The organism is Bacillus sp. PK3-037 (assembly GCF_054161355.1).
Genome location: NZ_CP096408.1, coordinates 1326443 through 1557128 on the forward strand (window position 1 = coordinate 1326443; position 230686 = coordinate 1557128).

The window sequence follows — 230686 nt, forward strand, 5'->3', positions numbered from 1 at the left end:
GCAGATGAACGATCACTCATTCATGTGCTGGTCCATACGAAAAAATCAACAGATATCATGATCGCAGTCGGTTCGGGGACTATCCATGATATCGTGCGTTTTGCCGCCTTCCAGAGGGGGCTGCCGTTTATTTCTTATCCAACGGCCCCATCCGTTGACGGATTTACATCAGCCGGTGCGCCCATTATTTTATATGGTACGAAAACCACCATCCAAACGAAGGCCCCGTCCGCGCTGTTCGCTGATCTTGACATCTTAAAATCGGCGCCGCAGCCTATGGTGGCGGCTGGATTTGGGGATATGCTAGGCAAAATGACGTCTCTGGCTGATTGGAACATTTCTCATACGCTCGCTGGTGAGCCATATTCACCAACAGGCGCAAAGCTCGTACAAGAAGCACTTGATGCCTGTATCGAACACGCTGAAGACATTGCGATGAAAACGGAAACCGGCATCCGGGTCCTGATGGAGTCCTTGATTGTATCAGGACTTGTCATGCTGGCTTTGGATCATTCCCGTCCTGCTTCAGGAGGGGAGCATCATATTTCCCATTGGATTGAAATGGAATTAATGGAGAAAAAACGGCCTCAGATTTTCCATGGGGCAAAAGTAGGCTGTGCGGCCGTTTTATTGACTGACACATACAGAAAGCTCATCCAGGCTGAAGGACTGAACGAGTTTTCTCCGCGTCAGCGGGAAGTCATTCAATCGGCTTATGAAACGCTGCCGGAAGGAAAAAAGCTGGCCGGCTGGCTGAAATCTGCCGGAGGTCCTGCGTATTTTGACGAAATCGGTGTCGGGCAGGATTCCGTCAAAAATGCCTTCAGACACGCACACACCTTAAGAGACCGCTGCACCGGATTAAGACTCATCAATGAAAACAAAACGCTTGTCAATCATGGTCTTTATGAATAGCCCGCACCTCGAATGGAAGGGGTAACATAGATGAAAAAGATGACTGTCTGTTTTCTTGCGCTCATGATGGTTTTGACATTATTTATCGCTGGGTGTTCAGCGGAACGGTCATCCGGTAAACCGGGTGAAACGGAGCTGACTTTTTGGACATTTAACGGACTTCATGAGCAGTTTTATGTGGAAATGGTGAAAGAGTGGAACAAGAAATATCCTGACCGTCAAATTAAACTGAATACGGTCGTCTATCCGTACGGACAAATGCACGATAATCTGTCGATTTCCTTAATCGCCGGGGAAGGCGTGCCTGACATTGCAGATGTAGAATTGGCCCGGTTTTCAAACTTTCTGAAGGGCACCGATGTACCGCTTGCCGATTTGTCCCCGCTTATTGAAAAGGACCGGGATAAATTCGTAGAGGCGCGTCTTACGCTGTACAGCAAAAACGGCAGGCTATACGGGCTGGATACTCATGTAGGAACGACAGTTATGTTCTATAACATGGATATTATGAAAAAAGCCGGCATCAACCCGGATGATATGAAAACATGGGATGATTACCGCAAAGCCGGACAGAAAGTGCGCAAAGCGACCGGAAAGCCAATGGGAACGGTGGAAACAAATGATTCAGCAACATTTTTATCTATGATTTCACAGCAAAACTCAGGGTATTTTGATAAAAATGGAAAGCTGATCCTGAATAATGACACCAACGTAAAAACGCTTCAGTATTTAAAAGACATGATTAATGATAAAACAATGATCGCTGCACCAGGCGGCGGGCATCACAGTGAAGAATATTACGGTTTTATGAACCAAGGCGGAGCGGCTTCTGTTCTGATGCCGATTTGGTATATGGGAAGATTCATAGATTATATGCCTGATCTGAAAGGGAAGATTGCCATTCGGCCGCTTCCGGCATGGAAAGAAGGAGGCGACCGTTCAGCAGGTTTGGGCGGCACAGCCACCGTTGTGCCAAAGCAGGCCAAACATGTCGAATTAGCGAAAGAGTTTCTCGCCTTTGCGAAGGGTTCTGAAGAAGGAAACAAAAAGCTGTGGAGTGTGCTCGGGTTCGATCCGCTTCGCTGGGATGTCTGGAGCTCCAAGGAATTGAAAGAGAAAAACCAATACACGGATTACTTCCAAAACGGAACAGGCATTTTTTCTGTGCTGCTCGATATCAAGGATGAAATCAATCCGATTTATTTACATGAGGATTTTGCCAAGGCTTCAGACCTTGTCAACAGAAGCGTATTATTCGACGCGCTCAAATCTCAGCAAAAGACGCCAAAACAAGCCTTGGACAGAGCGGCAGGTGAACTGAAACAGAAATAGAATCCCATTCAAAAAGTGAAAGCGGGGAGGTTCTCATGAAACCTGTGAAAACGGGAACGGCTCATCCCGTTCCTTCGGCTGCGAAAGAATCAGGCTGGCGAGGTATTTTTTATTCGAAAAAAGCGGCGCCTTATCTGTTTACAGCGCCATTTGTTTTATCCTTTCTTGTTTTTTTTCTATACCCCATCATTAGTGTCTTCATCATGAGCTTTCAAAGAATATTGCCTGGAGAAGTGACGTTTGTCGGGTTATCCAATTACACCGCTCTTAACAACCCGACGTTTTATACTGCCCTTTTTAATACGCTGGAATATACGTTTTGGACGCTGATTGTGCTGATTCCAGTTCCATTGCTGTTGGCCATATTCTTGAATTCGAAACTGGTCAAATTCAGAAACATTTTCAAATCGGCGTTATTTATACCTGCACTGACTTCTACCATTGTTGCTGGTATCATTTTCCGGCTGATCTTTGGAGAGATGGAAACATCTTTAGCCAATTCGATTTTATTGAAACTCGGCTTTTCACCGCAGAACTGGATGAATAATGAACATACCGGCATGTTTTTGATGGTGCTGCTTGCATCGTGGAGATGGATGGGAATTAACATCCTTTACTTTTTGGCCGGACTGCAAAATGTGCCGAAAGAGCTGTACGAAGCCGCTGATATTGACGGAGCAAATACGATGAAAAAATTTATGCATATTACGCTGCCGTTTCTGAAGCCTGTATCCGTCTATGTTTTAACCATCAGCATCATTGGCGGGTTCAGGATGTTTGAGGAAAGCTACGTCCTTTGGCAAAATAATTCCCCGGGTAATATCGGCCTGACGCTTGTCGGATATTTGTATCAGCAGGGCCTTGCTTACAATGAAATGGGATACGGGGCGGCCATCGGCATTGTCCTTTTGATTGTCATACTTGTCGTCAGCCTGATTTCATTAAAACTGTCAGGCTCGTTTAAGGGGGAGGGATAAATGTTGCAGCACAGTCCTCAGTTTCGGGTGTACAGAATCGCGCTTACTCTATTTTTTATCATGCTGAGCCTGTTGTATATTTTCCCGATTTTCTGTCTGCTTTTAGGATCATTAAAGCCGTCATCTGAGCTTTTGCGGGTGGGGCTGAATGTTGACATTGATCCAAAAGTGATGAGTCTTGATAACTATACATTTTTGTTTAACGGCGGCAGCATTTATTTTAAATGGTTTTTTAACAGCCTTGTGCTCGGTCTATTAACGACAGTGCTTACCCTGTTTTTCTCGTCGATGATCGGATACGGGCTAGCGGTTTATGAATTTAAAGGCAGAAATATCATTTTTGTTCTTGTGCTGATTATTATGATGGTTCCGCTGGAAGTGATGATGCTCCCGTTGTTTAAGCTAACAGTCGGACTGCATTTGATCGATTCGTATACGGGTGTCATTTTGCCGTTTATCGTTTCGCCGGTAGCTGTTTTCTTTTTCCGGCAATATGCACTCGGCCTTCCGAAGGACCTTCTGGATTCAGCAAGGATGGACGGATGTACGGAATTCGGCATTTTTTTCAGGATTATGGCGCCTCTGATGAAACCGGCATTCGGAGCGATGATTATTCTTCAGTCTTTAAACAGCTGGAACAACTTCTTATGGCCCTTGATTGTGCTTCGGTCGAAAGAAATGTTTACGCTTCCAATCGGGCTGTCCAGCTTGCTTAGCCCTTACGGAAACAACTACGACATGCTCATATCCGGCTCAGTATTTGCCATTTTGCCGGTGATTATCATTTTCTTGTTTTTCCAAAAGTACTTTATCTCCGGCCTGACAGTAGGCGGAGTCAAAGGATAATGAAGGAGGAAACGTGTAATGAAAAAAGCGAGAGTGATTGTGGACAAAGAATATAAAATTGGTGAAGTCGACAAACGGATTTACGGGTCGTTCATCGAGCACATGGGGCGTGCTGTATACGAAGGCATATATGAACCTAATCATCCTCAGGCTGATGAAAATGGGTTTCGCAAGGATGTTCAGGCGTTAATCAAGGAATTGCAGGTTCCGATCATCCGCTATCCGGGCGGAAACTTTTTATCAGGGTATAATTGGGAGGACGGCGTCGGACCTGTCGAGAACCGCCCGAGACGCCTTGACTTGGCATGGCAAACGACAGAAACCAATGAAGTGGGAACGAATGAATTTTTAACTTGGTCAAAAAAGGTGAACACAGAAGTCAATATGGCTGTTAACCTGGGCACGAGAGGGATAGATGCCGCCCGCAATCTCGTAGAATACTGCAACCATCCGAAAGGCTCTTACTGGAGTGATTTGAGAAGATCGCATGGCTATGAACAGCCGTACGGCATCAAGACATGGTGCCTGGGTAACGAAATGGATGGCCCGTGGCAGATCGGCCACAAAACAGCTGACGAATACGGACGGCTTGCCGCGGAGACTGCCAAGGTTATGAAATGGGTTGACCCATCAATTGAACTTGTTGCCTGCGGCAGCTCAAACAGCGGCATGCCGACGTTTATCGATTGGGAAGCAAAGGTACTGGAGCATACGTACGAGCATGTCGACTATATTTCTCTCCATACGTATTACGGAAACCGGGATAACAATCTGCCAAACTACTTGGCCCGTTCCATGGACCTCGATCATTTTATTAAATCTGTTGCTGCAACCTGTGACTATGTAAAAGCAAAAACACGCAGCAAGAAAACAATCAATCTCTCTCTGGACGAATGGAACGTTTGGTATCACTCAAATGAAGCTGATAAAAAAGTAGAACCGTGGATTACTGCGCGGCCTATTTTAGAAGATATTTATAACTTTGAAGATGCCTTATTGGTCGGCTCTCTGCTCATTACGATGCTGCAGCACGCAGACCGTGTGAAAATCGCGTGTCTTGCACAGCTTGTAAATGTCATCGCGCCAATCATGACGGAAAAAGGCGGAGAAGCATGGAGACAGCCGATTTTCTATCCGTATATGCATGCTTCTGTCTACGGCCGAGGAGAGTCGCTGCAACCGCTTATTTCTTCTCCGAAGTACGACTGCTCAGATTTTACTGATGTGCCGTATGTTGACGCCGCTGTCGTATATGCTGAAGAGGAAGAAACACTCACCATTTTTGCGGTGAACAAAGCTGAAGATCAGATGGAGACGGAGATTTTGCTCAGAGGCTTTGAATCGTATCAAATCGCAGAGCATATCGTACTTGAGCATCAGGATATTAAAGCGACAAACCAGCATAACAGAAAAAATGTCGTCCCGCATTCCAACGGAACATCGTCTGTCAGTGAAAACGGCTTAACCGCACATTTCACGCCGCTTTCATGGAATGTGATCCGTCTGCAAAAACAATCATAATAGCAACATAAGCCGGAGATCTGTCTCCGGTTTTTTATTTATTCTTAGTAAATATGATTCAGTACCTTGTAATGTTCAGTAGTAGATGTTACCATGTGAGGAATGGTGGAAAATATAAACAAAATTTACGGGCCGCAGGGAGGATTTGATCATGAATGCTCAATTTAAAAAGGGAGCATTAGAGTTATGTGTGCTTGTATGTATTGCTGAAAAAGACCAATACGGATATGAGCTGTCTCAAAACATTTCCCGGTATATGGCGATTGCTGAAGGCACCTTATATCCTCTTTTAAGAAGACTGACGAAAGAGGAATATTTAGAAACATATATGGCTCCGTCTTCCGAAGGGCCTGCCAGAAAATATTACACGTTGTCAAAGCTTGGTGTCATGCGGATGAAATTGCTGCTGGCAGAATGGGATCAGTTCACAGCATCCGTCAACCAAATCATTGATGCGGCAAGGGGAGGAGAACGATGAATCAAGAACAGTTTTTACAGGAGTTAAGTAAAGCGTTAAAGCCGCTTTCTGAAGAAGAGCGGAATGAGATCTTACTTGATTTTGAGGAACATATTACCGAGGGGATGAAAGAAGGCAGGCCGGAAGCGAACATTATCAGGGAACTCGGCTCCCCAAAACAAATTGCAAAGGAATTGGTGCCAGATGTGACGGAAACTGCTCCAGCAGTGCAGCGACCTAAGAAGAACCTCTTTCAGATGGCATGTTCAGCAGCAGCGATAAGCATCTTGAATGTGATTTTTGTGCTGGGACCAGCTATTGGCGTTTTTGGAGTGTACGTAGGTTTCTGCGGGGCGGCGCTTGCACTTTCTCTATCACCAATTATGTTTGTCGGCATGGTTATGTTTCAAGCGAATCCGCACATGATGCTGGAGTTCTTTTTATCACTCGTGTTTGGCAGTCTGGGGCTGCTCTTGTGTATAGGGATGTGGCATTTAGGCAAGCTGCTGTATAGGGTGAGTTTACGATATATCAGATATAATTTAAAGCTGGTGACGGGGGCGCAGACATGAAAAAAATCATAATAGGGTTGATCGCAGTATTTGCAGTCGGGGTAATCGGAGCTGTCATCTCTGCGGCTGCCTCGGATTTTACAAAAGAAGAGGTGAAAGCTGCCGAAACTTATGATCCTGCAGATATTAAAAAAATTGAGGTAGCAACGAGCTCGATGAATGCAGAGGTCAAAAGCGGGCAAACGGATGATATTCAGGTAGCTGCTGAAGGACAAGTCAGTGATAAAAGCAAAAAGCTGTTCGATGTGACCCAAGATGGAAAATCATTAACAATCAATCAAATCGCACGCGAGAATATCATCTCTTTTATACCGTGGGGCAGCGAAAAGGATATGAAAATCACAATCACGATTCCGAAAAAGAAGTATGATGAGATAACCGTAACGACAACCTCTGGCGATATTCTGATAGAAAATGCGCAAACGGATCAATCAGCTGCTGACTCTACATCAGGAAATATTGAGCTGAAGCATACACGCATCGAAAACGAGCTGACGCTAAAAACAACGAGCGGAGATGTTCAAGCTGATCAAAATTCATTCGGCCAAGGTGAGGTAAAGACAACAAGCGGATCAATAAAAAGCAGCCACACAACAGCTGAAAAGGTGAACTATAAGACAACTTCCGGGGATATTGATCTTCTTCAGGATCATCAGAACGAAGAGATCGACATCGTCACTACGAGCGGAAGTGTGTCAGTAGAGTATCAGAAAGAACCTGCATCTTTGGCAGTGGATTTTCAGGCTGACTCAGGTGATGCCGCGGTCAATCTCGACCACATCCTGTATAAAGAAAAGACAGAGCACCGTGTTGTAGGTTATGTAGGTGATAGCCCCTATAACCGTTTAAAAGTTCGTACCACCTCTGGAGACATTGAACTAAACTAACGCCTCAAGCCGGCCCATTCCAGCCGGCTTTTTTGAATAGGAAAAAATGACCGCTTTTTGCTCTGAAATTATGATATATTTATGAAAAACAGCAAAGGGGTTGGGGAGAAATGAATGCGGTTACAATTGTGATAGCGTCAATGTGTATATTGGCTATCGCCTATCGTTTATATGGAACATTTATGATGGTGAAGGTTCTCAAAGTGAATGATGATAAGCCAACGCCTGCACATGCGCTCGAGGATGGAAAAGACTATGTGCCTACGAATAAATGGGTCTCATTCGGTCATCATTTCGCAGCCATTGCGGCGGCCGGGCCGCTGGTCGGACCGATTCTCGCGGCGCAGTTCGGTTATTTGCCGGGATTATTATGGCTGTTAATCGGGGCGGTGATAGGGGGAGCCGTCCATGATATTGTTGTGCTGTTCGCGTCAATGCGTCAAAACGGAAAGTCGCTGTCGGAAGTGGCGAAGGATGAGCTTGGTCCTGTTGCCGGCTTTTGTACGGGACTGTCCATGCTGTTTATTATTACCATTACGATGGCGGGCCTGTCGATGGTTGTGCTGCACGCGCTTGAACGGAATCCGTGGGGGACATTTGCTGTAGGGATTACGATTCCGATAGCGATGGGCGTCGGCTTGTTTTATAAGAAAACAGGGAATTTACAGCTGGCGTCTTCTATCGGTTTTCTATTTTTAATGGCCGGAGTGTTTATCGGCCCTTGGGTGCACACTACCGCATTTGGTGATCTGTTAACCCTTGATACGAAAGCGCTTGCAATCGCGTTGCCGATTTACGCTTTTTTTGCTGCGGCACTGCCGGTCTGGCTGCTGCTCGCACCGCGCGATTATTTAAGCAGCTTTATGAAAATCGGTGTGTTTATCGCTTTGATTGCAGGGGTGTTTGTCGTCAATCCGTCTATCCCATTTCCTGCGTTTACAGAATTCGTAAAAGGTGGCGGTCCGGTGCTGGCAGGCCCTGTTTGGCCGTTCATTTCAATAACCATCGCCTGCGGCGCGATCTCGGGGTTCCATGCCTTTGTCGGTTCCGGCACCACGCCGAAAATGCTTAATAAATGGAGTGATATGAAGCCGGTTGCTTTCGGTGCAATGCTTGTTGAGTGCCTTGTCGGCATTATGGCGCTGATTGCGGCGACTGCTTTGCAGCCTGCAGATTACTTTGCGATCAACAGCACACCTGAGGTTTTCCGTACGCTCGGCATGGATGTTGTGCATTTGCCTGAACTGAGCAGGGAAATCGGTTTGAACTTAGAAGGCAGAACAGGGGGAGCCGTCACGCTTGCGGTAGGAATGACTTATATTTTTACCGGAATTCCGTTTTTCAGCCATCTGGCCTCATACTTTTTCCAGTTTGTCATTATGTTTGAAGCGGTGTTTATTTTAACGGCGATCGACGCCGGCACGCGTGTGGCACGCTATTTGATTCAGGACTTCTTCGGAGAGGCGTATAAGCCGCTGAAGAAAACGGACTGGATTCCCGGATCTGTATTTGCCAGTGCGCTTGCCTGCTTTATGTGGGGCTATTTGCTTTACTCAGGAGATATCGGATCCATTTGGGCGCTGTTTGGCGTTTCCAATCAGCTGATGGCTTCAGTGGGTCTGATTATCGGAGCAACCATTGTGCTGAAAATCGCCGACAAACGCCGGTACATCCTCACCTGCCTCATTCCGCTCGCCTATTTATATGTGACTGTGAATTACGCGGGCTATTGGATGGTGCGCTATGTGTATCTCAATCCAGACGCTGCGGGTTACAGTGTCCTGAATGGTGTTTTATCTATCATCATGCTGCTGTTAGGATTCATCATTATCGTGGCGGCAGTGAAAAAATGGGCGCAGATGTGGAGAGATCCCAGCTTAAGAATGGAAGCCTCTATACCGGGATAAAAGGAAAAATGGAAACCTTAAGGAGGAAAAGAAATGAATTTATCAATGAAGTATATCATCCTGTATGTATCGGACAGCCAGCGCTCGATTCATTTTTATCAGCATATTTTGGGGCTGCCGATCCGCGCGGAACACGACACATATGTGGAGTTTGATACCGGCTCCACCATTTTGGCGCTCAATACACGAGAAAGTGTCAAGGAAATGACGCCGTTAGCTATACCGGAAACACCCGTTTCTTCACAAACATTTGAAATCGGGTTTGTCACTGAAAGTGTAGAAGCGGTCATCAAAAAAGTAAGAGAACACGGCGTAACCATTATCGGGGAGCCTAAAGTGAAGCCATGGGGACAGACGGTCGCTTATATCGCCGATCCTGACGGACATTATATTGAAATTTGCAGTCCGATGGAATAAAGCACAAAGCCCAAAACAGAAATTGTTTTGGGCTTTCTTATGATGTTAGCGATCCAGCGGCTTCTAATAGTAAATCAGCAAGGTGAACAGCTCGCACCCTGCCGTTTAATCCTTCTCGTTCAATGCCGAGCTTCATCTGCAAAAGACATCCTGGATTGGCGGTTACAATGACCGCTGCTTCGGTTGCTTTGACAGCAGCCATTTTACTGTCCAGTATTTTCATTGACATGTCTGCTTCAACAATATTGTAAATTCCCGCTGATCCGCAGCAGCTGTCCGCTTTATCCATTTCTCTGAATTCAGCTCCCTTGATGCTTTGAAGAAGCTTTCGGGGCTCCGAAGATGTATGCATTACATTTCTCAAGTGGCATGAATCTTGATAGGTAATCAGCTTAGGTGTTTCAAGCTGCAAGTCTTTTTGGTGAAAATCAAGCTCAATCAAAACGGATGAAAAATCTTTTAGCTTCTGCACAAAAGAAACAGCCCGCTCCGACCACTCGGGATCATCCTTCAGCAAATGGCCGTATTCAGTGAGAAAGGCTCCGCATCCGCCCGCGTTTGTAATGACAGCATCTGCGTCTAGCGCTTCAAACGCGGCGATGTTTTGTTTCGCAAGCTCTTTTCCCGCATTTTTTTCGCCGCTGTGTCCATGCAGTGCGCCGCAGCATGCCTGTTCAGGCGGGATGATAATTTCACAGCCTGCCAGCTGCAGCAGTTTCAGCGTGGCATTGTTTGTCGGCAAAAACATCGTATCCATTAAACAGCCTGAAAAAAAAGCAACCCTTTTTTTAGCTGGGCCGACCGCCGGCAATAAACGCGGCCGATGCTTCATTTCTTCATGCTTAGGCACATCCGGAAGAACGGCTTCCATCGTGCGCAAATGCTCAGGCAGAATGCGGAGCATACCGGTTTTTCGCACAGCCGTCTGCAGCCCTGACCGCTGGTACAACCCAATGAGACTCACAGCCGAACGCATGCGGTTTTGATGCGGAAAGAGCTCCTGAAAAGCCGCTTTTCTCATAACACGCGCGCTGAGCGAGTGCTTTTTATTTTGGTGGATAATATCTCTTGCTTCCTCCAGCAGCTGTCCGTATTTAACGCCTGATGGGCATACCGGTTCACACGCGCGGCAGCCGAGGCAAAGAGACAGTGAACGCTCGACATCTTCATCCGGTTCAATCACACCGTCGGCGACTGCTTTCATTAAGGCGATTCGCCCGCGCGGCGAGTGAGATTCCTGAAAACCGGATTCGATATAGGTCGGGCAAGAAGGCAGACAGAAACCGCAGCGCATACAATTCAAAAGTTCGCTTTCATCCATACGCTTTTTAAACTCATGTTGGATCTGTTTCATTTCTTTTTCTGTTGTCATCTTTTCGTCACCACACGTTTTCTGGCATCTTTCGCAAACACTTTGCCCGGGTTTAAGATATTTTTGGGATCAAATGCCGCTTTCATTGCTTTCATCGCGGCGATGCCTTCTTTTTTCAGCTTCATTTCCAAGTAAGGCGCTTTCATGGCCCCGACTCCGTGCTCCCCGGTAATTGTGCCGCCAAGCTCAATCGCTTTTTCAAAAATCTCGGCAAAAGCCTGTTCGACTCGCACCATTTCATCCTTATTTCTTATATCTGTCGTGCATGTCGGGTGAAGGTTTCCATCCCCGGCATGGCCAAAGGTGCAGATCGAAATATCGTATTTTGCGGCAATGTCATTAATGGCTTTTACCATATTCGCGATTTCTGACCGCGGTACAGTCGCATCCTCCAAAATGGTGGTCGGCTTTAAGCGGGCAAGTGCAGAAAGCGCTGAACGCCGGGCTTCAGTGAGGGCGAATGCTTCCTCATCTGTTTGCGCAGTTTGAACGGAGACGGCAGCGCCTTTTTTGCAAATTGCCTCAATTTTTTCCATGTCACGAGCCACGGTCTCAGCTGTCCCGTCCTGTTCGATCAAAAGAACCGCTTTCGCATTTGTCGGAAGGCCGATCTTGGCATAATCCTCAATCACCAAAAGGGTAGGCTGATCGAGAAATTCAAGCGTAGCCGGTATAATTTTTTCGGCAATAATGGCTGACACTGTTTGAGCAGCGGCATCAATATTTTCATAAAGGGCGAGCAGCGTCTTCTTTGTTTCTGGCTTCGGCACGAGTTTGAGAATCGCTTCTGTCACAATGCCGAGTGTCCCTTCTGAGCCGACAAAAAGGCGCGTGAGATCATACCCGGCTACATCCTTTGCAAGTTTTCCACCAGTGCGGATCATATCTCCGTTTGCCAAAACAACCTCCAGCCCGATGACGTAGTCACGGGTGACGCCGTATTTTAAGCCGCGGAGACCGCCGGAATTTTCGTTGATGTTTCCTCCGATGGTTGATATTTTCATAGAACTCGGATCAGGCGGATAGAACAACCCCTTGCTTTCAACCGAACGGATTATATCCAAGGTAATAACGCCAGGCTGGACTGTGGCCGTCAAATTCTCTTCATCAATCTCAAGAATCTGATTCATATGCTTAAAGAGAAGAACAAGCCCGCCTTCAGTAGGGCACGTGCCCCCGCACAGGTTTGTCCCCGATCCTCTCGGAACAATCGGCACACGGTGTGCACTGCAAATGTTTAATATACGTGATACTTCATGTGTATCTCTCGGCGCAATCACTGCATCCGGCATAGACTGAAACTGCGGTGTCGCGTCATATGAATACACGAGACGGCCGGCTTTCGAGTCATCGTAGTTTTCCGGTCCGACGATTTGGATCAGCTGTTCTTTTACGTCTTTGGTGATCATGTTCACCCATCCCCCTGTCAAAAAACGCTTTCAATCTATTGTAAAAGAAAAAAAGCAGAGCTTTCCATGTAGGGACATACAAAAAATGAAACTGAAACTCTCTCTATTTTGTATCTTGATCTAAAAAATAGAGTGCAACGTACATCGTGACAATGTCCTCTGTACGCTGAAAACTTAAACCCGTCAGCTGTTCAGCCTTTGACAATCGATAGCGGAGCGTATTGATATGAATATGCATCTCTTCAGCCGTTTTTTTCAGGGACAAATCGTGATGAAAGAGAGTTCGTATCGTATTTATAAGCTCTTCGTTTCGGAGCGCTTCCTGAAACACTCTTTGCGGAAATTCATGTCGTGTACCCGGGCTGATCTCAGTCAGGCACATGTCAAGCTTCAGGTCTTCCTCGCATACGGCGGTTTTGCGTTTAAGGCTGACGGCCAGCGCTTTTTCTGCCTGTTCGTATGACTGCGGCAGGCCGGAGCCGGTGACAGCCCTCCCAACGCCGGCAGCTGCGCGGCTGTTTCCGAGGCGTTCAGCCAATGAACAAATAAGCTGAATGTGCCGCAAAAGCTGCTCCTTTTGTTCATGTTTCGGCACTTCGTGATTAATCAGAATACGTTCATTTCCCCATCTGATGAATAGATCGGATGGAAACACTGATTTCCAGGCGCGTGTCATTTGATCCATATCGCCGGGAGACCGTTCGTGCCCTTGAATGAGGATCATCTGGCGGAGGGAGGTAAGGTCAACGCCAAGAAGCTGCGCTTTTTCGAGAAAACCCGGAGACCATTCTTTTAATTGCAGCCAGTCGATCATAAAGGATTCCAGCATTCTCTCGCGCCACTGGGTCTGCTCCAAATGCCACGATTCTTTAATGAACAGCTCTGTCATTTTCCTGAGCAGCTCCCCGTACGGCTGAATCTCACCAGGTTCTCCCGTCAGCCCGAACACGGCGATGACATCACGCTCAGAAAATACGGGGAGGTTTAACCCCGCCTTTACCCCTTTGAGTCTCTTTTCATCTTCTTTTGTAATGATCACATTGCGTTTCTCTTTCGCGCAGATAAGCGCTCCTTCATGAAATAGCCCGACTCGCTCATCATTTGTGCTTGCGATAATGAGGCCGTCTGTGCTGACAATAATGACTTCACGTTCGTACATTTTTTTCACTTCGGCAATGATTTTTTTCGCTAACAGCGGTTGTAAAAACATGGCGGCGATCCCCCTCATGTTTTTATTATATAAGAAAAAAACCGGGCGCTGTCACCCGGTTTTGATGTGCTATTGGGCAGGTTTTAATCCGCCTTCCAGCGTCTTTAACATTTCTTGTTTCTCACTCTCAGATGCGTGCTGCCAAATGACTTCAAACAAAACGCCGAGTCCCGGAAGCATTTTTTCTTCACCGCTTTGAATCGCGTCCACAATTGTGTGCTCAAGCTGCTCCTGATCATTGCCGGTTACATTGGCAATGACGGCATGACGTAAATTAAGATCCATATGAAGCGCTCCTTTTTTTCTAAAATGTAATACGTATATTCTAACCCTGCACCCGGTTTATTATGTGCTGTTCTTGCGATATAATAACATCATGTTAAAAAAAGGAGAGCCACACAGACAGTGAAACAAATAGAATCGGCAAAAAACCAAAAAGTGAAGGATTGGAAAAAACTTCACACAAAAAAAGAACGAACAAAAACGAATACCTATTTGATTGAAGGAGAACATCTTGTTGAAGAAGCCTTGAAGAGCCCGGGCGCGGTGAAAGAAATTCTTGTCAAGGATGAAGCGGACATCCCGCCGAATCTTGATATGGGCATCCAGTGCTACGTGCTGAGCGAAGACGCGTTTTCAGCTGTTACAGAAACGGAAACACCGCAGCGGATCGCCGCTGTTTGCCATATGCCGGAAGAACATCTCGCGCCGCCTAAACGTGTGCTGCTGATTGACGCTGTTCAAGATCCAGGCAATCTCGGCACGATGATTCGCACGGCGGACGCAGCCGGTTTGGATGCGGTTGTGCTTGGTGACGGCACGGCGGACGCGTTTAACGGAAAAACGCTGCGATCCGCGCAAGGCTCCCATTTTCATATTCCTGTTGTGAGAAGAAATTTACAATCATACGTGGATGAATTAAAAGCAGAGGGCGTAAAAGTGTACGGCACAGCACTGCGAAACGGGGCGCCTTACCAGGACATCTCACCCTCCGGTTCATTTGCTTTAATCGTCGGCAATGAAGGGGCAGGGGTGGATGCCGGATTGCTGGAAAAAACAGATTTGAACCTGTACGTCCCGCTGTATGGGCAGGCTGAATCACTGAACGTTGCAATTGCGGCGGCTATTCTGGTGTACCACTTGCGAGGATAGTGTTGCGCCGAGCGGAGTATTTCACTATAATAGAACATAATATTTGAAAAACCGTGACAGAGGATCTCGATTTCTGATTAACTGCCTTCCAGGGAGAAAATGCCGCAGACTGAGAGCATTTTTAATGCAGCCGGAAATTGGTTTCACCTCTCGAGTTGTCACCGGGACCGCGCACCTTGCGCGTAAAGGTGAACCGGAATCTGATTCCGTTATGTCAATGAAGCTGACGACAGCATCAGTCTGTCTGAAATAAGGGTGGTACCGCGGCCACAACTCGTCCCTTGTCCTATAAGGGGCGGGTTTTTTTGTTTTCCAAAGACATATAACGGTTTGTTTACATAAAAGGAGGATGCAAAATGGAAGAAAAGCTAAAACAGCTGGAACAAGAAGCTTTAGATCAAGTAGAAGCGGCAAGCTCATTGAAGGTTGTCAATGATATTCGGGTTCAATATCTCGGAAAAAAAGGGCCGATCACAGAAGTGCTGCGCGGAATGGGCAAGCTTTCTGCGGAGGAGCGCCCGAAAATGGGCGCTCTTGCCAATGAGGTAAGAGAACGAATCGCCAATGCGATTGCAGCTAAAAACGAAAAGCTTGAGGAAGAAGAAATGAAACAGAAGCTTGCGGGACAGACAATTGACGTCACACTCCCGGGTAATCCTGTCGCAATCGGCGGACGCCATCCGCTCACTGTTGTCATTGAAGAAATTGAAGATCTATTTATCGGCATGGGTTATACCGTTGAAGAAGGCCCTGAGGTCGAGACGGACTACTACAACTTCGAAGCGCTTAACCTGCCGAAAGAACACCCTGCCCGCGATATGCAGGACAGCTTTTACATCACAGAGGAAATGCTGATGAGAACGCAAACCTCTCCTGTTCAGACGCGGACGATGGAAAAGCACAAAGGCAAAGGGCCTGTTAAAATCATTTGTCCTGGAAAAGTATACCGCCGCGATAATGATGACGCGACGCACTCTCACCAATTTATGCAGATTGAAGGGCTTGTTGTTGATAAAAACATCAGCATGAGTGATTTAAAAGGAACCCTTGAACTGGTTGCGAAAAAAATGTTCGGGCAAGACCGCGAAATCAGACTTCGCCCAAGCTTCTTCCCGTTTACGGAGCCTTCAGTGGAAGTAGACGTAACGTGCTTTAAGTGCGGAGGAAACGGCTGCTCTGTGTGTAAAGGAACAGGCTGGATTGAAATCCTCGGCGCCGGCATGATTCACCCGAATGTGCTGGAAATGGCCGGCTTTGATCCGAAGGAGTATCAGGGCTTTGCGTTCGGAATGGGTGTTGAGCGCATCGCGATGCTGAAATACGGCATCGATGATATCCGCCACTTCTACACAAACGATGTCAGATTTATTTCGCAGTTTAAACAGGCGTAAGAGGAGGATGCTAGAATGTTTGTTTCTTATAAATGGTTAGAGGATTATGTTGATTTAAAAGGCATTGATCCGGCTGTTCTTGCTGAGAAAATAACAAGAGCCGGTATTGAAGTTGAAGGAATTGAGTATAAAGGAGAAGGCATTAAAGGCGTTGTCATCGGCCATGTGCTGGAGCGCGAACAGCATCCAAACGCCGATAAGCTGAATAAGTGCCTTGTGGATATCGGAGCTGAGGCACCCGTACAAATCATTTGCGGCGCGCCAAACGTGGATAAAGGCCAAAAAGTTGCAGTCGCTACAGTCGGAGCGGTGCTGCCGGGCAATTTTAAAATCAAAAAAGCCAAGCTTCGCGGTGAAGAATCAAACGGCATGATTTGTTCTTTACAAGAGCTCGGTATTGAGAGCAAGCTTGTGGCGAAGGAATATGCGGAAGGCATTTTCGTTTTCCCAAATGAGGTTGAAGCAGGAAGTGATGCGTTAGCTGCTTTACAGCTTGACGATGCTGTCTTAGAGCTCGGTTTAACACCGAACCGCGCCGATGCGATGAACATGCTTGGTGTTGCTTATGAGGTTGCAGCGATTTTAGACACAGAGGTAAAGCTTCCGCAAACGGATTACCCAGCCGCTTCAGAACAAGCGTCAGACTACATTTCTGTCAAAGTTGAAGACCAGGAAGCAAATCCGCTGTATGCGGCAAAAATCATTAAAAACGTAAAAATTGCTCCGTCACCGCTTTGGATGCAGACGAAACTGATGAACGCAGGCATTCGCCCGCACAACAACGTCGTGGATATTACAAACTTTGTTTTATTGGAGTATGGACAGCCGCTCCACGCGTTTGATTATGACAGATTCGGCTCTAAGGAAGTCGTAGTCAGAAAAGCTGTTGAAAATGAAACAATCTTAACACTTGACGATCAAGAACGAAAACTGTCTGCAGATCACCTTGTCATTACAAACGGGTCGAAAGCACAAGCCGTTGCTGGTGTTATGGGAGGAGCAGAATCAGAAGTCCGGGAAGACACAACAACGATTTTGCTTGAAGCTGCGTTCTTCAACGGGCAGACGGTTCGCAAGGCTTCAAAAGATCTTGGTTTGAGAAGTGAATCGAGTGCAAGATTCGAAAAAGGCATTGATCCTGCGCGTGTGCGTCTTGCGGCAGAACGCGCGGCACAGCTGATCCACCTGTATGCCGGCGGTGAAGTGCTTGCTGGAACGGTTGAGGAAGATCACCTGACAATCGAAGCGAATAACATTCATGTTTCTGCTGACAAAGTGAGCAACGTCCTTGGCATGACGATCAGCAAAGAAGAACTGATCAGCATTTATAAGCGTCTTGGCTTTGCTGTCGGAGAAGCAAATGACTTGCTCGTTGTGACTGTTCCGTCACGCCGCGGTGACATTCGCATCGAAGAGGATTTAATTGAAGAAGCAGCAAGGTTGTATGGCTACGACAACATTCCGTCCACACTTCCTGAAACAGCGGGAACAACAGGCGGATTGACGCCTTACCAGGCAAAACGCCGTAAAGTCAGACGTTTCCTTGAAGGAGCCGGCTTATCACAAGCGATTACCTACTCATTAACAAACGAGAAAAAAGCGGCGGCATTTGCGATTGAAAAATCGTTTAACACTGTCCTTGCGCTTCCGATGAGTGAAGAAAGAAGCATTCTCAGACACAGCCTTGTTCCGAATCTGCTTGAGTCCGTTTCTTACAACCTGGCAAGACAAACTGATTCGGTCGCATTGTACGAAGTCGGTTCCGTTTTCCTGACGAAGGAAGAGGATACAAAACCTGTTGAAACGGAGCGCGTGGCAGGTGCGGTAACCGGTTTATGGCGCAAGCATCTTTGGCAAGGCGAGAAAAAACCGGTCGATTTCTTTGTCGCAAAAGGAATTGTTGAAGGGCTGTTAGATAAACTGAACGTCCTGGACAGCATTGAATTTGTGCAATCAGAAAGAAAACAGCTGCACCCGGGCAGAACTGCGAACATTCTTTTAAACGGTTCTCTTATCGGCTTTATTGGCCAAGTCCATCCTTCACTGGAAAAAGAACTGGATATTAAAGAAACGTACGTGTTCGAACTTGATCTTCACACGCTGCTTACAGCAGACACGGCTCCGCTCGTGTACACGGCGATTCCGAAATATCCGTCTGTGACACGTGATATCGCGCTTGTGACAGATCAATCAGTGACAAGCGGCCAGCTCGAGAGCGTCATCAAAGAGGCCGGCGGCAAGCTTCTGAAAGAAGTAACCGTCTTTGACGTTTACGAAGGCGAGCATATGGAGGAAGGCAAAAAGTCAGTCGCTTTCTCACTCCAATATGTAAATCCGGAGCAAACGCTGACTGAAGAAGAAGTGGCAAAAGCGCACGACAAAGTGCTGAAAGCGTTAGAAAACACTTATCAGGCCGTATTGAGAGGCTAATAAAAAAGCTTGCAGATATTCTCTGCAAGCTTTTTTCTATGAACGTTTTTTATCCGCCAGGCGCTGCGCTTTCTGCGTATTGGCAAAATGGAGTTTTGTAAAGGTTCGGAGAGCGGGTGCTCCTTTTTTGATGATCAGTTTGGCGGCCGCTTCATCTACATGAGGGCCGGCCCCTTTCGGCAATGTCATTCCCGCCTCGCGCGAAAGTTTATCCATTTCCATTAAAAAGGAATATCTCGCAATAATCGATGCAGCAGCCACTGACAGGTGAATGCCTTCGGCTTTTGTGCTGAAATAGGTGCGCTCCTGCACAATGTCTCTTCCCTTTAAATGGTTGTAGTAGACGCCGGGCTCGGCGAATTGGTCGATCAGAATCGCCTCAGGCTTTACTCCGTCCATTTTTCGTAAAAGATGGGTTATGGCCTGATTATGCAAGAGAGCTTTCATTTTTCCCTGACTCATGCCTCGTTCCTGCATGCTGTTGTACTTTTCGTTTTTTAAAACGAGCAGGCTGTACGGAATGGTTTTGATCAGGCTTCGGGCGATCTCAATGATTTGCGGATCCTTTAGGTGTTTAGAATCCTTCACACCGAGTTCCTTCATTAAAAGAAGCTTTGTTTTGTCAACGTATGCGCACACAACCGTCATTGGGCCAAAGTAATCTCCGGTTCCGACCTCGTCAGAGCCGATGACAGACATGCCTGCGATGTCTGTTGGAGGGGCGTAGCGTGAATCAGCCGGCTTTTTTGCCGTTTTCTTCTTTTCCTGCGGCTCAGCAGTTCCCCAGCGGGCAGATTCTGCCTCTGCGTTTTTGCCCTGAAACAATACCTTCCCTGACTTATAAGCTGTAATGGTACAGCCTGCCGGTTTTGCCTGGAAAATGGCACCCTGCGGCACAGATGCAGTAAGTGAACTGTTATACGCTGTTTTCATTTGGTCAATAGCAGACATTGGTACTTTTATCACAGAATGGGACACGTAATAATCTCCTTTTTTTACACGATTCGCTGTATCTACCAGTGTATCATAACAGCGGGAGGCTCGTCTTTCCATTCATTTAATAAACGTGTTATGATAGGAACTAGGATTCTCACGGAATGGAGGAGAAACGTTGTCTGACGGCAAAAAAACGAAAACAACCGTTGACATTTACGGCCAGCATTTCACTATGATCGGTGAAGAAAGCAGAGCCCATATGAGATATGTGGCCGGAATTGTTGATGATAAAATGAGAGAAATCAATCAAAAAAATCCATATCTTGATATAAATAAACTTGCAGTGCTGACAGCGGTAAATGTGGTGCACGACTATGTGAAATTAAAAGAGCAATATGAAAAACTGGAGCGTCAGCTTAAAGAAAAGGATTGAACAACTATGCTAGATATCATCATCTTAATCTTGCTCCTGATGGGGACTTTACTGGGATTAAAACGCGGTTTTATCCTCCAGTTTATCCGCTTGACGAGCTTTATTCTTTCGATCGCGTTTGCGTCTTTATTCTATAAAAATGTCGCACCGCATTTGAAGTGGATTCCCGCGCCCGATTTTTCAGCGGGACAGCCGGCGTTTTCTTTTTTCTCGGGAAATCTGGAAGCAGCCTACTATAATGCGATTGCGTTTGTCGTTCTATTTATGATCGCTAAAATCTTACTGAGAATCATCGGCTCATTCCTAAGTATTGTAGCGGGCATTCCTGTGATTAAACAAATCAACCAAATGCTCGGCGCCGTTCTTGGTTTTCTGGAAGTCTATTTATTTACATTTGTGCTGCTGTATGTTGCTTCCGTACTTCCGATAGACGGCTTACAGCAAATGATGGGGCAATCGTCTCTCGCAAATGTCATGATCAACCATACACCGTATTTATCAGGGCTTTTACAGGAGCTTTGGACGCAATACGGAGGATAAAAAACTTCTCTTGTCCGGAGAAGTTTTTTTCAAGTATGATGGAAACATATGTGAACGTCTGGGGGTTATTGTATGCATAAAAAAGATATTATCCGGCTTCTTGAAACCATTGCAGTCTACATGGAACTCAAAGGGGACAACCCGTTTAAAGTATCCGCCTTCCGAAAAGCAGCGGCAGCCCTGGAACAGGATGACCGCAGTTTATCAGAAATGGACGATATGATGTCGCTGTCCGGCATTGGAAAAGGAACGTACAGCGTCATTAAAGAGTATATAGATGAAGGAAAGTCAAGCACGCTCGAATCGCTGCAAAAAGAAGTGCCGGAAGGACTCGTGCCTTTATTGAAGCTGCCGGGCCTCGGCGGCAAAAAAATCGCAAAACTGTATAAAGAGCTTGGCGTACATGATGCAGAATCACTGAAAGAAGCCTGCGAACAGCAGAAAGTCCAAGGGCTTGCGGGATTCGGCAAGAAATCAGAAGAAAAAATATTACAGGCGCTCGGAGAAGCCGGAAAACAGCCTGAACGTTTTCCGATCGGCTATGCGCTCCGGGTCGCGCGGGAAATTGAAGAGCATCTTTCTCAATTGACAGACATCATCAAATATTCCCGTGCCGGAAGTCTCCGCAGAGCACGCGAAACCGTCAAAGATCTGGATTATATTATTGCGACGGATCATCCCGCTGAAGTAAGAGAGCAGCTGCTTGCGCTGCCAAACATCAAAAGCGTCATTGCCAGCGGGGACACGAAGGTATCGGTCATTCTTTCCTTTGAATATGAAACTAGTGTCGATTTCCGTCTCGTGACGGAAGAACAATTCCCGACAACTCTTCATCATTTTACGGGATCGAAGGACCACAATATCAAAATGCGGCAAATTGCAAAAGAACGCGGTGAACGGATCAGTGAGTACGGCGTCGAGACGGTTGAAACAGGAGAAATCAAAACCTTCCCGAGCGAACGGGAATTTTACGCACACTTCGGCTTGCCGCTGATCCCGCCGGAACTCCGTGAAAGCGGGCAAGAGGTGGAAACTTACAGCGACAGCATTGAACTCATAGAACACGATCAAATCAAAGGCGACCTTCACATGCACTCCACATGGAGCGATGGCGCCTTTTCGATCAGGGAAATGGCTGAAGCATGTATGGAAAAAGGCTATCAGTACATGGCCATCACTGATCACTCGCAATATTTAAAGGTCGCCAACGGGCTGACTGCTGAAAGGCTCAAGCAGCAGGCGAAAGAAATTGACGCGCTGAATGCTGAGTTTGAGCACTTCCGTATTTTTAAAGGCGTTGAGATGGATATTCTTCCTGACGGCACACTTGATTATGATGACGATGTGCTGGCGGAAATGGATCTGGTCATTGCATCCATCCATTCAAACTTTAATCAGCCGGAGCACGTCATTATGAAGCGGCTTGAGGCGGCACTGACCAACAAGCATGTTGACATTATCGCCCATCCGACCGGACGCCTCATCGGCAGACGTGCCGGTTACGAAATCGATATCGACAAACTGATTGAGCTCGCGAAGAAAACAAATACGGCGCTTGAACTCAACTCTAACCCTGCGCGTCTCGATCTGCGGACAGAGCATTTAATCAAAGCAAATGAACAAGGGGTTACATTGGTCATTAATACCGATGCCCATAACATCGAGATGTTAAACGATATGAAAACCGGCGTCACTGCCGCGCGCAAAGGCTGGACGGAAACGAAAAACGTCCTGAATGCCCGGTCGCTTGAAGACGTACAGGCATTCCTGAAGCGCAACGATTAAGTAAGGAGGCTCACACAACCGTGCAGCAAAAAGTATTATCATCTCTTGAATTCCATAAAGTGAAAGAACAGGTAATCGAGCACGCCGCTTCATCGCTCGGAAAAGAAATGCTTCTCCAGCTAAAGCCTTCTGCTTCGATTGACGAAATCAAAAAACAGCTGGATGAGGTAGATGAAGCCTCTGCGATCATCCGGCTGCGAGGCCAGGCGCCGTTTGGCGGTCTTACCGATATCAGAGGGGCATTAAGACGGGCGGAAATCGGCAGCGTTCTCAGTCCCTCGGAATTCACTGAAATATCAGGGCTGCTTTACGCAGTCAAACAAATGAAACACTTTCTCGGACAAATGGCTGAAGACGGAGTCGACATTCCGCTGATGCAGCAATATACTGAACAGCTCATTACACTGCCCGATTTAGAACGGGAAATGAATTCCTGCATAGATGATCACGGCGAAGTGCTTGATCACGCGTCAGAAACGTTAAGAGGAATCCGCACGCAGCTCAGAACGCTCGAATCGAGAATCAGAGACCGGTTAGAGTCGATTCTGCGTTCCTCCTCCGCTTCGAAAATGCTGTCTGATACGATTGTTACAATCCGAAATGACCGCTTTGTTATCCCGGTCAAACAAGAGTACAGATCAAGCTACGGAGGCATTGTGCATGACACCTCCTCTTCTGGCGCAACCCTGTTCATTGAACCGCAGGCGATTGTAGATATGAACAACTCGCTTCAGCAGGCGAAAGTGAAAGAAAAACAAGAAATTGAACGGATTTTACGCGTGCTGACAGAGCATACGGCGGAGCACACAGAGGAGCTTTTTCAAGATTTGCAAGTCCTGCAGACGCTTGACTTCATTTTTGCAAAAGCGAAATACGCCAAAGCGGTCAAAGCGACAAAACCGACCATGAATGACAGCGGCTTTGTCCGTCTGAAAAAAGCGCGCCATCCATTGCTTCCGTCTGATCAGGTGGTCGCCAATGACATCGAGCTGGGCGGCGATTTTTCAACCATCGTGATTACAGGACCGAATACCGGGGGGAAAACAGTTACTTTAAAAACACTGGGGCTGTTGACCTTAATGGCGCAATCGGGTCTTCATATTCCGGCAGATGAAGGATCGGAAGCCGCTGTATTTGAGCATGTGTTCGCTGATATCGGCGATGAACAGTCGATCGAGCAAAGCTTAAGTACATTTTCTTCCCATATGGTGAACATTGTCGGCATTTTAAAACAAGTCAACGAAAACAGCCTCGTGCTCTTTGATGAACTGGGCGCAGGTACAGACCCGCAAGAAGGCGCGGCACTCGCCATGAGCATCCTGGATGAAGTCCACCGTACCAATGCCAGAGTATTAGCGACGACGCATTATCCGGAGTTAAAGGCGTATGGCTATAACAGAGAAGGCGTCATGAACGCCAGTGTCGAATTTGACATTGAGACCCTTTCACCAACCTATAAACTCTTAATCGGTGTGCCGGGACGAAGCAACGCCTTTGAAATTTCTAAACGGCTCGGGCTTCCGGACCATATTATCGGGCAGGCGAAATCAGAAATGACGGCCGAGCATAATGAGGTCGATACGATGATTGCGTCTCTTGAACGAAGCAAAAAACGGGCGGAAGAAGAGCTTTCTGAAACAGAGGCGTTCAGAAAAGAAGCCGAAAAGCTGCATAAAGAGCTGCAGCAGCAAATCATCGAACTCAACAGCAAAAAAGACAAATTGATGGAAGAGGCCGAACAGCAGGCGGCTGAAAAAGTTAAAGCGGCCACAAAAGAAGCTGAAGACATCATTCACGAATTACGCTCGATTAAAGAAGAACACAAATCCTTCAAGGATCACGAGCTGATCAACGCGAAGAAACGGTTAGAAGGCGCTATGCCGACCTTTGAAAAGTCCAATAAACCGGAAAAACCGAAAACGCAAAAACGCGTCTTGAAGCCGGGGGATGAAGTAAAAGTCCTTACTTTCGGGCAGAAAGGAACATTGCTTGAAAAAACCGGCGGCAATGAATGGAATGTTCAAATCGGCATTTTAAAAATGAAAGTGAAAGAAAAAGACTTGGAATTTATCAAGTCGGCTCCGGAACCAAAAAAAGAAAAAGTCATTACAGCGGTTAAGGGCAAAGATTACCACGTATCGCTTGAACTTGATCTTCGCGGCGAGCGCTATGAAAATGCCCTCAGCCGTGTTGAAAAATACTTGGATGACGCGGTGTTAGCGGGATATCCAAGGGTATCCATTATCCACGGCAAAGGTACCGGCGCTCTAAGAAAAGGCGTGCAGGATCTCCTGAAAAATCACCGCAGCGTTAAAAACTCCCGTTTCGGTGAAGCTGGTGAGGGAGGATCAGGCGTTACAATTGTTGAATTAAAATAAAAGGGAGTATGGCCATGAGTGATTTTTGGGAAAACGAGCTTGTGGAAATCGCGGCGTATTACAGTGTCGCGGTTCTCTGCCTCGTCCTCTTTTTGACTGTGTTTGAGCTGGTGACAGCTTATAAAAACTGGGAAGAGATTCAAAATGGAAATCTCGCTGTGGCAATGGCAACCGGCGGGAAAATTTTAGGAATAGCAAATGTGTTCCAGCACTCCATCTCTCAGCACAATTCTCTGCTGCAAATGATCGGCTGGGGTGTGTACGGGTTTGTTATGCTTTTGATCAGCTACTTCATTTTTGAGTTTTTGACACCGCGGTTTAAAATTGATCAAGAAATTGAAAATGATAACCGGGCTGTCGGCTTTATTTCATTTGTCATTTCTGTCGGGCTTTCATTTGTTGTGGCAGCCGGAATATAAGGGGACGGAGAATAGATGGAAAAGCTTGCAAAAATACTGCTCGCCGCGGCGGGAATCTTTTTGTTGATTGGTCTTATATATCTGTTCGTATGATGAGAAAAAGAAAGATTTTCCTTTCTTTTTCTTTTTTTTGCCGTTCATCTGCTATAATAATAGGGTGAACGCTAAAATCGAAAGGGGAGGTTTTATGCAGTCTCAAAAGCCGTGGCTTGCCGAGTATCCCGACGATATCCCGCATGAGCTTCCGTTGCCGAACCAAACCCTGCAATCCATCCTGACAGACTCCGCCGCACGATTCCCTGACAAAACAGCCGTATCTTTTTTCGGGAAAAAACTCACCTTTCATGACATGTTGACGGATGCTCTTAAACTCGCAGCTTTTCTGCAGCAATATGGCCTGCAAAAAGGAGGCAGAGTGGCTGTCATGCTGCCCAACTGTCCGCAATTCATCATTTCTTATTATGGGGTGCTGTTTGCCGGCGGTATCGTGGTGCAGACAAACCCGCTCTACACCGAGCATGAGCTCGAATATCAGCTGAGAGACGCAGAGGCCAGGATGATCATCACCTTAGATTTGCTTTTCCCGAAGGCAATAAAAATGAAAACGTTATCAATTGTAGACCAGATATTGGTGACGAGTATAAAAGACTATTTGCCGTTTCCGAAAAATATTCTCTATCCGCTTACGCAAAAACAAAAAGTGCACATTGACTATGATGAAAATGACAATATTCATACCTTTGCTTCGAGCATGAAGCGGGAAAAGTCAGAGCTGATCACAATTCCGGACATTGACCCTGAGCATGATATCGCCGTTCTGCAATACACTGGAGGTACGACGGGAGCGCCCAAAGGAGTCATGCTCACGCACAGAAATATTTTAGCCAATACCGAAATGTGTGCGGCTTGGATGTACAACGTAAAGGAAGGCGATGAAAAAGTGCTTGGCATTGTCCCGTTTTTTCACGTCTATGGGCTGACAGCAGTGATGAATTATTCGATTAAACTGGGATTTGAAATGATCCTGCTTCCCAAGTTCGATCCGCTGCACACGCTCAAAATCATCGATAAACAAAAACCGACACTGTTTCCCGGCGCGCCGACGATTTACATTGGCCTCTTGCATCATCCCCAATTACAGCAATACGATCTGTCATCTATTAAAAGCTGCCTCAGCGGTTCAGCGGCTCTCCCTGTCGAGGTGAAGCAGCAATTTGAAAAGGTGACTGGCGGAAAGCTTGTGGAGGGATATGGTTTATCCGAGGCATCTCCGGTGACACACGCAAATTTTATCTGGGGAAAAAACAAACCCGGCAGTATCGGCTGTCCCTGGCCTAATACAGACGCTGCCATTTACTCTGAAGAGACTGGCCATTTTGCCGCCCCGTATGAGCATGGTGAGATCGTCGTAAAAGGCCCGCAGGTCATGAAGGGATACTGGAGCAAGCCGGAGGAAACGGCTGCTGTCTTAAAGGACGGATGGCTCTTCACCGGAGACATGGGCTATATGGATGAAGATGGATTTTTCTATATTGCCGACAGGAAGAAGGACATCATTATCGCAGGCGGCTATAATATTTACCCGCGTGAAGTTGAAGAAGCGCTGTACGAACATGAAGCGATTCAGGAAATTGTCGTTGCAGGCGTGCCTGATTCGTACAGAGGGGAAACGGTAAAAGCGTTTGTCGTGTTAAAGAAAGGCGCACAAGCCGACGCAGCAGAACTGGACGCTTTCGCCAGAGCCCGTCTCGCACCCTATAAAGTGCCGAGAGCCTATGAATTCAGAAAAGAGCTTCCGAAAACAGCGGTTGGGAAAATTTTAAGAAGGCGTTTACTTGAAGAAGAAACCGAAAATCATCATATCAAGTAACAAATAGAGCCAGAAAAAGAGAACATTTATGAATAAACTTGACAAACCGGAAAATCCTTCTTATCATAAAATTATGAATGAATAGTCATTCATTTCTATGGGAAGGAACGATGAAAATTGAAGCAAAAACGGCCAAAGTATATGCAGATTATTGATGCAGCAGTTGAAGTCATTGCGGAAAACGGCTACCACCAGTCACAGGTATCTAAAATCGCCAAACAAGCCGGAGTAGCGGACGGCACCATCTATCTTTATTTTAAAAATAAAGAAGACATTTTAATTTCTCTGTTTAAAGAAAAAATGGGCCAATTCATTGAGCGGATGGAAGAGGACATAAAAGAAAAGGCAACAGCAAAAGAGAAATTGGCGCTCGTGATTTCAAAACATTTCTCACTTTTGGCGGGCGACCATAACCTCGCCATTGTCACTCAGCTTGAGCTCCGCCAATCCAATTTGGAGCTGCGGCAGAAAATTAATGAAATATTAAAAGGCTACTTAAATATTTTAGACGGCATTCTGACGGAAGGAATACAATCAGGCGAGTTAAAAGAAGGCCTCGATGTCCGCCTCGCCCGGCAAATGATTTTTGGAACGATTGACGAAACCGTGACGACCTGGGTGATGAATGATCAAAAGTATGATCTGGCAGCTTTGTCAGACAGTGTTTTAGAATTACTGGTATCCGGAATTCACAATAAGTAAAGGAGTTCTGTCCTATGAATGCAATATCACTCGCAGTTGATCAATTTGTTGCAGTTATGACGATTCACAATCCGCCGGCAAACGCGCTTTCCAGCCGGATATTAGAAGAGCTGTCCTCCTGTCTTGATCAGTGTGAGACAGATGCCGGCGTGCGGTGCATTATTATACATGGGGAAGGAAGGTTCTTCTCCGCAGGCGCTGATATCAAAGAATTTACATCACTGAGAAACAGTGAGGATTCCTCAATGCTGGCTGAACGAGGCCAGCTGCTGATGGAGAGAATGGAGAGCTTTCCTAAACCGATTATCGCGGCGATTCACGGAGCTGCCCTCGGCGGCGGGCTGGAGCTTGCAATGGCCTGCCATATCAGAATTGCGGCAGAAGATGCCAAGCTGGGGCTTCCTGAGCTTAACCTCGGCATTATTCCCGGTTTTGCAGGTACACAGCGGCTCCCGCGATACGTTGGTACAGCAAAAGCATTGGAGCTCATTGGATCAGGAGAACCGATATCGGGGAAAGAAGCGCTTGACCTCGGACTTGTGACAATCGGAGCAAAAGATGAAGCAGAAGTGCTTGAAAAAGCGAAAACGCTTGCTGGCAAATTTGCAGAAAAAAGTCCGCAAACGATGGTGTCTCTGCTTGAGCTTCTCTATACAAACAAGGTGTATTCCTATGAAGGCAGCTTAAAGCTTGAAGCAAAGCGGTTTGGAGAAGCGTTTGAGTCGGAGGACGCCAAGGAAGGCATTCAGGCATTTCTCGAAAAAAGAAAGCCACAGTTCAAAGGCGAATAAAAGGGGATATGATCATGAATCTATTTGTACTGATGAAACGGACGTTTGACACAGAAGAAAAAATCGTCATTGACGCAGGGAAGATTCAGGATGACGGGGCTGAATGGATTATCAATCCGTACGATGAATACGCGATTGAAGAAGCCATTCAGCTGAAGGAAAAACACGGCGGCACCATCACCGTTGTTACAGTCGGCGGCGAAGAAGCGGAAAAGGAGCTGCGTACAGCGCTTGCCATGGGATGTGACCAAGCCGTTTTAATCAACATAGAAGATGATCTCGAAGAACCCGACCAGTATTCCATTTCTCAAGTTTTATACCACTATATGAAGGATCAGGAGTTTGACCTTATTCTCGGCGGAAATGTCGCGATCGATGGAGGCTCAGGACAAGTGGCGCCTCGCCTGGCAGAGCTTTTGGACATTCCGTGCATCACGACGATCACCAAACTCGACATCAATGGAAGTGACGCAGAAGCGGAAAGGGACGTTGAAGGGGATGTTGAAAAAATCAAAACGACTCTTCCTTTGCTGGTCACAGCTCAGCAAGGCTTAAATGAACCGCGCTACCCATCGCTTCCGGGAATCATGAAAGCCAAGAAAAAACCGCTTGAAGAGCTTGAGCTGGATGATCTGGACTTGGATGAAGAAGATGCTGAACCAAAAATGAAAACAATTGAACGTTTTCTGCCGCCGAAAAAAGAAGCCGGGAAGCTTCTGCAGGGTGAGCCTGCCGAACAGGCAAAAGAGCTCGTATCATTGCTCCGCAGCGAGGCGAAAGTCATTTAGCGTTTGCACATTCAAAGAAACAGGGGGATGTTAGGATGGGAAAAAAAGTGATCGTACTCGGAGAAATTCGTGACGGAGAACTGCGAAATGTCACCTTTGAAGCAATCTCCGCTGGAAGAACCATTTCAGGTGATGGAGAAGTGATCGGTGTTCTTATAGGAGAAAATGTATCACAGCATGCAGAGGAGCTGATCCACTACGGTGCAGACAAAGTTTTCACAGCTGAGGACCCAAAACTCAAGGCATATACGGCAGACGGATACAGCCAAGTGATGCGAACCATTATTGAAAAGGAAAAACCTGATGCGGTCGTATGCGGACACACTGCAATGGGGAAGGATCTGTCACCGAAGCTTGCAGCCCGGCTCCAAACGGGATTGATTTCTGACGCTACGGATGTAAGCGTTACCGGGGAGAACGTTGTTTTCACAAGACCGATTTACTCAGGGAAGGCATTTGAACGTGTCATTTCAACGGATCCGATGACGCTTGTGACGATTCGTCCAAACAACATTCAAGCGTTAGAAAAAGACGCCAGCCGGGCAGGCAGCATTGAAAGCATCGAAGTTTCCCTTACGGATCTCCGTGCCGTCATACAAGAGATCGTCAAAAAAACAGCGGACGGCGTTGATCTCTCTGAAGCGAAAATCATTGTTGCAGGCGGCCGCGGTGTAAAAAGCAAGGAAGGCTTTCAGCCGCTGCAGGAGCTTGCCGAGGTGCTGGGCGCAGCAGTCGGCGCTTCACGCGGGGCGTGTGACGCTGATTATTGTGACTATGCTCTTCAAATCGGACAGACCGGAAAAGTTGTCACTCCCGATTTGTATATCGCCTGCGGAATTTCCGGTGCCATCCAGCATTTGGCGGGTATGTCCAACAGCAAGGTCATTGTCGCCATCAATAAAGATTCTGAAGCCGATATTTTTAAAATAGCTGATTACGGTATTGTAGGCGATTTATTTGAAGTCGTCCCATTACTGACTGAAGAATTCAAACAGCTGAATATTCACTCATAAAGGGAACCCCGGACTGCAAAAGTTCGGGGTTTTTGGATACATACGTACAAATATTAACTAATAAAAAAATCCGTTGACATGTACGGACATATATAATAAGGTTACTTTAAAAGCGCTTACATTCATGCTGGCTCCTCAGACAAAACACAGATCCTATATTTGACTGTGGTGCTTTTCATATTTGTATGAAAGGAATGATCAAGCATGTCTGAACATACAGCAGTGATTCAAACGGATATTGTAAAAGGAACGATCAACAAAAATATATACGGTCATTTTGCTGAGCATTTAGGAAGAGGGATTTATGAAGGGATTTGGGTCGGAACGGAATCAAGCATTCCTCATATAAACGGTATAAGAAAAGATGTGTTAGAAGCGCTGAAACAGCTGCGTATTCCTGTCCTCCGATGGCCGGGAGGCTGCTTTGCGGATGAATATCATTGGGCTAATGGTGTGGGTGACCGCAAGACGATGCTCAATACTCACTGGGGCGGCACAGTTGAATCGAATGAATTCGGGACACATGAATTTATGATGCTGTGCGAGCTGCTTGAGTGCGAACCTTACATTTGCGGCAATGTAGGAAGCGGAACAGTTCAGGAAATGGCCGAATGGATCGAATATATGACTTTTAAAGAAGGCACGCCCATGTCGGATTGGAGAAAACAAAACGGAAAAGAAGAGCCTTGGAAGCTGAAATATTTTGGAGTGGGAAATGAAAATTGGGGCTGCGGCGGCAACATGCACCCTGAGTACTATGCCGATCTATACCGCCGTTTTCAAACGTATGTCCGCAATTACAGCGGCAATGAAATTTATAAAATTGCCGGCGGTGCAAACGTCGATGATTTTCATTGGACGGACGTGCTCATGAAAAAAGCCGCTGGCCTGATGGATGGGCTAAGCCTTCATTACTACACGATTCCGGGAGATTTCTGGAAGGGCAAAGGATCGGCCACAGAATTTACAGAGGACGAATGGTTCATCACGATGAAAAAGGCCAAATACATTGATGAATTGATTGAAAAACACGGCACAATTATGGACCGATATGATCCGGAACAGCGGGTCGGACTGATTATTGACGAATGGGGCACATGGTTTGACCCTGAGCCAGGAACGAACCCAGGCTTTTTATATCAGCAAAACACGATTCGTGACGCGCTGGTCGCAGCTTCTCACTTTCACATTTTCCATCAGCATTGCCGCCGGGTGCAAATGACCAACATCGCACAGACGGTAAACGTTCTTCAAGCTATGATTCTGACTGAGGGAGAACGGATGCTATTAACGCCGACATACCATGTGTTTGATATGTTTAAGGTACATCAGGATGCCTCTCTTTTAGATACTGAAACAACGTCCGCTGACTATGAATGGAAGGGAGAAACGCTGCCTCAAATCAGTGTGTCAGCATCAAGAAATGCTGAGGGCGATATAAACGTCAGCATCTGTAACATTGATCATCAAAATAAAGCAGAGGTGGAGATCGAGCTGAGAGGTCTTGACAAGACTGTGGATCATTCCGGTGCTATCCTGACTGCTGAAAAGATGAACGCCCATAACACGTTTGATGATCCGGAGCACGTAAAACCTGAATCGTTCAGCCGTTATTCTGTAAATAAAAACAAATTGAAAGCAAAGCTGCCGCCAATGGCAGTTGTCTTACTCACATTACGGACTGATTCTTAACCAAAAAAAGGAGCGCCGATCCACTAGAGGACAGCGCTCTTTTTTGTTTTGAAACAGCTCCAAAAGGGCATGGTAAAGTATATGACGGTTATAGAAGGGATGTTGTCCTATGCTTCGTACAATTTTAATGATCATCGGCGCAATCGTGGTGATCGGAGCGATTATCAGATTCGTGTTTTAATGCCCCATTCTATGAGTAAACCGATTGTGATCAGGAAAAAATAATTTATAAGCATTTAAATAGCGTGAACGAATGGGAGATGCTATACTAAAAATCATCATTTCACAATTGGAGGAATTCAATAATGGCTATCGTAAAAGCAACTGATCAATCTTTCTCAGCTGAAACAAGCGAAGGCGTCGTACTGGCTGATTTCTGGGCTCCTTGGTGCGGACCTTGTAAAATGATTGCACCTGTTCTTGAAGAATTGGATCAAGAAATGGGCGACAAACTGAAAATCGTAAAAATCGATGTAGATGAGAACCAAGAAACAGCAGGAAAATACGGCGTTATGAGCATCCCGACACTTCTTGTTTTAAAAGATGGAGAAGTTGTTGAAACATCTGTAGGCTTCAAACCGAAAGAAGCGCTTCAAGAGCTTGTAAACAAACATCTTTAATTTTCGGCTGCTTACATGCCAGAGCGATTCCAATTGAGGGATCGCTTTTTTTATTCGCCAATCGTGAATCATGGAGAAAAACACCTGTTCGTGTTAAACTGGAAACAAAGGACTAAATATAAGGAAGGGTAACATATGAACAAACAACTGAAAGAAAAACTCGCCCTCCTTCCCGATCAGCCCGGGTGTTATTTAATGAAGGACCGTCAGCAGACAGTGATCTACGTAGGAAAAGCAAAAGTGCTGAAAAACAGAGTGCGCTCCTACTTTACCGGGTCTCATGACGCAAAAACACAGAGGCTTGTGACGGAAATCGAGGATTTTGAATATATCGTGACGTCCTCCAATCTTGAAGCGCTAATTTTAGAAATGAACTTGATCAAAAAGCATGATCCGAAATATAACGTCATGCTGAAAGACGATAAAACCTATCCTTTTATAAAACTCACCCATGAACGCCACCCAAGGCTGATTGTCACCCGCAATGTCAAAAAAGACAAAGGGCGCTATTTCGGACCCTATCCGAATGTGCAGGCCGCAAGGGAGACGAAAAAGCTGCTCGACCGTCTCTATCCTCTCAGAAAATGCTCAAAGCTTCCCGACAGAGTGTGTCTTTATTATCACCTCGGACAATGTCTTGCTCCGTGTGTAAAGGACATTTCTGAAGAGACAAACAGAGAGCTGGTTGAGAGCATTACCCGTTTCTTAAAGGGCGGCTATAACGACGTTAAAAAAGAGCTTGAAGAGAAAATGCTTGAGGCGGCTGAAAACCTTGAATTTGAACGAGCAAAGGAGCTTCGTGACCAAATTGCCCATATCGAATCAACGATGGAAAAACAAAAAATGACGATGAACGACTTAGTCGACCGTGACGTATTCGCTTACGCTTATGATAAAGGCTGGATGTGCGTACAGGTCTTTTTCGTACGGCAAGGAAAGCTCATCGAACGTGACGTCAGTATGTTTCCGCTTTATCAGGAAGCAGATGAAGAGTTCCTTACCTTCATCGGGCAGTTTTATTCAAAAAACAACCATTTTCTGCCGAAGGAGATTTTAGTGCCGGACAGCGTCGATCAATCGATGATTGAGCAGCTGTTGGAAACAAACGTCCATCAGCCGAAAAAAGGGTCGAAGAAAGAATTGCTTATGCTGGCACATAAAAACGCAAAAATCGCGCTTAAAGAAAAATTCTCTTTAATCGAACGTGACGAGGAGCGTTCAATCGGTGCTGTACAGAAACTCGGAGACGCCTTAAATATTTATACCCCGCACAGAATCGAAGCGTTCGATAACTCGAATATACAAGGGACAAACCCGGTTTCGGCGATGATTGTGTTCATCGACGGCAAACCATACAAAAAGGAATACCGCAAATACAAAATCAAAACTGTCACAGGGCCTGATGATTATGGCTCAATGAGGGAGGTTGTCAGACGAAGATATACGAGAGTGCTTCGTGAAAACCTGCCGCTGCCTGATCTGATCATTATAGACGGAGGGAAAGGCCAGATCAATGCGGCCCGTGACGTCATCGAAAACGAACTGGGCTTGGATATCCCGATCGCCGGCTTGGCGAAGGATGATAAACACAGAACCTCCAATTTATTAATCGGCGATCCGCTGGAGACGGTTTATCTTGAACGAAACAGCCAGGAATTTTACCTGCTTCAGCGCATTCAGGATGAGGTGCACCGGTTTGCGATCAGCTTCCACAGGCAAATCCGCGGGAAAAGCGCGTTCCAGTCTGTGCTAGACGATATACCCGGAATCGGAGAAAAAAGAAAGAAAATGCTGTTAAAGCATTTCGGTTCCGTCAAAAAAATGAAGGAAGCAAGCCTCGAGGACATCAAAAAAGCGGGTGTACCCGCAGCGGCGGCACAGCTGCTTTATGATAAATTGCAAAAATAATGTTGTCCTTTTGAAAAAGTTCTGATAAAATGTGAACTAATTTCATAATTAGATCGTGTAATATGGTGAAGATAGAGGTGCGAACTTCAAGAGTAAGCCTTTGGAGAAAGATGGATTCTGAGAAAAGGGCTGAAAGGGGAGCGTCGCCGAAGTAAATAAAACCCCATCGGTATTATTTGCTGGCCGTGCATTGAATAAATGTAAGGCTGTCAAGAAATCATTTTCTTGGAGGGCTATCTCGTTGTTCATAATCATCGTGATGATTAATTGATAAGCAATGAGAGCAATTCCTCTCATTGCTTTTTTTATTGTGGACAAAGCACTCTTTCTCCTCACCCGCACGAACCAAAATGTAAAGGGTGGTTATACATGGGTCTCATTGTACAAAAATTCGGAGGTACTTCCGTCGGCTCAGTCGAAAAAATTCAAAATGCAGCAAACCGCGTCATTGCGGAAAAACAGAAAGGCCATCAAGTCGTTGTTGTCGTATCAGCTATGGGGAAATCCACTGACGCATTGGTCAGCCTTGCAAAAGACATCACTGATCAGCCGAGCAAACGTGAAATGGATATGCTGTTGGCAACAGGCGAGCAGGTCACCATTTCCTTGCTTTCCATGGCGCTGCAGGAAAAAGGCTATGACGCTGTGTCTTATACTGGCTGGCAAGCGGGAATCCGCACGGAAGCCGTTCACGGAAACGCCAGAATTACAGATATCGACACTTCGGTTTTAGGAGACCAGCTCGAGCAAGGAAAGATTGTCATTGTCGCAGGATTCCAAGGCATGACAGACGACAGTGAAATCACGACATTGGGCAGAGGCGGTTCAGACACAACAGCAGTGGCTTTGGCTGCCGCATTAAAAGCGGATAAATGTGATATTTATACGGACGTGCCCGGCGTGTTTACAACCGATCCGCGCTACGTGAAATCAGCGAGAAAGCTTGCCGGCATCTCTTACGATGAAATGCTGGAGCTTGCCAATTTAGGCGCCGGCGTTCTTCATCCGAGAGCGGTTGAATTCGCGAAAAATTACCAAGTGCCGTTAGAAGTGCGTTCAAGTACAGAAACAGAAGCGGGAACATTAATTGAGGAGGAATCATCCATGGAGCAGAATCTTATCGTCAGAGGCATCGCGTTCGAAGATCAAATCACAAGGGTAACCATCTACGGGCTGACAAGCGGCCTGACCACTTTGTCTACTATTTTTACAACTCTTGCAAAAAGAAACATTAACGTGGATATCATTATCCAAACGCAGGCGGGAGACCATGAGACCGGGATTTCCTTCTCTGTTAAATCCGAAGACGCGGACCAGGCTGTTGCCGTACTTGAAGAGTACAAAGATGCGCTGGAATTCGAAAAAATCGAGACAGAAAGCAAATTGGCCAAAGTATCCATTGTCGGATCAGGCATGGTATCAAACCCTGGTGTAGCGGCTGAAATGTTTGCTGTACTGGCGGAAAAAAACATATTAATCAAAATGGTCAGCACCTCTGAAATCAAAGTTTCAACAGTAGTGAGCGAAAATGACATGGTAAAAGCGGTGGAAGCACTGCACGATGCATTCGAGCTTTCGAAACACCCTTCAGCTGTGTAAAGACAACCAAAAAGGCGGGACTCATGCAGTCACCGCCTTTTTCATTACACCGGGTCTTTCATATCCCATTTGACAGTCAGAACCACTTTATCGGCTCTCTTTTTTACTTGTTCGTATGATTCGGCAATCTGATCATTCATCAATTGAATTTGTTCGGCGATGAAGCCAGCTTCCAGCTGAAAGCACGGTTCTTTCTGATATTTAAGCCGATTGGAAATAACCTGCCCTTCAAGCTCGAATTCCAGTTCCTGTTTTTTTGCGCTAACGTTTGTGAGGGTTCCCCAGCCTGCTTCTTCAAAGAAAGCCGGAAATTCCTCCCATGATTCAAGAGGAAACTTACGGGCGAGATGTTTCCCTGCCCAATACATCATGGAAGAGTAATCTTGGCCAAGCATGTCTGGGAGAACAATCTCTCGTATCAGTTCATAGGCGTAGGCGTTCATTTCAATTTCTTTTAAATTGTGTATAGATGCTTCATATTTAGACTTCATATCTGTCTCCCCTCTCTCCTGCGTATATTATAGCTCAAACAGGGGGGAGGATTACAGAATGATCCTGTATTTCTCATGAAAAATTAAGAAAGAATTATATATTGATAAAATAAAATTTTTGAATCAACTAATCAATTCGGAAAATTAGAATTTATGTACGCGTTTTCTTGACGCCCTTTTGTGGTAGGAGTAAAATGAAATTGTCAATAAATCTTAATAAAGTGCTTACAATTGAAAGAAGTGGGGGAAGAGATTTAGCACATTTCGCACTTATCAAACAGGGGGTAAAGTAATGTCTGGGAACAGAGAGTTTTATTTTCGAAGATTGCATTCCTTGCTTGGCGTCATACCGGTCGGCATCTTTTTAATTCAGCATTTAGTCGTCAACCAGTTTGCCGCAAGGGGCGCGGAAGCATTCAATAATGCTGCTCATTTTATGGATAGTCTGCCTTTCAGGTATGCTCTGGAAATCTTTATTATCTTCTTACCTTTAATTTATCATGCAGTTTATGGTGTGTACATAGCGTTTACTGCGAAAAATAACGCAGGCCAATACAGCTACATGAGAAACTGGCTATTCGTCCTGCAGCGTGTAACCGGTATCATCACCCTCATTTTCGTCAGCTGGCATGTGTGGGAAACCCGCATTGCAGCACAAATGGGCGCTGAGGTCAATTTCGACATGATGGCGAATATTTTGAGCTCTCCGGCTATGCTTGGCTTTTACATTGTCGGTGTTTTATCAACAATTTTCCACTTCTCGAACGGTTTATGGTCTTTCGCTGTTACATGGGGCATCACGGTAACGCCTCGTTCTCAAAGAATTTCGACATACGTTACGCTGATTATTTTTGTTGCACTGTCATACGTAGGCTTAAAAGCGATTTTTGCATTTGTATAAGAGTACTAGATTACTAGAGGGAGAGGGGCTATCATGAGTCAATCAAGCATTATCGTAGTCGGCGGGGGTCTTGCCGGCCTCATGGCGACAATTAAAGCAGCGGAATCAGGAATGGCGGTTAAGCTGTTTTCCATCGTTCCTGTGAAACGTTCTCATTCGGTTTGTGCCCAAGGCGGCATCAACGGAGCAGTCAATACAAAAGGGGAAGGCGACTCTCCGTGGGAACATTTTGACGATACTGTATACGGGGGAGACTTTCTTGCCAATCAGCCGCCGGTTAAGGCGATGTGTGAAGCGGCGCCATCAATCATCCACCTATTAGACCGGATGGGCGTCATGTTTAACCGGACGCCCGAGGGGCTGCTTGATTTCCGCCGATTTGGGGGTACACAGCACCACAGAACAGCTTATGCAGGTGCGACGACTGGCCAGCAGCTGCTTTACGCTTTGGACGAGCAAGTCCGCAGATACGAGGTGGCCGGTCTGGTCACAAAATACGAAGGCTGGGAATTCCTTGGCGCTATATTAGATGATGACAGAACCTGCCGCGGAATTGTCGCGCAAAACCTGACAAACATGCAAATTGAATCCTTCCGTTCGGACGCTGTCATTATGGCGACAGGCGGACCGGGAATCATTTTCGGTAAATCCACAAACTCCATGATTAATACAGGGTCTGCTGCATCGATCGTTTATCAGCAGGGAGCGTATTATGCAAATGGAGAATTTATTCAAATCCACCCGACAGCTATACCGGGAGATGATAAATTAAGGCTGATGAGTGAATCGGCGCGCGGTGAAGGCGGACGTGTGTGGACATACAAAGACGGTAAGCCGTGGTATTTCCTTGAGGAAAAATATCCTGCATATGGAAACCTGGTGCCGCGTGATATTGCGACACGCGAAATATTTGATGTGTGTGTGAATCAGAAACTCGGCATCAACGGCGAGAACATGGTGTATCTCGATCTGTCTCATAAAGATCCAAAAGAGCTTGATATTAAGCTTGGCGGCATCATTGAAATTTATGAGAAGTTTATGGGAGACGACCCGCGCAAACTTCCGATGAAAATCTTCCCTGCGGTTCATTATTCAATGGGCGGTTTATGGGTAGATTACGATCAAATGACAAATATCCCGGGACTGTTTGCCGCTGGAGAATGTGATTACTCCATGCACGGCGGCAACCGCTTGGGAGCAAACTCCCTGCTCTCTGCGATTTACGGAGGAATGGTAGCCGGACCGAATGCTGTGAAATATGTAAACGGCTTAGAATCTTCCGCAGAGGATATGTCTTCATCGATATTCGATGCCCACGTGAAAAAAGAAGAAGAAAAATGGGCTGAGATTATGAATATGGACGGAAACGAAAATGCGTACGTCCTCCATAGAGAGCTCGGGGAATGGATGACAGCGAATGTGACGGTTGTCCGCCATAACGACAAGCTGTTGAAAACAGATGACAAAATTCAGGAGTTAATGGAGCGGTATAAAAAGATTAACATCAATGACACGACAAAATGGAGCAACCAGGGAGCTATGTTTACACGCCAGCTTTCAAACATGCTTCAGCTTGCCAGGGTGATTACACTGGGTGCTTACAACCGTAATGAAAGCAGGGGCGCCCACTATAAACCGGATTTCCCTGAGCGTAATGACGATGAATGGCTCAAAACAACAATGGCTAAACATGTAAGCCCGTATGAAGCGCCTGAGTTTGAGTATCAGGATGTCGACGTATCACTGATAACGCCTCGGAAACGGGATTACTCGAAGAAGAAGGTGGCGAAATAATCATGAGTGAGAAAAAGACCATACGATTTATTATCACACGTCAAGATACACCCGACAGCACGCCTTACGATGAAGAATTTGAAATACCATACCGCCCGAACCTGAACGTCATTTCCGCTTTAATGGAAATCCGCCGGAATCCGGTTAACGTGAAAGGTGAAAAGACAACTCCTGTCACATGGGATATGAACTGTCTTGAAGAAGTATGCGGCGCATGTTCAATGGTTATAAACGGAAAGCCCCGCCAGTCTTGTACGGCGCTTGTTGACCAGCTTGAACAGCCGATCCGCTTAAAACCGATGAAAACATTCCCGGTCGTGCGTGATCTGCAGGTTGACCGCAGCAGAATGTTTAATTCTCTGAAAAAAGTAAAAGCGTGGATACCGATCGACGGCACGTACGATTTAGGACCGGGACCGAGAATGCCGGAAAAACGCCGCCAGTGGGCATATGAATTATCAAAATGCATGACGTGCGGTGTCTGCCTGGAAGCCTGCCCGAATGTAAACAGCAAATCGAAATTCATGGGGCCTGCTCCGATGTCTCAGGTCCGTCTGTTTAACGCCCATCCGACAGGAGCCATGAACAAATCCGACCGGCTGGAAGCGCTGATGGATGAAGGAGGCCTTGCAGATTGCGGCAACTCGCAAAACTGCGTTCAATCCTGTCCGAAAGGCATTCCGCTTACCACTTCTATCGCTGCCTTAAACAGGGATACAAACTTACAAGCATTCCGCAATTTCTTCGGAAGCGACAGAGTATAAGATGAAAAAACCTCTTCCGCATGGGAGAGGTTTTTTTAACAATAAGGAGATGAGTGAAATGAAGCTTCCTGCTTACATTGACATGCCGTTTCAAAAATGGAAAGAATCCTTTTCTTTTTTTAATGAAGTATCTGTACGATTTTCTGAGACAGATATGTTTGGGCATATGAATAATGTAATCCCTTTCATCTATTTTGAAGAAGCGAGGATATCTTATTTTAAAAATCTGAATATGATGAAACAACATAAGCAAACCATGACAGTCGTCGCCAGTCAGCAATGTGATTATTTGCGCCAAGTCATGCCCTATGAAGACCTGCGTATTTATGTAAAAACAAGCGCTGTCGGCAGTTCATCCCTCACCTTGCATTACCTCGGAGAAAATAGCGCAGGGGAGCCTTGCTTCACCGGAGCTGTTGTCATGGTTCAAGTGTCAAAGGAAAGCGGAAAGGCTGTCAGCTGGACGAATGAGGAGAAAGAAAACCTTCTCCATACACCATAAACTAATTCTTCTGTAAACGTCACCTCCTGTGCCCTCCTGACATATGATATCTTGACTATATCAAAACCCATTCGTTTCAGATTCGCTCTCACCTTAGCAAGGAGGGTTACAATACTTGAAGGAGAAAGAATTTCAATCGAAGCCGCTGCTAACGAAAAGAGAAAGAGAAGTGTTCGAATTGCTCGTTCAAGATAAGACAACAAAGGAGATTGCAAGCGAGCTATTTATCAGTGAGAAAACCGTTCGAAACCATATTTCAAATGCCATGCAGAAATTAGGTGTGAAAGGGCGTTCGCAAGCCGTTGTTGAGCTTCTTAGAATGGGTGAGCTAGAGCTTTAATCCTTGCCGGTATTCCTTCTTTTCAGGAGGGAGCCGGTTATTGCTGTTTGTTTGAAAAGTTCCGGATTCCTATATTAAACCAGGATGATACGATATAAAACGAGATTTTCAATTTGCTTTCATTTGCCTAATGTCCCTCTATTTCTCGTCCCGCGAGTCTTGCATTTTCTTTAAAAAAGAAGGAAAATAGACACGGAACGCTTTTGTGCGTAAGAGATCCTTGAGTGAGGGATGGACAAATGACATCAAAACCTTTGGAGCATGTTGCGGACATTGAAAAGTCGCTCCGCCACATCGCCGCGATCATTAAACAAAAAGGAAGAGAAATCCTAAACCAATACGCGATCACGCCGCCGCAATTTGTGGGTCTGCAATGGCTTTATGAACTAGGAGACATGACAATCGGCGAACTATCGGGGAAAATGTATCTGGCATGCAGCACGACGACGGATCTCATCGACCGTATGCAAAAAAATGAGCTTGTCGAGCGGGTAAAGGACCCAGCGGACAGACGTGTCGTCAGGATACACCTTCTGCCTGAAGGTGAACGCATTATCCAAGAAGTCATTACAAAAAGGCAGGAATACCTGCGTGATATGTTCGAAACGTTTACAGATGAAGAAATAGCCATCTTCGAAAAATCATTGATGAAACTGCAGCATGAAATGAAGAGAAAATGAGGCGATTTTGTTGGAACAACCAATAGGAGTCATTGATTCCGGGGTTGGCGGGTTAACCGTTGCAAAGGAAATCATGAGACAGCTACCAAAAGAAAATATAATCTACGTAGGGGATACAAAACGGTGTCCGTACGGGCCGCGTCCTGAAGAAGAAGTGCTTCAATACACGCGGGAGCTGACACATTATCTGCTGAAAAACCACCACATTAAGATGCTGGTGATCGCCTGCAACACCGCGACAGCAATTGCACTGGAAGACATCCAGCGCGACGTTGATATTCCGGTGGTCGGGGTGATCCAGCCTGGTGCTCGGGCCGCGATAAAAGTGACGGAAAATCAGCATATCGGTGTCATCGGCACAGAAAACACCATTAAGAGCAATGCTTATGAAGAAGCCCTTCTGGCATTAAATGCCGAACTGAAGGTCGAAAATCTTGCCTGTCCGCTGCTTGTGCCGTTTGTGGAAAGCGGAAAGTTTCTGGACAAAACAGCAGACGAGATTGTTAAAACATCATTATCTCCGTTAAAAGATACATCGATTGACTCGCTGATTTTAGGTTGCACCCATTATCCTATTTTAAAAGACGCGATTCAAAGATATATGGGAGAGCATGTGAATATTATTTCGTCAGGTGATGAAACAGCCCGGGAAGTGAGTACGATTCTATCGTATAAAGGGCTGCTGAATCAATCTCCGTTTACCCCAGATCATCAATTCCTGACTACAGGAGAACGGGATCAGTTTGCGAAAATAGCAGATGACTGGTTTGGCCATGAAGTAGGTCACGTAGAATGCATCTCTTTGCGAGAACCAATTAGAAGATAGTTTTGCCCCGCAACGGCGTGTTGCGGGTTTTTTCTGTTTTTAATGGAATTCATCGGTCTATTTCCCGCAGAGGCTCGTATACATAGTAGTACAAACAGCCTTAGGAGGGAAAAGTATGCTGAAAAAAGGACCTGCAGTCATTGGTGCCACTTGTCTCACCTCTGCCTTGCTTTTATCCGGGTGCGGTTTATTTCAATCCGATAAGACAGCTGAGGAAATCGATCCGCCTCAAGACGTTTCATACGTAAATGATGAAGCGGGGACCGATTCAAATACAACAGCAGCCGAAAAAACAAAAAATGAAAAAAGCGATACCGAAGAAGCGAATCAGGACTCTTCTACAGTGATGAGGGAGCTTTATCTCATTGATAAAAACGGTTATGTCGTTGCGCAAACGATGCCTCTTCCGAAAAGTGAAGGAACGGCTAAGCAGGCGCTTGAATACCTTGTGCAGGGCGGGCCTGTGTCAGAGATTCTGCCGAATGGCTTTAGAGCTGTTTTGCCGGCTGACACAACTGTTAACGTAGACATCAAAAAAGATGGCACTGCTATAGCGGACTTCTCAAAAGAATTTAAAAATTATAAGAAGGAAGATGAACAGAAAATCGTTCAATCGGTGACGTGGACGCTGACTCAATTCAGTTCAATAGACAAAGTGAAGCTGAGAATCAACGGGCACGAACTTAAGGAAATGCCTGTAGGCGGCACGCCGATCTCGGACGGTTTAAGCCGTAAGGACGGGATTAATTTGGAAACAGCAGGCGTCAATGATCTCACTGCTACACATCCGCTGACAGTCTACTATTTGGCGGAAACCGATGACAGTGAGTATTACGTGCCGGTAACGAAACGAATTGACAATTCCAAAACAGACGACATTACAGCGGCTATTAATGAACTGGCTGAGGGCCCGAGCAAGGCGAGCGGCCTGTTAACGGATTTCAGCGAAGATGTGAAGCTGGTCAGTAAGCCGAAAATCAAAGATGGACGTGTAACATTAGATTTTAATCAATCCATTTTCGGAAGCGCCGATGAAAAGACGAAAATGATTTCCTCAGAAGTGCTCAACAGCATTGTGCTGACGTTAACAGAGCAGCCGGATGTAAAAAGCGTATCCGTTAAAGTGAACGGAAAAGCCGAGCTTGTGAACGAAAAAGGCGAAAAACTTTCAGAATCGGTATCCAGACCGTCTCAAGTGAATACAGGTAGTTTTTAAATTGGGATTTTTGATATACTAGAAAGAAAGAGGTTAGCGTTCCGGCTGCCTCTTTCTTTATTCAATTCCGGGACAAAAATGGTTTATGTACATACAATCGGAGGTAAAACATGAGACATGACGGAAGACAACATGATGAGCTGCGTCCAATTACATTTGATTTGGACTTTATCAGCCATCCGGAAGGGTCTGTTCTAATAACAGCGGGAAATACAAAAGTAATCTGCAACGCATCTGTAGAGGATCGCGTACCGCCGTTTTTGCGGGGCGGAGGCAAAGGGTGGATTACAGCTGAATACAGCATGCTGCCGCGGGCTACAAATCAAAGAACGATCAGAGAATCTTCCAAAGGAAAAATTTCCGGCAGAACGATGGAAATTCAGCGTTTGATCGGCCGCGCGCTTCGGGCAGTCGTTGATTTAGAGAAACTGGGCGAACGGACGATTTGGATTGACTGTGACGTCATTCAGGCTGACGGAGGAACGAGAACGGCTTCCATTACCGGAGCATTTCTTGCCATGGCGATTGCGGTTGGCAAGCTTCTCAAAGCAGGAACGATTAAAACAAACCCGCTCACTGATTACTTGGCAGCGATCTCTGTCGGAATTGATAAAGAGCAGGGAATTTTGTTAGATTTAAATTATGAAGAAGATTCTGCTGCTGAAGTTGATATGAATGTCATCATGACAGGCAGCGGCCGCTTTGTGGAGCTTCAGGGAACAGGGGAAGAGGCAACCTTTTCACGTGAGGATCTGAATGGGCTTCTCGGTCTTGCAGAAAAAGGCATTCAGGAACTGATTGACAAGCAAAAAGAAGTACTGGGCGATTCTCTTCCAGAACTGAAATAATGACAGAAAGGCTTGATCATCATGAAAGAAGCAATTATTGCAACTCACAATCCGGGAAAAGTGAAGGAATTTAAAGAAATCCTTGAGCCGAAAGGGTACGAGGTAAAATCATTAGCTGAAATCGGGTTTACAGATGAAATTGAAGAGACAGGCCATACGTTTGAAGAAAATGCGATTCTAAAAGCGGAAGCGGTGTCGAAAGCAGTGAACAAAATGGTCATTGCAGACGACTCGGGTTTGTCCGTTGATAATTTAGGAGGCCGCCCCGGCGTCTATTCAGCACGATATGCAGGGGAACAGAAAGATGACCAGGCGAATATCGATAAAGTGCTGAGCGAGCTGAGAGGCATTGAAAAAGAACAGCGTACGGCACGTTTTCGCTGCGCGCTTGCCGTAAGTATTCCGGGAGAGGAAACAAAAACAGTCGAAGGTCATGTTGAAGGGTATATTGCCGAAGAGCCGAGAGGAGAATACGGATTTGGCTATGACCCGATCTTTATCGTCAAAGATAAAGATAAGACAATGGCTGAGCTGACAAGTGATGAAAAAAATAAAATCAGCCACAGGGCTGACGCGCTTAAAAAGCTGTCGAAGCTGTTGGAGGCATAAGGGGGAGCTTATATATGAACGTGCTGATTATCAGTGACAGTCATGGGCTTGAAGAGGAGCTTCAAACCATAGCGAAACGTCATGAAGCGGATGTTGATCTCATGATTCATTGCGGAGACTCTGAGCTTGAAACCGGCCATCCGGCGTTAGAGCCTTATTCCGTTGTAAAAGGCAATTGTGATTTTATCGGCGATTTTAAGGACGAGCTCCTGCTGACGGCCGGTTCCAAAAAAATATTGGTTACGCACGGACACCTTCATGGTATTAAACAGACCTTACTAAACGTATACTATCGTGCAGAGGAACTCGGAGCGGATATCATTTGCTTCGGGCATTCACACATCGCAGGAAGCGAAATGCTGCGCGGAAAACTGCTGATTAATCCCGGAAGCATCCGCCTTCCAAGAGTGCGCAGCACAGAAAGCTATGCTATACTGTCTTTAGAAAATGATACAGCAACAGTGCGTTTTTATAACCAAGCAGGCGATGAAATCATTGATTTGCAACACCGGGTAACCCTATGAAATATCACATGAGGAAGAAAATTTTCTTCCTCATGAAAAAAATTCTAAAAAACCGTTGACTTATCATTGCATCCCATATATAATAAATCTTGTCGCTGATACTTAAAGCGAAAATAAAAAAACAAAACGTGTCCCAGTAGCTCAGCTGGATAGAGCAACGGCCTTCTAAGCCGTCGGTCGGGAGTTCGAATCTCTCCTGGGACGTACCAAGAAAAAACCTCAAATCCTTTAAGGATTTGAGGTTTTTGTTTATGATGATTTTTATTTATTTAACGTATCATCATACAGATCGCGGACATTTCCTTCTTTATTCAGACGCGGTTCTTCTTTTTTCACAGTTTCGGAAATATGTTCGTTTTCTTCGACAGTCCGTTTTCCGACAACCACTTCATCCGTAACAACGGGTTTTTTGGTGACTTCAAGCTTTTCCTCAACGATAGGAACTCTGACCGTTTCTGAGTCATTTACGGGTGAAGCGTCTGTCGTGTTTTCATCCACCGGACGGCGTTCAACGTAAATTTCATCATGTCTTACCGGAATGTCCATATCTCTTTGTTCTGTTTTGACTTCTTTTCCGATTTCCACTTCTCCGGTTTGGATATCTTCTTTATCCACTTTCAGCTGTTCTTCTCGAAGCGGCATGGTTTTTTCTTCTTTTGTTGTATAATCCACTGTCTCATTTGTATTGGCAAAGCCGCCTGAAAGGGCATTGCCGTTATCAATAGTCGCATCTAAGTCTGCGTCTGTATCGACGGCTACGAGAAGCTTTCCGTCATCCAGATCCTCTTGATACTTGTCTATTTCGTCATTTGAGATATCCAGGTCTGATAATGCTTTGCTGTGCGCGCCAGTATCATCCATTGTGAAATAATCTTTCAGTTTATCGAAAAAGGATTCAGAATCGCTATCATTTGCTTCAAGGGCTTGATTTACTTCTGTCCCTGTACGGGATTCGAGATAATCTGTATCCCGGCGATTTGTGACAACAGAAATATCGTCAGAATCATACCCCTTTGTTAGTAAGCCCTCAATCACTGCAATGGTCTCTTGCGGAGTTTCGTATACACCAACTACACTTTTTGTCATATTAATCTCCTCCTCTGTAAAAATAAAATTTTATCGTTCTTGTCGTCTTTAATTCCCGTTACGTTTTAAAATAAACAAAATAGAAAACACTTGGTGCAGCCAACAGCATTCAGGCGAAAGACAGGAGGAAATAAAAAAGATAGATAAGACAGAAACATAGTCCCGCACTTATCTATCCTTTATATTTCACAATTCCTTTGTCATAAACACGCTGTTCGGGTCTTCCATATAGTCTGCAAACGGCTGGCAATACTTGAAACCGAAGCCTTCATAAAGTTTTCTTGCCGGCCCGAAAGAAGTCATTGACCCCGTTTCCAAACTCAATCGCTGATAGCCGCGCCGCTTGGCTTCTACTATAATGTGCTGAAGAACCTTGCTGGCAACGCCATTTCTTAAGTGGGAAGAAGAGGTTCGCATCGACTTAATTTCTCCATGCCGGCTGTCCAGTTCCTTAAGTGCTCCGCAGCCGGCTAATTCATTGCGGTCCCAAGCGCTCCAAAATGTAATCTCAGGTTTTTTCAGCCTTTCTATGTCCAGGGCATGAATACTTTCAGCCGGAGACATGAGAGTCATGCTATGTAAATGCTCACTCACTAATTCGATCACTTGATGTCCGGTCAAATCATCTACTTTAATATGCAAAATGAATTCCTCCTCAAAAACCGTAACTCTGAACAGACTTATTATTTATCTTAAAATATATCCTTTTTGCTTCCAAATAGTAAGATAGGAAACCTCACAGTCTATTAACTTTATTAAAGATGAATAAATTAACAAGTGCCGAACATAGATGTTCGACACCTCATGATATTTTAATATCGAAATCCTCCGTGTACTCCAGATGCTCCGCTGAATCCTCCGGCGTGCGTTGCGGGAATACTGAAACCGCCGCCATGGCTGCTATAGCCGGCACCTGAAAATGACTGTCCGTAAAATCCTGAAGCGTAGGGAAATGAGGAGTACATAGCAGAGGGGGTGCTTAGCGGGCTGTATGCCTGGCTGTACGGCTGTCCGTATCCAAAGCCTCCAAATGGCTGATGGCCTTGCTGATAAAAGCTGGGAGCTGCCGGATAAAATGGCTGAGGAAAGCTTGGAAAGCCCCCGGGGAATTGGATGTCTGCTAATGATTTATTCATCACGTATCACCTTTTCTTTGCAAGATAACACCAGTGTATGACGAAAAATAATGAAAGAGCCTATCCGAACTGAAATTGTTTTTTGCCAGAAGATCTTACATATGTACGTCTCATCGAAACAAAAATACGTCATATTATATGACATGTTTATATGAAATTGAAAAATTCGAGTGTAAACTTGATAGATTAATAAAAAAATTATAAAAACTTTTATCTTTTGAAATTCCTTATATACCAATAATGAAAGCGTATACAGTATAGTTTGATTAATCTAAATTGTCTAATAATTTTAAAAAATGCTGTTGACACTGCGTCCAAAGCGGCGTAATATGAGTTCAACAAAAGATAAACGCAAGTTTCACAAGCACAAATGATTGCAATATGATTCTGAAAAATAAAAAACAAACGATCTTCTTGGACGGCAGAAAAGCTGTTCAAGAGACTGAATATGAAAAGCGCAGATGAGGATAAGTAGCCTTGAAAAAGATTTCCACAGAGAACCGGATTAGCTGAGAACCGGCGAAGCTTTACAAGGTGAACTCGCCTCAGAGTGCCAGTCTGAAATCACAGTAGGACTTGGCCGGGTGAACGATGATGTTTACTCGTTATTAAAACGGATAGGAATATCCATGAGACGGCCGTATGAAAGGCCGTAAACAAGGGTGGTACCGCGGAAAGAAGAGCCTTTTCGCCCCTTTTGGCTATCGCATTCACTGCGCGGCTGATTGTGGGCGGAAGGGCTTTTTTTATTGAATAATCAGCTATAAAGCTAATAAATGATGATCTTTAGAGGATGAACATCCAAAAGGAGGAACTAAAAATGGGGACTAATGTACAGGTGGATTCAGCATCTGCCAAATGTACACAGACGATGAGCGGAGCGTTAATGCTGATTGAATCATTAAAGAAAGAAAAAGTAGAAATGATATTCGGTTATCCGGGCGGAGCTGTACTTCCGATCTACGATAAACTGTACAATTCAGGAATGGTACATATCCTTCCCCGACACGAGCAAGGCGCCATTCATGCAGCAGAAGGATACGCGAGAGTTTCTGGAAAACCAGGGGTCGTTATTGCGACATCAGGCCCGGGAGCGACAAACCTTGTTACTGGACTTGCGGATGCCATGATTGATTCACTGCCTTTAGTCGTCTTTACAGGGCAGGTGGCAACCTCCGTTATCGGCAGCGACGCTTTTCAGGAAGCGGACATTTTAGGAATTACAATGCCGGTTACAAAACACAGCTACCAGGTCCGCCAGCCGGAAGATTTGCCGCGCATCATTAAAGAGGCATTCCATATTGCGACAACGGGAAGACCGGGACCTGTACTAATCGATATTCCGAAAGATGTTGCAACAATTGAAGGGGAATTCAGCTATGATCACGAGATGAATCTCCCGGGATATCAGCCGACAACGGAGCCGAATTATTTGCAGATCCGCAAGCTTGTGGAAGCCGTAAGCAGCGCAAAGAAACCGGTTATCCTAGCGGGTGCGGGCGTATTGCACGGAAAAGCGTCAGAAGAATTAAAAAATTATGCCGAGCAGCAGCAACTTCCAGTTGTACACACGCTTTTAGGACTTGGGGGTTTCCCGGCAGACCATCCGCTTTTCTTGGGGATGGCGGGTATGCACGGCACTTATACAGCGAACATGGCCCTTCATGACTGTGATCTTTTAATCAGTATCGGCGCCCGTTTTGATGACCGCGTCACAGGAAACCTGAAGCATTTTGCGAGAAACGCAAAGATTGCCCACATTGATATTGATCCGGCTGAAATCGGAAAAATCATGAAAACACAGATTCCGGTTGTCGGCGACAGCAAAGTTGTCCTGCAAGAGCTGATCAAACAAAACGGCAAACAAGGCGATTCAAGCGAATGGAAAAAACAGCTTGCCGAGTGGAAAGAAGAGTATCCGCTCTGGTACGTAGACAATGAAGAAGAAGGCTTTAAACCTCAAAAACTGATTGAATATATTCATCAATTTACAAATGGCGAGGCTATTGTCGCAACGGATGTCGGCCAGCATCAAATGTGGTCAGCGCAATTCTATCCGTTCCAAAAAGCAGATAAATGGGTCACATCAGGCGGACTTGGAACGATGGGATTCGGCCTTCCGGCAGCGATTGGCGCACAGCTGGCAGATAAAGATGCTACTGTAGTCGCGGTTCTCGGAGACGGCGGTTTTCAAATGACGCTTCAAGAACTCGATGTCATTCGTGAATTGAATCTTCCGGTCAAAGTCGTGATTTTAAATAACGCTTGTCTCGGAATGGTCAGACAGTGGCAGGAAATTTTCTATGAAGAACGTTATTCAGAATCTAAATTCGCTTCTCAGCCTGACTTTGTCAAATTGTCAGAAGCATACGGCATTAAGGGCATGAGAATTTCATCAGAGGCGGAAGCAAAAGAAAAGCTGGAAGAGGCATTAACTTCAAAAGAACCGGTTGTCATTGACGTGCGAGTTGCCAGCGAAGAAAAAGTATTCCCGATGGTGGCTCCGGGGAAAGGGCTGCATGAAATGGTGGGGGTGAAACCTTGAAAAGAATTATCACATTGACTGTGGTGAACCGCTCCGGCGTGTTAAACCGGATCACCGGTCTATTCACAAAAAGACACTACAACATTGAAAGCATTACAGTTGGACACACAGAAACAAGCGGCGTCTCCAGAATTACCTTTGTCGTTCACGTCGAAGGAGAAAATGATGTTGAACAGCTGACAAAACAGCTTAACAAACAAATTGATGTGCTGAAAGTCACTGACATCACAAATCAATCAATTGTCCAAAGGGAGCTGGCCTTAATAAAGGTCGTTTCCGCACCGTCAACGAGGACAGAGATTCACGGAATGATAGAGCCGTTCAGAGCTTCTGTCGTTGATGTCAGCAGAGACAGCATCGTTGTACAGGTGACTGGCGAATCTAACAAAATTGAAGCGCTGATTGAATTGCTAAAACCGTATGGGATCAAAGAAATTGCGAGAACAGGTACAACGGCTTTTGCGAGGGGCACTCAGCAAAAGGCGTCATCCAATAAAACAATATCTATTGTATAAAACAAAACAAGGGAGAGATTGAAATGGTAAAAGTATATTATAACGGTGATATCAAAGAGAACGTATTGGCTGGAAAAACAGTAGCGATTATCGGTTATGGCTCACAAGGGCATGCACACGCGCTGAACCTGAAAGAAAGCGGAATTGACGTGATTGTCGGTGTCAGACAAGGAAAATCTTTCACTCAGGCGCAAGAAGACGGACATCGAGTATTTTCAGTAAAAGAAGCTGCGGCTCAGGCTGAGATCATTATGGTTCTTCTTCCGGATGAACAGCAGCAAAAAGTATATGAAGCTGAAATCAAAGATGAGCTGACTGCAGGCAAATCATTGGTCTTCGCTCACGGATTTAACGTTCATTTCCACCAAATTGTTCCACCGGCAGATGTTGACGTATTCTTGGTAGCGCCTAAAGGTCCTGGACATTTGGTTAGAAGAACATATGAGCAAGGAGCAGGCGTACCGGCGCTGTTCGCGATTTATCAGGATGTGACAGGTGAAGCGAAAGATAAAGCTTTGGCATACGCAAAAGGAATCGGCGGAGCAAGAGCAGGCGTTTTGGAAACGACATTTAAAGAAGAAACAGAAACGGATCTGTTCGGTGAGCAAGCTGTACTTTGCGGAGGATTAACTTCCCTTGTAAAAGCTGGATTTGAAACATTAACTGAAGCTGGTTATCAGCCGGAACTTGCATACTTTGAATGTCTTCATGAGCTGAAATTGATCGTTGACCTTATGTATGAAGAAGGCTTGGAAGGCATGAGATACTCTATTTCTGATACTGCTCAATGGGGAGATTTCGTATCCGGGCCGCGTGTTGTAGACGCAAAAGTAAAAGAATCAATGAAAGAAGTCTTAAAAGACATCCAAGACGGAACATTTGCAAAAGAATGGATCGTAGAAAACCAAGTAAACCGTCCTCGTTTCAACGCAATCAATACGAGCGAAAACGAACATCAAATCGAAGTGGTGGGAAGAAAGCTTCGTGAAATGATGCCGTTTGTCAAACAAGGCAAGAAGAAGGAAGCGGTGGTTTCCGTTGCGCAAAATTAATTTTTTCGATACGACGCTTCGTGATGGTGAACAATCCCCTGGAGTAAACTTAAATACACAGGAGAAACTTGCCATAGCAAAGCAGCTCGAAAGACTCGGGGCAGATATCATTGAAGCGGGATTTCCCGCTTCGTCCCGAGGTGACTTTTTAGCTGTGCAGGAAATCGCAAGAACCATAAAAAATTGTTCTGTGACAGGTCTTGCCCGCTGTGTAAAAGGTGATATTGATGCTGCATGGGAAGCGTTAAAAGACGGTGCTCAGCCGAGAATTCACGTATTCATTGCCACATCGGACATTCATTTAAAACACAAGCTGAAAATGACGCGTGAACAGGTCATCGAAAGAGCGGTTGAAATGGTGAAATACGCAAAAGAGCGTTTCCCGATTGTTCAATGGTCTGCTGAAGATGCCTGCCGAACTGAACTGCCGTTTTTAGCGGAAATCGTAGAAAAAGTGATTGACGCAGGGGCTGGTGTCATCAACCTTCCGGATACAGTCGGCTATTTGGCTCCGGCAGAATACGGGAATATCTTTAAATATATGAAAGAGAACGTTCCAAACATTCATCAAGCGAAGCTGTCAGCTCATTGCCACGATGATTTGGGAATGGCAGTCGCCAATTCTCTCTCAGCGATCGAAAATGGCGCCGATCAAATTGAATGTGCGATTAACGGGATTGGTGAAAGAGCCGGAAACGCTGCATTAGAAGAAATTGCAGTTGCCCTTCATATCAGAAAAGATTTCTATCAAGTCGAAACAGGCATTACGCTAAATGAAATAAAACGCACTAGTGATTTAGTAAGCAAGTTCACAGGTATGGCTGTTCCGCGAAATAAAGCGGTAGTGGGCGACAATGCATTTGCTCATGAATCAGGCATCCACCAGGACGGCTTCTTAAAAGAAAAATCAACGTACGAAATTATTTCACCAGAGCTTGTCGGTGTAACGGCAGATGCGCTTGTCCTAGGCAAGCATTCAGGACGCCATGCATTTAAAGACCGGCTGACTGCATTGGGATTCCAATTTAATAGTGAAGAGATTAATAAGTTTTTTACGATGTTTAAAGAGTTGACTGAGAAGAAAAAAGAAATCACTGATGAGGATCTTGTCTCTCTTATTTTAGAAGAAAAAGTAACAGACCGCAAGATTGGGTATGAATTTCTTTCTCTGCAAGTCCATTATGGAACATCTCAGGTCCCTACGGCTACGGTTTCTTTGAAAAATCAAGAAAACGCCCAGCTTATTCAGGAAGCGGCAACAGGAGCCGGAAGCGTGGAAGCGATATACAATACCCTTGAACGCTGTATCGATAAAGATGTGGAGCTCTTAGACTACCGCATTCAGTCCAATAGAAAAGGCGAAGACGCATTTGCCCAGGTTTATGTAAGAGTAGTAGTAAACGGAAAAGAATCAGCAGGGCGGGGCATAGCGCAAGACGTATTAGAAGCTTCGGCGAAAGCCTATCTGAACGCAGTCAACCGTCAATTGGTTTTCCAGTCTAATATGAACGGACTGCAAAACCATACAGCTGTCGGATCATAAAAGAAAGGAGAACGGTTAATTTGAAGAAACGGATTGCTCTATTGCCCGGAGACGGGATCGGCCCTGAAGTATTAGAATCAGCGACAGACGTGCTGAAAAGTGTTGCCGAACGCTTCAGCCATGAATTTGAATTTGAATACGGCCTTATTGGAGGAGCGGCAATTGACGAACACAACGACCCTCTCCCAGAGGAAACCATTGCGATTTGTAAAAAGGCTGATGCTATTTTGCTAGGTGCTGTCGGCGGCCCGAAATGGGATCAAAACCCTTCGGAACTGAGACCCGAAAAAGGTCTGCTCAGCATTAGAAAACAGCTTGACCTGTTTGCGAATTTACGGCCTGTGAAAGTGTTTGAAAGCCTTTCTGACGCTTCGCCTTTGAAAAAAGAATATATTGATAACGTTGATTTCGTTATCGTTCGTGAACTGACAGGCGGTTTGTATTTCGGCCAGCCGAGCAAACGCTATGTAAACAGTGAAGGTGAGCAAGAAGCGGTAGACACACTGTTTTATAAGAGGGAAGAAATTGAACGCGTGATCAGAGAGGGCTTTAAAATGGCGGCTGCCAGAAAAGGCAAGGTTACCTCTGTTGATAAAGCGAACGTTCTTGAATCAAGCAGGCTGTGGCGGGAAGTGGCTGAAGACGTCGCAAAAGAATATCCTGATGTGAAACTTGAGCATATGCTCGTTGATAACGCGGCTATGCAGCTGATTTATGCACCGAACCAATTTGATGTCGTGGTGACTGAAAATATGTTTGGTGACATTTTAAGCGACGAAGCGTCCATGCTAACAGGTTCTCTCGGGATGCTTCCGTCAGCCAGCTTATCAAGCTCAGGACTCCATCTGTTCGAGCCTGTACACGGCTCAGCACCTGACATAGCAGGGAAAGGGATGGCGAATCCATTCGCGGCGATATTATCAGCGGCAATGCTTTTGAGAACATCTTTCGGGCTTGAAGAAGAAGCGAAAGCTGTAGAAGATGCAGTCAATCAGGTTCTTACGTCCGGAAAAAGAACAAGAGACTTGGCAAGAGGCGAAGAATACAGCAGCACTCAGGCCATTACAGAGGAAGTAAAGACGGCATTGATGAGTGAAAATACAATTTCTAACGTGTGACAGCTTATGGTGTAAGCGGTCTTAGTTCATAGGTAGAGGGAGGAAATAAAGATGATGCCTCGAACGATCATCGAAAAGATTTGGGATCAGCATATTGTAAAACATGGTGAGGGAAAACCGGATCTTCTCTATATTGATTTGCATCTTATCCATGAAGTGACATCCCCTCAGGCATTTGAAGGGTTGAGACAAAAGGGAAGAAAGGTCAGAAGACCGCAAAATACATTCGCAACGATGGATCACAACATTCCAACCGTCAATCGCTTTGAGATAACGGATGAAGTTGCAAAACGCCAAGTGACAGCGCTTGAGCGGAACTGCGAAGAGTTTGGCGTACGCCTTGCCGATCTTCACAGCGTAGATCAGGGGATTGTTCATGTAGTCGGGCCTGAGCTTGGCTTAACGCTTCCGGGAAAAACGATCGTATGCGGCGACAGCCATACTTCAACTCACGGTGCATTCGGCGCCTTGGCATTTGGAATCGGAACGAGTGAGGTTGAGCATGTTCTTTCTACACAGACACTCTGGCAGCAGCGTCCGAAAACGCTTGAGGTGCGTGTAGACGGGACACTGCAAAAAGGGGTAACAGCAAAGGATGTCATTCTCGCTGTTATCGGTAAATACGGCGTGAAATTCGGCACCGGTTACGTTATTGAATACACTGGGGAAGTATTCAGAAACATGACGATGGATGAGCGGATGACCGTTTGCAACATGTCAATTGAAGCCGGAGCAAGAGCAGGTTTGATTGCGCCTGACGAAGTGACATTTGAATATTGCAAAAACCGCAAGTATACGCCAAAAGGAGAAGAATTTGATAAAGCCGTAGCAGAATGGAAAGCGCTGCGCACTGATCCAGGCGCTGTTTACGATAAATCAATTGTGCTTGACGGCAATGAAATTTCTCCTATGGTGACATGGGGTATCAACCCGGGGATGGTTCTTCCTGTCGATTCTGAAGTTCCGGCGCCGGAAAGCTTTTCAGCGGAAGACGACAAAAAAGAAGCGATACGCGCTTATGAATATATGGGGCTGACTCCTCATCAGAAAATTGAAGACATTAAAGTGGAGCACGTATTTATCGGTTCCTGTACAAATTCACGCATGACTGACCTCCGCCAGGCTGCCGATATGATCAAAGGAAAAAAGGTGGCTGAAAGTGTTAGAGCAATCGTCGTGCCTGGATCTCAGAGCGTAAAACTTCAGGCTGAAAAGGAAGGGCTTCATCAGATCTTCTTAGACGCTGGATTTGAATGGAGAGAATCAGGCTGCAGCATGTGTTTGAGCATGAATAATGACGTTGTTCCTGAAGGAGAGCGCTGTGCGTCAACCTCTAACCGTAACTTTGAGGGCAGACAAGGAAAAGGTGCGAAAACACATCTCGTCAGCCCTGCGATGGCTGCGATGGCCGCTATTCACGGTCATTTCGTGGATGTCAGAAAGTTTTATCAGGAAAAAACAGTTGTGTAAGGAGTGCACGAGATGGAACCTTTGAAAACACATACGGGGAAAGCGGCCGTATTAAATCGTATTAATGTTGATACAGACCAGATCATTCCGAAACAATTTCTGAAGAGAATTGAAAGAACGGGCTACGGCCGTTTTGCATTCTTTGACTGGAGATACGATGCGAATGGTGAACCGAACCCGGAATTTGAACTGAACCAGCCGGCTTATGAAGGGGCGTCCATTTTAATAGCGGGAGAAAACTTCGGCTGCGGGTCATCGCGTGAACACGCTCCGTGGGCGCTTGATGATTACGGCTTTAAAATCATTATCGCACCGTCATTTGCTGATATTTTCCACCAAAACTGCTTTAAAAACGGCATGCTGCCGATTCGCATGCCGTATGACAATTGGAAAAAGCTTGTCGGACAATACGAAAATCAGTCACTGCAAATGACAGTCGATCTTGAAAATCAGCTTATTCATGACAGCGAAGGCAATCAGATCTCATTCGAAGTCGATCCGCATTGGAAAGAAATGCTGATCAATGGCTATGATGAAATTTCATTAACGCTTTTACTTGAAGATGAAATTAAGCAATTTGAGTCGCAGAGAAGCTCTTGGCTTCAAGCTTAAAAAAAGCTGCCCGGCAATTTGTCGGCAGCTTTTTTTGCCTGTCAGAACCTTTCCTTTCTTGTTTTTGTGTACGGGTGTTGATACACTTGAACAAAATAAATGCCTGAAAGGAATATAGGTATGACGCATGACAAGAAAAACGCAAAAATTATTCCTTTTCCTCATCTGAAAGACCGTCTGGTGGAAAAAGGAATGTCCTCGCTGAAGGAGAAAAAGTATCAAGAGGCGCTGGAACTGTTTTCAGAAGCAATGAAATATGATGATACTGAATCAGATCTTCACTTGGGCATGGCCATTTGCTTTTTGGAACTGGGCGAATTGGAAGAGGCAAAACGTGTATGCGAAAAGATGCTGAAAGAAGGATACGGCCAGTATTTTACGGTTTTACAAGTATACATGACGATCTTAATTCAGCTTAAGAAATATGAAGAAGTAAAAAGCACGATTGAAGCCGTCCTGGAGGAAAATCAGCTGCCTGCGGAAAGCGCCGAGCAATTTTATAAGCTGCTTGATTTCAGCCGCAAAATGACCGACCCAGAGCGAGAAGACGAGGCTTGGGCCGAAGAGTATGAAGATGTGATCGACACGGAGAAAGTGTTAGCCAGCCCAGAGGAACAAATGAATTTGATCCATTCATTGAAAGACCGCAATGTAGCGAAGTATACGGGGCTGTTAAAAACAATTCTTGAAGATCCCGCTGCTCACCCGATTATCAAGACGATGATCGTGATGTTACTGGCGGAACACGACTACAGCAAACCGGTCCACATTACAAAATTCGGCGACTCCATGACAATCGAGCCGAGCGAGACTGTCCCGCCTGACGCCTCCCCGATTTTGCACCGCGTTCTCCGTGTGCTGGATGAAACGCTGGGGAATGAAAATCCAACCCTGTATGCAGCGGTAGAAGAACTGTGGAGAAGACATTTGTATGTTTTATATCCATTTCAGCCAAAATTGCTGTCTGCAGATCTTTGGGCGGCGGCCCTGCATAAAGTCGGTTATGAAATGCATGGGATTGAGATTGAAAGAGAAGAGCTGCATATGATGTATGAGTTTACCGACAGAGAACTTGATGAAGCGTGCACAATGATTAAAGATATTGAAGAAATTTCTTATTTGTAAATCACGCCATATAGTTGAAAGCGTTATGTGTTATGTTATAATATAATGGTTGTATTTGTGTATAACGGGTTATAAGAAATACGGTTGGACAGGCTTTGCAGTTCATTATTAAAATGGATACATAATGATTCTGATCTTTGGCAGCTTCGTTTTTGATGGACGAAGCCGAATGATTGCTTTAGAATGGAAGACCGACACAACCTGAATAGATTTTTGGAGGGAAACACATGTCTGTAAAATGGGAAAAACAAGAAGGCAACGAAGGCGTTTTAACGGTTGAAGTTGATGCTGAAACATTTAAAACGGCACTTGATGATGCATTTAAAAAAGTAGTTAAGCAAGTTTCAATTCCTGGATTCCGTAAAGGGAAAATTCCTCGCGGTTTATTCGAACAGCGCTTTGGCGTAGAAGCTCTTTACCAAGATGCTTTGGATATTCTTCTTCCTGTAGAATACCCTAAAGCGGTTGAAGAAGCTGGAATCGAGCCTGTAGACCGTCCTGAAATCGATGTTGAAAAAATCGAAAAAGGCGAAAGCTTAATCTTCACTGCAAAAGTAACAGTGAAACCTGAAGTGAAGCTTGGCGAATACAAAGGCTTAGGCGTCGAAAAAGACGACACAGCTGTAACTGACGAAGATGTTCAAAACGAACTAAAAGCGCTTCAAGAGCGTCAAGCTGAGCTTGTTGTAAAAGAAGAAGGCGCTGTTGAAGAAGGAAACACAGTTGTTCTTGACTTCGAAGGATTCGTTGACGGCGAAGCATTCGAAGGCGGAAAAGCTGAAAACTATTCACTTGAAGTGGGTTCAGGTTCATTCATCCCTGGCTTCGAAGATCAGTTAGTTGGCCTTGAAGCAGGTGCTGAGAAGGATGTTGAAGTAACATTCCCTGAAGAGTACCACGCTGAAGATCTTGCCGGCAAACCAGCTGTCTTCAAAGTGAAAATTCACGAAATCAAAGCGAAAGAGCTTCCTGAGCTTGATGATGAATTCGCAAAAGATATCGATGAAGAAGTGGAAACACTTGCTGAATTGACTGAAAAAACGAAGAAACGTTTAGAAGAAGCAAAAGAAAACGAAGCTGACGCTAAATTGCGTGAAGAGCTTGTTCTGAAAGCTTCTGAAAACGCTGAAATCGATGTTCCACAAGCGATGATCGACACTGAGCTTGACCGCATGCTGAAAGAATTCGAACAGCGTCTTCAAATGCAAGGCATGAACCTTGAGCTTTACACTCAATTCTCAGGCCAAGACGAAGCTGCGTTAAAAGAGCAAATGAAAGAAGATGCTGCAAAACGCGTAAAATCTAACCTGACTCTTGAGGCGATTGCGAAAGCGGAAAACCTTGAAGTAACAGATGAGGAAGTTGATGCTGAGCTTTCTAAAATGGCTGAAGCATACAACATGCCTGTTGAAAATATCAAACAAGCCATCGGTTCTACTGACGCGATGAAAGAAGATTTAAAAGTTCGCAAAGCAATTGATTTTCTTGTAGAAAACCGTTAATATGGTGCATAATAATAGTAATAATAAAACAGGGCGCGAATCATTCGTGCCTTGTTTTGTACAATTATGATATATCTCTTTTTCTTGGGGCAATATAGTTAATGCAGGCTGTTTTTTTGTCATACATATAGAATGTGCAAGTCAGAAACACAATGTTACCGTCTTTTTGGAAAGTATGGTAAAATGCAATACATACTCGTTTCGTTTCAAGAATCATTTTCTTTTGCTCTGCCGGTAAAAGAAAAAGTGAGACAAGATTAAGGGGTGAAAGAATGTTTAAATTCAACGAGGAAAAAGGACAATTAAAATGCTCGTTCTGTGGAAAAACACAAGATCAGGTTCGTAAGCTTGTAGCTGGACCTGGTGTATATATATGTGACGAATGTATCGAACTCTGCACTGAAATTGTGGAGGAAGAACTCGGAACAGAAGAAGAAGTAGAATTTAAAGATGTGCCGAAGCCGCAGGAAATTCGTGAAATTCTGAATGAATATGTAATCGGTCAGGATCAGGCGAAGAAATCACTTGCTGTTGCTGTATATAACCATTACAAACGCATCAACTCCAACAGCAAAGTGGACGATGTCGAGCTTTCGAAAAGTAACATTTCATTAATCGGCCCGACAGGAAGCGGTAAAACCCTTCTTGCGCAAACTTTAGCCCGTATTTTAAATGTGCCGTTTGCGATTGCTGACGCTACGTCCCTGACAGAAGCTGGATATGTAGGTGAAGATGTAGAGAATATTCTCTTGAAACTCATCCAAGCTGCTGACTATGACGTGGAAAAAGCGGAAAAAGGCATTATTTATATTGATGAAATCGATAAAGTGGCAAGAAAGTCTGAAAACCCGTCTATTACACGTGATGTGTCAGGTGAAGGCGTGCAGCAGGCATTGCTGAAAATTCTTGAAGGAACTGTGGCGAGCGTGCCGCCTCAAGGTGGACGTAAGCACCCTCATCAAGAGTTTATTCAAATTGACACAACAAACATTTTGTTCATTTGCGGCGGTGCCTTCGATGGTATCGAACAAATCATCAAACGCCGTTTAGGACAAAAAGTGATTGGCTTCGGTTCAGATAATAAGGCTGCAGATCTGGAGAAAGAAGACCTTCTTTCAAAAGTGCTTCCAGAAGACTTGCTCCGTTTCGGATTAATTCCTGAATTTATCGGACGTCTTCCGGTTATTGCAAGCCTTGAAAAGCTTGACGAAGAAGCGTTGGTTGCAATCTTAACAAAACCGAAAAACGCTCTTGTGAAGCAATTCAAGAAAATGCTTGAGCTTGATAATGTTGAGCTTGAGTTTGAAGAAGAAGCGCTGTCTGAAATTGCTAAAAAAGCAATTGAGCGTAAGACTGGAGCACGCGGACTCCGTTCCATCATTGAAGGCATTATGCTTGATGTGATGTTTGACCTGCCTTCCCGTGATGACATTGAAAAATGTGTGATTACTGGGGCGACTGTAACGCATGGAGAACCGCCTCGCCTTTTGTTAAAGGACGGTACTGAGGTTAGCCAAGACAAAACGTCTGCTTAAAAATGAAAATGAACCTCCTGAGTGGTAACATTCAGGAGGTTTTTTTGTTGTGTAAACTCTTCCGGAAAACGTTTATTCCCCTCTTTTGTGGGAGATACTAGCAATCAGAGGAATGAATTGGATACATAAATTGTTTTTCAGGAGGGACCACCATGAGTTGGACAGGGATCGCTTTATTTATTCAGCTGTTTTTTGGGATTATCATTGGTTTGTATTTTTGGAATTTGCTTAAAAATCAAAGGACACAAAAAGTCACGATAGATAAGGAATCAAAGAAGGAAATGGAGCAGCTGCGCAAAATGCGGGCTATCAGTCTGTCCGAACCGTTATCTGAAAAGGTGCGCCCTAAAAGCTTTCAAGATATCGTCGGTCAGGAAGACGGGATTAAAGCGTTAAAAGCGGCGTTGTGCGGACCGAATCCCCAGCACGTCATTGTCTATGGACCGCCGGGAGTCGGAAAAACAGCTGCTGCAAGGCTTGTGTTAGAGGAAGCCAAAAAACATAAGCAATCACCTTTTAAAGAGCAGGCTGTTTTTGTGGAACTCGATGCAACAACGGCTCGATTTGATGAAAGAGGAATTGCCGATCCGCTCATTGGTTCTGTACATGACCCGATATACCAAGGGGCCGGAGCGATGGGACAGGCGGGTATTCCTCAGCCGAAGCAGGGGGCTGTCACGCATGCCCACGGCGGTGTATTGTTTATTGATGAAATTGGGGAGCTGCATCCTATTCAAATGAATAAAATGCTAAAGGTGCTTGAGGACCGGAAAGTCTTTTTAGACAGCGCTTATTATAGCGAAGAAAATACACAAATACCGAACCATATTCACGACATTTTTCAAAATGGGCTTCCGGCTGATTTTCGTCTGATCGGTGCGACAACAAGAATGCCCAATGAAATCCCTCCTGCAATCCGATCCCGCTGTTTAGAGGTATTTTTCCGCGAGCTTGAGAAAGATGAGCTGAAATCAGTTGCCAAAACAGCAGTGGATAAGATTGAAAAGAATATTTCTGAAGAGGGGCTTGATTTGCTGACCAGCTATACGCGGAACGGCCGGGAAGCCGTCAATATGATTCAAATCGCGGCGGGAATGGCGGTGACTGAAGATCGGAAGGACATCACCATTGAGGATATAGAATGGGTGATTCATTCCAGCCAGCTTACCCCTAAGCACGAGCAGAAAATCGGCTCTGCACCGCAAATCGGCATCGTAAACGGGCTTGCAGTGTATGGCCCTAACAGCGGTTCGCTGCTGGAAATCGAAGTGAACGTAACACCGGCTCAGGATAAAGGATCAATTAACATTACCGGAATAGCAGAAGAAGAAAGCATCGGCAGCCAGTCAAAATCAATTCGCCGGAAAAGCATGGCAAAGGGCTCGGTTGAGAATGTGCTGACCGTACTGCGTACAATGGGAATGAAGCCTTCAGACTATGATATCCACATTAATTTTCCCGGCGGCATTCCGATTGACGGGCCGTCGGCAGGTATTGCCATGGCGGCGGGAATTTTTTCAGCCGTTCATAAAATTCCGATCGATAACACGGTGGCCATGACAGGCGAGATCAGTTTAAACGGACTTGTAAAACCGATTGGAGGCGTGATTCCGAAAATTAAAGCGGCAAAACAGTCCGGTGCCAAAAAAGTTATTATCCCGCATGGAAATCAGCAATCGATCTTAAAACAGATTGAAGGAATCAAAATTGTGGCGGTGAAAACGTTCCAGGAAGTGCTTGATGAAATTTTAGTGAATCCGCCTACTGAACAAAAACCGTTTAACATGCAAATGAATAAAGAATCGGTCTGACCCTATTTTAAAAATAGGGTTTTTTTCATGAAGGACATCTTTTCCTTTTTCAGATCAGAAAGAAAGGGTATACTACGAGGAGACTGTGTTATAGAAAATGAAACCATGCCGTTTATTGTACAAGGATGAAAAAGTTGTATTATAATGGTTCATACTAAAGTCACGGAGGTGTCAGTCACATGGCAGAAGAATTAAAACGCAGCATCCCGCTCCTCCCTTTAAGAGGTTTATTAGTGTACCCGACAATGGTTTTGCACTTAGATGTAGGACGTGACAAGTCGGTTCAGGCCCTTGAACAGGCAATGATGCATGATCATATGATATTTTTAGCCACTCAGCAGGATATTTCGATAGACGAACCGGGTGAAGACGAGATTTTTACTGTCGGCACCTATACGAAAATTAAACAAATGCTGAAGCTTCCGAACGGTACGATTCGTGTGCTGGTGGAGGGCATACAGCGCGCTCAGATTATTGAATACAATGAGCATGAAGATTATACATCAGTAGACATTCAGCTGATCCATGAAGATGATTCAAAAGATACAGAAGACGAAGCGCTGATGCGGACTTTGTTGGACCACTTTGATCAGTACATAAAAATTTCTAAAAAAATCTCAGCCGAAACGTATGCCGCGGTTACTGATATCGAAGAGCCGGGCAGAATGGCAGACATTGTTGCTTCTCACCTGCCTCTTAAACTAAAGGATAAGCAGGATATATTAGAAACGGCTGATGTCAAAGACAGACTGAACAAGGTAATTGATTTTATCAACAATGAAAAAGAAGTGCTTGAGATCGAGAAAAAAATCGGCCAGCGCGTCAAACGTTCAATGGAGCGTACGCAAAAGGAATACTATTTGCGCGAACAGATGAAAGCGATCCAAAAAGAGCTTGGCGATAAAGAAGGCAAAACAGGTGAAGTTCAGACGCTGACCGAAAAAATCGAAGAAGCGGGCATGCCTGACCATGTGAAGGAAACGGCTCTTAAGGAATTAAACAGATATGAAAAAATTCCGTCCAGTTCTGCCGAAAGTTCTGTTATCCGAAATTATATTGACTGGCTGGTCGCTCTTCCATGGACGGATGAGACAGAAGATAAGCTTGATTTAAAAGAGGCTGAACATCTTTTGGACAAAGAACATCACGGACTTGAAAAAGTGAAAGAGCGTATTTTAGAGTATTTGGCTGTTCAGAAGCTGACAAAATCCTTAAAAGGTCCGATTCTCTGTTTGGCTGGACCTCCAGGGGTCGGAAAAACGTCCTTGGCCAAATCGATCGCTAAAAGTATGGATCGGAAATTTGTCAGAATTTCACTTGGCGGGGTGCGCGACGAATCAGAAATTCGCGGGCACAGACGGACATATGTCGGGGCAATGCCGGGACGTATTATTCAAGGCATGAAAAAAGCCGGCAAGCTGAATCCGGTCTTCTTATTAGACGAAATTGACAAAATGTCTTCTGATTTCAGAGGCGATCCGTCATCCGCAATGCTTGAAGTGCTTGATCCGGAGCAAAACAGCACCTTCAGCGACCACTACATTGAGGAGACCTTTGATCTGTCAAAAGTGCTCTTTATCGCTACGGCTAACAATTTAGCGACAATCCCGGGACCGCTTAGAGACAGAATGGAAATCATTAATATTGCGGGCTACACTGAAGTGGAAAAACTTGAAATTGTGAAAGATCACCTTCTTCCGAAGCAGATCAAGGAGCATGGGCTCAAAAAGAGCAACCTGCAGCTGCGTGATCAGGCCATTCTTGATATTATTCGCTATTATACGAGAGAAGCAGGTGTGAGAAACCTCGAACGCCAGCTTGCCGCCATCTGCCGCAAGGCCGCAAAAGCCATTGTTTCTGAAGATAGAAAACGGATTACAGTTACGGAGAAAAATCTTCATGAATTTATCGGAAAACGAATTTTCAGATACGGACAAGCAGAAACGGAAGATCAGGTGGGCGTCGTCACGGGGCTGGCTTATACAACTGTCGGCGGAGATACGCTGTCGATCGAAGTATCTCTTTCTCCAGGGAAAGGAAAATTGATCCTGACGGGTAAGCTTGGCGATGTCATGAGAGAGTCTGCTCAGGCGGCTTTCAGCTACGTGCGGTCAAAAACAGAAGAACTTGGCATTGAACCTGACTTTCATGAGAAGTATGATATTCATATACACGTTCCTGAGGGTGCCGTGCCTAAAGATGGTCCGTCTGCGGGTATCACAATGGCGACTGCGCTTGTTTCTGCTTTAACAGGACGGGCTGTATCGCGTAAAGTCGGAATGACTGGCGAAATTACGCTTCGGGGACGCGTGCTTCCGATCGGCGGACTGAAAGAAAAAGCACTCGGGGCACATAGAGCGGGATTGACGACCATTATTGCGCCTAAAGATAATGAAAAAGATATAGAGGATATTCCAGAAAGCGTCAGAGAGGGGCTCACCTTTATATTGGCATCCCACTTAGACGAAGTTTTGGAACATGCCTTAGTAGGAGAGAAGAAATGAAAGTCACAAAGTCAGAAATCGTAATCAGTGCAGTTAAACCTGAACAGTACCCTGAAGGGGGGCTTCCGGAAATTGCACTGGCCGGAAGATCGAACGTTGGAAAGTCATCTTTTATCAATTCATTGATTAATCGTAAAAATCTTGCGAGAACATCATCAAAACCGGGAAAAACACAAACATTAAATTTCTACATTATTAATGACGAATTGCATTTTGTTGATGTACCGGGTTACGGTTTTGCCAAAGTGTCAAAATCCGAGCGTGAAGCTTGGGGCAGAATGATTGAAACCTACATCACGACACGCGAGGAATTGAAAGCAGTGGTGCAGATCGTTGATTTGCGGCATGCACCGTCTAATGATGATGTGCAGATGTATGAATTCTTAAAGTATTACGGCATTCCTGTTATTATTATCGCTACAAAAGCGGATAAGATCCCGAAAGGAAAATGGGACAAACACGCGAAGGTTGTCCGACAGACATTAAATATTGATCCGGAAGACGAGCTGATTCTCTTCTCCTCAGAAACGAAAAAGGGGAAAGACGAAGCTTGGGGAGTGATCAAAAAAATGATAAACCGGTAGAGAATACTCTCTGCCGGTTTTATTTATCGTATAGATTTTTTTCGTTTTATCAATAATAACAATAAACTGATTCCGATAAATACAAACGGCCAATATTCTTTCAGCAGAGCCGTGGGAATATGCGCAGACTGAAGCCATGCCATAATCTGTTTGAAAAAGTAAAGAAACAGGGAAAAACAAATCATCGAAACGGCTTCATATACATATTCTTTTTTCTGAACGGTTGAAACGAGCAGCGAGAAGCCGACCATGAAGAGAAGCATTTCAAAATCATCCGGCCACCATGTCCACTTTGGCTTAGCGAAAAAGTGCAAACCGATTCCGAAGAGAAGCAAGCCGATAAAGAAATGGGAGGAGACAGCTTCTTTTTTTCCTTGGTATATAAAGGCTGCGCCTAACAGCATAAGAAGAACAGGCCATTGATCCTGTCCTGAAAACAGTTCGGCTTGGCCGCTTTCAAGCCATGCGTAAACGGATGCGGCGAGCAGCAGACAAGGAAATAAAATTGATTTTTGTTTCATGCATATCACCTTCTTGTTTTTTAGAGCTGATGTGTAGTAAATTTCTGCTGTTTTTGGTATTGTCAATAGGAATGCTTCTTTTCCGTGAAGCTTTTTCTAATATAGCATAAGAATTTTAAAATCTGTTCACATTTTGTGAAAGAAACTATGTTATAATTATTATAAATAATGAGTTCTATGTTAGAATAATTATAAATAAAAGATTGGGTGTTGGGGGTGTAATTAAAGCGATGCATATACTTGTTGTGGGAGTAGATTATAAATCCGCCCCTATTGAGATACGTGAAAAAGTAAGTTTTCAGCCGAATGAGCTTGCAGAAGCGATGGTGCAGCTAAAAGCAGAGAAAAGCATTCTCGAAAATATCATCGTATCTACCTGCAACCGCACTGAAATTTATGCGGTAGTCGACCAGCTCCATACCGGCCGTTATTATATAAAGAAATTTTTAGCTGACTGGTTTCACTTAAGCAAAGAAGACCTGTCGCCGTTTTTAAGATTTTATGAAAGCGATGCGGCTGTTGAGCATTTGTTCCGTGTAGCCTGCGGATTGGATTCTATGGTGATCGGTGAAACGCAAATTCTCGGCCAGGTGCGCGACAGCTTCAAAACAGCTCAGCAAGAAAAAACGATCGGCACGATTTTTAATGAGTTGTTTAAGCAGGCGGTTACAGTGGGTAAACGGACTCATGCGGAAACAGACATTGGCTCTAATGCAGTGTCTGTTAGCTATGCGGCCGTTGAGCTTGCGAAAAAAATCTTCGGAAACCTTTCAAGCAAGCATATATTGATCCTTGGTGCAGGAAAGATGGGCGAGCTTGCAGCCGAAAATCTGCACGGACAGGGAATCGGAAAAGTGACCGTCATTAACAGAACATACTTGAAAGCGAAAGAACTTGCAGACCGTTTCTCCGGTGATGCGCGAAGCTTAAATCAGCTTGAAAGCGCGCTTGCAGAAGCCGATATTTTAATCAGCTCTACCGGTGCGAGTGATTTTGTTGTGTCTAAAGAAATGATGGAAAACGCGAATAAGCTTCGCAAGGGCCGTCCTTTATTTATGGTGGACATCGCCGTGCCAAGAGACTTGGATCCCGCTTTGAACGATTTAGAAGGCGTCTTCCTTTATGATATAGACGATCTTGAAGGGATCGTAGAAGCGAACCTGAAAGAGCGGAGAGAAACCGCTGAGAAGGTTGAACTGTTAATCGAAGAAACCATTGTGGAATTTAAACAATGGCTGAATACACTCGGTGTAGTGCCCGTCATTTCCGCATTGCGTGAAAAGGCGCTGGCTATCCAGTCTGAAACGATGGACAGCATTGAACGGAAGCTGCCACATTTGACGACAAGAGAGAAAAAACTTTTGAATAAACATACGAAAAGTATCATTAATCAAATGCTCCGCGACCCGATATTAAAGGTGAAAGAACTTGCGGCAGAGGCTGATTCTGAAGAAAAGCTGGCTTTGTTTATGCAGATTTTTGATATAGAAGAAGCTGCGGGCCGGCAAATGATCAAAAGCGTTGAAGGCAGCCAAAAGGTCCATTCTTATAAGAAGGCTGAATCAAGAGCGGGGTTTGCCCCACTTGTAAGTGAGTGAAAGCTGAATGATTGATACTGCAATGGCAAGACTTAATGAAGGGACAATCGTCATTTACGCATTAAGTGTACTCTTTTATTTTATAGATTTTCTTCAACACAACCGGAAGGCTGGGAAAATGGCCTTCTGGTTGCTTTCTATTGTCTGGACTCTGCAAACCGTGTATTTAGCCTACTTTATGTGGGTGACGGGGCGGTTTCCGGTATTAAATGTGACGGAGGCGCTTTATTTTTATGCTTGGGTGCTTGTCACACTGTCACTTGTACTGACAAAGCTGCTGCGTGTTGATTTTATTGTGTTTTTTACAAATGTAATAGGGTTTGCTATGATCGCCATCCATACATTTTCACCGACGGAGCAGCAGTCAGCGGCTTTTTCGGGTCAGCTCGTATCGGAGCTGTTAGTGATTCATATTACAATGGCGATTCTTTCTTACGGTGCTTTCTCCCTTTCTTTTGTATTCTCTGTGCTCTATTTGTTTCAATATCATCTGTTAAAAAAGAAAAAATGGGGAAAGTGGCTGTTGAGAATAGAAGATTTGTCTAAGCTTGATTATATGGCGTATGTTCTGAATGTCATCGGAGTTCCGATGCTTTTGCTGAGTTTGATTCTTGGCGTCATTTGGGCGTATGTGTCTCTAGAAACGCTGTATTGGTTCGACGCCAAAGTGCTTGGTTCGTTTGTCGTCCTGCTTCTGTACAGCTATTATCTCTATATCAGGCTGATTAAAGAGCTTCAGGGGAAGGTCGCCGCACTGTGGAATACGGCTTGTTTTCTCGTGCTGATGATCAATTATTTTCTGCTCGGAAGCCTGTCTCAATTCCATTGGTTCAGTTAAATAATGTGCCCAAGCAGATTCGGGAGGAAAGAAAAAATGAGAACGATAAAAGTAGGTTCCAGACGGAGCAAACTCGCTATGACCCAAACAAAATGGGTGATTCGCAAACTGAAGGAGATCAATCCTTCTTTTGCTTTTGACATAAAAGAAATCGTCACAAAGGGTGACCGGATTGTCGATGTTACCCTGTCAAAAGTGGGAGGGAAAGGGCTGTTTGTCAAAGAAATCGAACAAGCGCTTTTAAACGAAGACATTGATATGGCGGTTCACAGCATGAAGGATATGCCTGCCGCTTTGCCTGAAGGCCTTGTGATCGGCTGTATTCCTGAACGTGAAGATCCTCGTGACGCTCTTATTTCAAAGAATCGTGTAAAGCTTTCTGAATTGAAGGAAGGTGCTGTAATCGGCACAAGCAGTTTAAGAAGAAGCGCGCAGCTTTTGATTGAGCGCCCTGACATTACAATAAAATGGATTAGAGGTAATATAGATACGAGACTTCAAAAGCTGGAAAACGAAGATTATGACGCAATTATTTTAGCTGCGGCAGGGCTTTCCAGAATGGGCTGGAAGCAGGATGTCGTAACTGAATTTCTTGAGCCTGAGCGCTGTCTACCGGCTGTTGGCCAAGGCGCTCTTGCAATTGAGTGCCGCGAATCCGATCGAGAGCTTTTAACGTTATTTTCTCAGTTTACGGATGAGTACACAAAACGGACTGTACTGGCAGAACGTGCCTACTTAAACGCGATGGAGGGCGGCTGTCAGGTGCCGATCGCCGGCTACTCGGTGATAAACGGCCAGGATGAAATTGAACTGACAGGGCTTGTGGCTTCGCCTGATGGAAAAATCATTTTCAAAGAAACCGTCACAGGAAACGATTCGGAGGAAGTCGGTAAGCGCTGTGCGGCTCTCATGACTGATAAAGGCGCTAAAGATTTAATCGATCGCGTAAAACGGGAGCTTGATGAGGATGGTAAATGATTTTCCTTTGAAAGGAAAAATAGTGCTTGTCACCCGAAATAAGACGCAGGCAAAATCGTTTCGGCAGAAAGTGGAGCAGCTTGGCGGAAAAGCGGTATTGGCCTCATTGATTACGTTTCGCCGAGCTCTGCCGAATGATCTGGCGGAACAGGTGCGAAAAGATCTTGCCATACCCGGGTGGCTTGTGTTTACGAGTGTAAATGGAGCGGATTTCTTTTTTTCTTATCTGAAAGAAAATCAGCTTATTGTTCCCGGTCATAAAAAAATTGCGGCTGTTGGTGAAAAAACCGCACGCCGTTTAGAATCGTACAACGTATCGGTTGATGTAATGCCTCATGACTATATTGCAGAACAATTGGCGGACGCTCTTAAGCAGCATGCCGAACCGTCAGAACGGATTTCGGTCATAAAAGGCAATTTATCTCGCGATGTGATAAAAAAAGAGCTTACGCCTCTTGGCTTTGAGGTGAAGGAATGGGTCGTATATGAAACTGTTCCTGATGAAGACGGCATCGAGGAATTAAAAAATGCCGCGAATCAGTATTCATTTGATTATGTGACATTTACAAGCTCATCAACCGTACATACATTTATGCATGTTCTGGGAGAAGGAATAAAAAAATGGCCGGCGCACCAGACGGCCTGCATCAGCATCGGACCGCTAACGAGGGACGCTCTGCTGTCGTACGGAATCATGTCGTATATGCCTGATACATTTACAATTGACGGCATGCTTGATTTAATGTGCCGCATGTCTAGAAAGGAAGATAGAATATGAGTCAATCATTTAACAGACACCGCCGTTTGCGGTCATCAAAAGCAATGAGAGAGATGGTGAAAGAAACTCGTCTGCATCCATCTGATTTTATTTATCCGATCTTTGTCGTTGAAGGTTTAGAAGGAAAAAAAGCTGTTCCTTCAATGCCAGATGTTTATCATGTATCTTTAGATCTATTAAAGGATGAAGTGGCTGAGCTGGTCAGTCTCGGAATTCAATCCGTCATTGTTTTTGGCATACCTGAAGAAAAAGATGATTGCGGAACGCAAGCTTACCATGACCATGGGATTGTGCAAGAAGCAATTGCCGAAATTAAAAAGCACTTCCCTGAGATGGTTGTCGTCGCTGATACATGCCTATGTGAATATACAGATCACGGACATTGCGGTCTGGTCAAAGACGGACAGATCCTGAATGATGAATCCTTGGAGCTATTGGCACAGACAGCTGTCAGCCAAGCAAAAGCCGGAGCGGATATCATTGCGCCTTCTAACATGATGGACGGATTTGTGACGGTTATCAGAGAAGCGTTAGATAAAGAAGGCTTCATCAATATTCCGATCATGTCTTACGCCGTGAAATATTCAAGTGAGTTTTACGGTCCGTTCCGTGATGCAGCAAACAGCACGCCTCAATTTGGCGACCGCAAAACGTATCAAATGGACCCTGCCAACCGTCTGGAAGCACTCCGTGAAGCCCAATCAGATGTTGAGGAAGGCGCGGACTTCCTGATTGTGAAACCTTCACTTTCTTATATGGATATCATGCGGGATGTGAAAAATGAGTTTACATTGCCGCTTGTGGCTTATAATGTAAGCGGAGAGTATTCTATGGTGAAGGCTGCAGCTCAGAACGGCTGGATCAAGGAAAAAGAGATTGTCTTAGAAATTTTGACAAGCATGAAGCGTGCGGGTGCCGACCTGATTATTACGTATCATGCAAAAGACGCAGCGAAATGGCTTGCGGAGTAATTTTATTCAGTTGACAGGAGTTGAGGCAGATGAGAAGCTATGAAAAATCAAAAGCGGCTTTTAAAGAAGCGCAAAAACTCATGCCGGGCGGTGTAAACAGCCCCGTTCGCGCCTTTAAATCGGTAGACATGGACCCGATTTTTATGGAGCGCGGAAAAGGCTCTAAAATCTATGATATTGATGGAAATGAGTATATTGATTACGTCTTGTCATGGGGGCCTTTAATTTTAGGACACACAAATGACCGCGTTGTAGAGAGCCTCAAAAAAGTGGCTGAATACGGGACAAGCTTCGGGGCTCCGACTGAGGTGGAGAATGAATTGGCGAAGCTCGTCATTGACCGAGTGCCGTCAGTAGAAATTGTACGGATGGTCAGCTCGGGAACCGAGGCGACCATGAGCGCGCTTCGTTTGGCAAGAGGATATACAGGCCGCAATAAGATTTTAAAATTTGAGGGCTGCTACCATGGACATGGAGATTCTCTGCTGATTAAAGCGGGTTCAGGAGTGGCGACACTCGGTCTGCCTGACAGCCCGGGCGTACCTGAAGGAATAGCGAAAAACACCATCACCGTTCCGTACAATGATTTAGAAAGTGTAAAGCTTGCATTCCAACAGTTCGGTGAAGATATTGCAGGCGTCATCGTAGAACCGGTTGCCGGAAACATGGGAGTAGTTCCGCCGCAAGAAGGCTTCCTGCAAGGATTGCGTGATATTACTGAACAGTACGGCACGTTGCTGATTTTTGATGAAGTCATGACTGGCTTCCGGGTCGATTACAAATGCGCCCAAGGCTATTTCGGCGTAACGCCTGATCTGACTTGCTTAGGAAAAGTGATCGGGGGCGGACTGCCTGTCGGCGCTTATGGCGGTAAAGCCGAAATTATGGAGCGGATTGCTCCGAGCGGTCCGATTTATCAGGCAGGTACGCTGTCAGGCAACCCGCTTGCGATGACGGCTGGACTCGAAACATTAAAGCAGCTCACGCCTGAATCATACAAGACCTTTATGAAAAAAGGCGACAGGCTGGAAGAAGGCATTTCAAAAGCGGCAGAGGCGCACGGTATTCCGCATACCTTTAACCGCGCAGGTTCAATGATCGGTTTCTTCTTTACAAATGAACCTGTCATCAATTATGAAACAGCCAAAGCATCGGATTTGAAGCTGTTTGCCAAGTATTATAAAGGAATGGCAAACGAAGGTGTGTTCCTTCCGCCGTCTCAATTTGAAGGGCTTTTCCTCTCGACGGCTCATACTGATGAAGATATTGAAAAAACAATTCAGGCAGCTGAGAACGTATTCGCTGAGATTAGCCGCGGATAAGTACGATAAAAACCGGTATCAAGGACATCCTTGTACCGGTTTTTCTATGCTTCCCCATTCATATTTTCTCCGTTTCATACATACACCTTTAGTGACATCTAATTTTAAGGATTAGATGAAAGGAGGATATGAACTTGCCGCAAAATCATCGATTGCAATTTTCTGTAGAAGAATCGATCTGTTTCCAAAAAGGACAGGAAGTTTCTGAACTGCTTTCCATTTCATTAGATCCTGATATTAGGGTTCAGGAAGTAAATGATTACGTTTCAATCAGAGGATCGCTTGAACTTACAGGTGAGTACAACATAGATCAGAGCAAAAATACTGAAGAGTTTTATACCGATAAGCGGTTTGTCGAAGAGGTCAGAAAGAGAGAGGATGGAACTGCGGAACTGACTCATTGTTTCCCTGTCGATATTACCATCCCGAAAAATAAAGTCAGTCATTTACATGAAGTTTTTGTGTTTATTGATGCATTTGACTATCAACTAACAGATTCGCGCATCCTGACGATCCAGGCTGATTTAGCAATAGAAGGCCTTCTTGATGACACAGCAGACAGGGAGCAAGACATTCCTCTCTATGAAGCTCCTGATGAAGGTTTTTCTGAGCCGCCAGAGCTATTTGCTTTAGAAGCAGAAGACAGCGAAGAAGAAGCGCCAGCCGAGCCGCCAGAGCTTCTAGTCTCGGAAGCGGTGTTTCGTGAAGAGCAGGAAAATGAAGAGGAAGAAGCTGGGCGGTCAGCGCCATTGGCTTTGAAATCAGAGGACAGCGAAGATATAAAGGTGGAAGAAGCGCTAGCTGAGCCGCCAGAGCTTGTTGTCTCGGAAGCGAGGCTTCGTGAAGAGCAAGCAGATGAAGAGGAAGAAGCTGAGCGGTCAGCGCCATTGGCTATAAAATCAGAGGACAGCGAAGATATAAAGGCGGAAGAAGCGCCAGCTGAGCCGCCAGAGCTTGTTGTCTCGGAAGCGAGGCTTCGTGAAGAACAGGAAAATGAAAAGAAAGAAGCTGAGCGGTCAGCGCCATTGGCTTTAAAAGCGGAGGACAGCGGTGGTATAAAGGCGGAAGAAGCGCCAGCTGAGCCGCCAGAGCTTGTTGTCTCGGAAGCGAGGCTTCGTGAAGAACAGGAAAATGAAAAGAAAGAAGCTGAGCGGTCAGCGCCATTGGCTTTAAAAGCGGAGGACAGCGGCGGTATAAAAGCAGAAGAAGCGTCAGTTGAGCCGCCAGAGCTTGTTGTCTCGGAAGCGAGGCTTCGTGAAGAACAGGAAAATGAAAAGAAAGAAGCTGAGCGGTCAGCGCCATTGGCTTTAAAAGCGGAGGACAGCGGCGGTATAAAGGCGGAAGAAGCGCCAGCTGAGCCGCCAGAGCTTGTTGTCTCGGAAGCGAGGCTTCGTGAAGAGCAAGCAGATGAAAAGGAAGAAGCTGAGCGGTCAGCGCCATTGGCTTTAAAAGCAGAGGACATTGGCGGTATAAAAGCGGAAGAAGCGCCAGCCGAGTCGCCAGAGCTTGTTGTCTCGGAAGCGAGGCTTCGTGAAGAGCAGGCGAATGAAGAGAAAGAAACTGTACGATCAGAATCAGCTGCTTTAAAAGCAGAGGACAGCAAAGATATAAAGGCAGAAGAAGCGAAGCCGCCGGAGCTCATTCTTTCAGAGGCAGGGCTTCGTGAGGAAGCGGAAACAATAGAAGCAGATTCCCCAAAGGCTGCTTCAGGAATTGAGATCCGCGAAAAAGCAGAGGCGGAGGAAGAGCAGGCTGAACTGTCAGAACCGCTTGTTTCAGAGGCGGAAATATCACTTGCTGTAAAAGCTGAGCTTCAGCAAGAGGCTGAGCGTGGTGAAGAAAAAACAGAAAAGCCAGATTCTCCTATTCTTGAGCATGCTTTGCGTCAAGAATCCCAAAAAACAGAATCGGAGCTATCGGATCACATAGAGCCTGCACCTCGACAGGATGCAGAACAACCGGAGGAAGTCCAGGAAACTATACGTGAAGACGTTGTTTCTTTAGAAGGAAGCAGAGAGCAGGAAGAAGCGCCAGCTGCACTTTTAAAGGAAGAAGCAGCAGTTCCAACCCTGCATTTTAATCAAAAGATAAGTGCTGAAGAGGAATCTCAGGAAGAAGAGCTTACGCCGGCCTACCGTACCTTCCTGCCGGAACAAGATTCAGAAGAGCATTCCTTTTATTCAGCGCCTAAGTTGCTGGAGGAAGAAGAGCAGAAGAAAGAAAGCTTTGAAATTGAAGTGAGAAAAACACCTTCACCTGAAGAACCTGAGGAAGAGGCGTCTTTTCATTCTTACCAGCTGCCAGACACTTCCGAACCTGAAAGGAAGGAAACAGATGCTGTTCCTGCTGCTCAAACAAAGGAAACTGAAACAAAGGAAAATCATAATTCTCTTTATTTAACAAAACTCTTTACAAGAGAAGAGGATGAGTTTTCTAGAATGAAAATCTGTATTGTTCAGCAGGAAGATACCATTGAACGTTTATGCGAACGGTACGACATTACCTCCCAGCAGCTGATCAGGATGAATTCTTTGGCGCTGGATGATGAATTGAAAGCAGGGCAGATTCTTTATATCCCTCAATACAACAGCAGCCATGCGTAAGCCGTAAGCGATCGGAAAATGTGGTGAATGGAATGGAAGATGTCCAATCGGTTCTTCAGGAATACGGACTGACGGCTCAATTTATTGAGCCAGTCAGTCCTCGTGTGTGGAAAGTGTATTCAGATTATGGGGTATTTGCGCTGAAAAAAATGAAATCGGTTCGCGGCAAACATTTTACAGATCAAATGGTGGCAATTGAGGAAAAAGGCTTTCATTCCTTTGTTCCCATTTACAGAACAAATGGGGGAGAGTTTTTCTCCGGGGGCGTACAAACTGGAGACTCCTATTACTTAATGCCTTGGCTCCAATTTGACCAAGAGGAAGAGCGGGATCAGAAACATGCCTATCTATTTAGAGAAACAGCCCGCCTTCACGAGAGAACTGCGCAGGAAATTAAGGTCAGGCGTGAAGACATTGAACGCCACTATGAACAAACGAGAAAAAAGTGGGAAAATCAAAAGGTCATTTATGAACAGTTTGTAGACAGAGCTGAGAAAGAATGGTACCTTTCTCCCTTTGAATTGCAGGCTATAACCTATTTTTCAGAAACCATTTCCGCCGTAAACTTTGCGCTTGAGCGGATTAAGGACTGGTATGAAGCGGCAAAAGAAAAAGGCTCCTCAAGGGTTGTCATTACCCACGGCAGCCTGTCTATTCACCATTTTCTGTACAATGATGCAGGGACCGGATACTTTACGAATTTTGAGAGAGCGTCTGTGGGGCCGCCGCATAACGACTTGCTCGGCTTTTACACACGAATGTTCAGCGGTTTTCCAAAAGCTTGTCCGGAGTGTGTCGATTGGTTTTATTCATATACGAAAGCATTTCCTCTGCATGAGGCTGAAATCAGTCTTTTTCTCAGTTACATGGCTTATCCGGAAGCGGTGTACAAAGTGCTGAACCGCTATCAGACCGGGAAAAGACGGCGTGAAAAAGATGAATGTACACACTTATTAAAGGCATACTGGCAAATGAAAAATATTGAGCCGTTTGTGATGAAAATCCATCAAATTGAACAAGAGAAAAAATTTCAGGCGGAAAACGAGTCCACGTCTTAATTGGCGCGGACTTGTTTGTTTATATCCATTCCAAATGAAGCGCACAGGCTAACAGAATCAATATTGCGAGCAGCAAGACATCAAAGGTTGTCGGAAAGAAAATGGTTCTGATGCCTTGGAAAATCGTAATCGGGATAATCACTTGCGCGGATACAAGCCGAATTTGCCTGACCCACGGCGGCAGGGAATAAGAGCTGAAACGTTTCTTCACGGTGCATCCTCCTCTACGCATTTACAAGCATCATATGTATACTTGGTCAATAGGTGCCTGCCCATCTTGTATAGGAAGCAGTATTTTTGGAAAAGATGATTGACGAATCAAAAACACTTTTACTATAATAAAGAACATAAATAAAGTATATAATGAGCTGATAGATACACCTGCTTAGAACGGGAAGAGTACAAGAAAGACGCATGCAGAGAGAGAAGCCGCTTGCTGAAAGGCTTCTTATGTTGTCTGATTGGAAGGTCGCCCGGGAGCATAATTTCTTGAAAGAAGAGTAGAGAAATTCGGGAAACCCCCGTTATCCGTTGAAGCGCATGAACTGACAAAGTTCATGAAAAAAGGTGGTACCGCGAAAGAGCTTTTTCGTCCTTTTCCCAAGGATGAAGGGCTCTTTTTTCGTTCTCAGCCATTTTAAACATGCTGGAGGGTTATGATGGAAACGAATGAACAAACAATGCCGACGAAATACGATCCGGCTGCAGTTGAAAAAGACCGATATGATTTTTGGCTAAAAGGTAAGTTTTTTGAAGCAGGCAGCGATCAGACAAAGGAGCCGTACTCTGTCGTTATTCCGCCGCCAAACGTAACAGGAAGGCTTCACCTTGGCCACGCTTGGGATACCACGCTGCAAGACATTGTAACAAGAATGAAACGCATGCAGGGGTATGATGTACTGTGGCTTCCGGGTATGGACCACGCCGGCATCGCGACACAGGCTAAAGTTGAAGCGAAACTTCGTGAAGAAGGCACAAGCCGTTACGATTTAGGCCGTGAGAAATTTCTTGAAGAAACGTGGAAGTGGAAGGAAGAGTATGCTGACTTCATCCGCAGCCAGTGGGCGAAATTAGGGCTTGGCCTTGATTATTCCCGTGAACGCTTTACGCTTGATGAAGGCTTAAACAGAGCGGTTCGCGAAGTGTTCGTCAAACTTTATGAAAAAGGCTTGATCTACAGAGGCGAATACATCATAAATTGGGACCCTGCAACAAAAACAGCTTTATCAGACATTGAGGTCATTTACAAGGATGTTCAAGGCGCGTTTTATCACATGAGCTATCCGCTTGCTGACGGATCAGGTTCAATTGAAATCGCGACGACACGTCCAGAAACGATGCTTGGTGATTCAGCCGTTGCGGTTCACCCTGAAGATGAGCGCTACAAGCACCTTATCGGAAAAACGGTTATTCTGCCTATCACAAATCGTGAAATACCGATTGTCGGCGATGACTATGTTGATATGGAATTTGGTTCAGGTGCGGTGAAAATTACGCCTGCCCATGATCCGAACGACTTCGAGCTTGGCAACCGCCATAACTTAGAGCGCATTCTTGTCATGAATGAAGACGGCACGATGAATGAAAATGCGCTGCAATATCAAGGCATGGATCGCTTTGAATGCCGCAAAAAGCTCGTTAAAGATTTACAGGAGGCAGGCGTTCTCTTCAAAATCGAGGACCATCTGCACTCTGTCGGACATAGTGAACGAAGCGGAGCGGTTGTTGAGCCTTATCTTTCTACCCAATGGTTTGTGCGCATGCAACCGCTTGCTGATGCAGCAATTGAATTGCAGGAGAAAGAAGAAAAAGTCAACTTTGTGCCTGACCGCTTCGAAAAAACGTATTTGCATTGGATGGAAAATATCCGCGACTGGTGTATTTCCCGTCAATTATGGTGGGGCCACCGCATTCCTGCCTGGTATCATAAAGAAACAGGCGAGTTATATGTCGGTCTTGAAGCGCCGGAGGACAGCGAAAATTGGGAGCAGGATACAGACGTGCTGGATACATGGTTCAGTTCTGCGCTCTGGCCTTTCTCCACTATGGGCTGGCCTGATTTGACAGCTGAAGACTTTAAACGCTATTATCCGACTGACGTTCTCGTTACAGGCTACGACATCATTTTCTTCTGGGTGTCACGCATGATTTTCCAAGGGATTGAATTTACTGGCGAACGTCCGTTTAAAGATGTTTTAATCCATGGCTTAATCCGTGATGAGCAAGGCAGAAAAATGAGTAAATCTCTTGGCAACGGTGTCGATCCGATGGACGTGATTGACAAGTACGGAGCCGATTCTCTTCGCTATTTCCTGGCGACTGGAAGCTCTCCTGGCCAAGATCTTCGTTTCAGCTATGAAAAAGTGGAATCGACTTGGAATTTTGCCAATAAAATTTGGAACGCTTCTCGTTTCGCATTAATGAACATGGATGGCATGACATATGATGAGCTTGATCTTTCAGGTGAGAAATCAGTAGCTGACAAGTGGATTTTAACGCGTTTAAACGAAACGATCGAAAGTGTGACACAGCTAGCTGATAAATATGAATTTGGTGAAGTCGGCCGCCATTTATATAACTTTATTTGGGACGATTTCTGTGATTGGTATATTGAAATGGCGAAGCTTCCTCTATACGGAGAAGACGAAGCGGCTAAGAAAACAACCCGTTCTATCCTTGCTTACGTACTGGATCAAACGATGCGCCTCCTCCATCCGTTTATGCCATTCTTAACGGAGGAAATTTGGCAGCACCTGCCGCACCAAGGAGAATCCATTACTGTAAGCACATGGCCTGTTGTTGTGCCTGAGCATACAGACACTGAAGCTGCTGCTGACATGAAGCTTCTCGTTGAACTGATCCGTTCTGTGCGTAATATCCGCAGCGAAGTAAACACACCGATGAGCAAGCAAGTTGAACTGTACATTAAAGCGAGCACGGACGAGGTCGCAGCCCGTCTCGAAGCAAACCGTTCTTATGTGGAACGCTTTACTAATCCGAGCGTGCTGAAAATCGGTACAGATATCGAAGCTGCTGATAAAGCAATGACGGCAGTTGTCACAGGAGCAGAGGTCATACTTCCGCTTGAAGGTTTAATTAATATCGATGAAGAAATCGCCCGTCTGCAAAAAGAATTCGATAAGCTGACGAAAGAAGTCGAGCGTGTCCAAAAGAAACTTGGAAACGAAGGATTTATAAAAAAAGCGCCTGCGCACGTAATTGATGAAGAACGTGAGAAAGAGAAAGATTATGTGGCAAAGCGTGACGCTGTTCAAAAACGAATGGCTGAGCTGAAGGGCTAATGAAAAGCCGAGGCGGTTTCTTGAGAAACCGCCTTGTCTTATAAAAGAGGGGATTATCATTGTTTACTGCATATGAAGAAGCGCGCAGCTGGATTCACAGCCGTCTAAAATTCGGAGTGAAGCCCGGTCTTGATCGAATGAAGCAGCTGATGGCGCGATTGGACCATCCTGAAAAGAATATCCGCGCGCTCCACGTGGCGGGAACAAACGGCAAAGGATCAACTGTCGCTTTTATCCGTTCTATGCTGCAAGAAGCGGGATACACTGTCGGTACGTTTACATCGCCTTATATCATCACATTTAATGAGCGCATCAGCGTAAACGGCACACCTATTACAGATGAGGAGTGGGTCACACTCGTTAATCAGGTGAAACCGATCGTTGAAGAGCTCGATCAAACTGAACACGGTCAGCCGACAGAATTTGAAATTATGACGGCTTGTGCATTTTTATATTTTGCTGCGTATCATCAGGTTGATTTTGTTATTTTTGAAACAGGTCTGGGCGGAAGGTACGATTCTACCAATGTTGTCGAACCGCTTTTAACCGTCATCACAAGCATCGGACACGACCATATGAACATTTTAGGAAACACCATTGAAGAAATCGCAGGCGAAAAAGCCGGGATTATAAAAGAAGGCATTCCGATCGTGACAGCCGTTACCCAGCCGGAAGCCTTACAGGTAATCCGGCATGAAGCTGAACGAAAATCTGCTCCTTTTCAGTCATTGCATGATACAAGCAGGATTTATAATGAAAAGGCTCTCCCTGCAGGAGAACAGTTTTCTTTCAAAACCGGAGAAACGTGTTATGAAGATATTCGAACATCACTCATCGGTACGCATCAAAGACAAAATGCGGCATTGTCCATTTTGGCTGCCGAGTGGCTTAACAGGGAAAATATTGCTGAAATGAGTGATGCTGCGTTAAGAAGCGGGCTCGTAAAGGCTGCTTGGCCGGGCAGATTAGAGTTGGTTCAGGAACATCCGCCGGTATATTTAGACGGCGCCCATAATGAAGAAGGGATCGATAAGCTGACTGAAACGATGAAGCAGCGTTTCCCGGATTCCGACATTTGTGTGGTGTTCAGTGCGTTAAAGGATAAGCCGTATCATGACATGATTAAGAAACTGGAAACGATCGCGCACTCGATTCATTTTGCTTCTTTTGATTTTCCGCGTGCTTCTCTAGCGAAAGATCTGTATGATGCTAGTGAAATCAGCAGCAAAAGCTGGAATGAAGATCCGGAGCATGTGATCAAATTAATAGAAAGCAAAAAAGGCTCAAATGATATCGTGCTCATTACGGGATCACTTTATTTTATTTCTGACATTCGAAAAAGAATGTTGTAATGAATTTGGCCCGGCAGAATCAATAATGATATTCTGCCGGGATTTTTTCTGTCAAAATCTAAAATTGCTTATTATAGATCAATATGCTTGCTGTGCTACAATCCATAGCATAATCTAAAGAGAGTAAAGGTGTGTTGTCTATGATTCCGATTCTTTTTGTCCTCGGCCTTATCCTCGGTTCATTTTATTATACGGTTGGATGCCGTATCCCCTTGCGCATATCCATCATAAGTCCGCGTTCGGCATGTTCCTTTTGCCGTCGAACCCTAACCCCGACGGAATTAATCCCTGTTTTATCTTTTATTCTGCAAAAAGGCAACTGCAAAAGCTGCGGCCAAAAGCTCTCTCTTATGTACCCGGCGGCAGAGCTCTCGACAGCGAGTTTATTTGGAGCCGCGGGATTTCGTTTCGGTTTGTCTTGGGAACTGATTGTTGCGTTGGTGTTTCTATCTCTTCTAATTATTGTTTCTGTGACAGATATTCACTTTATGCTGATTCCAAATCGCATATTGCTGTTCTTTCTTCCCTTTCTGGCGGCTGGCAGAATCATTTCTCCGCTTCTTTCTTGGTATGAAGGCTTTATAGGCGCGGCTGCCGGTTTTCTTTTACTGGCCTTTATTGCCGTCATCACTCATGGAGGAATAGGGGGAGGGGATGTTAAATTATTTGCCGTTATTGGCCTTGTGCTTGGTGTAAAAATGCTTGCTGCCGCCTTTTTCTTTTCTGTTCTTATAGGCGCATTGTACGGAGCTGCCGCTGTACTGTTCGGAAGGCTGGCCAGAAAACAGCCGCTTCCCTTTGCCCCGGCCATTGCGGCAGGAAGTATTTTCGCTTATTTATACGGTGACTCTATCATTTCCTTTTATGTCAAAACGGCGTTAGGCTGACTGATGAAAAATTTGACGAACGTTTTTTGGACAAGACGACAAAAGTCTTGTTCTTTTTTTTTTCGCCTGTGCTAAAGTGTGTAGCATGAAAAGCCACAAGAACGGTCACACAAATGAAGGGAGGAAGCGGAATTGAAAAAAAGGAAGCAAAAAAAAATCAGTAAAGCGGAAAAAAAAGCCCTTAAGGTGACGATTAATGGAAAAGAAGAAACAGTTTACGAACAAGAGACACCGAAGACAGAGCAAGAAAAAGACATGACGTTTTCAAATTGGGAGGAAAAGAGAAAGGCGGAGCAGGAGGTTGCGGCATCCCATGAACATCCTGATGAAGATGAATTCAACTGGGATTCAGACGAGGATAAGGTGTTTAAAGATGACCCCAAAGTTGTTCCTCCTTATCAAAAGAAGAAATCGAAGCTCTATTCAAAAGGAAAGTCAGGGTCGGCCAAGCCGGTAAAAAGAGTGGCGGCGACAATTGCCTTTGCGGCGGTTTTAGGCACAGGCTTAGGGCTATTCGCATTGAATATATCAGGCAATAAAGAAGCGTCGGCGCCAGCCTCCTTAGATGATTCTTTAGGCAGCCAGACTGCAAAAGCAGGAGATACAACTGCGGAGAAACAAAGCACCGGCGGAGAAAAACAAGCGGCACAAACGGAAGGTACATATAAAACATATGCAGTTCAAGCAGGAAAGTTTTCGAATGAAAAGGGTGCTGAGACGTTAACTGAACAGCTGACTGAAAAAGGATATTCCGCCGTCTCCCTGTCAAAGGATGACGGGTATACGTATGTCATTGCGGGCCTTGCAAATGATAAGGCGGTATCACAGCAGTTAGGGCAGCTTTTGATCGACAGCGATTTTGAAGCTTGGGGAGGCAAGGAATTAACCTTATCAATAGAGTCGGATATGACAGATTCTTTCAAGAAAACAGCAGAGCTCTCTGCGAAGGCGATCCTCGGAGAAGATATCACAAAAGCAAGTGTTAAAAAAATAGAAAAGTCGCTCGGTGAATCAGAAGCGGCTGAAACGGGAGAGAAAAAAGCAGTTTTGCAGGCGTTAAAGGAATTAGAGGACCCAAGTGCTGAAGCCGGATGGAAGGCTCAGCAGCAGCTTTTAGCCGTAATTAAATAATAGAAAGTGGCTGAGCCTTCGTCCTTAGTGACAGGCTTTTTTTATTTTGTCATGAAAAAGTTATTTTTCTGAAATTGTGGCGAGCCTTATGATTTGGTAGGATAAATGAGTATCTTTTTTTCTTAAGCAAACCCTGAAAGGATGACGAACATGGCTAAGCCGCTTATACTTGCATCACAATCTCCGCGAAGAAAAGAACTCCTCGATCTGCTTCAGATTCCCTACACCATTATTGTCAGTGAAGTAGAGGAAAAATTAAATCGAAACTTTTCACCTGAAGAAAACGTCCAATGGTTGGCAAAACAAAAAGCTAAGGCTGTGGCCGATCTCAATCCGGGCGCAATCGTAATCGGTGCTGATACAATGGTATGTCTTGACGGTGAGTGCCTTGGCAAACCGCAAGATCAAGAAGAAGCCGCTGCAATGCTTCGCAGGCTTTCCGGCCGTAGTCATTCAGTGATAACCGCTGTCAGTATTCAAGCCGCAAATCACAGCGAAACGTTCTATGATAAGACAGAGGTTGTGTTTTGGCCCCTCAGCGAAGAAGAGATTTGGACTTATATTGAAACGAAAGAGCCGATGGATAAAGCAGGTGCTTACGGCATCCAAGGAAAAGGCGCACTTTTTGTAAAAAAAATAGACGGAGATTATTATTCAGTCGTAGGGCTCCCTATATCAAAAACAATGAGAGTTCTGAAGGATTTTGATGTAGAAGCCTGACGATTTTTATAAACGGGAAGGGAAAGAAAAGGAGGGCTTGATCATACACGATCTGCCATTAAAACTCAGAGATTTCCCAAAGAAAGAAAAACCTAGAGAACGGCTGCTGAAAGTCGGAGCCGAGAACTTAGCAAACAACGAACTTTTGGCTATTTTATTGCGGACAGGCACAAAGAACGAATCTGTTATGAACCTTTCAAACAGGCTTCTGCGCTCGTTTGACGGGCTGCGTCTGCTGAAAGAAGCTTCCGTTGAGGAGCTGTCCAGCATCCCGGGAATCGGTCTGGTGAAGGCTGTGCAAATACTGGCAGCAGTTGAACTGGGAAGCCGTATTCATAAATTAGCCAATGAAGAACATGTTGTAATCCGCTCCCCGGAAGACGGCGCAAACCTGGTCATGGAGGATATGCGCTTTTTAACCCAGGAGCATTTTGTCTGTTTATATTTAAATACAAAAAACCAAGTCATCCATAAACGCACTGTTTTTATCGGAAGTCTGAATTCATCCATTGTCCACCCTCGGGAGGTATTTAAAGAAGCGTTCAAACGATCTGCTGCTTCCTTTATTTGTATCCACAATCATCCTTCGGGGGATCCGACGCCGAGCAGGGAAGATATTGAAGTGACAAGACGGCTGTTTGAATGCGGAAACCTGATTGGCATCGAGCTGCTTGACCATTTGGTGATTGGCGACAAAAAATTTGTGAGTTTAAAGGAAAAAGGATATTTGTAACACTTTTTTTTTCGTCGAATTAAGCTATAATAGAGTTTATGAGTTTTTCCCTTTAGGGTATTTTTGCTTTAAGAAAGGAAGATACATACATATGTTTGGAATTGGTACAAGAGACCTTGGTATAGATCTTGGAACTGCGAATACGCTTGTTTTTGTGAAAGGTAAAGGAATTGTTGTGAGAGAGCCGTCAGTCGTTGCTCTGCAAACGGATACGAAATCGATTGTTGCTGTCGGAAATGATGCGAAAAATATGATCGGACGGACTCCTGGAAACGTAGTAGCTCTTCGCCCGATGAAAGACGGCGTTATCGCTGATTATGAAACAACGGCTACCATGATGAAATATTACATCAATCAAGCCATTAAAAATAAAGGCATGTTTGCCAGAAAACCTTATGTCATGGTTTGTGTGCCATCCGGCATTACTGCGGTTGAAGAGCGTGCTGTTATCGATGCGACAAGACAAGCCGGAGCGCGTGACGCGTATCCGATCGAAGAACCGTTTGCTGCGGCTATCGGCGCTAATCTGCCGGTTTGGGAACCGACTGGAAGCATGGTTGTTGATATCGGTGGCGGAACGACAGAAGTTGCGATTATTTCCCTCGGAGGTATTGTAACATCTCAATCCATCCGCGTTGCCGGTGATGAAATGGACGATGCGATTATCAACTACATCAGAAAAACATACAACCTGATGATCGGGGACCGCACTGCTGAAGCGATTAAAATGGATATCGGCTCTGCTGAATCTGCAGAAGAATCCGATAAAATGGAAATCCGCGGCCGTGACTTGCTGACTGGCCTGCCGAAAACGATCGAAATTACTGGAAAAGAAATTTCTAATGCTCTGCGTGACACTGTGTCAACCATTGTAGAGGCAGTGAAAAGCACACTTGAAAAAACACCGCCTGAGCTTGCCGCAGATATCATGGACAGAGGTATTGTGTTAACCGGCGGCGGAGCGCTTCTTCGTAATCTGGACAAAGTCATCAGCGAAGAAACAAAAATGCCGGTCCTTATCGCTGAAGACCCGCTTGATTGTGTAGCGATCGGTACAGGAAAAGCACTGGAGCACATCCATCTTTTCAAAGGAAAAACAAGATAATCGGGAGTTCAATAGAAGAGGTGTAACACGATGCCGAATAAACGGTTAATGCTATTACTTCTGTGTATTATCATATTGGTGGCTATGATTGGATTTTCGCTGAAGGACGGCCGTAATACCACCTGGCCTGAGAAACTGATCGGTGATACGACGGGAGTATTTCAAAACATTTTTCATACGCCTGCCGAATTTTTTGCAGGGATATTTGAGAACATTAGTGATTTAAAAAACACATACGAAGAAAACGAGCGTCTGAGAGAAAAGCTTGACGGACAGACAAAATATGAAGCCAAGCTCCAAGAACTTGAAGACGAAAACAAATCCTTGCGTGACGAACTCGGCCATGTGAAATCAATAAAAGATTACAAGCCGATTTTGGCGACAGTTATTGCCAGAAGCCCTGATAACTGGGCGAAGCAGGTGACCATTAACAAAGGGACTCAGCAAAACGTAGCGAAAGATATGGCTGTAACGAACGAAAAAGGCGCATTAATCGGTAAGATTAAAAGCTCCGGCCTTAATAACTTTACGTCTACGGTCCAGCTTTTAAGCGATACTGACCGGAATAACAGAGTCGCAACAACCATTTCCGGGAAAAAAGGCAGCAAAGGCTACGGTTTAATCGAAGGCTATGATAAAGACAAAAAACGGCTGAAGATGACCATAATCGAACGCAAGGATAAACAAGACGTGAAAAAAGGCGATCTGATTGAAACGTCGGGCACAGGAGGCGTATTTCCAGAAGGGCTGACAATCGGTGAAGTGACTGAGATCGAGTCTGACTCTTATGGATTAACGAAAGTAGCCTATGTAAAACCTGCGGCTGATCTTTCTGATTTAAATAATGTGATCATTGTTAATCGTGATGTGCCGACTGTCGATACAGAGGAGGAAGGATCGTGAAACGTTTCCTTCTCCCTTTCGTTATGATGTTGGTTTTTTCGGCGGAAAGCATCTTTACTGATCTGGTGCATTTCCCGTTCGTCACGGATGACCAGGTGCTCGTCCCGCGTTTTCTAATGCTTGTGCTGATTTTTATGTCGGCTTTTATCAATCAAAAACACGCGGTGATTTACGGTTTTATTTTCGGCTTTCTATATGATATGAATTATACAAGTCTATTAGGTGTTTATATGTTTGGCTTTGCGGGGCTAAGCTATTTGGCGTCAAAAGCGTTTAAAGTGCTGCACACAAACGCTTTTGTCGTCATCCTGATTGCTGTTCTCGCAGTTTGCCTGCTTGAATTTTATGTATTCGGTATTCAGTCGCTGATTCACAAAGACATTATGACGTTTAATGGCTTTGTGCTAGACCGGTTTATACCGACAGTTTTATTAAATATGATAAGCGCACTCATCCTGGTTCTCCCATTTAGATTATTTTTTATGAGTCTAAAGAAAGAATTGAGAGATGAGTAAAAAGGATTTTATCTTTTTTTGACGAAATGAGTATGTTGTTGAGGTGAATATTGTGAAGACCAAAAAGCAGCAATATGTAACGATAAAAGGAACAAAGAATGGTTTGACATTGCATCTTGATGATGCATGTTCTTTTGATGAGCTTCTCGATGGTCTTCAGAATATGCTGTCAATTGAACAATATACAGATGGAAAAGGCCAGAAAATCAGCGTTCACATTAAGCTGGGCAATCGCTGCTTATATCAGGAGCAAGAGGAACAGCTGACCGAATTAATTGCGTCAAAGAAAGATTTGTTTGTTCATTCTATTGAGAGTGAAGTCATTACTAAAAAAGAAGCACAGCGTATGAAAGAGGAAGCTGAAATTATTTCTGTTTCAAAAATTGTCCGTTCAGGCCAAGTGCTCGAGGTGAAGGGCGATTTGCTTCTAATCGGAGATGTGAACCCGGGCGGGACAGTCAGAGCCGGCGGAAACATTTTTGTTCTGGGTTCGCTGAAAGGGATTGCCCACGCCGGATTTAACGGAAATAATCATGCGGTCATTGCTGCCTCTGAAATGCTGCCGACACAGTTAAGAATCAATCACGTGTTAAATCGCTCCCCAGACCACATTCAAAAAGGGAACGAAATGGAATGTGCTTATTTAGATACAGACGGAAATATGGTCATTGAACGCCTTCAACATTTGGCTCATTTAAGACCTGATCTAACAAGGCTTGAGGGAGGAATGTGAATTGGGTGAGGCTATCGTAATAACTTCGGGAAAAGGCGGAGTAGGTAAAACAACAACATCTGCTAACCTCGGTACCGCCTTAGCCATTTTAGGGAAGCGTGTATGTTTAGTAGATACTGATATAGGACTGCGCAACCTGGATGTAGTAATGGGTCTTGAAAATAGAATTATTTATGATCTCGTAGACGTTGTAGAGGGCAGATGTAAAATGCATCAGGCGCTCGTAAAGGATAAACGTTTTGATGATTTGCTCTATTTAATGCCCGCTGCTCAAACGAGCGATAAAACGGCTGTTGCTCCTGAACAAATTAAAACTATGGTCCAAGAGCTCAAGCAGGAATTTGATTATGTCATCATAGACTGTCCCGCAGGAATTGAGCAAGGATACAAAAACGCCGTTTCCGGGGCTGATAAGGCGGTAGTGGTCACAACGCCTGAAATTTCAGCTGTGCGAGATGCTGATCGCATTATAGGGCTTTTGGAGCAAGAAGAAAATATTGAACCGCCGCGGCTCGTTGTAAACAGAATCAGAAATCACCTGATGAAAAACGGTGACACGATGGATATCGATGAAATCGTTCAGCATTTGTCGATTGATTTGCTCGGTATCGTTGCCGATGATGATGAAGTCATTAAGGCATCTAACCATGGCGAACCGATTGCAATGGATCCTAAAAACCGCGCTTCCATCGCATATCGCAATATTGCCCGCCGCATTTTAGGCGAATCTGTTCCTTTGCAGGTGCTTGAAGAGCAAAACAAGGGAATGATGGCTAAGATTAAGTCATTTTTCGGAGTAAGATCATAATTTCATAGAATAAAAGAGAAGAATCTGACAAAGCAAATGCTGTGTCAGGTTTTTTTGTTTCTGACTGCTCTGTGCTGAAGGTAAATCGAATAATTGCCGTGGACAAGACATATGATGTACAAACCCAACGAATGCAAAGGATGATGGCAATGAGTCACAGAGCAGATGAAATCAGAAAACGATTAGAGAAAAGAAGGAAACAGGTTTCCGGCTCAAAACGTTTCCCTACTCAGACAGGTTCCGAAAAGCAAAAACCGCCGTCTTGGGTCATGATGTCTGATCAGGAAAAACATGGAACCCTCCCGGTGTATGAAGATGGCAATTCGAATTTCAGCGGAAGACACCCTTTGGTGAAAACAGACTCAATTATTCTGAAATGTCTTCTATCGGCCTGCCTTGTTCTTGTTTCTGCTATAGCCTATAAAACAAATATTGGACCTGTCAGCCAGATCAAGCCGGTTGTTGCACAAACCTTCGAAACAGAATTTCAATTTGCTTCAGCAAGCCATTGGTTTGAAACGAAATTTGGCAGCCCGCTTGCATTTCTCGCTCCTGAGAAGAAAAATAAGGAACAGCAGGTTGAAGTGGGTCAGGATCTCGTCGCACCCGCGTCTGGTAAAGTTCAGCAGGATTTTCAGGACAACGGGGAAGGCATTAAAGTCGAAACTAGCAGCGATACAATCGATTGTATAAAAGAGGGCTATGTTGTTGAAGTCAGTAAAGACGGTGAGACGGGGCTGACAGTGAAAGTGCAGCATGCTGACAATACCTACAGCATTTATGGCGAACTGAAAGACGTGGATGTCGCTTTATATGATTTTGTAGATAAAGGCAAAAAGCTCGGTTCGATTAAACTCGATGATCATAACAAAGGGCTCTATTATTTTGCCATGAAAGACGGCGACAAATTTATTGATCCGATTCAGGTGATCTCATTTGAATAAATGGCTTGACCTCATCTTGAAAATTCATGTTCATCCTTTTCTTTGGATTATCATGGCGCTGGGGCTGATTACAGGGCATATGAAGGCATTGCTGTGTTTGCTTGTGATTGTTCTGATCCATGAGCTGGGGCATGCCGCTCTGGCCGTGTTTTTTTCTTGGAGAATCAAGCGTGTTTTTTTGCTGCCATTTGGAGGGACAGTTGAAGTGGAAGAGCACGGAAATCGGCCGTTAAAGGAAGAGTTTGCGGTTATTCTTGCCGGACCTCTTCAGCACATTTGGCTCCAGTTTGCGGCTTGGATGATTGCAGGCCTCTCAATAATTGATCAGCAGACCTTTGAACTGTTTACATTTTATAATCTATCTATTTTATTTGTGAATCTGCTGCCGATTTGGCCGCTTGATGGCGGCAAGCTGTTATTTTTAATTTTTTCAAAGCATCTGGCTTTTCAAAAAGCGCACCGGCTGAATCTAAAGACTTCACTTGTGTGCTGCCTGATTCTCGCATGCTGGGTTTTATTTGCGGTTCCTCTGCAAATCAGCGCATGGGTTCTGTTTGTCTTTCTGGCTGTTTCTTTGTTTGAGGAGTACAGGCAAAGACACTATATCCATGTGAGGTTTCTCCTGGAAAGATATTATGGGAAAAACCGCGAGCTTGAAAAATTGCTTCCGCTTACCGTTAATGCTGAGGACAAAGTCTATCATGTCATGGCGGAATTCAAACGAGGCTGCAAGCATCCCATTATTATAGAAAAATCCGGCGAGAAGCTAAGCCAGCTGGATGAGAATGAAGTGCTGCATGCCTACTTTGCTGATAAACGGACAAATTCCTCCATGGAAGAGCTGCTGCTCCCTTATTAAAATCGATTGACAAACGCCTTGTATTCTGATATATTTTTTAATGTTATGGATGTAGCACCAATGCTACAACCGCTCAGTACAGGTGTTAAGAGTTGTTATACAGCCCCCTGGTATCTGGCGAGTCTTAGTCTAATAGGAGGTGCAGAGAATGTACGCAATCATTAAAACAGGCGGTAAACAAATTAAAGTTGAAGAAGGCCAAACTGTTTACATCGAGAAACTTGCTGCTGAAGCAGGTGAAACAGTTACTTTTGAAGACGTTTTGTTTGTTGGCGGAGACAACGTGAAAGTCGGCAACCCTACAGTTGAAGGCGCAACAGTAACGGCTAAAGTTGAAAAACAAGGCCGCGCGAAAAAAATCACTGTTTTCAGATACAAAGCAAAGAAAAACGTTCATAAAAAACAAGGTCATCGTCAGCCTTACACTAAATTGACGATCGAAAAAATCAACGCGTAAGCATGATTCAGGCAACAATCAGACGGTCCCGTACTGACAAAAGCTTATTGTCTTTTGAAATGACGGGCCACGCCAACTTTGCTGAACATGGACAAGATCTCGTATGTGCCGGAGTAACAGCCGTTGTGTTTGGATCCGTTAACGCGGTCATCGCTCTGGCGGGCTTCGAGCCGCTTCTTGATATAGGAGAAGATGGGGGTTATTTCTATTTTGAATTCCCTGAATCTCTCGATCCGGAGGCGCGCCAAAAAGCTCAGTTGCTGATTGAAGGCATGATTGTTTCGTTAGAGACAATTGAGCGGGATTATAAAGACCACTTGCGTGTGACCACAAACATAATATAGGAGGTGAGCTACATGCTTAGATTAGATCTTCAGTTTTTCGCTTCTAAAAAAGGAGTAGGTTCTACAAAGAACGGACGTGACTCTGAGGCTAAACGTTTAGGTGCTAAACGTGCTGACGGTCAATTCGTAACAGGCGGTTCTATCCTTTACCGTCAACGCGGAACAAAAATTTACCCAGGTGAAAACGTGGGCCGCGGCGGAGATGACACTCTTTTTGCGAAAATCGACGGAACTGTTAAATTCGAACGTTTCGGCCGTGACCGCAAAAAAGTGAGCGTATATCCTGTAGCTCAATAATGATTCAAAAACTCCGGTCGATAATGACTGGAGTTTTTTTTGCAATACGCGGAGTAAGCATCAAGAATGTTATGCAGAGTATGTGCGAGCAGACCCCGCCAAGAATGAGAACGAATGTCTCAAACCCACTGGATATGTTCCCCAAGCAGTAATACATAAAATGTTCTGCCTGGCTGAAAATCAACCAAAGCCAGAAAAAAGGAACATGATATTTCTGGGAAAAACAATTGTTTTTCTATCAAAGCCTTCTCTGTTATAATTCATAATACACACTTATACAGACTCCTAAATAAGAAATCAAATGATTGGGAGTGCGAAAATGAAGGATGTTTCAAAAAATCAAGAAGAAAATATAAGCGATACGGCTTTAACGAATGAACTGATTCATCTTCTTAGCCATTCCCGGCATGATTGGATGAATAAGCTGCAGCTTATTAAAGGAAACTTAAGCTTGCAGAAGTATGACCGCGTCTTTGAAATCATTGAAGAAATGGTGATAGACGCTAAGCACGAATCAAAGCTCTCAAACCTGAAAACACCGCATTTAGCGTTTGATTTTCTTACGTTTAATTGGAAAGCCCAATGTATGACACTTGAATATGAAGTTCTCGGGGAAATTAAGGATTTGTCAGCTTATGATGAAAAATTGGCGAAACTGATGAGAAAGCTGTTTCATTTGTTTGAACAAGCAGTTACTAGAGGCAGTGAAAATCATTTAACCGTTTCGCTTCAAACTGATCATCCTGACAGACAGCTGATTCTTTATCTTGATTTTCACGGCACGTTTGCCAATATATCTGCCTTTGACGATTTTCGGCAAAATGGATATGAGGACTTTGATATCATGCGTTTTGAGATCACAAGTCACGAATGTCTGATTGAAATTGGGTTGAACTAGCGGAGTTTTTTAACGGTTTAGAACGGAGGACATTATGTTTGTAGATCAGGTGAAAGTGTATGTAAAAGGCGGCGACGGAGGCAACGGGATGGTTGCGTTTCGCCGTGAAAAATATGTGCCGAAAGGCGGCCCTGCCGGCGGCGACGGCGGAAAAGGAGGAGACGTCGTTTTTGAAGTGGACGAAGGTCTCCGTACTCTTATGGATTTTAGATATAAAAAACACTTTAAAGCGATTCGCGGCGAGCATGGCATGTCAAAAAACCAGCATGGACGAAATGCTGATGATATGGTCATTAAAGTTCCGCCTGGCACTGTTGTGACAGACGATGATACAAAACAGGTCATTGCCGATTTAACTGAACATGGACAGCAGGCTGTCATCGCAAGGGGCGGAAGAGGCGGAAGAGGGAACTCACGCTTTGCCACACCGGCGAACCCCGCACCTCAGCTCTCAGAAAACGGTGAACCGGGAAAAGAACGCTATGTTGTTCTTGAATTAAAAGTGCTTGCAGACGTCGGGCTTGTCGGGTTCCCAAGTGTAGGAAAATCGACTTTGTTGTCCGTCGTTTCATCTGCAAAACCGAAAATTGCGGATTATCATTTTACGACACTTGTTCCGAATCTTGGCATGGTCGAAACAGATGATGGACGGAGCTTCGTTATAGCCGATTTGCCTGGACTGATTGAAGGGGCTCATCAAGGCGTCGGGCTTGGCCACCAATTTTTGCGCCATATTGAGCGGACCCGTGTTATCGTTCATGTCATTGATATGTCCGGCTTGGAAGGCCGCGATCCGTATGAGGATTATGTGACGATTAATCAGGAATTGAGCGAGTACAATTTGCGTCTCACTGAGCGCCCGCAAATTATTGTCGCAAATAAAATGGACATGCCGCAGGCGGCGGAAAATCTTGAAGGGTTTAAAGAAAAGCTGACGGATGATTATCCGGTGTTCCCGGTCAGTGCAGTGACAAGAGAAGGTCTTCGCGAGCTTCTGTATGAAGTCGCCAATCAGCTGGAAAACACTCCGGAATTCCCGCTGTATGACGAGGAAGAGCTTACGCAAAACCGCGTCATGTACACGATGGAGAATGAAGAAGTGCCATTCAGCATTACGCGAGATCCTGACGGAGTCTTTGTGCTTTCAGGAGACAGTCTTGAGCGATTATTCAAGATGACTGATTTCTCACGTGATGAATCTGTTAAACGATTTGCAAGACAGATGCGGGGAATGGGTGTTGATGAAGCACTCAGAGAACGCGGGGCCAAAGACGGAGACATTATCAGACTTCTTGAATTCGAATTTGAATTTATTGATTAATGATGGGTGGGAGCCTGGATATCAGGCTCTCTATTTTCAAAAGGGGGGATGCAAGTGAAAGAGGAGACGTTTTATCTTGTCCGTGAAGATGTGTTGCCTGATGCGATGAGAAAAACATTGGAAGTCAAAAAACTGCTGGATCGGAAAAAAGCAGAATCAGTGGCAGATGCCGTTCAAAAGGTGGATTTAAGCAGAAGTGCATTTTATAAATACAGAGATGCCGTTTTTCCTTTTTATACAATGGTTAAAGAGCAAATTATCACACTTTTCTTTCATTTGGAGGATCGCTCAGGCGCGTTATCTCAGCTCCTTCAGGCGGTGGCTGACTCTGGAAGCAACGTTCTTTCCATTCACCAGACCATCCCGCTTCAAGGGAGAGCAAACGTAACGCTGTCTATCAGCACATCTGCAATGGAAGAGGATATTCATACATTAATGAACAAGATGAGAAAGTTTGACTTTGTAGAAAAGGTTGAAATATTAGGTTCAGGAGCGTAAGGGGAGAGAATATCGTCATGAAAGTCGGTTATTTAGGTCCAGCAGCTACATTCACACATTTAGCAGTCAGTTCTTGTTTCCAAAATGGCGCCGAGCATGTTGCTTACCGCACGATACCGGAATGTATAGATGCGGCAGTTGCAGGTGAGGTTGATTTTGCTTTTGTTCCTTTAGAGAACGCATTAGAAGGGTCAGTAAACTTAACAATAGACTATTTAATACATGAACAGCCTCTGCCTATCGTAGGTGAAATGACATTGCCGATTCATCAGCACTTACTCGTTCATCCTTCCAGAGAAAATGCATGGAAAGACCTAGACAAAATTTATTCTCATTCACATGCGATTGCACAGTGCCATAAATTTCTCCATCAGCATTTTTCTTCCGTGCCGTATGAATACGCCAATTCAACCGGAGCGGCGGCAAAGTTTGTCAGTGACCATCCGGAGCTGAATATCGGGGTGATTGCCAATGAAATGGCGGCTTCTACATACGAATTAAAAATCGTAAAACGGGATATACAGGATTATAGAGACAATCATACGCGATTTGTCATTCTGTCTCCTGATGAAAATATATCATTTGAAGTGAATTCAAAATTGAATTCAAGACCAAAAACAACACTGATGGTGATGCTTCCGCAGGATGATCAGGCCGGAGCGCTGCATAGAGTGCTGTCTGCTTTTTCTTGGAGAAACTTAAACCTGTCTAAAATCGAATCCCGTCCGACCAAAACCGGGTTAGGGAATTATTTCTTTATTGTTGATATTGAACAGGCGTTTGATGAAGTATTAATCCCTGGGGCTATGCAGGAGCTTGAAGCGCTCGGATGCAAAGTAAAGCTGCTTGGTACATATCAATCTTATCAATTATAAAAAGCCCTATTAGGGCTTTTTTTAGTCTTCGATCAAAATACCGGCTTCTTCGAGTGCTTGACATGCTTGATCGATACGATGTTCATCAGGTGCTGTCAGTGTATGAAGATGCACACCATCTGTCAGCTGTGATAAATAAGCGGCATTTGTGGAATTGATCTTTTTGATGAAATGTTTGACTTCTTTTCGCGTGCCGACTTGGATCGCTGCAGTTAAATCTCCGTATACAGGGTGCTCAATTTTTACGTCTTTTACAGTTACCCCTTCATCCACGATGAGCTGTAATTCTTCTTCTGTCCGTTCAGGCCCGTGCAGACACGCTATGATTCTTTCTGCCTGCTGATGCTTCTGAGCGGCGGCGTCCAGATAGACATAGCCTTGGCTTGTGGCGATAATCGGTTCGTTTCTCGCTTTTAAAAGCGAGATATCCTGAACGATCACCTGTCTCGAAACATTTGCTTTTTTTGCGAGCTCTCCTCCTGTCAGCGGCGATGTGGATTCCTTCAGCCACAAAAGAAGCTGCTCACGCCTATTGGCGCCCAAGAGCTTTAATTCTTCGGTCAATATGATATTCTCCTTTCCTTTGTTCCAAAAGCGCTGTAAACGTATGTAATAACATATCCAGCTGTTCAGTTGTTGTGTTTTTTCCGAAAGAGATGCGGATAAATTGCAGGGCTTCCTGCTCTGTTTTTCTTAACGCTTTCATCGTTTCAGACGGTCCGTGATAACCTGCAGAACAAGCGCTGCCCGTTGAAATGCAAATATGATTCCGATTACATTCTAACATAACATATTGTCCTTCAAATGAGCCAAAAAAACACCCGATAATATGGGGCAGACATTCTGTGTTTGTAACATCTGCCGCAAGGGTTACAGGGAGAGACCGAATACGGATTTGTTCTAAAAAGTATTGTCTTAACATTTGATTGTGGGATATCTGACTTTCCATTTCACTTACGATCAGCTCCGCAGCCGCTGTAAAAGCTCCGATACCCGGTACGTTTACCGTGCCTGCTCGAAACCCATTCTCATGAATGGTGTCAGGGTACACCGGTTTCCAATTGACGTCCGGCCGAATATAGACAGCTCCAACTCCTTTAGGGCCGTGAATTTTGTGACTGGAAACAGAGAGAGCATCCACCCCCATTTCTTCAGTATGGATGGGCAGTTTGCCGAATGTTTGTACCGCATCACAATGAAGAAGAATTTTCCTGTTGTGAAGATATGATGACAGGTGTTTAATGGGCTGAATAATTCCTGTTTCTGAATTGGCATGCTGAATAGAAACCAGGCCTGTGTCCGGGCGAATATGAGCTGCCAATATTTCCTCGGTAATAAGTCCGTACTCATTAGGCTTAATGATTGTCACGTCAATGCCATAATTCTGCAGTAAAGCAGCACAGTTATGGATTGATTGATGTTCCATGGCAGTCGTAATAAAATGTCTTTTTGTTTTTGGCAGGCCGTTTAACAATGATTGAATGGCAAGAAAATTGGATTCAGTGCCGCCGCTTGTAAAATATATACCGTCTGTTTCTCCGCCGATTATGTCAGCTATTTTCCCCCGGCAGTACTCCAGTATATGCTTTGCTTTTCCCCCAGCGTCATGCAAGCTGCTGGCATTCCCGTACATATCAATGCTGAGCTTCTGAAATACGTTCAGAGCTTCCTCGCAAATTGGCGTGGTTGCTGCATAATCTAAATAAATCATCCGGTCTTTCCTCCATATGTTCTTCATAAAAAACTCTTGAGTTTATTTTATCGTTGTGTAAATATAGGTGTCAAGACAGGTTTAAACAACAGGAGGTGGCATATGTCTATAAAGACGATTGCGGTCATTGGTTCAGGAGCGGCAGCACTTGCCCTGGCTTCTGCACTTCCGCCATCATACCAGGTGACTGTCATCACGAAAAAAAGCACAAAAAACAGCAATTCAAGACATGCACAGGGCGGAATTGCGGCGGCTTATGCAAAAGATGACTCGATTGCGTCTCATATGGAGGATACGTTATATGCAGGCTGCGGACATAACGATCAAAACATCGTATCAGACGTTTTACTTGATGGAAAAACCATCATTGAGAATTTTTTGGAGAATGACTTTCCATTTGATCGGGATAAACAAGGCAAAGTCAGCCTCGGCAGGGAAGGAGCCCACACGCACAACCGCATTTTTCATGCGGGCGGAGACGCTACAGGCAGCATGCTCATGGATTACTTGCTGAAACAAATCAATAGCCAAATCGAAGTCATCGAGAATGAAACAGCGGTTGATTTGCTGATGAAGAATGGGCGCTGTGCCGGTGTAGTGGCGAAAGACAGCCGCGGCCGGATCAATTTGCGACATGCGGATGAGGTTGTGCTGGCAGCTGGCGGATGCGGAAGCTTGTTTCAGCACCATACGAACGATCCATCTGTCACGGGTGATGGTCTTTCACTTGCTTACCGGGCCGGAGCGGAATTAACTGATTTAGAGTTTACCCAATTTCATCCTACACTTCTTGTCAAAAATGGCCTCTCGTGTGGACTTGTTTCAGAGGCAGTCAGAGGTGAGGGCGGTTTTATAACAGACCAAAATGGCCGCCGTATTATGGCCGGACGGCATCCGCTGGAGGATTTAGCACCACGGGACGTCGTCTCGCGGGTGATTCATGAAGAAATAGCAAAAGGAAAACGTGTGTATATCGATTGCAGCGCTATTTCTGACTTCGAAGTGCGTTTTCCCACAATCACCTCTATTTGCCAAAAGGCAGGGGTTGATATTCGTAAAAGAAAAATACCTGTTGCGCCGGGAATGCATTTCTTAATGGGAGGCGTTTTTGTTAATCGGTGGGGAGAAACAACTGTACCCGGGCTTTACGCGATAGGGGAAACAGCATGTACCGGCTTACACGGAGCCAATCGTCTTGCGAGCAATTCTTTGCTGGAGGCACTAGTGTTTGGTAAAAGAGCAGCAGAACATATCATGAGAAAACCGGCTGATAACAGGTATAGTCAATTCAACGGTGAAACCAGCGGAGTTTATGAGGTGCCGAATATCGAGCTTTCTGAACTGCAAAACAGAATGACAAGCGACATGTCCATAGTAAGAGAAAAAGACAGACTGATTAAGATGAGCAATTGGCTTTATGGGCTCCCATCTCAGAAGATAAATGTGAAGGATATCACAATTCCGCAGCTGGAGCTTTCTCACTTGTGGCAGGTGGCAAAGCTGATGACTTCGTCTGCTCTATTGCGGGAAGAAAGCAGGGGGGCGCATTTTCGGGTTGATATCCCTCAGGCTGATGCAGGCTGGCAAGGAAAACAAATTGTCCATACAAAAAAGGGAACCAAAATGAGAAAAAACGAAGGGATTTGGAGAAATGAATCATTTACAGCTGAAAAAATTGCTGAATCACTTTTTTCATGAGGATATAGGGACGGGAGATCTTACATCACAGTCCATCTTTGAAGGACAGAACTGTGAGGCCTCAATTGTTGCAAAGTCAGACGGCATTTTCGCCGGAGCTGCGGTGATAAAGGAAGGCTTTGCTTTATTAGATGAAAAGGTTCAGACGTTTTTACACAAAAAAGATGGAGATCATTTGCGAAAGGGTGATGTGATTGCCGTCTTACGCGGACCGGCCGCTGCTCTTCTTTCTGGAGAGAGGGTCGTATTAAATCTTACTCAAAGGCTGTCGGGTATTGCGACGATGACAAGGCAGGCTGTTGAACGGCTTGATGATGAACAGATTAAGATTTGTGACACAAGGAAAACGACGCCGGGGTTAAGAATGCTCGAAAAATATGCGGTCAGGGTCGGAGGAGGATATAACCATCGATTTGGCCTGTACGACGGAATCATGATCAAAGATAATCACATTGCAGCTTGCGGTTCCATTGTAAAGGCGTGTGAAAAAGCGCGGCAGGCTGCAGGGCACATGGTGAATATTGAAGTGGAAATTGAATCTGAGGAACAGCTCAGAGAAGCCATTCTTGCTGAAGCTGATGTCATTATGTTTGACAATTGCCCGCCTGACACTGTCCGCCATTTTGCAAATATCACACCGGATCACATTAAAACCGAAGCTTCCGGAGGAATTACATTAGAATCTCTGCCCGCTTTTAGAGGGACGGGTGTGAATTATATTTCCTTAGGATTTCTGACTCATTCGGTCAAAAGCTTAGATATCAGCATGGATGTGGCTTTAACAAATCAGTCAGTGGAGGAATGCGGTTATGTCAATTCTTGATGCAATCAAACAATTTGAAATGATGCCTGACCATTATAAAGGGCTGTCAATGAAAGAGATGGAGAGACGTGTTGCGGCCATCAAGGAAAAGTTTGGGAGCAGGTTGTTTATTCCAGGCCATCATTACCAAAAGGATGAAGTAATTCAATTTGCTGACCAAACGGGCGATTCACTCCAGCTTGCCCAAATGGCGGAAAAAAATAAGGATGCGGAATATATTGTATTTTGCGGCGTACATTTTATGGCAGAGACTGCTGATATGCTGACAGGTGCGGACCAAACGGTCATCCTGCCAGATATGAGAGCGGGCTGTTCTATGGCTGACATGGCTGACATGCAGCAGACGAACAGGGCGTGGGAGAAACTTCAGCATATATTCGGCGACACGATCATACCATTAACCTATGTGAATTCTACAGCGGAGATCAAGGCATTTGTCGGTAAGCACGGCGGAGCGACTGTCACCTCATCCAATGCCAAAAAAGTGCTTGAATGGGCGTTTACAAAGAAAAAACGCATTTTATTTCTGCCTGATCAGCATTTAGGAAGGAACACCGCTTATGAACTGGGTATCCCGCTTGAGGACATGGCTGTCTGGGACCCGATTCAAGATCAATTAGAGAACGAGGCAGAACAAAACGATATCAAGGTTATTCTTTGGAAAGGCCACTGTTCTGTTCATGAAAAATTCACCGTGAAAAATATAAATGATTTTAGAGAACGAGATTCTGACATCCGGATCATTGTTCATCCTGAATGCTCCCATGAAGTCGTCATGCAAAGTGACGACAGCGGATCAACGAAATATATTATTGATGCAATCAGCCACGCTCAGCCGGGTAGCAAATGGGCAATCGGTACAGAAATGAATCTTGTTCAGCGACTGATTCAAGAGCATTCCGACAAACAAATTGAATCACTCAATCCGGATATGTGTCCATGTCTGACGATGAATCGAATTGACCTCCCGCATTTACTCTGGTCTTTAGAACAAATAGAAAAAGGAGAACCAGCAGGCGTGATCAAAGTGCCGAAAGTCATTCAGGACGATGCCCTTCTAGCGCTGAATCGAATGCTTTCCATCACGTAAATCAGAAATATTTCCCCTCCTGTACTCATAATTTCTTTTGATCAGGCATATGTTGTGAAGAAACATATTGTAATCACAACTGAACTGTTCACGTTTTGCATAGGAGGGGAAAACGTTGAAAATCCATATCGTTCAAAAAGGCGATTCACTCTGGAAAATAGCTGAAAAATACGGAGTTGATGTTGAGGAAGTAAAAAAACTCAATACGCAGCTCAGCAATCCAGATTTAATCATGCCTGGAATGAAAATAAAAGTGCCGTCTGGAGGTGTTCCAGTCAGAAAAGAGATAAAAGCGGGCAAAAGTCCGGCGGCAGTCGGGGATGAGAAGCAAGAACACCCATTTTCCAAGGAGAAGCCTAAATCCGTTGTCGACGTAGAAGACACAAAGCCGAAAGAAAAGCAGTCTGTTCCTTTTGTCCCGCCGATGCCGAATTTGCATGATAATGTGTATCCTGAAGCTGATGTGAACGATTATTATGATATGAATCAGCTTTTTCAGCCTTGGTCACCTCCTAAACCGGAGGAGCCTAAAAAGCATCATGACGGAAATATAGATCATATGTATGACATGCAAGATCAATTTCCACAACAGGAGGCAATGAGTAATATGGAGAATGCAAATTATCCGAATATGCCTAATACGCCTAAGGCGCCAGATGTAGGCGGTATGGAAGAAGAAAACATCCACCACACTGTTCCGAATATGCCGGCAGTTCAGCCATACTATCCGTATCCAGCCCATTTTGTGCCATGTCCGGTTCCTATCTCACCGGTTCTGCCTGGATCCGGCCTGTGCTACCCATACTTTCCTGCACATGCATTTCCGATGCATCAGCCTTATGGCTTCCAGCCAAGTTTTGTATCACCTTCGCAATATGATCCGGGTGAATATGATAACCAGCATCATGAAAACAGCCATCACGGACATTACGGATATCAGCCTTCGCACGGCGCGCCTCAATATGCATCGCCGGCTTATGGATCTCCTTATGGGCATATGCCATACGGTCCTTATTATGGCGCTCCTCAAGTGATGGGTGCTTATCAGCCAAATGTGGCACATGGTTATATGCCGCCATTTAAGGATCATGATGATTGCGGGTGTGACGATGATCAGCAGCCATACTTCTCAGCACCTGGTTATCAGGGAGGAGCATATGGAACTCCTTATATGCCTTACGGAGGAGCAAATCCGAATCCGTATGCCGCCGGAACTTCCATGCCGAATCAGCCTTCAACAAACCAGATGTTTGGACGGCCGGAAGAAGAAAGTGAATGATTGTTCGGGACGATGTAAATCGTTCCTTTTTTTGTATTTCTTTACAATAGTCGAATGGTCATAACTGACACGCTTAACATATCTCCCTGATGCACATGATAAAAACGAGCACAACATGCTCAATCAGTCCTCGGGGGGTTTTTCCATTGGGTAGAAAGTTAACAATTGCAGGCCTCATTTTGATGACAGCCGGATTAACAGCATGCGGCGCAAATAATGATGCCCTTAATGATACGCGTAATAACGGTAATAACGGCAATACCCGTCCAATCGGATATTATACAAATGAGAATGACGCTGACAGACAGGGAGACGGGATGGATCATGACGGCCCGGTCTCTGAATTGATGGAGGACCAGAACGGCCAGAACGGCCGTGACCGAAACACAACCAATGTAAACGACCGTGTTACTGCAGATGATCGCGTCCCATTGGCAACTGACGGAACATATAACAACACAAATAACAGAAACATGAACCGAAATGGGACGAACAACAACGGGTATGACAACCAAGAGAACAGAAGACTTGCCGCAAAAATCGCCAATCGTGTGAAACAAGTCAAAAACGTCAACGACACACAAGTGATGGTAACGGATGACAAAGTAGTCATCGCAGTCAGAAGCCACGCTGATTTCACACAATCTGACAGGCAAAATGTCAAAAAAGCCGCACGAAACTATGCGGATGGCCGTGACGTTCAAGTATCTACAGATAAAGGACTGTTCACAAGACTTCATAAAATGAACAGACGCTAGGACTAAGAAGGCCGCCGGAGAGTGATTCCCGGCGGTCTTTTTCTTTACAACGGCTTGCAATTCCCATTAAAGTGTACATAGAAATACCAAGGAAGGTGAAAGCATGGCTGGCCATTCTAAGTGGAAAAACATCCAAAAAAGAAAAAATGCGCAAGACGCAAAGCGCGGAAAAGTGTTTATGAAGCTTGCTAAAGAAATCTATGTGGCAGCAAAGCAAGGCGGAGCCGATCCTGAAGCAAATTCAGCATTGCGGCTTGTGATTGAAAAAGCAAAAGGCGCCAATATGCCAAATGATAATATAGACCGTGCCCTAAAAAAAGCCGCAGGAAGCCAGGACGGCAGCAGCTACGAGGAAATCACCTATGAAGGCTACGGTCCCTCAGGGGTTGCTGTCATGGTGGAGTGCTTAACTGATAATAAAAACCGTACGGCGACAAATGTGCGGACAGCTTTCAATAAAAACGGCGGAAGTCTCGGAGAAATCGGATGTGTGGCATTTTTGTTTGAACGGAAGGGGTACATTTCAATTGACCGCACACATCGGCAAATAGAAGAGGATGACCTGATGCTTGATGTCATAGAAGCGGGCGGCGAAGAGCTGCAGACAGAGGATGAATACTTTGAGGTATTAACAGCGCCTGAACGTTTTGAAGAGGTAAAAACAGCACTTGAAGCAAATTATCCAGTCGATTCAGCTGAAGTAACCATGATTCCGAAAACATATGCAGATGCTGATGATGAGGCTGTTGAAAAACTGGATAAATTGATTGATGCGCTTGAAGACGATGATGATGTTCAGGCAGTGTATACAAATTACCAGTAATATAAAAATGACCGGCGCGAAGTGATCTCAGGCCGGTCTTTTTTCGTCTTAAGAGACGCGCTCATTTTCGTGTGTGTATTCTTTCTCCCAGAAATCAGCGTTTTTGATGCCGAGAGCTTTAGGATCAAAGACTGGGTCTAAGCCTTGTTTCTTCTGTTGCTCATAATCCTTTAACGCAATAAGCGCCGGCTTGGCGAGCAAAACAATGGCAATGACGTTCAGCCAAACCATAATGCCAAGTCCCGCGTCACCTAATGCCCAAGCAAGTGTAGCGGTTTTGACAGCACCGTAGAATGTCGCGGCTAAAATGATCAGTTTTAAGCCGAGCAATGCCCATTTGCTTTCTCTGCCTCTCGCTAAATATGCGATATTTGTTTCAGCGATGTAGTAATAAGCCATAATGGTTGTAAAAGCGAAGAAGAACAAAGCAATAGCGACAAAGCCTGCACCAAAGCTGGGCAGCACACTGTCAATGGCGGCCTGAGTGAAGCCCGGTCCAGCTTCTACACCTTTCAGGTGATTGACAATAAATGAACCGTCAGCAGCCTGTGTATTGTACATACCGGTAAATAAAATCATGAATGCTGTAGCGGAACATACAAATAAAGTGTCGATATAAACAGAAAATGCCTGAACCAATCCTTGCTTTACCGGATGAGATACCTCTGCGGCGGCAGCGGGATGAGGGCCTGTTCCTTGTCCGGCTTCGTTTGAATAAATGCCTCGTTTGACGCCCCATGAAATGGCCATGCCGATGAGACCGCCGAATGCAGAATCTAACGCGAAAGCGCTTCTGAAAATCAAAGAAATGACAGCAGGCAGTTCAGAAATATTCATCACAATGATGATCAGAGAGAGCAGAATGTATCCGACTGCCATAAACGGGACAATCATTTGTGCGGCACTGGCGATGCGTTTCACACCTCCGAAAATGATAAAACCTAATAAGAGAACAAGAAAACAGCCAGTAATGGCAGGAGAGATGCCGAATGCATTTTGGACGCCCGTCGCAATGGAGTTGGACTGGACCCCTGGCATAAGGAGAGCCATTGCAATAAGGGCCGCAGCCGCAAATAAAACAGCAAACCATTTAATGCCTAATCCTTTTTCTATATAATAAGCGGGTCCGCCTCGATATTGGCCGCCTTGTTTCACTTTATAAATTTGGGCAAGAGTAGATTCAACAAAGGCGCTTGAAGCACCGATAAAAGCAATGGCCCACATCCAGAACACCGCGCCGGGTCCGCCGAACGCAATTGCTGTTGCCACACCTGCAATATTTCCGGTCCCCACCCTGCCGGACAGCGCGATTGATAATGCTTGAAACGAAGATACCCCTGCCTCTGAGCTCTTGCCTTGAAACATCAGCACAATCATTTCCTTGATGTGTCTGATTTGTAAAAAACGGGTCACAATAGAAAAGATCAATCCAATTCCTAATAAAGTATAAATGACGGGTGTACTCCATAAGACCGCGTTTAAACTAGCAACAAAATCTGCCATCAAGCTTCCTCCTCACGTCGTTTCGATTGCTTTATAAAGAGGATTTTGGGTTAATTGAACTATTTTTACAATCAATCTGTCACATTATATAACGTGTAATGATCATGAGAGGGGAGAATGGGGTAAAAAAGCGCGGCGTATGAAGTACGCCGCGCTTCTGGTTATAAAGGTATGTGGACACCAATTGTGAAACAGTCTTTGAGAAATAAATAACCAAGCTCTGCCATTGCGTATATAAAAGGCAAAGCGATAAGGATCTTTCATTATCTCATCTCACTGATGCTTGAGGCGGTTCCTCACGAATCCAATGATCATCCTTCCGCCAATCATAAGTTTCATCGATAGCGAGATGTAAAGTCTGGTTGCCGATTTTTACTGTATTGTTGTTCAACCATTTTATAGATGGTCTGCTGTCAGGATAATTCCAATAGATTGTTTTTTTGACAAGTGTTTTTTCATTCACGAGTTCGCCTCTGGCGGCATCTGAGCTTAAGGTATTTTTGGATACATAAGTGTTTAGCGTATAGCTTCCGTCAGGCGATTCCACTGATTGTACGAGGCTGCCTTTCGGAACATTTTTCAGTGAAAAAAACATCCAATAGACGGCACCGCCGAAGAACAGAAGACATGAGAATATTATAAGAAGGACTGTACTGCGTGTTTTGATGTGACTTTCTCCTTTTTTTCTCTCATTTTACCATATCACGGATTTTATACGATCTTTACATTTCTTTAAAATTTCCTCAATAAAGCGCAGGTATGATAAAAGAAAATAGATAAAGGGTGGGGGAGACAGAAATGGAAAACACATATTGTCATTCCAGCGAAAAGAACTCAGAAGCGGTTTATTTGAGTGTGAGAGGGTATTGCATCAAGCTGTCGCCTGAACAAATGAAATTAATTTCTGCTGTCAAAAAGTAAAATAAAATGATAAAGGCAGCCGCATATGCGGCTGCCTTTTTTTATGAAGAATATTTTCTTTTCCGTTGTGCAAAGTGCTTCTGAAACCAATCTTTTTTATATAAAAAAGCAATGACCTCAAGCCAAAAGCCCGGGATTTTTTTCGGGAAAATCGGCTTTTTATAAAGCGTATGATACGCCGTTTTTAAATCGTCCCACTGCGTGCACGTTTTCGTCTGTTCAAATCTCGCAACATCAATGACCCGCACTGCTCCGGATTCTGTCAGAATCAGATTACGCAAATGAATGTCTGACGGGTTGAGGCCGGCTGCACGGGCGTCAGAAAGTGCGTCCTCTACCTGCTGAATCATATCGTCGCTGATCGCGATACCTTTTTTCAGGCAGTTGTAAAAGGTATCGCCTTTAATATATTCCATTAAAATAAATGAATCACCAGTTTCATAAATGTCAGGGTAGAATGCGGATCCGGCTAATTTTTCATAAATCGCTGCTTCTTTGACGGCTGTCGCTTGATACTCCGGAAAAAATACCTTCAGCGCCATTTTCCGGTCACCTTCGGTTATGGCGAACACATAGGCGCTTCGTCCCTTACCGATCAATGTTAATTCCTCGGGTTTCTCTTTGACTTTATCAAATCTGCTGTTTTGGCGGTATATGACTGAATGGGCCAGTGCCTCTGCTTTTGTCAGCATTTCATTCACCTTCTTTGCTCTATTTTATGCAGTTGTTTATAGGAAAATCCAAAACTGTTCAGGAAAAAGAGCCTAAATATAGTGTATCTGGTCTTGGGAAAGAAGGCTACCTATAAGCTTTGATTGTGATAAAAGAGACATGAAAACGTTTATTCCCCTCCTTGAAAAGCGCTTACAAATGGGATACTATTAATTTTAAATAAAGCGCTTTCGTAAACTATCAAGGGGGAACACGCTATGACGAAACAGATGGTGACAGGAATGATCGGTGCAGGGCGCATCGGCAAACTTCATGTTCAAAATATACATCGGATTCCTCATATGAAAATAAAAGCGGTTTCTGATATTTCTGCAAGCTGTTTGCAGGATTGGGCCGCCAGTCACCACATTGAATACATAACCGCTGACTATAGAGATTTATTGCTTGATCCTGATATTGACGCTGTTTTTATCTGTTCGCCAACAAACACACATGCGCAAATCATCAGAGAAGCGGCTGAGGCGAAAAAACATATTTTTTGTGAAAAACCAATCAGTTTTTCTCCCGATGAAACGAAGGAGGCACTTGCGGCCGTGCGGAAACATGGGGTTAAGCTGCAAGTCGGATTTAACCGCCGTTTCGACCCTCATTTTAAGAAAATCAAAACCATTGTCTCAAATGGTGAAATCGGCACACCTCATTTATTGAAAATTACATCACGGGATCCAGAACCGCCGAATGTTGATTATGTCCGCACATCAGGCGGCTTATTTATCGATATGTCGATTCATGATTTTGATATGGCGAGATACATCATGGGAAGTGAAGTGACGGAAGTGTATGCAAAAGGAGCTGCTTTGGTGAATCCGTCCTTTGCAGAGCTGGGGGACATTGATACGGCTGTCATGACCTTGACATTTGCAAACGGTGCCATGGGTGTGATAGACAACAGCCGTCAAGCTGTGTACGGATATGACCAGCGGGTCGAGGTTTTCGGCACGAAAGGCTCGGCAGCAGCGGACAACAGCAGGCCCACGACGGTAGAAGTGTCAACCGCTGACTTTGTCATGAAGGATAAACCGTATTTCTTTTTTCTTGAACGTTATAAGGAAGCCTACACAGAAGAAATTCTTCAGTTTGCAGATGCGATCAAAACCAATCGGGAGACTGCCTGCACCGGCGATGACGGCTTACAGGCGGAACGAATAGCAAGGGCGGCTCAGCAGTCGCTCGCTTTAGGCATGCCTGTCAGCATTGAACATACTGAAAAAATTATTTTTTAATATTCAGATAAAGGGATTACAATGCAGCAAGCCTGGGTATATACATTCCATTGATACTTTATAAAAAGTAGGCGGTGGAAATCATGAAAACAGCACATGCTAAAGGAAATGCTTTGAACAAAATCGGAATTCCTTCTCATATGATTTGGGGTTATATTGGTGTGGTCATCTTTATGGTTGGAGACGGACTTGAGCAAGGATGGCTGTCTCCTTTTCTAGTTGATCACGGTCTCAGTATGCAGCAATCTGCTTCGCTGTTTACGGTGTATGGCATTGCTGTCACGATTTCGGCTTGGTTATCTGGAACCTTTGTCCAGACTTGGGGGCCAAGGAAGACGATGACGGTCGGTTTACTGGCTTTTATCCTCGGTTCGGTTGCTTTTATCGGCTGGGCGATTCCTCATATGTACTATCCGGCTCTCTTGGGCAGCTACGCGCTCAGGGGCTTGGGATACCCGCTGTTTGCATACTCGTTTCTTGTATGGGTATCATACAGCACCTCTCAGCAAATCCTTGGTAAAGCCGTCGGCTGGTTTTGGTTTATGTTTACGTGCGGCCTGAACGTGCTTGGGCCGTTTTATTCGAGCTATGCGGTTCCGGCGATTGGAGAAATCAATACGCTTTGGAGCGCTTTACTATTTGTGGCAGCAGGCGGAGTTCTCGCACTGTTTTTTAATAAAGATAAATTTATGCCTGTACATAAACAAGATCAGCCGAAATGGAAAGAGCTGTCGAAGGCGTTTACAATTATGTTTGAAAATCCTAAAGTCGGCATCGGCGGCGTAGTCAAGACAATTAATGCTCTCGGACAATTCGGATTTGCGATATTTCTTCCGACCTATTTGGCGCGTTACGGCTATTCTGTTTCAGAATGGCTGCAAATTTGGGGGACGCTGTTTTTTGTCAACATTGTATTTAACATCATTTTCGGCGCGGTCGGAGACAAACTGGGCTGGCGCAATACTGTCATGTGGTTTGGCGGTGTCGGCTGCGGCATTTTTACACTGGCGCTCTATTATACGCCGCAATTGATCGGGCATCAGTACTGGGTGCTGATGATGATTGCCTGCTGCTACGGTGCGGCACTGGCCGGATATGTTCCATTAAGCGCGCTTTTGCCGACGCTTGCGCCTGATAACAAAGGTGCTGCCATGTCTGTGTTAAATCTGGGATCGGGTCTGTGCGCTTTTATTGCTCCCGGCATCGTGAGCCTTTTTATCGGCCCGCTCGGCGCAGGCGGCGTGATATGGATTTTTGCGGCATTATATTTTCTCAGTGCTTTCCTGACACAATTTCTGACGATTTCAGAACGGCGCGCCGATATGTATCCAGAGGAACGGCTTGTCAGGAAAAATGTGCAAACAAATTTTGAGGAAACGGTTAAGCAGTAGCCTCTTTGGTCAGACTAGTCATAAACGTGTGCAAAGAGGTGTAAAGGGTGAAACGATTTAGCACTGCGTATCTGTTGCTGGGGATTTTTTGCTCAGCCGCAGCTTTTCTAATGGGTGCTCCCCGCGCGTCAGGGGCGGAAGTGGAGCACTATGAACCGCTGCAAGTGCATGTGCAGCTTGAAAAAGTGTATTTGGATGGAGAGGTCAGCATCGAGCATAAGCGTGAAAAAGTGCTTTCCATGGATGATTTTTGGGCGGATTATGCGGGATGGACGCTTGTCGAACATAAAAATGGGTACGTTCTATTTCGGAAGCAGGTTGACGATATTTCTCCGCTCAGCAAGGTGAATGGGTATATCGGCGTTTCTGACAGCGGAGTAATTTCCACTTTTCATGGACGGCCGGAGTCGGATTCTGAACCGATTCAATCTTTTTTTCAAATTGACTTAGAAAGACTGGAGAGCCATATGCAAAAAAATCTCGAAAAAGGCATTCCGTTTCGGACGAAAGCGGAGTTTGAGGATGTCATAGAACATATCAAGACGTACAGCGGGTGACCACTGCTGATTGAAGACATGTGCTCATGTCTTTTTTTTCGTGGAACAATGAATGAGAAGCGAACATATGTTAACTTTTCTTTAAGCCTTTGCCTGTTTTTATGGTACAATGAAGAACAGTCAAAGAGGTGAATTTTCGTGATCGAATTTGTTAAAGGGACGATTGATTATGTATCTCCCCAATATATTGTGATAGAAAACGGCGGCATCGGCTATCAGATTTTTACGCCAAATCCGTTTATATATAAGGAGAGAAGTCAAGAAACCATTTTTACGTACCATCATGTAAGAGAAGATGCGTTTTTACTATACGGCTTTTCAACAAGGGAGGAAAAAGCGCTCTTTACAAAGCTGTTAAATGTGACCGGAATCGGTCCAAAAGGGGCGCTCGCTATTTTGGGATCAGGTGACCCGGGAGCGGTCATTCAAGCCATTGAAAATGAAGATGAAGCCTTTTTAGTCAAGTTTCCGGGTGTCGGCAAAAAAACTGCTCGCCAGATTATCCTTGATTTAAAAGGAAAGCTGGCTGACGTTGTGCCTGAAATGATTGAAAATCTGTTCAATCATGAAGAAAGACTTGAAAAACAAACGGCAGAAACGGCGCTTGAAGAAGCACTTGAGGCCCTCAGGGTACTTGGTTATGCCGAAAAAGAAATCAAAAAGGTACTTCCTCACTTAAAAGAGGATATTGGTCTGACAACAGACCAGTACGTAAAAAAAGCATTACAAAAACTATTGAAGTAAGGTGATGTTCATGGATGAACGGCTCGTCTCAAGTGAAGCAGACAACCATGAATCAGTGATAGAGCAAAGCCTGAGGCCTCAGCGCCTGGTTCAATACATCGGGCAGCATAAGGTAAAAGAGAATTTGCGTGTTTTTATAGATGCCGCAAAAATGAGACAGGAAACGCTTGATCATGTTCTTTTATACGGTCCGCCAGGGCTTGGAAAAACGACGCTTGCTTCCATCGTTGCCAACGAAATGGGAGTGGAGTTGCGGACGACTTCGGGACCTGCGATTGAAAGGCCGGGTGATTTGGCTGCGATCTTAACGGCGCTCGAGCCGGGTGATGTATTATTTATCGATGAGATACATAGGCTGCACAGATCGATTGAAGAGGTGCTATATCCGGCAATGGAAGATTTTTGTCTTGATATTGTCATTGGAAAAGGGCCTTCTGCCCGTTCAGTCCGTCTTGATCTTCCGCCTTTTACACTGGTCGGCGCCACGACAAGAGTAGGGCTTTTGACGGCGCCGTTAAGAGATCGATTCGGCGTCATGTCGCGGCTTGAGTATTATACACAAGAAGAGCTTGCTGATATTGTTACGAGAACGGCTGATGTGTTTGAGGTTGAAATTGATCAGCCGTCAGCGCTTGAGATTGCCAGAAGATCAAGAGGAACGCCGCGGGTGGCCAACCGCCTGCTGAGAAGGGTCCGGGATTTTGCACAGGTGTTAGGCGACAGCCGGATTACAGAAGAGATTTCTCAGGACGCTTTGGAGCGGCTTCAAGTCGACCGTCTTGGCTTGGATCACATTGATCACAAGCTGCTGATGGGAATGATCGAAAAATTTAACGGCGGTCCGGTGGGGCTTGATACGATTTCAGCCACGATCGGCGAAGAACCGCATACGATTGAAGATGTGTACGAACCGTATCTCCTGCAAATCGGTTTTATCCAGAGAACGCCGCGGGGAAGGATCGTCACACCGGCCGTTTATCATCATTTTCAAATGGAGGCTCCCCGATATGATTGAATTTCCTAAGATCATTATGATTCTTGGTGCTGTTTTGCTTATTATCGGAGCGGTTTTGCATTTTGTCGGCAAGATGCCGGGAGATATTTTTGTGAAAAAAGGAAATGTGACGTTTTTCTTCCCGGTTGTCACTTGTATTATCATAAGTGTGGTATTATCAATCTTGCTTAATCTTTTCGGCAGAATGAAATAACAAAAGACTAGAATAAAGGTGAAATTATGAAAGTTGATTTATTTGATTTTGAACTACCGGAACGTTTAATTGCACAGGTGCCATTGGAACAGCGTGACGCTTCAAGGCTGATGGTGCTTGATAAACATACAGGAGAGCTGACAGACAGCTCGTTTAAACAGATTATCAGTTTCTTTAAAGAAGGGGATTGTCTCGTGCTGAACAATACCCGCGTTTTGCCTGCTCGGTTATTCGGAACAAAAGAGGATACGGGGGCAAAAGTAGAACTGCTTTTGCTGAAACAGGAAGCCGGTGACAGGTGGGAAACGCTCGTCAAGCCGGCAAAACGGGTAAAAAAAGGAACCGTTGTAACATTTGGAGACGGCAGATTAAAAGCTGTCTGCACGGAAGAGCTGGAGCATGGCGGCAGAAAAGTTGAGTTCCAATATGACGGTATTTTTTACGAGGTGCTGGAATCACTCGGAGAAATGCCGCTTCCGCCATATATTAAGGAACAGCTTGATGACAGAGAGCGCTACCAAACGGTGTTTTCAAAAGAAATCGGATCTGCCGCTGCGCCTACAGCCGGTCTTCATTTCACGGAAGACATTTTACAGCAGCTGAAGGACAAAGGCGTTCAGATTGAGTTCATCACACTGCATGTCGGTCTCGGAACGTTTCGTCCGGTCAGCGCCGATGAAGTGGAAGAGCATAATATGCATGCAGAGTTCTACCAAATGTCAGAAGAAACGGCCGCGGCTTTAAACAGCGTAAGGGAAAAGGGCGGACGGATTATTTCTGTCGGCACGACCTCAACCCGCACGCTTGAAACGATTGCCGGTGAACATGATGGGCGATTTAAAGCATCAAGCGGATGGACATCTATTTTTATTTATCCGGGCTATGAATTCAAAGCCATTGACGGAATGATTACAAACTTTCATTTGCCGAAATCGTCATTGATTATGCTGGTCAGTGCGCTTGCAGGCAGAGAAAATGTCCTGCGTGCGTATAACCATGCGGTTGAAGAAGAATACCGTTTCTTCAGCTTCGGCGACGCAATGCTGATTATATAAATTGAGAACAGGAGGCCTCATAAAAAGTGGCTGAACAACCAATACGCTATGAATTTATAAAAGAATGCAAACAAACAGGGGCGCGCCTGGGCAGAGTGCATACTCCGCACGGCTCCTTTGAAACGCCTGTTTTTATGCCGGTCGGCACACTGGCGACAGTCAAAACAATGGCGCCTGAAGAGCTGAAGGCAATGGACGCGGGCATCATATTAAGCAACACATATCACCTATGGCTTCGCCCGGGACAGGATATTGTAAAAGAAGCGGGCGGACTCCATAAATTTATGAACTGGGACCGCGCAATTTTAACAGATTCAGGCGGTTTCCAGGTCTTTTCATTAAGCAAGTTTCGTAATATAGAGGAAGAGGGCGTTCACTTCCGCAATCACTTAAATGGAGATAAGCTGTTTTTATCTCCGGAAAAAGCGATGGAGATCCAAAACGCACTGGGCTCTGATATTATGATGGCATTTGACGAATGCCCGCCATATCCGGCAGAATACGATTACATGAAACGGTCAGTTGAGCGGACAAGCCGCTGGGCTGAACGCTGCCTGAATGCCCATGCCCGGCAGGACGAGCAAGGCCTGTTTGGTATTGTTCAGGGGGGAGAATACGAATATTTGCGCACACAAAGCGCGAAAGACTTGATTTCCCTTGATTTTCCGGGATATGCTATAGGTGGATTGTCCGTTGGTGAACCGAAAGACGTTATGAACCGGGTGCTTGAATTTACGACACCGCTTTTACCGAAGGATAAGCCGAGGTATCTGATGGGAGTTGGTTCTCCGGATGCTCTGATTGACGGAGCGATCCGCGGAGTAGACATGTTTGACTGTGTGCTGCCTACCCGGATTGCACGGAACGGCACGGTGTTTACTGCTGAAGGCCGGCTCAATATGAAAAACGCAAAATTTGAGAGAGACTTCCGTCCGATTGATGAAGAGTGTGATTGCTACACATGTAAAAATTACACACGGGCGTATATCAGACATTTGATTCGCTGCAATGAAACGTTTGGACTCCGATTAACAACTTACCATAACCTTCATTTTCTGTTACACTTAATGGAGCAGGTAAGACAGGCTATTCGCGAGGATCGTCTGGGTGATTTCAGAGAAGAGTTCTTTGAGCGTTACGGCTATAACAAGCCAAATGCGAAAAGCTTCTAATATAAAAAGCCATAATGGCAAGTTTGTTTCAGAAAGGGGGGAAAAAGATGACAGGTACTTTAGGTACATTAGTTCCTATTATTTTAATGTTTGCGGTTCTTTATTTCCTACTGATCCGTCCGCAGCAGAAGCAGCAAAAAGCTGTGCGTCGAATGCAGGAGGAACTGAAAAAAGGCGATTCAGTCGTGACAATCGGTGGATTGCACGGTACAGTTGACTCTATCGACGAAAGCAAAGTCGTCATTAAGACTGGTGATAACACGCGTCTTACTTTCGACCGCCGCGCGATCAGAGAAACTTCTGCTGCTGAATAACAGCAGGAGTTCATACATAGCAAACAAAAAAGAGCGGGTAACCCCCGCTCTTTTTTTATTAGGAAGATCTGCTTCCTCTCAAATTCACTCCGAAAATGCCGCCAAGCATACATACGCCTAAAAAGCCAAGATGGAAGAGCAGCTGTTCTGCTGTAAATGTTTTTCCGAATCCCAGATATTGAAACAGTAAAATAATCAAGGAAAAGCTTAAAGCAGTCAATGCCCCAATCAGCCATCCTCTTTCCTTCCCTTTCCCGCCAGATATGAATCCGCCGATAAATAAAGAAAGAAATGATACGGCGGTGATCAGCCAGTTGAATGATGATTCTTCAAGCGAGGTTGCTGTCAGTAAAAGTGAAACGGCTAAACTCGTTAGGAGCATGGCTGAAAAAATAGCGATTAAGCCGTAGAGTATGCCTTTTCCAACTTGTTTCGTTTCCTCCATGAATTTCTCCTCCCTGCCTATCTATAAAGGCTTCTGTTCTTTTTAAACAAAGCCTCAGACATGCTGATGGCTCGTCTTTGTAAAAATGTATTCCCTCGTTCCGTGAATTAGACGTAAAAGCTTTATGAAATACGATCGCTTTTTCTTACATAAATCGTATGTTTTGTTGCATGCTATGATGAGTTGGAGGTGCATGATGGAAGAGCTTCTTACTATAACGTTTCGCACAGTCGTATTATATTTTGTGATCCTGATTATTTTTCGATTCATGGGCAAGCGGGAGATCGGAGAGCTTAGTATATTAGATCTCGTTGTCTTTATCATGATGGCAGAAATTGCTGTCCTGGCCATAGAAAACGTAGAGGACCATCTGTTTCATACCATTTTGCCAATGCTTGTGCTAATGATGATCCAAGTGACGTTTGCATACATATCCTTAAAAAACCGGAACGTACGTCAGCTTCTTGACGGCAAGCCCACCATTATCATTAAATACGGAAAAATTGACGAAAACGCCATGAAATCACAGCGTTATAATTTTGATGATTTGATGGTTCAGCTAAGAGAAAATAATATCGACAGAGTGGCTGATGTATCATTTGCTATATTAGAGCCGTCAGGCAAACTGACTGTCGTAAAAAAACAAAACAATGATGAACATAGACAGCTGGAGATGCCGCTTATCATTGACGGTGACATTCAAACTGAAAACCTGGCTCTGATCGGCAAAGATAACCAGTGGCTTGAGGAGAATTTATTGAAACAGGGATATACGAATCCCTCAGCTATATCATTTTGTTCGTTTACTGACGGCGAATTTTTTATTGATGAAAAAAATGGGCACCGCACCTGATTTTCATCGGACGATCAGGCGTCCGATAATAGGGATGCGGCGAAGCTCATCTTTTTTGATTAAACGGAAAACGAGCAGCAAGATGATATAGAAAACAGCGCTTATCGCAATCCATCCGGCAACATTCACAGCCTCCGACTCTCCGAAGGTCACATATTGTTTGACAGCAGAGCTGAGGAACCCGCATATAAAAATAACCGCAAAGCAGAGCACGTACTCTTTTATTTTGATGCTGATCGGCAGCACTTTGCTCACTGTCGCTGCATGCAAAAGGGTGACGAGCACCATGCCCGTTACAATCGCTAATGCAGCACCCATGATGCCGAGAGACGGTCTCGTGGCAAGGACGAAAATAAGGCCTGTTTTCACAAGGGCTCCGATCAAGCTGTTCATCATTGCGGCTCCTGCTAAATTGAGCGCCTGCAGCACAGCCTGAAGCGGACCCTGGAAATAATAAAGCAGAAAAAACGGCGCCATGACTTTTATAAACACAGCTGCGCCTGAGGACCCATACATCACGCTCATCAGCTCATCCGCAAACACATATAAAATCACTACTGAAATGCCCCCGCTAAGCAGGCACAGCCGCATGGCCTGCTCCAATCGGTATTCAACCACCTGAAGTTTTTTCTGTTCCATTCCTTCACTTATCGCAGGAACAAGCGCGGTCGACAAAGAATATGTAATAAAGCTGGGCAGAGTCAGCAGCGTCATGGCAAAGCCGGTCAGTTCCCCGTATTGCTTTGTAGCCGCAACTGTCGCCACTCCGGCAATTGCAAGGCTTTGCGCGACAACAATGGGTTCAAAAAACCAAGACAGGTTGCCGATAAAACGGCTGCCGGTTGTAGGAAGTGAGACGCTCATTAATTGAGAAAAAGTTTCTTTTCCATTTTTAATCGATTGAAAAAAATGTTTTCTGATTTTCATTGTCTTTTTGAATTTAAAACAAATGAATAAATAAACGAGTGACGCCAGCTCTCCTGCAACTGAAGAAAGCATGGCTCCCGCTGCGGCATATTCAATTCCGTAAGGGAGAAAAATCGTCGTACATACAGCCACGAGAGAAATGCGGACGATCTGTTCTAGGACTTGTGAAACGGCAAGCGGGTTCATATTTTGTTTTCCTTGAAAATACCCTCTCAGCACACTGGATATGGCGATAATCGGCACGACCGGAGTAATGGCCAAGAGGGGGTACAGCGTCCTCTGATCTGTCAGCATGGTTTCCGCCATTACCGGAGCGAAAAATAAAAACAGCGGTGTGAAAATCAGGCTGAGAATCCCAGTGATGGTAAGAGACATGACTAAAATATTTTTCGTTTTTTGATGATCTCCGCGTGCGCTGGCTTCAGCGACAAGCTTACTGATCGCGACGGGAAGACCGAATTGAGTTAATGTAGTGGCTAAGAAAAAGGTAGGAGCCGCCATCATATAGAGCCCGACCCCTTCTTCGCCGATAAAACGGGCGATGACCACCCGGTTGACAAAGCCGAGCATTCTTGTGACCATCCCTGCTGCGATAAGGATTAGAGTGCCCTTTAAAAACGTCTGTTTCGCCATTTTTACCCCCTGCCTTCTCAAACTACCTGGAATCATATACAATAAAGATATGCGTATATATCGTCCAAGCATGACAAGTCTTCTTGAAAAACAATAAAAAGGAGCGTGGAATTCGTGGATAAGCATCCAGCCGATCTGTATAAAGACCACGTAAGGCCGTTTCTTTACAGCAAACTGGAAGAGTTTAAGATTCTGGGATATGATGATGTTGAGCTCGACAGTTTGTGGTCATACTTAAAAAACAAGAAGTGGAAAAAGAAATCGGAGCTGCACATCTATGAACTGACAAGGGATATTTTATCAGTGAAAATTGGAGAATTTATGAACTATGCAACTGTTGAGTCATTTAAAACGTCTAATTGGCTGGGCAGTGAAGAAGGTCAGGAAGCATTGGAAGAACTACTGAGGTAGCAGTTGATTTGCATAGGTTTAAGGGAGGATATACATAATGAAAAAAGGACGCTTGATTGCGTTTTTCCTTTTCGTTCTATTGATTGGCACGGGTCTGGGCTACTTTACAAAGCCAGCTGCAAACAATATTACGTTAGGATTGGATTTACAAGGCGGATTTGAGGTGCTGTATGACGTACAGCCCGTAAAAAAAGGTGACAAAATCACAAAAGACGTTCTGGTCAGCACAGTAGAGGCTTTGAACCGCAGGGCGAATGTCCTCGGTGTCAGTGAACCGAACATCCAAATTGAAGGAAATAACCGGATTCGTGTTCAGCTCGCTGGTGTGACAAACCAAAACAGAGCGCGGGAAATTTTGGCGACTGAGGCTCAGCTTTCTTTCAGAGATGCAAATGATAAAGAATTGCTGAATGGTGCGGATCTCGTCGAAAACGGCGCACAACAAACTTATGATAGTACAACAAATGAACCGATTGTCACTATCAAATTAAAGGACGCTGATAAATTCGGAGAAGTGACGAAAAAGGTCATGAATATGGCGCCAAACAACCAGCTTGTTATTTGGCTGGATTACGAAAAAGGTGACTCTTATAAAAAAGAAGTTCAGAAAGAGAACCCTAAATATGTTTCCGCTCCGAATGTAAGCCAGGAATTAAACACAAAAGATGTAAAAATCGAAGGGCATTTCAAAGTCCAGGAAGCGAAAGATTTAGCCAGCATTTTAAATGCCGGGGCGCTGCCTGTTAAACTGACTGAAAAATACTCAACATCAGTAGGCGCGCAATTTGGACAGCAGGCGCTGCATGATACGGTGTTTGCAGGTATTATCGGAATAGCTATTATTTTCCTATTTATGCTTTTCTATTACCGCCTGCCAGGATTGATTGCGGTGATTACGCTATCAGTTTATGTATACATTACCCTCCAGATTTTTGACTGGATGAACGCTGTTCTCACTCTTCCGGGAATAGCCGCACTCATTTTAGGCGTCGGGATGGCTGTAGATGCCAACATCATCACCTATGAGCGGATTAAGGAAGAGCTTAAGCTAGGAAAATCCGTTCGTTCTGCCTTCCGCTCAGGAAACAGACGGTCATTTGCGACGATTTTTGACGCGAATATTACAACCATTATTGCAGCGGTTGTGCTCTTTGTCTTTGGGACAAGCTCTGTTAAAGGGTTTGCGACAATGCTGATTCTGTCGATTCTGACAAGCTTTATTACCGCAGTCTTCTTATCAAGATTTCTGCTCTCGCTTCTTGTGGAAAGCAGATGGTTAGACCGGAAAAAAGGCTGGTTTGGCGTCAAAAAGAAACATATTGTGGACATCCAGGACACAGATGAAAATACAGAACCGTATACGCCGTTCCAAAAATGGGATTTTACGAGCAAACGAAAATTTTTCTTTATTTTCTCAAGCGCAGTTACCGTTGCCGGGATTATTATTTTGCTTGTATTTAAGCTGAATCTGGGTATTGACTTTGCGAGCGGCGCACGGATTGAAGTGCAAAGTGACCATAAGCTCACGACAGAGCAGGTGGAGAAGGACTTTGCATCACTTGGCATGGAACCTGACACGGTTGTCTTGTCAGGCGAAAAGAGCAATATTGGTGTTGCCCGCTTTGTAGGAGTGCCTGATAAAGAAACCATTGCAAAAGTGAAAGATTACTTTAAAGACAAGTACGGATCCGAGCCGAATGTCAGCACGGTGTCACCTACTGTTGGTAAAGAGCTGGCGAGAAACGCATTGTACGCAGTGGCCATTGCTTCAATCGGAATCATTATTTACGTTTCCATCCGATTCGAGTACAAAATGGCGGTTGCTGCGATTGTTTCACTGCTTTATGATGCTTTCTTTATCATCACATTTTTCAGCATTACAAGGCTGGAGGTAGATGTTACCTTTATTGCGGCCGTCCTGACGATTGTCGGTTATTCGATTAACGATACAATCGTTACATTTGACAGGGTTCGCGAGCATATGAAAAAGCGCAAGCCGAAAACGTTTGCCGATTTGAGCCATATTGTAAACCTAAGCTTGCAGCAAACATTTACAAGATCCATTAATACCGTATTAACTGTAGTGATTGTTGTCATAACACTGCTGATCTTTGGAGCATCTTCTATTACAAACTTCTCAATCGCTCTATTGGTTGGGCTGTTAACAGGTGTTTATTCATCCCTCTACATTGCCGCGCAAATTTGGCTTGTTTGGAAAGGGAAAGAATTAAAAAAAGGTACGGAACAATAGAGTAACTGTCAGGCTGTCCATTATGGGCAGCCTGTTTTTTGGCGTTTGATTGATCTTAAAATAGACATTTGCTATAATGACATACGCTTACAATTAAACATATAAATGGTGTGAAGAGGATTTGTGACAGGTTTTCATATATGTGGGAGGGTTTGGGTATGAAGGTTCGCGAGTCGGAGCTGCCGGGTATCGGGCAAAAAGTTGAGATTGTCACCAGAAACCAAGATAAAATATCAATTATCATTCATGACGACGGCAGAAGAGAGCTGTATTATTTTGACGAAAATGATCATGAAGAATGTGTGACATCCGTACAGTTTGATGATGCGGAAGCGAGGCAGATTTCTGCGATTCTGGGCGGGATGGCATATAAGCCGAAAGCGTTAGAAACCGTGGAAGTGGCTCTTGACGATTTGATTATAGAATGGTTTAAAGCAGAAGCAGGAGCACCAGCCGTTCACAAGACCATCGGTGATTTGGACGTGCGGCAGGAATATCAAGCGACAGTCATCGCTATATTAAAGAAAAATCAGAAAAAGCAATTGAATCCAGGGTCTGAAACAGTGATAGAAGAAGGAGATACACTCGTCATCTCTGGAGAGAGAGACGGACTGAAGAGGCTGATCCGTGAAAAATTAACCGCACTGGGGGCTTGACCTCGCGTCAAGCCATGTTTAAAACCAATGTGAATAGGGAAACTAACCTCAATAAGTGAAGTTTGGGGGTAATCGAATGAACAAACAATGGACGATTATATTTGCACTTATTTTTACGTTGCTTGTCGCTGTTTTCGCAGTAATTAATGTAAGATCCGTAGAAGTTGATTACCTGTTTGGCAGATCAGAGTGGCCGCTTATTCTAGTTATTTTAGGTTCAGTACTGATGGGGGCACTGATCGTTTTTTCTGCCGGAATTTTTCAAGTCATGAAATTAAAGAGAGAAATAAAAGCGTTGCGGAAAGAAACCAAAACCGCACAGGACACGATACATAACCAAGAGGATGCTCATTTGAATGATGTTCAAGCCGACACACAGGATGCATCCGCCATGATTGAGAAAAAAGACTAGTTTTCGAATTATATTTGAAACCCCTCAGCCTGCTCTAGTATAATAGGGTGGTTGAGGGGTGAATTTATGTTAGCGTCAAAAATGCGATGGGAAATCCAGCGACCAGATCAGGAAAAGGTCAAATCACTCACAGAACAATTGGACATAACACCTCTTGTTGCGTCGCTGCTTGTAAAAAGAGGCTTTGATACGGCAGAAAACGCGAGGCTGTTTTTACATACAAAGGATGCCGAATTCAATGATCCCTATGAGATGAAGGGGATGAAAGAAGCGGTAGAACGAATAAAACAGGCGATTTCACAACAAGAACAGATTATGATATATGGCGATTATGACGCCGATGGAGTTACCAGTACGTCAGTGATGCTGCACACTTTGCAAAAGCTGTCGGCGCAAGTTGATTTTTATATACCTGACCGGTTTAAAGAAGGCTACGGCCCTAATGAACAGGCGTTTCGCTCGATTAAAGAACGAGGCTTCTCACTCATTATTACGGTTGATACGGGGATTGCCGCTGTCCATGAAGCGAAGGTAGCAAAGGAACTTGGCTTAGATGTCATCATTACCGATCACCATGAGCCTGGACCAGAGCTTCCGGATGTCCATGCGATCGTTCACCCGAAGCAGCCTGGCTGCACCTATCCTTTTAAGGAGCTTGCAGGAGTGGGCGTGGCGTTTAAGCTTGCCCACGCATTATTGGGCGAATTGCCAGATGAACTTCTTGACCTGGCGGCAATCGGCACCATTGCCGATCTAGTTCCGCTGCATGATGAAAACAGATTAATTGCAACATTAGGTCTCGAAATGCTCCGGCGGACGAACCGGCTTGGCTTAAAAGAACTGATTAAGCTTTCAGGCGGAGAAATCGGAGAAGCGAACGAAGAAACCGTCGGATTTCAGCTCGCACCGAGACTGAATGCAGTCGGAAGAATTGAACAGGCCGATCCTGCTGTTCATTTGCTTATGTCAGAGGACCCGTTTGAAGCGGAAGAGCTTGCCGCTGAAATCGATCAGCTTAATAAAGAACGGCAAAAGATGGTCAGCAAAATGACGGATGAAGCGATTGAAATGGTTGAACAAGAAGGGCTTAATCAAACTGCGATTGTCGTGGCAAAAGCAGGGTGGAATCCCGGAGTCGTCGGAATTGTAGCTTCAAAGCTTGTAGACCGTTTTTACCGCCCGGCCATTGTCCTTGGAATTGATGAAGAAAAAGGGATCGCCAAAGGTTCGGCACGAAGCATCAGGGGATTTAATTTGTTTGAAAGCCTTTCTGAATGCAGAGATATTCTCCCGCACTTTGGAGGCCATCCAATGGCGGCTGGCATGACGCTGAATGCCGAAGATGTGCCGGAATTGCGGAACAGGCTAAATGAGATAGCTGACAATACGCTTACAGAAGAAGATTTTATTCCTGTACAGGAAGTAGACCTCGTATGCAGCGTGGAGGACATTACGGTTGAAAGCATCACAGAGATGAATCTGCTTTCTCCCTTCGGCATGCTGAACCCGAAACCGCATGTGATGGTAGAAAACGCAGTGCTGGAAGATGTCCGCAAAATCGGGGCGAATAAAAATCATGTCAAAATGACGATTAGAAACGATTCATCACAGCTTGACTGCGTCGGTTTTAACAAAGGCGAGCTTGAGGAAAGTATAGTGCCCGGTTCAAAAATTTCGATTGTTGGTGAAATGTCGATCAATGAATGGAATAACAGAAAAAAACCGCAGCTGATGATCAAGGATGCGGCTGTTGCTGAATGGCAGCTGTTTGACTTAAGAGGAAAACGCACGTGGAAAGATACCGTTTCCGCCCTTCCGTCTGATAAACGAGTCATTGTCTCCTTCAAAGAAGAAACCACAACGCTTCTTCAGTCTGAAGATCTTCGCCATGACGTGCGCGTTATCAGTTCTGAAGACCAAGCGAAGGCATATGAACTTGACGGTGCATATATTGTATTACTGGATTCTCCGCCTTCGCTGGACATGCTCGCACTTTTGCTGGAAGGCAAAGCGCCTGAGCGGATTTACTTCATCTTTCTCAATCATGAGGAACACTTTTTATCATCTTTTCCGGCAAGAGACCACTTTAAATGGTATTATGCATTCTTGCTGAAAAGAGGCACTTTTGACTTGAAAAAACACGGTTCAGAGCTTGCGAGGCATAAAGGCTGGTCCGTTGAAACAATCAATTTCATGACAAAGGTGTTTTTTGATCTCGGTTTTGTTAAAATAGAGAATGGTGTGCTGTCTGTGATAAGCGGAGCGAAAAAACGCGATTTAACGGACTCACAAACATATCAAGCAAAACAGCAGCTGATGGAGCTGGATCAAAAGCTGAATTATTCTGCGGCTGAAGAGCTGAAGGAATGGCTGAATAAGCTGATGAAACAAGATTCAGAGGCTTATGAAAGTACGAGGAGGACATAAAACAGATGGATTTAAAACAATACGTAACAATTGTACCCGATTACCCGAAAGAAGGCGTGCAATTTAAAGATATTACGACACTGATGGATAAAGGCGATGTCTATCGCTATGCAACAGATCAAATTGTTGAATATGCGAAAGAAAAACAAATTGATTTGGTTGTCGGCCCGGAGGCGCGCGGCTTTATTATCGGCTGTCCGGTTGCCTACGCGCTCGGCGTCGGTTTTGCACCGGTTCGCAAAGAAGGCAAATTGCCGCGCGAGGTCATCAAAGTGGATTACGGTTTGGAGTATGGCAAAGACGTATTAACGATTCACAAAGATGCAATTTTGCCAGGCCAGCGTGTGCTTATTACAGATGACCTGCTTGCGACAGGCGGCACAATTGAAGCGACAATCAAACTAGTTGAGGAGCTTGGCGGCATTGTAGCTGGTATCGCTTTCTTAATCGAGCTTTCTTACCTTGACGGCAGAAATAAACTTGATAATTATGACATCTTAACACTAATGAAATACTAAAGATAACCTTATAAAGGAAAAAGCACTCGATATCAGGGTGCTTTTTTCCTATTGTTTTGCATTTATTTGATATATTATTTGGTGATTTGAACTTCTGCTCTTTACATCTATCGTTTTTTTCTTGATAATAAACTACAATACAGTTTACATTTTAAAAAAGGTGATTCCATGGCGAACGAACAAGTATTGACTGCCGAGCAAGTTATTGATAAAGCGCGCAGTTATCTATCCGATGAGCATATCGCATTTGTCGAAAAAGCATACCTGTACGCTGAAGACGCTCATCGCGAGCAATACCGCAAATCAGGTGAGCCTTACATTATTCATCCGATTCAGGTTGCGGGAATTCTCGTTGATCTTGAAATGGATCCATCCACAATCGCGGGCGGATTTCTGCATGATGTAGTGGAGGATACTGATGTGACGCTTGATGACCTGAAGGAAGCATTCTCCGAGGAAGTGGCAATGCTTGTGGACGGTGTAACGAAGCTCGGTAAAATTAAATATAAATCTCAAGAGGAACAGCAGGCGGAAAATCATCGCAAAATGTTTGTCGCTATGGCTCAAGATATCCGGGTCATACTGATCAAGCTGGCGGATCGTCTTCACAATATGCGGACGCTGAAACATCTTCCCCAAGAAAAACAGCGCAGAATTTCTAATGAAACGCTGGAAATTTTTGCTCCTTTGGCTCATCGCCTCGGGATTTCAAAGATTAAATGGGAACTGGAAGATACGGCGCTCCGTTATTTGAATCCTCAGCAATATTACAGAATTGTCAACCTCATGAAGAAAAAACGAGCAGAACGCGAGCTTTATGTCGACGAGGTTGTCAATGAGGTGAAAAAACGTGTCGAAGAAGTCAACATCAAGGCTGACTTCTCAGGCCGGCCGAAACATATTTACAGTATCTATAGAAAAATGGTGCTGCAAAATAAGCAATTCAATGAAATCTATGATCTGCTTGCTGTCCGGATTCTCGTGAACAGCATAAAGGACTGCTATGCGGTGCTCGGCATAATTCATACCTGCTGGAAGCCGATGCCCGGCAGGTTCAAAGATTATATCGCAATGCCGAAGCCGAACATGTATCAATCGCTTCATACAACAGTTATAGGGCCTAAAGGCGACCCGCTGGAAGTGCAGATCCGCACCTTTGAAATGCATGAAATCGCGGAATACGGGGTTGCGGCTCACTGGGCTTATAAAGAAGGAAAAGCAGCGAGTGAAAGCGCAACATTTGAGAAAAAGCTTTCATGGTTCCGCGAAATTTTGGAATTCCAAAATGAATCAACAGATGCCGAAGAATTTATGGAATCGCTCAAAATCGATTTGTTCTCGGATATGGTGTACGTCTTTACGCCAAAAGGAGATGTCATCGAGCTTCCGTCCGGCTCTGTCCCGATTGATTTCTCTTACCGGATTCACTCTGAAATCGGCAATAAAACAATCGGGGCGAAGGTCAACGGAAAGATGGTGACCCTTGACCATAAGCTCCGGACAGGTGATATCGTTGAAATTCTTACGTCCAAGCATTCCTATGGACCGAGTCAGGATTGGGTGAAGCTTGCTCAAACTTCACAGGCGAAGCATAAGATCCGTCAATTCTTTAAGAAACAGCGGCGTGAAGAAAATGTCGAAAAAGGCCGTGAATTGGTAGAAAAAGAAATTAAAAATCTGGACTTTGAAGTGAAGGACGTCCTGACACCGGAGAACATCCAAAAAGTTGCTGATAAATTTAATTTCTCAAATGAAGAAGACATGTACGCAGCGGTCGGCTACAATGGCATCACAGCCCTGCAGGTGGCGAACCGGCTGACGGAAAAAGAAAGAAAACAGCGCGATCAGGAAGAACAAGAAAAAATCGTCCAGGATGTCGCTGCGGAGCCTAAACCGTACCCGCAAGGAAGAAAGCGGGAAGCTGGCGTTCGCGTCAAGGGGATCGACAATCTTCTTGTTCGTTTATCGAAATGCTGCAATCCTGTGCCTGGTGACCATATTGTCGGTTTCATTACAAAAGGCAGAGGGGTTTCCGTCCATCGCGACGACTGTCCGAATGTCAAAACGAATGAAGCACAGGAGCGGCTGATACCTGTAGAGTGGGAACATGAGTCACAGGTGCAAAAACGCAAGGAATACAATGTTGAGATCGAGATTCTTGGATATGACCGCCGCGGATTGCTTAACGAGGTGCTTCAGGCAGTGAATGAAACGAAAACAAATATTTCTTCTGTCTCTGGCAAATCGGATCGCAACAAAGTGGCAACCATCCATATGGCTATTTTTATCCAGAATATCAATCATCTGCATAAAGTCGTTGAGCGCATTAAGCAAATAAGGGATATATATTCTGTGCGCCGCGTCATGAATTAAAGGAGTCACAAAATGAAAATAGTCGTTCAGCGAGTAACAGAAGCAAGTGTAACCGTTGATGGAGATGTGATCGGCCAAATTGGACAAGGCATTATGGTCCTGGTCGGCATCACTCACGATGATACAGAAGAGGACGCCGCTTACTTAGCGGATAAAATGGTGAATCTTCGCATTTTCGATGACAGCGATGGAAAAATGAATTTGTCGCTTTTGGACACAGGCGGAGAGATTTTGTCCGTTTCACAGTTTACGCTTTACGGAGATACGAGAAAAGGACGGCGCCCGAACTACATGAACGCCGCAAAACCTGATAAGGCTTTGGGCCTTTATGAAAAATGGAATGACCTGCTTCGTGAAAAAGGAATCAAAGTAGAAACAGGTAAATTCGGCGCCATGATGGATGTAAAGCTCACTAACTCCGGACCGGTTACTTTGATTATGGATTCAAAATAAAAAAGCTGCCAAAAGGCAGCTTTTTTTATTGGAAATATTTCTCCAATCCGCTCTCAATTCCGTCTGTTACTTTTTCTTGATATGAATTGCTATGTACTATGGCTTCTTCCTGCGGATGGCTTACATATCCTAGCTCGTACAGCATAGCGGGCTGTTTGTTTTCACGGAGCACATAATAATCTCCGAACAGTACGCCGCGGTCAGGAATTGAAGATCGCTTAACCACTTCAGAGTGTACATCTGATGCCAGTTCTTGATCCTTTGCAGGACTGTAGTAATAAGCTGTGCTTCCCCTTGTAGAAGTATCCGCAAAGCTGTCGTAATGAATGCTGATGAAGGCGTCTGCGTTGCGGTAGTGAGACGTCGAGACTCGTGACTGTAAGCTGACAAATGTATCATCCTGCCGTGTCACATACACGTCTGCTCCTGCTGATCTAAGTTTGCTGGCCAGCAGTTTCGCCGTTTTGATCGTCAGTTTTTTCTCGAATTGGCCTGAATAGCCGATCGTTCCGCTGTCTTTTCCTCCATGCCCCGGATCGACAACAATCGCTTTGTTTTTCAGCGACCCGCTTCCGGAAGCGGAATCAGCGACAGGCGGCTCGCCGGACTCTTCAGCGCTTTTAGACGTCTGTACCACCCAGTTGGCGACATAAGCGGTCTGCCCATTGTCAAGTTTTACTTCATACCAGCTGCCCTTTGATCCGGTAATGGAGTACGCATCGCCTTTGGCTGCGCGTTTAACGATAGAAGCTGACGTTGAGGCATCGCTTCTTAAATTCGTTCCTCCGTATACGATATAGGCTTTTTTTGTACTGTCTGAACTGCTGACATCAGCTGAATCTTCAGCTGGTTCAGAACTGGTCACAATGTAATGGCTTGCGACCCAGCCTTTTAGCCCATTTACTTCAATATGGAGCCAGCCGTTTTTCTCTTCGAGGATTGTAAGCTTCGTTCCTCGTGAGAGTTTTGTTATAATCGCTGCATCATGTGAGGCGGACCCTCTGACATTCAGTGAAGAAACGCCAACCGTGCCCGTTGTTGAACCAGATGATTCTGTCTGATCACTTTCCTCAGACCCTGAACTGCCGCTGCCTGAAGTGACGTATTCGGAAGATACCCATCCGGTGGAATTTCGATATGATATCTTGATCCAGCCGGAATCCTTGTCAATCACTGAGGCTTGGCTGCCCTGCGGGAATTTGCCGATGACTTCGTATGAAGTACCAGGGCCTGTTCTCATCCGTAAATCGGGATCTGTTGATGTTACAGTTTCACTGCTCTCTGTAGAGTTTGTGCCTGACTGTTTTTCCTTAGTAATAAGCCAGGAGACAACCCACCCTTTATCTCCGGAACCAAGCTGTATTTGCACCCAGTCTCCGTCTTCTTTCAAGATGGGGTAGCGTTCTCCTTTTTTCACCTCCGCCATGATGCCGTAGCTAAGCCCCGGACCGCTTCTGACGTTCATTTCATCTGTTGCGATGACAGCTTCTCCCTGAGCGGCTGTAACGGCAGAAAAAGGCGGGAAAAGCGCCCCGGCGACGATAATACATACAATAAGGACAAAGTGTTTCTTGCTCATTGTGTCCTCCTTTCTAATGATCGTAAAAAAAAGCATTCTTTCTTAATATCGTAAAGTCCTTTCTGATTTTTAAATAAAAATAAAATGATTTGTTTATACTAGGCATAAATACAATCAAAAAGGTGTGCAAATCATGAAATATCATCCAAAAATGGGACGTGCATTTCACGACGGCGAAGGAAACCTGCATTTCAGTGATCATGCCGATCCTGATACAATCGGTTATCTCACTGAAACGGCAACGGAATTTGGTCTTATGTCCAAAGAAGCATCACAGCAGAAAAACAACCGGAATAAAGCTTGACAGAGTACAGCAATGCCATTATTATAATAGAAATCGAGTACATAATAAATAATAATTAAACTGAACCAATAATGGAGAAGAGTAGGTCAGATTGCATGGCTAGAGAGGAACCGCCCCAGGCTGAAAGCGGCTCCCATTGCGTCTTTCTCGAAACAACACTCCGGAGGTTTCCTGCTGAACGCGTGATACCGTCATTAGGCAGTGAACGTGAACCTGCGTTAAAGGATCGAGCGGGAATACGAAAATATTCCAACTAGGGTGGCACCACGGGTATAACTCTCGTCCCTACTATATGTGTATAGTAGGGGCGGGAGTTTTTTTATTTTTCATCATTGACGATAAATGTATATTTTATAAGGGATACATAAGGAGGTCTACACATGGGATATAACATTCCAAGAGGAACACAAGATATTCTGCCCGGAGAATCAGAGCGTTGGCAGTATGTTGAACAAATCATGAGAGATACTTGCCGAACTTATCAATATAAAGAAATCCGCACGCCGATTTTTGAGCATACAGAACTGTTCGCCAGAGGCGTCGGGGAGTCTACGGATATTGTACAAAAAGAAATGTACACCTTCCAGGACCGCAAAGGCAGAAGCCTGACGCTTCGTCCCGAGGGAACTGCTGCAGCAGTTCGCGCTTTTAATGAAAATAAATTATTTGCGAATCCTGTTCAGCCGACAAAGCTGTATTATGTCGGGCCGATGTTCCGTTACGAACGTCCGCAGACAGGCCGTTACCGCCAGTTTTATCAGTTTGGAATCGAAGCGATTGGTTCGAAAGACCCTGCAATAGATGCTGAAGTAATGGCGCTGGCGATGGGTATTTATCAGAAGGCCGGCTTGAAAAACGTCAAGCTTGTCATAAACAGTCTTGGCGATCGGGACAGCCGCAAAAGCTACAGAGAAGCGCTCGTGAAACACTTTGAGCCGCGCATCGAGGAATTTTGTTCAGACTGTCAGTCACGTCTGCACACCAATCCGCTCAGAATTTTAGATTGCAAAAAGGATCGGGATCATGAGCTGATGAAATCGGCACCTTCTATTCTTACTTACTTAAATGAAGAATCAGCCGCTTATTTTGAAAAAGTGAAGCAATATTTAAACGATCTCGGCATTTCTTATGAAATTGATCCTAACCTTGTGAGAGGGCTGGATTATTATAACCATACCGCATTCGAAATCATGAGCAATGCGGAAGGCTTTGGCGCTATTACAACGCTTGCCGGCGGCGGACGCTATGACGGATTGGTCGAGCAAATCGGCGGACCAGAAGCGCCCGGCATCGGATTTGCGATGAGCATTGAACGTCTGCTTGCCGCAATTGATGCTGAAAAAAGAGAACTGCCTGTTGATCAGGGGATTGACTGCTATATCGTGACGCTTGGCGAAAAAGCGAAGGATTATTCCGTTTCGTTGGTGTACAAACTGAGAGAAGCAGGCATTTCCAGTGAAATTGATTACGAAAATAAGAAAATGAAAGGCCAGTTTAAAACAGCTGACCGCCTCAACGCCAGATTTATTGCGATTTTGGGAGAGGATGAGCTTGCTCAAAACAAAATCAATGTAAAGGATGCAAAAACAGGCGAACAGATTGAAGTGGCTCTTGATGAATTTATACATGTGATGAAAGCAAACCAAAAGGGATAAGGAGTGGAACGCATTGTTTGGAAGAACATATTATTGCGGCGAAATGACTGAAAAAGCAATTGGCGAATCTGTAACGCTGAAAGGCTGGGTCCAAAAAAGACGGGACCTCGGCGGATTGATTTTTATTGACTTGCGTGACCGTACAGGAATTGTTCAAGTCGTTTTTAACCCTGATGTATCAAAAGAAGCGCTTGCTATTGCGGAAGGCATCCGAAACGAATATGTACTTGATATTCAAGGAAAAGTGGTTGCGCGCGAAGAAGGCACAGTGAATAAGAATTTGAAAACAGGCGCGATTGAAATTCACGCTGATGCAGTGACTGTATTGAGTGCTGCGAAGACACCTCCGTTTGCCATTTCTGATCAAGCGGATGATGTATCAGAGGATGTGCGTTTAAAATACCGTTACTTAGATTTGCGCAGACCGGCTATGTTTCAAACGATCCAGCTGCGCCATAACGTGACGAGAGCTGCTCGGGGCTTTTTAGATGAAAAAGGGTTTCTTGATATTGAAACGCCGATTTTAACAGGAAGCACACCTGAGGGGGCACGTGACTACTTGGTGCCGAGCCGTGTGCACGAAGGTGAATTCTATGCGCTGCCTCAATCTCCGCAGCTATTTAAACAGCTTCTGATGGTCTCAGGCGTTGAACGCTATTATCAGATTGCTCGCTGTTTCCGCGATGAGGACTTGCGTGCGGACCGCCAGCCTGAGTTTACGCAAATCGATATTGAAATGTCCTTTATGAGCCAGGAAGACATTATGTCATTGGCTGAGGATATGATGGCAAAGATTATGCGTGAAACGAAAGGTGTGGAACTCAAGCTTCCTCTGCCTCGAATGACGTATGACGAGGCGATGAACAAATACGGTTCTGATAAACCGGATACTCGCTTTGACATGCTTTTGACAGATGTATCTGACATTGTAAAAGATACTGAATTTAAGGTGTTCTCATCAGCTGTGGCAAACGGCGGAGTAGTCAAAGCCATCAATGTAAAAGGCGGGGCAGGCGATTACTCAAGAAAAGACATCGATGCTCTAGGTGCGTTTGCCGCAAATTACGGAGCGAAAGGACTTGCTTGGGTGAAGGTCGAAGCGGACGGAGTGAAAGGCCCGATCGCCAAATTCTTTGATGATGAAAAGCAGTCTAAGCTGATTGAAGCACTTAATGCCGCTGAGGGTGACTTGCTGCTGTTCGGAGCGGATAAATTCGAAGTTGTTGCCGCTTCTCTCGGCGCCCTGCGCTTAAAGCTTGGGAAAGAACGGGGACTCATTGACGAAAACCTCTTCAATTTCTTATGGGTTATTGATTGGCCGCTCTTAGAGCATGATGCGGAGGAAGGCCGTTTTTACGCAGCGCACCATCCGTTTACAATGCCTGTCCGTGAAGACCTTGAGCTGATTGAAACAGCGCCTGAGGACATGAAAGCGCAAGCCTATGACCTCGTCTTAAACGGCTATGAGCTTGGCGGCGGTTCGATCCGTATTTTCGAAAAGGATATTCAGGAAAAAATGTTTGCACTGCTTGGTTTCACAAAAGAAGAAGCAGCAGAACAGTTTGGATTCCTTCTTGAGGCATTTGAATACGGCGCTCCTCCGCACGGCGGAATCGCGCTTGGTTTAGACCGTCTCGTGATGCTTCTTGCCGGCCGGACGAATCTGAGAGATACGATCGCTTTCCCGAAAACGGCAAGTGCAAGCTGTCTGATGACAGATGCGCCGGGAGAAGTAAGCGACGCGCAGCTTGATGAACTTCATCTTTCTATTAAAACAAAAGTAAAGAACTGAATGTGCAGTTCGATTCTTGAAAATCAAAATCGTCTATGATATGATTTTGACAAGTTAAATAAAGTCCTGATGTGTTAGTTGTACACCTAGTTTTGACCGAACATTTTTTTGATTTGGGAGCCCGCATTTTTAAATGGCGTACATGCCTCTTTTCATTCGGTAAAGAGGACTTACAAGATTTAAAAGAGGGCACCCACCTGCTGAGAGCGGGTTCAAAACAAAGGAAAGCTGCAACGGCACAATTGGGACTTTATTTTTTATGCGCAGAAAAAACGGCTGTTTCTGTAATAGCCATTTATCATATGAAAACCAGATTACGAATGTGGAGTGAGGTTCTTGTTACACCAGTTTTCACGCAATGAATTAGCTATCGGAAAAGAAGGCCTTGAAACGCTGAAAAACAGCACGGTTGCTGTCCTTGGAGTTGGAGGCGTCGGATCGTTCGCAGCGGAGGCGCTTGCACGTTCAGGCGTTGGTCGCATCCTGCTTGTCGATAAGGATGATGTGGACATCACAAACGTAAACCGTCAGCTTCACGCTCTTCTTTCAACTGTCGGTCAGCCGAAAGTGGATTTAATGAAAGCGCGTATTGCAGACATTAACCCTGAGTGTGAAGTGATTTCGTTAAAAATGTTCTATACGGAAGAAACGTATGAGCAATTCTTTGAGTATAACCTTGACTACGTAATTGATGCGTCAGACACCATTCATTATAAAATCCATTTAATGAAAGAATGTCTGAAACGGGATATTCCGCTGATCTCCAGCATGGGTGCGGCGAACAAGACAGACCCGACACGTTTCCAAATCGCAGATATTTCTAAAACACATACTGACCCGATTGCAAAGGTGGTTCGTACGAGACTCCGTAAAGAAGGCATCAAAAAGGGCGTCCAAGTGATTTTCTCCGATGAAAGCCCAATTGTGATCCGGGAAGACGTCAGAAAAGAAGTCGGAAATGACGATGCGAAAATCCGCAAAGCCAAATTGCCGCCGTCCTCTAATGCTTTTGTGCCGTCTGTTGCGGGATTGATTATGGGCGGTCATGTTGTCATGGATCTTTTGAAAGATATTGAAATCAAACGCGTGAAGGATAAATCATGAAAAAACAGCCTTGAAGCATATTCAAGGCTGTTTTTTTATTTTCTTTTTATTAATTTATCGTACACTTGCTTTAACGCAGATTCAAATTTACCAGTTTGCTTCGGTTTGTAATATTGCTTGTTCTTTAAAGGATCAGGGAGGTACTGCTGTTCAACCCATCCATTTTCGTAATGATGAGGGTATTTATAGTCGATTCCTCTTCCAAGTTCCTGTGCTCCTTTATAATGCGCGTCTTTTAAATGGTTTGGGACATCGCCGATTTTTCCTGCCCTGATGTCCGCGAGCGCTTCATCGATTGCTAAAATAGCTGAATTGGATTTCGGCGAGAGACAGAGCTCAATGACCGCATTGGCCAGCGGTATGCGCGCTTCAGGGAAACCAATACGTTCGGCGGTCTGAACTGCATGCAGCACTCTCGGTCCGGCCTGCGGGCTGGCTAAGCCGATATCCTCATAGGCGATAACCAAGAGTCTCCTCGCGATGCTTTCCAAGTCACCCGCTTCAATTAATCTGGCCAAATAGTGAAGAGCGGCGTTGGCATCAGAGCCGCGGATCGATTTTTGAAAAGCGGACAAGACGTCATAATGCGCATCACCGTCTTTATCGTGAGAAAAACTCTTCTTTTGCAGGCATTCTTCCGCAGTCTCTAATGTGATGTGAATCACGCCGTCCGCAGACTCCTTCGTTGACAATACGGCAAGCTCAAGCGCATTTAAAGCGGAACGGACATCTCCTCCGCATCCGTGGGCAAAGTGCTCCATCGCCTGGTCATCAATTGAAACGGAATATGTGCCAAGCCCCCGGTGCTCATCATGAAGAGCCCGTTCTAAAGCCTGTTTAATCAATTCAGGTGTTAATGGCTCTAGCTCAAAAATCTGCGTTCGGCTTCTGATGGCCGGATTTATGGCGTGATAGGGGTTAGCTGTAGTGGCGCCGATTAAAATAATCATGCCATTTTCTAAATAAGGCAAAAGAAAATCCTGTTTTCCTTTATCGAGTCTGTGGACTTCATCCAAAATCAAAATGACCTGGCCGGACATTTTGGCTTCTTGGGCTACGATCTCCATATCCTTTTTATTGTTAATAACGGCATTCAGCTTGCGGAAAGCAATACTTGTTGAACCGGCGATTGCTGTTGCGATTGAGGTTTTTCCAATTCCGGGCGGCCCGTACAAAATCATGGATGACAAATGTTTTGCCTGAACCATTCTGCCGATCATTTTATCTTCAGCCACCAGATGCTGCTGGCCGATAATATCCTCTATTTTCGTCGGACGCATCCGATATGCCAATGGCTTCATCATCATCTCTCCTTACTTAATTACAGGGTAACGGAAAACCGGAAATTAGAAAAGGGGGAAGCCCCGTTTCCGCCGGCTTCCATGAAAATTCGCAGAAGGTATGCTATAATAGCAGTTGGTCTATTATTTAATAAACGGACGAATTATATAGAAATTACCATTATATATGTGGAATATCATGAAATAACAGAGGTGTTCATGTTGAAAATATCAACTAAAGGAAGATACGGTCTCACCATTATGATCGAGCTCGCGAAAAAGCATGGTGAAGGCCCGACTTCATTAAAAAGCATCGCACAGACAAATAATTTGTCAGAGCATTATTTAGAGCAGCTGGTATCACCGCTCAGAAATGCCGGCTTAGTCAAAAGCATCAGAGGCGCATACGGCGGATACGTATTAGGCAGTGAGCCGGATGCGATTACAGCTGGAGACATCATCCGCGTGCTTGAAGGTCCGATCAGCCCTGTGGAAGTGCTCGAAGACGAGGAGCCTGCCAAGCGTGAGCTCTGGATCCGCATACGGGATGCCGTCAAAGAAGTGTTAGACAGTACAACATTAGAGGACCTTGCCAGCTACACAGATGGAGAGCAAGAAGCTTATATGTTCTATATTTAGATCAGAGGTGTAAAACAAAATGGAACGGATTTATTTGGATCACGCCGCAACGTCTCCGATGGATGATCGCGTGCTGGAGAAAATGATACCGCATTTCTCTGGCAATTTCGGCAATCCATCCAGCATTCATTCATTTGGAAGGGAATCACGGAAATGGGTGGACGAAGCAAGAGCGCAGATTGCAGCTGAAATTGGTGCGGCAGAACAGGAAATTATTTTCACTAGCGGGGGAACGGAAGCCGATAATTTAGCGATATTGGGAACTGCGCTTGCCAGAAAAGATCAGGGAAAACATATCATCACGACAAAAATTGAACATCACGCCGTGCTTCACACGTGTGAAAAACTTGAGGAAGACGGGTTTGAAGTGACGTATCTGGATGTTGATGAAAACGGCAGAGTCAGTGCAAATCAGGTGAAAGAAGCACTCCGTGATGATACAATCCTTGTGACAGTGATGTATGGAAATAACGAAGTCGGAACTGTGCAGCCGATCGATGAAATCGGCCAGCTGCTGAAGGAACATAAGGCTTATTTTCATACCGATGCTGTTCAGGCATTCGGATTTTTTCCAATTGATGTGAAAAGCAGCCATATTGACCTTCTGTCTGTTTCTGGGCACAAGCTCAACGGGCCAAAAGGGACAGGCTTTTTATATGCAAGTAAGGATGTAAAGCTTTCTCCGCTGTTATTCGGGGGAGAGCAAGAAAGAAAACGCCGTGCCGGAACAGAAAATGTTCCGGGAATTGTCGGGCTGAAAGAAGCGGTCAAGCTGTCGGGCGAAAAACGGGACGAAAAAAACGAGAAGTATCAATCGTTTAAAACAATCATTGCCGGCACGCTTAAGGATGCCGGTGTGGCATTCGAGATCAATGGAGATCAAGAGCATAGCCTTCCGCATGTCATGAACCTTTATTTTCCCGGTGCATCTGTGGAGGCACTGCTGGTAAATCTTGATATGGCGGGAGTCGCGGTCTCCAGCGGATCAGCGTGCACCGCTGGTTCAGTCCTGCCGTCACACGTTCTGATTGCCATGTTCGGTGAAGAGAGCGACCGGCTGACGTCCTCAATTCGAATCAGCTTCGGCCTCGGCAATACGGCTGAGCATGTGAAAACCGCTGCCGAACATGTGGCTGCCGTTGTAAAGCGGCTGACACAATAAGGCGGACTTAATTATTGGAGTGAATGAAATGGAAAAACGGCCGGAGGATACAAGAGTCGTTGTCGGCATGTCCGGCGGAGTAGACTCATCTGTGGCGGCTCTGCTCTTAAAAGAACAGGGCTATGACGTGATCGGAATCTTTATGAAAAACTGGGATGATACGGACGAAAATGGTTTTTGTACGGCAACGGAAGATTATGAAGATGTCATCCGCGTCTGCAATCAAATCGGAATTCCGTACTATGCCGTTAATTTTGAAAAGCAATATTACGAGAAGGTATTTCAATACTTCCTCGATGAATATAAAGCAGGCAGAACACCAAACCCGGATGTGCTGTGCAACAAAGAAATTAAATTCAAGGCATTTTTGGAGCATGCCCTGTCACTTGGCGCCGACTATTTAGCGACTGGCCACTATGCAAGGGTCGACAGAAGCGGCGGCAAAGTCAGAATGCTGCGCGGCATTGATGAAAACAAAGATCAAACGTACTTCTTGAATCAGCTGACAGAAGATACGCTAAGCAAAGTCATGTTCCCGATCGGCGAGCTTCAAAAAAGCCGTGTGCGTGAAATTGCCAAAGAAGCAGAACTTGCAACGGCAACGAAAAAAGACAGTACGGGCATCTGTTTTATCGGCGAACGCAACTTCAAAACGTTTCTCAGTCAATATCTCCCTGCACAGCCGGGCGATATGATGACGATGGACGGTGAAGTAAAAGGACGCCATGATGGGTTAATGTACTACACGATCGGACAGCGTCACGGCCTTGGCATCGGCGGAAGCGGCGAGCCGTGGTTTGCGGTCGGTAAAGATCTTGAAAAGAACATCCTTTACGTGGATCAAGGGTTCCACAACCCGCTCCTTTACTCCGATAAGATCACAGCAACCAATATCAGCTGGGTACGTTCGGATATCATGAAGGGCGAAGAGATTTCCTGCACGGCTAAATTCCGTTACCGTCAAGAAGACCATAAAGTCACGGTTCGAATGACTGGGGAAGGCGAAGCGGAGGTTATCTTCGACGAACAGGTCCGTGCTGTCACACCGGGACAAGCCGTTGTCTTTTATGATGGCGAAGAATGCCTTGGCGGCGGAACCATCGATGACGTATATAAAGACGGAACAAAATTGTGGTATGTATAAAATGAAAAACCTCAACAGCGAGTTGGGGTTTTTTAATGAAAGGAAGATGTATGTGGACTACAATCAAGCCGGTATAGAGGCAATGCAGGAAGGCGATTACGAAAAAGCGGCAGAGGCTTTTACAAAAGCGATTGAAGAGAACAAAGAAGACGCAATTCCGTATATTAACTTTGCTAACCTGCTTTCATCAGTAAATGAACTGGAACGGGCGCTTGCGTTTTATGAAAAAGCGCTTGACTTAGACAGCGGGGCAGCCACTGCTTATTATGGAGCAGGAAATGTCTATGTTGTAAAAGAAATGTACAAAGAAGCGAAAGACATGTTTGAAAAAGCGCTGCGTGCCGGAATGGAGAACGGTGATCTTTTCTACATGCTTGGAACCGTTCTCGTAAAGCTTGAGCAGCCTAAGCTCGCTCTGCCATATTTACAAAGAGCCGTCGAGCTGAATGAAAACGATGCAGAAGCGCGTTTCCAATTCGGAATGTGCTTAGCGAACGAAGGCATGCTGGACGAAGCACTCAGCCAATTTGAAGCTGTAACAGAGCAAGACCCGGGGCACGCGGATGCGTTTTATAATTCCGGTGTCGCTTATGCTTATAAAGAAAATCGTGAAAAAGCGCTTGAAATGCTGGACAAGGCTATCGAAATCCAGCCCGATCATATGCTGGCGCTTCATGCAAAACAACTGATCGACCCATCATAAAAAGCTCAGGAGGAGGGACGGCTCGTGCAGCAGCACCCGGATCAGCTGAAAATGGAGGAGGAGCCCTTTTTAAAAGGGACAGTAAACACCGTCATTTATCACAATGACGCCAATTTATATACGGTTCTGAAAGTGAAAGTCACAGAGACCTCCGAAGCTATTGAAGATAAAGTCGTATCCGTGACGGGCTACTTCCCTGCGCTTCAAGAAGAAGAGACCTACACGTTCTACGGAAAAACCGTTACTCACCCAAAGTTCGGACTGCAATTTCAAGCTGAGCATTTCAAAAAGGAGATCCCGACAACAAAAGAAGGCGTCATTCAGTATTTGTCGAGCGATCTGTTTGAAGGAATCGGTAAAAAAACCGCTGAAGAGATTGTGAAAAAACTGGGTGACAGTGCGATTAATAAAATTTTGGCTGATTCTTCAGTCCTTTATGATGTTCCGAGACTGTCAAAAAAGAAAGCTGACACCCTTGCCGGTGCTTTGCAGCGGCATCAGGGACTGGAGCAAATTATGATTTCGCTGAATCAATTTGGGTTCGGCCCTCAGCTGTCTATGAAAATCTATCAGGCCTATGAATCCGAGACGCTGGAGAAAATACAGGAAAACCCTTATCAGCTTGTGAGAGACGTGGAAGGCATCGGCTTTGGAAAAGCAGATGAGCTTGGCGGGAGAATGGGGCTCTCAGGGAATCATCCTGAGCGGGTAAAAGCGGCTATTTTGTACACGCTTGAAACGACATGCCTTTCAGAAGGGCATACGTACATAGAAACGAAGCAGCTGATTATCGAAACCCAAACGCTGTTAAACCAGTCAGCGGCAGATGGACAGCGCATTACAGAAATGGATGCCGCTAACGCAATGATTGCGCTTGGAGAAAATAAGGATATTGTCATTGAAGATGAACGTTGTTACTTTCCGTCGCTGTTTTTCGCTGAACAAAATGTTGCAAAGCGTGTGAAACAGATCGCAAGCCAAACCGAATATGACGACCAGTTTCCTGAATCAGAATTCCTTCTGGCTTTAGGGGAATTGGAAGAGCGTATGAATGTTCAGTACGCGCCGAGTCAGAAGGAAGCGATACAAAAAGCGCTGTCGTCACCGATGCTTCTTTTAACGGGAGGGCCGGGTACCGGTAAAACAACGGTTATCAGAGGCATTGTGGAATTGTATGGAGAACTCCACGGTGCTTCGCTTGATCCGTCGGATTATAAAAAAGATGAAACCTTTCCGATTGTGCTGGCCGCGCCTACAGGTAGAGCGGCGAAACGAATGAGTGAGTCAACGGGTCTTCCGGCGGTTACGATACACCGGCTGCTCGGCTGGAACGGCGCGGAAGGATTTACTCATACAGACGACCAGCCGATTGAAGGGAAGCTTTTGATTATCGATGAAGCGAGTATGCTCGATATATGGCTTGCGAATCATTTGTTCAAAGCGATCCCTGACCATATTCAAATCATCATTGTCGGAGACGAAGACCAGCTGCCTTCCGTCGGACCCGGTCAAGTGCTCAGAGACCTTTTGGCGTCCCAAGTGATTCCGACCGTAAGACTGACTGACATCTACCGGCAAGCGGAAGGATCGTCTATTGTCGAGCTTGCCCACGAGATGAAAAACGGGCTGCTTCCAAACAACCTGACGGCCCCGACAAAGGATCGTTCCTTTATTCGCTGCGGTGGTTCGCAAATTAAAGAAGTGGTTGAGAAGGTTGTCGCGAATGCATTGAAAAAAGGATATACGGCAAAAGATATACAGGTCCTCGCCCCAATGTACAGAGGGAAAACCGGAATCAATGAGCTGAATGTGATGCTGCAGGATATTTTAAACCCTCCAAAAGAAAAGCGCAGGGAAATTAAGTTCGGTGATGTTGTCTATAGAACCGGGGACAAAATTTTGCAGCTTGTCAATCAGCCGGAAAACAATGTGTTTAACGGCGATATTGGAGAAATCACTTCAATTTTCTACGCGAAGGAAAATACAGAAAAAGAAGACATGGCTGTTGTCTCTTTTGACGGCAATGAAATGACGTTTACGAAAAAAGACTTCAGTCAGTTTACTCATGCATATTGCTGCTCTATTCATAAATCGCAGGGCAGTGAATTTCCGATCGTGGTTCTTCCAGTAGTGAAGGGCTACTATAGAATGCTCAGAAGAAACCTTCTATATACCGCCATCACGAGGGCGAAGAAATTTCTCATTTTATGCGGGGAAGAGGAAGCGCTGGAGTGGGGCGTGAAAAATAATGACGCGACTGTCAGACAGACCTCATTAAAAAACAGGCTGTCAGCGCAGGCGGCTGAAATGGATGCTGAGCTAGCGGCTTTGCAAAAAGAGCTCCCGTTCAGCGTGCACGACGCAAATATCGGAATGGAAGGCATTACGCCATTCGATTTTATGAAAGAAGAACAGCTGTAAAAAGGGCTCCCGTGTTTGCGGGAGCTTTTTTCATTGGGGGTGGAAGTGATTTCATCGTATGTGTCAAAGGCGAAAAGCAAAACCTAAGCCTGTTCAACAAAAGGTGGTTGATCACACTTTGAGAACATGCCATGAGGTAGAAGGATTTCCTGTATATTCAGAACAAACTTCTTTTTATCTTGGGACGATTTCTGATATTTGTTTTTCTCTTGAGGGAAATTGTCTCGGATTTATTCTTGAACAAAAACGTCTTTTTCATAACCATCATGCGCTTTTACGTGCATGTGATATCAGTTGCATTCTTCATGATCGGATATTGGCCGCAGTCAATTCAGAACAGCTTTTGCCTCTTCCGAAATCATGCTTCACATATGAGCAGATGAAAATGAAGCTCGTGAAATCGCAAGAGGGTGATATTTTGGGGATGCTGGAAGATGTATACTTTTGTTTGGACAAGGGCATAATCGTAGCATATGAACTCTCGGACGGTTTCTTTTCTGACTTAGCGGGGTGCAAACGCCAGATCCAAAGAGCGGATTCGCTTGTAGAGGTGCGGAAAGATGAAATCGTTCTGAACGGATAGAGGTGTGAGATATGCTTATATGCCCGAACTGCAAAAGTAAGGATATCGGGAAAATCGGCGTGAACCAATATTATTGCTGGGGCTGTTTCATTGAGCTGACAGTGGTCAAAGGGAAGATTGAAACTCATCAAGTGGAAGAAGACGGAACGCTAAGCAGCCTGGATGATTTGTTTTCTGAGGATGAACGCAGCATCAATTTTTAATAACGAAAGGAGATGCGCAGGATGAATCGGACAATGACTTCTCTTTTGGCGCTGGGAGCCGGGGCTCTCGTGTACCGAATGGCGACTCAATCTGACATGCTGAATAATCGAAGCATGAAGCGGATGAGAAAAAGAATGATGAAGATGTTTTAAGGAATGAAAGGATACTCTCTTTAGAGTATCCTTTTTATGTCTGCCGTGCCTCTAGGCGTCTGGCTGCAAGTGAAAGACTGTAATTGACTGCAAAATACATCAATGCCGCCAGCAGAAAAATCGGGAAAAAATAACTGCCGTCAGCGCTTTGCCCGTTTAAAATCTGCGCGTTATGAATAAGCTCAGGCAACGCAATCACAACAGCTAGCGATGTATCCTTTAATAAAGAAATAAACTGGCTTACAATCGGCGGAACCATCCGGCGAAGCGCCTGAAGCATCACAATAGAGAAAAGTGTCTGCGTATAGCTAAGGCCGGAGGAACGCGCTGCCTCAATTTGCCCTTTGTCAACTGAATTCAGGCCGCTCCGTATGATTTCAGAAAGCATGGCTGATTCAAAGATTGTTAAGGCAGTAATAGCGGCAGCTGTAATTTCAAGTTTGATCCCGATTTCCGGCAGGGCGAAAAACGTAAAGAAAATAATTAATAATAAGGGGAGATTTCTGATCGTTTCAACGAGAACGGCAATCAGTTGAGAAAGAATAGGGATTTTCGCATAGCGGAGAGTACCTGCGATCAACCCGAAAATAAAGCTCAGAATGATAGAAATAAATGCAACGTACAGTGTGACGAGAAAGCCGTCCCATAAAAAAGCTAAATGTTCAGATGAATAAGCTCCGATGAAATCCAATGGTTTTCACTCCTTATCAATAGCTTCTTTCCAGCCGTTTTTCCAAATAGTTAACACCGATACTAAGCGGTATCGTCAGCACTAGGTAAAAGAGTGCCACAAAGATATAGACATCAAAAACGACGAGCGTGCTAGATGACACCAAATCTGCCTGATACATGAGATCCAATCCGGCAACAACCCCGAGAATAGACGAGTTTTTGACCAAATTTAAAAATTGATTGCCCAAGGGGGGGATCACAATTTTGATCGCCTGGGGCAAAATGATATATACCATTGCCTGGCTGTAGGTAAAGCCTGACGATCTTGCCGCTTCCATTTGCCCTTTTGAAACAGACTGGATGCCGGCTCTGATGGCTTCTGCGATAAAAGCAGACGTATAAATTGTGAGCGCAACGGTTCCCGCTTGGAATCCATCCAGCCTTAGACCCGCATTTGGAAGTCCAAAGTAAAAGACAAATGTAATCAAAAGCAAGGGAATATTGCGGATAAATTCGACATAAGCCGTCCCGAGCCACTGCATGGGCTTAAATACTGTTATTCTCATCACCGCGACAAGAACGCCAAGCGCAAAGCTGCCGGCCAGCGCGATCAGGCTTGCGAGCAGCGTGTGGTAAAAACCGTCCATATACATGTCGAAGTTATCGAATAGAATAGACACATTCATATGCTTTATTCACTCTCCTTATAAAATCGGGATGAGCATCGCCTGCTCACCCCGGGATGTTCGTTATTCAGCTGGTTCTTCTTTAATCCATTTTTTATAAATCTCGTCATATCTACCGTCCGATTTCATCTTTTCGAGAGAAGCGTTAATTTCTTTTACGAGAGCCGATTGTCCTTTTTTTACGGCAATTCCATATGGCTCATCCGTGAATGGTTCACCTGTTAATTGATAATTTTTATTCTCGTCAGCCATGCCGTATAAAATGGCATTATCCGTTGTGAGAACATCGCCTTGACCGGATTTCAGCGCTGTAAAGGCTTCGGTGTAGTTTTCGAACTCTAATACAGTCGCATCAGGCGCCTTTTCGCGTATGTTTTGAGAGGAAGTGGAGCCTTTTACAGCGAGAACTTTCGAGCCTTTGTCAAGGTCCTCAATACTTTTGATCTTGCTGCCTTTTTTCACGAGAAGTGATTGGCCTGCTTCAAAATAGACATCGGAAAAGTCAACTTCCTTTTTTCGTTCATCAGTGATCGTCATCGTTGCGACAATGGCGTCGATATCTCCGTTTTGAAGCATCGGAATCCTTGTTTTTGATGTGACTTCTTTAAATTCAGCTTTGTTTTCGTCGCCTAAAATATCTTTAGCGATTTGTTTGGCAATGTCGATGTCAAATCCCTCGATATCACCTGAGCTTGGGTTTTTCAGGCCGAACAGCCTGGTGTCGGTTTTAACACCGAAAACCATTTTGTCTTGATCTTTAATGGCAGCTAATGTATCTTTTTTGCTATCCTTTGCGCTTTCTCCGTTTGACCCCTTGCTTCCGCATGCAGCAAGCATGACAACAGCGATTAAAGAAATCAATGCTAACGAAAAAATTTTTTTCATACAAACGCCCCCATTTCTCTTTTTAATGATTTAAAATACGGCTCAAGAATAGGCGTGCCCGTTCTTCCTTCGGGTTTGCGTAAAACTCAGCCGGTGCTGCTTCCTCCAGAATGTTTCCTTCATCAATAAAGACAATACGATCCGCCACTTCTCTCGCAAACCCCATTTCATGCGTCACGACAACCATTGTCATGCCTTCTTTGGCGAGGTTCTTCATCACATCAAGCACTTCACCGATCATTTCCGGATCGAGTGCCGATGTCGGCTCGTCAAACAGCATGACCTCCGGCTTCATCGCCAGTCCCCGGGCAATAGCCACACGCTGCTGCTGCCCGCCGGAAAGCTGGGAAGGATAAGCGTTTGCTTTCTCAGGGATTCCGACTTTTTCAAGGTAATACAGCGCAGTTTCCTTCGCTTGTTCAGCGGATTGTCCGAGTACTTTTACGGGCGCCAGCATAATATTTTGCAGCACGGTTTTATGAGGATATAAATGAAAGTGCTGAAACACCATTCCGATATTTCGCCGTACGTGATTAATGTCAGTTTTTCTGTCATTAATAACTGTGCCGTTTACGGTAAGATTTCCTTCGTTAATCGTCTCCAGCCTGTTGATGCATCTGAGCAAAGTGCTTTTTCCGGAACCTGATGGGCCGATAATGACGACGACTTCACCTTTTTCGATTTGCAGGTTAATCTGCTTTAGCACATGAAAATCTCCGTAATGCTTGTTTACATTTTGAAATGAGATCATCGCAATCCTCCTAACAGAAACTTCAATAATTATGTGTAAATGTAACTAACTTACAAGGTTGAGGGAAGTAACAACACGATATGATGCATACCTTAGTGTAAAAGGATCAAACTTTTCTGAAAATTCAGTGTGGAAAAATATCCATTCCATTTGTCGGTGTAAAGAAAACATAAGAGAATAATTCCCTATAATCCTCAAAAGATATAGAAGAGGTGAAAGCAGATGCTCCAGAAACCGGTGCAGCTTTTGTTATGGGTGGCCATTTGTTTATTGGTCCTGTTAACAGTCTATGTCTTTTGTATGCTAGATATGTTATGGTCTCCCCTGTGGCTCGTCATAAAATCGATCTTTATTCCCTTGATCATTTCTATTTTTATTTCTTATTTATTACTTCCAGTCACTGAGTGGCTTCATGACAAAGGCCTGCCAAGGACTTTAAGCATTTTGGTGATTTACGTCCTTTTTTTTGGCGGGCTAGGGTGGGCATTATATAAAGGTGTGCCTGTTCTAATCGTGCAGCTGACGGATCTGTCAGAAAATATACCTATGTTTGCCGAGACGTACAATGGGCTCCTTCTTCACGTGCATAACCATACAGATGACTGGCCGGACGGCATGCATCATCGTATAGACAAAATGATTAGGCAGACAGAGGCGTTTTTCGCCGGCACAATCGAAGGGGCAATCAGCGGAATCCGTAAAGTGCTCGACTATTTCTTAATTGCGGCAACGATTCCTTTTCTCGTGTTTTATATGGTCAAGGACATCGAATTGATGAAAAAAACGGTGTGGTATTTGACGCCGAAGTCGTGGAGGAAGCGGGGCAGCGCTTTTTTGCTTGATGTAGATGATTCTCTCGGTGATTACATTCGCGGCCAGCTGCTCGTCTGCTTGATTCTCGGGGCCGTAGCCGGTATTACATTTTGGATATTTGGCCTTCCGTATCCGCTGATACTGGGTCTTATCTCAGGTATTACGAATGTCATCCCTTACTTCGGTCCCTTTATCGGCGCTGTTCCTGCGCTTTTGATTGCGACGACGATTTCTGTGAAGGCCGTTCTTGTCGTTGTCATTACGGTGTTTGTACTTCAATTTTTGGAAGGAAATGTCCTCAGTCCGTTTATTGTCGGCAGAAGCCTCAAGATGCACCCGGTAGTGATTATGCTTGCGCTTCTTGCAGGAGGAGAGCTGGCGGGGATTGTGGGCATGATACTGGCAGTGCCTGCTGCGGCTGTTTTAAAAGTAATGATGATCCATTTTCTGCGGATGCGGACGGAGCATTGACATTGGCGTGCCGCTTGTCTATAATTTCTCGTAGAATACATACGAATCTCGAGTGACGGATCTGAGTACGCCGAAGCCCTGTTAAAGAGAGAAGCTCCGTAAGCTGAAAGGAGCTTTATCAGAAGATCGGAGGAAGCTAATCCTGAGTGCAGTTAATCGCTGCCGCACATCCTGCGTTATTGGATGAAAGGTGACGGGCGAATGATAAGGCCCGTAATCAGGGTGGTACCGCGAGACAGCTCTCGTCCCTGTGTAAACGTGTGTTTGCATAGGGGGAGGGCTTTTTTGCTGTCACTGAGAGAATTTCGATTTTTATAGAGGAGGAAATACAATGAAACACTTAACTTCTGCTGAAGTGCGCCAAATGTTTTTGGATTTCTTTAAAGAGAAAGGACATGCTGTAGAGCCGAGCGCGTCATTGGTGCCTCATGAAGATCCTTCACTGCTTTGGATCAACAGCGGTGTTGCGACGCTGAAAAAATATTTTGACGGCCGCGTTGTGCCGGAAAATCCAAGAATCGTAAACGCTCAAAAAGCAATCAGAACAAACGATATTGAAAATGTGGGTAAAACCGCGCGCCATCACACATTCTTTGAAATGCTCGGAAACTTTTCCATCGGCGATTATTTTAAAGAAGAAGCGATCACATGGGCTTGGGAATTTTTAACGAGTGACAAGTGGATTGGTTTTGACGAAGAGCTTCTTTCTGTTACGGTTCATCCGGAAGATGAAGAAGCGTATGAGTTTTGGTCGAAAAAAATCGGTGTTCCGGAAGAAAGAATTATTCGCCTGGAAGGGAACTTCTGGGACATCGGCGAAGGGCCGAGCGGACCGAACACAGAAATTTTCTACGACCGCGGTGAAGCGTACGGAAACGATCCTGACGATCCGGAGCTTTATCCTGGGGGAGAAAATGACCGCTATCTTGAAGTATGGAACCTTGTATTCTCTGAGTTCAACCATAATCCGGACGGCACGTATACGCCGCTTCCGAAGAAAAATATCGATACAGGGATGGGGCTTGAAAGAATGGTATCTGTCATTCAAAATGTCCCGACAAACTTTGATACTGATTTGTTTGTCCCAATCATCAAAGCGACAGAAACGATTTCCGGTGAAGCTTACGGCCAAGATCATGTAAAAGACACTGCATTTAAAGTCATCGCCGACCACATCAGAACGGTTGCTTTTGCTGTCAGTGACGGGGCGCTTCCCTCAAATGAAGGACGCGGCTATGTATTAAGACGTTTATTGCGCCGCGCTGTGCGCTATGCCAAAACGATCAACATCAACCGTCCGTTCATGTACGATCTTGTGCCGGTTGTTGCTGAGATCATGGCTGCTTTCTACCCTGAAGTAAAAGAGAAGGAAGAATTCATCTCAAAGGTCATTAAAACGGAGGAAGAACGCTTCCACGAAACATTGAATGAAGGACTTGCCATCTTGTCAGAAATGATCAAAAAGGAAAAAGATAAGGGCAGCAGCGTCATTTCAGGTGCGGATGTCTTTAAACTTTACGACACGTACGGATTCCCGGTTGAACTGACTGAAGAATATGCGGAAGACGAGAACATGACAGTTGACCATAAAGGCTTTGAAGAAGAAATGAACCAGCAGCGCGAGCGGGCCAGAAATGCACGTCAGGATGTCGGCAGCATGCAGGTGCAGGGCGGCGCATTACGCGACGTAACAGAAGAAAGCACATTTGTCGGCTACTCTCAAACAAAGGCTGATGCCAATGTGATTGTGCTTCTGCAGGACGGCCAGTTAATGGAAGAAGCACATGAAGGCGAAACTGTACAGATCATTCTTGACGAAACACCTTTTTATGCGGAAAGCGGCGGTCAAATCGGCGACAAAGGCTTTTTGCGCAGCGAGCAGGCAGTGGTAAAAGTGAAAGATGTGCAAAAAGCGCCGAACGGCCAGCATGTGCATGAAGGTGTTGTCGAGAGCGGAACCGTTCAAAAAGGCATGCATGTAACAGCTGAGGTTGAAGATCATATGAGAAGCGGCGTGATTAAAAACCATACGGCAACGCACTTATTGCACCAGGCCTTGAAGGATGTTCTTGGAACGCACGTCAATCAGGCGGGCTCTCTTGTGAATGAAAATCGCCTTCGTTTTGACTTCTCACACTTCGGGCAAGTGACAAAAGAAGAACTCGAACGAATTGAAGTCATTGTAAACGAAAAGATTTGGGCAAGTATCCCGGTCAGCATTGATCTGAAACCGATCGCTGAAGCAAAAGAAATGGGAGCTATGGCTCTGTTCGGAGAAAAATACGGTGATATTGTAAGGGTTGTTCAAGTCGGAGATTACAGCCTTGAGCTTTGCGGCGGATGCCATGTCAGCAACACAGCGGAAATCGGCTTATTTAAAATCGTATCTGAGTCTGGAATCGGAGCGGGCACTAGACGGATTGAAGCTGTAACAGGACAAGGCGCTTACGTGGAAATGAACAGCCAGATCTCAGTTTTGAAGCAGACTGCCGACGAACTGAAAACAAATATCAAAGAGGTGCCGAAGCGCGTTGCTGCGCTGCAGGCTGAGCTGAAGGAAGCGCAAAGAGAAAATGAATCTCTTCTGGCGAAACTAGGCAACGTTGAAGCAGGCGCCATTCTGTCAAAAGTAAAAGAAGTTGATGGTGTCAGCGTGCTTGCGGAAAAGGTAAACGCCAAAGACATGAACCATCTCCGCACAATGGTTGATGAACTGAAAGCAAAAATCGGCTCTGCGGTCATCGTGCTTGGCGCTGTGCAAAATGATAAAGTCAATATTTCTGCCGGTGTTACAAAGGATCTGATTGAGAAAGGCCTTCATGCCGGCAAGCTTGTCAAACAAGCCGCGGAAGTTTGCGGCGGAGGCGGCGGAGGCCGTCCGGACATGGCACAGGCGGGCGGCAAACAGCCGGAAAAATTAGAAGAAGCATTGGCTTCTGTAGAAGATTGGGTGAAATCCGTTTTATAATTTGCCCATGTAGTGTAGAATGATGGTAAGATTAGGACCCCAGGCTGAACTTTGCCTGCGAATTTGGGAAAGAGGTGCAAAACGGTGAGCTCGTTTGATAAAACGATGAAATTTAATTTCTCCGATGATTCTGCCGAAACTAACGTAAATGAGGTGCTGATTACTGTGTATGACGCGCTTCAGGAAAAGGGCTACAATCCAATCAATCAGATTGTCGGATACTTGCTGTCAGGTGATCCCGCTTATATTCCTAGGCATCGTGACGCTCGCAATTTAATTCGCAAACTTGAAAGAGACGAATTAATCGAGGAATTGGTGAAGTCTTATTTAGAACAGCATAAAGAGGCGTAAATAAACAATGAGAATATTAGGGCTCGATTTAGGAACCAAAACACTCGGTGTTGCTCTGAGCGATGAAATGGGCTGGACTGCTCAAGGCATTGAGACCATAAAGATAAATGAAGCAGAGGGCGATTACGGATTACCCCGTTTATCTGAATTGACAAAAGACTATACTATAGATAAGATCGTGCTCGGCTTTCCTAAAAACATGAATGGAACAGTCGGCCCGAGAGGTGAAGCCAGCCAAACATTTGCGAAAGTGCTTGAAACAACGTACAATGTTCCTGTTGTGCTGTGGGACGAGCGTCTTACCACAATGGCGGCTGAAAAAATGCTGATTGCCGCTGATGTCAGCAGGCAGAAACGAAAAAAAGTCATTGATAAAATGGCGGCTGTTATGATTCTGCAAGGATATCTTGACAGCTTAAATTAAAGCCAGAGGTGAATATAATGGAACACGGCGAAAAAAATATTACAATTGTTGACGAGCAAGGAAATGAACAGCTTTGCGAAGTGCTGTTTACATTTGAAAACGAAGAGTTTGGCAAATCTTATGTGTTGTACTACCCAATTGAAACAAAGAATGACGAAGAAGTAGAAATTCTTGCTTCCAGCTTTACGCCAAACGAAGATGGTGAAGACGGCGAACTATTCCCGATCGAAACCGATGAAGAATGGGATATGATCGAAGAGACATTAAACACTTTTTTAGCGGAAGAAGACGAAGAGTAAAAACCGCGCCAAAAGCCGGAGCCTATACTGCTCCGGCTTTTTTTCTGTTTATAAAGAGACTTTTTTTGTAATAAATTGCCGAAACAGCATGAATCATGTAGTATAAAAGCTGATGGGAGGAGACCTTATGTATATTAATCAGCAAAAAAAATCATTTTTAAATAAAAAAAGAATTGTACTGTCTTCCATTATTGTGCTGCTTCTCATCATAGGCGGAGCATTTTTATATGGGAAATCACTGCTGGAACCTGTTGAAAAAAACAATAAAACGACAGTTAATATTAACATTCCGAGCGGATCGTCTGTATCTGCGATCGCATCGATTTTGAAGGAAAACAATGTCATAAAAAGTGAAAAGGCATTTCAGTACTATGTGAAATATAAAAAAGCTTCCGGATTCCAAGCCGGGTACTACCATCTGAACAAAGGAATGGATCTGGATGCCATTATCAAGAAGCTGACAAGCGGAGCAACAAACTACGCCTTTCAAATCACGGTCCCTGAGGGGAAACAGCTGACACAGATCGCCGACGCCATTGCGGAGGAAACGAAATACTCAAAAAAACAGGTCATGGCAAAGCTGGACGATAAAACGTTTATCAATCAGCTGAAAAAGGAATTTCCGGACACCGTTACAAACGATGTTTTTCAGAAGAATATAAAGCATCCGCTGGAAGGATACCTATTCCCGGCTACATATCCATTCAATGATCCGGATACGTCGCTTGAGAACATCATAACTGAGATGATGAAACAGACAGATTCTTATGTGAAAACATACAAAACAGAAATGAAGAAAGAAAAGCTTTCTGTGCATAAGCTGCTGACGATGGCTTCTTTGATCGAAGAGGAAGCGACTGAAAAAGCAGATCGCCATAAAATTTCCAGCGTCTTTTATAACAGGCTGAAAAAGAAGATGCCGCTTCAGACCGATCCGACCGTCTTGTACGCGGCTGGAAAGCATAAAGACCGGGTACTCTATAAAGACCTTGAAATCGATTCGCCGTACAATACGTATAAAAACACCGGTCTGCCGCCAGGACCGATTGCCAATGCCGGAATGTCATCATGGGAAGCTGCGCTTCATCCGGATAAAACGGACTATCTGTACTTTTTAGCAAAATCAAACGGTGAGGTCGTATTTACGAAAACATTAAAAGAACATAATAAAGCAAAAGAAAAATATATTTCGGCAAAAAATCAGAAATAAAAGGAGAGCAAAAGCTCTCCTTTTATTCGCATTCCGCAAGGTTTTATGATAAAATATATCGGGTTGTTTACTAACGTATACAAGTTGTGCTCAGAGAGTGTCCTGTGTCAAAGACTGGGGCACTCCTTTTTAGAACGGGAGGCTGTTTGTTGTGACAGACCGCTATGAACAAATAAATGACTATATAGAAGCATTATTGAAGCCTCAGCCGGATAACGTGAGGAAACTGGAAGCATATGCGGAAGAACATCATGTTCCGATTATGGAAAAAGCGGGCATAGAAGTGCTGCTCCAAATTTTGTCTGTCAAGCAGGCGAAGAAAATACTGGAGATCGGAACGGCTATCGGTTACTCGGCCATTCGAATGGCGCTGGCACTGCCGTCTGCAGAAATATATACGATTGAACGCAATGAGACACGCCATGAGGAAGCTGTTAACAACATAAAGGATTTTCAGCTTGATGACCGAATCCATGTGTTTTACGGGGACGCGCTCGAATTAGCAGAAGCAGTTCATGTCACAGCGCCATATGATGTGATTTTCATTGATGCTGCTAAAGGTCAATATCAAAACTTTTTTCATTTATATGAACCGATGCTTTCGCCAGACGGGGTGATTTTAACAGACAACGTGCTGTTTAAAGGTCTGGTGGCAGAGGATTACAGCAAAATAGAACCAAAAAGAAGGCGCAGGCTGGTATCAAAAATCGATGAGTATAATCATTGGCTGATGAATCATCCTGATTATCAAACTGCGATTATCCCTGTTGGGGACGGGCTTGCGATCAGTAAAAAGAAGAGGTGAACGTCATGAAAAAACCAGAGCTCTTAGTCACACCGACAAGTACGGCAGACATTTTGCCGCTGATTCAGGCGGGAGCAACTGCGTTTTTAGTCGGGGAACAGAGATACGGTCTGAGATTAGCGGGGGAATTTTCCCGTGAGGATGTAACGAAAGCGGTAGACATTGCCCATAACAAAGGAGCAAAAGTATACGTTGCCGTAAACGGAATTTTTCATAACGATAAAGTGGGAGAACTTGGCGATTATCTCGCTTTCTTAGCGGAAACGGGCGTTGATGCGGCTGTATTCGGCGATCCTGCCGTTCTTATGGCTGCACGTGAATCAGCGCCGGATCTGAAGCTTCATTGGAGCACAGAAACGACAGGAACCAACTATTATACATGCAACTACTGGGGACGTAAAGGCGCAGCTCGATCTGTGCTTGCCAGAGAATTAAATATGGACAGCATTGTCGAGATCAAAGAAAACGCAGAAGTGGAAATTGAAGTTCAGGTGCATGGAATGACCTGCATGTTTCAGTCGAAACGTTCCTTGATCGGAAACTATTTCGAATACCAAGGCAAAGTCATGGACATTGAAAGAAAGAAAAAAGAATCCGGCATGTTCTTGCATGATAAGGAACGCCATAATAAATATCCGATTTTCGAGGATGAGAACGGCACACATATCATGAGCCCGAACGATGTGTGCATCATTGATGAACTTGAAGAGCTGATAGATGCGGGAGTCGATTCTTTCAAAATCGACGGTGTTCTGAAATCATCTGAATACTTAGTGGAAGTCACCAGCATGTACAGAGAAGCGATTGATCTGTGTGCGGAAAACCGTGACGATTACGAAGCGAAAAAAGAAGACTGGATCGAACGTATTGAAAACATTCAGCCAGTAAACAGAAAAATAGATACCGGCTTCTTCTTTAAAGAAACGGTTTATTAATGAAAAGGAGGTTACGCTATGACTGCCGTAAATGATAAGATTTCTAAAATAGTGGATGGTAAGCGTGTGATTACGAAAAAGCCAGAGCTTCTCGCGCCTGCGGGGAATCTTGAAAAGCTGAAAATTGCTGTGCATTACGGAGCGGATGCCGTCTTTATCGGAGGGCAGGAATACGGGCTTCGTTCGAATGCGGATAACTTTACGATTGAAGAAATCGCAGAGGGCGTGGAATTTGCGAAAAAATACGGCGCGAAAATTTACGTCACGACAAACATTTTTGCCCATAATGAGAATATTGACGGGCTTGAAGATTATTTAAAAGCTCTTGGTGACGCCAATGTTGCCGGCATCATTGTGGCAGATCCGCTTATTATCGAAACATGCCGCAGAGTAGCGCCTCATGTTGAGGTTCACTTGAGCACGCAGCAATCTCTCTCCAACTGGAAGGCTGTTCAGTTCTGGAAGGAAGAAGGGCTTGACCGTGTGGTGTTAGCCCGTGAGACAAGCGCGCTCGAAATCAGAGAAATGAAAGAAAAAGTAGATATCGAAATTGAATCCTTTATTCACGGTGCGATGTGTATTGCATACTCCGGCCGCTGTGTCCTGAGCAATCACATGACAGCCCGCGATTCCAACCGCGGAGGCTGCTGCCAGTCATGCCGCTGGGATTATGATTTATATCAAACCGACGGTGCCAATGCCGTTGCTTTATACAGTGAAGAAGACGCTCCGTTTGCAATGAGTCCGAAAGACTTGAAGCTGATTGAGTCGATTCCGAAAATGATTGAAATGGGCATCGACAGCTTAAAGATTGAAGGACGGATGAAATCCATTCACTACGTAGCGACAGTTGTCAGCGTGTATCGTAAAGTGATTGACGCTTATTGCGCTGATCCTGATAACTTTGTGATTCAAAAAGAATGGCTGGAAGAGCTTGATAAATGCGCCAACCGTGACACCGCGACAGCTTTCTTCGAAGGAACACCAGGCTATGAAGAGCAAATGTTTGGCGAACACGGCAAAAAAACAACATTTGATTTTGTCGGCTTAGTGCTGAATTATGATGAGGATACACAAATGGTCACTCTTCAGCAGCGCAATTTCTTCAAAAAAGGCGATGAAGTAGAATTTTTCGGTCCGGAAATCGAAAACTTTACACATACGATTGAAACCATTTGGGACGAAGACGGAAATGAGCTAGACGCTGCCCGCCATCCCCTGCAAATTGTCAAATTCAAATTAGACAAAAAGATTTATCCGAGCAACATGATGAGAAAGGGGAAGTAACCACCCATGGGTAAGAGTCCAGTAGTCATTGGAATCGCAGGAGGTTCCGGTTCAGGAAAAACGAGTGTCACACGTTCAATTTATGAACAATTCAAAGGGCATTCGATTTTAATGATCCAGCAAGACCTCTATTATAAAGACCAAAGCCATCTTCCATTTGAAGAAAGGCTGAATACAAACTATGATCATCCGCTTGCGTTTGATAATGACTATTTAATCGAGCATATTCAAGACCTTTTGAATTACCGTCCGATTGAAAAGCCGATTTACGATTATAAGCTTCACACACGGTCAGAAGAAACGGTTCACGTAGAGCCGAAAGACGTGATTATTCTTGAAGGCATTCTTGTTCTTGAAGATAAAAGGCTGCGTGACCTGATGGATATCAAGCTTTACGTTGACACAGACGCTGACTTGCGCATCATCAGACGGATTATGAGAGATATTAATGAGCGCGGACGCTCTATTGATTCTGTCATTGAACAATATGTGTCTGTTGTCCGCCCGATGCACAATCAATTCGTTGAGCCGACAAAGCGATACGCTGATATTATTATCCCGGAAGGCGGACAAAATCACGTTGCAATTGATCTGATGGTCACAAAAATTCAAACCATTCTTGAACAAAACGCGATTTTGTAATACCATAGCATAGACATAAATAACTCTGACCATATTATGTATAGGCAGGAAGGGGATGTATAAATTCCCTTCTTTCCCTGTTTATAAACGCGAAATATTTGCAGAACCACAAGATTCAGTTTAAGATAAACAGTACCAATATGGGAGAGAAGAACGAGGACTGCCCTGTGTTCTCATTCTTGTATTTTAGTTTATGCTCTCATACATAATCGAAGATGTTGAGGGACAACCAGAAGGAGTGAAGGGACATGGCACAAGAGAAAGTTTTTCCTATGACTGTAGAAGGAAAACAAAAACTTGAACAAGAATTAGAATATTTGAAAACGGTTAAACGAAAAGAAGTAGTAGAGCGCATCAAAATCGCGAGAAGTTTCGGGGATCTTTCCGAAAACTCTGAATACGACTCAGCGAAAGAAGAGCAGGCATTCGTAGAGGGCCGTGTAACGACTCTTGAGAATATGATCCGCAATGCGAAAATCATTGAAGATGACGGCGGCTCTAACGTTGTCGGTTTAGGTAAAACCGTCACTTTCGTCGAACTGCCTGATGGTGATGAAGAATCTTATACAATCGTCGGAAGCGCTGAAGCTGATCCGTTTGAAGGGAAAATTTCAAACGACTCGCCGATCGCTAAAAGCCTGCTTGGCAAAAAGGTGGATGATGAAGTCACAGTTCAGACACCGGGCGGAGAAATGCTCGTGAAAATTGTGAAAATTTCATAATATCCGTTTAGCAAAGAAACACCTCGTCCACAATGTGGGTGAGGTGTTTTTTTATGAAGTTATCGAAACGAATGAAGCTGGCTGTCCTGGCTTTTTTAATCGTGTTTTTTCTGCTTTTGCTGAGGCTCGCGGAAATCCAGCTGTTTTTCACAGAATCATTTTCGAAAAAGAAAATTAATTTAATACAGGAAAGTGTGAATCAGCGAACAGAGGAAGTGCTCATTTCTGACGGCAGAGGATCGTTTTTAGATCGAAACGGCCAAGCGCTGACGGGCACAAGTGAGCCTGCAGTTGTCCTGTTCCCTTTTCTGTTAACACAGGACTGGCCGATTAAAAAAGTCGCAGAGATTCTCGGCATGTCTGAAGATGATTTGCATCAGACTCTTGCAAAATCGAAAAAACCAGTCATTTTACATCAAAAGAAAATCAAAACACTTTCGAAGGAATCTATCACAAAAATCAATTCTTTGAAATATCCTGGCATTTACGGCGTATATATGGAGAATGAAGACAAGCCCAGTCTTGCCTCGCATACGATAGGCACAACCAATCAAGATCCGGCGCTTCTCCGCAATAAGTATCCTGAAAAGGAAAACCTGCCGATTAAAACGAAAATCGGCACAACTGGTTTAGAACGGACATTTGATGAGTTTTTGCTCCCGGAACAGGACACGAAGCTTTTGTATCATGTGGACGGAAAAGGAAACCCTTTGTTCGGCATGGACGTCAAATATACAGCTGAGGCCAACTCATTTTATCCGCTCCAAGTCAAAACAACGATTGATCAAAGCATTCAAAAAGCGATAGAAGGCATACTAGATGATCAGGGGCTGAAAAAAGGAGGAGCGGTGCTGCTGGACATCGAAAAGAGCAGTGTGTTGGGCATCGTAAGCAAACCGGATGCCGATGTGTCCAGACAAAACACGCTTCAAAATTACATGCTGACGCCAATCTATCCCGGCTCCGTTTTTAAAACTGTGATAGCGGCAGCTGCGATTGAGCATAACGCGGTAAAGCCGAGTCAAACCTTTAATTGTAATTTAAATCTGTACGGCGAACCGGGAGACGATAAAGGAACTCTGTCCTTTGAAGAAAGTTTCGCGCAAAGCTGCAATTACACGTTTACAAGTCTTGCCGAACAATTAATGAAGAAAGACCATTCCGTCATTGAAGACATGTCAGAAAAGCTGTCCCTTACAGATCGGGCAGGCTGGGAAGGAAAACTGTACCACGAGTCAGATTTCCGCCAATTCTATAATGAAAAAAGCGGCGTGATTTGGGGGGATGAAAAAGACAAATCAGTCAAAAAAGCAATTGCGCAAACAGCGATCGGGCAGAAAAATGTAAAGGTAACGCCGCTTGAGGTAGCTAATATGATGGCGACAATCGCCCGCGGCGGTGAAAAGCGGCAGGTGAAAATCGCAGAGCAGATTGAATACAAAAACGGCACAACGCTCGTCAAGTTTAAAGACCAGAAGCTTAAAGGAGAAACAATAGACAAATATACGGCACAGCAGCTTCAAAAAATGCTGCGGCGGGTGGTGGAATCTCCTTCCGGAACGGGCAGAAGGTTTCAGGATCTTTCGTATACTGTAGCAGGGAAATCAGGCACCGCTCAGACAGGCAAGCTTTCAAAAGATAAAGAAACGCTTTATGAAAAATGGTTTGCCGGGTATTTTCCCGCGGATAAGCCGAAATACGCGCTTGTCGTATTGCACATGGATACGCCGGGGGATAAGGCTCTGACAAATTCGGTGTTTTATGATATTGTTAAAAAAGTACACGAAATTGAAATCAATCAGAAATAGAACAACTTCTCAGCACATGGTAAAATATATGCTGAGCCAAGAGGGATAAAGGAGTGCAGAATTATTGAGCAATAATCAATCTCGTTATGAAAACCGTGATAAGCGCAGGAAAGCTAATTTAGTGCTTAACATCTTAATCGCAATCGTATCTATTCTAATTGTTGTAGTAGCAGCCAATCTCTTCATTAACAGTCCTTCTAGCAAAGATGTCAGCAAGGATTCTGAAACGGCGCAAAAACAGGAATCTCCGGCTTCAGGAAAGACGGAAAAGAAATCGGATGAGGATATAAAAGACAGTAAGAAAGATACATCTGACAGCGAAAAGGATTCTGAGAAATCTTCTGACTCAGATTCAGATTCCAAAAAAGATGATGCTTCTAAAAGTGATGACTCTGATTCTGATTCAGACTCAAGCTCAAATTCAGATGACCCGCTTAAAGACGCAAAAGTCACAGAAGGCGGCTCATCAAGTGATGTGGAAAAAACGTATGAAAATCCTGACTGGAAAGCAGTCGGAACTGAGCAGAAGGGCGAGCATGCCGCCACTTATGACTCAAGCTCACAAGACTGGGCTGAGATGCTGAAAGCCATATCATATGCAACCGGTGTTTCAACAGATAACATGACCGTGCTCTGGCTCGGAAATAACGGCAGCCCTCAGGATGCCAAAGGTAAGATTTTAGATAAAACGAGCGGAGAGAAATATCAAGTAACGATTACATGGGTTGATGAAAAAGGCTGGAAGCCGACAAAAGTAGAAAAATTAAAATAAACAAAAGCAGCCGAATCTTTCGGCTGCTTTTGTTTTACACCTCAGCTGCAAAATGAACAACGGCGCTGTAAAAAAATTTTCCGTCTGCCACAGCTGTTTGATGCGAGACAGATTTCACACGCAGCATGATCGCTTTATTGTTTTCAATTTGAGTGTTGATTTTCTTTTCAAGCTCCTGCAATGATGCCGCTTCGAAAAATTCTACTTTGTCTTTAATCAGATCCAATTGAAAATTCATCTTTCGATCCCTCCGCCTTTACAAGTCATATGAAGTATAAGCCTTTTTACGCTGTACGTGCAATATATGACTGGATAAAAAACACAAAGTGTTTTAGTACCTACTTTCAAGAAGATATGGTAAGATAGGAACTGTTCCATCATTAATTCATAGTATACTTATAGGAATTATAAAATATGGAGTGTGACAACTATGGGACGTGAATTTATCCCTCTTTTTGAGGATTGGGCCGCAACTTACGATCAAACAGTTCAAGGTTTTGATATTCAGTATAAAGAGGCGTTCAGAGGCTATGATGATATTTTGAATGCCATTGTCAGCCGGTCAGGGATTCGTGTGTTAGAATTTGGGCCAGGGACCGGCAACTTGACAGCGAAACTGCTTGAGGCGGGAAAATCTGTATTTGGAGTCGAGCCGTCTCCGGCGATGCGCAAGTTAGCATCTGACAAGCTCCGCGGCAGGGCGGAAATTGTTGACGGAGACTTCCTGACATTCCCTGAACCGCCATTTCAGGCTGACACGATTGTCAGTTCTTATGCTTTTCATCATTTGACTGACGAAGAAAAACGAGCCGCAATAAAGCAATATGGCAAATACCTTCACATGCATGATAAAATAGTGTTTGCCGATACTGTCTTTGAACACGAGGAAGCGTATAATCAAGCCATTGATAAAGCACGTTCTCAGGGCTTTTATCAGCTGGCGAATGATTTAAAGACAGAGCATTATCCCACATTGGAAACGATGAAAGAGATGTTTACAGCTGAAGGTTTTGCAGTCCAATTCATTCAGCAAAACGACTTCGTGTGGATAATGGAGGCGATCAAACGGTAAAGTGAAGGGAATGTGTATAGATGAAACTAGCAGTCATCGGAGCAATGGAAGAGGAAGTAACCATCCTAAGAAACAAACTGGAAAATGCAAAAACAGAAACGATCGCGCACTGTGAATTTACAACAGGCCAATATGAAGGAATTGAAGTCATTCTTTTAAAATCAGGAATCGGAAAAGTGAATGCTGCGATCAGCACGACACTTCTGCTTGATCGCTACAAGCCTGATTATGTGATTAACACAGGCTCAGCGGGCGGATTTCATCATACACTGAATGTGGGAGACGTCGTCATTTCTACTGACGTTCGCCATCATGATGTAGATGTAACGGCCTTTGATTATGAATACGGACAGGTGCCAGGCCTTCCGGCTGCTTACGACGCAGATGAAAAGCTGATCAGCATTACTGAAGAAGCGATTTCTGAACTTGACGGCATTCAAGTTGCAAAAGGAACGATCGCAACAGGCGATTCCTTTATGAATGATCCGAAGCGGGTTGAAGAGGTGCGTGCGAGATTTTCTGATCTGTATGCGGTTGAAATGGAGGCAGCGGCAGTCGCTCAAGTGTGCCACCAGTTTAAAACGCCGTTTGTTGTGATCAGAGCATTATCTGATATCGCAGGAAAAGAATCACATGTATCATTTGACCAATTTTTAGAGCAGGCCGCTGTTCACTCAACAGAGCTTGTGTTAAAAGTAATCAAACGAATTCATTAAAACGGGGGGAGTGTTCTCCTCCGTTTTTCCTAAAACAACCTCTATCAAGGAGGAGGACATATATGACAGTTATTACGGACATTACCGAGCTGATTGGGAATACACCGCTTCTCCGCTTGAAGAATTTTGATATTCCTGAAGGTGTGGCTGTATATGCCAAGCTGGAAATGATGAACCCTGGCGGAAGCATAAAAGACAGACTGGGAGATATGCTGATCCGTGACGCCCTGGATTCAGGCAAAGTGAGGCCCGGGGGAGTCATTATAGAGGCCACGGCCGGAAATACAGGTATCGGGCTTGCTCTTAACGCCAGAAAACATGGTTTAAAAGCCATTTTCTGTGTTCCGGAACATTTCAGCAAAGAAAAGCAGCAAATTATCCAGGCGCTAGGAGCGTCAATCGTGCATACGCCGCGTAAAGACGGAATGCAGGGAGCCATTCAAAAAGCGATACAGCTGGAAAGGGAAATTGATAATTCCTATTGTGTTTTGCAATTTAAAAACCAAGTAAATCCATCAACTTACTATAAGACTCTTGGACCTGAAATATGGAAAGCGCTTGACGGCAATATTCATACGTTTGTCGCAGGGGCAGGATCAGGAGGCACATTCGCGGGAACAGCATCCTTCTTAAAAGAAAAACATCCCGTTGTCAAAACAGTGATTGTCGAACCGGAAGGCTCCATATTAAACGGCGGAGAGCCTTATGCTCATAAAACAGAAGGGATCGGCATGGAGTTTATCCCTGACTATATGGATGAAAGCCATTTTGATGCAATATATACGGTAACTGATGAGAATGCTTTTAGACTTGTTAAAGAAGCGGCTGAAAAAGAAGGCCTGCTAATCGGAAGCTCTTCAGGTGCAGCGCTTTATGCGGCATTGGAGGAAGCGAAAAAATCGTCTGCCGGCACAAATATTGTCACAGTATTCCCAGACAGCAGTGATCGGTATATCAGCAAACATATATACGAAGGAGGCATCTGATATGAAGAAAAAAACATTGATGGTACATGGCGGGATCACAGGTGATGAGAAAACAGGAGCTGTTTCCGTTCCGATATATCAAGTGAGCACGTACAAGCAGCCGAAAGCAGGCCAGCATACCGGCTATGAATATTCAAGAACGGCCAACCCGACAAGAACTGCACTGGAAACGCTTGTGACAGAGCTTGAAGCCGGGGAAGCAGGTTATGCGTTCAGCTCAGGAATGGCTGCAATTACAGCTGTTATGATGCTGTTTAACAGCGGAGACCATGTGGTTTTGACTGATGACGTGTACGGCGGGACATATCGAGTGATGACAAAGGTGCTTAACCGTCTCGGCATTGAATCAACTTTTGTGGACACAAGCAGCAGAGAAGAAGTCGAAAAAGCGATTCGTCCCAATACAAAGGCAATTTATATTGAGACACCGACAAATCCGCTTCTCAAAATCACCGATTTATCACTGATGGCAGATATTGCGAAAAAAGCGGGTGTTCTTCTAATCGTAGACAACACCTTTAATACACCATATTTTCAGCAGCCGCTTACTTTAGGCGCTGATATCGTGCTTCACAGTGCGACTAAATATCTCGGCGGACACAGTGATGTTGTCGGCGGTTTAGTTATTACAGCTTCGAAAGAGCTTGGAGAAGAGCTGCATTTTGTGCAAAATTCAACAGGCGGCGTGCTCGGCCCTCAGGATTCATGGCTGTTAATGAGAGGGATCAAAACACTGGGGCTCAGAATGGAAGCAATCGATCAAAACGCCCGGAAAATCGCAAGCTTTCTTGAGCAGCATCCTGCTGTTCAAACGTTATATTACCCTGGTTCTCCAAACCATCCGGGACATGAGCTTGCGAAATCTCAAGGATCAGGCTTTGGAGGCATGATCTCCTTTGATATTGGCAGTGAAGAGCGAGTGGATGACTTTTTAGGCAAACTTAAGCTGTTTACAATTGCAGAAAGCCTGGGCGCTGTAGAAAGCTTAATTTCTGTTCCGGCTAGAATGACACATGCCTCTATTCCGAGAGAGCGCCGGCTTGAACTCGGCATTACAGACGGCTTGATCAGAATCTCTGTGGGAATAGAAGATGGAGAGGATTTGCTGGAAGATATTGAGCAGGCTCTTCACATTTTATAACAAATGGATAGATTTACTTTCTCTGTAAGCTGCCAGATTATATTATAATAGTCGTATACTATGAATCTGGCAGGTGATTCTTTTATGAAGAAGAATAGAATGAAATCATTAAAAGAAGACTACAAGCATTTCGCTTTTACCTTGCTTGCAGTCAGCACTTTTTTATATATAGGCGCGGTTCTTCCTGATCAGGGCTTAACGTTAGGCCAGAAATCAGTTATGTTTATGACGGATTGCGTATTTTTAGCCGGCGCTTTCTTTTGCGCCGACCGTTCACTCGTATATAAGAAGCGCTTGGAGGAAGCCGACGAATAAAAAACAGCCATCAACTGATGGCTGTTTTTTGTTATTCTTCCCGCAGCTCTTTTCCCATGCCTTTTAAAAACTGAAGGCCGAAGCCGACGGCTCTGTTGATGTCAGGATCGTTCATTGCTTTTAACAGGTCGAGAATCCCAACTTTCTTGTCTTCTTTTAAAAAGCTTTGCGCCTGTTCGGTTCCCGCCATTACGCTTTCTAAAAGCTTGCCTGTAAACGCAGGATCAGCCTTTGTCAAAGCGCCTCCAGCCGCCATCATCGTGTTGATGAGGTTTGTGACAGGCTCGCGAGATACCTGGCCAAGCGCGATTTTGGCGATGTCTTCTTTCGCCCTCAGCATACTTGCTGCTGCATCAAAGATGCCAAGCTCATTAAGTTCACTCATTAACGTCATCGTTTTCGAGACGGCATCCTCATTTTCCGTCAGCAGCTCCTTCAGCTCCTCGATTTTCTCAAGCTTGATTTGCTCCGCTGTTTTTGTTTCTTTTTTGATCGTTGTAATCGGAGTGGCCATTTTCGTTTCCCCCTTTCATTTAATCAGTCAAATGGACATAACCCGGACGGTTCCATTTTCTTTCTGCCTCGACGCCGTTTTGCGGATTCCGTTTCTTGTTACGCGGATTTGTTTTAGGAAGCGGTGCGCTTTCGCAGCCTCCAAGCACCTCCATGCGAACCTTCGTCTGTTTGTAAGCAGGCGTGTTCGTGCGTTTATCAGCCGCAGGCCCTGTCAGGAAGTTAATCGCTGAGTCCTTGTCTGTCGAGTTCATCGGCAGGTAGAGTTCATTTTTTCGCACACGGTCAGTAATGAGCGCATTTAATTTAACAGCTCCGAACGGAGAAACGAGGCGAACCAGTGAACCGTCACAAATGCCGCGCTCCTGTGCAAGCTCCGGCGATACTTCGACGAATACATTCGGCACTTTGGATTGAATGCCTTTCGATTTATTTGTCATATTTCCTTCATGGAAATGCTCAAGCATCCGGCCGTTATTGATGTGAAGATCATATTCTTCAGGGAAAGCGGCAGGTTCAGTCCAATCAGACAGTGCAAAACGGGCTTTTTTATCTGGGAAATTAAATCCGTCTTCATACAGTAGCGGCGTGCTTTCACCTGTGAAGCTGCCCCATAGGAAGCTGTTCCAGCCTTCAAGCACCTCATAGCTGGCTTTTCCAAACAGAGGAGAAAGGTTCGCCATTTCAGAGAAAATATCGCTTGGATGGCTGTAGTTCCATCCGGCTCCTAAGCGGTTTGCCACCTCTTGAATAATCCACCAGTCCGGTTTCGCGTCTCCAAGTGTCGGAAGCGCTTGATACAATCGCTGCACACGGCGCTCTGTATTGGTAAACGTTCCATCTTTCTCAAGAGATGGAGTGGCAGGCAAGACGACATCGGCATATTGCGCTGTTCTTGACAGGAAGATGTCCTGAACCACGAAGAAATCAAGGCTTGATAAAATATCATGCACATGGTTCGCATTCGAATCGACCAGTGCCATATCTTCACCAACAAGGTACATCGCCTTCATCTTGCCTTCTTCAATGGAATGAAGCATTTGAATATTGTCTAAACCTGGTTTTCCTTCAATCTCCACACCATAAGCCTTTTCAAATTTGGCGCGTGCTTCGTCATCTGTAATATGCTGATATCCCGGAAGCCAGCCAGGCAATGTTCCCATATCGCAGGCGCCCTGAACGTTATTGTGTCCGCGCAGAGGATAAGCGCCGGCACCCGGACGGCGATAGTTGCCTGTTGCCAGAAGCAGGTTTGAAATCGCTGCTGACGTATCAGAGCCGCCCGTATTTTGAGTAACACCCATTCCCCAAAGAACACAAGTGCCGTCAGCATCACGAATCATCTCGGCAATTTGAATGATGCTTTCTTTTGAAAGGCCTGTGATGCGTTCCGCATAATCAAGCGTATAGGTTTTAAGTGTTTCTTTATAATCTTCAAAGTAATTCACGTTCTCATCAATAAACGCTTGATCATGCCAGCCTTGGTCGATCATATATTTCGTAACAGCCATCAGCCAAACTTGGTCTGTGCCTTGTTTAGGACTGATGAACAAATCAGACCGCTCAGCCATCTCATTTTTCCGCAGGTCGGCAACAATCAGTTTTTGTCCATGGAGCTTGTGTGCCCGTTTGACCCGTGTTGCGAGCACCGGATGTCCTTCCGCCGGATTGGCGCCGACGATGATGACGAGTCCGGCCTTGGCAATATCTTTAATCGTGCCGGCGTCACCGCCCATGCCGACCGTACGGAACAACCCGTCTGTAGCAGGAGACTGACAGTAGCGAGAGCAGTTATCGACGTTGTTTGTTTCAAATACCTGACGCGCTAATTTTTGAATGACATAGTTTTCTTCATTCGTGATTTTAGAAGAAGAAATAAATCCGACAGATCCGTTGCCGTACTGCTCCTTAATTGATCCTAATCTGCTTGCGACAAGATCCAGGGCCTCTTCCCAAGAAGATTCAACAAATGCCCCGTTTTTACGGATTAAAGGCTTTGTGATCCGCTCTTCAGAATTAACGAAATCCCAGCCGAATTTTCCTTTCACACATGTAGAAATCGCGTTAACCGGAGCGTCAGAAACAGGCTGGATCTTTAAAATATCCCGTCCTTTTGTCCATACTTCAAAGGAACATCCGACACCGCAGAACGTACATACCGTTTTTGTTTTTTTCGTTCTTGTTTCACGCATTGCCGCTTCAACTTCAGAAATGGCAAAAATGCTGCCGTACCCCGGTTCAACATTTTTGACAAGGTCAATCATTGGTTCCATGACATCCTGCTTGATGCCCGTCATAAAGCCAGCCTGGCCAAGCATTGATTTTTCCATCAGTGCATTACACGGGCAAACCGTGACACATTGGCCGCAACTGACACAAGAAGATTCATTGATTGAAACTCCTTCATCCCAAATCACCCGAGGGTGTTCGCGTTCCCAATCGATTGAAAGTGTTTCATTTACCTGAAGGTTTTGGCACACCTCAACACACTGGCCGCAGGCAATACATTGGTTTGGGTCATATCGGTAAAACGGGTGAGACATATCAACCGCACAAGACGGATCTTCTTTTGGCGTATAAGGATATTTTTGATGCTCAATCCCCATCATTTCCGCTGTATTATGCAGCGTACAGTTCCCATTGTTATTATCGCAAACCGTGCAATACAGCAAATGATTTTCAAGAAGGCGGTCCATTGCTTCGGTTTGTGCCTCTTTCACCCGATTTCCCGAAAGATCAATTGACATTCCGTTTTCAGCGACCGTAGAGCATGAACGAACCAGCTTGCCGTCTGCCTCTACAATGCATGTATCGCATGTTTGAATCGGATCAACCTCTGGGACGTGGCAGATTTGCGGATACTCAATCCCATTTTCATTTAAAATATCTAAAATTGTGGCCCCTGCTCGTGCTTGAATTTCTGTTCCGTCAACGCGGACACTGATCGACTTATCGTCCATCATATTCATATTCCCCTCCATCTTTCTTTCAAGAAGTCAAAAAAAGCCATGTATAGATACACCTGTCTTTCATTCACAGAAGGTGTAAACACACATGGCGGAATAGTTCACTAGCAAGTCTTACTAACAGACCAATCCTGGATTTTTATAAACCGATAGACTCATAACAAGATCCTATTACAAATCCATCAACACTGCTTTTATTATAAAGTGATATTTATTATAATACAATATGACAGGAAAATTTTAACCAAGTGAAATGTCCTGAGGGGAACCGGGAACGGCCTTTTTTAAGGCAAAATCGGAAGGGGTAATCAGCATGTCAAAGAAAATTCATGAGTTCAATGATATTATTCGAAAACTTCGCAAGGAATTGTTCGGCAAAGGACCTGAACGGATTCACACGGTATTTGTAGATAATATGGCTGTGTCGACGCTCTACGGCAACCTGAGCGCGAGCGAGCAGTTTATCGCCCGCACGCCTGAGGGAAGAGAAATGGTGCATGCGGCCCGGACAAGCCTGATTCAAGACCTTTACTCTAAAAAAACGCCGGAAGGAATGGAGGAGCTGATCGGGGCTAAGCTTGTTCATTTGTTTTCTGATATCAAAATTGAAGAAAATATCGCCGTATCTGTTTTTGTCTTTGACCGAAACATTGATGACCAAAAAGAAGTCCTTTTTAACTAGCATAGTTGCCATTGACACAAAATTGTCACATTTGATATGATGTTTTTACTGCAGTTATAGAAGGACAAAAGCAATGGAATGTATGCACGAACTGTATATATTCTCTATCAATATCTTAATTCTGCTTGATATTGTTGTATGGGTATGCATACAAGTTAGGCAGCATTCAAACGCCTGATGGATACAGGTTATTTGAGTGCTGCCTTTTTTGTTGCTTTTCTTTTATAACTGTAAAAATGGAGAAACAATGGAGGCGTATGTAGTATGGGTTTTCGGAAACCGGATGAAATAGCAGAAGCAGCAATTGAAGCAGGGATGAAAAAGGTAAAGCTTCCGCTGCTGTCTCTCTTGGTGCTGGGTTTTTTAGGCGGTTCCTTTATCGCACTCGGTTATTTGCTTGATATCAGGGTGATCGGCGATCTTCCGAAAGAATGGGGTAGCCTGTCCAGTTTGATCGGGGCTGCGGTATTTCCTGTAGGATTGATCCTTGTGGTTCTTGCAGGGGCTGAACTGATTACAGGAAATATGATGTCAATGGCAATGGCGTTATTTTCGAGAAAAATATCACTAAAGGAATTGGCGGTTAATTGGGTGATCGTTACCATTATGAATCTGATCGGCGCTTTGTTTGTTGCTTACTTTTTCGGACATCTTGTTGGCTTAACCGAAACGGGGCCATATTTGGAAAAGACGATCGCTGTCGCGCAAGGCAAGCTTGATATGAGCTTTGGCAAGGTTCTCGTTTCCGGCATCGGCTGTAACTGGCTGGTGTGTCTTGCAGTTTGGCTTTCCTTCGGTGCTCAAGATGGCGCAGGGAAAATTGTTGGCATATGGTTCCCTGTCATGGCCTTTGTGGCAATCGGATTTCAGCACGTTGTCGCCAACATGTTTGTGATTCCGGCTGCCATTTTTGCAGGCTCGTTTACGTGGGGGCAGTTTATCGGAAACCTCATTCCGGCTTTTATCGGCAATGTTATTGGAGGAGCAGTGTTTGTCGGATTCATCTATTTTATCGCATATTATAAGAAAGATCGCTCCAGAAAAGAAATGAAACAGGTATCATAAACAAGGGACAAAGACAGTCGATGAATCACACAATTTACGTCCATTTTTAGAAAAAGATGTTTACAAAATGGAATTTGGTGGATATACTTACAAAGTAAGAAAAAAAGCAAAGGAGGCTGAATCAAAATGACAATGCGACAACGACGCAGACCAGTTAGTGGCTCACGCAATGTACAAGGAAGTTATAATGGTTTATTCAGCCTGTGGAAGAGTCCGTGTCCTTCCTTAACCGATGCTTATCGCACGCATTAAATTCGGAATCGTCGGACATACGCAACTCCCCGCAGGCAGTAGAGACATGGGTGTCTTCTTTTGTCTGCGGTTTTTATGTGCCCGCAGCAGGGAGATGCCGCGGGTTATTTCGCTTGGAGCGGACTTTGAAAGGGGGTGAGCGGTATGACGATTAACCTATTCTTTTTGACTTTAACGATTAACAAGCGGTTTAAAAGCCCGGAAGAGTTCGAAAAAGAACAGCAGATCGAGCAGATTTATGATGAAATGAAAGAATCTCAGTTAAAGCATCTTTATTTGACAAACTGGCGCTAAAAAAAGGAAACAAAATACAGAAGGGAGAGATGACAAATGTTTAAAATGGAACTATTGATGCATTATACGATGGAGAAGGACCAAGTGTAGCGAATGAAGCTGTCAAGGAAATGCCGCCCTGCATATCATAAAAAGAGCAGCACTTTATGTAAGGGCAGGTGATGGCATGATGTACTTTCAACAAAAAAGGCTGCCGTCGATTGGCCATGGTTATGCATCCATGCCGCATTCCTTCAAACACGGCTATGGCAATCCATTCCGTCAGCAGAGGCTGGCGGCGATGCAGCAGCAAAGGCTGTATATGTTCCCATATCATTGGCATTAAAAAGCGGGCGGAAAACATTTTGTTTTCTGCCTTTTTTTGCGGGAAAAAATGAAAATGTTCAGTTCTGTTGAAACATTTCTAAACACATTGCCGTCTAGTTGATATCTTCATTCTGTATAAGAAATGAAGCGATGTTTATTTTTTTAATATAATAAATAAACACAGGAAATCAAAAGCAGGTGTTTAAAATGCTAGAAAACAAACTTTATAAACGAGCGAACCTATTGAAATTATTTTCTGGGAAATATAAGCAAACTAAAATAATTGAACATATGATGATTGATTCTATAGATATACAAGAAAATGACAGAATTTTAGAAATTGGAACCGGAAACGGCTCTGTCTTTAAGACAATAACGGGAAAACTTGAAAAGGGAAGCATAAAAAGCATCGACTCTTCTAAACGAAAAGTAAGACAGGTATCTCGTGCAATCCAAAAGCAAAAGAAAACAGATCAAGGGGGCATTTTTCATGGTCATCCGGAAAGGATCCCCTTTGAAGACCGTACCTTCAATAAAGTATTTTCTTTACATACGGTTCAGGCTTGTACTGATGTCAGGCTCGCATTAAGAGAGATTTATCGAGTGCTTCAAATTGACGGCCGATTTTACATCAGTATTGATAACAATGCAGAAAAAAACGAGAAAAAATATATTCAATTGCTGCAAGATCAGCATTTTAGAGACATTTCTGTCATCAGACGCGATTCGTGTCTTTGTATTGTCGCTGTTAAATAAAAAATTTCTCGGGAAATATATCCAGACTTCTGACATTCAGGTATTTGGGTATATTTTCTTAATTTTATATTTTTTGCATATCATTTATATTAAAAAAAGTTTTTTTCATATAAACTATAAACATAAGAATGGGTAAGAGGTGATTCGAGACAGAGTAGATATCATTTATGAACAAACGGAATGAATGTTCATTCCTAAATGAATCGGAGGTTTTAAGTTTACATGGCATCCGTACTTATCAGTAAATACGATTTGATCATGAAGGCATCGCTTTCGCTTTTTACGGAGAGAGGATTTGATGCCACCACCATCCCAATGATAGCAAAAAGAGCTGAAGTGGGTACAGGCACGATTTATCGCTACTTTGACAGCAAAGAAACACTCGTCAATGTTTTGTTTCAAGAAAGCATTCAGCGCTTTTCAGAAAAGGTAAAGCGAAATTATTCAGAAATGCCTGTCAGAGAGGGCTTTCGCCATATATTTTGCTGTCTCGTTCAATTTACGAAGGAGAGCGACTACGCGCTTTTTTTCCTTGAAACGAAAAAGGATGCTCACTATTTAAATGAAACAAGCAAAAAAATGATAGAAAACCTGACTCAAATGCTTGACGATTTTTTTAACAAGGGAAAAACAGAAGGAGTGATCCGCTCCTTGCCCTCCAATGTATTAATTGCGATTGTATTAGGCGCATTTCTCAAGTTGTATCAGCTTGTGCAGCAAGGTGATATAGAGATGAATGCTGATTTGATTTCTGAATTGGAGCAATGCTGCTGGGACGCGATTAAACTTCATTCATTGACTTCAGAAGAATAAAGAAAGGAAGATGTTTATGAAACAGGCAAGTGCAATACCTCAGCCGAAAACATACGGACCTTTAAAAAACCTCCCGCATTTGGAAAAGGAACAGCTTTCCCAATCCTTATGGCGGATTGCTGATGAGTTAGGGCCGATTTTCCGTTTCGATTTTCCTGGTGTATCCGGCGTTTTCGTATCAGGCCATGAACTCGTTGCTGAAGTGTGTGACGAGAGCCGATTTGACAAAAACCTTGGAAAAGGCTTGCTGAAAGTGCGTGAGTTCGGAGGAGACGGGTTGTTTACTAGCTGGACGCACGAGCCGAATTGGCAGAAAGCCCATCGTATTCTGCTGCCGAGCTTCAGTCAAAAAGCAATGAAAGGCTATCATTCTATGATGCTGGATATCGCGACACAGCTGATTCAAAAATGGAGCCGGCTGAATCCGAATGAAGAAATCGACGTGGCGGACGATATGACCCGCCTGACGCTTGATACCATCGGGTTATGCGGATTTAACTATCGGTTTAACAGTTTTTACCGCGATACGCAGCATCCGTTTATCACCAGCATGCTCCGGGCTTTAAAAGAGGGAATGAACCAAACAAAAAGACTGGGCCTGCAGGATAAGATGATGGTCAAAACGAGACAGCAGTTTCAAAAGGATATCGAAGTGATGAATTCGCTGGTTGACAGAATTATAGCAGAGCGAAAAGCAAACCCGGACCAAAACATTAAGGATCTGTTATCGCTCATGCTTTATGCGAAAGATCCTGTAACGGGTGAGACACTGGATGATGAAAACATCAGATATCAAATCATCACGTTTTTAATCGCAGGCCATGAAACAACGAGCGGCTTGCTTTCCTTTGCGATTTACTGTCTGCTTAAACATCCGGAAAAACTTAAAAAAGCCCAAGAGGAAGCCGATCGCGTGTTAACGGAAGACACGCCTGAATATAAACACATTCAGCAGCTGAAATATGTTCGGATGGTTCTCAATGAAACGCTTAGGCTGTATCCGACAGCGCCCGCTTTTTCTCTTTATGCCAAGGAGGATACAGTTTTAGGCGGCGAATATCCTATCAGTAAAGGACAGCCCGTCTCCGTCTTGATCCCAAAACTTCACAGAGATCAAAACGCTTGGGGTGAAGATGCAGAAGATTTTCGTCCGGAACGGTTTGAAAACCCTGAGAAAATTCCTCACCATGCGTATAAACCGTTTGGAAACGGCCAGCGCGCGTGTATCGGGATGCAGTTTGCGCTTCAAGAAGCGACAATGGTTCTCGGACTTGTGTTAAAGCACTTTGAATTGATGAATCACACCGGTTACGAGCTCAAAATCAAAGAGGCATTAACAATTAAACCGGATGATTTTACAATTACAGTGAAACCAAGGAAAACGGTCCAAATGAATGTTCATAAAAAAGAACAGACTGGCACCGCGCACGAAACGAAGGAAAACGAGACAAAACCTAAACACGGCACACCTTTGCTCGTTCTTTACGGTTCAAATCTCGGCACCGCAGAAGGCATGGCAGGTGAATTGGCAGCTTACGGGCGCCGGCTCGGCTTTACAGCGGAAACTGCACCTCTTGATGATTACATTGGAAAACTCCCCGACCAAGGCGCTGTTGTCATTGTGACTGCCTCATATAACGGAGCGCCGCCTGATAATGCTGCTGGCTTTGTCGAGTGGCTGGGAGAGTTGGAGGAAGGTCAATTAAAGGATGTTTCCTATGCGGTATTCGGCTGCGGAAACCGGAGCTGGGCCAGCACGTACCAGCGAATTCCTCGCCTTATCGATGACATGATGGCATCAAAAGGAGCATCACGATTGACATCCATTGGGGAAGGCGATGCGGCCGATGACTTTGAAAGCCATCGCGAGTCTTGGGAGAACCGCTTTTGGAAGGAAACAATGGAAGCCTTTCACGTGAATGAAATAACCGAGAAAGAAACGAAGCCGTCATTATCCATTTCATTCCTCAGTGAAGCAACAGAGACACCGCTTGCTAAAGCGTATGGCGCGTTTGAAGGTATCGTTCTTGAAAACCGTGAGCTTCAGGCAGCAAGCAGTTTGCGTTCGACGCGTCATATAGAATTGGAGCTCCCTGACTCAAAAACGTATAAAGAAGGCGACCACATCGGAATATTGCCAAAAAACAGCCAAGAGCTGGTTCAACGGGTTCTCAACCGATTCGATTTGCAGCGGCAAGCTGTGATAAAAATGACCGGCAGCCCGCATATGGCTCACCTTCCGCTGGATCGGCCGATCAGAGTGACGGAGTTATTATCATCCTACGTAGAGCTACAGGATTCTGCTTCAAGGCTTCAGCTTCGTGAGCTGGCTTCATATACAGTATGCCCGCCTCATAAAAAAGAGCTGGAATTGCTTGTATCGAGTGATGAAATGTACAAGGAACAGGTTCTGACAAAACGTGTGACAATGCTGGATCTGTTAGAGGACTATCCGGCCTGCGAAATGCCGTTTGAACGGTTTTTAGAGCTTTTGCCATCACTAAAGCCAAGATATTATTCAATTTCAAGCTCACCGAAGGTCAAAGCAAATAGGGTCAGTATGACGGTGGGAGTTGTCAAGGCCTCAGCTTGGAGCGGACGCGGGGAATACAAGGGCGTTGCCTCCAATTACTTAGCCGGACTCCGTCAAGGTGATACGGTTGCCTGTTTCATTCGGACGCCACAATCTGGATTCCAGTTGCCTGATGATCCCCAAACCCCGCTGATTATGGTGGGACCGGGTACAGGAATTGCGCCATTCAGAGGTTTCATCCAGGCCAGATCCGTTCTGAAGAAGGAAGGAAGTGCGCTTGGCGAAGCTCATTTATACTTCGGATGCCGGCGTCCTGATCATGACGATCTTTATAAAGAAGAGCTTGACCAGGCGGAAAAAGCCGGTTTGGTAACAGTCCATAGATGCTATTCACGAATGGAAGACGAACCAAAAGTATATGTTCAGCACTTGCTAAATCAAGATGCACAGAAATTAATTTCACTGATCGAAAAAGGTGCGCACGTTTATATATGCGGCGATGGTGCGCAAATGGCTCCTGAAGTAGAGAACACACTGCGTGCGGCTTATGAAGCTGGCAAAGGAGCAAGTCAGGAAGCGTCAGCAGAATGGCTGAAGAAGCTGCAAGTTCAAAAACGTTATGTAAAAGATGTATGGACTGGAATGTAAGTAAAAATAAATCCCGCCAGAGTTGGCGGGATTGCTTTAGCATGTGAAAAAAACCGGCACGATATTGAAATCTACTGAAAAGGATGTTATAGGGAGTATCGCGCCGGCCTTGTTATTATTATCGTCCGAAAGATATAAAACTTTAGGGTTTTTTCTGGTTTTTGATAAATAAATAGTTATAAAGTTATATATTTGTATCTTGGAGTTTAATTTTCTAGAAACTTAATCAAGTGTTTTTTCCTTTTTATTCTTGCATCTCATCCTGCCGTTTGAGTTAGACTGTCCGATTTGAGACTATGCATTTGTCTGTTCGCTTCCTCACACTTCAAGCTAGTCAGAGGATGTTCCATAATGATATAGACGCTCAAGATGTTTTCTGTAATGAAAATCATGAACCAACCGAATCGTCGGTCTGATTAAAAGCAGGAAGCTGCCAACCGCAAACAGCCATATCCCTGCAGACATTAATTCATCGTAAAAGAAGAAAAAGCTGCCGATTAAAAATAAAGCGCCAATGATAAAATCGTTTACTGTATAGAGAACTTTATATCGTTTTTTGAAAAAAAGCTCGTATCGATTTATTTGTTTTTTCATCTCTTTTTCTGCATTAGCTTCCACGATGATCCCTCCATTCTATATTTGCTTACCCTCATGTAAACGATAGGTAAACATAAGGGCTTCACAGCTAGAAATCAAAATGATGAGGACCATATATAGGAGCCATTTCTCAAGTTAGGAAGGGGCGGGAGATTGTGAGTTTTCTTATACCTATTTATTAACATAAATTAAAAAACATTGTAATATAAATGGATCATAAACGAAAGGGGTGGCAATATGAATAAAGAATCGAAGGTTATTATCGTATTAGGTGAATTTGAGAACGAAGCGGAAGGAATAATGTTAGAATGCAGAATATAAATTTCCAATAGATTAGGTTTTATGCCTGGTCCATGTCATCAATGTGAACGGCAATCCTTTTTTAAAAGCAGTTTGCTGCACGCAGCTGGAATTGATCAATCGCAAAAAAAGAGGTCTAAGCAGGACCTCTTTTTTTGCTAATCTATTTTATTGCCTGAACGATAAGAGCGGTTAAAGCTTCAGCCCCTTGAGGAACCAAGTGTACGCCGTCAGGGGTGAAATACTCCGGATGCTGGAGAGCTTCTGTATGCCAGTCAACCAACGTAATATTGTTATGCGTGTTAGCCTGCTGCCGCAAAGCTTCATTCACCTTGTTTTCCCATTGCCGGGGAACCCGCGTATTGACAAGATAGATATGAGCTTTTGAGAAAGATGTAAGCAATTGATCGATTTGGCTGTTTGTAAAGTAGCCATTGGTTCCCAGTTCAATGATGACAGCTTTATTCGGCTGATTAAAAGACTTGTATTCCTGTGTCAGTTCTAAAGCTTGAGACATTTGTCTTCCCACCTTCCCATCAATTGTGACATGTGAAAGAGACTGACGGAGACTGGAGGCGATATCAAGCATGACGGAATCCCCTATAGCTAATACTTCTTTATCAGCAGCTGCCGGTTCTTTCTGAGATTTTACGTCCTTTTTTTTCTTAGTCTCCTGTCCTTTTGCCTTCGATTCCTCTTGATCTTTAGTTGAGGCAGTTGTTTTTTGTTTGGATTTGTTTTCTCCGTCTTTATCGGATGCTGCCATCTTTCTATGCTCTGACGTCTCGTTTGTGTCAGCGCTTGTTTCTTGTGAGCGATACGTCCATTGCGGATGTTTTTTCTCTCTGGCTACCCCTGACAGTCCCCCTGCAAAAATAAGTATAGCTAGAATGACGAAGCCAACTGACATTTTGCTGATGACAGATGTCGTTTTCCATTCCCGAATTCTATGAATAAAAGCCCGGCGGAAAAATGACTTAAACCCTTCTGTCCGTATCGGCTTCTCAATAAAATGATAGGAAAGCTCGGCGAGTATAAATGTAGCGATGATCTTTAGCGCAATATGCCAAAACACAGGGTTTCCGATTTCTTGAACCGGCGTGCTTAACACAATAACAGGGTAGTGCCAAAGATAAATACCGTAAGACCTCGTTCCAAGCCAACGAAGAGGCCTCCATGACAGCAGAATGCCCAAAAAGCTGCTCGGATGGGATACACATGCAATAAGGACCGCGGCTGTAATGCTTATTAAAAACATTCCGCCTCTGTAAAGAAAAGGTTCGTATTCATCTGTAAAATAGACACACAAAACTAAAATACAAAACGCCGAAAGTTCTGTGACATGCAAAAGGCGCTTCAGTTTATATGGAAGCCTATTGGAAGACAGCCTTTGCATCGGCCATATCAGAACCAGAGCACATCCTATCAGAAGTTCAAACGAACGAGTATCTGTGCCGTAGTACACGCGACTCGGATCTCCGCCAGGTTCATAAAGTACGCTCATCATCACGGCTGAACAGAGCGCAAGCAACGATACCGCTGCCGCCAGTTTCGCACGGTTTTTAAATATGTACATTCCAGCAACCAAGAACATCGGCCATACAATATAAAATTGCTCTTCAATTGCCAATGACCAAAGATTTTTAAGCGGTGACGGGGATCCAAAACTATCAAAATACGAGAGTTTATGAAAAATAAACCACCAATTACTCATGTAAAAGAGAGAAGAGATGGCATCTCCGCGCACAGTGTGCAAAAGTTCCCGGTTGCACACGACGACCCAAATAACAGCGGAAATGATCATAAGGTATGCCGCTGGCAGAAGCCGCCGAATTCGGCGCACCCAAAAGTCCCGAAAATCGAGGCTGATATCATTTCCGTGTGCCGGTAATATAATAGATGTAATTAAGTAGCCTGATAATACAAAAAAGATATCAACTCCGATGAAGCCTCCGTTAGCCCAATTGAAGTTTAGGTGATAAGCGATAACTGCCAGGACGGCAAAAGCCCGAAGGCCATCGAATCCAGTGATGTAGCGGTGATGCTGTGTCTTGTGATACATGGTATTCCTCCAATCATGTGCAGATATTCTCGTTGTTTTGGCTGCAAGGTTACGCCTTCTTGATATTTGTCAGGTCCCTTTGCGAAGGGAAAACACTCATGACAGATGATGACATGGATGTTTTTCTGTTATCGGACATAACGTTCTCCCATGAGCAAACTTGAGATGACGCTGGTCGGAATTTTAAACTCTGTAACGCCCATATAGCCGGGGGCAACTTCATATTCATCAAATGAAATCACAAGTTTATGGTCTTCTGTAATATAAAACGTTTGATCAGGCTGAATGTGTTTGAATGGTTCTGCATCCTCGTCAGTGACCCAATAGATTTTATTTGGATCTTCCTTCATTTGCTGTTTCATTTGTTCTTTGATGTTTTGGCTGATGACTTTGATATAGCGGTCATCTTTAAATAAGCTTTTTAATGTAAGTAAGATATCATTCTTTTTGTCAATTGTGATATAACGGCTTTGTGTGTAAGATGATGCTTGTGTTTTTTCAATATCACGCCGAATAGAAATTAAATCTGGCGTGTCTGTTACTGTCTCGTAATCACTGTAGATGCTGAGATGTCCTTTTTTGTTTTTGGATGTGGACTGTATAAATTCTTTATACAGCTGCTTGCTTTCTTTCAAATATTTCTGGTTGATGCTGTTTTCAAGCTCTTTATTAGAAAGTCCCGACAGAGCAGGCGTTTTGACATCGATGCTTGATTCATCTTTCTCTTCTTTGATCTCAATAAAAGTGATCGCTTTGACGATCTTACCGATGACAGGGATTTTTGACATCGCTTGAGCTGCATCTGGGTTGATGTTAACAAGTGCAGTGAATAAAATAGCCGCCGCGACAGCTGCTGATGTCGGCCACATGACGATTCTTTTCTTTTTTGGTTTTTGCTGAATGGCTTTTTCGACAACGATATCCAGTTCTTTAGGAATCTGGACATTTTTATATTCTTCTTTTAATTGCTGTAATCTCTTATCCATTAAGAAAGATCCTCCTTCGTCAACTGAATGCGCATCAGCTTCAATGCTCTGTAAAGGCGCGTTTTGACGGTATTCAAGTTTTCCCCTGTAATTTCCGCAATTTCTTCTAGTTTGAGGTCTTCAAAAAAACGCAAAATAATAATTGTTTTATAGTGGGATGGCAATTCGTCGAGCGCTTCATGAAGATCAGTGTCCTTATAGTGATCTTCCTTTCCGGGGCTTAAAAACTCAATCGTTTCGTCATCCATCACCTTTAACTTTTTTTGTTTTCGCAAAAAATCAATAGCTGTACGTACTAAGATTTTATAAAACCAGCTTTTTATCGTCTCAGGGTTTCTGACCGTTTCAACTGAGCTGAGCGCTTTTTTTATAGATTCCTGAATAATATCTAATGCGTCATCTTGATTTTTCACATAACTGAAGGCTAACCTGTAGAAATCTTGCTTATGGTCAGTTATGCACGTGACAAGCAACGCTTTTATTGTTTGTTTTTTCTTCATTGCAATAAAGGGCTCCTTTTTGAATATACGTATATCGTAGGATGTTACCTAGGATAGACGGGGCAGTTTGAAAAAAAGTTTGCGCAGATCTCATTTTTTTTAAAAGTGATCAGGAGCGGGAGGGGAGGGTCAATTGCTTAAAAATAAACGGAATAGGGGGAGTGCATAAAAAAACATGACTTGTTGATACAAGCCATGTTTTTTGGTTACATGGTATACAGGAAATATCATGTGTTCTATTCCAAGTAATGTTTTTTAAAATCTGAGTGGATTGAAAATTTGCGTCGTAACTGGATGAGGTTTTTTCCAAAACTATCTTCTAAAAGTCCTCTATGCTTCTTCATAATTTCCATGAGATACAGATCATGAATGATCACTTCTGTAATAGGCATGACTAAACCTACATGCATCGTCCATGCGGCACGGCTGTCGTTGCCAAGTGAGACAATGCCCGCTACTACTTCTGAATCATCTCCGCTATATACAAGCCACCGTCCGTCATACTCTTCTGTAATTTCACTGCTCATATCATGAAGGTACACATTAGCAAAATCAGATGCGATATCTCCGTAGGCAATAATGGTGACAATGACACCTTTATTTGCCGCCTGTCTCAGCTCTGATTCTACCTCTTTGAAATCCTCTTTCCAGATCTCTAAGAGGATTCTTTTTTTTGCTGATAATATACAAGCCTTCACCTTTTCAAGAATTTCACTGCGGCCGGTGATGTTCCAAATATTTTCCCGGTCATTTGCGGTCTGCTCGAATTTTTCAAAGTATTTTTCAGCCTGGTCAAAATTCTCTTCCGCTTTGAACCGTCGGTTTTTAATCAGATCTTTAGCGGGTACAGGGACATACTGAGGCGTGTTTCCGTGGCTTACAAAAACATCTCCTCTTAAGACAAGGCTTTCCAAGACTTCATATATTTTTGAACGAGGCACACCGGAATTTTTGGCTACCGCATAGCCGGTTAAAGGCGATTCTTGCAATAATGCCAGATAAGCTTTTGATTCATATTCGGTAAAATTGAGGTTTTTTAAAATGTCTAACATATTTTCCTTCATACATCCTCCAATATAAAGAGCAGTCGCTGCCTGTGTAATCGCTATTTTAACAAACCATATTGATTTTTTCCAAACGTATTGATACACTTTTTTCAGGGAGTTACTTTAGTAGTCACTATATGTTAAGGGGATTCATTTAAAGGGGGAAAGAACATGCACAGCTTACTCGCATACATACCGATTGCTGCCATGATGGTTATCATTCCAGGAGCAGATACGATGCTTGTTATGAAAAATACCCTTAGGTATGGCGCAAAGGCTGGCCGATATAATATTCTCGGATTGGCAACGGGACTTTCTTTTTGGACGATTATTGCCATTCTAGGTTTATCAATGGTCATTGCCAAGTCGGTGATTCTTTTTACAACAATCAAATATTTGGGAGCAGCATACTTAATTTATTTAGGGATAAAAAGTTTTTTTGCAAAAAATATGTTTTCTTTAGACGACATGCAAGCTCAAGCAAAAACCGCAGCAATTTCTCCGAAACGACATTATAAATCTTCCTTTATGCAAGGTTCACTCAGTAACATTCTCAATCCCAAAACGGTTTTGGTCTATGTCACGATCATGCCCCAATTCATCAATCTGAAGGAAAATGTAAACCAGCAGCTCATTATTTTAGCTTCAATTCTCACCCTATTAGCGGTGTTATGGTTTCTCTTTCTCGTTTATATCATTGATTACGCAAAAAAATGGATGAAAAATCCCAAGTTCCAGAAAGCTTTTCAAAAAATAACGGGAATCATGTTAGTGGGGTTTGGTATTAAAACTGGTTTAAATTGATGTCACGGCCACTATCAAAAGACTCCGTTCATATTTTGAACGGAGTCTTTTGATAAATATGGAGATTAAATCATGGAGGCAGGTATGTTCTTATCTTCAGCATACGTTTATTTGGAGACATTTGCGAAATGAGCGGAATCGTAAAACATGGAATATCCAGTGCCTCGCAGCACACAAAAAAGACAAGGGATAAACAACTCCCTTGTCTTTTTTATGATTTCACTTAGTATGACGAACTTTATAAGCAATCATCAATAAGAGAAACCAAACTGGAGTGACAAATAGGGAAACACGCGTATCTTTCGCGAGTGCCAGCACAACCAGTATGAACACTAGGAAAGCCAGTGTTACGTAATTGGATAATGGAAAAAGCGGCATTTTAAATGTATTCACTTTTGCTGCATCCGGTCTTGTTTTCCGATATTTCAAATGGCAAATCACAATAATGCCCCAAATAAAGATGAAGCATATAGTAGAAACACTTGTGATAAGCGTAAAGACTTGCTCTGGCATTACATAGTTCAGAATAACACCAATAAGAATGGCAATGGCTGAAAAGAACAATGCATTGCTTGGTACATTTGAGGCAGTCAGCTTTTGCAATGGGTCAGGTGCATGATGATCCTTGGCAAGCGAGTATACCATCCGGCTTGTACTAAATAAAGCGCTATTGCCAGCTGAAGCAGCAGATGTCAGTACAACAAAATTAATTATGCTGGCGGCTGCTGTGATACCGACCGCTGAGAATACTTGAACAAACGGGCTTTCAGCAGGATTGATGATATTCCATGGATAAATATTCATAATCACAAGAAGAGCGCCAATATAAAAAAGCAAAATTCGAATAGGGATATTGTTAATTGCTTTAGGGATTACTTTTTCTGGGTTTTCTGCTTCGCCTGCAGTAAGCCCCACAAGTTCAATGCCTGTAAATGCAAAAACGACCATTTGGAATGAGAGGATAAATCCATGTAAACCATTTGGAAACATGCCGCCGTGACTCCAAAGATTCGTGAAGGAGGCTATGCTTGACTGTGTGGAAAATCCTTTTATGATCAAGACAATACCGATAACAATCAGTGCCAGTATTGCGATGATTTTGATTAATGCGAACCAGAACTCCAATTCACCAAAAAGTTTTACAGTCGCTAGATTCATGATGAGCAGCATCATAAGCGCAATGAACCCTGGCATCCATTGGGGTACACCAGGAAACCAATATTGGGTATAAAGACCGACAGCTGTTAAATCAGCCATAGCAAGTGAGATCCAGCAAAACCAGTACGTCCAGCCGGTAATAAATGCTGCCATATTTCCTAAATAATCACTTACAAAATCAACAAAAGAGTGATATCCCGCGTTTGATAAGAGCAGCTCTCCCAGTGAACGCATAATGAAAAAGAGAAATACGCCCGTGATCATGTAAGCAAATAAAATAGAGGGTCCTGAAAAATGTATTGATTTCCCTGATCCTAGGAATAAACCAGTTCCGATTGCCCCCCCAATCGCTATGAGTTGTATGTGCCTGTTTTTAAGGCCTCTGGACAATTTCCGTTTGTGCAGAGAATTGTCTATAGTGGAATCGTCCGTCACTTTATGTTTTCCTCCAATAAAAAATATAGTGATCTTGGTTGTTTAGGAACCATAGCTTCCTAAATTTTTTATCTATTATTATAACAGGAAACTGATATTATATTAAATTTTATTGATTTTTTTAATTAAAAGTAACTAATGTACCTATTTTTATAAGGTGTCATATCCACCAGGATGTGTAAAGGATTTCTTTTCTGCCGCTCTAATAATATATCCCACTATTTTTTATTAGAATAATAATGTTATAAGAAGAATAGAGAGTTTACATTCAGTCATATTTATAATGACAAGAGATTAAGTTTTGGGTTGTTTGCCCTGATCTTTAAGATATATTTTCCGAAGTATCAGAACTTTGTCACCAATATGTTCACGGAGAGTGGTAAACTGTTTACGAATTATTACTTTTGAAGGGGGACAACCTGAGTGAATCATAGATCAAAAACACCAAAAAAGAGCGTCTGTTTAGACAAATAACGAAATTATTTTTTAATCGGTGCAAGCTTTTGTGTTGAGATACGTGCTATTGTTCCTGCATATAAAAATATTTCACAGAATATTGAAAAAGAAAATCCATGTGCGGACGCAAGGCCTTAGAATGAGATGAGACCCTCAGTACAAGGCAATAAAAACTGATGTCCGTTTTTTCAATTTTGACTAATAAGGACAAAGGATGATATAGATGAAAAGAATTGATAAAATATACCATCAGCTCATGCATAATTTCCATGGCTCCAGCTTAGATCATCTTTTAAAGGTACAGGGAAATTCAGCAAAGGAAATTGCTCAGCAATTGAAGATAGACCGGTCCAATGTCAGTTTTGAATTAAACAATCTCGTGCGGTCCAAAAAGGTGATAAAAATTAAAACGTTTCCCGTGCGCTACATTCCAGTGGAAGTAGTGGAAAGGGCATTCAACAAAAAATGGAATACAGAGATAATGGAAGTTAAAGAACTGAAGGGGCTTTCTGAAAATCAAAAAAAGAACGATCAAAATATTTCTACGAATCCTCTTGAACTTATGATTGGAGCAAAAGGCAGTTTGAAGAAAGCAATTTCTCAAGCAAAAGCAGCTGTTTTTTATCCTCCGCACGGTCTGCACATGCTTCTCTTAGGACCAACAGGCTCTGGTAAATCCCTTTTTGCGAACCGGATTTACCAGTTTGCGATTTACTCTGACATTTTGAAGCCTGGTTCTCCGTTCATCACATTTAACTGTGCAGATTACTATAACAATCCTCAATTATTACTCTCTCAATTATTTGGTCATAAGAAAGGAGCATTTACCGGCGCCAGCGAAGATAAAGCCGGTTTAGTTGAGCAGGCCGACGGGGGCATTCTGTTTATGGATGAAATCCATCGTCTTCCGCCTGAGGGACAAGAAATGCTGTTTTATTTTATCGACAGCGGATCTTATAACCGTCTTGGAGAAACTGAACATAAAAGAACATCGAAAGTATTATTTATTTGCGCAACTACCGAAAACCCTAATTCTGCTCTATTAAAAACATTTTTGCGAAGAATTCCAATGACGATTCATATTCCATCGCTGGAAGAACGATCTCTTAAAGAGAGAGTTGATCTCACAACGTTTTTATTAGGGAAAGAAGCAGAGCGTATTAAAAAGAATCTAAGTGTGCATATCGATGTATATAATGCATTGATTCATTCTGCGAAGTTTGGGAATGTGGGACAGCTGAAATCAAATGTGCAGTTAGTTTGTGCACATGGATTTTTACATAATCTTGACAGAGATGACGTTGTTGAACTGACCGTTCGGGATCTCCCGGATGAAATCCAGCAAGATTGGATGTCAAGCAGCAAAAACATGAAAAGAAGCAAAACGATTTCTGAATATGTCAATATCACAACCATCATATCCCCGATAGTAGAAGATGAAACAACAAAAATTGATGATGATCTATCATTTAATTTGTATCATTTGATAGAAGAAAAGGTCGAAGTGCTAAACAAAGAAGGTTTGTCCAAAAAGGAAATAAATCAATATATTTTAACGGATATTCATTTGCATGTCAGAAGCTTTTTTAATCAAAGCGCGTTCCGAAATGACAACCTGCTGACATTTGTTGAGGACGGCGTGATTCAAATGACGAAGCAATTGAAAGAAGTTGCTGAACATGAATTAAATTGCACATTTGACCGTAAATTTATCTATTTTTTAAGTATGCATATCGATTCATTTTTAAAACGCGGTAAGCAAATTGATATTTTAAATGCGCAGGAAACGGATGAAATCCGTGATACCCATGTGAAAGAGTATCAGGTGGCGCTCATATTTAAAGACAAAATTCAGGAACACTTCAGAGTAACCGTCCCGGAAATAGAAGTCATCTACTTAACGATGCTGATTCATTCCATCAAAACGTTAAAAGAAAACAAAAGAGTTGGGATTGTGGTTGCCGCACATGGAAATAGCATGGCGAGTTCCATGGTTGAAGTAGCGACGGAGCTTTTAGGAAGCACCCCAATTGCAGCTGTTGATATGCCCCTTTCTGTTTCACCTGCGGAAATTATGGAGCGCTTAGCGGGAAAAATACAGCAGGTAGATGAAGGTGAAGGTGTTTTAATGCTTGTTGACATGGGGTCACTTGCAATGCTGGAAAGCAAGCTTGAAGAAAAAACAGGCATCAAAATCAAAACAATCAGCAATGTCACGACCTCAATGGTGCTGGACGCCGTCAGAAAGGTGAACTATCTGAATTTACATTTACATGCCATATATGATTCGGTCACAAAGGATTTTATTGAGTTATGGGGTCGGCAGCCTGCCGCCTCACCAGGCAAAAAGAGGGCGTTGGTTTCGATTTGCACAACAGGCAGCGGAACGGCAAAAAAGCTGGAAGACATCTTAACAACGATCGTAAACAAGGCCTCTGATGTTCCCATCCACATATTGACCGTATCATCGATTAAATTGGCAAACAGCATCAAAGAAATCGAAAAAGAGTATGAGATTCTTGCGACAGTAGGAACAAAGGATCCTAAAATCAATGCTCCGCATGTATCTTTGGAGGTATTAATTGGAGGAGAAGGAGAGAAGATGATCCAACAGGCGATCACAAAAGGAAGCATCCCGATGAGTAATGGGTTATCGGGCGCAAACATCATTGTACGGGAGCTTTGCGAGGATAGTTTGAAAAAGTATCTGGTTTTTTTGAACCCTCATCACATTATAGAAATCTTATTAGAGTGGCTTCAGACCATTCAAGATGAGTTAGGCATCATTTTCAATAACACAGTGATGATCAAAGTGATTATGCATACGGCTTTTGCCTTTGAAAGGGTGATTAAACAGAATCCGATTGCTTTTTCCGAAGAAGACGAAATAACCGATCAGCTGAAAGAGATTTTTGAGGTGACAGAGCGAACATTAATCCCTTATGAACAAAAATTGGGACTGAACATAAGCGATGATGAAAAATTATTTATAGCCGCCATTTTTGCTGAAGAAGTACATGGCCACATGTGTTGAAAGCGGTTTTTTTACGTAAACCTGTATTAAATGGAACGCCATTTTAATACAGGTTTATTTTTATATTCATATGTGTTTCAATCAGCTTTCTTCATGTGCTGCAAAATAAATGAAAACGCTTAACACAGATTCTTTGGCACGATACTTGCATTATAAATGGATGTACGAAAAAGGAAAGGAGCAAACGTGTTATGATTTCAGTCATTATTAGCGGACATGGGGACTTTCCCATAGCATTAAAAGAATCTTCAGGCATGATATTCGGTGAAGAAAATCATCTGATAGCGGTGCCGTTTTTTAAAGGAGAGGGCATCCAAACGCTGCAAGAAAAATATCATCAGACGCTTCAGGATATTCCGAAAGAAAATGAGGTGCTTTTTTTAGTTGATATTTTTGGAGGCACACCATATAACGCAGCGGCTTCCTTCATCGCTAAGGAACAAAGAATGGATATGGCTGCCGGCATAAACCTGCCGATATTACTGGAGGTATTAAGCCTGAGAGAACACATGAAACTCAAAGAAATGCTGAATCACTTAAAAAACATGAGCCAGCAAAGCTTTCAGGTTTGCAGCGAACATCTAGAAAAAGCAAAAACAGTATGTGAAGAAAAAAGAGAGGATGAACTATGATGAACATTACATTGGCAAGAATTGATGACCGCTTTATTCACGGCCAAATCCTGACAAGATGGATTAAAGTCCATGCAGCAGACCGAATCATCGTTGTGTCAGATGACGTTGCGCAGGATGAAATGAGAAAAACCCTGATCCTATCTGTTGCTCCTTCCAATGTAAAGGCGAGTGCCGTATCCATTTCTAAAATGGCAAAGGCGTTTCATAGTCCGCGCTACGAAGGGGTAACGGCGATGCTGCTGTTTGAAAACCCATCCGATATTGTATCTCTCATAGAAGCAGGCGTCCCTATCAAAACCGTAAATGTCGGAGGGATGCGTTTTGAGAATAATCGCCGGCAAATCACCAAATCAGTCAGCGTAACTGAAAAAGATATAGAGGCGTTTGAGACATTAAATGAATTAGGCGTCACACTGGAATTGAGGCAGCTGCCTTCTGATGCCAGCGAAGACTTTACGGAGATTTTGAGAAATGTAACAAAATCATCAAGGGGATGAGATGATGACTTCAATACAAATTATTTTGTTGTTAATCATTGCAGCCATTACAGGTATTGCAAGTGTATTGGATGAAGGACAAACACACCGTCCGCTGATTGCCTGCACTTTGGTTGGCCTTGTGCTTGGTGATCTAAAAACAGGAATCATTTTAGGCGGAACGCTGGAGCTGATGGCGCTGGGCTGGATGAATGTCGGCCTCGCCATGGCGCCTGATACAGCCATTGCCTCTGTGATTTCAACCATTTTAGTGATTACCGCTGATCAAGGCATTGGTGAAGGCATTGCCGTCGCTGTTGCTTTGGCAGCTGCAGGTCAAGCGCTTACTATTTTTGTCCGAACGATTACTGTCTTTTTCATTCACCGTGCTGATAAATATGCCAGGGAGGGGAATATCAAAGGAATTGAAATTATGCATATTACCGCCATGGTGTTTCAAGCGCTGCGTGTCATGATACCGACTTTGATTGTGGCCTTAATCAGTGTGAGCGCTGTTCAGGCGTTCTTGGGAAATATTCCGGAAGTCATTACCAAAGGTTTGCAAATAGGAGGAGGCATCATTGTTGTTGTGGGGTATGCAATGGTGATCAATATGATGAATATCCCTTATCTTAAGCCATTTTTCTATATTGGTTTTTTGTTGGCAGCGTTTACCGATTTCAATTTAGTAGGATTTGGCGCTCTTGGTCTCTGTCTGGCGCTTTTATACCAGCAGGTTATGCAAAAAAATAGCGCCCACGGGGCAGTCGCCGCAGCCGCGGACGGCAGCAATGCAGCTGTCTATGATGATGATGACGATCTTGATGCATAAAGAACGAGGGGGGATGAAAATTGGAGAAAGAAAAAAGATTAACAAAGAAAGTCATTTTCAGTATGTTTATCCGTTCGAATTTCTTGCTCGGCTCATTTAACTTTGAACGTGTGCAGGCAATGGGATATTGCTATGTGATGATACCGGCGATAAAAAAATTGTACGGTCCGGGAGCGAAAAGAAACGCAGCATTGCAGCGCCACTTGGAATGGTTTAATACACATCCGTGGCTGTCCGCACCCATATTTGGGGTGACAGCTGCCATGGAAGAAGAAATGGCGAACAATAAACGAATAGACGGGAAAGCAATAAGCGGGATGAAAATCGGTTTAATGGGTCCGATAGCGGGTGTGGGCGACCCTATTTTCTGGGGAACCGTACGTCCCGTATTGGCTGCTTTAGGGGCTTCTCTTGCTTTAGGCGGAAACATTGCCGGTCCTCTGCTGTTCTTTTTCCTGCTGAATGCCATCAGATTAACCACAAAATATTACGGTTTAAAGTATGGCTATGTAAAAGGGATGGAGATTTTGCAGGATCTAGCAGGGAATCGTATTCAAAAACTGACAGAAGGCGCTTCCATCCTCGGGTTATTTGTGATGGGGGCTTTGGTCTCCAAGTGGACCACCATCAACATCCCGATCGTTGTTTCAAGAATTAAAGATGATAACGGAAAAGTTGACGTTCAAACTGTGCAAAATATTTTAGACAGCATTATGCCGGGGGTGCTGCCTTTAGGATTGACTTTATTAGTGGCATGGATGCTGAGAAAAGGAGTAAATCCGCTCCTTATTATCGTTGGCATATTTGTGATCGGTATTCTTGGCTATTGGGCTGGATTTCTGGCATAAGCGCTTAACGGGTAAAAAGGGGAGAACCTGCAGAAGTCTTTCTCATAACCTCTTCATCATTCGATACAGCTTTTATCACGGATCACTCGTGCAGATGTCTCTCTTGAATGTTTTCAAATGTTAGAGAGGAGAGAATCAGAATGAAAAAGAAGCTTATTCAAGTCGTGATCCTATTCACCATGCTGTTTACTATGGCACTGCCAGTAAGTGCAGCCGATTCAAGCTACTATGATGAGGATTACCGTCCCCAATATCATTTCACACCAGAGGCAAACTGGATGAATGATCCAAACGGAATGGTTTATTATGCAGGGGAGTATCATTTGTTTTATCAGCATCATCCATACGGTCTGCAATGGGGGCCGATGCATTGGGGCCATGCAGTAAGCAAGGATTTAGTTCACTGGAAGCACCTTCCCATAGCGCTGTCACCTGATGAAAAAGGCACAATTTTTTCCGGGAGCGCAGTGGTCGATTGGAATAATACAAGCGGTTTTCAAACCGGAAAGGAGAAGCCGCTTGTCTCTATATATACGCAGGATCATGAAGACGGCCAAGTGCAAAGCGTCGCCTATAGTAATGATAAAGGCAGAACATGGACGAAATACTCAGGTAATCCGGTCATTCCAAACCCGGAAAAAAAAGATTTCCGCGATCCGAAAGTGTTTTGGTATGAAGAAGATAAAAAGTGGGTGATGGTCGTGGCAGCTGGTGACCGGATTCTCATTTATACATCGAAAAATTTGAAGCAGTGGACATATGCAAGTGAGTTTGGACAAGGACAAGGGAGTCATGGAGGCGTATGGGAATGTCCGGATTTATTTGAGCTTCCTGTAGACGGAAATCCGAAACAAAAGAAATGGGTGATGCAAGTCAGTGTCGGAAACGGTGCGGTTTCAGGTGGGTCAGGCATGCAATATTTTGTAGGAAGTTTTGATGGAACAACTTTCAAGAACGAAAACCCGTCAGACAAAGTATTATGGACCGACTACGGTAAAGACTTTTATGCGGCTGTTTCTTGGTCCGATGTCCCTTCTTCAGATGGACGGCGGCTTTGGCTAGGGTGGATGAGCAATTGGCAATATGCCAACGATGTTCCTACATCTCCATGGAGAAGTGCAATGACTATTCCAAGAGAAGTAAAATTGAAAGCGTTTTCCGAAGGGATCAGAGTGATTCAAACACCAGTAACCGAGCTGCAATCGATCAGGGGAGCCGCGCAGAAGTGGAAAAATAAGATGATATCGCCAGAGAGCAGTAATGTATTGGCGGGTATATCTGGAGATGCTTATGAAATGAATGCAGAGTTTCAAGTGAATCCAGGTTCGGCTTCTGAATTCGGTTTTAAGGTTCGAACAGGGAGAAATCAATATACAAAAGTCGGTTATCATCAAAAGAGCGGCAAACTGTTCGTTGACCGAAGCCAATCCGGAAATGTCAACTTTAATCCAACCTTTAACACTGGGAAGCAAGCAGCTCCGCTGAAGCCGGTAAATGGAAAGATAAAAATGCGTATTTTTGTTGACCGCTCTTCAGTCGAAGTATTTGGTAATGACGGGCAGCAGGTGTTGACTGACATCATTCTCCCGGATAGATCAAGCAAAGGTCTTGAATTATATGCTGTTAATGGCCGTGCTAAGGTAAACTCCCTAACGATTCATCCTTTAAAAAAAGCATGGGGAGCGTCACCGTTTATATCCAATTTGACTGGCTGGACAACTGTAAACGGTACGTGGGCCGACACAATTGATGGAAAACAAGGACGATCAGACGGCGATTCCTTTATGATGTCTTCAGCATCAGGAGCTGACTTCACTTATGAATCCGATATAATCATTAAGGATGGGAACGGAAAAGGGGCAGGGGCTCTTGTGTTTCGTTCTGATAAAGACGCACAAAACGGTTATGTAGCCAATGTGGATGCGAAACATGATCTTGTGAAATTTTTCAAATTTGAGGACGGGATTGCCTCTGTTATTGCCGAACACCAAACACCAATAGATATAAATAAAAAATATCATTTGAAAACTGTGGCTCATGGCGCTCACTTTAAAATATATTTGGATGACCGTCTAGTCATAGATGCTGAAGATTCTGCATTCTCAGAAGGTCAATTTGGCTTGAACGTTTGGGATGCTACAGCAGCCTTTCAGAATGTCAACGCAAAGACTGATTAGAAAAGACAAAAGAGGCATTTTAAATGAAGGGGGAATAGAGATTCTTACGCTTTCTCTATAAAAAAGGGCACAGACTCAAACAGTCTGTGCCTTTTTCTTATTTCAACAGGTTCAATGATTCGCGGTTAAATGCTTCCAAATCATCAGGTGTTCTGCTTGTTACAATGTTGTGGCTGACGACTACTTCTTCATCTTTGTAATTTGCACCAGCGTTGATCAAGTCTTTGCGAATGCTGCGGTAGCCAGTGATGTCTTTGCCTTTCAGAAGATCCGTATCAATGAGTACCTGTGGGCCATGGCAAATAGCGAAAACAGGTTTCTCATTTTCTACAAATGCTTTCGCGAATTCACCCGGCCGGTCATCTCCGCGAAGCAAATCTGGGGAAAATCCTCCAGGAATTAATAAAGCATCGAATTCACTTGCATCTACGTCGGCGATCGATTTGTCGATCTTCACTTTCTCGCCATGTTTACCGGTAACTTCCTTGCCTGCTTCCAAATCAATGGCAATGACGCTATGGCCAGCTTCTTCGTATGCCCTTACCGGACTTGTATATTCGATATCTTCGAATTGGTCTGTAACGAGAACAGCGATTTTTTTGCTCATATTTATACCTCCTATGAATTCCTATATACCATAGAATAACAGGCACGTTCATCGTCCTTCAAAATATTTGCTTAAGATGTTTTTCGCAAGAGTCCTGCGAAGAGTTGTTTATAGGTTTTATGATTTTCATAGGGTAAAAGCGCAGCCAAAACGAGGCTATCCCACCTGTTACAACTATTCCGACTTATAATGTAGAGATATCAATAACGAATCGGTAGCGTATATCACTGCGAAGAACACGCTCATATGCTTCATCCACTTGATCGGCACGAATCACCTCAATTTTAGGTGCAATGCCATGCTGAGCAGCGAAATCAAGCATCTCCTGTGTTTCTGGAATTCCGCCGACAAGAGAACCCGCTAGGCTGCGGCGGCCCATGATTAAGGAGAATACACTATATTTGTCCGGCTCGGCCGGTGCCCCTACATTCACAAGTGTTCCGTCTATCCGAAGCATTGATAAATAGGCATCTACATCAAGATTCGCGGATACTGTATTTAAGATTACGTCAAAACGCCCGGCCAATTCAGTAAATGCAGCTTGATTACTGGTTGCATAGTAATGGTCAGCCCCTAGTTCAAGGGCTTCCTCTTTCTTATTCATAGAGCGGCTCCGAACGGTTACCTCTGCACCCAAAGCATGCGCAAATTGAATCGCCAAATGACCGAGCCCGCCGACTCCTACAATCGCAACCTTTTTGCCTGGGCCGACGTTCCAGTGTTTTAGAGGGGAATATGTTGTAATCCCTGCACACAGTAGAGGGCTGGCAACATCCATCTCCAAACTGTCCGGTATCCGAACAACGAACCTGTCAGTGACAACGATTTTTTGGCTCTACCCGCCATTAAATTGACGCCTGCAGAAGCGGTTTCTAGAAGAACCATATGTACCTCACCGAATAGTTGGTCATCATTAATTGTGCTCGAAAACGATATTGCTGGAAATCAACAAGATACTATATTTCGGATTGAGAGAAAGAATAGAGGGCTTATCAATAAAAACGGGCCTATTCCAATTCTTTAAGGAATTTTCAGGCCTAAGGAGCAGGGAGAATGATAGAAAAACAGTATACAATTATCGCGAGTACAGGCTTCGCCCGTGCAGCGGCCTTGTTAGTGCGTGCGGCTTGTCAATTCAGCTCCAGTATATATCTTGAATATCAAGGGGAATCTGTTGATATGGAAAATACACCTAAATCCCTCACTGATGTGATGTCACTAGGAATTAAACCTAATACCCGTATTAAGATAAGAGCTAATGGCGTTGACGAGTGCCAGGCTTTACAAGCGATAGAAGATCATTTGCAAAAAAACAAGTTCACAAAGAAATGAGGAAGAAAACCTTCCCTTTTTTATTGTCATTTTCAGGGACTCGCTCCAAGGTCTCCCGTTTTTATACGAGCGTTTTGTTAACTGGTTATCTTCAAAAGAAACCAACTCATTTCTCTTCATCTTAAAGCCGAAAATCTGAAAGGGTAGGGTAATAAAAAAGGCATCCATAAGGATGCCTAAAATGAATCTTAATTGAATCATTACCTATTGCATCTTTTTACTGGTTTACAGCATGGATTTCTTAAGTCACTTCCACAATCATATTCCTCAACGATATTTTCATTCTCTGTAGATTGTGTCACTGGATAGTAATTTTCTACTCTTGTAACATTTCTATTAACATTAACAATGTGAGTCGGCTGAACACGTCTAACAGTACGTTCATTGGTTGTCGTATTTACAACATTTCTTGTGGGAGAAACAACTGTTTCTACATTGTTGCCTCCATTGCCCCCCTTAAAACCATTAAAACCATTAAAACCATTGAAGCCATTGAAGCTATTGCTACCGTTGTTCCCGCGACGAGAGCCGAACATGAATTCGTCTACACTTCTAAACCCACCGTTGCTGCAGCTCATCAAAATCACCCTCTCAAAAAATCTTGTCTTACTATATAAGTTATGATGAAGAAAAAAGGTTGTCCTAGACAAGAAACTCATATTATAAAAAATCCGCTATTATTTTAGGATGTCGATACACATGACAAGAAAGGGGGCAAAGTTTTCTGTCATTTTGATTTAGAAAACTAGAACGAGTAAGTCATGACATTGGTGACGAGTTCAGAAAGTGGTTTCAGATAACAATGTGACTGAAGCTATAAAAATGAAGATCCTACGGCTGCTGGCTGATGAAGAGGCATACGATGTATCCTTAAAGCTACGAAATGTGGATGAAAAACAAGTGCAGGTGGTTCTATATTTCAGTCTAATGATGTAGCTTAAATAAACTAAATGTAGTAAGAATTTGTTTCTCATTTTAGATATAGTAAGAGAGGGGGTGAAAATAGTGAAAATAAAAAATCTTGAAATATTTGTTTCTCATTTTGATCAAACTGTAAGCTTTTATAAAGATATCCTTCAATTTAAAACGCTGGCTTTAACTGATACATTAGCCATATTTCAAGTAGGAGAAAGCATCTTAACCTTGCACCAAGACGAAGCGAATCGCTATTACTATCATTTTGCGTTTAATATCCATTCGAATATTTTCGCACAAGCTAAAGAATGGCTGAAAAAGAAGGTTGATTTACTTGAAGAAGATGGTGACGATGAAGCGTATTTTGCAAATGCAAAGGCAAGATCGATATATTTTGAAGACCCTGCAGGTAATATTGTTGAGTTTATTTCTCGATTAGAAACCTCTCCGGAAACGAGGTCAAAAGTATTCACGCCCGACAATGTAATAGGTATAAGCGAGATTGGTTTATCTACAACTCATGTTAAAGAATGTTTTGATTACCTTTTAAAGCTGGGAATTCGGCAAAGAAATGATGAACCTTTCTCAAAAAATCATTTACTTTTCATGGGGGAGTATAAAGAAGGGGTCTATATTTTATTAGGTCCTGTCGGGAGAAGATGGATATTCTCGGATAAATACAGTATAGATGCACCACTCATGATAGAAACTGACCGAGGGATCATCAAAAATTTTGATTAGTAATCAAGCTTTTAATTGGTGTGTGACTTATCTTTCATGCGTTATTTCGGATTGCATTGCAATCCCTATATTCCCAAATTTTATCCTCTCTCCTGTCTGAAAATTCAGTAATAATGGCACTTCTCATATACCTGTTTGATGGTAATATGATATCAATATATGTAAACGAAAGGGGAGAAGATGGTCGGCCGAATCATTCCTGAACTGAATGTAAGAAAGCCAGACGCAGGACATTTATGATGAGGAGGAGTATAAGTTGAGAAAGCTAAAAATAGCAAGTTTGTTAACCGTTATGGTAGCGTCATTCTTCATTTTTTCTAGTCATGCACAAGCAGTTCAGTATTACACTGTCTCAACAAGCAGCGGTGCGCCTGTAAATATGCGCAGCGGCCCAGGTACAAGCTGGGGGATTGTAACAACCATCCAGAGCGGTACCCGTATCCCGATCTATTGCTACAAAACCGGTACAACTGTAACTGGAAAGTATGGAACAAGTAATATTTGGAATTACACGGAGCGGACGCTTGCAAGCGGGGAGATCGTTCCTGGGTTTGTCTCTGATACATATATGTATACAGGCTCAGACGGCCCGGTAGTTCCTAAATGCAGCTGGTAGTCTTAGCTGCAATCAAAAAACTAATATAGTGATATTTTCATAGAAAGAGGGATTCAATTGACGAAACTGAAAACGTTGAGTATGTTAACCGTTATGATTGCATCATTGTTCATTTTTTCCAGTCAGGCACTTGCCGTTCAGTACTTTACTGTCTCAACAAGCAGCGGTGCGCCTGTAAATATGCGCAGCGGTCCAGGTACAAATTATCCTATTATGCTTTCCATTCCTAGCGGCTCACGTGTTCCTTACTATTGCTATGCTTATGGAACAACTGTAACCGGAAAGTATGGAACGAGTAACATTTGGGATCAAATCCAGTGGAAAGATTCCCGGGGTATCGTGAATATTGGATATGTGTCTGACACATATGTGTATACAGGTTCTGACGGTCCGGTCGGTTACCGATGCAACTAGCTGTATACTCCGTACAATAGAGTCTCTTCTTTAGGGCCTATCTGAATGAACCATACCAACTTTGTTGGTGTGGTTTTTCCTGTTTATAAATAACTCAATCGCTGGGATAGCCCACTCATGAATGATAACTTTAAGTACATAAATGAAAGACCGAGGAAATTGTGTTTGTATTTTGTATGAACAGTCAAGAGGGCAGAAAGTAAGATGATAAAATCATGAAAACATCTCATTTTCCCTTTGATCTTTGCATAAGATAAATGTATAATACAAATCGTAATAATTTCGATTTGATGAGAAGGAGTGTCGTAATGGGAATTTCATTTGCAAAGAGGTTAGGCATATTAACGATTGGTTCATTACTAGTATTGGCAGGATGTCAGACTTCAGGTTCATCTAAAGGTGAGTCTAATAAAACAGCATCATCCTCATCAGCTGCAGAAGACTCTTCTAAAACGCAAGAGCAATCATCAGAATCTCATCATCATAATCATGATCATGATCACGATCATAATCATGCACATGATGAAGAAACAGAAAAAATTTATGAAGGCGATTTTAAAGACAGTCAAGTAAAGGATCGGTCACTTTCTGACTGGGAAGGAGACTGGCAATCTGTATATTCATACCTGCAAGATGGTACTCTTGACGAAGTATTTTCTTATAAAGCAGAACATGAAGGTGACATGACAGCTGAAGAATATAAAGAATATTATAAAAAAGGGTATAAAACAGATGTTGAACGTATTTTAATTCAACCAGATACTGTAACGTTCTTCAAAAATGGAAAAGAATATTCTGGTCAGTATATTTATGACGGGTACAAAATTCTGACATATGATGCGGGCAATAGAGGGGTAAGATACATATTCAAACGTGCTAAAGAAGCTGAAGGACTTCCTCAGTATATTCAGTTTAGTGATCATAGTATCTATCCGACTAAATCCAGCCATTACCATCTGTATTGGGGTGACGACCGTGAAGCTTTACTTGATGAAGTCAAAAACTGGCCTACCTATTACCCGTCAGAAATGGACGGACACGACATTGCCCATGAGATGATGGCGCATTAAAAATGGCCCTTGGTCCTGATCGTTTCCTCATCAATTGGAAATAACGGACTTGATATTGAATACATTATTATTGATATGGACTTCTACAGATAGATGCATGTGTAGCTGCTGACTCCTCGTCAGCAGCTTTTTGCCCTCTTTACATTTCTTCCGTTTTACCCTCTCCCTGCCTTATAATACGAATGACACGCTTTATTTTTTTAAGCCTATGCCTGAGTGTACGTTCAAAAGATGGGGGTGTATCCCAAATGAAATGGGTTGTTAAACGGTTTAATATCAATAAAAAATTATTAAAAAGGCTAATGATTGTTCCAATTTTATTCATCTGTTATGTTTTATTTTTAAATCCTGAAATTATACTTGAAGAGCAATGTCCTAACAAGCCTTATAGTTTAACAATCGTAAAGCACGGGGCAGGTATATTCGATAAGAAAATTGTTTTAATATATTACAAGATCAACGGAAAAACAGTAGCTGTTGGGAATTTGGTGTTTTTTGAGAATTTGGGCAGAGATATAGATGTTACTTGGGATACGAATACTGATGATGGAACTTGGTGGATAGATAAAAGCGTACATTTAACCATGACTTATGCTAAAAATGTTAAGGGAGATTTAGACAAGAAAGATATTGATTTTGATTATGGTACTGTCCAATAATAACAATTAGTTTATCTAAAATATGACTTTACACTAAAAGAACTGCCCGTTGCGGTTCATTTGAATTATAGTCTGCTCTAAATTACTTTAGGAGCAGTTTTTTCTTTCCTTACAAACACCATGATTCCAGGGATCATCATAAGTATAGCTGGTATTAAGTAAAACCAATCAATACATATAAGTCCTCCAATCCCTGAGATAAAAAGTAAAACACTGCTCAACTTTGGTTTGAATAAGACAACAATTGAAGCGGTAAACCCAATGCACGAAAAGATCAAAGATATCCATGCCCCAACAAGGAGGTCGCTTGTCATATCAAAGTATCTGATCAAGTGAAAAAATAAATCTAGGTAAGCGATACCTAAAGCTAGGATAGATGCTACAATACCCAATATGCTCCCTATTAAACTTAAAACAAACTCAATGGTTCTCTTCACAATAAACGCTCCTTATGTAATCTTCATTTTTATATATGATAATGTAAAAGAGACCTAAATGAAAATATAAATGACAAAAACCTTTGTCCTGTAAGGGTTTCTAATTGGTTCAAAAATCACTTTATAAATGAGAATCTAACTCTTATTAGTAAACAGAATTAAATAAACAGAAATAAATAATAATACACTAGCTGCGTTTATTTATCTGATTTCCGTCTTTTGCTGCAAGGAACGTTTCAGGATCGTTCAGTCCTTTTTTTGCTTCATACTTGAACACTTTTCAAGTTTTCGGAGAACACTTTAATCATCTGACTCCAACTCAGCTGGGAGGCATTATTAGGAATTCGATGATGTAAACGGAATGTTGAATTCATTTTCACAACAAAATCGGGTATTATTCAATATTTTCGTTCGACAAATTTTGCGAATTGTAGACAACTTCCTGATTATTTGGATAATTATCTGGATAGGAGGAGAAAAGTTGTCATATGTCACTATACTTATAATTATTGCATTAATCGGAGCATTAGTAACAGCAGTAGTCGGTATCATATCTTCAAAAGTGGAGATGATCTCTCCAAAAACTCAAAGAGAATCAAAAGGAGAAGAACAGAAAAGTTTTTATATGCTGAAATAAAGTGGAGAAAGAGCATCTCCTGCGGGGTGCTTTTTAATACAGAGGAGTTGAAAAAAACTGAGTCAAATGAATTTACTTCTAAGATTTTCACTTGAAGTTGCGGCATTGATTTTCATAGGTGTGTTTGCTTGGACTCACTTCAATGGTTTTTTAAAATATGTTTTAACTTTAGTTTTACCAATTGCAGTTATGATTATCTGGTCCGTGTTTGCAGTGCCCAATGATCCTAGCCGAAGCGGTCAAACTGTAATAGCCGTGAACGGGGTTATAAGATTATTTATTGAATTATTGATCTTTGCAATAGCGGTTGCAGCGCTTTATTTTAGTAATTTAAAAACAGTTTGTGTCATCTTTTTTTGTCTTATATTGCTACACTATATAACTTCAGCTGGGCGTATAAAATGGCTTCTAAATCAATAAATTATATTAAAACTGTGGACAATTTTAAAAAAGCTCATAGAGCTTCAGAAAGTTGAAGATTGGTATTTTATAGTTCCTTGGTTCAGAAACTTTATCAGCATATGGTGAGTTAATCACATAACAAAACGCCATAAAGGTTTCTTATGGCGTTTAGCCGAACAGGGAGGTGCTGCTGTGTAGGATTAGTCTTTAACTTAATATCTAAAGAAAGCTGTTCCAACAATGATTAACAAGATGAATAACACCACAATTAACGCGAAGGAACTACCGTAACCATTAGACATATGTCCACCTCCTTTAGTGAGGATAGTATAAGATATGCTAAACGATAGTTTTCGACATAGATTTACGTCTAAATAAGAAAAAATGAATTTTTTGTCTAAAAAATAAACGGAAAACGCCATAAAGGTTTCTTATGGCGCCAAACAACATGGAGATATTCCTACATATCAATTAAATAGGAACGCCTTCTGGATAGCCTCCGAAGAAAGCTGCTCCCACAATGATTAATAAGATGAATAGCACCACGATTAATGCAAAGGAGTTACCACAACCATATGAGTATCCCATATGTCCACCTCCCTTAAAAAAAGAGATAGTACATGATATGCGGGTCGAGTTACTTCGATAGGGATGCTAGTTGAAATGAAATTTAAAATGATTTTTTAGTCTAAGTTGAAATTGAGGCGATTGGGACGGCAAGTATGTCCACATCGCATCTTGTCAGAGGCACGGGGGAGAAAGGTTAAAACCGCTATTGAAGCAGAATGGAAAACGTCGGGCAGGAAATCAGGCTCATGCAAAACATGCCGCCAAAAAAATACATTATGCCCACGCAGCAAAAAAACGAGAAAATACATTGGCACAAAATTATATACCTGCTCATTTTTATATGCACCTCTGCTTGGATGTTATGTAGGGGGTGCTTATTTTTACTTTAATTGTAGTTCTTACAATTTTTATAGGAAATTTGATCATTCATAGACAACTAACAATATGGATCGATCTTATGTTTATCGTATGCCTTGTTATGGTATCTGCTTCATTTATCTTTCCATTTAGTTATCAGTTTAACAGCCGATATTTGTTCATAGGCTCACTTGTTTTATTCGGTATTTATATGGTGTTGATTAATACCTTGTTCCAAATGTGAACGATATAATCAGAGAAAATGTTCGAATATTATTATCATTGCAAAATCTTAATGTTTATTTGTTAATTCTATTTTCGGTTATGATTCTATATGTTTGTTCTTGGCTTCTGTCGATTCGTATTTATAGAAATAAAGCATTTTAAAGGAAAGGTGTAGAAATTCTGCAGAAAGAGATTTTACTGAGGTTCAAAATTGATCTGAATCATTATTTCCTGCTTTACTCCATGTGAAAGTATGTCAAATTCTATTTACATATGTTTCAAAATGAACAGTATCTTAGAAGGCTGTATTTGAAGTTAGATGTTACTCATACGTTGGCTTACTAAAAGAATTTACAAAGCGAAACTTGAAGACTTATTGAAATAATAAAAGAAGTCCTTTTTAGAAAAGAGAGGGCTCTTTTATTACTATATTGTTTTAAGGTGTTGTTTAATTTGTTCAGTAACTTGCTTAAGCCATTCTAATGGAGTTATATCATCTTCAGGAAGGTATATGCCATCCGCTGCTTCATCTATAAATTCATTCTTGTCTTCTTCTGAATAATAACTATTTACAAACTCAGTTAGTGCTATTAAATCTCTTTCTTTTAGTTTTTGTGATGCTTCATTTAAATATTCATCAAGGGACTTTTCCGGAGACTCTATATCTTGGTGGAAATGTCCACCGAGAAATCTAAATACAGGATCAGAAACTGTAATTTCAATCATTATATATCACCTCGTTGGGTAGCCTGTTAGTATAAAGCTACCATCTCATCTTCATCTTTCTTTAATACTATTCTAGCGTTAGTCATATCTTTAACTTCATTTGAGCCTCTACGAACTCCTCTACCTATAACTTCGGTTCCTCTATAAGGCAACGGTAATGTATCGTTAATATCACTATTTAACCACTCTTCTTTTTCTTTTTATGTTTAGTTAATGTTTCATTAGCGACTCTTCTGCAGTTGGCTTATCACTGAAACTAGAAGAGGCATGTATCTTCTTGTTTTTCTGTAGCCTTTGTAATAACTCTTCATCAGTCTTACCGATATGTCTGTCAATTAGCGCTAATCTTCACCAGGTGCGAGAAGTTATCCCTTGTATTAAATACAAAGAGCCTTTCTGCTCAAAAAAGAAGGGGAAAGGTTTTCTCCGTTTATTCCTCGTATAGTTTATTAACCAACTCTGTAAATGAATCACATATATGACTCAAAGATTTATCAGGATCTTCATATGCAATCTCGTGATCCCAGAAAACTACGGACGGATTCTCTTTATTAAGACGATAATCGAAGCAGATTTCGTTACCGAAAGGATCACAAGCAAAAGGAACTATCCCAGGAAGCATCCTTCCATCCTGGTAATCTTCAAAGACCTCTAAAATAAAACTTGAACTATCCTCAGTTAAACCATGTAATCGATTAAAAATCGCGCCTTTTGTATTTTCAAAGTCAAATATCTTTTTACTTGGGCGCGCCCCATTGTTGTTTAATATAGTTGTAATGTAGTCTTTTGGAAACTTAATATCTAATGCCTTTTCGATTTTTTTAACAGTTGTTTCCCCAATAGGTTTTTCGGCAAATCTCCACTCTGTCATATTGTCCAGTTAAGAGATCCCCAATAAACCTGGAGTGATGTTTTCGATTCTGGCCCAATCAAAAAGACATTCGAGTTGCATCTGATTATTGCACTTTATTTTTAATGAACCATTACCATTAAGTTCACTAATTTCAAATTGATCAACAATATTATTTGTTCCTAAATTTTTTATCAGTAAATCCTGAACGCCTATAAAAGACATTTCTACATAAACAACATCCCACTTTCCCCAGCGTTTAGGTTTATTCTCAACAACTTCTTTTGTCATAAGACGCACAAATAAGCAGGGGCCATCTCTATTTAATTCAACATTCATTAATTCCGCGTCAGTAAAATTGGGCATACTCCCAAATATATTGATAATAGCTTGAGGATTCATGAATTTTTCTTCAATAATCATAGGATGCTCCTTACCTCAGTCATTTTCTTCTATTATTTGCAGCTGATTTCAAATTAAATAGAATAGCCCTTCTCATTGAGAGGGGCTTGTAAAGTACTCTTTTTCATTTAAACAACAGATTCTCTCTTTATATCAAAAATATCAATCTGCTTTGATTCCAAAAGATCTTGTAAATAATCTGGACCGTGTTTATCAGCTACTTGCAATTCGCCTTCTGATATAGGTAAAGCCATTAGCCAAGTAACATTTTTGTTGCTAAATTCAAGTAGCTCTAAATCTTCCTCCCACAGAAATGGGGGAACGAACATAACATGTTTCATGTCGGTTTCCTGATCATACATACTAATCACATTTTTAAAAATAACACCTGGTGCACAAGAGAAATTTGAGTTGATTATATTAAAGGCACAAGTTGATAAAACATTAGCATATATGTCTGAAGCTGACTCCATTGCAGCTACGATTTCTACCCGCAACGGAGTGCCATTCACCTCATAATTAATAGAATGATCCGACAATCCTAGAGTTGAGTATGACGTGATACCTTCTTGAGGCTGGTCACTAACTGATAAAATATCAATGCTGCTTATCTCATTATCATCCCAATATTTCGTAACTATCGGTTTACCTCCAAAAGCTCCTAAAACTGTTCTAGCAATAACTTTATTTTCTTGTGTAATGACCATTAGACAATCTCTCCGACAATTTCTAATGTATATATATTTGTCTTTAAACAGAATTTCGTTAAAGAAGCCGAAAAAGCAGTGAGTTGTAAAATTACAATTCTAATATACTCTCTATGCCTGTATTATTAATTAATAAATCCCTTAAGGATGGAGCGACTTTAACAGCTTCTTCAACATCTAAATCTCCAAAACCTACAATATACAATCCGAAACCTTCGTTTCCGCTTAAATAAATTAGAGCATTTCCACCCTCATCATCACCAATTGCGAGTGATTCTGGTATGTATTCTTGAATTTCATAAGAATCATTCATTTCAATACACCCTGTTGGACTCCAAATCCGTATGTACTTTTCGCCATCTACACTTATTTCAACTTCTGTTGCTTCACTTACTATGTCTATATAATCAGATGGAACATTTATAGGTGAGAATTCTCTTAATGATTCAATTTCTTCTATGTTAGCAGCGGGCTCTTGTGCATCTATCGAAAAATGTGAGCTAATCTTATTGAGTAAGGTCATTTCAAATCAATCCTTTCATAACTAACTTCAAGTTTATTAAACATTTTATATTGTTGTTCCAGTACATCTTCAATGGTCTTACGTGAAAATCCTGCTGCTTTTAAATCTTCAACAGTATAATTAAGTTCTTCTTGTAAAGTAGAACTCCATTTTCCTTTCCCCTGTGCAACACGTTCGTTACGTCTCGCGTTTTGTCTTTTACTAATTTCAGTATGAGGGAACCCCTTACCTGTTTCAATTGTTATAGTTGGTGCTTTGTTGGCGTCATAGCTATATTGTTTTAAGTTTTCATTAGCCCATTGTTGCTGTAACCCATGATGAGATTGCAACCGCCCGCCATTCGGGCCGGTACCTTTAGGTTTTGGCATTGAATCTTTATTGGTCTTATTAAATATAACAAAATTCTCTGATTTGCTACTTGCTTTTGCATTCAACTTTTTGCTAACGCCACCTACACCAAATGGAACTAGCATTGATAAAGCATTAGTTATACTTTGCTCTTGTTGTTCCTCGGAAATCTTGTTCCCGAACATATCGCGTCCGGTTACGGCTTCGCTAAAACCGTTTGCAGAAGCAAGTCCATAAAGTCCTTTGCTGGAATTTTGAAGGGCATGGAATGTCTTAGGTGTTTTGTATACATCGAGAGCTTTGTCTGCTCTATACAATGCTTTACTTGTTGTATAAACAGCTTTTCCACCTTTAGCTAATTTACCTCCCCAACCAACGATAGGGATGTATCCTGCCGCAGCCATTGCACCGGCAGCGACCCGTTGTCCAGCAGTTAGCTTTTCGCCGGTAACAGGATCAACCCCATCAGCGGCTCTTTTATAATCATAATATCCAGAGACCTCTCCTGTAAAATTACAAACAGCATCCCAAGACTTTTCATACCATGGTCTGTTCGCCAGTTCTTCTTGTTCTTTTGCAATTCTTCTTTGTTCCGCCTGTTGGTCCTTAAAAGAGATGTAGTCTGTTGATTGTTTCTTTACATCCTCAGTCATCTTGTGAATCTCACTGTCACTATAAGCCTTCGCATTATAGTGAATAGGAGAGGCGCTTTTGCCTTTTGCTTTCGCATTTATTAAAGCTTGATAATCAGCTTGAATCATTTGTTCATTTGCTTCTGATAGTCCGTATTCTGAAGTTAAATTTTCGTCAACTTCATCCATTTTCTCTATGGCTTCTTTACGTTTCTTTTCGGCAGACGAAAGTTCATCTTTAAAAGTTTCTGTCGAGAACAGATCCAAAGGCAGTATATCGTTGATATCATTTAATATATCTTTCATGGCTTTTTTCTGTTCAGACATGATGGATTTTGATTTGGTGTAGGCGTTAGCAAGCTCATGCGCTAAAAAGGTTTCTTCTATGTAGGCATCTGATAAGTTGGCATCTTCTAAGAAACCAGGAATACTCGTTAAGAAAGAAATTTTCATCTCAATTAAATCAATCCATTGGTCAGCAATGCCAGCTTGATCTTCATAAAATGATTTGATGTTATTAGCACCTTTGCCTGAAAACTCGCTATCGTCTAAATCTGCAACAGCTTTGAACGCTTTCTTTAATTTGACCATTTTACTTTTTAAATCTTTGTATTCCTTTGCTCGCTTTTTAGCCTCGGAGAGCAAGGTTTTGGCTTCAAATACCTTCATGATCATATCCTTTCATTTAATCGTTATAACAAAATATTACCATGGGAGAAAGAGGAAACGAACTAAATTATCTTGATTGACCATATTAAAGATACTGAATAAAAAGTTTGCGGTTTTTTTGCGGTCCAAACACTTTCCGGAAATGTTAGAATATTACATAAAAAGACATAAAAGGAGGGGTCCTGTGAATCCGGTTTTATCATCGTCAGAAGTTGGCGTAAAGATCAATGAATGGTATAAAATGATACGTCAATTTAGTGTCCCGGATGCAGAGATTTTAAAGGCAGAGGTGGAGCAAGAAATCCAACGGATGGAGGAAGATGAGTATTTACTCATTTACTTCTCCCTAATGAAATTCCGTCATCAGCTTATGTTAGATTATTTGGAACCCGTAACAACACGTATAAGACCAACTATTGACGAACTACTTGAAAAGATTGAGACTTCAAATAAAGGCATATCTGGTCTTTTGTCGTATTATTCTCTGTTTTTCAGAGGGATGTACGAGTTTGATAAGAAGCAATACATGAGAGCTATCTACTATTATAGAGAAGCCGAAAAGCAGTTTATACATGTCCCTGATGAGATCGAAAGGGCAGAGTTTCATTTTAAGTTAGCTGAAGCATACTATGGTATGAAGCAAAGTCATGTGTCTATGCATCACGTTAAACAAGCATTGGATATTTATAATCAATATGAACTTTATAAGGTGCGGAAAGTTCAATGTATGTTTGTTATTTCAGGGAATTATATAGATTTTAAACGTTATGAAAAAAGTCAGCCGCATCTTGAAAAAGCATTAGAGTTATCTAGGGAATTGAATAACAAGAGGTTGATTAGTTCTGCGTTATATAATTTAGGCACAAATTTTGCTGACAGTGGCGATTACGAGCAAGCGGAAGTATTCATGAAGCAAGCTGTGGAGATAACAGAAAAAGAAAAGCTCACAAACTTGCCACATTCTTTATTTTCTTATGCAAAAATCCTTTTTAAACAAGGAAAAATGAATGAAGCTATCCAAGTAAGTAAGAAAGGTTTGTCAGCAGCTCTTTATCAAGGTGATGAGCTTTTCGCAAAATTACAGGGTTATTTAAAAGCTCTTTACGTCGATGCGGTGGATCAACATGGAGTTAATCAAACCATAGAATACTTAGAGAAGAATAAGAACTATTCTTATGTTGAAGACATTGCCTGTGAGACCGCAGCTGCTTATGCAAACTCAAAAGAATTTGAAACATCTTATGTTTATCATCAGAAAATGGTTGAAACTCAAACACAAATTCAAAGGGGAGAATGCCTGTATGACTTTTAAAAAGAGGTTAAGCATTATCCTGGGTTTGTCATTTGTTTTAGTAAGTGGTTTCGGTACCGACTTTACAGAGAACCAAACTCAAAACACATTTCATATTGCTTCAGATCGTCTTCAAACTTGATAATGCTACCTAAACCTCCTTCATAAATGGAGGTTTTTTTATTTGATATCAACAGAAACAATTGAATCAAATGCGATATAATTAGTATCCCCCTTTTAAATCCTTGAGGCATAGCCTTACTTTTGGGGAGAGAAAAAGGCAATAGGGCACCCCAATTTAAATTTTCGGTGAGACCGCAATAACTTTTTTATTAGCACTACAATGTCAATGGTCCCTATTCCCGTCTAAAACAGTGGATAGACCGCTTCAAAGATGTGGCTTCAAAGTATCTCGACAATTACTTAGCTTGGTTCTTATTTGTCGATAATTGCAGTAACGAAAGCACTAAACAACACATTAAAGAGTTTCTATTAACATCATTTGTATTTGATATGAGGGATACATATGACAGTTTGTGATTGTCAAAAATTCATTGTATAACCCTTGTTCAACTTACCAAGTTCAGTTGAACAAGGAAGTTTGTTAAAATTGTGATAAATGTGATTAAATGTTCATGTCGATACATTGGGATTAGAGGGAAAGGGGAAACAAATACATGTCGATTTACCATAAAGTAATGGGAGATGGATATCCGATCGTTATGTTGCATGGTTGGACACTTGACCATCAAGTGATATTAAATGCAATGGAATCGTTATTCGAGAAACGAAGCGGTTGGAAGAGAATATATATAGACTTACCAGGTATGGGACTTTCTAAGCCACAACCGTCTATTCAAAACTCTGATGATATTTTAGGTGCGATTTTGCGTCTTTTGGACGAGATTATCCCTGGTCAACAGTTTATTGTTTGTGGTAATTCATATGGAGGGTACATTGCCAGAGGTATAGTTCGTTCACGTCAGGAAACAGTTCGTGGATTACTGCTGATGGCACCATTAACTATACCCGAATTCGTTGAAAGGGTAGTACCACAGAAGACTGTTCTAAAAAGAGACAGCGACTTGATATCACATTTGTCTTCAGAGGAGGCGGATGAATTTTGCTCCATGGGGATTGTGCAAGGTAAAACTGAATGGGAGAGGTTTCGAGATGAAATTTTACTTCCTTCTAAACAAACAAATTATGAATTCTTAAACAACATTCGTCAAAATGGATATGGGTTTACCTTCGGTATTTCATCTAAACTTGAGTATCCCACGCTAATTATCACAGGACGTCAGGACAATGTAGTCGGATACCACGATGCGTGGCGACTAATCGAAGATTACCCAAGGGCAACTTTTGCAGTGCTTGATATGGCTGGTCACAACCTACAAATTGAACAAACCGATGTATTTAATTCATTGGTTCACAACTGGTTAAACAGACTTGAGTCGGAAAATTTTCGGATGGTATAACTTTTCATAAATATGAGTTTACTGTTACAATCACCAATTAGTTAAACAATAATTGAGATAAGGAATATTAGGGTTTCCTATCATTTTTAGTATTTATCTACATTCATTTTTATCAGAGCCTTAAAAAAGAACATCATATTAAACTAAGGTTTTTTCAAAGATTGAATTGGAGAATTTATGGATTTTAATTAACCTTCTATTGAGTTATTACGTGATTAATCCTTTAACTAACTCAATGCAGGCCCATTTTCTGCCCAGAACTAATAACAAATCGTTCATATCAGTGTAAATGAAATTTCTCGGTGCTATAAATAAAGGTTTTTGTAAATAAGATATGATTTTACTAGGTTGAGGCACTCGATTTAGATGAAGATACCAAAACATATTGGTATCTTTTTTGTTGTTGGAGTTATTCAATCTCCTTTAGGAATTCAGACCTTCCACCAAGTGCATGTCAGACATTCAATCTTTATAAAGATTGAATCTTTTCTTCATGTGATAAATGGCTAATTTTAAAACTTGTTGAATCAGGATGCAAAGAGTGACGGTCAAAGATATATAAGAAAGTTTTAAGGAGATTAGAATTTTCTAATCTCCTCCTTAAGCATCGGCCATTTTTTTTGCAATTAGCATAAAATCTTTTTCACTTATCTCAAAATGTCCAAATCGAAAAGAATACCCCCAACGCTGCTCGTCTTTAATGAAAGAAAGCTTTGGGATTAATGGTCGAATCGGTGTTTCTGTGCAATGAATAAAACTTATTTTTCTCCGGAAAGGTTTGAAATCATTTCCCATTTCAAACTGAAAAATATGATTATCTACTACTTTGCCTAAAGCAGTAAATTTTTGATGTGGTGTGCTTTCCTTAAAATTCAACTTGGGGGAGTAATAAATAATCCAATCACCAGTATTCATCTTTTTTAAAGGTGCCTCTTTGCCATGACAAAGTTGAGCAAAACCACCTTGGATAGCTCTCATTACATGATCTCGAGAAGCAACCCCAATCCAGTATCTTTTATCTTGCACTAAGTCAACACCCACAATTATCAGGTATGTTATTGCCTTGATCTGAGTTTGTGACAGGAAAGTTCATTTCTTTCCATGCTGCAATACCACCGGTCAATTCTTTGACTTTATATCCATGTTCTAATAAAAACTTAGCAACTTTGGCAGCTGTATTGCACCAGACATCCCAACAGTAAACAATAATTTCTTTATCCTTTGGTATTTCATTTAAACGAGATTGCAGTTCTTGTTCAGGAATAACATTAGCATCCTTAATTGTGACGCTCCTTACATGAGTTGGACCGTTTCTGACATCGATTAAGAAGTATTTCTCGGGACTCATTTGCTTCGCTTTTACATAATCCATAGGGCTTATCGTTGCTTCGAGACGTGCATTAAAATAATCGAGAGCATGCATATTATGTAACCTCCTGTTTTTTTATAGTGACTTCCAAATTTTAATAAGAAAATCTTTAAATAATTGTCTTTCTTGTTGATGTAAAGGAGCTAATACTTCTAATTCCGTATTCATTAAAAACTCCCAACGCGAATCCAATACATCGTTACCCTGTTCCGTAATGTTAAGGCTATAGGATCTTCTGTCATTAGGATTTTTTGTTCTCTCAACAAATCCTAAAGTTTCGAGATGATCGATATGACCCACCATAGTAGTCCGATCTATTCGCAGTTTTTCAGAAATATCTTTTTGTGATGAGTAAGGGTTTCCTTTGATAAACAATAGAACTCCGTATTGTCTAGCATTAATCTCATATGGGATGAGCCCTTCAGCAAATTTACTTTCCAATCGTTGAAGAACTTTTCCGAGTAAAAAACCATAGGATTGATTCCATCTATCCAATTAAGTTTGCACCTCCTATTAATCAGTATAACATATAATCAGTTTAACTGATTATTTTTCAGGACACAAGGTTTAAGTTCAATTTTATAAAAGTGTGTCTAACAGGAATGGTTTATTCAAGTAGTAGCATTTATACATTTGGCTATTTTAATAGACATGCCACCAACAACACGTTATTGCACATATAAAAAAGAAGCAACTGCTTAGGCAGCTTCTTCTGTCTTTTAACACCATATCAGTTCACCCTCATATGTAATATAATGTTGCTAAACCATATTGGATGATTCCTTTAAGAGACGTGGCACCGAGGAGGAAATGATAGATGGTTTATTTCGTAGTATTTTTTTGTTTTGCTATTACACTGCATAATATTGAGAAAGCTATTTGGTTACCTGAATGGTCACAACAATCTTCAAAGTTTCAAAAGCCAGTAACTTCAAATGAATTTCATTTTGCTGTCATTGTTATAACTATGTTGGCTTATTTATCTGCATTTGGTTTTTTATATATGCCAGAATCAGATATTGCAAAATGGATTTTCATTGGCTTTCTAGGTTCTATGGTTATTAACGCTATTTTTCCACATCTTATGGCAACTATTTTAATGAAAAAGATGCACCTGGACTTCTTACGGGCTTATTGCTTAACATTCCAGTAAACTCATTAGTTATTTATCAAATGTTTGTAAAGAATTTGATTGTATGGAAGGAGTTAATAATATCTACGTTGGTTGTAGGAATTATTTTATTAGCACTTATTCCATTATTATTTAAAGTTGGTGATAAAGTATCTCCTTAATGAGTTTGAATTATTTAGGATTGACGGGAAAGGCGGTAATTTCCTTAATAAGGGATTATTCTGTTATATCGGATTTCTACAAACCAATGTCTTAAGTCATCATTGATTTCGGTGCCCAATTAGTTGCCCTGAATTCATGAAAAAGGATAAAATAGGTGTAAATAAAGTTGCTATTTTAAAATTAGAATCAATTCATTATCGTAAAAGCAATAATAACGAATCGGCAAAGAAAGGATAATGAGTCAAATGAAAACATTAGTTATCGTTATACACCCTAATTTGGAAACGTCTGTTGTCAACAAAACCTGGATGAATCGTTTAAAGCAAGAGAAAGACATTACGGTTCATGACCTGTACGGTGAATACCCTAATTTTATCATTGATGTAGAAAAAGAGCAGCAGCTCCTGTTAGATCATGAGCGTATCGTTTTTCAGTTCCCAATGTATTGGTACAGCAGTCCCGCGTTACTCAAACAATGGGAAGATGATGTGTTAACACATGGCTGGGCTTACGGAACTGGAGGAACTAAATTGCATGGAAAAGAACTGCTCTTAGCGATCTCCTTAGGCGCACAGGAATCTGATTATCAAGCAGGCGGAGAATATAATATCACGATCAGCGAGCTTACCAGACCGTTTCAAGTCACTGCTAACTATATAGGAATGCGTTTTCTTCCTTCGTTTACACAATATGGGACACTTCACCTTTCACAAGAAGATGTTAAGAACAGTGCGGAGAAATTGGTTGACTATCTTAAAGCTGAGCATTGATCCGGTATTCGCGAGGGAAGCTGAAACAAATGATGTGTTGTGAAAATAAGGGTATGTGATAGATTTTAATCAAACTTTATTTCAAAGTTACATCGAATACTGAATTCAGGGGGCATAGAGCGAGGGCTTAAAATTAATTAAAGCAGGGCAATGAGTATATATTTCTAGATGAAATGTAGAGTTCCTTGGTCTCTAATAGGTGCCCAATTTTGTGCCCAGAATTCATGAAAAATGATGAAAATAAGTATAAATAAAATAAACAGATGCTTTGAATAAAAGCTTTTGTAACTCATGATATGTTTTTACTATGTTGAGGGACTAGTGGGCGTGGTATATGTCAGAAAAGAAACCGATGATTCAAAGGTGTTTTGACCCCTGTTTATGAGACAGGGATCAAAACACCTTTTAAACATCATTATTACCTTCCTCTGATAATGAAATATAAAAAAGTTACCAGCAACTCTCTGCGGCATCTCGCCGTGTTCAATTGTTTAGTCCTTTTTTTTCATAACCTTTACAAATCTGAAAAAGTCATCATCATCCGGCAGGGGCTTGTCATCTTCGCGTCCATTGCGATGCATATGCGGATCAGAGTGATGTTCATTGTAGAACTCTACGATATGGAATCCACACTTATTCACATAGAAGTTGATATTTCGCTTTTCGAAATAAGGTGTCACGGTTTCCCAAAGCACAGTATCCGGATACTGTGCTTCAATGGCTTTCCAAGCAGAAAGACCAATCCCTTGGCTGTGATATTCTGGAGATACATAGAATAAATCTAGCGAATTATGATGTGTTTGGCTGTTGATACGTACTACTGCACCACCGACCTTCTTACCATCCTGAAGAATATGATATACCACTGCTCCGGGAGCATTGAAAGACTCCTGAACATCATTGTCCGATGGAATCGGTCCATCTTCACAATCACCGAACGTTTCAATCACGGCAATCGCAAATGCTTCTTGTAATTTTTTTTGGAATTCTGGCAGATCAGACTCCTTTGCTGGTTCCAGAATAACTTTTGGTTCCTTTTTTGTTTTCATGATTGTTCACTCCTTCATTTGCTATAATATCGAGTCCAGTCGTTCAGTAGAAACATTCCAGCTGTTCTACGAGCCCTTTTCACAAAAAGTGATTCCATCGCTTTTTCTTCCGCAGTAAATTTGGCGTTAAAATACTTGCTGCAAAAGCTCTTTCCTGTCTTTTTGCACAATTTTTTTCTTTGTTTCCTTGGAAAACAAGCTGCAAGTAACCCTTATTTACTATCGTTCACTAGCGTATTAAGATCTTACGCGGGATTAGTTATACTTCTCAAATTTTTTCTATCACAAATCACATAAAATAGTCGAATGTGTTGCCATTGACTATAGGCATGCGCAATAGATTCATTTTAGATTCGATCACGAGTCACGAGCTATACACATTGAGTAAACTCTGGTGAATTTTCTGTCAGAGTTAGCCCAAAAGAAGCACTAAATAATATAAAAATAACCAGTCCATACTAATCAAATCTGTCCGTTTAATACCTACTTCCGTCAACAACTAACTTGAAGTCCGTGCAATCTGGGAAAAGGGGTTATTTCTGAATTGATTTTGCCGCATGCGGAGTTGCTTTGGAGCGCTCGTTTACTTTGCCGTACGTCAGCTTGCGCCATATCAATTCCATCGGACCGTACTTAAACCGTCTCAACCACAATGTACTAAAGATCATTAGCACGAAATACACGGCCAGGCTGAACATGAACGTGCCGGCGGATTGAATATGATCCGCAAGCCCGAATCCGTACCTGAGGAACAGAACTGTTCCAATGATAGAGTGAAGCAGATAACAGGTCAATGACATCCGTCCGACTTTGGTGAATATCATCATAGGGCCTCGCAGCTGAGGAACGTATAGAAACAGCATTGCAAAAGTGCTCATATAAAACATACTTCCGGTTAAGCCGCCATTTTGACCCAAGACAGAGGAAATGTCCTTCCACAGCATATTCTCAGAAAGATTAAACATGTCTAGTAATATACTGCTTTGTGTTATTAGAAAAGCGATTGTGCTAATGATCCAGATACGCTTCCATATAGGCTTTTTCGCTTCCATGTCTTTGAAAAATTCCATCTTAACAAAGTACACGCCCAGCAGAAACATGAGAAACATGGAATAGATCATAGAGAAAGAGCCGGCAGCCATCGTGACCATATCTGTCCACCGAGTGCTGATGGATTCCATGTAGGTAAGGCTGCTGTGGCTAAACAAAGTAAACTCTGAAAAATTCGGGTTTTTTGACCCTGCAGTATTGATGACATTGTACAACATTGTGAAAACAGGAGTCAGGAATTGAAACACGATAAGTGCGATAATCCATCTAAGCACCGTTTTGGCCGTGCGTTTATAGAAGGCGAGTAACAGGAAGCCACTTACGGCGTAAAAGGCCAATATGTCACCGACCCAAACAAATGTGATGTGCAAAATGCCAAATCCCAACAGGATAGATAACCTGCGGGCAAACAGCTTGTTGGGACTCTCTACCTTCTGCGCGGCTCGATCCATAAAGATCATAAACCCGACTCCGAACAGGAAGGAGAATAACGTAACGAATTTCCCTTCGGCAAACCAGGAAACCAGCTTATGCAGTACGTCATCGGAGGCCATTTCGAATCCCTTTACTGAATCTACGATCAGAAAATAATTGACAATAATAATGCCAAGCAAGGCAAATCCTCGTACGATGTCCAGAAAATGAACCCGTTCCCGCAGACTCACCGGTTGCCCGCGTCCTTCTTTTTGTACAATCATATCAATACTCCTTTCCCATTTATCACGGCAATGTGTAGTGCGGATCTGAAAAACTTGAGCCTTACAATGGATAAATATAAAGACCGAATCTTAACAATTTATGAAGAGTCATCATTTTTTTTAGAAAATGTGACAAATTTGTGGCGAGCATCAGCTTTCATAAATTGTTAAGATTTACGTAGTATCTTATAACGTACTTATTACTATGAACGATATATAGTAAGGACACACGAGAAATAACAACAAGAATCATGAGGTGAGAGAGACATGGCCTATCGAATATTAGTCGTAGAGGATGATGAGGATATTGGTGATCTTTTGGAGGAATCCCTTACACGTGCAGGTTACGAGGTGCTAAGAGCCAAGGATGGAAAGCGAGCATTGCAACTTGTGAATGACTCGCTTGATTTGGTTATTTTGGATATTATGATGCCAGGCATTTCGGGAATTGAAACATGTCAGCACATCAGGAAATCCTCTAACGTCCCGATTCTATTTCTGACGGCCAGATCGAGTACACTCGATAAAACTGAGGGATTACTCGCCGGCGGCGATGATTATATGACTAAACCATTCTCGGAAGAGGAACTTCACGCTAGAGTGATTGCTCAATTACGCAGATATACTATCTATCAGGAAAAGAAGGAACAGGAAGAAACATTTCTTATCGGGGGCAAACTAAGAGTGAGCGAAGAATTTAATGAGGTGTGGAAAGAGGAGAAGCAAATCAAGTTGTCAGATCTGGAGTATCGTATCCTGAAACTTCTGATGAGCAAACGCAACAAAATATTTTCTGCCCAAAATATATATGAGAGTGTGTGGGGACAGCCTTACTTTTACTGTTCCAACAATACGGTGATGGTGCATATACGGAAGCTGCGCTCCAAAATTGAGGATGATCCGGCACGTCCGGTTTATATAAAAACTGAATGGGGAAGAGGATATCGATTTGGCGCATCTTAAATTTACGCTAACCAAAAAACTGGCTTTGCTGATCATGGTTGCTGCGATTGTGAGTGGTGTGATCTTTCTGACGTTGCAAAAGATCACAGATGATCTGATCGAGGGATATCTGAGTTCGGAAGAGTATTATCACGAGGAGTCAGCAAGATACATTCAAAAATTCAGCAAATACGTTTCAGAAAATGAGTTGTCTACATCGGATAGAAAAGCGTTTGGCGAGTGGGTCAAAAAAGAAAATTACATTAACCTCACCATATTCAAGGATCAGGAGCTGCAATATGATTCTATTTATTCCGAATCGGATTATGGAAAGGAAAAGCTGACTCAGTACGCTCAAAATCATTCACATCCTGTCAAGTTTAGCGATGGTGAAGGACGAGTCATTATCGACGGCTTCTACTCTTCCCGATATTATGATCTGGCCTTTGCATTGGATTTGTTCGGGGCAACCCTCATCTTTTTAATCATTGTTCTCTTCGGAATTCGCCAAAGTCTTCGCTACCTTAAAACGATTCACCAAGAGATTCATATTCTTGAAGGGGGCGAACTGGACTACGAGATGACGATAAAAGGGCATGATGAATTAGCGATGATTGCAAAGAGCATTGAGGATCTGCGGAAAGCTTTCTTGGATAAACTTAAAGCGATCGAGGAATTGCAAGCTGAGAGCCGCAGCCTGGTTACCGAAATGTCGCACGATATGCGCACACCGCTGACGTCGCTGATCATGAATCTGGAGTTTGCCAAAAAAGAGGGAGACGAAGCGGGTGCCAGCAAAGATCGGTATGTAGCCAATGCTTATGGTAAAGCACTGCAATTAAAAAGCTTGTCTGACAATCTGTTTGCGTATTTCCTGCTGGACAAGGAATATGAGGCCGATCTGGAGACCGTTGCAGTGAAAGAAGTGATCTACGATCTAATATCAGATCAGATTGCTATCCTTCATCAGGAGCATTTTCGGGTCCATATTTCAGGCGAGCTGCCGGAAACCTATATTAACGTGAATTTGGAGGAGCTTGGTCGTGTATTTGATAATGTGATGTCAAACTTATTGAAATACGCAGATCCGGAAGAAAAAATCAGCATCACGTTTGTATCGGATCAAGAGATATTTGAGATCCATGTTAGCAATACGATTAAACTTGCAGATATAACACCGGAAAGCAACGGACTCGGTGAAAGAAGCATTGCGCGAATGATGTCCCGCATGCAGGGACAGTTTCACAGTATACAAAAGAATTCTAAGTACTACATTGTGCTGCGATTTTGGAACACCAAGATGTAGGCTGAGAATAAAAACCACGAATATATTGAAATAGGAGACAACATGATGAGATTTTCCAACAAATTCAAAAAGGTGCCTTACCTGTTACAAGGCCTTCTCAATGTCTGTCTGTTCTTCCTGGCCTTAGCCTTAAGCGCACTTCTGATCAGCGAGACTTGGTACATTGTGCTATTCGTATACAAGTCACTGTTCAACAAAGTGGACAGCTATTATGAGATGCTTGGAGAACTGCTTATATTCTTCATGTACTTTGAGTTCATTGCTTTGATTATCAAATACTTCAAATCAGACTTTCATTTCCCGCTTCGCTACTTTATTTATATTGGCATCACGGCTGTCATTCGTTTGATTATCATCGATCATGATCAGGCGATCTCAACGTTCTGGTGGGCGATGGCTATTCTTGCAATGATTTGTGGATTCTTTATTGCCAATAGACGAAAGTCTGTTGTAGAACATTAATAAATTAATTCACTTTATGCCGATACGCTGCCGAAATGTTCTAATTGTGAAAGGGAACTGGAACAGATTAAAAAATTGTTAATCAGTATTTATAAGTCTAGCTGTTTAATGTAGTTCAGAAATCTGTAGTGGATCAAAGTGGATTGTGGTTGTAAGTGGATATCTGAATGTGTTTTTTGGCTACTTTAACAGACATGTCCCGATGATATAGCATTAACTAACCAATGAGATAGATTTACTATATTGAGGGCCCAGTGATATAGAAAACAGATCGATGGTTCAAACCATCGGTTTTTTATTTGTTTTCATACTGAAAATCACCTCATTAGGACAAACAGTTATTACATAGCATTACCCAAGGTGTGATGCATTTTTGAAGGTGATACTTATCGAGGGACCGCAAGCTGACAAATGCATGAACGATTCCTCTCATTATTTAATAAAACTTGATAGGAAGGAGATCCAGAGTGATGGCAATGTATATAAGGGTATCGACCGAGGAACAAACGATCAAGGGATCGAGCAACTACACCCAGATCGAGGCCTGTATAAAGAAAGCAGGGACGATGCGATTAAAGAATTCATAATCAAGTTATCTGTATGATCCAGATTGTCTTTCTCATAGAGCTTATTAGTATGCAAAAAATGCTTTTCATAACTCTTTCATCTATTCTTTCTCTATTTCTTTTAAAAGAAACTTTAGTGAGAATATAGAAAAGCCGGAATGTCCGATCCGGCCTTTGCTAAATTATTTCCCCTTCGCTTTCTTCCGCTTTTCCTTTTCCGCCCGGTAGAACTCATGGAACATCTTCATCAGCGCCCGTTTCTCAATCCGCGATACATAGCTGCGCGAAATACCAAGTTCTTTGGCAATCTCACGCTGCGTTTTTTCCTTCTTTAAGTCAAGCCCAAACCGCCCGACAATCACTTCTTTCTCACGGTCATCTAAAATGTCAATGTATTGCTTCACTTTTTCAAGCTCCATATTGAGCTGAATCGTATCAATCACATCTTCATTTTCTGATTTCAAAACATCGATCAGACTTATTTCATTCCCTTCCTTATCCTGCCCGATCGGATCATGAAGGGAGACGTCTTTTTTGGTTTTTTTCAATGCGCGCAAATGCATGAGGATTTCATTTTCAATACACCGCGCAGCATACGTCGCCAGTTTTGTCCCTTTTCCGGCGGAATAGCTTTCAATTCCTTTGATTAGCCCGATTGTTCCGATGGAGATTAAGTCCTCTGCGTCTTCACCTGTATTTTCAAACTTTTTTACAATATGGGCGACCAAGCGAAGATTATGCTCAATCAGCATGTTTCTGGCATGTTCATCCCCTTTAGCCATGAGCTCTAAGTATTTTTTTTCCTCGCTGCTTGAGAGCGGTTGTGGAAAGGCATTGTTTTTCACGTAAGATACTAAAAAGACAAGCTCTTTAACTACAAAACCGAGCGCTGCGAAAACACCTGTCACCATCGTCACCTCCACATGATTATGTAGGCAAAAGCCTATATGTCAATGTATGTGATCGGAAGGATGTCTGTGTCTGTACCGGGAAATTTCTCAATGGAGAGCTTAGGTTTTGTTTTTAAAAATAATCTTTACGCTGCCCCCATACATTTAAATGAACGAAACTGTATGGGGGGAATGAGGATGAAAAAATGGATGGCAATGCTTTTTCTGGCGGCAGCAGTTTTTCTTTGTTTGTTGGGAAAGGATATGACGGCTCCGCAACAGGTCAAGGGGGCTGCTTTATATGACAAAATTTTATACTTTCCGTTGTCTCGTTATCCGGAAACCGGGGATCATATAAGAGATGCGATTGCAGAAGGACATTCTGATATATGTACAATTGATCGCGAGGGAGCGGACAAAAGACGCGAGGAATCATTAAAAGGAATTCCGACAAAGCCTGGCTACGATCGGGATGAATGGCCGATGGCAGTTTGTGAAGAAGGAGGCGCCGGAGCTGATGTCCGATATGTAACGCCTTCTGATAATCGCGGCGCCGGTTCATGGGTAGGAAATCAAATGAGCAGTTATCCAGATGGCACCAAAGTGTTGTTTATTGTTCAGTAATAAAAGAAGAGGCTCAATTCTGAGCCTCTTATGCTATGATCCTATTTTGCCGCTAGGCTGATTCTCCTGAGGAGGATACGATTCTGCTTTTCGCCAATACTGGCGTGTTCCTTCTTCACGTACAACAATCCCGATCTTTGCAAGTTCAAGAAGGAAATCTTCAATGTCGTCTGTTTCCTCTTCTTTCAGAGCTTTCTGACGAGCCTTCAATATAGCATGAGCGCTTGGAGAGAGATCGGGTGATTCAGGTACCCATCGCCGAAATTTATCTTTAAACGGGTCTCCTTCAGCCGACCACACGTAATGGTGCTTTTTAAAGGCCTGCTCAATGTTTTTAGGTTTTTCATCTATATCTTCACGTGCCAGTTCATATCCGCCTGTTCCTAAGAGGACAAGCCGTTTGTGATCAATAAATACCAGAGCGATGTCTTCGGAGTGGATTGTTTGAACATGCTTGCCTTTCATTAATACCACAGAGTCGTCTGTAATGTGTACAGTTAATAGCAATTTCATGATTGAATGAGCGAACCATATACCGGCAATCAGGCCAAGCAGCGCGGTGATAAACTTCACCGGTGATCCGTGAAAAGAGGTAACAAGCCGAAGAGGCCCTTCTAATGGAATCCACGGCAGGGATAATGCCCATTTCGCAAGCTGATGAAAAAAATAACCAATGAGAAGACCGATGATTGCAAGTGTACCGTATAATAAACATTTCGCGGTTTTCGTCATTCCAATGATCGTTTGTGTTTGATGATCCTGCAAGTTGTCACCTTCTTAGCTAGAAATAAGTTGAATTCCCTTCCCATATTTTAACTTAAATAGAGAGGAAATCAAGCATGTTTCCGCGATCTTTGCTGTCATACATGGAGCCGCCAAATGATTATCAAGCCTTCTTTATGATAAAGATCATACAGAAACGATATGACACGGAGCAGTAAGTTACTGGGGATAAAAGGAATGACTCTTGCTGATCGCGGCCTTCTTTTGTTTTTTATTTGAGAAAACAGGACGTATCACATAGCAGTTCACAGGGAACATAAAGAGTAATGGCTTTAGAGTTTAGACAACCAGGAGGAACTCACATGAAAATAGGATTGATCGGCTTAGGGAAAATGGGCATAAACATAGGAAAGCAATTGATCGACCGCAATCATCAAGCAATCGGTTATGACGTGAATCAAGCGGCTGTTGATGAACTGATATCTTATGGGGCTGAGGGGACAACAAATATAAAAGAACTGATTTCATTATTAGATACGCCGCGAATTCTGTGGATGATGGTGCCGCATGCCGTTGTGGATGCTGTACTGAGTGATGTGGCACCGTTATTAAACGAAGGGGATATTATCATTGAGGCTGGAAATTCTCATTATAAAGAATCGATCCGGCGCTACAATCAAATGAAAGAAGCCGGTCTTCATTATCTCGACGCCGGAACTTCGGGCGGGATGGAGGGAGCGCGTCACGGGGCTTGTTATATGGTTGGAGGAGACCCGGAAGCATGGCGTATCGCGGAGCCGCTGTTTCGGGATACTGCTGTTGAAAATGGATATTTATATGCCGGAGAAGCGGGCAGCGGCCACTTTTTGAAAATGATACATAATGGCATTGAGTACGGAATGATGGCTGCCATTGGTGAAGGATTTGAAGTGCTGGAAAACAGTCCGTTTGAATTTGACTATGAGAAAGTTGCAAGGGTATGGAATCATGGCTCTGTCATAAGGTCGTGGCTTATGGGGCTGACTGAGCGAGCTTTTTCTAAAGACGCGAGGCTGGATCAGATCAAAGGCGTCATGCATTCCTCCGGGGAAGGGAAATGGACAGTGGAAACGGCACTAGATCTGCAGACAGCAGCTCCGGTGATCGCGATGTCGCTCTTGATGAGATACCGTTCGTTAACAGACGATACGTTTACAGGAAAGGTTGTTGCTGCGCTCCGTAATGAATTTGGAGGACATGCAACAGAAAAAAAGTAAGGGGGCGAAGCGGGCCGCCCTTATTTTTTTGACGCTTTCACCAGATGAGGAAACTTTACATATATGATTAGCATCAGAATCAGAACATAGGCCCCGTAAATACTGAAAGACAGCAATTTGTTGCTGGAGAAACTGGCGCCGGCAATGGTAACAACTAAAATGTTCGGAATTTTTCCTATTAAAGAGGCGAAGAAAAAAACATGCCACCGAACACTGCTTAGTCCGCATACAACGTTCATGACTAGAGAAGGGATAACAGGGATAAGCCTTCCCAATAGAACAGCGGTAAACGCATTTTTATCGAATGAAGCCTCGTATCCTTGTATAGCGGGATAAGCTTTTATTTTTTTTCTGGCCCAATCTCGAAAGCTGTACCTCGCGAGAAAAAACAGCAATATCGTGCCGAGCATTGAACCGGCCAGTGTAATCCAAATACCATTTGCAATTCCGAACACAGCGCCATTTAAAGCTGCAATGATTGCAAACGGCACAATCGGGAAAAAGACGTCGGCGGCAATCAGCAGCATACTGCATAAAACGGAGATTAATCCGCCTGCTTTTATAGCATCAAGCCAAGCTTCTTTCTGATAAAACCCGACTGCAATAACGGCGATGATCAAGATTATACTTAAAGTCTTTTTTAACATATCAATAATCCACTCCCAACACTTGTGGCGATGTCAGGAGGCAGAATCTCCGGCATCTACGTTAGTATAACTTGTACCGTTTCGGTGGTTCAACTGTAATACGAGTGGGGGGAAATGCAATTCTTTTTTTATCTAGCAAAATAGGCTGTCCATTTCTCTTGTTGCTGCATTCTTTAATAGTAGGGAGGGATAGAAATGGTAGCGATAAAAAAGGATTTTATACCAAAATCAAACGATAACCGTCCCGGCTATGCGATGACACCTGCCTATATTACGGTGCACAATACAGCAAATACCGCCAAAGGAGCCGATGCGAAAATGCACGCTGATTATGTGAAAAACCCAAGTACATCTGTCAGCTGGCATTTTACAGTAGACGATTCAGACATCTATCAGCATCTGCCTCTTACTGAAAACGGGTGGCATGCTGGCGACGGCACCAATGGGACAGGGAATCGCAAATCAATCGGGATTGAAATTTGTGAAAATGCAGATGGCGATTTTGACAAAGCAGTAGCTAATGCGCAATGGCTGATCAAAAAATTAATGAAGGATCATAATATTTCGCTGGATCGTGTTGTTCCCCACAAAAAATGGTCTGGAAAAGAATGTCCCCGCAAACTCTTACATCAATGGAGTGCTTTCAAAAACGGAATTTCTTCCTCTGATACGCCATCTAAAGAAACACCCACATCTTATCCTCTGCCTTCAGGAGTAATAAAACTCACTGCGCCTTATAGAAAAGGCACTAAAGTTCTTCAGCTGCAAAAGGCTTTAGCCGCCCTTCATTTTTACCCTGATAAAGGCGCGAAGAATAACGGTATTGACGGCATTTATGGACCAAAAACAGCAAATGCCGTGACACGTTTTCAGCTGATGAATGGATTAAAAGCTGATGGTATTTACGGACCAAAAACAAAGGCCAAGCTTAAAGCGAAATTAAAATAAATGCAGAGATAATCAGTAGCCTGTTTCCTCTGGCGGAAGCGGGTTATTGCATTCAACTCTCTGAAGTGTTTTTTCGCAGAAAAAGACGGGAACTGAAATAGATATCTCATCCCTTACTGGAAACAGAATGATTTTAGTTGAGAGGGACACGTTAACAATGGAGAGAACGCTATAACGAAAAAACTCTGCGTTGAATGAAACAGAACAGAGGTATAACATAAAGATGAAGCTTTTGGGGGTGTAAAGATGAAGTATATGTTCATCCTTTTCCTTCTGCTGTTCGTTACAGCAGGATGTGAAGGAAAGGGATACGAAGACGTGGTAGCATTTGGTGACAGCAATACACGCGGCTCTAATTGGGATTATCGTGACTATCCAAAAGCGCAGCAGTGGGTCAATATATTAAAAACGGCTGAACGCGGGAATCTTGATATCCTCAACGCAGGAATTGGAGGACAAACGACTGAAGATGCCCGTTTACGGTTTCAAACAGATGTACTCGATCAAAAACCTAAGCATCTTTTTATTATGTTTGGCACTAATGACGCTGGGATTCTGGCTGAAGGAAAGCCAAGAGTGTCAAAGCTGCGTTTCAGAGAGAATCTGGTTTACTTTATAAAAGAAAGCAGAAAACACGGCATCAAGCCTGTTTTAATGACGTGTATCCCTATTATTGAAGGAAACGGGAAGCATCACCTCTTTTACTATTCCAGGTATAAAGCGGCTGCTTTTGAATCAAAAGGCGGGGCGAGAAAGTGGCATAACTCATACAATGATATTACAAGAGATGTCGCGAAACATATGAATGTGCCTCTCGTAGACAACTGGAAGCACTTTATAGAAGCAGACGGCGGAAAAGCTACTGATGAAGCACTTATCCAATCCGGCTTGATAGATCCTTCAGGCAATCATATGACACCTAAAGGAGCAAGGGTAGTTTATGAAGGAATACAAGATGGGCAGGTCCTGAAGCGCTGATCCGGACAAAGGCCTAAGCCGTTTTATTTCTCCTCCATAGGCTGTTATAGAAACATTTTTAAGGAGGCGCGCTTCACATGTACAGCATTTATACACGTATCCTTTCGGCGGCTGGCCATATGGCGCAAGCAGAGCATACGGATACGCTTTTATCGTTGTTTTGATTGTTGTTCTCCTGATTGTGGGCGGAGTGTATTGGTTCACATGAAATCCAGCCCTGAAACACCTCTTTTTAGGGGTGTTTTTTGCTGAAAACAGTAGTAAAGCGCGTAACTGAAGTGATATAATATCAGTCATCTGAGTAAAAAAAGGAAATACGCCCGGAAAAAATAGACAAATTCCTATTAAGAAGATACGGAAATAATATGTCCGAGCGATCTTCTTTTTATTTCGTTTTCGATTAACTCGATAAAGTCACGGTTTAAATTCATTTCGGTGGCTTTGAAATAAGATTCTATTAATAATTCATCAGACAATTTTCTCATGCTAGGAACCCAATTAATGGGAGAGACACCTCCTTCATAGTTGGAATCATTCATGACTTTGTGACATACATTTATAGGTTGCGTTCATTTGAAGCTGAAGATTATCTATAATCTACCATGAATTGCATATAAGAACAATCGTTCTGTTATCCACACCAAAAAGTGGATAACTTGTGAGTATCGTGTTTATAATTTGTCTAAAGAGTGATGTAATAAGAGTGGATAGTGTGTGTAAATTTATCCACACCTGGTGAAGAAACCCAATTTTTGTCGAAATTTTTTTGCTCAGTTTTTCTTTAAGCGCAAGTTCGATTTTTTTCGACATGAATTTTAAGAGAAAGAAAAGGGAAGGGTGCGGGTTTTGTTAAAAAAGTTTTTTTTACCTGACGAGTTTGTTAAAAATATTTTTCATATTACACCTGAAAAATTAAAGGAACGAAATGTAAAAGGAATTATCACTGACCTGGATAATACACTTGTTGAATGGGACAGACCAAACGCGACACCGCGATTGATCGAGTGGTTTGAAGAAATGAAAGAGCACGGCATTAAAGTGACGATTGTCTCTAATAATAATGAGCGAAGAGTAAAACTTTTCTCGGAACCGCTCGGCATACCATTCATTTATAAAGCAAGAAAACCGATGGGCAAAGCTTTTAATCGAGCAGTGCGCAATATGGAGCTGAAAAAAGAGGACTGTGTTGTCATCGGAGACCAGCTTCTGACTGATGTACTCGGCGGGAACCGTAATGGCTACCATACGATCCTGGTCGTGCCTGTCGCTTCCTCGGATGGCTTTATTACGCGCTTTAACCGCCAGGTCGAACGCAGAATACTGAGTGCTCTCAAACGAAAAGGGCACATTCAGTGGGAGGAGTAAGAATGGAAAAGGTTGTTTGTATCGGCTGCGGAGTCACAATCCAAACCGAAGACAAAAATGGTCTGGGATACGCGCCGCCGGCTTCGCTTTCTAAAGAAAGTGTGATTTGCCAGCGCTGCTTCAGACTGAAAAACTACAATGAAATACAAGACGTTTCCTTAACGGATGATGACTTTTTAAACATCCTTCATGGAATTGGAGAAACGGATTCTCTCGTTGTTAAAATTGTTGATATTTTCGATTTTAACGGCAGCTGGATTAATGGATTGCAGCGCTTAGTCGGAGGCAATCCTATATTGTTAGTCGGAAACAAGGCGGATATTCTGCCTAAATCGCTCAAAAGAGAACGGCTGATCCAGTGGATGAAGCGCGAAGCGAAAGAACTTGGCTTAAAACCGATTGACGTATTTTTGGTCAGTGCGGGACGCGGCCAGGGGATCAGAGAAGTCATTGATGCGATTGAGCATTACCGTAACGGCAAGGATGTTTACGTTGTCGGCTGTACCAATGTAGGGAAATCAACGTTCATTAACCGGATTATTAAAGAAGTGTCAGGTGAAGACAACATTATCACGACATCCCAATTCCCGGGCACAACTCTTGATGCTATTGAAATTCCGTTAGATGACGGCTCTGCGCTTTATGATACACCGGGAATCATCAATCACCATCAAATGGCGCACTATGTAAACAAAAAGGATTTAAAAGTACTCTCGCCCAAAAAGGAACTGAAGCCGCGCACATTCCAGCTAAACGATCAGCAAACGCTGTATTTCGGCGGACTGGCAAGGTTTGATTATGTTTCAGGTGAAAGAGCTGCCTTTGTCTGCTATATGCCGAATGAATTAATGATTCACAGAACGAAACTGGAAAATGCAGACGCGCTTTATGAAAAGCACGCAGGAGAATTGCTCACACCGCCGGGAAAAGATGATATGGATGAGTTTCCAGAGCTGGTTGCTCATACGTTTACGATGAAAGAGCAAAAGACAGATATCGTTTTCTCTGGGCTAGGCTGGGTAACGGTGCATGACGCGAATAAAAAAATAACGGCTTATGCGCCAAAAGGCGTTCACGTATTTGTTCGGCGCTCATTAATTTAACAAAAAGGGGAGAGGAGTATGAAGAAGCTGTACGGGGTTATCGGAAATCCGATTGCGCATTCCATGTCGCCGGATATCCATAACGCGGCTTTGAAGGATCTTGGTTTGGACGGACACTACCATGCATTTAAGGTGGAAGAGAATAGTCTGGAAGATGCGGTAAAAGGGATAAGAGCTCTTGGTGTACAAGGCATCAATGTGACTGTTCCGCACAAGGTTTCCATCATGGATCATCTCGATCATATTGATGAGAGCGCAAAAGTGCTTGGTGCCGTTAACACTGTCAGAAGAGAAGGAGACAAGCTTGTCGGATATAATACAGACGGAGAAGGCTTTGTGAAATCTTTAATGAGAATTTTGGACAAACCAATCTCCGAGCTGTCTTTCTTAATGATCGGCGCGGGCGGGGCAGCCAGAGCGATTTTTACAACGATCGTCCGCGACAATCCGGAAAAGTTTGATATTTGCAACCGAACGATAGAAAAAGCCAAACAGCTCGCAGAATCTGCTCCCTCGTTCCGCAATGTAGAAGTGTTAAGCATAAAAGAAGCAGAAGAACGGCTTGAGCAGTATGATGTAATGATCCATACAACATCTGTAGGCATGTATCCAAACGTGGAAGATATTCCGCTTTCATTGCAGCGTGCTGCAAGCAGTGCGGTTGTTTGCGATATCGTGTATAATCCGATTCAGACTTCACTATTAAAAGAAGCGAAGCAAAAAGGTCTGAAAACACTGGATGGAGTCGGCATGTTTGTTGAGCAGGCGGCATTGTCTTTCCGCTTGTGGACGGGACATGAGCCTGATGTTGAAAAAATGAGATCTATTGTAGTAGAGAAATTAGGAGGAAAATAATGTTAACAGGAAAACAAAAACGTTTCTTGCGTTCAAAAGCGCACCATTTAAGCCCGATTTTTCAAGTAGGAAAGGGCGGAGTCAATGACAACATGATTAAACAAATTTCTGAAGCGCTTGAAGCGAGAGAGCTGATTAAAATCAGCGTTCTTCAAAACTGCGAAGACGATAAAAATGATGTTGCGGAAGCTCTTGTAAAAGGAAGCCGCGCACAGTTGGTTCAGACGATCGGCAATACGATTGTTTTATATAAGGAATCAAAGGAAAATAAACAAATCGAGCTTCCTTAAGGTGGTTGAAATGAAGAAAATCGGAATTTTCGGAGGCACGTTTGATCCTCCGCATAACGGACACCTCTTAATGGCGAATGAGGTGCTGTATCAGGCGGGGCTTGATGAAATTTGGTTTATGCCTAATCAAATTCCGCCCCATAAACAGGATGAAGACTATACGGACAGCTTTCACCGAGTGGAGATGCTGAAGCTTGCGATTCAGTCTAATCCGTCCTTTAAGCTGGAGCTGGCTGAAATGGAAAGAGAAGGGCCGTCATATACCTTTGATACCGTTTCTTTACTGAAGCAGCGTTATCCGAATGATCAGCTGTTCTTTATTATCGGTGCTGACATGATTGAATATTTGCCGAAATGGTATAAGCTGGACGAGCTGCTGAACCTCATTCAATTTATTGGAGTAAAGCGCCCCGGCTTTCATGTTGAAACCCCTTATCCGCTTCTCTTTGCAGACGTTCCGGAGTTTGAGGTATCATCGACTATGATAAGGGAACGGTTTAAAAGCAAGAAGCCCACTGACTACTTAATCCCTGATAAAGTGAAGAAGTATGTAGAGGAGAATGGTTTATATGAATCGTGAGGAGGCACTTGCCTGCGTCAAGCAGCAATTGACCGAGCATCGATATATCCATACAATTGGCGTAATGAACACGGCGATTGAACTTGCGGAGCGCTTTGGCGCCGACTCCAAAAAAGCGGAAACGGCGGCTATCTTTCATGATTACGCCAAATTCCGCCCGAAAGAAGAAATGAAACATATTATAGCCAGAGAAAAAATGCCCGCGCATCTGTTGGATCACAACCCTGAGCTGTGGCATGCTCCGGTCGGCGCTTACCTAGTCCAGAGAGAAGCGGGAATTCATGATGAAGATATTCTTGACGCGATCAGATACCATACCTCTGGGCGTCCGGGCATGACGCTTTTGGAAAAAGTCATTTACGTTGCTGATTATATTGAACCAGGCCGTAAATTTCCCGGTGTCGATGAGGTTCGTGAACTTGCAGAAACGAATTTGAATCAAGCGTTGATTCAGTCGATCAAAAATACAATGATTTTTCTAATGAAAAAAAATCAACAGGTTTTCCCAGATACATGTTTAACTTATAACTGGCTTGTGTCTGGCAAATGAACAGGAGGAATATGTGAATGAATCAAACGTCCATTTTAAAGATTGCAGCTGCGGCTTGCGACGATAAGCGGGCAGAGGATATTTTAGCACTGGATATGGAAGGAATTTCTCTGGTTGCGGATTATTTTCTGATCTGCCACGGTAATTCAGACAAACAAGTGCAGGCCATTGCGCGTGAAATCAAGGACCAGGCTGAAGAAAACGGCATTGAAGTCAAAAAGATGGAAGGCTTCGATGAAGCAAGATGGGTATTAGTTGACCTTGGGGATGTCATTGCCCATGTGTTTCATAAGGACGAAAGAAGCTATTACAACCTAGAAAAACTGTGGGGAGACGCTCCGCTCGCAGACCTGGAACTTGGATTGAACCAATGATTTACCAAGGCTTTGCAAGCGTGTATGACGAGTTAATGTCTCACGCACCTTACGACAAATGGACAAAGTGGATTGAAGCATCTCTACCGGAAAAAGGCCGTATTCTCGATTTGGCATGCGGCACCGGTGAAATTTCAATCCGGCTTGCCGAAAAAGGCTTTGAAGTCACCGGGATTGATCTCAGTGAAGAAATGCTTTCTTATGCCCAGCAAAAAGCACCAGCTAAACAGCCGATTCTTTTTCTTCAGCAGGACATGAGAGAGATTACCGGATTTGAAGGCCAGTTTGACGCGGTTGTGATCTGCTGTGACTCCTTGAATTATTTAAAAACGAAAAATGACGTAATGAATACCTTTAAAAGTGTATTTCAGGTGCTAAAGCCGGACGGCATATTGCTGTTTGATGTTCATTCACCGTATAAAATAACCGAGGTTTTTCCTGGGAGCACGTTTGCTGATCAGGACGAAGATATCAGCTATATTTGGCAAAGCTTTGCCGGAAATGAAGAGCTTTCCGCCATTCATGATATGTCATTTTTTGTTTGGAACGGAGAGACGTACGACCGCTTCGACGAAACACATGAGCAAAGAACGTTCCGAGTGGATGAATACGAAGAAATGCTGGCAAGCTGCGGCTTTCAGCTTCATAAGGTTACCGCTGATTTTACCGATTCAGCGCCGTCACCACAATCTGAACGCCTGTTCTTTAAAGCGCAGAAATCAAAAACCATCGTTTACTAAGACGATGGTTTTTAAAATGCCTTTTTACCCTTTTGCATACAACAAACGGCTATGACATACTCGTTTACACATGAAACTGCTTCTTCACCGAGGAAATATCCTCTTCGTACTTCAAATGCGTATTTTGAAACACCCGATGAAACATATCCTGTACACCGCTTTCGAGTGCTTTAATGCCTTCTCCTGTCACGCCGCCTTTTACGCAAACCTTTTCCTGTAAAGCAGGAAGGGTATACAATTCGGTTTCTAACAGTTTTCCCAGCCCGACAAGCATTTCTTTACACATGAGTATAGCGTCCTGTTTAGACACTGACGTTTCCGTAACGGCTGCGTCTATAAACCGCTGGACCAGATAGCTCATAAAAGCGGGTCCGCAGCTTACGATATCTGACGCTACTCTTGTGATGTCACTTTCAATTTGCAGCGGATTAGAAATGTGCTTCATCAGCTCGTTGATTTTTGTTTTTGCTGCCTCACCGCAGCTTTTACCGAAGGTGACAAGAGAAACGCCAGCAAGCGCCCGGTTTGTAATACTCGGGATCACTCGTGCCACTTGACATGGCACATACTGTTCCAGCTGATCAGTCTGAAGCGGGCTTGTAATTGAAATGAGAATGTGATCCTTTGTTAAATAAGGGACTGCCCTTGACAATAATGGATATATATCAAGCGGCTTTACACAGATGAAAATGATCTCATTTTCTGCAACAAGCTTTTCAAGGCTCTCTGTTACATTTAAGCTGTTGTAGCGGTTTTTTATCTTCAGCGCTTTTTCAATTGTGCGGTTTGTGATTGTGATGTTTGAGGGATCGGCTGCTTGTGATTCAATAAATGATTCTATAAGGATCGTACCCATATTTCCAGTGCCGATAAAGCCAATCTTCAATGATTTCCCCTCCTTTGAGCTATTATCCTCTAAACCATATGTGATAAAGAAACAAAATATGACGAAAGCGGGGCGCATGCAAGTTGAATTGGTTGAATCAGCATAAAACGATAATCATGTCAGCGGGCTCTGCTGCTGTTCTTATTGCAGTTCTTTGCCTCTTTTTTTTCAGCGGACATAACAAAGAGCCTGTAAAACAAGTTGTATCTAGTGAAAAGGAAAATGCGGAGGTCAAGCAGGAAGCGGCAAAAGACAAAGCGGAAGAAAATATTGTAATTGATATAAAAGGCGCTGTTAAGCATCCCGGCATTTATGAAATGCATACGGGAGACAGAGTATCGCAGGCTATTGAGAAAGCAGGCGGCATTGGTGAAAAAGCAGATGAAACGCAAGTGAATTTGGCGGAACTTTTACAGGACGGTACAGTGGTGTATATACCGAGTGAGGGAGAAGAGGCGGCGCAGCAAGCGGCCGGCGGTGCTGTACAAAGCAGTACGGGGAAGGAGACTTTCGTCAATATCAACACAGCAACATTAGAGGATTTACAAAACATTTCGGGAGTAGGGCCTTCAAAAGCTGAAGCGATTATTGCGTATCGGGAAGAGAACGGGCGTTTCCAAACAATTGAAGATATCACAAAGGTTTCGGGAATTGGCGAAAAATCTTTTGAAAAAATAAAGTCTTCCATTACAGTAAAGTGAATTGACGGTCATGCATGATGATAGGTAAACTAAAGAACAGGCAACACAACATTTGGAGGGAACAACGTGGAACGAATTTCATGGAACCAATATTTTATGGCTCAAAGCCATTTACTGGCACTGCGCAGCACCTGCCCGAGATTGTCTGTCGGCGCTACCATTGTCAGAGATAAACGCATGATCGCAGGAGGCTATAACGGATCAATCGCAGGCGGCGTACATTGCGCGGATGAAGGATGCTTAATGATAGACGATCATTGCGCGAGAACGATTCACGCGGAAATGAATGCGATACTTCAATGCTCTAAATTTGGAGTGCCGACAGATGGAGCGGAGATATATGTCACGCACTATCCGTGTATTCAATGCTGTAAGTCTATCATTCAAGCCGGTATCAAAACAGTATATTACGCTGAGGATTATAAAACACATCCGTATGCCCAGGAGCTATTTGAGCAATCAGGCGTTACGGTTGAACAGGTTGAACTCGATGAAATGATCGTTGATCTGAAAAACAGAGAAAAGCTTTCATTTGTAGCGGGGCTTTTAGAAAAATTAGCGGATGCCGGTTTTGCAGAGGAAGATTTGAAGAAAATACATGAACAGGCTAATAAACTTTTTACGAGTTATGTGTGATTGATGCGGAATTTGCGTCTATTATTGCCTTTGGCGGCAGCTTCAGCAACGGCTGGAATTGCTGCCGCCTCTTATTTCTCCGCTGTCTTTCTCTTCTTCCTCTTTCTTCTTATTGTGTCAATCAAAACAAGGCACGCTCTACTCATTTTTGTTTGTTTATTCTCTTTTGTACTCAATTTTGCCCTGTTTAAGATCACAGATTCTCAAAATACTTCTTCGTATCAGCAGGGCAGCTATCACTTCAAGGCGGTCATTCATAGTATTCCTAAAATTGACGGGGATCGGATGTCTATGCTGATCAAGACGCCCGATGGCGAAAAATGGGCTGCCTCTTATCGGATTCAGTCATTAGCTGAAAAAGACAAACTGTCACATCTGGAGCCGGGCATGGCATGCGAATTGACTGGTGCTTTGGAGAAGCCAAAACAAGCAACAGTGCCGGGAACATTTGATTATCAACAGTATCTTTATCGGCAGCATATTCATTGGAGCTATTCTGTCACATCTATTGGAAATTGCAGCGAGCCTTCAGGTGTCCGGTATAAGCTTCTCAGTTTGAGAAAATACATCGTATCATTCACGAACACACAGCTTCCGCCAGATTCAGCAGGAATCGTACAGGCGCTTACAGTAGGTGAAAGATCTTATTTGGATGACGATGTGCTTAATGCTTATCAAAGTCTAGGTGTTGTCCATCTATTAGCCATCTCAGGACTCCATATCGGGATTTTGACAGCAGGCCTATTTTACGCAATGATCCGTCTGGGCATAACAAGAGAAAATGCGTCAATCCTATTGCTTTTCTTTCTGCCGATCTATGTTATTTTGACAGGCGCAGCGCCTTCTGTTCTCCGAGCCGCTCTGATGTCGGGCATCTACTTAGCGGGAAGCCTTTTTCAGCAGCTGGTGAATTCTGCCGGGGTAATCTGTCTTTCGTATATTGTCCTCTTGCTTTTTAATCCCTACTACCTTTTTGAAGCTGGATTTCAGCTTTCATTTGCGGTCAGTTTTTCTTTAATTCTCTCATCATCTATTTTTCAGCATATCAAAACGGGTCTGGGACAGCTGACGATCGTATCTGTTATAGCCCAGCTAGGCTCACTGCCCATTCTTCTGTATCATTTTCAGCAGTTTTCTATCATTAGCATTCCGATGAATATGGTGTTGGTGCCTTTTTATACATT

235 protein-coding genes, 1 tRNA gene, 1 other RNA gene, 6 pseudogenes, 1 riboswitch and 4 other annotated features (2 of these 248 cut by a window edge) are annotated in these 230686 nt (G+C 43.5%); of the genes and pseudogenes, 182 read left to right on the top strand and 61 right to left on the bottom strand.

Annotated elements, in window-relative coordinates:
• The 10 genes from egsA to M1D69_RS06850 all read left to right on the top strand — a co-directional run.
• Positions 1-915, top strand: partial view of a sn-glycerol-1-phosphate dehydrogenase gene (egsA, locus tag M1D69_RS06805; RefSeq protein ID WP_458104187.1) — the 3' portion only. The gene continues 270 nt to the left of window position 1, outside the view; the window shows 915 of its 1185 coding nt (coding positions 271-1185); the start codon falls outside the window, past its left edge; the stop codon is at positions 913-915.
• 30 nt (positions 916-945) lie between these two features.
• Positions 946-2247 carry an ABC transporter substrate-binding protein gene (locus M1D69_RS06810; RefSeq protein ID WP_458104186.1) on the top strand — a complete coding sequence of 434 codons (1302 nt, stop codon included), beginning with the start codon at positions 946-948 and terminating at the stop codon, positions 2245-2247.
• Positions 2248-2282: 35 nt separating this feature from the next.
• A complete protein-coding gene (locus M1D69_RS06815) occupies positions 2283-3224 on the top strand; it encodes a carbohydrate ABC transporter permease (protein ID WP_010335239.1) in 942 nt (313 codons plus the stop codon).
• Positions 3225-4070: an arabinose ABC transporter permease AraQ gene (gene araQ, locus M1D69_RS06820; protein WP_044153972.1), complete on the top strand. Its 846-nt coding sequence runs from the start codon at positions 3225-3227 to the stop codon at positions 4068-4070.
• 18 nt (positions 4071-4088) lie between these two features.
• Positions 4089-5591 carry an alpha-L-arabinofuranosidase AbfA gene (gene abfA / locus M1D69_RS06825; protein WP_458104185.1) on the top strand — a complete coding sequence of 501 codons (1503 nt, stop codon included), beginning with the start codon at positions 4089-4091 and terminating at the stop codon, positions 5589-5591.
• A 151-nt stretch (positions 5592-5742) separates the two neighbouring features.
• On the top strand, positions 5743-6069 hold the full coding sequence (locus tag M1D69_RS06830; RefSeq protein ID WP_024122421.1) for a PadR family transcriptional regulator: 327 nt from the start codon (positions 5743-5745) through the stop codon (positions 6067-6069).
• Positions 6066-6620, top strand: a complete 555-nt coding sequence (locus tag M1D69_RS06835) for an HAAS signaling domain-containing protein (protein WP_458104184.1) — start codon at positions 6066-6068, stop codon at positions 6618-6620. The genes M1D69_RS06830 and M1D69_RS06835 overlap by 4 nt, the downstream gene beginning before the upstream one ends.
• Positions 6617-7507, top strand: a complete 891-nt coding sequence (locus tag M1D69_RS06840; RefSeq protein ID WP_458104183.1) for a DUF4097 family beta strand repeat-containing protein — start codon at positions 6617-6619, stop codon at positions 7505-7507. The genes M1D69_RS06835 and M1D69_RS06840 overlap by 4 nt, the downstream gene beginning before the upstream one ends.
• Positions 7508-7617: 110 nt before the next feature.
• The gene (cstA, locus tag M1D69_RS06845) at positions 7618-9414 is read left to right on the top strand and encodes a carbon starvation protein CstA (RefSeq protein WP_458104182.1); all 1797 of its coding nucleotides are present in this window, start codon (positions 7618-7620) and stop codon (positions 9412-9414) included.
• A gap of 33 nt (positions 9415-9447) precedes the next feature.
• Entirely contained in the window at positions 9448-9831 is a 384-nt protein-coding gene (locus M1D69_RS06850) for a VOC family protein (protein ID WP_458104181.1), read from the top strand.
• Positions 9832-9868: 37 nt separating this feature from the next.
• Here the strand turns inward: M1D69_RS06850 and M1D69_RS06855 are convergent, their stop codons facing one another.
• From M1D69_RS06855 to sspI, 4 genes are all read right to left on the bottom strand, one after another.
• Positions 9869-11203, bottom strand: coding sequence for a (Fe-S)-binding protein (locus M1D69_RS06855; RefSeq protein WP_458104180.1), 1335 nt, complete (start codon positions 11201-11203; stop codon positions 9869-9871).
• Positions 11200-12612, bottom strand: coding sequence for a glycolate oxidase subunit GlcD (gene glcD, locus M1D69_RS06860; protein ID WP_458104179.1), 1413 nt, complete (start codon positions 12610-12612; stop codon positions 11200-11202). The genes M1D69_RS06855 and glcD overlap by 4 nt, the downstream gene beginning before the upstream one ends.
• A gap of 103 nt (positions 12613-12715) precedes the next feature.
• The gene (locus M1D69_RS06865; protein WP_458104178.1) at positions 12716-13822 is read right to left on the bottom strand and encodes a CdaR family transcriptional regulator; all 1107 of its coding nucleotides are present in this window, start codon (positions 13820-13822) and stop codon (positions 12716-12718) included.
• A gap of 69 nt (positions 13823-13891) precedes the next feature.
• On the bottom strand, positions 13892-14107 hold the full coding sequence (gene sspI, locus M1D69_RS06870) for a small acid-soluble spore protein SspI (protein ID WP_010335228.1): 216 nt from the start codon (positions 14105-14107) through the stop codon (positions 13892-13894).
• A 120-nt stretch (positions 14108-14227) separates the two neighbouring features.
• Between sspI and M1D69_RS06875 the strand changes: the two genes are divergently transcribed.
• A complete protein-coding gene (locus M1D69_RS06875; protein WP_458104177.1) occupies positions 14228-14974 on the top strand; it encodes a TrmH family RNA methyltransferase in 747 nt (248 codons plus the stop codon).
• Between the two features lie 24 nt (positions 14975-14998).
• Here M1D69_RS06875 and M1D69_RS06880 read toward each other — a convergent pair whose 3' ends face one another.
• On the bottom strand, positions 14999-15247 hold the full coding sequence (locus tag M1D69_RS06880) for a hypothetical protein (RefSeq protein ID WP_105953452.1): 249 nt from the start codon (positions 15245-15247) through the stop codon (positions 14999-15001).
• Positions 15248-15330: 83 nt separating this feature from the next.
• On the opposite strand from M1D69_RS06880, the gene pheS reads away from it, so the two are divergent.
• Together pheS and pheT are read left to right on the top strand one after the other, a co-directional pair.
• Positions 15331-16365 carry a phenylalanine--tRNA ligase subunit alpha gene (pheS, locus tag M1D69_RS06885; RefSeq protein WP_439024441.1) on the top strand — a complete coding sequence of 345 codons (1035 nt, stop codon included), beginning with the start codon at positions 15331-15333 and terminating at the stop codon, positions 16363-16365.
• A gap of 15 nt (positions 16366-16380) precedes the next feature.
• Positions 16381-18795 (top strand): phenylalanine--tRNA ligase subunit beta, encoded by a 2415-nt coding sequence (gene pheT, locus M1D69_RS06890; RefSeq protein ID WP_458104176.1) that lies wholly within the window; start codon positions 16381-16383, stop codon positions 18793-18795.
• A gap of 36 nt (positions 18796-18831) precedes the next feature.
• Here pheT and rnhC read toward each other — a convergent pair whose 3' ends face one another.
• A complete protein-coding gene (gene rnhC, locus M1D69_RS06895; RefSeq protein WP_458104175.1) occupies positions 18832-19773 on the bottom strand; it encodes a ribonuclease HIII in 942 nt (313 codons plus the stop codon).
• A 133-nt stretch (positions 19774-19906) separates the two neighbouring features.
• Here rnhC and zapA point away from each other — a divergent pair, with 133 nt between their 5' ends.
• The 14 genes from zapA (at position 19907) to M1D69_RS06965 (ending at position 36269) form a co-directional block, all read left to right on the top strand.
• Positions 19907-20164, top strand: coding sequence for a cell division protein ZapA (gene zapA / locus M1D69_RS06900; protein ID WP_024122410.1), 258 nt, complete (start codon positions 19907-19909; stop codon positions 20162-20164).
• 6 nt (positions 20165-20170) lie between these two features.
• Positions 20171-20704, top strand: a complete 534-nt coding sequence (locus M1D69_RS06905) for a CvpA family protein (RefSeq protein ID WP_458104174.1) — start codon at positions 20171-20173, stop codon at positions 20702-20704.
• Positions 20705-20776: 72 nt separating this feature from the next.
• A complete protein-coding gene (gene polX, locus M1D69_RS06910) occupies positions 20777-22489 on the top strand; it encodes a DNA polymerase/3'-5' exonuclease PolX (protein WP_458104173.1) in 1713 nt (570 codons plus the stop codon).
• A gap of 20 nt (positions 22490-22509) precedes the next feature.
• A complete protein-coding gene (locus M1D69_RS06915) occupies positions 22510-24867 on the top strand; it encodes an endonuclease MutS2 (protein ID WP_458104172.1) in 2358 nt (785 codons plus the stop codon).
• 14 nt (positions 24868-24881) lie between these two features.
• The gene (locus M1D69_RS06920) at positions 24882-25286 is read left to right on the top strand and encodes a DUF350 domain-containing protein (protein WP_010335217.1); all 405 of its coding nucleotides are present in this window, start codon (positions 24882-24884) and stop codon (positions 25284-25286) included.
• A 187-nt stretch (positions 25287-25473) separates the two neighbouring features.
• The gene (locus tag M1D69_RS06925) at positions 25474-27156 is read left to right on the top strand and encodes an AMP-binding protein (protein WP_458104171.1); all 1683 of its coding nucleotides are present in this window, start codon (positions 25474-25476) and stop codon (positions 27154-27156) included.
• Positions 27157-27273: 117 nt separating this feature from the next.
• The gene (gene fadR / locus M1D69_RS06930) at positions 27274-27858 is read left to right on the top strand and encodes a fatty acid metabolism transcriptional regulator FadR (RefSeq protein WP_014477593.1); all 585 of its coding nucleotides are present in this window, start codon (positions 27274-27276) and stop codon (positions 27856-27858) included.
• A 14-nt stretch (positions 27859-27872) separates the two neighbouring features.
• Positions 27873-28649, top strand: coding sequence for an enoyl-CoA hydratase (locus tag M1D69_RS06935; protein WP_458104170.1), 777 nt, complete (start codon positions 27873-27875; stop codon positions 28647-28649).
• Positions 28650-28663: 14 nt separating this feature from the next.
• Positions 28664-29437: an electron transfer flavoprotein subunit beta gene (gene etfB, locus M1D69_RS06940; RefSeq protein ID WP_024122404.1), complete on the top strand. Its 774-nt coding sequence runs from the start codon at positions 28664-28666 to the stop codon at positions 29435-29437.
• 35 nt (positions 29438-29472) lie between these two features.
• Positions 29473-30450: an electron transfer flavoprotein subunit alpha/FixB family protein gene (locus M1D69_RS06945; protein ID WP_458104169.1), complete on the top strand. Its 978-nt coding sequence runs from the start codon at positions 29473-29475 to the stop codon at positions 30448-30450.
• Between the two features lie 204 nt (positions 30451-30654).
• On the top strand, positions 30655-32142 hold the full coding sequence (locus tag M1D69_RS06950) for an alpha-N-arabinofuranosidase (RefSeq protein ID WP_059293465.1): 1488 nt from the start codon (positions 30655-30657) through the stop codon (positions 32140-32142).
• 305 nt (positions 32143-32447) lie between these two features.
• Positions 32448-32762, top strand: coding sequence for a thioredoxin (trxA, locus tag M1D69_RS06955; RefSeq protein WP_003222500.1), 315 nt, complete (start codon positions 32448-32450; stop codon positions 32760-32762).
• Positions 32763-32897: 135 nt separating this feature from the next.
• Positions 32898-34670, top strand: coding sequence for an excinuclease ABC subunit UvrC (uvrC, locus tag M1D69_RS06960; protein WP_127696676.1), 1773 nt, complete (start codon positions 32898-32900; stop codon positions 34668-34670).
• A 64-nt stretch (positions 34671-34734) separates the two neighbouring features.
• Positions 34735-34914, top strand: a riboswitch (Lysine riboswitch).
• Positions 34915-35039: 125 nt separating this feature from the next.
• Entirely contained in the window at positions 35040-36269 is a 1230-nt protein-coding gene (locus M1D69_RS06965; protein ID WP_458104168.1) for an aspartate kinase, read from the top strand.
• A gap of 44 nt (positions 36270-36313) precedes the next feature.
• Here the strand turns inward: M1D69_RS06965 and M1D69_RS06970 are convergent, their stop codons facing one another.
• Positions 36314-36760: a YslB family protein gene (locus M1D69_RS06970; protein ID WP_059293467.1), complete on the bottom strand. Its 447-nt coding sequence runs from the start codon at positions 36758-36760 to the stop codon at positions 36314-36316.
• Between the two features lie 292 nt (positions 36761-37052).
• Here M1D69_RS06970 and sdhC point away from each other — a divergent pair, with 292 nt between their 5' ends.
• The 12 genes from sdhC to M1D69_RS07030 all read left to right on the top strand — a co-directional run bounded on the left by sdhC (position 37053) and on the right by M1D69_RS07030 (position 45968).
• Positions 37053-37661, top strand: a complete 609-nt coding sequence (gene sdhC / locus M1D69_RS06975) for a succinate dehydrogenase cytochrome B558 (RefSeq protein WP_003237652.1) — start codon at positions 37053-37055, stop codon at positions 37659-37661.
• Positions 37662-37694: 33 nt separating this feature from the next.
• The gene (sdhA, locus tag M1D69_RS06980; RefSeq protein ID WP_202663780.1) at positions 37695-39455 is read left to right on the top strand and encodes a succinate dehydrogenase flavoprotein subunit; all 1761 of its coding nucleotides are present in this window, start codon (positions 37695-37697) and stop codon (positions 39453-39455) included.
• Positions 39456-39457: 2 nt separating this feature from the next.
• A complete protein-coding gene (gene sdhB / locus M1D69_RS06985; RefSeq protein WP_024122397.1) occupies positions 39458-40219 on the top strand; it encodes a succinate dehydrogenase iron-sulfur subunit in 762 nt (253 codons plus the stop codon).
• Between the two features lie 58 nt (positions 40220-40277).
• On the top strand, positions 40278-40721 hold the full coding sequence (locus M1D69_RS06990; RefSeq protein WP_458104167.1) for an acyl-CoA thioesterase: 444 nt from the start codon (positions 40278-40280) through the stop codon (positions 40719-40721).
• Positions 40722-40836: 115 nt separating this feature from the next.
• Positions 40837-41061 carry a spore germination transcription factor GerE gene (gene gerE / locus M1D69_RS06995; RefSeq protein ID WP_003184172.1) on the top strand — a complete coding sequence of 75 codons (225 nt, stop codon included), beginning with the start codon at positions 40837-40839 and terminating at the stop codon, positions 41059-41061.
• Between the two features lie 239 nt (positions 41062-41300).
• Positions 41301-41741 (top strand): MarR family winged helix-turn-helix transcriptional regulator, encoded by a 441-nt coding sequence (locus M1D69_RS07000; protein WP_003222521.1) that lies wholly within the window; start codon positions 41301-41303, stop codon positions 41739-41741.
• A 7-nt stretch (positions 41742-41748) separates the two neighbouring features.
• The gene (racE, locus tag M1D69_RS07005; protein ID WP_101863452.1) at positions 41749-42567 is read left to right on the top strand and encodes a glutamate racemase; all 819 of its coding nucleotides are present in this window, start codon (positions 41749-41751) and stop codon (positions 42565-42567) included.
• Positions 42568-42682: 115 nt separating this feature from the next.
• Positions 42683-43783: a GerMN domain-containing protein gene (locus tag M1D69_RS07010; protein ID WP_458104166.1), complete on the top strand. Its 1101-nt coding sequence runs from the start codon at positions 42683-42685 to the stop codon at positions 43781-43783.
• Between the two features lie 110 nt (positions 43784-43893).
• Positions 43894-44631 (top strand): ribonuclease PH, encoded by a 738-nt coding sequence (gene rph / locus M1D69_RS07015; RefSeq protein ID WP_044154054.1) that lies wholly within the window; start codon positions 43894-43896, stop codon positions 44629-44631.
• 12 nt (positions 44632-44643) lie between these two features.
• Positions 44644-45240: an XTP/dITP diphosphatase gene (locus M1D69_RS07020; protein WP_458104165.1), complete on the top strand. Its 597-nt coding sequence runs from the start codon at positions 44644-44646 to the stop codon at positions 45238-45240.
• A 14-nt stretch (positions 45241-45254) separates the two neighbouring features.
• Positions 45255-45764, top strand: coding sequence for a YfcE family phosphodiesterase (locus tag M1D69_RS07025; RefSeq protein WP_024122391.1), 510 nt, complete (start codon positions 45255-45257; stop codon positions 45762-45764).
• 130 nt (positions 45765-45894) lie between these two features.
• Positions 45895-45968: transfer RNA gene (locus M1D69_RS07030), tRNA-Arg, on the top strand.
• A 57-nt stretch (positions 45969-46025) separates the two neighbouring features.
• On the opposite strand, the gene M1D69_RS07035 is transcribed toward M1D69_RS07030, so the two are convergent.
• The 3 genes from M1D69_RS07035 to M1D69_RS07045 form a co-directional block, all read right to left on the bottom strand.
• Positions 46026-46850 (bottom strand): YsnF/AvaK domain-containing protein, encoded by an 825-nt coding sequence (locus M1D69_RS07035; protein ID WP_458104164.1) that lies wholly within the window; start codon positions 46848-46850, stop codon positions 46026-46028.
• Between the two features lie 186 nt (positions 46851-47036).
• The gene (locus M1D69_RS07040) at positions 47037-47492 is read right to left on the bottom strand and encodes a GNAT family N-acetyltransferase (RefSeq protein WP_458104163.1); all 456 of its coding nucleotides are present in this window, start codon (positions 47490-47492) and stop codon (positions 47037-47039) included.
• 170 nt (positions 47493-47662) lie between these two features.
• Positions 47663-47986 carry a hypothetical protein gene (locus tag M1D69_RS07045; protein ID WP_458104162.1) on the bottom strand — a complete coding sequence of 108 codons (324 nt, stop codon included), beginning with the start codon at positions 47984-47986 and terminating at the stop codon, positions 47663-47665.
• A 449-nt stretch (positions 47987-48435) separates the two neighbouring features.
• Positions 48436-48685 (top strand) — a binding site (T-box leader).
• Positions 48686-48806: 121 nt separating this feature from the next.
• On the opposite strand from M1D69_RS07045, the gene ilvB reads away from it, so the two are divergent.
• The 13 genes from ilvB to yihA all read left to right on the top strand — a co-directional run bounded on the left by ilvB (position 48807) and on the right by yihA (position 65902).
• Positions 48807-50531, top strand: a complete 1725-nt coding sequence (gene ilvB, locus M1D69_RS07050; protein ID WP_458110426.1) for an acetolactate synthase large subunit — start codon at positions 48807-48809, stop codon at positions 50529-50531.
• Entirely contained in the window at positions 50528-51046 is a 519-nt protein-coding gene (ilvN, locus tag M1D69_RS07055; RefSeq protein ID WP_105953470.1) for an acetolactate synthase small subunit, read from the top strand. Before ilvB ends, ilvN begins: the two co-directional genes overlap by 4 nt.
• A 23-nt stretch (positions 51047-51069) precedes the next feature.
• The gene (ilvC, locus tag M1D69_RS07060) at positions 51070-52098 is read left to right on the top strand and encodes a ketol-acid reductoisomerase (protein ID WP_024122384.1); all 1029 of its coding nucleotides are present in this window, start codon (positions 51070-51072) and stop codon (positions 52096-52098) included.
• Positions 52085-53641 carry a 2-isopropylmalate synthase gene (locus M1D69_RS07065; RefSeq protein ID WP_458104161.1) on the top strand — a complete coding sequence of 519 codons (1557 nt, stop codon included), beginning with the start codon at positions 52085-52087 and terminating at the stop codon, positions 53639-53641. Before ilvC ends, M1D69_RS07065 begins: the two co-directional genes overlap by 14 nt.
• 20 nt (positions 53642-53661) lie before the next feature.
• Entirely contained in the window at positions 53662-54759 is a 1098-nt protein-coding gene (leuB, locus tag M1D69_RS07070; protein WP_059293476.1) for a 3-isopropylmalate dehydrogenase, read from the top strand.
• Positions 54760-54810: 51 nt separating this feature from the next.
• Positions 54811-56229: a 3-isopropylmalate dehydratase large subunit gene (gene leuC, locus M1D69_RS07075; RefSeq protein ID WP_044154095.1), complete on the top strand. Its 1419-nt coding sequence runs from the start codon at positions 54811-54813 to the stop codon at positions 56227-56229.
• Positions 56230-56241: 12 nt separating this feature from the next.
• Positions 56242-56841: a 3-isopropylmalate dehydratase small subunit gene (gene leuD, locus M1D69_RS07080; RefSeq protein ID WP_010335187.1), complete on the top strand. Its 600-nt coding sequence runs from the start codon at positions 56242-56244 to the stop codon at positions 56839-56841.
• 120 nt (positions 56842-56961) lie between these two features.
• The gene (ddcA, locus tag M1D69_RS07085) at positions 56962-57966 is read left to right on the top strand and encodes a DNA damage checkpoint antagonist DdcA (protein ID WP_059293477.1); all 1005 of its coding nucleotides are present in this window, start codon (positions 56962-56964) and stop codon (positions 57964-57966) included.
• 227 nt (positions 57967-58193) lie between these two features.
• Entirely contained in the window at positions 58194-59468 is a 1275-nt protein-coding gene (tig, locus tag M1D69_RS07090; RefSeq protein WP_059293478.1) for a trigger factor, read from the top strand.
• 272 nt (positions 59469-59740) lie between these two features.
• Positions 59741-61003, top strand: coding sequence for an ATP-dependent protease ATP-binding subunit ClpX (gene clpX / locus M1D69_RS07095; RefSeq protein ID WP_024122377.1), 1263 nt, complete (start codon positions 59741-59743; stop codon positions 61001-61003).
• A 152-nt stretch (positions 61004-61155) separates the two neighbouring features.
• Positions 61156-62814 (top strand): ATP-dependent protease LonB, encoded by a 1659-nt coding sequence (gene lonB, locus M1D69_RS07100; protein WP_458104160.1) that lies wholly within the window; start codon positions 61156-61158, stop codon positions 62812-62814.
• A gap of 179 nt (positions 62815-62993) precedes the next feature.
• Positions 62994-65318: an endopeptidase La gene (gene lon / locus M1D69_RS07105; RefSeq protein WP_458104159.1), complete on the top strand. Its 2325-nt coding sequence runs from the start codon at positions 62994-62996 to the stop codon at positions 65316-65318.
• The gene (gene yihA, locus M1D69_RS07110; protein ID WP_024122374.1) at positions 65315-65902 is read left to right on the top strand and encodes a ribosome biogenesis GTP-binding protein YihA/YsxC; all 588 of its coding nucleotides are present in this window, start codon (positions 65315-65317) and stop codon (positions 65900-65902) included. Before lon ends, yihA begins: the two co-directional genes overlap by 4 nt.
• A gap of 23 nt (positions 65903-65925) precedes the next feature.
• Here yihA and M1D69_RS07115 read toward each other — a convergent pair whose 3' ends face one another.
• Positions 65926-66423, bottom strand: coding sequence for a hypothetical protein (locus M1D69_RS07115; protein WP_458104158.1), 498 nt, complete (start codon positions 66421-66423; stop codon positions 65926-65928).
• Positions 66424-66653: 230 nt separating this feature from the next.
• On the opposite strand from M1D69_RS07115, the gene hemA reads away from it, so the two are divergent.
• The 8 genes from hemA to cotN all read left to right on the top strand — a co-directional run bounded on the left by hemA (position 66654) and on the right by cotN (position 76569).
• The gene (gene hemA / locus M1D69_RS07120) at positions 66654-68021 is read left to right on the top strand and encodes a glutamyl-tRNA reductase (protein WP_458104157.1); all 1368 of its coding nucleotides are present in this window, start codon (positions 66654-66656) and stop codon (positions 68019-68021) included.
• Between the two features lie 7 nt (positions 68022-68028).
• The gene (locus M1D69_RS07125) at positions 68029-68859 is read left to right on the top strand and encodes a cytochrome c biogenesis protein (RefSeq protein ID WP_010335178.1); all 831 of its coding nucleotides are present in this window, start codon (positions 68029-68031) and stop codon (positions 68857-68859) included.
• Positions 68860-68895: 36 nt separating this feature from the next.
• The gene (gene hemC, locus M1D69_RS07130) at positions 68896-69837 is read left to right on the top strand and encodes a hydroxymethylbilane synthase (RefSeq protein WP_458104156.1); all 942 of its coding nucleotides are present in this window, start codon (positions 68896-68898) and stop codon (positions 69835-69837) included.
• Positions 69827-70615: a uroporphyrinogen-III synthase gene (hemD, locus tag M1D69_RS07135; RefSeq protein ID WP_458104155.1), complete on the top strand. Its 789-nt coding sequence runs from the start codon at positions 69827-69829 to the stop codon at positions 70613-70615. Before hemC ends, hemD begins: the two co-directional genes overlap by 11 nt.
• Entirely contained in the window at positions 70612-71586 is a 975-nt protein-coding gene (hemB, locus tag M1D69_RS07140; RefSeq protein WP_024122369.1) for a porphobilinogen synthase, read from the top strand. Before hemD ends, hemB begins: the two co-directional genes overlap by 4 nt.
• A gap of 29 nt (positions 71587-71615) precedes the next feature.
• Positions 71616-72908 carry a glutamate-1-semialdehyde 2,1-aminomutase gene (gene hemL, locus M1D69_RS07145; RefSeq protein WP_059293481.1) on the top strand — a complete coding sequence of 431 codons (1293 nt, stop codon included), beginning with the start codon at positions 71616-71618 and terminating at the stop codon, positions 72906-72908.
• Positions 72909-73042: 134 nt separating this feature from the next.
• Positions 73043-75511, top strand: coding sequence for a LysM peptidoglycan-binding domain-containing protein (locus tag M1D69_RS07150; protein ID WP_458104154.1), 2469 nt, complete (start codon positions 73043-73045; stop codon positions 75509-75511).
• A gap of 32 nt (positions 75512-75543) precedes the next feature.
• Entirely contained in the window at positions 75544-76569 is a 1026-nt protein-coding gene (cotN, locus tag M1D69_RS07155) for a spore coat protein CotN (protein ID WP_458104153.1), read from the top strand.
• Between the two features lie 19 nt (positions 76570-76588).
• On the opposite strand, the gene M1D69_RS07160 is transcribed toward cotN, so the two are convergent.
• Complete coding sequence (locus M1D69_RS07160; protein ID WP_024122364.1) at positions 76589-76780, bottom strand: hypothetical protein; 192 nt, start codon at positions 76778-76780, stop codon at positions 76589-76591.
• Between the two features lie 166 nt (positions 76781-76946).
• Positions 76947-77169: a binding site (T-box leader), on the top strand.
• Positions 77170-77228: 59 nt separating this feature from the next.
• Between M1D69_RS07160 and valS the strand changes: the two genes are divergently transcribed.
• The 16 genes from valS to rpmA all read left to right on the top strand — a co-directional run bounded on the left by valS (position 77229) and on the right by rpmA (position 91659).
• Positions 77229-79871 carry a valine--tRNA ligase gene (valS, locus tag M1D69_RS07165; RefSeq protein ID WP_458104152.1) on the top strand — a complete coding sequence of 881 codons (2643 nt, stop codon included), beginning with the start codon at positions 77229-77231 and terminating at the stop codon, positions 79869-79871.
• A 59-nt stretch (positions 79872-79930) separates the two neighbouring features.
• On the top strand, positions 79931-81223 hold the full coding sequence (locus M1D69_RS07170) for a bifunctional folylpolyglutamate synthase/dihydrofolate synthase (RefSeq protein ID WP_458104151.1): 1293 nt from the start codon (positions 79931-79933) through the stop codon (positions 81221-81223).
• 140 nt (positions 81224-81363) lie between these two features.
• Complete coding sequence (locus M1D69_RS07175) at positions 81364-82110, top strand: prepilin peptidase (protein ID WP_458104150.1); 747 nt, start codon at positions 81364-81366, stop codon at positions 82108-82110.
• Between the two features lie 132 nt (positions 82111-82242).
• Positions 82243-83241 carry an SPOR domain-containing protein gene (locus M1D69_RS07180; protein ID WP_458104149.1) on the top strand — a complete coding sequence of 333 codons (999 nt, stop codon included), beginning with the start codon at positions 82243-82245 and terminating at the stop codon, positions 83239-83241.
• A 150-nt stretch (positions 83242-83391) separates the two neighbouring features.
• Positions 83392-83961 carry a Maf family nucleotide pyrophosphatase gene (locus M1D69_RS07185; RefSeq protein WP_044154168.1) on the top strand — a complete coding sequence of 190 codons (570 nt, stop codon included), beginning with the start codon at positions 83392-83394 and terminating at the stop codon, positions 83959-83961.
• A 37-nt stretch (positions 83962-83998) separates the two neighbouring features.
• Positions 83999-84694, top strand: coding sequence for a RadC family protein (radC, locus tag M1D69_RS07190; RefSeq protein WP_044154171.1), 696 nt, complete (start codon positions 83999-84001; stop codon positions 84692-84694).
• Between the two features lie 91 nt (positions 84695-84785).
• Positions 84786-85799: a cell shape-determining protein MreB gene (gene mreB, locus M1D69_RS07195; protein WP_010335164.1), complete on the top strand. Its 1014-nt coding sequence runs from the start codon at positions 84786-84788 to the stop codon at positions 85797-85799.
• Positions 85800-85829: 30 nt separating this feature from the next.
• On the top strand, positions 85830-86702 hold the full coding sequence (mreC, locus tag M1D69_RS07200) for a rod shape-determining protein MreC (protein ID WP_458104148.1): 873 nt from the start codon (positions 85830-85832) through the stop codon (positions 86700-86702).
• The gene (gene mreD, locus M1D69_RS07205) at positions 86699-87217 is read left to right on the top strand and encodes a rod shape-determining protein MreD (RefSeq protein WP_010335162.1); all 519 of its coding nucleotides are present in this window, start codon (positions 86699-86701) and stop codon (positions 87215-87217) included. The genes mreC and mreD overlap by 4 nt, the downstream gene beginning before the upstream one ends.
• 52 nt (positions 87218-87269) lie before the next feature.
• Positions 87270-87950: a septum site-determining protein MinC gene (gene minC, locus M1D69_RS07210; RefSeq protein ID WP_024122354.1), complete on the top strand. Its 681-nt coding sequence runs from the start codon at positions 87270-87272 to the stop codon at positions 87948-87950.
• Position 87951: 1 nt separating this feature from the next.
• Entirely contained in the window at positions 87952-88758 is an 807-nt protein-coding gene (minD, locus tag M1D69_RS07215) for a septum site-determining protein MinD (RefSeq protein WP_024122353.1), read from the top strand.
• Positions 88759-88907: 149 nt separating this feature from the next.
• Positions 88908-89702: a M23 family metallopeptidase gene (locus tag M1D69_RS07220; RefSeq protein ID WP_024122352.1), complete on the top strand. Its 795-nt coding sequence runs from the start codon at positions 88908-88910 to the stop codon at positions 89700-89702.
• Entirely contained in the window at positions 89695-90561 is an 867-nt protein-coding gene (locus M1D69_RS07225) for a M50 family metallopeptidase (RefSeq protein WP_458104147.1), read from the top strand. The genes M1D69_RS07220 and M1D69_RS07225 overlap by 8 nt, the downstream gene beginning before the upstream one ends.
• A 57-nt stretch (positions 90562-90618) precedes the next feature.
• Positions 90619-90696: a sequence feature (ribosomal protein L21 leader region), on the top strand.
• Positions 90697-90709: 13 nt separating this feature from the next.
• Positions 90710-91018, top strand: a complete 309-nt coding sequence (rplU, locus tag M1D69_RS07230; protein ID WP_010330275.1) for a 50S ribosomal protein L21 — start codon at positions 90710-90712, stop codon at positions 91016-91018.
• A gap of 2 nt (positions 91019-91020) precedes the next feature.
• Complete coding sequence (locus M1D69_RS07235; protein WP_069487111.1) at positions 91021-91362, top strand: ribosomal-processing cysteine protease Prp; 342 nt, start codon at positions 91021-91023, stop codon at positions 91360-91362.
• A 12-nt stretch (positions 91363-91374) separates the two neighbouring features.
• Positions 91375-91659 carry a 50S ribosomal protein L27 gene (rpmA, locus tag M1D69_RS07240; protein ID WP_003222623.1) on the top strand — a complete coding sequence of 95 codons (285 nt, stop codon included), beginning with the start codon at positions 91375-91377 and terminating at the stop codon, positions 91657-91659.
• A gap of 119 nt (positions 91660-91778) precedes the next feature.
• On the opposite strand, the gene M1D69_RS07245 is transcribed toward rpmA, so the two are convergent.
• Complete coding sequence (locus tag M1D69_RS07245) at positions 91779-91901, bottom strand: hypothetical protein (RefSeq protein WP_458104146.1); 123 nt, start codon at positions 91899-91901, stop codon at positions 91779-91781.
• Between the two features lie 77 nt (positions 91902-91978).
• Here M1D69_RS07245 and M1D69_RS07250 point away from each other — a divergent pair, with 77 nt between their 5' ends.
• The 4 genes from M1D69_RS07250 to pheA are packed head-to-tail and all read left to right on the top strand — an operon-like array spanning position 91979 to position 95251.
• Positions 91979-92557 carry a Spo0B C-terminal domain-containing protein gene (locus M1D69_RS07250; protein WP_458104145.1) on the top strand — a complete coding sequence of 193 codons (579 nt, stop codon included), beginning with the start codon at positions 91979-91981 and terminating at the stop codon, positions 92555-92557.
• 34 nt (positions 92558-92591) lie between these two features.
• Positions 92592-93878 (top strand): GTPase ObgE, encoded by a 1287-nt coding sequence (gene obgE / locus M1D69_RS07255; RefSeq protein ID WP_024122348.1) that lies wholly within the window; start codon positions 92592-92594, stop codon positions 93876-93878.
• 54 nt (positions 93879-93932) lie between these two features.
• Complete coding sequence (gene thrR / locus M1D69_RS07260; protein ID WP_010335153.1) at positions 93933-94376, top strand: transcriptional regulator ThrR; 444 nt, start codon at positions 93933-93935, stop codon at positions 94374-94376.
• 17 nt (positions 94377-94393) lie between these two features.
• Positions 94394-95251, top strand: a complete 858-nt coding sequence (pheA, locus tag M1D69_RS07265) for a prephenate dehydratase (protein WP_458104144.1) — start codon at positions 94394-94396, stop codon at positions 95249-95251.
• A gap of 21 nt (positions 95252-95272) precedes the next feature.
• Here the strand turns inward: pheA and M1D69_RS07270 are convergent, their stop codons facing one another.
• Both M1D69_RS07270 and M1D69_RS07275 read right to left on the bottom strand, forming a co-directional pair.
• Positions 95273-95815, bottom strand: a complete 543-nt coding sequence (locus M1D69_RS07270) for a transcription repressor NadR (RefSeq protein WP_044154192.1) — start codon at positions 95813-95815, stop codon at positions 95273-95275.
• Positions 95781-96962 (bottom strand): IscS subfamily cysteine desulfurase, encoded by a 1182-nt coding sequence (locus tag M1D69_RS07275; RefSeq protein ID WP_458104143.1) that lies wholly within the window; start codon positions 96960-96962, stop codon positions 95781-95783. Before M1D69_RS07275 ends, M1D69_RS07270 begins: the two co-directional genes overlap by 35 nt.
• 102 nt (positions 96963-97064) lie before the next feature.
• On the opposite strand from M1D69_RS07275, the gene nadB reads away from it, so the two are divergent.
• The 6 genes from nadB to M1D69_RS07305 all read left to right on the top strand — a co-directional run bounded on the left by nadB (position 97065) and on the right by M1D69_RS07305 (position 103433).
• Positions 97065-98660 carry an L-aspartate oxidase gene (gene nadB, locus M1D69_RS07280; RefSeq protein WP_458104142.1) on the top strand — a complete coding sequence of 532 codons (1596 nt, stop codon included), beginning with the start codon at positions 97065-97067 and terminating at the stop codon, positions 98658-98660.
• Positions 98614-99483: a carboxylating nicotinate-nucleotide diphosphorylase gene (nadC, locus tag M1D69_RS07285; protein WP_458104141.1), complete on the top strand. Its 870-nt coding sequence runs from the start codon at positions 98614-98616 to the stop codon at positions 99481-99483. Before nadB ends, nadC begins: the two co-directional genes overlap by 47 nt.
• Positions 99470-100573: a quinolinate synthase NadA gene (gene nadA / locus M1D69_RS07290; RefSeq protein WP_458104140.1), complete on the top strand. Its 1104-nt coding sequence runs from the start codon at positions 99470-99472 to the stop codon at positions 100571-100573. Before nadC ends, nadA begins: the two co-directional genes overlap by 14 nt.
• A gap of 115 nt (positions 100574-100688) precedes the next feature.
• Positions 100689-101852: a spore coat assembly protein SafA gene (gene safA, locus M1D69_RS07295; protein WP_202657480.1), complete on the top strand. Its 1164-nt coding sequence runs from the start codon at positions 100689-100691 to the stop codon at positions 101850-101852.
• Positions 101853-101998: 146 nt separating this feature from the next.
• Entirely contained in the window at positions 101999-102610 is a 612-nt protein-coding gene (locus M1D69_RS07300) for a YhcN/YlaJ family sporulation lipoprotein (protein WP_024122340.1), read from the top strand.
• A 103-nt stretch (positions 102611-102713) separates the two neighbouring features.
• The gene (locus tag M1D69_RS07305) at positions 102714-103433 is read left to right on the top strand and encodes a YebC/PmpR family DNA-binding transcriptional regulator (RefSeq protein WP_458104139.1); all 720 of its coding nucleotides are present in this window, start codon (positions 102714-102716) and stop codon (positions 103431-103433) included.
• Between the two features lie 48 nt (positions 103434-103481).
• Here the strand turns inward: M1D69_RS07305 and M1D69_RS07310 are convergent, their stop codons facing one another.
• Positions 103482-104936 (bottom strand): alanine/glycine:cation symporter family protein, encoded by a 1455-nt coding sequence (locus M1D69_RS07310; protein WP_458104138.1) that lies wholly within the window; start codon positions 104934-104936, stop codon positions 103482-103484.
• A gap of 268 nt (positions 104937-105204) precedes the next feature.
• A complete protein-coding gene (locus M1D69_RS07315) occupies positions 105205-105531 on the bottom strand; it encodes a DUF5412 family protein (protein WP_458104137.1) in 327 nt (108 codons plus the stop codon).
• Positions 105532-105734: 203 nt separating this feature from the next.
• Between M1D69_RS07315 and M1D69_RS07320 the strand changes: the two genes are divergently transcribed.
• Positions 105735-105857, top strand: coding sequence for a hypothetical protein (locus tag M1D69_RS07320; RefSeq protein WP_458104136.1), 123 nt, complete (start codon positions 105735-105737; stop codon positions 105855-105857).
• A 41-nt stretch (positions 105858-105898) separates the two neighbouring features.
• Here the strand turns inward: M1D69_RS07320 and M1D69_RS07325 are convergent, their stop codons facing one another.
• Positions 105899-106549 carry a phosphotransferase gene (locus M1D69_RS07325; protein WP_024122334.1) on the bottom strand — a complete coding sequence of 217 codons (651 nt, stop codon included), beginning with the start codon at positions 106547-106549 and terminating at the stop codon, positions 105899-105901.
• Positions 106550-106786: 237 nt separating this feature from the next.
• Between M1D69_RS07325 and iolG the strand changes: the two genes are divergently transcribed.
• The 9 genes from iolG (at position 106787) to yajC (ending at position 114253) form a co-directional block, all read left to right on the top strand.
• The gene (gene iolG, locus M1D69_RS07330; protein WP_458104135.1) at positions 106787-107812 is read left to right on the top strand and encodes an inositol 2-dehydrogenase; all 1026 of its coding nucleotides are present in this window, start codon (positions 106787-106789) and stop codon (positions 107810-107812) included.
• Between the two features lie 83 nt (positions 107813-107895).
• Positions 107896-109203: an RbtT/DalT/CsbX family MFS transporter gene (locus tag M1D69_RS07335; protein WP_458104134.1), complete on the top strand. Its 1308-nt coding sequence runs from the start codon at positions 107896-107898 to the stop codon at positions 109201-109203.
• 47 nt (positions 109204-109250) lie between these two features.
• Positions 109251-109760 carry an intercompartmental signaling factor BofC gene (locus M1D69_RS07340; RefSeq protein ID WP_105990296.1) on the top strand — a complete coding sequence of 170 codons (510 nt, stop codon included), beginning with the start codon at positions 109251-109253 and terminating at the stop codon, positions 109758-109760.
• Between the two features lie 138 nt (positions 109761-109898).
• Positions 109899-110504 (top strand): Holliday junction branch migration protein RuvA, encoded by a 606-nt coding sequence (gene ruvA / locus M1D69_RS07345; protein WP_024122330.1) that lies wholly within the window; start codon positions 109899-109901, stop codon positions 110502-110504.
• A gap of 10 nt (positions 110505-110514) precedes the next feature.
• Positions 110515-111519 (top strand): Holliday junction branch migration DNA helicase RuvB, encoded by a 1005-nt coding sequence (gene ruvB, locus M1D69_RS07350; RefSeq protein ID WP_024122329.1) that lies wholly within the window; start codon positions 110515-110517, stop codon positions 111517-111519.
• Positions 111512-111712 carry a DUF2905 domain-containing protein gene (locus M1D69_RS07355; protein ID WP_087992292.1) on the top strand — a complete coding sequence of 67 codons (201 nt, stop codon included), beginning with the start codon at positions 111512-111514 and terminating at the stop codon, positions 111710-111712. Before ruvB ends, M1D69_RS07355 begins: the two co-directional genes overlap by 8 nt.
• Before the next feature lie 26 nt (positions 111713-111738).
• Entirely contained in the window at positions 111739-112767 is a 1029-nt protein-coding gene (queA, locus tag M1D69_RS07360; RefSeq protein WP_024122327.1) for a tRNA preQ1(34) S-adenosylmethionine ribosyltransferase-isomerase QueA, read from the top strand.
• A gap of 26 nt (positions 112768-112793) precedes the next feature.
• Positions 112794-113939 carry a tRNA guanosine(34) transglycosylase Tgt gene (tgt, locus tag M1D69_RS07365; RefSeq protein ID WP_458104133.1) on the top strand — a complete coding sequence of 382 codons (1146 nt, stop codon included), beginning with the start codon at positions 112794-112796 and terminating at the stop codon, positions 113937-113939.
• 47 nt (positions 113940-113986) lie between these two features.
• Positions 113987-114253, top strand: coding sequence for a preprotein translocase subunit YajC (gene yajC / locus M1D69_RS07370; protein ID WP_024122325.1), 267 nt, complete (start codon positions 113987-113989; stop codon positions 114251-114253).
• 58 nt (positions 114254-114311) lie between these two features.
• Here the strand turns inward: yajC and M1D69_RS07375 are convergent, their stop codons facing one another.
• On the bottom strand, positions 114312-114698 hold the full coding sequence (locus M1D69_RS07375) for a TIGR04086 family membrane protein (RefSeq protein ID WP_024122324.1): 387 nt from the start codon (positions 114696-114698) through the stop codon (positions 114312-114314).
• Between the two features lie 196 nt (positions 114699-114894).
• Between M1D69_RS07375 and M1D69_RS07380 the strand changes: the two genes are divergently transcribed.
• Positions 114895-115551 carry a DUF421 domain-containing protein gene (locus M1D69_RS07380; protein WP_458104132.1) on the top strand — a complete coding sequence of 219 codons (657 nt, stop codon included), beginning with the start codon at positions 114895-114897 and terminating at the stop codon, positions 115549-115551.
• A 3-nt stretch (positions 115552-115554) separates the two neighbouring features.
• Here the strand turns inward: M1D69_RS07380 and spoVB are convergent, their stop codons facing one another.
• The gene (gene spoVB / locus M1D69_RS07385) at positions 115555-117111 is read right to left on the bottom strand and encodes a stage V sporulation protein B (RefSeq protein ID WP_458104131.1); all 1557 of its coding nucleotides are present in this window, start codon (positions 117109-117111) and stop codon (positions 115555-115557) included.
• Between the two features lie 114 nt (positions 117112-117225).
• Here spoVB and M1D69_RS07390 point away from each other — a divergent pair, with 114 nt between their 5' ends.
• The 8 genes from M1D69_RS07390 (at position 117226) to dtd (ending at position 126612) form a co-directional block, all read left to right on the top strand.
• Positions 117226-117522 carry a post-transcriptional regulator gene (locus tag M1D69_RS07390; protein WP_010335127.1) on the top strand — a complete coding sequence of 99 codons (297 nt, stop codon included), beginning with the start codon at positions 117226-117228 and terminating at the stop codon, positions 117520-117522.
• Positions 117523-117559: 37 nt separating this feature from the next.
• Positions 117560-119773 carry a protein translocase subunit SecDF gene (gene secDF, locus M1D69_RS07395; protein WP_059293505.1) on the top strand — a complete coding sequence of 738 codons (2214 nt, stop codon included), beginning with the start codon at positions 117560-117562 and terminating at the stop codon, positions 119771-119773.
• 158 nt (positions 119774-119931) lie between these two features.
• Entirely contained in the window at positions 119932-120429 is a 498-nt protein-coding gene (locus tag M1D69_RS07400; protein WP_024122319.1) for a cation:proton antiporter regulatory subunit, read from the top strand.
• Between the two features lie 76 nt (positions 120430-120505).
• Positions 120506-120841 carry a LapA family protein gene (locus M1D69_RS07405; protein ID WP_458104130.1) on the top strand — a complete coding sequence of 112 codons (336 nt, stop codon included), beginning with the start codon at positions 120506-120508 and terminating at the stop codon, positions 120839-120841.
• 66 nt (positions 120842-120907) lie between these two features.
• On the top strand, positions 120908-123268 hold the full coding sequence (gene recJ, locus M1D69_RS07410; protein WP_458104129.1) for a single-stranded-DNA-specific exonuclease RecJ: 2361 nt from the start codon (positions 120908-120910) through the stop codon (positions 123266-123268).
• Between the two features lie 5 nt (positions 123269-123273).
• Positions 123274-123786, top strand: a complete 513-nt coding sequence (locus M1D69_RS07415) for an adenine phosphoribosyltransferase (protein WP_010335123.1) — start codon at positions 123274-123276, stop codon at positions 123784-123786.
• 168 nt (positions 123787-123954) lie between these two features.
• A complete protein-coding gene (gene relA / locus M1D69_RS07420; RefSeq protein WP_044154273.1) occupies positions 123955-126159 on the top strand; it encodes a GTP diphosphokinase in 2205 nt (734 codons plus the stop codon).
• Between the two features lie 12 nt (positions 126160-126171).
• Positions 126172-126612 (top strand): D-aminoacyl-tRNA deacylase, encoded by a 441-nt coding sequence (gene dtd / locus M1D69_RS07425; RefSeq protein WP_059293508.1) that lies wholly within the window; start codon positions 126172-126174, stop codon positions 126610-126612.
• Between the two features lie 25 nt (positions 126613-126637).
• Here the strand turns inward: dtd and M1D69_RS07430 are convergent, their stop codons facing one another.
• Entirely contained in the window at positions 126638-128191 is a 1554-nt protein-coding gene (locus M1D69_RS07430) for an SH3 domain-containing protein (RefSeq protein ID WP_458104128.1), read from the bottom strand.
• 133 nt (positions 128192-128324) lie between these two features.
• Between M1D69_RS07430 and M1D69_RS07435 the strand changes: the two genes are divergently transcribed.
• The 5 genes from M1D69_RS07435 (at position 128325) to M1D69_RS07455 (ending at position 133046) form a co-directional block, all read left to right on the top strand.
• Complete coding sequence (locus tag M1D69_RS07435) at positions 128325-128495, top strand: YrzK family protein (RefSeq protein ID WP_010335119.1); 171 nt, start codon at positions 128325-128327, stop codon at positions 128493-128495.
• Positions 128496-128554: 59 nt separating this feature from the next.
• Positions 128555-128785: a binding site (T-box leader), on the top strand.
• 90 nt (positions 128786-128875) lie between these two features.
• Positions 128876-130150, top strand: a complete 1275-nt coding sequence (gene hisS, locus M1D69_RS07440; protein ID WP_105990303.1) for a histidine--tRNA ligase — start codon at positions 128876-128878, stop codon at positions 130148-130150.
• A gap of 13 nt (positions 130151-130163) precedes the next feature.
• Positions 130164-131942, top strand: a complete 1779-nt coding sequence (aspS, locus tag M1D69_RS07445) for an aspartate--tRNA ligase (RefSeq protein WP_059293511.1) — start codon at positions 130164-130166, stop codon at positions 131940-131942.
• Positions 131943-132002: 60 nt separating this feature from the next.
• Positions 132003-132195, top strand: a non-coding RNA gene (ssrS, locus tag M1D69_RS07450) — 6S RNA.
• A gap of 83 nt (positions 132196-132278) precedes the next feature.
• Entirely contained in the window at positions 132279-133046 is a 768-nt protein-coding gene (locus M1D69_RS07455) for a tRNA threonylcarbamoyladenosine dehydratase (protein ID WP_458104127.1), read from the top strand.
• A gap of 35 nt (positions 133047-133081) precedes the next feature.
• Here the strand turns inward: M1D69_RS07455 and M1D69_RS07460 are convergent, their stop codons facing one another.
• Positions 133082-134347 (bottom strand): replication-associated recombination protein A, encoded by a 1266-nt coding sequence (locus M1D69_RS07460; RefSeq protein WP_458104126.1) that lies wholly within the window; start codon positions 134345-134347, stop codon positions 133082-133084.
• A 201-nt stretch (positions 134348-134548) separates the two neighbouring features.
• Here M1D69_RS07460 and cymR point away from each other — a divergent pair, with 201 nt between their 5' ends.
• The 8 genes from cymR (at position 134549) to M1D69_RS07500 (ending at position 141334) form a co-directional block, all read left to right on the top strand.
• Complete coding sequence (cymR, locus tag M1D69_RS07465) at positions 134549-134965, top strand: cysteine metabolism transcriptional regulator CymR (protein WP_003225879.1); 417 nt, start codon at positions 134549-134551, stop codon at positions 134963-134965.
• Positions 134966-134984: 19 nt separating this feature from the next.
• On the top strand, positions 134985-136127 hold the full coding sequence (locus tag M1D69_RS07470; protein ID WP_458104125.1) for a cysteine desulfurase family protein: 1143 nt from the start codon (positions 134985-134987) through the stop codon (positions 136125-136127).
• Positions 136128-136155: 28 nt separating this feature from the next.
• Positions 136156-137271 (top strand): tRNA 2-thiouridine(34) synthase MnmA, encoded by a 1116-nt coding sequence (mnmA, locus tag M1D69_RS07475; protein WP_004398509.1) that lies wholly within the window; start codon positions 136156-136158, stop codon positions 137269-137271.
• Positions 137272-137353: 82 nt separating this feature from the next.
• On the top strand, positions 137354-137974 hold the full coding sequence (locus tag M1D69_RS07480; RefSeq protein WP_083510067.1) for a tetratricopeptide repeat protein: 621 nt from the start codon (positions 137354-137356) through the stop codon (positions 137972-137974).
• 24 nt (positions 137975-137998) lie between these two features.
• Complete coding sequence (gene recD2, locus M1D69_RS07485; RefSeq protein ID WP_458104124.1) at positions 137999-140395, top strand: SF1B family DNA helicase RecD2; 2397 nt, start codon at positions 137999-138001, stop codon at positions 140393-140395.
• Between the two features lie 58 nt (positions 140396-140453).
• Positions 140454-140978 (top strand): PRC-barrel domain-containing protein, encoded by a 525-nt coding sequence (locus M1D69_RS07490; protein ID WP_151174396.1) that lies wholly within the window; start codon positions 140454-140456, stop codon positions 140976-140978.
• An 11-nt stretch (positions 140979-140989) separates the two neighbouring features.
• Positions 140990-141181, top strand: coding sequence for a hypothetical protein (locus M1D69_RS07495; protein ID WP_010335110.1), 192 nt, complete (start codon positions 140990-140992; stop codon positions 141179-141181).
• A gap of 21 nt (positions 141182-141202) precedes the next feature.
• Positions 141203-141334 carry a YrzQ family protein gene (locus M1D69_RS07500; protein ID WP_024122308.1) on the top strand — a complete coding sequence of 44 codons (132 nt, stop codon included), beginning with the start codon at positions 141203-141205 and terminating at the stop codon, positions 141332-141334.
• 34 nt (positions 141335-141368) lie between these two features.
• Here the strand turns inward: M1D69_RS07500 and M1D69_RS07505 are convergent, their stop codons facing one another.
• The 4 genes from M1D69_RS07505 to M1D69_RS07520 all read right to left on the bottom strand — a co-directional run bounded on the left by M1D69_RS07505 (position 141369) and on the right by M1D69_RS07520 (position 144328).
• Positions 141369-142025, bottom strand: a complete 657-nt coding sequence (locus M1D69_RS07505) for an amino acid ABC transporter permease (RefSeq protein WP_458104123.1) — start codon at positions 142023-142025, stop codon at positions 141369-141371.
• Between the two features lie 16 nt (positions 142026-142041).
• Positions 142042-142692 carry an amino acid ABC transporter permease gene (locus M1D69_RS07510; protein ID WP_458104122.1) on the bottom strand — a complete coding sequence of 217 codons (651 nt, stop codon included), beginning with the start codon at positions 142690-142692 and terminating at the stop codon, positions 142042-142044.
• Between the two features lie 63 nt (positions 142693-142755).
• Positions 142756-143577 (bottom strand): transporter substrate-binding domain-containing protein, encoded by an 822-nt coding sequence (locus tag M1D69_RS07515; RefSeq protein ID WP_458104121.1) that lies wholly within the window; start codon positions 143575-143577, stop codon positions 142756-142758.
• Positions 143578-143599: 22 nt separating this feature from the next.
• A complete protein-coding gene (locus M1D69_RS07520; RefSeq protein WP_458104120.1) occupies positions 143600-144328 on the bottom strand; it encodes an amino acid ABC transporter ATP-binding protein in 729 nt (242 codons plus the stop codon).
• Positions 144329-144550: 222 nt separating this feature from the next.
• Here M1D69_RS07520 and M1D69_RS07525 point away from each other — a divergent pair, with 222 nt between their 5' ends.
• The 13 genes from M1D69_RS07525 to M1D69_RS07585 all read left to right on the top strand — a co-directional run bounded on the left by M1D69_RS07525 (position 144551) and on the right by M1D69_RS07585 (position 157835).
• Positions 144551-145612, top strand: coding sequence for an AI-2E family transporter (locus M1D69_RS07525; RefSeq protein ID WP_458104119.1), 1062 nt, complete (start codon positions 144551-144553; stop codon positions 145610-145612).
• 331 nt (positions 145613-145943) lie between these two features.
• Positions 145944-148580 (top strand): alanine--tRNA ligase, encoded by a 2637-nt coding sequence (gene alaS / locus M1D69_RS07530; protein WP_458104118.1) that lies wholly within the window; start codon positions 145944-145946, stop codon positions 148578-148580.
• A gap of 84 nt (positions 148581-148664) precedes the next feature.
• Positions 148665-148931, top strand: a complete 267-nt coding sequence (locus M1D69_RS07535) for an IreB family regulatory phosphoprotein (RefSeq protein WP_003225903.1) — start codon at positions 148665-148667, stop codon at positions 148929-148931.
• Between the two features lie 7 nt (positions 148932-148938).
• Entirely contained in the window at positions 148939-149355 is a 417-nt protein-coding gene (gene ruvX, locus M1D69_RS07540; RefSeq protein WP_024122301.1) for a Holliday junction resolvase RuvX, read from the top strand.
• A 17-nt stretch (positions 149356-149372) separates the two neighbouring features.
• On the top strand, positions 149373-149654 hold the full coding sequence (locus M1D69_RS07545) for a DUF1292 domain-containing protein (protein WP_105953513.1): 282 nt from the start codon (positions 149373-149375) through the stop codon (positions 149652-149654).
• 127 nt (positions 149655-149781) lie between these two features.
• Positions 149782-150864 (top strand): endolytic transglycosylase MltG, encoded by a 1083-nt coding sequence (gene mltG, locus M1D69_RS07550; RefSeq protein ID WP_105990309.1) that lies wholly within the window; start codon positions 149782-149784, stop codon positions 150862-150864.
• Positions 150865-151015: 151 nt separating this feature from the next.
• Positions 151016-151669 (top strand): O-methyltransferase, encoded by a 654-nt coding sequence (locus tag M1D69_RS07555; RefSeq protein WP_024122299.1) that lies wholly within the window; start codon positions 151016-151018, stop codon positions 151667-151669.
• A 5-nt stretch (positions 151670-151674) separates the two neighbouring features.
• Positions 151675-152604 (top strand): peptidase U32 family protein, encoded by a 930-nt coding sequence (locus tag M1D69_RS07560; RefSeq protein ID WP_458104117.1) that lies wholly within the window; start codon positions 151675-151677, stop codon positions 152602-152604.
• Positions 152605-152622: 18 nt separating this feature from the next.
• Positions 152623-153891, top strand: a complete 1269-nt coding sequence (locus M1D69_RS07565; RefSeq protein ID WP_044154332.1) for a peptidase U32 family protein — start codon at positions 152623-152625, stop codon at positions 153889-153891.
• A gap of 6 nt (positions 153892-153897) precedes the next feature.
• Positions 153898-154533 carry a uridine kinase gene (gene udk / locus M1D69_RS07570; protein WP_010335100.1) on the top strand — a complete coding sequence of 212 codons (636 nt, stop codon included), beginning with the start codon at positions 153898-153900 and terminating at the stop codon, positions 154531-154533.
• Positions 154534-154781: 248 nt separating this feature from the next.
• Complete coding sequence (gene greA, locus M1D69_RS07575; protein WP_010335099.1) at positions 154782-155255, top strand: transcription elongation factor GreA; 474 nt, start codon at positions 154782-154784, stop codon at positions 155253-155255.
• 53 nt (positions 155256-155308) lie between these two features.
• Positions 155309-157063: a peptidoglycan D,D-transpeptidase FtsI family protein gene (locus M1D69_RS07580; RefSeq protein WP_024122296.1), complete on the top strand. Its 1755-nt coding sequence runs from the start codon at positions 155309-155311 to the stop codon at positions 157061-157063.
• A gap of 64 nt (positions 157064-157127) precedes the next feature.
• Positions 157128-157835 (top strand): YrrS family protein, encoded by a 708-nt coding sequence (locus M1D69_RS07585; RefSeq protein ID WP_458104116.1) that lies wholly within the window; start codon positions 157128-157130, stop codon positions 157833-157835.
• A gap of 34 nt (positions 157836-157869) precedes the next feature.
• On the opposite strand, the gene M1D69_RS07590 is transcribed toward M1D69_RS07585, so the two are convergent.
• Positions 157870-158073, bottom strand: a complete 204-nt coding sequence (locus M1D69_RS07590; RefSeq protein ID WP_024122294.1) for a YrzA family protein — start codon at positions 158071-158073, stop codon at positions 157870-157872.
• A 192-nt stretch (positions 158074-158265) separates the two neighbouring features.
• On the opposite strand from M1D69_RS07590, the gene M1D69_RS07595 reads away from it, so the two are divergent.
• From M1D69_RS07595 to M1D69_RS07615, 5 genes are all read left to right on the top strand, one after another.
• A complete protein-coding gene (locus tag M1D69_RS07595; protein WP_024122293.1) occupies positions 158266-158907 on the top strand; it encodes a class I SAM-dependent methyltransferase in 642 nt (213 codons plus the stop codon).
• Between the two features lie 20 nt (positions 158908-158927).
• The gene (mtnN, locus tag M1D69_RS07600) at positions 158928-159623 is read left to right on the top strand and encodes a 5'-methylthioadenosine/S-adenosylhomocysteine nucleosidase (protein WP_458104115.1); all 696 of its coding nucleotides are present in this window, start codon (positions 158928-158930) and stop codon (positions 159621-159623) included.
• Positions 159624-159685: 62 nt separating this feature from the next.
• Complete coding sequence (locus M1D69_RS07605; RefSeq protein WP_458104114.1) at positions 159686-160609, top strand: O-acetylserine dependent cystathionine beta-synthase; 924 nt, start codon at positions 159686-159688, stop codon at positions 160607-160609.
• A gap of 1 nt (position 160610) precedes the next feature.
• Positions 160611-161750 (top strand): bifunctional cystathionine gamma-lyase/homocysteine desulfhydrase, encoded by a 1140-nt coding sequence (locus M1D69_RS07610; protein WP_458104113.1) that lies wholly within the window; start codon positions 160611-160613, stop codon positions 161748-161750.
• Positions 161751-161834: 84 nt separating this feature from the next.
• A complete protein-coding gene (locus tag M1D69_RS07615; protein WP_010335091.1) occupies positions 161835-162065 on the top strand; it encodes a YrhC family protein in 231 nt (76 codons plus the stop codon).
• A 31-nt stretch (positions 162066-162096) separates the two neighbouring features.
• On the opposite strand, the gene M1D69_RS07620 is transcribed toward M1D69_RS07615, so the two are convergent.
• Positions 162097-162579 (bottom strand): helical membrane plugin domain-containing protein, encoded by a 483-nt coding sequence (locus M1D69_RS07620; protein WP_010335090.1) that lies wholly within the window; start codon positions 162577-162579, stop codon positions 162097-162099.
• A 19-nt stretch (positions 162580-162598) separates the two neighbouring features.
• On the bottom strand, positions 162599-165541 hold the full coding sequence (fdhF, locus tag M1D69_RS07625; RefSeq protein ID WP_458104112.1) for a formate dehydrogenase subunit alpha: 2943 nt from the start codon (positions 165539-165541) through the stop codon (positions 162599-162601).
• Positions 165542-165857: 316 nt separating this feature from the next.
• Here fdhF and M1D69_RS07630 point away from each other — a divergent pair, with 316 nt between their 5' ends.
• The 7 genes from M1D69_RS07630 to cypB all read left to right on the top strand — a co-directional run bounded on the left by M1D69_RS07630 (position 165858) and on the right by cypB (position 172893).
• Entirely contained in the window at positions 165858-166226 is a 369-nt protein-coding gene (locus M1D69_RS07630) for a DUF2294 domain-containing protein (protein ID WP_458104111.1), read from the top strand.
• A 264-nt stretch (positions 166227-166490) separates the two neighbouring features.
• Positions 166491-167291, top strand: a complete 801-nt coding sequence (locus tag M1D69_RS07635) for a formate/nitrite transporter family protein (RefSeq protein ID WP_458104110.1) — start codon at positions 166491-166493, stop codon at positions 167289-167291.
• A 396-nt stretch (positions 167292-167687) separates the two neighbouring features.
• Complete coding sequence (locus tag M1D69_RS07640; RefSeq protein WP_458104109.1) at positions 167688-167837, top strand: YrzI family small protein; 150 nt, start codon at positions 167688-167690, stop codon at positions 167835-167837.
• Positions 167838-168003: 166 nt separating this feature from the next.
• Positions 168004-168162: a hypothetical protein gene (locus M1D69_RS07645; RefSeq protein ID WP_458104108.1), complete on the top strand. Its 159-nt coding sequence runs from the start codon at positions 168004-168006 to the stop codon at positions 168160-168162.
• A 188-nt stretch (positions 168163-168350) separates the two neighbouring features.
• The gene (locus M1D69_RS07650) at positions 168351-168899 is read left to right on the top strand and encodes a class I SAM-dependent methyltransferase (RefSeq protein ID WP_103672579.1); all 549 of its coding nucleotides are present in this window, start codon (positions 168351-168353) and stop codon (positions 168897-168899) included.
• Between the two features lie 222 nt (positions 168900-169121).
• Complete coding sequence (locus M1D69_RS07655) at positions 169122-169712, top strand: TetR/AcrR family transcriptional regulator (protein ID WP_458104107.1); 591 nt, start codon at positions 169122-169124, stop codon at positions 169710-169712.
• Positions 169713-169728: 16 nt separating this feature from the next.
• On the top strand, positions 169729-172893 hold the full coding sequence (cypB, locus tag M1D69_RS07660) for a bifunctional cytochrome P450/NADPH--P450 reductase CypB (protein ID WP_458104106.1): 3165 nt from the start codon (positions 169729-169731) through the stop codon (positions 172891-172893).
• 330 nt (positions 172894-173223) lie between these two features.
• On the opposite strand, the gene M1D69_RS07665 is transcribed toward cypB, so the two are convergent.
• The 5 genes from M1D69_RS07665 to M1D69_RS07685 all read right to left on the bottom strand — a co-directional run bounded on the left by M1D69_RS07665 (position 173224) and on the right by M1D69_RS07685 (position 178402).
• A complete protein-coding gene (locus M1D69_RS07665; RefSeq protein WP_458106186.1) occupies positions 173224-173487 on the bottom strand; it encodes a YrhK family protein in 264 nt (87 codons plus the stop codon).
• Positions 173488-173953: 466 nt separating this feature from the next.
• Positions 173954-175852: an acyltransferase family protein gene (locus tag M1D69_RS07670; protein ID WP_458104105.1), complete on the bottom strand. Its 1899-nt coding sequence runs from the start codon at positions 175850-175852 to the stop codon at positions 173954-173956.
• Positions 175853-175980: 128 nt separating this feature from the next.
• Positions 175981-176838: an anti-sigma-V factor RsiV gene (gene rsiV / locus M1D69_RS07675; RefSeq protein ID WP_458104104.1), complete on the bottom strand. Its 858-nt coding sequence runs from the start codon at positions 176836-176838 to the stop codon at positions 175981-175983.
• The gene (sigV, locus tag M1D69_RS07680) at positions 176838-177338 is read right to left on the bottom strand and encodes an RNA polymerase sigma factor SigV (protein WP_458104103.1); all 501 of its coding nucleotides are present in this window, start codon (positions 177336-177338) and stop codon (positions 176838-176840) included. Before sigV ends, rsiV begins: the two co-directional genes overlap by 1 nt.
• Before the next feature lie 236 nt (positions 177339-177574).
• Positions 177575-178402, bottom strand: coding sequence for a TrmB family transcriptional regulator (locus tag M1D69_RS07685; RefSeq protein ID WP_458104102.1), 828 nt, complete (start codon positions 178400-178402; stop codon positions 177575-177577).
• A gap of 153 nt (positions 178403-178555) precedes the next feature.
• Between M1D69_RS07685 and M1D69_RS07690 the strand changes: the two genes are divergently transcribed.
• Positions 178556-179188: a LysE family transporter gene (locus M1D69_RS07690; protein WP_458104101.1), complete on the top strand. Its 633-nt coding sequence runs from the start codon at positions 178556-178558 to the stop codon at positions 179186-179188.
• A gap of 219 nt (positions 179189-179407) precedes the next feature.
• Here M1D69_RS07690 and M1D69_RS07695 read toward each other — a convergent pair whose 3' ends face one another.
• Positions 179408-180781, bottom strand: coding sequence for an amino acid permease (locus M1D69_RS07695; RefSeq protein ID WP_458104100.1), 1374 nt, complete (start codon positions 180779-180781; stop codon positions 179408-179410).
• 679 nt (positions 180782-181460) lie between these two features.
• Here M1D69_RS07695 and M1D69_RS07700 point away from each other — a divergent pair.
• The 6 genes from M1D69_RS07700 to M1D69_RS07725 all read left to right on the top strand — a co-directional run bounded on the left by M1D69_RS07700 (position 181461) and on the right by M1D69_RS07725 (position 189239).
• Positions 181461-184271, top strand: coding sequence for a sigma 54-interacting transcriptional regulator (locus M1D69_RS07700; protein ID WP_458104099.1), 2811 nt, complete (start codon positions 181461-181463; stop codon positions 184269-184271).
• Between the two features lie 191 nt (positions 184272-184462).
• The gene (levD, locus tag M1D69_RS07705; protein ID WP_458104098.1) at positions 184463-184903 is read left to right on the top strand and encodes a PTS fructose transporter subunit IIA; all 441 of its coding nucleotides are present in this window, start codon (positions 184463-184465) and stop codon (positions 184901-184903) included.
• Positions 184903-185403: a mannose/fructose/sorbose PTS transporter subunit IIB gene (locus M1D69_RS07710; protein ID WP_458106185.1), complete on the top strand. Its 501-nt coding sequence runs from the start codon at positions 184903-184905 to the stop codon at positions 185401-185403. Before levD ends, M1D69_RS07710 begins: the two co-directional genes overlap by 1 nt.
• Before the next feature lie 4 nt (positions 185404-185407).
• The gene (gene levF / locus M1D69_RS07715; protein WP_044154405.1) at positions 185408-186214 is read left to right on the top strand and encodes a PTS fructose transporter subunit IIC; all 807 of its coding nucleotides are present in this window, start codon (positions 185408-185410) and stop codon (positions 186212-186214) included.
• Positions 186215-186234: 20 nt separating this feature from the next.
• Positions 186235-187062 carry a PTS fructose transporter subunit IID gene (gene levG / locus M1D69_RS07720; protein ID WP_044154414.1) on the top strand — a complete coding sequence of 276 codons (828 nt, stop codon included), beginning with the start codon at positions 186235-186237 and terminating at the stop codon, positions 187060-187062.
• Positions 187063-187202: 140 nt separating this feature from the next.
• On the top strand, positions 187203-189239 hold the full coding sequence (locus M1D69_RS07725) for a GH32 C-terminal domain-containing protein (RefSeq protein ID WP_458104097.1): 2037 nt from the start codon (positions 187203-187205) through the stop codon (positions 189237-189239).
• A 97-nt stretch (positions 189240-189336) separates the two neighbouring features.
• Here M1D69_RS07725 and yraA read toward each other — a convergent pair whose 3' ends face one another.
• Together yraA and M1D69_RS07735 are read right to left on the bottom strand one after the other, a co-directional pair.
• Entirely contained in the window at positions 189337-189846 is a 510-nt protein-coding gene (yraA, locus tag M1D69_RS07730) for a cysteine protease YraA (protein ID WP_458104096.1), read from the bottom strand.
• Positions 189847-190030: 184 nt separating this feature from the next.
• Positions 190031-190681 (bottom strand): annotated as a pseudogene (locus M1D69_RS07735) (NAD(P)-dependent alcohol dehydrogenase); the annotation flags it as partial.
• A gap of 218 nt (positions 190682-190899) precedes the next feature.
• Here M1D69_RS07735 and M1D69_RS07740 point away from each other — a divergent pair.
• Positions 190900-191178, top strand: a complete 279-nt coding sequence (locus tag M1D69_RS07740) for an HPr family phosphocarrier protein (protein WP_458104095.1) — start codon at positions 190900-190902, stop codon at positions 191176-191178.
• Between the two features lie 200 nt (positions 191179-191378).
• Here the strand turns inward: M1D69_RS07740 and M1D69_RS07745 are convergent, their stop codons facing one another.
• Positions 191379-191756, bottom strand: a complete 378-nt coding sequence (locus tag M1D69_RS07745; protein ID WP_458104094.1) for a CotD family spore coat protein — start codon at positions 191754-191756, stop codon at positions 191379-191381.
• Positions 191757-192183: 427 nt separating this feature from the next.
• Between M1D69_RS07745 and M1D69_RS07750 the strand changes: the two genes are divergently transcribed.
• The 5 genes from M1D69_RS07750 to M1D69_RS07770 all read left to right on the top strand — a co-directional run bounded on the left by M1D69_RS07750 (position 192184) and on the right by M1D69_RS07770 (position 195593).
• Positions 192184-192834 carry a VOC family protein gene (locus M1D69_RS07750; protein WP_458104093.1) on the top strand — a complete coding sequence of 217 codons (651 nt, stop codon included), beginning with the start codon at positions 192184-192186 and terminating at the stop codon, positions 192832-192834.
• Between the two features lie 256 nt (positions 192835-193090).
• Positions 193091-193450, top strand: a complete 360-nt coding sequence (locus M1D69_RS07755; RefSeq protein ID WP_142396276.1) for an SH3 domain-containing protein — start codon at positions 193091-193093, stop codon at positions 193448-193450.
• Positions 193451-193507: 57 nt separating this feature from the next.
• Positions 193508-193864 carry an SH3 domain-containing protein gene (locus M1D69_RS07760; protein ID WP_105953543.1) on the top strand — a complete coding sequence of 119 codons (357 nt, stop codon included), beginning with the start codon at positions 193508-193510 and terminating at the stop codon, positions 193862-193864.
• Between the two features lie 308 nt (positions 193865-194172).
• Entirely contained in the window at positions 194173-194934 is a 762-nt protein-coding gene (locus M1D69_RS07765) for a metal-binding protein ZinT (RefSeq protein ID WP_458104092.1), read from the top strand.
• A 248-nt stretch (positions 194935-195182) separates the two neighbouring features.
• A complete protein-coding gene (locus tag M1D69_RS07770) occupies positions 195183-195593 on the top strand; it encodes a hypothetical protein (protein WP_458104091.1) in 411 nt (136 codons plus the stop codon).
• A 77-nt stretch (positions 195594-195670) separates the two neighbouring features.
• On the opposite strand, the gene M1D69_RS07775 is transcribed toward M1D69_RS07770, so the two are convergent.
• Positions 195671-196030 carry a hypothetical protein gene (locus M1D69_RS07775; RefSeq protein WP_458104090.1) on the bottom strand — a complete coding sequence of 120 codons (360 nt, stop codon included), beginning with the start codon at positions 196028-196030 and terminating at the stop codon, positions 195671-195673.
• A 211-nt stretch (positions 196031-196241) separates the two neighbouring features.
• Positions 196242-196310 (bottom strand): annotated as a pseudogene (locus tag M1D69_RS07780) (transcriptional regulator); the annotation flags it as partial.
• A 201-nt stretch (positions 196311-196511) separates the two neighbouring features.
• On the opposite strand from M1D69_RS07780, the gene M1D69_RS07785 reads away from it, so the two are divergent.
• Both M1D69_RS07785 and M1D69_RS07790 read left to right on the top strand, forming a co-directional pair.
• Positions 196512-196667, top strand: a complete 156-nt coding sequence (locus tag M1D69_RS07785; RefSeq protein WP_227534050.1) for a hypothetical protein — start codon at positions 196512-196514, stop codon at positions 196665-196667.
• Positions 196668-196733: 66 nt separating this feature from the next.
• The gene (locus M1D69_RS07790) at positions 196734-197087 is read left to right on the top strand and encodes a YrdB family protein (protein ID WP_217827810.1); all 354 of its coding nucleotides are present in this window, start codon (positions 196734-196736) and stop codon (positions 197085-197087) included.
• Positions 197088-197281: 194 nt separating this feature from the next.
• Here M1D69_RS07790 and M1D69_RS07795 read toward each other — a convergent pair whose 3' ends face one another.
• The 11 genes and pseudogenes from M1D69_RS07795 to M1D69_RS07845 all read right to left on the bottom strand — a co-directional run.
• Positions 197282-197371 (bottom strand): YjcZ family sporulation protein, encoded by a 90-nt coding sequence (locus tag M1D69_RS07795; protein WP_198098310.1) that lies wholly within the window; start codon positions 197369-197371, stop codon positions 197282-197284.
• 169 nt (positions 197372-197540) lie between these two features.
• On the bottom strand, positions 197541-197657 hold the full coding sequence (locus tag M1D69_RS07800; RefSeq protein WP_044154438.1) for a YjcZ family sporulation protein: 117 nt from the start codon (positions 197655-197657) through the stop codon (positions 197541-197543).
• Between the two features lie 990 nt (positions 197658-198647).
• Positions 198648-198947 (bottom strand): contact-dependent growth inhibition system immunity protein, encoded by a 300-nt coding sequence (locus M1D69_RS07805; RefSeq protein ID WP_458104089.1) that lies wholly within the window; start codon positions 198945-198947, stop codon positions 198648-198650.
• Positions 198948-198973: 26 nt separating this feature from the next.
• A complete protein-coding gene (locus tag M1D69_RS07810; RefSeq protein WP_458104088.1) occupies positions 198974-199099 on the bottom strand; it encodes an RNase A-like domain-containing protein in 126 nt (41 codons plus the stop codon).
• 58 nt (positions 199100-199157) lie between these two features.
• On the bottom strand, positions 199158-199283 hold the full coding sequence (locus M1D69_RS07815) for an RNase A-like domain-containing protein (RefSeq protein ID WP_458110431.1): 126 nt from the start codon (positions 199281-199283) through the stop codon (positions 199158-199160).
• 94 nt (positions 199284-199377) lie between these two features.
• The gene (locus M1D69_RS07820) at positions 199378-199818 is read right to left on the bottom strand and encodes an SMI1/KNR4 family protein (RefSeq protein ID WP_458104087.1); all 441 of its coding nucleotides are present in this window, start codon (positions 199816-199818) and stop codon (positions 199378-199380) included.
• A 9-nt stretch (positions 199819-199827) separates the two neighbouring features.
• Positions 199828-200220: an immunity 50 family protein gene (locus M1D69_RS07825; RefSeq protein WP_420977396.1), complete on the bottom strand. Its 393-nt coding sequence runs from the start codon at positions 200218-200220 to the stop codon at positions 199828-199830.
• Between the two features lie 107 nt (positions 200221-200327).
• Complete coding sequence (yqcF, locus tag M1D69_RS07830) at positions 200328-200906, bottom strand: type VII secretion system immunity protein YqcF (RefSeq protein ID WP_458104086.1); 579 nt, start codon at positions 200904-200906, stop codon at positions 200328-200330.
• A 91-nt stretch (positions 200907-200997) separates the two neighbouring features.
• Positions 200998-201429 carry an SMI1/KNR4 family protein gene (locus M1D69_RS07835; protein WP_458104085.1) on the bottom strand — a complete coding sequence of 144 codons (432 nt, stop codon included), beginning with the start codon at positions 201427-201429 and terminating at the stop codon, positions 200998-201000.
• Positions 201426-201797: a hypothetical protein gene (locus M1D69_RS07840; protein ID WP_458110432.1), complete on the bottom strand. Its 372-nt coding sequence runs from the start codon at positions 201795-201797 to the stop codon at positions 201426-201428. The genes M1D69_RS07835 and M1D69_RS07840 overlap by 4 nt, the downstream gene beginning before the upstream one ends.
• Positions 201789-203078 (bottom strand): annotated as a pseudogene (locus M1D69_RS07845) (ribonuclease YeeF family protein); the annotation flags it as partial. The pseudogene M1D69_RS07845 and the gene M1D69_RS07840, both read right to left, overlap by 9 nt.
• Positions 203079-203262: 184 nt before the next feature.
• Between M1D69_RS07845 and M1D69_RS07850 the strand changes: the two are divergent.
• The 3 genes and pseudogenes from M1D69_RS07850 (at position 203263) to M1D69_RS07860 (ending at position 205850) form a co-directional block, all read left to right on the top strand.
• Positions 203263-204390: a response regulator aspartate phosphatase gene (locus M1D69_RS07850; RefSeq protein ID WP_458104084.1), complete on the top strand. Its 1128-nt coding sequence runs from the start codon at positions 203263-203265 to the stop codon at positions 204388-204390.
• A 321-nt stretch (positions 204391-204711) separates the two neighbouring features.
• Positions 204712-204909, top strand: a pseudogene (locus M1D69_RS07855) (IS1595 family transposase); the annotation flags it as partial.
• Between the two features lie 137 nt (positions 204910-205046).
• Positions 205047-205850 carry an alpha/beta fold hydrolase gene (locus M1D69_RS07860; RefSeq protein WP_458104083.1) on the top strand — a complete coding sequence of 268 codons (804 nt, stop codon included), beginning with the start codon at positions 205047-205049 and terminating at the stop codon, positions 205848-205850.
• 600 nt (positions 205851-206450) lie between these two features.
• Here M1D69_RS07860 and M1D69_RS07865 read toward each other — a convergent pair.
• From M1D69_RS07865 to M1D69_RS07875, 3 genes are read right to left on the bottom strand one after another with little or no spacing between them, the layout of a single operon-like run.
• A complete protein-coding gene (locus M1D69_RS07865; RefSeq protein ID WP_458104082.1) occupies positions 206451-206876 on the bottom strand; it encodes an EVE domain-containing protein in 426 nt (141 codons plus the stop codon).
• A gap of 4 nt (positions 206877-206880) precedes the next feature.
• Complete coding sequence (locus tag M1D69_RS07870) at positions 206881-207273, bottom strand: rhodanese-like domain-containing protein (RefSeq protein ID WP_458104081.1); 393 nt, start codon at positions 207271-207273, stop codon at positions 206881-206883.
• Between the two features lie 21 nt (positions 207274-207294).
• On the bottom strand, positions 207295-207714 hold the full coding sequence (locus M1D69_RS07875) for a MarR family winged helix-turn-helix transcriptional regulator (protein WP_458104080.1): 420 nt from the start codon (positions 207712-207714) through the stop codon (positions 207295-207297).
• A 322-nt stretch (positions 207715-208036) separates the two neighbouring features.
• On the opposite strand from M1D69_RS07875, the pseudogene M1D69_RS07880 reads away from it, so the two are divergent.
• A pseudogene (locus tag M1D69_RS07880) lies at positions 208037-208512 on the top strand (HXXEE domain-containing protein).
• Between the two features lie 246 nt (positions 208513-208758).
• Entirely contained in the window at positions 208759-209283 is a 525-nt protein-coding gene (locus M1D69_RS07885; RefSeq protein ID WP_458104079.1) for an NAD(P)H-dependent oxidoreductase, read from the top strand.
• Between the two features lie 491 nt (positions 209284-209774).
• On the opposite strand, the gene M1D69_RS07890 is transcribed toward M1D69_RS07885, so the two are convergent.
• Entirely contained in the window at positions 209775-210332 is a 558-nt protein-coding gene (locus M1D69_RS07890) for a GNAT family N-acetyltransferase (RefSeq protein ID WP_458104078.1), read from the bottom strand.
• 533 nt (positions 210333-210865) lie between these two features.
• Positions 210866-212080: a DUF418 domain-containing protein gene (locus M1D69_RS07895; protein WP_458104077.1), complete on the bottom strand. Its 1215-nt coding sequence runs from the start codon at positions 212078-212080 to the stop codon at positions 210866-210868.
• 267 nt (positions 212081-212347) lie between these two features.
• Between M1D69_RS07895 and yrkP the strand changes: the two genes are divergently transcribed.
• The 4 genes and pseudogenes from yrkP to M1D69_RS07915 form a co-directional block, all read left to right on the top strand.
• Complete coding sequence (yrkP, locus tag M1D69_RS07900) at positions 212348-213043, top strand: two-component response regulator YrkP (protein WP_021480140.1); 696 nt, start codon at positions 212348-212350, stop codon at positions 213041-213043.
• Positions 213030-214328 (top strand): two-component system sensor histidine kinase YrkQ, encoded by a 1299-nt coding sequence (gene yrkQ, locus M1D69_RS07905; RefSeq protein WP_085186561.1) that lies wholly within the window; start codon positions 213030-213032, stop codon positions 214326-214328. The genes yrkP and yrkQ overlap by 14 nt, the downstream gene beginning before the upstream one ends.
• Positions 214329-214373: 45 nt before the next feature.
• Entirely contained in the window at positions 214374-214790 is a 417-nt protein-coding gene (gene psiE, locus M1D69_RS07910) for a phosphate-starvation-inducible protein PsiE (RefSeq protein ID WP_458106183.1), read from the top strand.
• 467 nt (positions 214791-215257) lie between these two features.
• Positions 215258-215356, top strand: a pseudogene (locus M1D69_RS07915) (recombinase family protein); the annotation flags it as partial.
• A 182-nt stretch (positions 215357-215538) separates the two neighbouring features.
• Here M1D69_RS07915 and sigK read toward each other — a convergent pair.
• Entirely contained in the window at positions 215539-216267 is a 729-nt protein-coding gene (sigK, locus tag M1D69_RS07920) for an RNA polymerase sporulation sigma factor SigK (RefSeq protein ID WP_013308023.1), read from the bottom strand.
• Between the two features lie 177 nt (positions 216268-216444).
• On the opposite strand from sigK, the gene M1D69_RS07925 reads away from it, so the two are divergent.
• Entirely contained in the window at positions 216445-216870 is a 426-nt protein-coding gene (locus M1D69_RS07925; protein WP_458104076.1) for a NucA/NucB deoxyribonuclease domain-containing protein, read from the top strand.
• Between the two features lie 33 nt (positions 216871-216903).
• Here M1D69_RS07925 and M1D69_RS07930 read toward each other — a convergent pair whose 3' ends face one another.
• Positions 216904-217602 (bottom strand): YqeB family protein, encoded by a 699-nt coding sequence (locus M1D69_RS07930; RefSeq protein WP_458106182.1) that lies wholly within the window; start codon positions 217600-217602, stop codon positions 216904-216906.
• A 353-nt stretch (positions 217603-217955) separates the two neighbouring features.
• Between M1D69_RS07930 and gnd the strand changes: the two genes are divergently transcribed.
• Entirely contained in the window at positions 217956-218849 is an 894-nt protein-coding gene (gene gnd / locus M1D69_RS07935; protein WP_458104075.1) for a phosphogluconate dehydrogenase (NAD(+)-dependent, decarboxylating), read from the top strand.
• A 20-nt stretch (positions 218850-218869) separates the two neighbouring features.
• Here the strand turns inward: gnd and M1D69_RS07940 are convergent, their stop codons facing one another.
• Positions 218870-219496, bottom strand: coding sequence for a TVP38/TMEM64 family protein (locus tag M1D69_RS07940; RefSeq protein ID WP_458104074.1), 627 nt, complete (start codon positions 219494-219496; stop codon positions 218870-218872).
• A gap of 195 nt (positions 219497-219691) precedes the next feature.
• Between M1D69_RS07940 and M1D69_RS07945 the strand changes: the two genes are divergently transcribed.
• Positions 219692-220444, top strand: a complete 753-nt coding sequence (locus M1D69_RS07945) for a peptidoglycan recognition protein family protein (RefSeq protein ID WP_458104073.1) — start codon at positions 219692-219694, stop codon at positions 220442-220444.
• Between the two features lie 246 nt (positions 220445-220690).
• Positions 220691-221422 carry an SGNH/GDSL hydrolase family protein gene (locus M1D69_RS07950; protein ID WP_101864558.1) on the top strand — a complete coding sequence of 244 codons (732 nt, stop codon included), beginning with the start codon at positions 220691-220693 and terminating at the stop codon, positions 221420-221422.
• A gap of 344 nt (positions 221423-221766) precedes the next feature.
• On the opposite strand, the gene sda is transcribed toward M1D69_RS07950, so the two are convergent.
• Positions 221767-221907: a sporulation histidine kinase inhibitor Sda gene (gene sda / locus M1D69_RS07955; protein ID WP_003226124.1), complete on the bottom strand. Its 141-nt coding sequence runs from the start codon at positions 221905-221907 to the stop codon at positions 221767-221769.
• Between the two features lie 361 nt (positions 221908-222268).
• On the opposite strand from sda, the gene M1D69_RS07960 reads away from it, so the two are divergent.
• The 8 genes from M1D69_RS07960 to M1D69_RS07995 are packed head-to-tail and all read left to right on the top strand — an operon-like array spanning position 222269 to position 227279.
• Positions 222269-222787, top strand: a complete 519-nt coding sequence (locus M1D69_RS07960) for a YqeG family HAD IIIA-type phosphatase (protein WP_003226126.1) — start codon at positions 222269-222271, stop codon at positions 222785-222787.
• Positions 222788-222789: 2 nt separating this feature from the next.
• Positions 222790-223890 (top strand): ribosome biogenesis GTPase YqeH, encoded by a 1101-nt coding sequence (yqeH, locus tag M1D69_RS07965; protein WP_024122119.1) that lies wholly within the window; start codon positions 222790-222792, stop codon positions 223888-223890.
• Between the two features lie 18 nt (positions 223891-223908).
• A complete protein-coding gene (aroE, locus tag M1D69_RS07970) occupies positions 223909-224745 on the top strand; it encodes a shikimate dehydrogenase (protein WP_263870673.1) in 837 nt (278 codons plus the stop codon).
• Positions 224745-225035 (top strand): ribosome assembly RNA-binding protein YhbY, encoded by a 291-nt coding sequence (gene yhbY / locus M1D69_RS07975; protein WP_024122118.1) that lies wholly within the window; start codon positions 224745-224747, stop codon positions 225033-225035. Before aroE ends, yhbY begins: the two co-directional genes overlap by 1 nt.
• Before the next feature lie 10 nt (positions 225036-225045).
• Positions 225046-225615: a nicotinate-nucleotide adenylyltransferase gene (locus M1D69_RS07980; RefSeq protein ID WP_019258940.1), complete on the top strand. Its 570-nt coding sequence runs from the start codon at positions 225046-225048 to the stop codon at positions 225613-225615.
• On the top strand, positions 225605-226165 hold the full coding sequence (yqeK, locus tag M1D69_RS07985) for a bis(5'-nucleosyl)-tetraphosphatase (symmetrical) YqeK (protein WP_458104072.1): 561 nt from the start codon (positions 225605-225607) through the stop codon (positions 226163-226165). The genes M1D69_RS07980 and yqeK overlap by 11 nt, the downstream gene beginning before the upstream one ends.
• A gap of 17 nt (positions 226166-226182) precedes the next feature.
• A complete protein-coding gene (rsfS, locus tag M1D69_RS07990) occupies positions 226183-226539 on the top strand; it encodes a ribosome silencing factor (RefSeq protein WP_044154484.1) in 357 nt (118 codons plus the stop codon).
• The gene (locus M1D69_RS07995) at positions 226536-227279 is read left to right on the top strand and encodes a class I SAM-dependent DNA methyltransferase (RefSeq protein ID WP_458104071.1); all 744 of its coding nucleotides are present in this window, start codon (positions 226536-226538) and stop codon (positions 227277-227279) included. The genes rsfS and M1D69_RS07995 overlap by 4 nt, the downstream gene beginning before the upstream one ends.
• Positions 227280-227343: 64 nt before the next feature.
• On the opposite strand, the gene comER is transcribed toward M1D69_RS07995, so the two are convergent.
• Positions 227344-228165 (bottom strand): late competence protein ComER, encoded by an 822-nt coding sequence (gene comER, locus M1D69_RS08000; RefSeq protein ID WP_458104070.1) that lies wholly within the window; start codon positions 228163-228165, stop codon positions 227344-227346.
• Positions 228166-228248: 83 nt separating this feature from the next.
• Between comER and M1D69_RS08005 the strand changes: the two genes are divergently transcribed.
• From M1D69_RS08005 to M1D69_RS08015, 3 genes are all read left to right on the top strand, one after another.
• The gene (locus M1D69_RS08005; RefSeq protein WP_458104069.1) at positions 228249-228866 is read left to right on the top strand and encodes a helix-hairpin-helix domain-containing protein; all 618 of its coding nucleotides are present in this window, start codon (positions 228249-228251) and stop codon (positions 228864-228866) included.
• A 66-nt stretch (positions 228867-228932) separates the two neighbouring features.
• A complete protein-coding gene (locus tag M1D69_RS08010) occupies positions 228933-229502 on the top strand; it encodes a ComE operon protein 2 (protein ID WP_458104068.1) in 570 nt (189 codons plus the stop codon).
• Between the two features lie 3 nt (positions 229503-229505).
• Positions 229506-230686, top strand: the 5' portion of a protein-coding gene (locus tag M1D69_RS08015) for a DNA internalization-related competence protein ComEC/Rec2 (RefSeq protein ID WP_458106181.1). The gene runs 1150 nt beyond the window's last position; 1181 of the gene's 2331 nt are visible here — the first part of the coding sequence; the start codon lies at positions 229506-229508; the stop codon falls past the right edge of the window.

Coding starts and splice junctions, on each gene's coding strand:
- M1D69_RS06810 (WP_458104186.1), top strand. CDS start 946: ATGAAAAAGATGACTGTCTGTTTTCTTGCGCTCATGATGGTTTTGACA.
- M1D69_RS06815 (WP_010335239.1), top strand. CDS start 2,283: ATGAAACCTGTGAAAACGGGAACGGCTCATCCCGTTCCTTCGGCTGCG.
- araQ (WP_044153972.1), top strand. CDS start 3,225: ATGTTGCAGCACAGTCCTCAGTTTCGGGTGTACAGAATCGCGCTTACT.
- abfA (WP_458104185.1), top strand. CDS start 4,089: ATGAAAAAAGCGAGAGTGATTGTGGACAAAGAATATAAAATTGGTGAA.
- M1D69_RS06830 (WP_024122421.1), top strand. CDS start 5,743: ATGAATGCTCAATTTAAAAAGGGAGCATTAGAGTTATGTGTGCTTGTA.
- M1D69_RS06835 (WP_458104184.1), top strand. CDS start 6,066: ATGAATCAAGAACAGTTTTTACAGGAGTTAAGTAAAGCGTTAAAGCCG.
- M1D69_RS06840 (WP_458104183.1), top strand. CDS start 6,617: ATGAAAAAAATCATAATAGGGTTGATCGCAGTATTTGCAGTCGGGGTA.
- cstA (WP_458104182.1), top strand. CDS start 7,618: ATGAATGCGGTTACAATTGTGATAGCGTCAATGTGTATATTGGCTATC.
- M1D69_RS06850 (WP_458104181.1), top strand. CDS start 9,448: ATGAATTTATCAATGAAGTATATCATCCTGTATGTATCGGACAGCCAG.
- M1D69_RS06855 (WP_458104180.1), bottom strand. CDS start 11,203: ATGACAACAGAAAAAGAAATGAAACAGATCCAACATGAGTTTAAAAAG.
- glcD (WP_458104179.1), bottom strand. CDS start 12,612: ATGATCACCAAAGACGTAAAAGAACAGCTGATCCAAATCGTCGGACCG.
- M1D69_RS06865 (WP_458104178.1), bottom strand. CDS start 13,822: ATGTTTTTACAACCGCTGTTAGCGAAAAAAATCATTGCCGAAGTGAAA.
- sspI (WP_010335228.1), bottom strand. CDS start 14,107: ATGGATCTTAATTTACGTCATGCCGTCATTGCCAATGTAACCGGCAAT.
- pheS (WP_439024441.1), top strand. CDS start 15,331: ATGGAAGAAAAGCTAAAACAGCTGGAACAAGAAGCTTTAGATCAAGTA.
- pheT (WP_458104176.1), top strand. CDS start 16,381: ATGTTTGTTTCTTATAAATGGTTAGAGGATTATGTTGATTTAAAAGGC.
- M1D69_RS06905 (WP_458104174.1), top strand. CDS start 20,171: ATGCTAGATATCATCATCTTAATCTTGCTCCTGATGGGGACTTTACTG.
- polX (WP_458104173.1), top strand. CDS start 20,777: ATGCATAAAAAAGATATTATCCGGCTTCTTGAAACCATTGCAGTCTAC.
- M1D69_RS06920 (WP_010335217.1), top strand. CDS start 24,882: ATGAGTGATTTTTGGGAAAACGAGCTTGTGGAAATCGCGGCGTATTAC.
- M1D69_RS06925 (WP_458104171.1), top strand. CDS start 25,474: ATGCAGTCTCAAAAGCCGTGGCTTGCCGAGTATCCCGACGATATCCCG.
- M1D69_RS06935 (WP_458104170.1), top strand. CDS start 27,873: ATGAATGCAATATCACTCGCAGTTGATCAATTTGTTGCAGTTATGACG.
- etfB (WP_024122404.1), top strand. CDS start 28,664: ATGAATCTATTTGTACTGATGAAACGGACGTTTGACACAGAAGAAAAA.
- M1D69_RS06945 (WP_458104169.1), top strand. CDS start 29,473: ATGGGAAAAAAAGTGATCGTACTCGGAGAAATTCGTGACGGAGAACTG.
- M1D69_RS06950 (WP_059293465.1), top strand. CDS start 30,655: ATGTCTGAACATACAGCAGTGATTCAAACGGATATTGTAAAAGGAACG.
- trxA (WP_003222500.1), top strand. CDS start 32,448: ATGGCTATCGTAAAAGCAACTGATCAATCTTTCTCAGCTGAAACAAGC.
- uvrC (WP_127696676.1), top strand. CDS start 32,898: ATGAACAAACAACTGAAAGAAAAACTCGCCCTCCTTCCCGATCAGCCC.
- M1D69_RS06965 (WP_458104168.1), top strand. CDS start 35,040: ATGGGTCTCATTGTACAAAAATTCGGAGGTACTTCCGTCGGCTCAGTC.
- M1D69_RS06970 (WP_059293467.1), bottom strand. CDS start 36,760: ATGAAGTCTAAATATGAAGCATCTATACACAATTTAAAAGAAATTGAA.
- sdhC (WP_003237652.1), top strand. CDS start 37,053: ATGTCTGGGAACAGAGAGTTTTATTTTCGAAGATTGCATTCCTTGCTT.
- sdhA (WP_202663780.1), top strand. CDS start 37,695: ATGAGTCAATCAAGCATTATCGTAGTCGGCGGGGGTCTTGCCGGCCTC.
- sdhB (WP_024122397.1), top strand. CDS start 39,458: ATGAGTGAGAAAAAGACCATACGATTTATTATCACACGTCAAGATACA.
- M1D69_RS06990 (WP_458104167.1), top strand. CDS start 40,278: ATGAAGCTTCCTGCTTACATTGACATGCCGTTTCAAAAATGGAAAGAA.
- M1D69_RS07000 (WP_003222521.1), top strand. CDS start 41,301: ATGACATCAAAACCTTTGGAGCATGTTGCGGACATTGAAAAGTCGCTC.
- M1D69_RS07010 (WP_458104166.1), top strand. CDS start 42,683: ATGCTGAAAAAAGGACCTGCAGTCATTGGTGCCACTTGTCTCACCTCT.
- rph (WP_044154054.1), top strand. CDS start 43,894: ATGAGACATGACGGAAGACAACATGATGAGCTGCGTCCAATTACATTT.
- M1D69_RS07025 (WP_024122391.1), top strand. CDS start 45,255: ATGAACGTGCTGATTATCAGTGACAGTCATGGGCTTGAAGAGGAGCTT.
- M1D69_RS07035 (WP_458104164.1), bottom strand. CDS start 46,850: ATGACAAAAAGTGTAGTTGGTGTATACGAAACTCCGCAAGAGACCATT.
- M1D69_RS07045 (WP_458104162.1), bottom strand. CDS start 47,986: ATGAATAAATCATTAGCAGACATCCAATTCCCCGGGGGCTTTCCAAGC.
- ilvB (WP_458110426.1), top strand. CDS start 48,807: ATGGGGACTAATGTACAGGTGGATTCAGCATCTGCCAAATGTACACAG.
- ilvC (WP_024122384.1), top strand. CDS start 51,070: ATGGTAAAAGTATATTATAACGGTGATATCAAAGAGAACGTATTGGCT.
- leuC (WP_044154095.1), top strand. CDS start 54,811: ATGATGCCTCGAACGATCATCGAAAAGATTTGGGATCAGCATATTGTA.
- leuD (WP_010335187.1), top strand. CDS start 56,242: ATGGAACCTTTGAAAACACATACGGGGAAAGCGGCCGTATTAAATCGT.
- ddcA (WP_059293477.1), top strand. CDS start 56,962: ATGACGCATGACAAGAAAAACGCAAAAATTATTCCTTTTCCTCATCTG.
- tig (WP_059293478.1), top strand. CDS start 58,194: ATGTCTGTAAAATGGGAAAAACAAGAAGGCAACGAAGGCGTTTTAACG.
- clpX (WP_024122377.1), top strand. CDS start 59,741: ATGTTTAAATTCAACGAGGAAAAAGGACAATTAAAATGCTCGTTCTGT.
- lonB (WP_458104160.1), top strand. CDS start 61,156: ATGAGTTGGACAGGGATCGCTTTATTTATTCAGCTGTTTTTTGGGATT.
- lon (WP_458104159.1), top strand. CDS start 62,994: ATGGCAGAAGAATTAAAACGCAGCATCCCGCTCCTCCCTTTAAGAGGT.
- yihA (WP_024122374.1), top strand. CDS start 65,315: ATGAAAGTCACAAAGTCAGAAATCGTAATCAGTGCAGTTAAACCTGAA.
- M1D69_RS07115 (WP_458104158.1), bottom strand. CDS start 66,423: ATGAAACAAAAATCAATTTTATTTCCTTGTCTGCTGCTCGCCGCATCC.
- hemA (WP_458104157.1), top strand. CDS start 66,654: ATGCATATACTTGTTGTGGGAGTAGATTATAAATCCGCCCCTATTGAG.
- M1D69_RS07125 (WP_010335178.1), top strand. CDS start 68,029: ATGATTGATACTGCAATGGCAAGACTTAATGAAGGGACAATCGTCATT.
- hemC (WP_458104156.1), top strand. CDS start 68,896: ATGAGAACGATAAAAGTAGGTTCCAGACGGAGCAAACTCGCTATGACC.
- hemD (WP_458104155.1), top strand. CDS start 69,827: ATGGTAAATGATTTTCCTTTGAAAGGAAAAATAGTGCTTGTCACCCGA.
- hemB (WP_024122369.1), top strand. CDS start 70,612: ATGAGTCAATCATTTAACAGACACCGCCGTTTGCGGTCATCAAAAGCA.
- hemL (WP_059293481.1), top strand. CDS start 71,616: ATGAGAAGCTATGAAAAATCAAAAGCGGCTTTTAAAGAAGCGCAAAAA.
- cotN (WP_458104153.1), top strand. CDS start 75,544: ATGGAAGATGTCCAATCGGTTCTTCAGGAATACGGACTGACGGCTCAA.
- valS (WP_458104152.1), top strand. CDS start 77,229: ATGGAAACGAATGAACAAACAATGCCGACGAAATACGATCCGGCTGCA.
- M1D69_RS07175 (WP_458104150.1), top strand. CDS start 81,364: ATGATTCCGATTCTTTTTGTCCTCGGCCTTATCCTCGGTTCATTTTAT.
- M1D69_RS07185 (WP_044154168.1), top strand. CDS start 83,392: ATGGCTAAGCCGCTTATACTTGCATCACAATCTCCGCGAAGAAAAGAA.
- mreB (WP_010335164.1), top strand. CDS start 84,786: ATGTTTGGAATTGGTACAAGAGACCTTGGTATAGATCTTGGAACTGCG.
- mreC (WP_458104148.1), top strand. CDS start 85,830: ATGCCGAATAAACGGTTAATGCTATTACTTCTGTGTATTATCATATTG.
- M1D69_RS07220 (WP_024122352.1), top strand. CDS start 88,908: ATGAGTCACAGAGCAGATGAAATCAGAAAACGATTAGAGAAAAGAAGG.
- rplU (WP_010330275.1), top strand. CDS start 90,710: ATGTACGCAATCATTAAAACAGGCGGTAAACAAATTAAAGTTGAAGAA.
- M1D69_RS07235 (WP_069487111.1), top strand. CDS start 91,021: ATGATTCAGGCAACAATCAGACGGTCCCGTACTGACAAAAGCTTATTG.
- rpmA (WP_003222623.1), top strand. CDS start 91,375: ATGCTTAGATTAGATCTTCAGTTTTTCGCTTCTAAAAAAGGAGTAGGT.
- M1D69_RS07250 (WP_458104145.1), top strand. CDS start 91,979: ATGAAGGATGTTTCAAAAAATCAAGAAGAAAATATAAGCGATACGGCT.
- obgE (WP_024122348.1), top strand. CDS start 92,592: ATGTTTGTAGATCAGGTGAAAGTGTATGTAAAAGGCGGCGACGGAGGC.
- pheA (WP_458104144.1), top strand. CDS start 94,394: ATGAAAGTCGGTTATTTAGGTCCAGCAGCTACATTCACACATTTAGCA.
- M1D69_RS07275 (WP_458104143.1), bottom strand. CDS start 96,962: ATGATTTATTTAGATTATGCAGCAACCACGCCAATTTGCGAGGAAGCT.
- nadB (WP_458104142.1), top strand. CDS start 97,065: ATGTCTATAAAGACGATTGCGGTCATTGGTTCAGGAGCGGCAGCACTT.
- nadC (WP_458104141.1), top strand. CDS start 98,614: ATGAATCATTTACAGCTGAAAAAATTGCTGAATCACTTTTTTCATGAG.
- nadA (WP_458104140.1), top strand. CDS start 99,470: ATGTCAATTCTTGATGCAATCAAACAATTTGAAATGATGCCTGACCAT.
- M1D69_RS07305 (WP_458104139.1), top strand. CDS start 102,714: ATGGCTGGCCATTCTAAGTGGAAAAACATCCAAAAAAGAAAAAATGCG.
- M1D69_RS07310 (WP_458104138.1), bottom strand. CDS start 104,936: ATGGCAGATTTTGTTGCTAGTTTAAACGCGGTCTTATGGAGTACACCC.
- M1D69_RS07315 (WP_458104137.1), bottom strand. CDS start 105,531: ATGTTTTTTTCACTGAAAAATGTTCCGAAAGGCAGCCTCGTACAATCA.
- M1D69_RS07320 (WP_458104136.1), top strand. CDS start 105,735: ATGGAAAACACATATTGTCATTCCAGCGAAAAGAACTCAGAAGCGGTT.
- M1D69_RS07325 (WP_024122334.1), bottom strand. CDS start 106,549: ATGCTGACAAAAGCAGAGGCACTGGCCCATTCAGTCATATACCGCCAA.
- iolG (WP_458104135.1), top strand. CDS start 106,787: ATGACGAAACAGATGGTGACAGGAATGATCGGTGCAGGGCGCATCGGC.
- M1D69_RS07335 (WP_458104134.1), top strand. CDS start 107,896: ATGAAAACAGCACATGCTAAAGGAAATGCTTTGAACAAAATCGGAATT.
- ruvB (WP_024122329.1), top strand. CDS start 110,515: ATGGATGAACGGCTCGTCTCAAGTGAAGCAGACAACCATGAATCAGTG.
- M1D69_RS07355 (WP_087992292.1), top strand. CDS start 111,512: ATGATTGAATTTCCTAAGATCATTATGATTCTTGGTGCTGTTTTGCTT.
- queA (WP_024122327.1), top strand. CDS start 111,739: ATGAAAGTTGATTTATTTGATTTTGAACTACCGGAACGTTTAATTGCA.
- yajC (WP_024122325.1), top strand. CDS start 113,987: ATGACAGGTACTTTAGGTACATTAGTTCCTATTATTTTAATGTTTGCG.
- M1D69_RS07375 (WP_024122324.1), bottom strand. CDS start 114,698: ATGGAGGAAACGAAACAAGTTGGAAAAGGCATACTCTACGGCTTAATC.
- M1D69_RS07380 (WP_458104132.1), top strand. CDS start 114,895: ATGGAAGAGCTTCTTACTATAACGTTTCGCACAGTCGTATTATATTTT.
- spoVB (WP_458104131.1), bottom strand. CDS start 117,111: ATGGCGAAACAGACGTTTTTAAAGGGCACTCTAATCCTTATCGCAGCA.
- secDF (WP_059293505.1), top strand. CDS start 117,560: ATGAAAAAAGGACGCTTGATTGCGTTTTTCCTTTTCGTTCTATTGATT.
- M1D69_RS07400 (WP_024122319.1), top strand. CDS start 119,932: ATGAAGGTTCGCGAGTCGGAGCTGCCGGGTATCGGGCAAAAAGTTGAG.
- M1D69_RS07405 (WP_458104130.1), top strand. CDS start 120,506: ATGAACAAACAATGGACGATTATATTTGCACTTATTTTTACGTTGCTT.
- recJ (WP_458104129.1), top strand. CDS start 120,908: ATGTTAGCGTCAAAAATGCGATGGGAAATCCAGCGACCAGATCAGGAA.
- M1D69_RS07415 (WP_010335123.1), top strand. CDS start 123,274: ATGGATTTAAAACAATACGTAACAATTGTACCCGATTACCCGAAAGAA.
- relA (WP_044154273.1), top strand. CDS start 123,955: ATGGCGAACGAACAAGTATTGACTGCCGAGCAAGTTATTGATAAAGCG.
- dtd (WP_059293508.1), top strand. CDS start 126,172: ATGAAAATAGTCGTTCAGCGAGTAACAGAAGCAAGTGTAACCGTTGAT.
- M1D69_RS07430 (WP_458104128.1), bottom strand. CDS start 128,191: ATGAGCAAGAAACACTTTGTCCTTATTGTATGTATTATCGTCGCCGGG.
- M1D69_RS07435 (WP_010335119.1), top strand. CDS start 128,325: ATGAAATATCATCCAAAAATGGGACGTGCATTTCACGACGGCGAAGGA.
- hisS (WP_105990303.1), top strand. CDS start 128,876: ATGGGATATAACATTCCAAGAGGAACACAAGATATTCTGCCCGGAGAA.
- M1D69_RS07460 (WP_458104126.1), bottom strand. CDS start 134,347: ATGAAGCCATTGGCATATCGGATGCGTCCGACGAAAATAGAGGATATT.
- M1D69_RS07470 (WP_458104125.1), top strand. CDS start 134,985: ATGGAACGGATTTATTTGGATCACGCCGCAACGTCTCCGATGGATGAT.
- mnmA (WP_004398509.1), top strand. CDS start 136,156: ATGGAAAAACGGCCGGAGGATACAAGAGTCGTTGTCGGCATGTCCGGC.
- M1D69_RS07480 (WP_083510067.1), top strand. CDS start 137,354: ATGCAGGAAGGCGATTACGAAAAAGCGGCAGAGGCTTTTACAAAAGCG.
- M1D69_RS07490 (WP_151174396.1), top strand. CDS start 140,454: ATGTGTCAAAGGCGAAAAGCAAAACCTAAGCCTGTTCAACAAAAGGTG.
- M1D69_RS07495 (WP_010335110.1), top strand. CDS start 140,990: ATGCTTATATGCCCGAACTGCAAAAGTAAGGATATCGGGAAAATCGGC.
- M1D69_RS07500 (WP_024122308.1), top strand. CDS start 141,203: ATGAATCGGACAATGACTTCTCTTTTGGCGCTGGGAGCCGGGGCTCTC.
- M1D69_RS07510 (WP_458104122.1), bottom strand. CDS start 142,692: ATGAATGTGTCTATTCTATTCGATAACTTCGACATGTATATGGACGGT.
- M1D69_RS07515 (WP_458104121.1), bottom strand. CDS start 143,577: ATGAAAAAAATTTTTTCGTTAGCATTGATTTCTTTAATCGCTGTTGTC.
- M1D69_RS07520 (WP_458104120.1), bottom strand. CDS start 144,328: ATGATCTCATTTCAAAATGTAAACAAGCATTACGGAGATTTTCATGTG.
- M1D69_RS07525 (WP_458104119.1), top strand. CDS start 144,551: ATGCTCCAGAAACCGGTGCAGCTTTTGTTATGGGTGGCCATTTGTTTA.
- alaS (WP_458104118.1), top strand. CDS start 145,944: ATGAAACACTTAACTTCTGCTGAAGTGCGCCAAATGTTTTTGGATTTC.
- ruvX (WP_024122301.1), top strand. CDS start 148,939: ATGAGAATATTAGGGCTCGATTTAGGAACCAAAACACTCGGTGTTGCT.
- M1D69_RS07545 (WP_105953513.1), top strand. CDS start 149,373: ATGGAACACGGCGAAAAAAATATTACAATTGTTGACGAGCAAGGAAAT.
- mltG (WP_105990309.1), top strand. CDS start 149,782: ATGTATATTAATCAGCAAAAAAAATCATTTTTAAATAAAAAAAGAATT.
- M1D69_RS07560 (WP_458104117.1), top strand. CDS start 151,675: ATGAAAAAACCAGAGCTCTTAGTCACACCGACAAGTACGGCAGACATT.
- M1D69_RS07565 (WP_044154332.1), top strand. CDS start 152,623: ATGACTGCCGTAAATGATAAGATTTCTAAAATAGTGGATGGTAAGCGT.
- udk (WP_010335100.1), top strand. CDS start 153,898: ATGGGTAAGAGTCCAGTAGTCATTGGAATCGCAGGAGGTTCCGGTTCA.
- greA (WP_010335099.1), top strand. CDS start 154,782: ATGGCACAAGAGAAAGTTTTTCCTATGACTGTAGAAGGAAAACAAAAA.
- M1D69_RS07580 (WP_024122296.1), top strand. CDS start 155,309: ATGAAGTTATCGAAACGAATGAAGCTGGCTGTCCTGGCTTTTTTAATC.
- M1D69_RS07590 (WP_024122294.1), bottom strand. CDS start 158,073: ATGAATTTTCAATTGGATCTGATTAAAGACAAAGTAGAATTTTTCGAA.
- M1D69_RS07595 (WP_024122293.1), top strand. CDS start 158,266: ATGGGACGTGAATTTATCCCTCTTTTTGAGGATTGGGCCGCAACTTAC.
- mtnN (WP_458104115.1), top strand. CDS start 158,928: ATGAAACTAGCAGTCATCGGAGCAATGGAAGAGGAAGTAACCATCCTA.
- M1D69_RS07605 (WP_458104114.1), top strand. CDS start 159,686: ATGACAGTTATTACGGACATTACCGAGCTGATTGGGAATACACCGCTT.
- M1D69_RS07610 (WP_458104113.1), top strand. CDS start 160,611: ATGAAGAAAAAAACATTGATGGTACATGGCGGGATCACAGGTGATGAG.
- M1D69_RS07615 (WP_010335091.1), top strand. CDS start 161,835: ATGAAGAAGAATAGAATGAAATCATTAAAAGAAGACTACAAGCATTTC.
- M1D69_RS07620 (WP_010335090.1), bottom strand. CDS start 162,579: ATGGCCACTCCGATTACAACGATCAAAAAAGAAACAAAAACAGCGGAG.
- fdhF (WP_458104112.1), bottom strand. CDS start 165,541: ATGATGGACGATAAGTCGATCAGTGTCCGCGTTGACGGAACAGAAATT.
- M1D69_RS07630 (WP_458104111.1), top strand. CDS start 165,858: ATGTCAAAGAAAATTCATGAGTTCAATGATATTATTCGAAAACTTCGC.
- M1D69_RS07635 (WP_458104110.1), top strand. CDS start 166,491: ATGGGTTTTCGGAAACCGGATGAAATAGCAGAAGCAGCAATTGAAGCA.
- M1D69_RS07640 (WP_458104109.1), top strand. CDS start 167,688: ATGACGATTAACCTATTCTTTTTGACTTTAACGATTAACAAGCGGTTT.
- M1D69_RS07645 (WP_458104108.1), top strand. CDS start 168,004: ATGATGTACTTTCAACAAAAAAGGCTGCCGTCGATTGGCCATGGTTAT.
- M1D69_RS07650 (WP_103672579.1), top strand. CDS start 168,351: ATGCTAGAAAACAAACTTTATAAACGAGCGAACCTATTGAAATTATTT.
- M1D69_RS07655 (WP_458104107.1), top strand. CDS start 169,122: ATGGCATCCGTACTTATCAGTAAATACGATTTGATCATGAAGGCATCG.
- cypB (WP_458104106.1), top strand. CDS start 169,729: ATGAAACAGGCAAGTGCAATACCTCAGCCGAAAACATACGGACCTTTA.
- M1D69_RS07665 (WP_458106186.1), bottom strand. CDS start 173,487: ATGAAAAAACAAATAAATCGATACGAGCTTTTTTTCAAAAAACGATAT.
- M1D69_RS07670 (WP_458104105.1), bottom strand. CDS start 175,852: ATGTATCACAAGACACAGCATCACCGCTACATCACTGGATTCGATGGC.
- rsiV (WP_458104104.1), bottom strand. CDS start 176,838: ATGGATAAGAGATTACAGCAATTAAAAGAAGAATATAAAAATGTCCAG.
- sigV (WP_458104103.1), bottom strand. CDS start 177,338: ATGAAGAAAAAACAAACAATAAAAGCGTTGCTTGTCACGTGCATAACT.
- M1D69_RS07685 (WP_458104102.1), bottom strand. CDS start 178,402: ATGAAGGAAAATATGTTAGACATTTTAAAAAACCTCAATTTTACCGAA.
- M1D69_RS07690 (WP_458104101.1), top strand. CDS start 178,556: ATGCACAGCTTACTCGCATACATACCGATTGCTGCCATGATGGTTATC.
- M1D69_RS07700 (WP_458104099.1), top strand. CDS start 181,461: ATGAAAAGAATTGATAAAATATACCATCAGCTCATGCATAATTTCCAT.
- levD (WP_458104098.1), top strand. CDS start 184,463: ATGATTTCAGTCATTATTAGCGGACATGGGGACTTTCCCATAGCATTA.
- M1D69_RS07710 (WP_458106185.1), top strand. CDS start 184,903: ATGAACATTACATTGGCAAGAATTGATGACCGCTTTATTCACGGCCAA.
- levF (WP_044154405.1), top strand. CDS start 185,408: ATGACTTCAATACAAATTATTTTGTTGTTAATCATTGCAGCCATTACA.
- M1D69_RS07725 (WP_458104097.1), top strand. CDS start 187,203: ATGAAAAAGAAGCTTATTCAAGTCGTGATCCTATTCACCATGCTGTTT.
- yraA (WP_458104096.1), bottom strand. CDS start 189,846: ATGAGCAAAAAAATCGCTGTTCTCGTTACAGACCAATTCGAAGATATC.
- M1D69_RS07740 (WP_458104095.1), top strand. CDS start 190,900: ATGATAGAAAAACAGTATACAATTATCGCGAGTACAGGCTTCGCCCGT.
- M1D69_RS07745 (WP_458104094.1), bottom strand. CDS start 191,756: ATGAGCTGCAGCAACGGTGGGTTTAGAAGTGTAGACGAATTCATGTTC.
- M1D69_RS07765 (WP_458104092.1), top strand. CDS start 194,173: ATGGGAATTTCATTTGCAAAGAGGTTAGGCATATTAACGATTGGTTCA.
- M1D69_RS07770 (WP_458104091.1), top strand. CDS start 195,183: ATGAAATGGGTTGTTAAACGGTTTAATATCAATAAAAAATTATTAAAA.
- M1D69_RS07790 (WP_217827810.1), top strand. CDS start 196,734: ATGAATTTACTTCTAAGATTTTCACTTGAAGTTGCGGCATTGATTTTC.
- M1D69_RS07795 (WP_198098310.1), bottom strand. CDS start 197,371: ATGTCTAATGGTTACGGTAGTTCCTTCGCGTTAATTGTGGTGTTATTC.
- M1D69_RS07800 (WP_044154438.1), bottom strand. CDS start 197,657: ATGGGATACTCATATGGTTGTGGTAACTCCTTTGCATTAATCGTGGTG.
- M1D69_RS07805 (WP_458104089.1), bottom strand. CDS start 198,947: ATGATTGAAATTACAGTTTCTGATCCTGTATTTAGATTTCTCGGTGGA.
- M1D69_RS07820 (WP_458104087.1), bottom strand. CDS start 199,818: ATGACAGAGTGGAGATTTGCCGAAAAACCTATTGGGGAAACAACTGTT.
- M1D69_RS07825 (WP_420977396.1), bottom strand. CDS start 200,220: ATGATTATTGAAGAAAAATTCATGAATCCTCAAGCTATTATCAATATA.
- yqcF (WP_458104086.1), bottom strand. CDS start 200,906: ATGGTCATTACACAAGAAAATAAAGTTATTGCTAGAACAGTTTTAGGA.
- M1D69_RS07835 (WP_458104085.1), bottom strand. CDS start 201,429: ATGACCTTACTCAATAAGATTAGCTCACATTTTTCGATAGATGCACAA.
- M1D69_RS07840 (WP_458110432.1), bottom strand. CDS start 201,797: ATGCCAAAACCTAAAGGTACCGGCCCGAATGGCGGGCGGTTGCAATCT.
- M1D69_RS07860 (WP_458104083.1), top strand. CDS start 205,047: ATGTCGATTTACCATAAAGTAATGGGAGATGGATATCCGATCGTTATG.
- M1D69_RS07870 (WP_458104081.1), bottom strand. CDS start 207,273: ATGCATGCTCTCGATTATTTTAATGCACGTCTCGAAGCAACGATAAGC.
- M1D69_RS07885 (WP_458104079.1), top strand. CDS start 208,759: ATGAAAACATTAGTTATCGTTATACACCCTAATTTGGAAACGTCTGTT.
- M1D69_RS07890 (WP_458104078.1), bottom strand. CDS start 210,332: ATGAAAACAAAAAAGGAACCAAAAGTTATTCTGGAACCAGCAAAGGAG.
- M1D69_RS07895 (WP_458104077.1), bottom strand. CDS start 212,080: ATGATTGTACAAAAAGAAGGACGCGGGCAACCGGTGAGTCTGCGGGAA.
- yrkP (WP_021480140.1), top strand. CDS start 212,348: ATGGCCTATCGAATATTAGTCGTAGAGGATGATGAGGATATTGGTGAT.
- psiE (WP_458106183.1), top strand. CDS start 214,374: ATGAGATTTTCCAACAAATTCAAAAAGGTGCCTTACCTGTTACAAGGC.
- sigK (WP_013308023.1), bottom strand. CDS start 216,267: ATGGTGACAGGTGTTTTCGCAGCGCTCGGTTTTGTAGTTAAAGAGCTT.
- M1D69_RS07925 (WP_458104076.1), top strand. CDS start 216,445: ATGAAAAAATGGATGGCAATGCTTTTTCTGGCGGCAGCAGTTTTTCTT.
- M1D69_RS07930 (WP_458106182.1), bottom strand. CDS start 217,602: ATGACGAAAACCGCGAAATGTTTATTATACGGTACACTTGCAATCATC.
- gnd (WP_458104075.1), top strand. CDS start 217,956: ATGAAAATAGGATTGATCGGCTTAGGGAAAATGGGCATAAACATAGGA.
- M1D69_RS07940 (WP_458104074.1), bottom strand. CDS start 219,496: ATGTTAAAAAAGACTTTAAGTATAATCTTGATCATCGCCGTTATTGCA.
- M1D69_RS07945 (WP_458104073.1), top strand. CDS start 219,692: ATGGTAGCGATAAAAAAGGATTTTATACCAAAATCAAACGATAACCGT.
- M1D69_RS07950 (WP_101864558.1), top strand. CDS start 220,691: ATGAAGTATATGTTCATCCTTTTCCTTCTGCTGTTCGTTACAGCAGGA.
- sda (WP_003226124.1), bottom strand. CDS start 221,907: ATGAGAAAATTGTCTGATGAATTATTAATAGAATCTTATTTCAAAGCC.
- yqeH (WP_024122119.1), top strand. CDS start 222,790: ATGGAAAAGGTTGTTTGTATCGGCTGCGGAGTCACAATCCAAACCGAA.
- aroE (WP_263870673.1), top strand. CDS start 223,909: ATGAAGAAGCTGTACGGGGTTATCGGAAATCCGATTGCGCATTCCATG.
- yhbY (WP_024122118.1), top strand. CDS start 224,745: ATGTTAACAGGAAAACAAAAACGTTTCTTGCGTTCAAAAGCGCACCAT.
- M1D69_RS07980 (WP_019258940.1), top strand. CDS start 225,046: ATGAAGAAAATCGGAATTTTCGGAGGCACGTTTGATCCTCCGCATAAC.
- yqeK (WP_458104072.1), top strand. CDS start 225,605: ATGAATCGTGAGGAGGCACTTGCCTGCGTCAAGCAGCAATTGACCGAG.
- rsfS (WP_044154484.1), top strand. CDS start 226,183: ATGAATCAAACGTCCATTTTAAAGATTGCAGCTGCGGCTTGCGACGAT.
- M1D69_RS07995 (WP_458104071.1), top strand. CDS start 226,536: ATGATTTACCAAGGCTTTGCAAGCGTGTATGACGAGTTAATGTCTCAC.